This window comes from Ideonella sp. FW305-24 (genome assembly GCF_058788035.1).
Window position 1 is genome coordinate 1 of the sequence record NZ_JBYTAI010000011.1, and the last position, 215607, is coordinate 215607.

The following is a 215607-nucleotide window of genomic DNA, read 5'->3' on the forward strand; positions in this document are numbered from 1 at the left end:
GGGCCGATGGCCATCGCGATCATGGGCGGCCTCGTGACGGCCACGGCGCTGACCCTGGTCTTCGTGCCGGCGCTGTACGCAGCCTGGTTCCGCGTCCGGCGTGACAGCCCGGCGCAGACACCGGCTGCGGCGCCGATCGAAGCCTCGGCCGCACCCGCAGGCCATTGACACCGCGACTTCTCCTTCCTCCACCCCAGACGAAAGGATCAGACATGTTCGCCACTCGACGGATCTTCGCTGCCGCCTCCCGCACTCGGGTGAGAGGCCTTCACATGACCGGCCTGGGTCTCATCGCCGCGGTGGCCGCCGGGATCTCCGCACCCGCGGCAGCGCTCGAACGGCTCCCCGTCCTGTCGCTGGAGGTGGCCGAGAAGGCAGCGAGCGCCTGCCGTCAGTTGGCAGCGCAGAAGGCCTGGCGCATGAACATCGCGGTGGTCGACGCCGGTGCCCATCCGATCCTGTTCCAGCGCATGGACGCTGCCTTCCTCGGCTCGGGAGACATCGCCCTGCGCAAGGCGCAAGCCTCGGCCAACACGCCGTTCCCGACCCGGGCCTTCGAGGAGCTCTCCTTCGGCAAGGACCACAAGGGCGGTGGCGCCATGCCGGGCCTGGCCCTGGCGCCCGGCGTCCTCAGCATTCCGGGCGGCCTGCCGATCAAGGTGGGCGAAGTGCCGGTGGGCGCGATCGGCGTGAGCGGCAGCATGCCCGACAACGACGAGGCCTGCGCGCAGGCCGGCCTCGATGCAATCAAGGACTTGCTGAAGTAGGGCGACTTTCTCGCCAATGCCGAAGCCCTGCCCGCCGCCTCGTCTCGAGCGCATATTGCCGGACGGTATTGCGCCGACCCACAACACAAGGAGACTTCCATGCAACGACGAACCCTGCTGACGCAGGCCGCCCTTTCCGCCACCAGCCTCGCCCACGCACAGCCCATCGCCGAGCCCAACCCGATTCCCCTCCATCCACAACACGGAGCCCATCACCATGAATGACGTCATCATCATCGGCGGCAGCTTTGCCGGCCTCGCCGCCGCCTTGCAACTCGGCCGTGCCCGCCGCAAGGTCACCGTTCTCGATACCGGCCTGCCGCGCAATCGGTTCGCCGGCCACTCGCATGGCCTGCTCGGCCACGATCACAAGCCACCGCTGGACATCCTGGCCGAGGCGCGGCAGCAGCTGGCGCGTTATCCCACGGTCAAGCTGGTCAGTGCCCGGGCCGACAGCGTCTCCGGTGCCATCGACAATTTCTCCGTCCTCACTGGCGACGGCGAGAGCCTTGGAGCGCGCCGCCTGATCCTGAGCTATGGCGTCGCGGACCAGATGCCTGATGTTCCGGGCTTTGCCAAAGGCTGGGGCAGGTCCATCGTGCCCTGCCCCTATTGCGATGGCTTCGAAGTCGCCGGCCAGCATTGGGGCCTTATCTGGTCCGGCCCGCAGTCTCACAATCAGGCGAGGCTGTTCCTCGATTGGACCGACAAACTGACGGTCTTATCCAACGCTCACGACATTGCGCCCGATATCCGGCACGATCTGGCTCTGCACAGCATAGATGTCGTCGACGGTCGGATCACCGAAATCGCCCATAGCGGCGACCATGAAGCGGTCGCCCTGCTCGATAACGGTTCCAAGGTCGCGGTGGACATCCTGTTCGCGCATCCGCGTACCAAGCCGTCCGCAAGCCTGCATGACTTTCTGGGCCTCGCCACGGTCAATACGCCAACCGGCATTGCCCTCAAGACCGACGAGCGCCGCGAGACCAGCATGCCCGGCATCTATGCCGCCGGCGACCTCGCCAACCCCCTCATACCTTCGGTCACCACGTCAATATGGCAGGGCGCGATGGCGGGCATCTATGCCCAGCAGTCAATGCTGGGCTGAGAGCAGGCAGCATCGATCACGTCAGTTTCGTTTTTCACACCAGATGGGAGTACTCCACATGGAAGTCCTCAAGAAATTCAAGCCGTTCAACGAAGAATTCCCGCTTGAGCGCCAACTTGGCCTCTCAGCCGCGCCGATCGTGCTCATCAACATATTCACGGTCGGCGCCGGCGACGAAGATGGCTTCTTGAACGCCTTTATATCCGCTGGCGAAACCCTGAAGCAGCAGCGCGGATTCATCTCCACTCAACTGCATCGAGCGCTCGGAGATAGCCTGATCTTCTTTAACTATGTGGTGTGGGAATCCACCGAGACGCTCCGCGAAGCCTTCTCCCGTCCCGAGTTCGTTGCGAAGGTTTCGGCCTATCCGTCATCCGTCGTAGCCACCCCGCACCTGTTCCAGAAGGTCGCCGTTCCCGGGTTTTGCACGGCCTGACTCGGGAAAATATGGCAAGGCGCGACGGCTGCATCCTCCCCCAGCAGGCCGACGACCGACATCGGTTCGCCGCATCGCACGCGCTGAGGTCGTCCCCGACGTCGGTCACTTCCTGCACATCGAGGCCCCCGAGGCGATCGCGGAACGGATCGCGGCATGGGGCGAGTCGTGTTCTTTCAGCCCTGCGAAAAGAAACCTCGAACGAAGCTCGGCCACGACAGGAAGTGACCGGGCTGATGCTCGGCCGCACTAAAGAAACGTCCATCCCTCTGAAAGTAAAGAAAAAGGAAGCAACCCTTATGAATACGACCAATCCTGGCGTTGCCCTGGTGACCGGCGCATCCTCTGGCATCGGCCTCGCCACTGCCAAAGCCTTGCGGAATGCGGGCTTTCGGGTGTTCGGAACGAGCCGCCGCGCAGCCGCGGAGAGATCCGACGGTATTACCATGCTGGCCTGTGACGTTACCGACGATGAGTCCGTGGCGAAACTGGTCGAGCGGGTCCTGGCCGAGGCCGGCCGCATCGATCTGCTCGTCAACAATGCCGGCATGGGTTTGCTTGGCGCCGCAGAGGAGTCCTCGACGGCCCAGGCGCTGGCGCTATTCGACGTCAATGTCTTCGGGGTTCTACGCGTCACCAGGGCGGTGCTACCGGCCATGCGCCAGCAGAGAAAAGGCAGAATCATCAATGTGAGTTCGGTGCTGGGCTTGATCCCGGCTCCCTATTCCGCCGTGTATGCGTCGACCAAGCATGCCATCGAAGGCTATTCTGAATCGCTTGACCACGAGCTTCGCACCTTTGGCATTCGTGTCGTGTTGGTCGAACCCGCCTATACAAAGACGGCATTTGAAGAAAACCTCGCCAAGCCAGACCTGTTGCTTGACATCTATGACGCCACGCGCGCCAGCATGGATGTGATCAATAAGAAAGCGATAGAAGCCGGCGACGCCCCGGAAGTCGTCGCCAGGACGATTGTCGAAGCGGCGACCACGATCGTTCCAAAGACACGCTACGCGGCGGGAAAAATGGCGCGACGGGTCAGTCTCCTGCGCCGTTTCGTCCCTGAATCCGCGTTCGACAAGAGTCTTCGAAAGCAGTACGGATTGCCGGTCTGACGACGATGAACATCCTGCTCATCGAGCCCCCCAAGCGATCGCGAAACGGATTGCGGCATGGGGCCGAGCAGCGGATCACTCGTCCTGGCCGAAGTCCGGACCATCGACAACGTGGCGCCAGGCCTCAACATGGAGTGTCATGAGCGTGCTTGAACTGAAGGTACCTCCGCCCATCGTGGCGCTTGTCCTGGCGCTTCTCATGTGGCTGACGCCGGCCGTCGCGGGCCTTGTGCAGATTCCCTATCTGGCCCGCGTGCTCTGCGCCGTCGTTTTGGTGTGCGTCGGCCAAGGCATCAGCATCGCCGGAATGGCTTCGTTTCGGCGCGCCAAGACCACCGTGAACCCGGTCAAGGCAGGCTTGGCGTCCTCGTTGGTCATCCGAGGCGTGTACCGGTATACGCGCAACCCCATGTATGTCGGGCTCCTGCTTACCCTGTTGGCATGGGCAGTGTTTCTGGCGAATCCGTTTGCTGTCCTATGGGTTGCCGTGTACGTGCTCTACATCACTCGGTTCCAAATCATTCCGGAAGAACGCGTGTTGACGTCTCTATTTGGGGCCGAGTACGAGGCTTACAAAGGCAGGGTACGCAGATGGGTATGAGGCCTCGCACTTCACCCGCCATCGGCCGCCGGGCGGTTGTGCGCCGACTGGTCGAGCAGGCCGTGGCGGTCGTCGAGATAGCGCAAGGTCCGGGCATCGGTCCGGATCCGACCGACGGCTTCGGGGCGACGAGTTCAGAACTGCAAACGTCGCGAATGGGCCGATGGCTGCCCATCCGCCAGTCGCCCCGCACCCTGCTCATGCATTGACCCCGGTGAGCCAATTCATGGCTCGCCTGCGCCACCCCCACGCCACGGCGTCCACACAAACGCCACCAGCGCCTGCACGTCGCGTTCGCGCTGGAACAGCGGGCTGTCGCGGTTGGCGGCGCCGTGGTGGTCGTTGAGGGTGAGGCCCAGGCTCACGGCCATGCTGGGGGACAGGCGCTGGGACCAACTGGCGCGCAGCGCGGCGCCGAAGTAGCCGGCGCGGGCGTCATAGGCGGCGCGGGTGCTGGTCGCATAGGCTGGGTCCACTTGATAGAAGTACCTCTGCAGTTCTTCGCTGGCCCAGGTGGCCTGTGCACTGAGCTGGACCTGGCTGCCAGCCAGTGGCCAGCCGCGCTGGCGCCAGCGCAGCTCGGGTTGCACCACGTAGCCGCGGCCTTCAATGCTGCCCCAGTCGGTGGAGAACACGCCGCGCAGCTGCAGGTGGGCGCTGAGCTGCTGGCCGCCACCGAGGTTTCTGCGGTAGATGGCTTGCGGGCCGAGCTCGAAGGTGTAGTCCAGGCCGGGCATGCCGGCACGGGCGGGGCTGTCGCGGGCATTGAAGGCGGCGGCGGCGGAAATGTCCAGCTCGAACTCTCCCGTGTTGAGCAGCCGCCCGCGCACGCCCTCGTCGTCCACGCGCAGGCGCTCGCCGCGGTAGATCACGATGGGCACGACGGCGGCGCGGTTGTGGGTGCTGCCGGCTGCCGGATAGTCCGGCCCGCGCACGCCCACGACGGCAAGGCCGGCTTCCCACAGCGGACGGGCTGCGGGGTTGGGGGACTCGGGCACGGCAGGCGCTGCGTCGGCCCCCTGCGCCCAGGCGGAATGCGTGGCGAACAGGGCGGCAGCAAGAACGGTCAGGACTCGGGTCACGGCGGATGGTCGTGGCACCCCCACATCGGGGTGCCGTGACGATACCCGAGACCATCACCTCAGCACCGCTTCACCCCCGCCTGAGCTTGGCCATCTCCTCGCCCACCAGCCGCACCACCAGCCGGTCCAGCGTCTGTACCGAATACTGCTGCACGTCGTGCACGGTCTGCGAACCGGGGCCGCTGCCGGGGTCTGCCGCATCACGGTAGGTCAGGAAGACGAAACGGCCGGCGGTGTACTGGGCCATCTGGCGGAAGATGTATTCGCCGACCGGGTCCAGGCCGCTGGCGCCGACGGCGAACAGCTTGATGCCCTTGGCAAGCGCGGCCTGCATGTCGCGGTCGTATTGCGGGCAGGCGCCGGGCCGCCCCAAGCCTGCCTGCCACCCCCTCGGGGGGTTGACGCCGTAGGCGTCGGGGGCTGTCATGCATCCGCCGTAATCGAGGTGCGGCGGTGCATCGGCCACCAGCACGACCATGCGGGCGGCTTCGCGGCGCCAGCTCAGGCCGTGCACGACTTCATGCAGCGCCTCGTTCAGCGCTTCGGGCGTGTCGCCACCGCCGCCGGCCTGCAGCCGCGCCAGGCCTTGCTGGAAGGCGGCCAGGTCGTGGGTGAAGTCCTGCGTGCGGGTCAGGAACGCGTCGCCACGGTCGCGGTAGGCCACCAGGCCGTAGCAGACGTCGGGCTGGCCCGGCAGGCGGGCGATCTGCTCGGCCATCGCGCGCATCGAGGCCTTGAGCTTGGCGATCTCGTCGTCCATCGAGCCGGTGGCATCGATCAGGAACACCAGGTCCAGCCGGGCTTGCGCCGCCGGCAGCGCGCCCAGGCGCAGCTGCAGCGCCTGCGGCTGGCCGCGCGTGAGCACCGCGCGCGCCTGCTGGCCGTTCTTGCGCACCGCCACGCCCAGCGTGCGCTCGTCTGCCACGCCCGGCGCGAGGAAGGCACGCGGGTGCAGCCAGACGTGGCCTGCCGTGTCAGTTCGGGCCCACATGACCGGCTGCGCAACGCCGGCGCGCTGCACGGCAACCTCGGCGTCGTGCACCGGGAAGCCTTGTGCGTCGGTCACCTCCAGCAGGTAGCGCTCGGCAATGTCGCGCTGGCGCACCGGCAGGCCGGGGTGGCGCTGGCGGTAGTTCAGGTACTCGCCGAAGTCGGCGTTGTCGTCGACCACGCCGGCCGTGACCACAGTCTCGGCCGGGCGCTGGCGAGCCGGCGATGACAAGGCCTGAGCGGCACCGGCGATCTTGCTGACACTGTCGGCCGAGGCCGCGTCGCGCATCGTCGCTTCCGCCAGCGGCTTGGCCGCCGGTGCCACCGACGGCATGGGTGGCGGCGCGGCCGGCGCTCTCTCGACAGCGCCTGAGGCCACGCTGGTCCGCGAGCCAGGCCCGGCGGACTCGCGGCGCAGCTCGCTCACACCCGATGTCACGCCCGATGGCCAGCCGGCCTCGCCGCCCTGCTCGCGCACCACCGGCAGGCGCCGGCAGTCGGTGGCCGAGGGCGCGTCGAAGGCCGGTGGCGTGAAGTCCGTGGCATCGGCCTGCTCGCCTTGCTGCCAGGCGGGAGGCCAGGGTTGGGAAGGCATGCCGGTGGCTGGCAGCTCACGCGCGTCGGCACAGGCGGTTGCCAGCGCCGCGGCCAGCAGGCCGGCAGTCAGCGTGATCAGCAGCGCCGGCACGCCGGGGCGGCGCGGCAAGGTCAGGGTGCGGTTCATCGTGGGTCTCCTCGAAATGACTCGATGAGGACTGACACGTGGCACGCGGCGCAGCAGGGTGAAAAATCTCACCAAACATCGCCAGAGAATTTTCGAAGCACTTTCACCCCGTTCCGTCACCCCGGCCGTATCACCGTGTGTGTGAGGCAGACTGCTACCCCGATGACACCCCCGCCCAGCGCCCCCGAACCGGACAGCGACGACGCCTTGATGCGTGCCTATGCGCTGGGCGACGCGCGTGCCTTCGAGCAGCTCTACAGCCGCCACCAGGCGGGGCTGTACCGCTTCGTGCGCCGGCTGCTGGGCACGGCGCTGGCCGCGCAGACCGACGAGGTGTTCCAGGACACCTGGCTGCGCGTGGTCAACGCCCGCGCGCAATGGCAGCCGCAGGGCGCGAGCTTTCGCACCTGGCTCTACACGCTGGCGCAGAACCGGGTGATCGACATCTGGCGCCGCAGCGGGCGCGAGGTGGCCATGGGCGACAGCGAGGACGGCACGCCGTGGGAACCAGCCGGTGGCGACGCCGCCTGGCAGCAGTGGCCCGCACCGCCCAGCCCGGCCCCGCAGGGCGACGAGCTGGCCTTCTGGCGCCGCGCCGGCGAGCGCCTGCTGGCCTGCCTGGAAGAGCTGCCGCTGCCGCAGCGCAGCGCCTTCCTGCTGCACCATGACGACGAACTGCCGCTGGCCGAAGTGGCGCGTGCGCTGGAGGTGGGTTTCGAGACGGCCAAGACCCGGCTGCGCTACGCGATGAGCAAGCTGCGCACCTGCATGGGCGCCTACCTGGCACCGCTGCAGAAGGAGGCGTCATGAAACATCGTGTGCCCGACGCTCACTGGCGGGCCGAGCGCCGGGCCGCCCCAAGCCGGCACGCATCCCCCCGGGGGATCGGCCGACGTATTCGGCGGCCGAGGGGTTGTCATGAATGACGAAGCACGGGACGCCTACCTGCAGAGCGCGCTGAAGCACGCCCCGGATGCCCTCGCCGGCCCGCCGCCGGCCCTGAGCGAAGCCATCCTGCGCGAGGCCCAGGCCAAGGCGCGCGACCCCAGGCCGGCACCTCCTGCGCGGTCGCGCAAAAGCTGGTGGGACTGGCTGAGCCGGCCGTCTGCCGCCAGCGGCTTTGCCGGCGTGATGCTCGCGGTGCTGGTGGGCCTGATGTGGCGCGAGCAAGCCAGCGACCTCGGGCCGCTGCGTGAACCCGCGCAGGCGGCCTCGACAACCGCAGGCACTTCACCCACTGCGCCGCAGGCCGAGCAAATGGCCGAGCAGATGGCCGATGCCGCAGCGCCCGCAGCAATCGCCGTTCGCCCGCAGCTGGAAGGCAAGGTCGAGCGGCAGCGAGCCGAAGCGCCCAAGCAGACGCCCAAGCCCGCGCCAGCGCCGGTCCTGGCTGCGCGCAAGGCAGCGCCACCGCAAGCCGTCGCGCTGGCCGAGGCGCCCCCCTCGCCTGCCCCTCCCGCAGCGCCCGCAGCCGCGCAGGCACCGGCCGCGCCGCCTCCGCCTGCCACGGCCATTGCCTCCGCCAAGATCGGCGCCATGGCCGACGCCGTGTCCAATGCCGCCGCCCCGGTGCCTGCACCTGTCGCCGAAGCCGCCAAGCCGGCTGCCACGCCGCCGGTTGAGGTGGCGCCGGCCGAAACCAGGGCTCAGGCCCGTTCCGAACGCTCGCCACAAGCCGGCCTGGCCGCCATCGCCGGCGCGTCCACCCACACCCTGGCCCGCATGGCGCCGGCCCTGCCTGCGCCAGCCGTCGCCGCGCTGACTGCCCTGCGTCAGGCCCTGGCCACCGAGCCTGCACGCTGGACCTGGCAGCGCGGCAGCGACACCCCGCCACAGCCCGTGACGCCTGCGCTGCGGGACTGGCTGGCCACGCTGGACCAGGCCGCGGCCGGCACGCCCTGGCAGCCCGCCCTGCCCGCTGGCAGCGCGCCGGCCCAGGCGCTGCGGCTGTTGCGCGATGGACAGGTTGCCGAGCTGCTTTGGTGGGAAGGCGACAGCCTGCGCTGGCAGCACGATACCCAGCCGCCGCAGCAGCTTTCGCTGCCCAGCGGACAAGGCCAGGCGCTGCAACAGGCACTGGAGGCTGCGACGCGCTGACCGGGCCAAGGCGCAGGAAGGCCCGGCCGCGCAAGCAGGCAGAACTTGTTGCAGGTCAAGCCGGCGTGGCCGGCGCCCGCGTAGTGTCGAAGACGCCACTCCGGGAAACCCAGATGAACGCGCCCGACCATGGTCAGCCACAACTGCTGATGACACCCGACACAGCCGGATCCCTCGCGCCGCATCCGGCCGGCCCGATGCTGCATCCCGCCACCCTTGTCATCCTGCAAGAGCACAGCATCACCTGCCAATTGCTGGATGCCTTGGCACAAGGTCTGGCCAAGCACCCTGCGGCAGAAGTCCTGCCCGATTTTGATGAACTGCGGGCGCTGCTGTGGGGCCTGGAAGAATCCCCGGAGCAACAGCATCACCGCAAGGAGTCGGAGCTGCTGTTCCCCAAGCTGCGCGCCAGCGTGCCGATGACCCGCTGCCTGCTGGACCGCCTGGAGGACGAACACGAGCAGGGCCAGCGCTGGTTGCGCGAACTGGAGCACGCGCTGCTGCGCTTCGAGATGATTGGCACGTCCCGGCGCGAGACCTTCGAGCGGCTGGTCCGCCGCCACACGCTGTTCCAGCGCGCGCACATGGCCGCCGAAGAGCGGCAGGTCTTGCCACTGGCCGAGCAATTCCTGGCCGAGCATGACTGGCGTGAACTCGCGCTGGCGTTCCCAGCCGGCGCCGACCAGCAGGCTGCGTCAGCCACCGGCTGCGACTGCCGCAGCGTGCTGGCACGCCTGGGCGCCGCAACGCGCGGGTCCGCGGTCCTGCGGGCGTGATGCGCCTGGCGTGAAGACGGCCGCGAAGGCGGCTGCTTGCGACGCTGCGACGCGCCAAGCTCAGTGCGACATCAGCACCGGCACGGTCATCGTCTGCAACACGCCGCGGGTGGCGCCGCCCAGCAGGCGCTCGGACCAGCGCGCATGGCCATAGGCGCCCATCACGATCAGGTCGGCGCTGGTGTCGGCCGCGTGCGAGAGGGTGGCGTTGGCAATGTCCAGCTCGGTGGCCAGGCAGGCCACGTCGGCGGTCACGCCCTGCCACATCAGCCAGCGCTGCACCGGCTTCAGGCTTTCATCGGACAGCTGGCCCAGGCCGGTGCCGCGCCGCCACAGCACCAGCTGCACCCGCTCGGCGCGCCGCAGCAGCGGCAGCGCGTCGCGCAAGGCCCTGGCCGCCTCGGCGCTGTCGTCCCAGGCCACCAGCGCCCGCTGCGCTACCGTCTCGAAATGTCCGGCATACGGCAGCAGCAGCGTGGGGCGGGCGCTTTCCAGCACCACACGCGCCACCAAGTCCTGCTGCGCCGGGCCGCCGGGGGCGTCGGGGTCGGCCTGGCTCAGCACGGCCAGGTCGCTGCAGTGGGCATGGCGCACAATGGATTCTGCCTTGTGGGCCTCGTCGACCACGGTCTCAACGGACCGCAGGCCCGCGGCTTCGCAGTCGCGCCGGAATCGCAGCGCCACCGCTTCGGCCTCCTGGCGAAGCGCATCGCGCGCCATCTCGGCCAGGCCGGCCAGGTTGCCCCCGTAGTCCACCCGCTGCAGCTCGATCAGCCCGGTGGGCGCCAGCCCGACCAGGTGGCAGGCCAGGTCGGCGGCCAGGCGACGGGCAAGCCGGGTGCGGGCCGCGCACTGCGCATCACTGTCCAGGTGGACCAGCAGGCTGCGATAGGTCATGGCAAGCTCCTTGGCGAACGAGGGTTCGCGGGCACCGCCGGATTCTTCGGCGGTGCCGCTCCGCCGCGCTTGATCTGCCGCAAGCGCAGCCCAGGTTCAAACGGCCTGCGCTGAATCAAGGCGCAGCACCTCCGGTTCGGCGATACCTGCAGGATGAACGCCGTGCCGCCAACTCCCGACAACCCCCGCGGCCTTGCCTCCGACGAAGTGCTCCGCCTGCGCTCACGCGACGGCCCGAACCTGCTGCCCGCCGCGCCGCGCCGCGGCCTGCTGCAGATGGCCTGGGAGGTCATGACGCAGCCGATGATCCTGTTGCTGCTGGTCACCGCCGGCCTGTACGGCCTGCTGGGCAACCGCGAGGACGCGGCGCTGCTGATGCTCTCGGCCCTGCTGGTCGGCGGGCTGGCGATCTACCAGGCGCACCGGACAGAGCGGGTGCTGCATGCGCTGAAGGACCTGTCGGCCCCGCGCTGCACCGTGATCCGCGATGGGCAGGCGCTGCGGGTCGCCAGCGCCGAGTTGGTCTGCGGCGACCGGCTGGTGATTGATGAGGGTGACCGGCTGGCAGCCGACGCGCGCCTGGTCGAAGGCGGCATTGTGCAGGTGGACGAGTCGCAGCTGACCGGCGAGTCGCTGCCGGTGCCCAAGCACCCGGGTGGCGAGGGCAGCGAGTCCAGCCTGTCGGCCGGCAGCCTGGTGGTCCAGGGCGACGGCGTGGCCGTGGTCACCGCCACCGGCGCCCGGACCACGCTGGGTCGCCTGGGCCACAGCCTGCAGCAGCTGCACCGGCGGCCCAGCCGGCTGGAGGCCGAGCTGAAGCAGCTGGTGCGGCGCGTGGCCATCATGGCGCTGCTGATCTGCCTGGTCAGCAGCAGCCTGCACGCCTGGCGCACCGGCTCCTGGTCCGAAGGGCTGCTGATCGGGCTGACCCTGGCGATGTCGCTGATCCCGGAAGAATTCGCAGTGGTCTGGACGGTCATGCTGGCCATCGGTGCATGGCGGCTGGCCCGGCAAGGCGTGCTCACCCGGGAGCCGCAGGCCATCGAGGCGCTGGGCACCGTCAGCGTGCTGTGCGTGGACAAGACCGGCACGCTGACGCGCAACGAGATGACCCTGGTGGCGCTGCACGACGGCGAAGCCCCGGTGGATGTGACCGGCCATGCACCGGGCGAGCACGCCGCGGCGCTGCTGGCCGGCGCGATGCGGGCCAGCCTGCCGCACGGCATCGAGCCGATGGACCGCGCGATCTTCCGCGCCGCGGGTGGCCCGCCGCCGTCCGACGGCCGCTTCACGCTGGGGCCGCGCCTGGGTGTGGGCCCTGGCAGGCCTTGGGTCACCCATTGGTGGCGGGACAGCGAGGCTGGGGGCGCCACCGTCTGGCTCAAGGGTGCGCCCGAAGCGCTGCTGGCCCAATGCAGCGGCGACCCGGCCCTGCTGGCGCGCCTGGCCGAGTGCGCGCGCAGCTGGAGCAGCGAAGGCATGCGGGTGCTGGCCGTCGTGTGGGGTCGGGCCGACAAGGCCTCCGACGATGGCAGCCTGCCAGCGGGCCTGGCGCTGGCCCCGCTGGGCCTGCTGGGTTTCCGGGATCCGTTGCGGGCCAACGTGCCGGCCGCCGTCGCGGCGTGTCGCGCGGCAGGCATGCGGGTCGTGATGATCACCGGCGACGCACCGCTGACGGCGCGCGCCATCGCCCTGCAGGCCGGGCTGCAGGCGGCGGCGCCCGAGGTGCTCACCGGCGTGGCGCTGGCGGGCATGAGCGACGCCGAGCTCAGGCAGCAGCTCGCCAGCGTGCAGGTCTTCGCGCGGGTGGACCCGGCGCAGAAGCTGCGCATCGTGCAGGCGCTACAGCAGCGCGGCGAGGTGGTGGCAATGACAGGTGACGGTGTCAACGACGCGCCCGCGCTGCGCGCCGCCGACATCGGCGTGGCCATGGGCCAGCGTGGCACCGACGTGGCCCGCGAAGCCGCCGCGCTGGTGCTGCTGAACGACGACTTTGCGTCGCTGGTGCAGGCGGTGCGCGCCGGCCGGCGCATCTTCGCCAACCTCCACCAGGCATTGGGTTACCTCTTTGCGGTGCATGTGCCCATCGTCGGCGTGTCGCTGCTGCCGGTGCTGATGGGCGGGCCGGTGCTGCTGCTGCCGATGCACGTGGTGGCGCTGGAGCTGATCATCGACCCGGCCTGCTCGCTGGTCTTCGAGGCCGAGCCTGCGAGCGCGGACAGCATGCGCGTGCCGCCGCGCGCGGCCAGCGCCAGGCTGTTCACGCTGCGGGCCGCGTTGCGCTCGCTGGCGGTCGGCGGGCTCTCTTTCCTCGGGGTGCTGCTGGTCCAGGCCCTGGGGCACCGCGCCGGCTGGTCGGACGAAGGCCTGCGCCTGGCCAGCCTGGCCTCCATCGTCGCCGGCAACCTGCTGATGCTGGCCTGGTTCCGCGGCCGCCACCCGCGCGGCGCACCCGGCAACACGGCGCTGCAGGTGCTCATCGCCGGCATCGGCCTGGGTTGGGCCGCACTGCTGGCGCTGCCTGCGCTGGCCCGCGTCTTCGGTCTGCCGCCCGACCTGCCATGGCGATGGGCCTTGCTGCCCGCCGCGGCGGCCCTTTGGTGCACCGCGCAACTGGCCTGGCGCAGGACGTGGCGGACCTGAGCCGGTTCAGTCCAGGCTCACCGCGCACGCAGGACCCCGCTTGTCCATGCCCGCGGAAAGGTTCGGTTACCAGCACAGGCCCGGCCTGTCGCAACATCACGGCATGACACCAGACAAGCTTGAAGCCATCGGACAACGCGGGGAGGCCTGCATCATCCTGCGAGAAAAAGTCGCCCACCCGAATGGCAGCGTTGAACTGAGCTACCGGCTCGCCACCGGCGAACGCCTGAAGACCACCGATTTGCCCGACGAATTTGAAACGCCGGATGGCAAGCGGAGGTTTCGGCTGCGCGGCGCCCGGTAGGGCACGGTATAGCCCGCGAAGCTCAGCCGCCGTTGTCCTCGCCGGTGCGCAGCCCCAGGCGCTCCAGCCGGTAGCGCAGGGTGTCCCGTGAGACACCCAACAAGCGCGCTGCGGCGCTGACGTTCTGGCCGCTGCGGTCCAGCGCGCGTTGCACCAGGCGGCGCTCCATGCGTTCGAGGTTCAGGTCTTCGTCGTCTGCCGCTTCTTCTGCCAACGCGGCCAGTGCAGCAGCCAGCGGCCCATCGACCAGGAAACGCAGCTCGGCCGGGCCGATGTTCGTGTCCGTCGCCATCAGCACCGCCTGCTCGATCGCGTTGCGCAGTTCACGCACATTGCCGGGCCAGGCGTGGCCCAGCAGGCGGCGTTCGGCTTCGGCCGAAAAGCGCAGGCCGGGCTTGCGGTAGCGGCCGGCGTGCAACGCGAGGAAGTGGCGGGCCAGCAGCACGATGTCGCTGCCGCGCTCGCGCAGCGGCGGCACGGTCAGCTCGATGATGCGCAGCCGGTAGTACAGGTCGGCGCGGAAGCTGCCCGCGGCCACCATCTGCTGCAGCGGGCGGTTGGTAGCGCTGATGACGCGCGCGTCCACCGGCCGGCTGTGCAGGCCGCCGAGCCGGCGCAGCTGTTTCTCCTCCAAGAGCTTCAGCAGCTTGACCTGCGTGGCCAATTCGGTCTCGCCGATCTCGTCCAGGAAGACGCTGCCGCCTTCTGCCGTTTCCAGCAGGCCGGCCTTGCGCTGGCGCGCGTCGGTGAAGGCGCCGCGCTCGTAGCCGAACAGCTCGGCCTCGACCAGCTGCGAAGGCAAGGCACCGCAGTTCAGCTCGACGAAGGGGCGGGCTCGGCGCGGGCCGCCGAAGTGCAGCGCACGCGCCACCAGTTCCTTGCCGGTGCCGGTCTCGCCGACGATCAGGGCCGCCGCCGGCTGCGCGTCGGCCAGCTGGGCCTCGGCGTCCAGCAGCGTGGCAATCGACGCTTTCAACGCGCGCATTGGCGGGGACTCGCCAATGATCTTGTCCAGCCCGCTGCCTTGTGCCTCGCGCTGGGTGTAGTAGTCCACCGCGTTGGCCAGGCGGCCCTGGTCCAGCAGGCGCTCGATCAGCAGCTTGACCTCGCCCAGCACCAGCGGCTTGGTCAGGAAATCTGCCGCGCCGGCCTTCATCGCCTCGACGGCCAGCTCGGTGCTGCCGTAGCCGGTCATCATCACGACGCGGATGTCCGGGTCCTGCGTGCGGATGCGGCGCAGCGCCTCCAGCCCGCTCTGGCCCGGCAGGTTGTGGTCGCACAGCACCAGCTCCGGCCGCCAGCTCGCCAGCTGCGCCAGCCCTTCCTCGGCACTGGCCGCCGTGCGCGCCTCGTAGCCCTGGCGTTCCAGGTAGACGGCGAGGTTGCGCGCCAGCGTGGTCTCGTCTTCGATGATCAGGATGGCCAGGCCCATGCGGTGCTCGGTTTCTCTTCTTATGCGTTGGCAGGTTTCAGCAGCACGGTGGCGCGAGTCTGGCCAGGGCGGCTGCTCAGTTCGATGCGGCCGCCCAGCCGGTCCACGGTGCGGCGCGCCAGCGTCAGCCCCATGCCCAGGCCGCGTGGCTTGGTGGTGGCAAAAGGCTTGAAGACTTCGGCCAGGCGCTCGGGGGCGATGCCGGTGCCGGGGTCGCTCACCGTCAGCGCGAGCATCGCGCCGGCACGTTCGACACTGACCTCGACCAGTGCGCCGGCCGCGGTCGCTTCCAGCGCATTGGCCAGCAGCGAATTCAGCACCTGGGCGATGGCCACCTCCTCGCCGTGCGCCTCGGGCAGGCCGGGCTCGGTGCGCAGGCTCAGCTGTTTGCCCTGGCCCTGGAAGACCGGGGCGAAGCGCTGCTCCGCGGCGGCCAACAACGCGCCCAGGTCGGTGCTGCCGCGCACTTCTGCAGGATGCTGCACATAGCTCAGCAGCGTGCGCACCAGATGCTCGATGCGGTCCACATGGCCAATGGTCTCGCGGGCATCGGCCGGCGTGGCCTCGCCAATTTCCAGCTGCAGCTCGGCACTGGAGCGGATGGAGGCCAAGGGGTTGCGGATGCTGTGCGCAACCGACGCGGCGATCTCGCCGGTGCGTGCCATGGCCTCCGCCTCGATCAGGCGCTCGCGCTGCGCCTGCAACTGCCGGCTGGCCTTGCGCACAAAGCCCAGCAGCGCCAGGTACAGCAGCAGGCCGCTGATCAGCGTGCCGCTCCAGACGGCAAAGCCGGCCTCGCGCAGCGTGGCGTTCAGCTCGGTGGGCACGCGGTAGAGCTCCACTGCGCCGATGGGCGCGCCGCCGGTCTTCTGCTCGGCGTCATAGACCGGCAGGTAGCTCTCGACAAAGTGCAGTTGGCCGGGACCCAGCGCCATGTGCTCGGCCTTGTCGCCCGCCGCCACCGGCCCGCGCTCGACCACGGTCTCGCCACGCAGCGAGCGCAGCAGCTCGTCGTTGTCCTCGAACTGGCGGCCGGTCAGCAGCGATTCGCTGGACCACAGCACCGCGCCGCTGCGGTCGTAGACATTGGCGCGAAGCACGTCCGGCATGGCCGCCACGTGGCCGAAGAACTCGGCCAGCGCGGCCTCGCGGCCGGGCGTGGGCCCGCTGGTGAAATGGCGCGAGACGGACTGGGTGGCAACGATGCTTTGCACGAACTGCCGGCTCAGCTCGGCATCGTGCCGCAGCAGCAGCGTCTGCACCACGGCCGCCAGGCCCAGCGCGAGCAGCACGCTGACCAATGCTGCCGCGGCGAGGCTGATGCGCGAGAACCAGCGCAGCAGGTCGAACTCCTGTCGCGGCGAGGCTTTGAGACGGAACAGCGGCATCCAGGGCAATCGTTTGATGGCGTGGTTGAAGGAAAGGGACCGAAGACACAAGTCGCAACGCCTGTGCCACCGGCAAAGTGAGGCGCAGCGGGGGCAGATCGCCCAGTGTCGGCGGCAACTGGGGCAGATCCCCCACCAGCACCCCAAGGGTGGTGGGGCATTTGGCCCGGTCTTGACGGGCTTGCCCTGTCCGGCAGGCCCAAGTGCTTGATTTTGAACGGTTTGGTTCAAGGGCCTGGCCTGGCACGTTGCGCGCAACAGTGAAGTGATCTTTCACCCCACGGAGCGCCCGCCCATGTCTGCTTTCTCCCCCAAGTCCTTCGCCCGTCAAAGCCGCCTGTTTGCCACGGCGCTGCTGTTGGTCGGCAGCGCTGGCCTGGCCCAGGCCGCCACCTCCGCCGCCTGCAGTGGCGGCAGCTTCGCCGCGCTCGGCAAGAGCGGCAACTTCAAGCTGGACCTGAAACCGGCGCAACTCACCGGGCCCTTCCTGGTCCAGGGCAAGTACGTGGCCTTCGAGATCGACCCGGCCACGCTGGCCATCCGCAACTACGTGCTGACGGGTGCTGCCAACAGCAAGGACCTGACCGGCGGCGTGCGCACGGCCATCTTCGCCAGCAAGGTGCCGGACCTGCAAGGCGTGGCGCTGACGGGCAACCTGAAGCTGGAATCCAAGGACGGTAGCTTGAGCGTGCTGCGCGGCAAGGCGGTGAAGCTGAAGATCCAGGCCAAGGATTGCGCACAAGGCGGCGTGTTCCAGATGGAAGCCGAGCGCGAGGATGGCAAGACGACCCTGTTCACCCACACGCTGGCCGAGAGCACGCAGAACGCCAACCTCACGCCGTTCTATTTCGACAACCGCAACTTCCGCAACCGCGAGGGTGACGTGGTGCCTTTCGGCGACACCACGCTGGTGGTGCCGGCCCGGGTCAATTTCGGCAACGACTTCTCGTCCAAGTTCGTCGGCCGCGACAGCGCGCAGCTGGCCACGCGCCGCAGCGAAGCCACCTGCAACAACACCATCATCAACCGCAACGGCGCACCAGTCAGCGTGAAGCATTGCGGCGGCGTGTCGCGCTGGGACGTGCAGAGCGGCGGCCGCATGGGCATGGTGCTGGGCGAAGACGCGACCGAGGTCTCGCCGTCTGCCACCGATTGCAGCGCCGACTGCCAGGCCCAGAACCAGACCCAGGGCAAGGCCACCGTGCTCGGCTTCCCGTTCCCGGTCGCGCCGGCAGACCGCCTCGCGCCACGCGCACCCTGAGGTTCAGATGACGTAAATGTCATCCAGCGGTCAGCGATGCAAACGGTCACGGGTCGCTAGACTCGCGGCATGCGCGTCCTGATCGTGGAAGACGAGGCCAAGACGGCCGATTACCTGCTGCGCGGGTTGACCGAGCAGGGCCATGTGGTGGACGTCGCCCGCAACGGGATCGACGGCCGCCACGCCGCGCTCGAAAACGCTTACGACGTGCTGGTGCTGGACGTGATGCTGCCCGGCATCGACGGCTTCCAGGTGCTGCGCGACGTGCGCCGCAGCAAGGACATGCCCATCCTGATGCTGACCGCACGCGACAGCGTCGAGGACCGGGTGCGCGGCCTGCAGGATGGGGCCGACGACTACCTCGTCAAGCCATTCTCCTTCCTCGAACTGAGTGCCCGGCTGCAGGCCCTGGGGCGGCGCAGCCGACAGCAGGAGGCCAGCACGCTGACGATTGGGGACATGGTGCTGGACCTGATGAGCCGCAAGGTGCACCGCGGCGGCGACCGCATCGACCTGACGGCCAAGGAGTTCTCGCTGCTCAGCACGCTGGCTCGCCGCAGCGGCCAGGTGCTATCGCGCACCGAGATCGCCGAGCTGGTCTGGGACATGAACTTCGACAGCAACACCAACGTGGTCGAGGTCGCCATCAAGCGGCTGCGCGCGAAGATCGACGGGCCGTACCCGAACAAGCTGCTGCACACGCTGCGCGGCATGGGCTACGTGCTGGAAGAACGCCAGGGCACCTCCTCGCCCGCGGCCAGCGCCGCGCCATGATCCGCTCGCTGGCCAGCCGGCTGACCGCGCTGTTCGCGGCCTGCGCGTCGGTGGTCTTCGTCGTTGCCGGCGTCATCATCTACCTGGTGCTGCAGGCCGGCATCAACGACCAGCTGCGCTACGAGCTGGGCTTGCGCGGCGGCTGGGTCGAGTCCAGCGTGCTGCGCACGCAGAGCGAGTCGCAATGGCGGCTGTGGCTCACGCCGACCATGGACGCGATGGAAGCCGAACGCAGTGGCATGCGGGTCTGGCTGCTCAGCGACCGGCCGGGCTTCAGCTACGGCACGCCCACGCCGGACGTGGTCGCGCTGTCGCAGCAGAGCGGCTTCGGCTTGCTGCTGGCGAATGGCCACGGGCCGGCCTGGATGACCTGGTCGCGCACGCTGCCGGCCGATGGCGACCGGCCCGAGGTGCGGCTGGTGCTGGCCAAGGACCCGGCGCGCTTCTGGGACACGCTGAACGCCTTCCGCCTGACGTTGGTCGTGCTGGGCAGCGCGGGCGTGCTGGCCGTTGCGGTGCTGGGCTATGGCATGGCGCGCTTCGGGCTGCGGCCGCTGCGCCGGCTGTCGCGCCAGGCCCAGGCGCTGGACCCGAACCACAAGGGCCAGCGGCTGGCGCTCAAGCCCATGCCGGCTGAGCTGGACGACCTCACCGCCTCGTTCAACGGCGCGCTGGCGCGGCTGGAAACCGCCTACCAGCAGCTCGAAGGCTTCAATGCCGACGTGGCCCACGAACTGCGCACGCCGCTGACCAACCTGATCGGCCAGACCCAGGTGATGCTCACGCGCCCGCGCAGCGCAGCCGAACTCGAAGAGGTGCTGCATTCGAACCTGGAAGAGATGGAACGCCTGAAGGCCATCGTCAACGACATGCTGTTCCTCGCCCGCGCCGACCAGGGCGCCGCGGCCTCGCGCCAGCTGGCCGTGTGCATGGCAGACGAGGTGCGCAAGGTTGCCGAATTCCTGGAGCCGCTGTTCGACGATCGCGGCGTGACGCTGCGGGTCGAGGGCGACACCAAGTGCAGCGTGGAGACCGCGCTGCTGCGGCGCGCGCTGAGCAACCTGATGCGCAATGCGATCCAGCATGCCGCTCCGGGCGACGAGGTGCAGGCGAGCATCCTGCGCGAAGGCGCCAACGTGCGGCTGGCCGTCACCAACCCCGGCCCGGAAATTCCTGCGCAGCACCTGCCGCATTTGTTCGACCGCTTCTACCGCGTCGACAGCGCACGCCTGAGCAGCGGCGGCAACCACGGCCTGGGCCTGGCCATCGTCAACGCCATCGCGGTGATGCACCGCGGCACGGTGTTCGTCGAGTCTGCCAACGGCCTGAACACCTTCGGCCTGCTGCTGCCCGCCGAGGGCTGAACCCGCCATGCAGTGCCACCTGGGAAGGTGGCACTGCCGCCCGGATGACAAATTTGTCATCGGAGCGTCAGGCTTGCGTCGGCTGCGGGTTTCTACCATGAAGGCACTGAATCGACGACCGGCTTCCCCGCTCTGAGCCACCCACTGCCTCGCAGTCGGCCGCCACTTCGTGACCTCGTCGGTCACACCTGTCAAGCGAAAGGAATTTCCATGCAAGTCACTCGTTTCCTGGGCGCTGCCGCCCTGGGCCTGGCCGCCCTCACCGGCGTGGCCCGTGCCGAAGACAACACCGGCACCGTCAATTTCGACAACCAACCCACCCTCAGCCGCGCCGAAGTGCAGGCCGACCTGGTGCTGTGGCGCCGTGCCGGGCTGGACATGCTGGCCGCGCAGGAAGACAGCTACGTCGTCTTCAGTGCCGACTACAAGCGCCGCATGGCCAACTACCAGCAATGGCGCCATGGCCCGGAATACCTGGCCGAAGTGCAACGCCTTGGCGGCCACGTCACGACGGCGGCCTCGGGTCAGGGCCAGTCCTCGCAGAACTGATGCCTGCCGACCGGCTCCGCCGGTCGCTTGCTCCCTAAACCGGCCCTGGCCGGTTTTTTCATGCCCGCTCGGCTGGTGCCGGGTTCGCCTGCGTGGCCGGTGAGGGCCGGCGAACCAGGCCGGCGATACTCCCGCAACTGGATGGCGAGAGTTCTCCGATGAACAGTGGATGGCAATGGCAATGAGCAGCCCGGCAAGCCGCGGCAGCGTGGTCTGGCTCAGCACCGACCCTCAGGCGCCCTCGTTCCGCCACCGGCTGGCGCCGGTGATGCCGGTGGTCGAATCGCTGGGCTGGCGCAATGAACTCCGGGTGTTGCCCGAGCGCCTGTATGGCTGGCGCATCTGGCAGCTGCGCCACCTGTTGCGCGCAAGTTCGGCCGTGGTGCTGCACAAGCTGCGGCTGGAGCCATGGGAGATGCGGCTGCTGCAGCGTCTGCAGCCGCGCAGCATGTTCGACCTGGACGACGCGATCTGGCTGCGCCAGCCCAAATACATCGGTCACCTGCGGCCGGCTTCGCCGCGCAGGCGGCGCAATTTCGAGGCCGCCTGCCGGCAGTCACGCCTGGTCACGGTGGGCAATGCCGAGCTGGCCCGCCATGCCACGGCCGGCGGCGCGTCGCGGGTGGAGATCGTGCCCACGCCGGTCGACGCTGCCGCCTACCCGGCCCAGCGCAGCGGCTCAAGCAGCGGCGCCACGCTGGCCTGGGTCGGCCTGCCGCACAACCTGGCCTACCTGGCGCCGCTGCGGCCGGTGCTGGCCAGGCTGGCGCAGCGGCATCCCGAACTGAAGCTGCGTGTCATCAGCTCGGACTGGCCGGACTGGGACGACGTGCCGATCGAGAAAGTGCACTGGTCGGCCGAGGGCGAGACGGCCGCGATCGCCGGTGCAGACATCGGCCTGATGCCGCTCAGCGACGACCCGTTTGCGCGCGGCAAGTGCGCCTTCAAGCTGTTGCAGTACATGGCCGCCGGCCTGCCCTGCGTGGCCTCGCCGGTGGGCGCGAACTGCGAGGTGGTGGTCCCTGGCCAGACCGGCTGGCTGGCCAACAAGCCAGCCGAATGGGAACACGCGCTGGAGACGCTGATCCAGCATCCCGAGCAGCGCCAGGCCATGGGCACCGCCGGCCGCCAGCGCGTGCTGACCCACTACGACCGGCCGCTGCTGTCCGGCCGCATGGCCCGCCTGATCGACCGGCTGGCCTCCGGACAGTTCGACCGGCCGGCCAAGCTGCGGGTCAGATAGACGGCACTCACCTCGCTGGATCGGCCTCCGAAGCTTCGTCCGGCAATTCCCGCGCCAAATCGAACAAATGGCCCATGCGGTGGGCCTTGGTGTCCAGGTAGGCGCCGTTGCGCGTGGTGCGGCCCACCTGCAGCGAGACGCGCTCCACCACGTCCACGCCGTGGGCCTTCAAGCCTTCGATCTTGCCGGGGTTGTTGGTGAGCAGCTTGACCGAGCGGATGCCCAGCTGCGACAGCATGGTCGCGGCAAAACCGTAGTCCCGCGCATCGGCCGGCAGGCCCAGCAAGCGGTTTGCATCCAGCGTGTCGACGCCGGTTTCCTGCAGCGCATAGGCGCGGATCTTGTTCAGCAGCCCGATGCCACGGCCTTCCTGGCGCAGGTAAAGCAGCGCGCCGCGGCCAGCCGTGGCAATCGCCTTCAGCGCGCTGCGCAGCTGCGGCCCGCAGTCGCAGTGGCAGCTGCCGAAGGCGTCCCCGGTCAGGCATTCCGAATGCAGCCGCACCAGCACCGGCTCGCCCGTGGACAGGTCGCCAAAGCACAGCGCGGCATGTTCCAGCCCGGTGGCCGGTTCCTTGAAGCCATGCAGCCGGAAGTCGCCATAGGCAGTGGTCAATCGGCAGCTGGCTTGTTCTGGTTCGAGATGCATGGGTGGTCGCTGAAGGATCGCTGGCAGCCAGTTGCCAGGGCGCGCCGCTGGCGCGTCACAGCCCGGCAATGGCCTCCGGAGCGTCATTTTCGACGATTGCGAAGAGCTGCTGCCCGCGAGGGGTTGTCGTCGCCCTTCAAATCCGTTCAACAGGAGGCTTCAGGCACGGAAACAGCGCCCACCCATCGCCAGGCCTGCGCACGATCTGCATCGCACCAAGAGGCGGTCTCAGCCTGAGGTCTGCAAGCGGGTCGGAACATCGGGCGCGAGCACGGACAGCTTGCCCTGCGGCGTTCGAACCAGCAGCAGCGGCACCTTGCTTCGCCGGCTGACGGACTCGGCCTCGCTGCCGAGGGCGGCGCGGCTCAGGCCTCGTCTGCCATGGGTGCCCATGACGATGAGCTCGGCCTGGTACTCGTCGGCTTGCGCGAGCACCACGTCGGCCACCTGGTCCGCGCCAATGTCGCGCACCACGAAGTCGGCCCTGGCGCCTGCCTCCTGGGCCTGCGTGCAGGCCGCTGCAGCGAGTTCCTGGCTGCGCTGCCGCATCAGCGCCACGGTGCTCAGCAGACCATCCGCAGAAGCGAAGCCCATGTGGAGTTCAGAGGTGTCCACCACGACCAGGATGCGCAGTTCGGCCTGCAGCTCCGTTGCCAGCTGAATGGCCTCGCGGAGACCTTGCTGCGAGGTCTCACCGCCGTCAAAAGGGACCAGGATGCGACGGTACATGCGAATGTCCTCCGGTTCTGACGCGCCTCGGCACCCAGGCACCAGGATGGGCACCCCCGGCAGGCCGAGGTCAGTCCCGATCGATGCTACCGAGGCGCCAAGGCGACAGCTTGCGCCAGCGCAAGCCACGTCAAAGAGGGTGTCACCAGCCGCCATCGAGGCCACGCCCGTCTGAGCGAAGATCATTGCAGCGCCGCCAACAGGCCCTGCGCGGCACGCCAGTCGGCCGTCTTGAATCCCTCGGTGAAGCGTGCGAGAACGGGCTCGAGCAAGGCCCTGGCCTCCTGCGCGCGGTCTCGCGCCTGCCAGTGGCTGGCGAGGCTGCTGGCGGTGCGCAGTTCCCAGGCAGCGGTGCCCTGCTGGCGCGCCAGCGCCAGTGAGCGTTGCAGCAGCGCTTCGCCACGCGCCAGGCTGGCGGGCGTGGCCTCGTGCAGAGCGCGTTCGCCCAGGCGGCGCAGCACTTCGGGGGCGCACCAGCCCACCATGCCGGCCTCGACGCGCTGGATGCAGGAGGGCGACAGCCAGCGTTCGTCCAGGGTGGCAAGGTGGTCGGCGAGCACCTCGTCGGGCTCGTCGAAGAAGCCGGCATCCTGCATCGCCGGGAGCGGGCTGCCGGCGCGCAGCGAGAGCACGTCGCCGAAGCGCTTGCCCCAGCGCAGCCAGTAGCCGAAGCCCTGGATGGTTTCGACGTCGGTGACCTGGGCGGCCAGCGCACGCGCGGTGTCGTCCAGCCCGCTCCACAAGGCCACCGGCATCGAGCCCATCACGATGGCCTGGCATTGGGCGAGCGGCGAGTCGGTGCGCGCCTGGTCCATGGCCTCCAGCGCCATCGCGGCGGCGCGCTCGGGAAGGCCTTGCATCCACAGCGCGCGTGCCAGCACCACCCGCATGGACACGCGCAGCTCCACCGGCGAAGGGTTGTAGGCCAGCGGGATGGTGCGCCAGGCTTCGTGCAGGACACGCCGGGCCATCTCGGTGGCTTCGAGGTGCCGGCCCATGAAGTGCAGGTTCTGCGCCTGGATGCGGCCGGCGACCAGGTGCGCCACCGGGTCGGCTATGGCCTCGGCGGTTTGCGTCAGCCGGTCTGCCCATTCGCCGCCAGAGCGGAAGTCGCCCTCCGCGACGGAGAGTGCCCACATGCTGTTGCAGGCGCCGAAGCGATGCAGCAGGCTGGTCGCGTCAGGCGCCATGGCCGACAGGCTTTTCAGCGCCGGCGCGAGGGCCTGCATCCGGGCGCTGCCGCCGGTGCCCAGGCAGCCGACCAGGAAGATCAGCCGCATGTGGGGCGAGCTGATCGCACCGCTGGCCCCCTTGGCTGCCGGGTCCATGCCGCGGGCCACCAGCGCTTCCATGGTTTGTTCCACGCGGCGGGTGAACTCGTCGACCAGCAGCATCTGCCGGCCCAGCGCAAAGCTGGAAAGGGTCAGCTCGATGCCGAGTTCGACGTCGCCGCCAGGCGTGAAGGCCCAGTCCAGCGCGGCGCGGCTGTCGTCGATCAAGGGCGCATACCGCAGCAGCCATTGCGCGCGGCTCATGCCATCCCAGCGGCGCTCGGCCTCGGTCAGGGCCGAGGCGAGCCACAGCGCATGCCGGCGGCTGACGGCATCGCGCTCGCGGGCTTCGTCGAGCCTGGCGCTGGCGTAGGCGCGTGTGGTGTCGAGCAGGCGCAGGCGCCCGGGCTCGCTGCCGCGCACCGGCGCCACCAGCGACTTGGCGACCAGGTCCAGCAGGTCTTCCTGCACGCTGGTGGCGTCGGCCGCAGGGCCCGTGGCAACCTCGATGGCAGCGTCCAGCGTGAAGCCGTTGCGAAAGACCGAGAGCCGCCGCAGCACCTGTTGCTCGCCGGGCGACAGCAGCTGGTAGCTCCAGTCCAGCAAGGCGAACAAGGTGGTGTGGCGAGCGGGTGCGGCGGTTGGCGGGCCTGGCAGCTGCAGCAGCCGCTGCTCGACCTGGCGAGCCAGCGCCGCGAGCCCCAGCGCGCCGGCGCGGGCCGCGACGATCTCGATCGCCAGCGCAATGCCATCGAGCCGCGTGCACAGCGCAACCAGCAGCGGCAGCTCCGCGTCCTGCAGCACGAAGCCGGCACCTGGCACGCCCGCCCGCTCGATGAACAGGCGCAGCGCGGGGAAGTCCAGCGCCTGGCTGGCCGACACCACCTCGCCCGGCCGCGGCAGCCGCATCGGCGCGAGCCGGTACAACCACTCGCCTGCGGCCCGCAGCGGCTCGCGGCTGGTGGCCAGCACCGCGGTCGCCGGCCCGGCGCCCAGCAGTGCCTCGGTCACCTGGGCCGCGGCCTCGATCACGTGCTCGCAGCTGTCCAGCACGAACAGCGCGCGCCGGCCGGCGGCCCAGCGCTGCAAGGCCGCCAGGGCCTCGACGCCGCTGGCCGCACAGCCCAGCGCGGTCACCACGCCTTGCACCGCCAGCTCGGCATCGACAAACGGGGCCAGGTCGATGAAGTGCACGCCGTCCGGATGCTCGCTCGCGGCCAGGTGGGCCGCCGCCAGTGCCACCGTGGTCTTGCCCATGCCGCCGGTGGCCAGCACGGTGACGAAGCGGTGCGCGCGCAGTTCGCTGACGACGCGCTGGATCGCGTCGTCGCGGCCGATGATGTCGGTGCGAGGGGCCGGCAGCGCGGCCATGGTGGCGGAGCGTCGGGTGGCGTCGACCAGCACAAAGCGTGGCTCCTCCTCATCGGGGAACCACGCGACGTACCAGGCCGGCGTCCAGCGGCCGAGCGCGGTGTTGACGCGGCCAACCCACTCGCCCAGCTGCTCCTCGTCGACCACAGGCTCGCCGGACACCAGCGGCCAGAGCTGCGCGGCGGTGGCACCGTGGGCGCTGCGGGCGATGGTGGCCAGCAGTTCGAGCGCGGCATCCGCCATCTCGACCGCCTGCGTGCCGAACCACAGGCCAGGTGGCGCTGCGGTCAGCACGAAGGGTCCAAGGGAGAGGTTCCCGGAGAGGTTCTCGCTCACATTGGCTCCGCCTCGTGTGGGTAGGTGGGTGGGGGTTCAGACAGGGGGCCGGATCAGGTGCGTCGACCCGCATCCGGCATCGCGAGGCATCCTCCCACGCCGCCGCGGGCCGAGGGTCCACGGCGGGTGTGAATTTGCGTGAATCCGGTGCCGGCCAGGTGCCGCAAGGCTGGCGCAGCACGTATGGTGGGCACCGAAGCCCAGGCGTCCGGACCTGGTCCCAAAACGAGTGCCGATAAACGAGTGCCGATGACTGCCCTTCCCTCTCACCCCCCCGAGCGCATGCTCGAACACGACATCGCCGCGCGCATGGACCGCCTGCCCGTGACCTGGCTGCACGGCCTGGCGATGCTGATCTGCGCGCTGGGCATGATGCTGGACACGCTGGAGATGGCCTTTGGCGGCGTGCTGGCAGCCGTCTTCTCGGCGCCGCCCACGCCGGTGCCAGCGGGCGAGCTGGCGCTGCTGCTGGCGGCGGTCTTCCTCGGTGCGATGCTGGGCGCGCCGCTGCTGGGCTGGTGGGCCGACAGGAAGGGCCGGCGAACCGCGTTGATCAGCCTGATGCTGTGGCTCGCTGCCGTGTCGCTGGCCGCCGGCATGGTGCACGGCGTGGTGGCGCTGACGCTGTGCCGTTTCCTCTGCGGGCTGGCACTGGGCGGCTATCCGCCCATCGTCATCGCCTACCTGACCGACCTGCTGCCGCCGCGGCGCCGCGGCACGCTGATCTTCAGCAGCCTCTCGCTCTCGCTGCTGGGCCCGCCCGCCGCCATCTTCCTGGTGCGTTGGCTGACCCCTCTGCAGCCTCTTGGGCTCGAAGGCTGGCGCTGGGGCTTCCTGCTGGGCAGCGCCGGCGCGCTGCTCTCGGGGCTGCTTTTCCTCGCGCTGCCCGAGTCGCCGCGCTGGCTGCAGGCCCGCGGGCGCGGGGCGCAGGCCGAAGCCGGCTGCCAGGCCTTCGAGCGCTCGCGGCGCCTGGCCGGCACACCCGGCACCGAGGCCACGCCTGCCCCGCACGATGCGAATGCACTGGCCAGTGCCGACGACGACCGCGCGGCCCACACCGGGCGCCGCTGGCCCTGGGTGGCCGGCCTGTTTTCGCTGAGCCCTTGGGCCACCGTGGCGTTTCCGCTGCTGACCGGTGCGGTGCTGACGCAGCGCGGCTTCAAGCTCGACGCTGCGCTGCTGATCTTCGGCCTGTCGTCGCTGGGCCCGCTGCTGGGCACGCTGCTGGCGTCCACCGTGATGGACCGCTTCGACCGGCGGCTGGCGATGGCGGCCTGTGCCCTGGCCATGCTGGCCTGCGGCGCGGCCTTCGTCTTCAGCAGCGGCACCACCGCGCTGATCGTCGCGATGGCGCTGTTCAACCTGGCGATTTCCTTGTACGTGACGCTGCTGACGGTCTATGGCGCCGAGCTGTTCCCCACGCGCTCGCGCGCCTCGGCCACCGCCGGCGCCTGGGCGCTGAACCGCACCGGCGCCGCGCTCGGCCCGCTGCTGCTGGTGCCGATGCTGCGCGACGCCGGGCCGGCCGCGATGTTCGCGGTCGTGGCTGCCAGCCTGGTGGCCACGCTGCTGCTGCTGTCGCTCGCCCCTCGCGGGCGCGAGCGGCAGGCCGTGAGCTGAAGGCTCAGCGCTCGCTTTTCCAACAGGCCAGCAAGCGCTCGGCCCGCAGCAGGTCGACACAGCCCAGGCCTTCGGTGAAACCGGCCACGACAGGCGCCAGCAGCTCGCGCGCGGCCTCGCTTCGGCCGGTGGCGTGCCACAGCCTGGCCACGCTGGCGGCGGCGCGCAGCTCCCAGGCCCGCGCGCCCTGCTGCCGCGCGAGGGCCAGCGCGCGCAGCAACACCGTCTCGGCCTGCGCAGCTTGTGCCGGCACCGCGAGCAACTGCTCGCCATGGGCCCGCAGGATTTCCGGCGCGCACCAGCCCACGGTGCCGGCTTCGACGCGGGCGAGCTGCGCCGGGCCGGCCAGCGCCGGCGCCAGCGTGGCCAGCATGTCGCCCTCCATGGTGCTGCTCCAGCCCCGCTCGGCACCAATGCGCCGCCGCAGCGCATCGACCGCCTGGCCGCGCAGCGCCAGCACCCTGCAGTAGCCATCGCTCCAGCCCAGCCAGAAGCTCTGGCCATGGCCCAGGGCGCTGTCGATCAGTCGATCCAGGAAGCTCGCCGCCTGCACGTCGTCACCGCGCCAGAGTAGGATGGGGATGACCGCCAGCGCCAGCGTCTGGCTGACTGCGAAATGGTGCCCGCCTCCGACAAAGGCCAGCACCTCCAGCGCCCGCTGCAGCGCGCGGTCCGCCCAGCCCTCTAGCCACAGGATGCGCGCCTGCTGGATGCCCATGGTCACTTGCAAGGGCAGATGCGGATAACGGTTGCTGCGCAGCTGGGTGTCGGCATATGCCAGCACGACGGCACAGTCCGCCCAAGCGGCGCGGTGATCGCCCAGGTAGTGACTGGCCAGTGCACCGAAGCGGCGCCCGACCACGATGGCGCCTGCGTCGATCGGATCGTCCGGGTCCGGCGGCAGCTCGCCGAAGCGCCCGGCGCACGCGGCCAGACGCGGGTAGTCGCCACGGGCGAAGGCATTGGCGCAAAGGCACATCAGGTCCGTGCGCTGCTGCCGCGGTGAGCCGATGCGCGGCGAGAGCGCTTCCAACTGGGCCGCGATGTCAGACTGAAAGCCACGCGCCATGCGGCACTGAGCCTCCAGCATGCACGCGAGTGCCAGCAGCGCCAGTTCGAGCTGCGATGGCGTGCCGCCCTCCGCCCGCACGATGGCAAGGGCGCGCAAGGCCCGGGGCAGGAACTCGTCGTTCAAACCGAGTTCCAGCACCAGGCGACCCGAGTCGACGAGCAAGGCGGCACAGAGTGCCTCGTCACCGCCAGCGTGAGCGCCCCAGTCCAGCGCGGCGCGAATGTCCGGCAGCAGCGGCGCGTGGGCGGCCCGCCACGCAGGCAGCGGCACGCAATAGTTTTCCAGCTCTGCATTCGCGCCTACCAGCAGGCGGCGGCAGCAGATTGCGTGGCGCCTGCGGACCTCGTGCCCATCACCGTCGGCCAACAGTCTCTCCGAGGCGTACAGCCGGGCGACGAACAGCAGGCGGTAGCGTGGCACCTCGTCCGCCACGCGTTCCACCAGCGACTTGGCGACCAGATTGAGCAGGCTGGCCGTGACCCGTTCATGCGCGATGCGTTCGCAGCTCGCCAGCTCGGCTGCAGCCTCCAGCGTGAACGACGCGCGGAAGACCGACAGCCGGTGCAGCACGCGCTGCTCTTCCGGTGCCAGCAGGCCATGGCTCCAGTCCAGCAAGGCCTGCAAGGTCTGGTGGCGCGGCAGCACGGTGCGGCGGCCGCGCCGCAGCAGGCGGAACAGGTCGTCCAGCCGTTCGGCCAGCGCGTGCATGCCCAGGCTGCCCACGCGCGCCGCGGCGAGCTCGATGGCCAGCGGCAGGCCGTCCAGGTGGCGGCACAGGCGGATGACGGCCGGCAGGTTGGCCGGCGACAGCGCAAAGCCATCGTCGCTGGCGGTGGCCCGTTCGACGAACAGGCGCAAAGCCGGATAGGCAAGCGCGGCCCGCACGTCGAGCACCGGCCACTCGGGCGGCACGCCCAGCGCTTCGAGCCGGAGAATGGCTTCGGACTCTGCCTCCAGCGGTTCGCGGCTGGTGGCCAGCACACGCACCCGGGGTGCGGCGCCAAGCACGCGTTCGGCCAGCACGGCGGCGGCGGCGATCAGGTGTTCGCAGTTGTCCAGCACGATCAGCAGATCGCGCTCGGCCAGCGTCGCCTCCAGCGCAGGCCACGGCGACTGGGCCGGCACCGGGATGCCCAGGGCGGCCGCCAGCGTGGCCGGCACCAGCGCCGGATCGACCAGCGGCGCCAGGTCGACGAACACCGCACCCTCGGCGTGCCGGCAGGCGAAGTCTTCGGCCACGGCCAGCGCGACGGTGGTCTTGCCGATGCCACCGGGGCCGACGATGGTCACCAACCGGCCCAGCTGCAGCTTGGCCGACAGCCTGGCCAGCACCTGCTCGCGGCCGACGAGCGCGGTCAGCCGCGACGGCAAGGGGCGCGACAAGGACGCGGCCGCTGGTGCGGCGGCGGGTGCGGGTGCGGCATCCAGCTCGGCAATGTCCATCACGAAGCAGTAGCCACGGCCGGGCAGGCTGGCGATGTAGCGCAGGTTGCCGCTGCCCTCGCCCAGCGCCCTGCGCAGCGCCGACATGTGCACGCGCAGGCTGGACGGTTCCACCACCGTGCTCGGCCACACGCGGGCGAACAGCTCGTCGTGGCTCACCACCTCGCCGGCCCGCTCCACCAAGGCAATCAACAGGTCCAGCGCGCGGCTGCCCAGCCGCACGGCCTGGCCGTCGTCCAGCAGCAGCTTGCGGGCGGGATCGAGCGAGAAACGGCCGAAGCGCAGCGGCCGTTCAAAGGGCTGCGGCTGCCGTGGCAGCGGCGGCGCCGATTCGCTCGCCAGGCCGGATCTCATGGCTCGCCCCGGGGTCAGAAGTCGTGGCGCAGCGTGGCGAGCACGGTGCGCGGCGCGTTGTAGAACGCGGCGTCGACGTCAACGGGCGGGATCCTCGTGCGCAGCAGCACGTAGCTGCGGTTGGTGAGGTTGCGCACGCGCAGCGAGAAGGTCCAGCCGCGCTCGGGCGTCAGCCAGCTCGCGCCGAGGTTGAAGTAGGTCTGCACCGGCACGGAGGTGAGCGCCGTGTTCTGCACGTCCGAATACTGCCGCGACAGGTGCTGGACCGAAGCCGAGAGGCCCAGCGACGAGCCATCCGGCAGCGGCTGGATGTGCTCCAGGCTCGGGCCGAACGAAAACTGCGGCGCAAACGGCAGCTGGTTGCCGACGTAGTTGCTGGCGGCCGCGCCGGTGGGGTTCTCGAACTGGTCGAAGCGGGTGCGCAGCAGTTCGGCCGACAGCGCCACATCGGTGTGCGCGGCGAGCTTGAAGCCCAGGTCGATGTCGGCACCATAGGTCTTGGCCTTGCCGGCGTTGACCAGTACCGGCTCGGGGATGTGCACCCCGTCGATCACGGCGTTGCTCAGCGACGCGAGGTAGTCGCGGTAGTCGTTGTAGAACAGCGCGATGTCCAGCTTCACCTGCCCGCCGGCCAGGCGCGACTTGCTGCCCAGCTCCCAGCTGGTGACCTTCTCCGGGTCGGTGGCGAATTCGGCCGAGCGCTGGGACTGGGCCGCGCGGTTGAAGCCGCCGAACTTCTGGCCCATCGCGAAGCTCGCGTAGAGGAACAGGTCGCGGTCCTGCTGCCAGTCCAGGCCCAGCCGTGGCAGCAGGCCCTTGCTGGCAGTCGACAGGTGGGGCGCCTGGTAGACGTTCTGCGTGTGCCCACCCTGCTCGTCGGCCAGCCAGTACTGGTTGGCGCCGGTCTGCCCGGTGCGGTAGGCGCGCAGGCCGGCAGTCATGCCGAGCCGCTCGGTCCAGCGGTAGTGCAGTTGGCCGTAGAGGCCGAAGTCTGTGGTCTCCAGGTGGGTGATCGCGTCGGAGTTCGACGAAGCCGGTGCGCCCGGCGGCGTCATGCTGACGAAGCGCTCGAAGTGGAAGTCATCCGACACCAGCATCGCGCCGGCGGTCCAGTCCAGGTCGCCCTGCCTGGCCTGCAGCTGCAGCTCCTGCGAGAAGACCTTCTGGTGCACCTTCTGCGACAGCAGGTAGCGCTGGATCGCCAGGCCGCCGATGTCGGCCACGGTGGGATCGTCCTTGAAGGCGCGGTAGCCGGTGATCGCGTGGAACTGCAGGCCCTCGCCCAGCGCGTGGCTCAGCTTGAATTCGAGGCCGCCGGCCAGACGCTTGAACGGGCCGGAGGTGGTGGACGTGAAGTTGACCCGCGGCGCGGCGTTGGGGTCGTTGAGCGGGAAGTTGCCGGTGTTGGTGTCGGAATGGTCCAGCAGGCCGTCGACCGCCAGGATGGCGTCCCAGCCGGCCGGCTCCTGCCAGCGCAGCTTGGCGCGGAACTGGGTCGCGTCCAGCTTGTTGTTGTGCTCGTCCAGCGTGGCGTTGTAGCCAAAGCCTTCGTTGCGGCGGCGCGAAAGCGCCAGGCTGCCCGAGAGCGGGCCGTCGCCGATGGGACCGTTGAAGTAGGCGTGCGCCTGGTATTCGTCGTGGTTGCCCAGCGAGCCGGAGACCCAGGCCGCGCGCTCGGTGCCGGGGTCGATGGAGATGATGCGCACCGCGCCTGCGGTCAGGTTCTGGCCGTACAGCGTGCCCTGCGGCCCGCGCAGCACCTCGATGCGCGCGATGTCCGGCAGGTCCCACAGCGCGCTGGCATAGCCACGCACGATGGGCACGTCGTCGACATAAATGCCCACCGCCTGGCTCATCGCCGCCGACGACACGCCCACGCCGCGGATGCCGACGGCCTGCGGCTGGTTGCTGAAGCCGTTGGGCACGGTCACGCCGGGCACCACGCCCACGAGGTCGCTCAGCTGGGCGGTGCCGCGGGTCTCGATCTGGTGCTGGTCCAGCACGCCGACCGACAGCGGCGTGCGGCCGAGCACGGTCTGCACGCGCTGCGAGGTCACGATCACCTCCTGCACCTGCGGCGGCTCGGAAGCTGCGGCCGCAGGCGTCGCGGCAGCGTCCTGCGCGAGCGCGGGCGAGGCCATGCCGGCGGCGGCCAGGGCAACCGCCAGCCCGGCGGCCGATCCTGCGGCCGATCCTGCGGCCGATCCCGTGGCCACGATCGGGCCACACCGCCCGCCCCGCCGCGAACCCGCTCCCGAACCCCATCCCTTGCCCCGCTGCACCATCGAAACTCCCCTGTCCTGTGCCGGGCGCGCACCTGCGCGGCCCCTGGGGAATGATGATCGAGTCGCGGCCAGCGCCGCGTGAATTGGTGTGAAATCTGCGGATCCGGGCGCGGGGCGGGCAGCTCAGTTCAGTTCGTCGACCAGCGCCCGCGCGGCCACCAGGTCGGCTGTCGCCAGGCCCTCTTCGAAGCGGCCGTAGACGCCAGTGAGCAGGCTGCTGGCCTCCTTGCGCCGGCCCTGGTCGCGCCACAGGCGGGCCAGGCTGGTGGCGGTGCGCAGCTCCCATGAGAGCGCGTTCTGCGCGCGGGCCATTGCCAGCGAGCGCATGAAAGTGGCTTCAGCGGCGGCCACGGCCTGCGTCCCGTCGCGCAAGGCGTTCTCGGCGTCGGCGCGCAGGATCTCCGGGCCGCACCAGCCCACCATGCCGCCATCGACCCGCTCGACGCCCAGCGCCGACACGGCACCCACGGCCAGGGTGCCCAGCATGTCCAGCTCGGCCGGGCCGGACAGCATCTCGACGTGCGACAACGCCAGGCCCAGGCCCGGCGCGACGCCGTTGACACGCGCGTCCAGCACCTGCCGGTAGCTACGCGCCCAGGACTGCCAGTAGCCCTGCGAATGCCGCGTGGCATGCGCCTGCAGCCGGTCCAGCAGCGCGCCGGCGCGCTCGTTCTCGCCGCGCCACAGGGCGATCGGAAGAGAGCCCATCGCGAGCGCCTGGCTCAAGGCCAGGGGGTTGACGCCTTCGGCATCGGCCTCGGCCAGCGCGGCCACTGCCACGGCCTGGTCGCAGGCGCCCTGCAGCCACAGCGTGCGCGCCATCAGGATGCCCATCGAGACCGTCTTCGGGATGTGGCCGATGTATTCGCGGTAGGCGTTGCCCGCCGGATAGTGCAGCACCCGGTCCACCAGCGGGCGGGCCTCCTCGTGCCGGCCGAGGTAGTGGTAGCTCAGCGCCAGGAAGCGGTCCGACAGCAGCACGGCCACCGGCTCGTTCGGATCGGGCGCGTGCTGCTTGATGCGCATGGCGACTTCCGCCACGTCGCGGTAGTCGCCCGTGCCAAACGCGTTGGCGCACAGGCTGAACATCGCCTCGATGCGTTGCGGCACCGAGTCGAGCTGGTCGGCGAGTTCCAGCGTGCGCGCGAAGTTCGCGCCACGCGAATAGTCGCGCCCCGTCGTCTGCGTGTGCAGGAAGTTGCGTGCGGCGCGCAGCCGCAACTCCAGGCCGGCCTGCGGCGGCTGCAGCGAAGCCACCGCCTCCATCGCGGTGTCCACGCGGCTGCGGTATTCGTCCAGCAGGCCCAGCTCGTAGACCAGGTCCAGCGCCGCGGCCGTCAGCCGCACGCCCTGCAGCGTGTCCCCTTGCGGCGAGAAGGCCCAGTCCAGGCCCGCACGCACGTCGTCCATCATCCGGCCGTGGCGCTGCAGCCATTCGGCGATGGGCAGCATGTCGCGGTCCCGCAGCGTGCGCGTCAGCAGGTCCTCGAAGTGCCTGGCATGGGCGGCGGCGATCTGCCCGGCCTCGCCGCTGCGCTGCAGCTTGTCGGCTGCATAGGTGCGCGTCGTGTAGAGCAGGCGATGCAGCACCGCCTCACCGCTGACGTCGACGGCCACCAGCGACTTGGCGGCCAGGCCGATCACGCCTTCAACGACTGCCGTCGCCGGCAGGTCCTCGCTGGCCAGCACCGCGGTTGCCGATTCGAGCGTGAAGCTCGAGCGGAAGATTGACAGGCGGCGCAGCACGACACGCTCGACCTCGGTCAACAGTGCATGGCTCCAATCCAGCAAGGCCTGCAGCGTGACATGGCGCGGCAGCGCGGTGCGGCGCCCGCGCGTGAGCAATGCGAACATCTCGTCGAGCCGGGCCGCCAGGCCTTGCAGCCCCAGGGTGTCGATGCGGCCCGCGGCCAGCTCGATGGCCAGCGGCATGCCGTCCAGCTGCCGGCAGAGGTGGCAGACGACACCGAGGTTGGCCTCGGTCAGCGCAAAGCCGTCCGAGTTGGCGCCGGCGCGCTCGGCGAAGAGCTGCACCGCCGGGAAGGCCCGGCATTGCTCGACATCCGTCGCGTCCTCCGGCACCGGCGCCTCCAGCGCCGACAGGCGGTGCACCCATTCGCCTTCGGCCTCCAGCGCCTCGCGGCTGGTGGCGAGGATGTGCACGCCCGGCGCTGCCCGCAGCACACGCTCGGCCAGGCGCGCGGCGGCCTCGATCACATGCTCGCAGTTGTCCAGCACGATCAGCATGCGGCTGTTGCCCAGCGGCCCCAGCAAGGCTTCCCAGGGATCCTGGGCGCACACGGAGATCTGCAGCGCCAGGGCCAGCGCCAGCGGCACGCGCGCCGGGTCCGACAGCGGCGCCAGGTCGACGAACCACACGCCATCCGGGTGGTGGCCCAGCTGCGCCTCGGCAACGTCCAGCGCCACCGTGGTCTTGCCCATGCCGCCCGGGCCGACGATGGACACCAGGCGCCGCGTGAGCAAGCGCTCGCCAAGCGCCTGGGTGACGGCGGAGCGGCCGATCGTGTGGTTCAGCCGGGCCGGCAGGTTGTGCGTGCGCCGCGGCGGGTTCGCCGGCGTGACAGCCGCAGCGGCCGCGAGGGCCGGCATCGCGGCCTCGGGCGCCGGGGCCAGCACCGTCACCGGGACCACGAAGCTGTAGCCGCGGCCGGGCACGTTGGCGATGTAGCGCGCACCGGCCACGCCGTCGCCGAGGATCTTGCGCAGGGCCGAGATGTGCACGCGCAGGCTGGTCTCCTCGACGATGGTGTGCGGCCAGACCCTGGCTTCGAGCGCCTGCCGGCTGAGCACTTCCCCGGGCCGCTCGGTCAGCGCCGCCAGCAGGTCAAAAGCCCTGCCGCCAAGGTGCAGTGGCCTGCCGGCTTCCAGCAACTGCTTGTGAGAGCGGTCAAGCACGAAAGGGCCGAAGGCCAGCGCCGGCAAGACTCCACGCGCATCCATCGACAACATTCCTCGTGGGTGAGCCCATTGGGGGAGGCGCAAACGCCTCGGGGGAGAGGGGTAAATGTACGCGCAGAGGCGGGGGGCTGGCGAGCAGCGGCCGCGCCTGCGCATGGCAGCCGCTCAAGTCTTGTCGCGTCGCGCCGAAAAAAGCGGATGTACGTCGTTCAACACGATGCCGATGAACCCAGCGCTGCGCGCCACGGCGATGCGCAGCGGGGGCTGTCCTGCCTTCCCGTCGATCCACCTGCAGAGCTGCCGCGATGAGCCTGCGTTCCCGCCTTCTGTGCCTGGTATTGCTGGCCACGCTGCTGCCGGCTTCGCTTCTCGGCTGGCGCTTCCTGAAGGAGAACGAAGCCGAGATCGCCGACGCGGTCAGCAACCTGGCCCTTTCGTCCAACAACGTGGCGGCGGCGCTCGATCAGCGCGTTCAGGGCACTGCGCAGCTGCACTACGGTCTGGCGCACTCTCAACTTCTCGACAGCGCGGACCGCGTTCTGTGCTCCGCCCACCTCTCGGCGGTGCGCGAGACTTACCCCCAATACACCGGCATCGTGACGGTGCTGCCCGATGGGCAACTGCATTGCGACTCCTTGCAGAGCGGACGTGTGGTCAACCTGTCCGACCGAAACTATGTGAAGCGTGTGCTGGCCGGCGCAACCGGCGTCTCGACCGAGCCCGCATTCGGTCGCCTCACGGGCACTGCAGTGCTGCAGGTCGTGTATCCGGCCCGGGCCGACGACGGTGCACTTCGCTACATGTTGGTGGCCTCCTTGAACCTGCAGAGCTTCGCCGAAGACGCACGACGGCAGTCTCTTCTGGAGGCGGCCGAGCTGCTGCTGCTGGACGACAAAGGCACCGTGCTGGCCTCGGTGGGCGGCAAGGAAGTTCTGCACACACCCGGCGCGTCGATGGCGGGCAGTCCCCTCTTCGCCCTCGCACAGTCCGGCGGCATGGGTGAAGTCATTGGCGTCGACGGCCTGCGTCACGTTTGGGCCGTGGCGGACTCTCCGGCGATGCAGGCTGCGGGCCTGCGCGTCCTGCTGGGCCAGCCTCACCAGGTGCTGGTGGCAAGTTCGAGACGGCACCTTCGCGAGGGCCTGGTCGTCGTGATCGGGGCAGCGCTGCTGTTGTTTGCAGGGGTCTGGTCGCTGGCGGAATGGGGAATCCGGCGCCCCGTGGTGCGCATCACGTCGATGGTTCGCAACCTGGGCGCCGGCGACCTGAACGCGCGCATCGCCCCGCCCTATCCACGCGGCGAGCTGGGTGGGCTGATGTCCGCGCTCGACAGCATGGCCAACTCCCTGGGCCGGCAGCGCTCGGCGATCTTCGAGCTCACCGAACACCTGCGCGAAGCGCACAGCCGCGAAATCTCGGAGCGCGAGACGAACGAGAAGCAGCTGACCCGCCTGGCCAACTTCGACGGCCTGACCGGCCTGCCGAACCGAACGCTGTTTCGTGACCGCCTCCAGCAAGCCATCAGGCGCTCGCGCCGTTCATCCAAGCGACTGGCATTGATGTTTCTGGACATCGACCGTTTCAAGGTCATCAACGACAGCCTGGGCCATGAAGTTGGCGACCAATTGCTGGTGGCCATTTCCGACGTGCTGGCGGACTGCCTGCGCGACAGCGACTCGATCGCGCGCAGTGGCCAGGCTGCGGCGGCAGACGAAATCTTTCGGCTGGGTGGCGACGAGTTCATGATCCTGACCGAAGGCGTGAACGCCGGCGAAGCAGCGGCCATCGCCAGGCGAATCCTGCACGCGCTGGCACGCCCCATCATGGTCGGTGCACATGAACTCTTCGTCACGGCAAGCATCGGCATCACGCTGAACAGTGATTCAGGCGTGGACCTCGATGGTCTGATCAAGCAGGCCGACATGGCGATGTACCGGTCCAAGGAGCTCGGGCGCGACACCTTCTGCTTCTTCGAAGAGAAGATGAATCGGGCCGCCACCGAACGCCACGCGCTCGAAGTCCAACTGCGGCAAGCGCTGGAACGCGGCGAGTTCCAGCTCCACTACCAGCCCAAGGCCAACATCCGGACAGGCCAGGTCATCGGTGTCGAGGCACTGCTGCGATGGAAGCCGGCAGGCCAGGCGCTGGTCGCACCCGACCGTTTCATTGCCATCCTCGAAGAGACCGGCCTGATCGTGCCGGTGGGCGCCTGGGTTTTCCGCGAAGCCTGTGGACAGATGATGAAGTGGCAGCGTGCGGGCATGCGCCCGCTGCAGGTTGCGGTGAACGTTTCGGCCAGGCAATTCAGGCACCCTGAACTGGTCCAGCAGATCGCAGGCGTGCTGCGCGAAACCGGCCTGGCACCGCAACTGCTGGAAGTCGAGCTCACCGAGAGCATGCTCATCGACGACTCGGAGGTAGTCTCGCGCACGATGGCCGAACTCGGCCGCATGGGCGTTGGCATCGCGATCGACGACTTCGGCACCGGCCAATCGTCGTTGCGCTACCTCAAGCGCTTCAACGTGGACACGCTCAAGATCGATCGCTCATTCGTCAAGGACACCCCCAATGACTCCGAAGACAGTGCGATCGCCAAAGCCGTGATCGCGCTCGGCCACGGCCTGGGCATGAAGGTCGTTGCCGAAGGGGTCGAGACACAGGCGCAGCTCGACTTCCTGTGCGCGCACGGCTGCGACGAGCTGCAAGGTTACCTGCTGAGCCGGCCGGTCGAGGCCGAGGCTTTTGCCGCGTGGTTCCGCCTGCAGGACGTGCCTGCGTCGCCAGCGGCCAATTGAGCGCACACCAGCGTGGCAGGTCCATCAGAAGCTCGCAGGTGAGCGCCCGTTGCGGGCGTCGCAAACACCCGCTTCTCGTCGCACTGCCACGGCCTGTCCCGCTTTCGTGCCAACTGCGCCGGCTGCCAAGGCCTCAAAATCTCCGCGTGCAACGCATGCCGTCCAGGCAGCCAGACGAGGAGAGCCTTGATGTTTCAGCCGAACATTCGACGCATGCTTGCTGCGCTGCTGACGGCAGCAGCCGCGACGGCTCCGGCGTTTGCATGGGCCGCGCCGGCCAATGACGACATTGCCCAGGCCATCGTCATTGCCGCAGGCGGCACGGCCGCAACCGTCCTGATGACGGGCGCCACGCAGTCGGCCACAGATCCTTCCTGCGGCACCACGCCCTACCAGAGCGTCTGGTACCGCTACACCTCCCCCGTCGATCAGTTCATCCAGGCGCGCGTTTCAGCGACCACCGGTTCCACCCTGCTGCGCCCGCGCATGGCGGTGTGGGGCGGCGCGCCGGGCGCGCTGTCGACGGTGCAATGCCATCCGGATGCGCACGAAGTCGAGTTCTACGCCACGGCAGGCACGGCCTACTACTTCGAGGTCTATTCCCCGGCTGCGAACGGCGAGACCACGCTGAACCTGAACGTCAATCCGCATGCCTACGTGAACCCGTGGAGCGCGGTGCCGCCGGCCAATGACCTCTTCTGGTTCGCGGAAGCGATTCCCGGCGTGCCATGGAGCACGAACGGCGATGTCGGTGCGGCGCAAGGCGACAGTTCGTACGACCCCTTCACGCCCTGCTACACCGACAACGGCGTCACCTTCTGCTACCCCTATGGCGACACGCTGTGGTACAGCTTCACCGCCACGGCCCAGCAGGACCTGGACGTGCTGTTCACCAGCGCCTATGTGTCGCCGGTCGTGCAGGTCATGACCGGCACGCTGGACCAGCCGACGTTGGTGGCCAACAGCTTCACCCCGGGCAAGTCCAAGCCCGGAGCAACCCGCTTCTCGGCCCAGCCGGGCGTGACCTACCTGTTCGAGTTCGCGTCCGGCGGCGCCGAGAACACGGCAGACGTCTACGCCTCGCTGGCGCTGCGCCCGTCGCCGCCCGTCACCACGGGCAGCGTCTCCGCGGCCAGGATCGACAAGCTCTATCACCGCTGGGTCTGGGTGGATCCGTTCTACGAAAAGGTGACCCATGTCGTCGTCGGCGTGAACCTGAGTTGCAGCGCGTCCATCCCGTCGGTCGGCGTCAGCTTCGCGATCACGCAGGGCGCGGCACAAGGCTCGGGCAGCGGCGCCGTGCCATGCGCTGGCGGCCAGGGCACCGGCACCATCGACGCCATCGTCCCGAACGCATTCAAGCCCGGCACGGCCAGCGTGGCCCTCAACGCCACGGATTACGACAGCAACTTCAACCAGGCCGCTGCCGCGGCGCCTGTTCAGCTGAAGCTGGCGGCGGGGCCCTGAAGGCGCCACCTTTCGCGCTCCGAACGCGTGCCGAAATTTTGCGGGGCTGCCGAGATGACCGCTTCGCAGCGGGTGCTGTCATTGGCTGCTGGGTATCGGGGTCACGCTGCCGGCGACGAACCAGCCACTGAGTTGAGCCCCTGCCGGCGACACCAACGTCCGGTGCGGAGCGCACGGCGGCCGTCCAAGCCGCAGTTCAGGAAGCCCCCGGGTCAAGCATCGATCGAATGTCTGCTGCCACCGGCGGCGAACAGGTGCTCTCGACCCTCAGCAGCCGGCCGCCGTTTACCGAAGGAGTCAGTCACTTTGCGACACAGTGCCTGAACTACGGCCGCTGCGATAGCGCGCTATGGAATGAGCATGGTGCCCTGTGGCCGGGTGAAATTCAGCGGCTCCGCGGAGGACTCTGGCGCTAGGCGCCCAGGCGCGGAGTCGTACGTTTCAGTTGCACGCTGATTTGCACGGTAAATCACGTGCGTCATTCCTATCCAGAAGAGGCCGAATCCAAAGAAGCCAGTCATCTCAACGATTAAGGCGCCGGTCGGCGGAATTGGCGAGAGTCTGAACAGATACGGAACATACATTGCAAATCCAGAAAACATTCCCACCAGCGCGAGCGCTTTCCATCTTCTTAGAAGCGTCACTTCATCGCTGTTGAGTCGATCACTTAGAGCGGTTCCACCACTGTACCAAACCGCGTAAGCCGCGAGCAAAAACAGCAATACTGCGGACGGCAAATGCAATAGCCACATTGGAACTCCGAATACCTCGGGCTCATTGCAAATGATGTCATGAGCATCGCAGCGCTTCGGGAAGAAGGCTACACATACCGCAAATACGCCAGCGGCATTAAGTACGTTGTTGTCGCGATCATCAAATCCGCGATAGCAGAACATCACTCCGCCAACGAATATCAACATGCCGGTAAAGAGCGTGCGGAGCGCGCCAGGCACCTTCTCGGAGAAGTAATAGTGGCTTAAGGTTGGAAGGACGATTTGGTACTGCATCCACGCCATGATGACAATGACAACAGGCACTACTATTAAAGCAGCCGCGGCAGCTAGCCGGAGTTGCCGGTACGTCCAGTGCAAGAAGTGAAGTGCGTTCACTATTCGTCCCTATGTATGTTTTCAATCTGCTCGAACGAGGCTAGTCACGTAGGCAGCTTGGCCAAATACACGATCGCTGCAGCAATTCCGAACCAACACATGCGCGCAGCGTCTTGTGCTAGGCGGAAGCGTGCCATGCGTTCCTTCTTTAGCTCTACATCGTCTGGTCGGAGCAAAAAAGCGTTTTCGAATAGAAACCAAGCGGGCGGGCCGATAAACCAGGCAAGTGCTAGCCACGTCTTTCCATTCGGCCCGAGGTCGCCTCTCAACAGGACGTATAGCGTCGCAATGGCCGCCACGCTTGCTAGCGTGGTCATCGTTGCCCAAACGAGCTTCAATGACCGTTCGTTGCTAAATGATTGCAACTGGTGCCCTGACTGCGACATGGATAGTCTCCGTGGTCCGATCTTGATGGATAACGCGGTTCCGATGGCAGCGTAGATCCTCGTAGTTTGCAGCCTCTGGACTCCGAGCGCCAAGCACAGTGAAGGGTGGTCGATATCGACCTACAGCGCATCCTCAAAACAGATGGCGGACCGCGCGCTCAACACTCGCGACGCCCACAACGTTGTAGGTCTGCTGTCGGGTAGGGTGACGAACTTCCACTTCTGTTTAGGTTTGTCCGACACCTGCCCGGCGCGAGGCAAAGATCTTCGCATCACACCGGCCCGAGGGCAGGTGTTGGATAAACCTAAACAGCAGCGTCAGTTCCGCATTGTTGCCTGAACCTGACCTTGGCTACCATTGGCTCTTGCTGCGAGCGCCGGCTTCCCAACCGCTTGGCGAATTGGCGCTCCCGGCCACAAAGAGTCTTTGGGGAGTGTCAGCTTCCCGGTTGCCTACCCGAGGAGCGTGTTGCACCAGTCGCGCTTCTATCCGAGTGCGAGGTAGTCGTTAAAGTCGCGTATCACTGCCTCCTTCGTGGCCCCGGTCGCCTCCTGCAGCCAACGCTCCGGTCGGACCCGCAGGTCGTCGGCGATTCGACCAGCCTTTATGCTTGCAGCATGCACGGCGGCCAGGTCTGCGGCCATGGCGACCAGCAGTTCCTCAGTGAGACCGTTGGCTTGTACGTCGTCGATGTCGATCTTGCGTGAGTCCGGAGCGATCCGTCGCAGGACGAACCCAGCTTCGATCTGGAGGTGCGGATCGGGGGACCGATAGGGGCCGAACGCTGCTTCCAGACCGCGACTCGACTCCTCAAGGGTTTCGTGCGCCCAGGTCCACGCCGACGGCACGTGGGCCTTCGCCTCGCGGACTACGCGTCCGGAGTTCCAGGAGGCGATCACGAGATGGCGAGGCCGTCCGAGGCTGCCGCCGCCCTTGCTGCGTGTCGCGAAACGCAGCACGGTGGAGCCATCGGGCAGCGTGCCCTTCAGCGCCTTCTTGACCTTCTCGGGCGGTTTGGAGTCCAGGCAAGCGTCGAGCTCCTTCCAGAACTTGCCATTGCTCTTCACGGTGGGGTTGACGTACGGCCTCAACCACAGTGAGTCCTCGTCCAGCAGTACCGCGCGCGGGTTCTCCAGTCCCCGCCCGTAGCCTCGAAGAATCGCCGCCGCGACATCGTCGACGGGGAAGTTGAGCTCCGGTGCCAGCGTGGCACTTGTCGCGAGACGAAGGATGTCGAGCGCGTACGGCATGACCGCAGCCTCGTCGAAGTCGTTGACTCCCCACACGAGGCGACCATCGGCATCACGCCACGTGCCGTAGTTCTCGACGTGTATGTCGCCGATGCAGAGCGCCTGGGGCGCTGCCGCGACCGAGGGGCAGAGCTCCTCGATCGTTCGAGCCCAGCGGAAGTACGTCGCCCGCAGGAAGTCGAATGCACTCTCGCGCATGCGGTCGTGCTTGGCGTCGAGGTCTGCCTCGACGACGTCGCACTGCTTGCGCAGCCACTTCTCGTAAGCGGCGACGTCCTTCTCGATTCTGGCCATGGCTACTCCTCTGGACGCCAGACCTCGCAACTCGAGGAATTCTCGATCCAAGGTCGCTGCCGCGCGTCCTCAATCCTATGGATAGCGGCGATCAAAAGCCGGGCTTGATTAGCAGAAGAATGTGACGCCCGTTTGCCTTATGCAAAAGCGCATTGCCACGCTACATTGATCGAGCCGAGAGAGAGTTCAACGGGATGAAATGGGTTGAGCCCACGGGAGGGGACATGGCGAAGATCGTCCGCGCTGTCGCGTTTGCCAACAACGAAGTCGCCTTCCTGGCGTGGCAACTCGATCAGGATTCAATTCCCGACTGCCTCGGGTTCAACATCGTCCGGGAGTACCTGGACGCGAACGACAAGGTCATCGACGAGAAGCCGCTGGCTGCCTACGTTGCGTTCAAGGGTCAGAAGAATCCCGACTGGCGCCCGCAGAACACGACTGTGTGGCCGGTGCAGAAGTTCAACTGGCGCGACTTGACGTTGCGCAAGCGGCGCGACGCCGCCACGCGTCGACGCGCCGACGACCGTGTTCGCTACCGGATTCGCGCCGTCGGCAAGATGGCGAACGGGCTCGAGCCCGTGGTGGTGGTCCAGGAGCAGCACAAGGACCCGCAGACCGGCCAGTTGGTGGACAACACCTACAAGGGCAAGCCGATCCCCTTGGGCTATCTCACGCCGCCGGCGTGGACCAATGCCGTCGACGTGACGTCCAAGCGTCCACCGTTCTTCACGACGTTCACCAACGGCATCCTCTCCACCCAGTTCCTGCTGCGCGTGCTCAACGAGGACGGCGTCATCAAGCCGGGCGAACTCGAGGCCCATCTCAGAAAGCCGGATGACTGGTTGCGCAGGTATCTGGCGGGCGACGTGCTGCCGACGATCAACGACTTCTTCGCCCAGCCCAAGGGGCGATTCCACGCGGCGCTGTACGAACTGGAGGACGAGGAACTCGTCAAACTCCTGGCAGACAACGCCCAGCGCATCGACCTCATCCTGTCGGATGCCGGAAGCGAGGCGGAGGACGACGACGGAGACGGCAAGAACACCACGCTCTACGACACCCGCAACGCACCGGCACGGAAGGCGCTTCGCAAGCTTGCGAAGCAGCCTTCCTCTAAATTCACGATGCAGGACCGGCTGTTCAACGGTACCGCGCACATCGGCCACAACAAGTTCGTCGTCTACGTGAACGACGCAGGGGTGGCCAAGTCGGTGCTGACAGGCTCGACCAACTGGACCTGGTCGGGTGTCGCTGGGCAGAGCAACAACTGCATCCGTATCGACAATGACGATGTCGCAGCAGCCTACTTGGCCTACTGGGAGAGCCTGCACAGGGACAAGCAGCCCACGCCCAAGCCGCTGTCTGCCCGGAACACGGGTGCGGGGCAGAGCGACGATCTGAAGGAGTCCGATCAGACGGAGACCGTGGTCGACCTCGGCGGTGGCGCCAGCATCGAGGTCTGGTTCTCGCCGAACGTGCCGGGGAAGAATCAGCCTCCGAGCCCGACGGCGAAGAAGAAGCTGCCGCCGCCGCCGGACATGGATCGGTTGTTTTCGTTGATGCGCAAGGCGCGCCGATCGATCTTTTTCCTAGTGTTCATGCCCTCACGTGGGGGCGTCAACTCCATCGTCTCTGAAGCGGTCGCGCTTGGACAGAAGGACTCGTCGCTGGAGGTCATCGGCGCGATCTCCGACACGCAGGCCATGTGGGGCTACAAGCCCGGGTCCAAGGACGACACGACGGGCAAGAAGGTGCCGGCCACCTCGCCGCACGTCTTCGACCAGGGCGGCGTCTCAGTCGTTCGCGCGACGGCGTTGACCGACAGGGAGATCGGCAGGCCTCTCGGCGACTTCCAGTTCGACGAGCAGCTCACTGTCGGGCGCGCGATCATCCACGACAAGATCCTCGTCCTCGATCCCACCGACCCGGTCAACTGCACGGTGGCCTTCGGAAGCCACAACCTTGGCTACAAGGCCTCGTACTCAAATGACGAGAACCTCGTCATCGTGCGCGGCCACAGGGCCCTAGCGCTGGCTTACGCCGCCCACGTGCTGGACGTGTTCGACCACTACCGCTTCCGAGCCGTAGAGGCGGAACTGGCGAAGAAGAAGGGCGGCAGCGCGGCCGCCAAGAAGTTCGATGGGTTCCTGGACAAGACGGATGGGTGGCAAGGGTCGGCGTCGCATCGCCTGTCGCGCTACTTTACCGAGACCAAGCTCTAACGCAGAGGGGGCAGCATGGCACTGAAGAAGTATGGTGTTCTGAAGGGCACCGTGACGGGACACAAGCGTGACGCCGACGACGACCACTATCAGATCCTGGTGAGCGCCGGGAGCACGGTCCATCGCATTGCCGTGAACGTGAAATCCTCAGCGCCGAACGCGCCGTCGACACTCTTGTTCCTTGCACAGAGCAAGCTGCAGGACGGTTTCGCCCAGGGGTTGCGTGCATTGAAGCCCGGCTACACGAAACTGCCCTCCAAGTCCGGGGGCCTCGCCCTCGACTACGTGCGCAACAAGTGGTTCAAGCCGAGCGCAATGAAGGAAGTGCCGCCGGATGCACCCGGCGTCGACAACGATCTGAAGGACAAGGTCGAGACCGCCGTGATCAAGGCTGTCGACCAGGCGGGATCGGTCGTCTACGGGTTCGGCGAGAAGTGGGGGCCCGAGAAGGACAAGAAGGACCAGTACTTCAAGTTTCTCCCCGGCAATGGGATCCACGACATCCACATGAATCAGGGCAACAGCGGCAAGTACAAGAAGGACAACGGTGTCTACCAGGACGGTGGCCTGGTCTTCGAGTACCCGGACGGCAAGTGGCAGGCCTTCTTCTTCGCGTTCCAGTCACAGACCTTCGACACGGACGACAAGGGCAACCCCAAGACGGACGCCACCGCTACCAAACCGAAAAAGGCTGCGCCTGCGAGCGGAGAAGTGACCCCCAAGGCCAAGTCGAAAAAGAAGAAGAAGCCGAAGTAGCAGCGGCTCGAAGGGGGCGCCGAAAAGCAAGCGTCGGCTGCCGTTTCTGAAGGCGCCGTCGCCTGCAGAGAGAGGGTCGCGCCCTAGTACGCGAATCGTGCGATCAGAAGCATCAGGAACAACGCGCCGAAGATCGCGGGAACCAGTCGCTCCACCCTCAACCAGCCGTCACGTCTCGACTGGATCAGTTCCTGGTATTCAAGCTTGAAGGTCTCGAACGGCATCGACTCCTCGATCTGCTCGAGCATCTTGAGCTTGACGCGGAACAAGTCGCGGAAGAACAAGATGCCGAAGAACCACAGAACGGAGACCAGCATCCCGCCGGCTCCGACCATGATCACGATCACGGGGTCGATCGCCGAGAGCCTCCGATCCTTGAAGGCGAGGATCCCGAGCAGGGCGGAGAGGATGGAGACGTAGTACGTCGTCATCGCCGTCTGGCGACTACCCAGGTTTCCGAGGTCCGCCAGCTTCGCCTTGTACTGCTCCAAGACGGCCTGCGGAGGGGCGGGTGGCGCGGGACTGGGAGGTGACGGGGTAGGTACCCCAGGTTCTTTGGGTTGTTCGGTCGCCATTGCTCCTCCAGATTGGCCGCTTGCCGACGCCATGATCGCCGCGCGCCACGACGCAGACAACAGGTTGAGGATCGGGCACCGCCACGCCAGATGGCCGTTTCAGCAATGTTGTGGACGCCGGGCGGCCTGTCATGAATCCGCGATTGACCTTCGCGGTCCGAATGGCCGAGACTGATGTGCGCGAAATCGACGCCTTTCAGGGGAGAGCCAATGGCTGCAGCAATCCATCCGGTAGAGGTCCAGGCTGTCATTGACCAGCTCGCACCGCAGGAAGGCCAGGCGGTCTACGGCGTCTTCGACAAGAGCCGCGTCCCAGCCCTTCACTTCAAGACATTCACGACAAGCCACCTGAGCGCTGCCGTGTCGCCGGACTGCAGCTACCGGCTCGTCAAGGCGGCCATCGACGCCGCCACGACCACGCTGGATCTGTACATCTACAACGTCAGTGCGCAACACCTGGTCGACCTTCTGGCTGCTGCGCGGGACAGAGGGGTGACCGTTCGCGTCATGTACGACGTGATGGACACGAACGGCAATGAACGGGCCAAGCTGAATGGGCTGGGCGTCCCCCTGAAGGAAGCGCCTTCGTCGGGGGGCCGCAAGGTCTTCACGGTGTGCCACCAGAAGTTCGCGGTGATCGACGGTCGCGCACTGCTGATCGGAAGCGCGAACTGGGCGGGCACATCGATTCCGTTGTCCCCGGTGGCAGGCAAGTTCAAGAAGGGCAACCGGGAGTGGCTGCTCCATGTCAAGGACAAGGACGTAGCCGAGTGGTTCCAGACTCTGTTCAACGTCGACTGGGCCATCCCATCGATGCAGGGACCCGCTGGACTCACTGCGCAGCCAGGTGCAGGTGGACTGAACCCGCTCGACATGCCCATGCAGGCGTTCACCCCGCCGGATGAGGTATTCGACATCTTCGGTCCGGAGCTGACCTCCGAGGCGACCTTGACGCCGCTCACGTCACCCGACAACTACTTCAAGGAGGTCCTGGAGTTGATTCGCAACGCGCAATCAAGCATCTTCATCGAGCAGCAGTACATCAAGGTCGGCGGACCAAGGACGAAAGCGTTGCTGACAGAACTGGCGGCGCGTCGTGAGGACGTGGACATCCGCATCATCGTCAGCCCGGCCTTCAAGGAGTCGTGGGATGCCACCGTGGCCAGCCTGAAGGCCTTTGGTATCGATGACCGGCTGCGCGCCATGAACCTCGACTTCTACACGCACCTGCACAACAAGGGCCTTCTGATCGATCGCCGGATCTCGGTCGTCACGTCGACCAACTGGAGCGAAAACTCGTTCGAGAAGGCGCGGGAAGCCGGCCTGATCATCGAAAGCGAAGAACTCGGCGGGTACTACGGCAGCGTGTTCGACTTCGACTGGCGGATCTCAATCGATCCAGCGGATGTGGCAAACCAGTTGGCCGCGCTGGGGGCGCAGGTGGGCGCGGCGCCCGCAAACGTGACGCAGATTCACCCGGCGGACCTTCGCTGAGGAGCTTGCTAAATGGCTGCCGCCGACATCCTGCGCGTCCGCAAGGACGAAATGGGTCGGCGAGTCGAGGCCATGCCGATCGAGGTGGGGGCTTGGAGCGCGTCGGTCACAGCGGAACTGGACATGCAGCTGCACTTCTCGCAGTTGCGAGCCATCTCCACGCTGACCAAGGCGATCGTCGATCGCCAGCACCTCGAACTCGCAGCGCTTGATCCGACCGGCGATGCGGTGACATTTCAGCAGGGCTGCCTCGCTCTCTCGCGGAGCGTTGTCGCCGGTCAGGTTGCGTGGGACTTCTTCCGTGACAAGCTGGACCTGCGTCGCTCGACCTACAAGGAGCAGCTCTGGACTGCGGACACGGTGGCCTGGGATTGCCACCGACCTGTGCTTCAGGCGGCCGCCGACGCTGGGGTACTCGGGCAGGAAGAGATGCGGGAGCCGCCGCTCGTCTACCTTGGCGCCGGCTACTCGCCATTGACCTGGGTCCGGCGCAGCCGGCCGAACGACGGTCGCCGCTACGACCTGGGCGAGTCCACTGTGCCCATACCGGTGATCGAGATCCCCTGGGACCATCTGGGCAACGGCTGGGAGTTGATGTCGCTGCACCACGAGGTCGGCCACGACATCGAGGCCGATTTGGGGCTGCGCAAGCCGCTTCAGGCCGCGTTGGCAGCGAAGCTGCAGGGCAGCGGCGTCCCGGCCGCCCGCGTCTCGACCTGGCTGGCCTGGCAGGGTGAGGTGTTTGCCGACCTCTGCGCATTGCAGCTGGGCGGATCGGCGTTCACCGAAGCGCTGATACATCTGCTGCTGCTTCCGCCAGTCGACGTCACGACGCTCGACGAGAGCGATCCTCACCCGACGCCTTGGATTCGCATCCTGATCAACACGGGCTACCTGGCCGCGATGCTCCCGGCACACGCCCCACTCGTGAAGCACGCGACGGAGATGGCTGACTCCTGGAAGGCGCTCTACGGCACACCGGCCGGCTTCGATGGCTATCTGTCCGATTACCCCTTGGTCTGCGAGGCGCTGATGGACACGTCGCTGCAGGAGCTGAAAGGCGGAACGGTGCGATCATTCATGCCGTACACCGTCGCGGATGACCTGAGGATTCGCGAGGCGGCCGGGTACTTTGCGACGGGCCAGAACAAGCCGGTCGGGCTTCCACCCAGACACTGCGTGGCGGCCGCCAGGCTGGCGGTGAAGGCGCTTGCGGCGGCCGGGGCGGTTTCCAGTGAAGCCTACGACGGGGTGCAGAAGCGGATCACCAGCATGGTCAAGCAGGGGGCCGCGCCAGGCGTTCGCGGGACCAAGAGCGATGAACACGACCGCTTTGTGGCCGGGTTCGTGAAGGGGATGCTCGAATGATGTTGCGTGACTGGGACGAGGTGACGTGGGGCTTCCAGTCGTCGCGTCGGGACTTGGAAGGCGGGATGCTTGGCATCTTCCAGACCGGGAGCGACGAGGAACTGCTGGAGCGCTACCAGGCCCGCGCGAGCTTTGGAGAGTCGATCTACCTTCCGACGCCCTTCATGGAGACCGCGCTCCTGTTAGCGGGAAGCTGGCAACGCAGGCCCATTGCCGAGGTGCATGCGCGAGACCTTGGTGCCAGGATGTGGGCCAGCCTGACAGACAACCTGCGCGTGCCGCTCTCTGCCGAGAGGTCGCCGTCACGTCCTCTGCGCCTGCGGATCGCGACAACGGAGTCGGGCGTCGACGAGATTCCGTGGGAGTGGCTCACGCCCACGAGTACGCCGCTGGCGCTGCGGCCCGGATTCAGGGTCGTGCGCTCCGTGCCAGTGCCGTATCCGGAACCGCCACTCACCGTGGCGCCACCGCTGCGCGTGCTGCTGTTGACGACCAATCCGAAGGACGAGCGGTTGCTCGATTCCTATCGTGAAGTGCAGGCCATCAACCAGGGGCTACAAGGCGGTGGCTACCAGGTTACGGTGATGGACGGCACAACTCGGGACGCGCTCGACCGTGGATTGGCGCTGGAGCCGCACATCGTGCACTACGTGGGGCACTCTGCGGTAGGACAGGGCGTTGGCTACCTGATCCTGCATGACGAACGCGATGGCTCGTTCTGGCTGCCGGCCTCCGGCCTGGCCAAGATGCTGCCACCTTCGGTTCGGTTGCTGTGCCTGAGCACGTGCTTTACCCAGCCGAACTACAACGTGAGCGGCCTCCCGCGGTTCGGACACGCACCGGCAGACCTCCATCTGCCGACCACGATCGTCAACCAGTACGCGGTGACCGAGGAGGGGGCGAAGACCTTCTGGATGCGCTTCTATCCGACCTTGCTGCAAAACGGTGACGTGGTCGAAGCGGTCCAGGCGGCCCAGGCTGACGTCGCTCGGGCCGTCCCCGGGCAAGCCGACTGGGCCAGCTTCTCTCTGATCCTGCGCGATGGCGTAGGGCAGTCGTTTCGAATGTCCCCGCAGGCGGTACGCGACGAGAGCCGATTCGCCGCGGAACTGCAGGCCCAGTTCTCGGCACGGCTGGCCAACGAGCTTGCGATGCGCGTCTCGGAGCTTGGCGTGAACGCGTCCGACAGCATCCTGAAGGGTCACAGCGAGGCGCAGGCCGATTGGGCGAGCCTGCGCAAGCAGATCGAATAGGCGGCCGACATGCAATTTGAGGAGTTTCGCCTTTCGCTCATGCCCGACCTGCAGGCGCCAGGTCATTGGGTAGTGCACGTCATCTCGTCGCCCACGGCCGGGCTTGCGGGTCCCAAGGGTCCCGCAAACATCACCGTGACGCCCACACAACTGCAGAGACTGCGCAACGCAAACGGCTGGCCGGACGCCGGCGAGTTGCGGCAGATCGGCGCGGAGGTCTGGAAGTCACTGCTGCCGCCCCAGGCTGACGCCGCGCTAAGGGCAAACCTGGCGGTCATCGGGCAGAATAACAAGGCGATGCGCCTCGTCGTCTCGGTGATCGGAGGGCAGGCCGATGTGCCGCAGAACGGTGCCATCAGCCCGGACGAGATTCCCATCGAAGCGCTGTTCGACCAGGCGCTGAACTTCGTTGCGACTGACCGCAAGCTACCGCTGAGCCGCGGTGTCGCGGTCGCCCCTGATCGGCCACCCGCCAAGATCGCCGCGCCGCTGCGAGTTCTCGTGGTAGCCGCCGAACCATCCGACCAACCACCTGTCAACGCTGCCGCTGAGAAGGGCGCCATTCAGTCCGCACTGCAGCCCCTGGTGGACAGTGGTGCCGTACATCTCGAGTTGTGCGAGCCGGCCACAAAGGACGAGTTTAGAACTCGCCTGCAGAAGGGCGTGCATGTGGTGCACTTTGTCGGACACGGTGCCTTCAGGACGGTAGCCACTGATCCAACGCCGCGACCGCACCTGTGCTTTGAGGATGGCACGGCGCTGAGAGAGACGGATCCAATAGATGGGGAGCAGATGTTGGTCATGCTCCGTGCGTCCTCCGTACATCTCGTCGTGTTGACGAGTTGCCAGAGCGCCGCTGCTGCGCCGATGACGGCAGGGCGTTATGCCGCCAGTTCCCTCGGCAGCATGGCTCAGGTGCTCCTGTCCAGTCCCAATGGACCGTCGGCGGCGGTAGCTATGCAGTTCGACCTCGAGACAAACGCCGCGCAGGTGTTCAGCGGTGCGCTCTACCAAGGTCTACTGCGCAACGACTGGACACTGGACGAGGCCGTCGCAGAGGCTCGAGCCAGCCTTTCGCTGAAGTTTGGCGTCGGCCACCGCTGTTGCGTGAATCCCGTCCTGTACTGGCGCAGCATCGGCGGGAAGCTGTTCGAGTGGGAGGCATTCTCCGGGGACAGCCTGACAGATGAGCAGGTGGCGAAGCTGGCGCAGATCGACGTCGAGGAGCGCGTGCGGCTGAACCTTCTCGCCGAAGTTGATGCGCTGCCCCCGGACCAGAGAGTCGCCGTGGCGCCCATGCGCCAAGGTTGGCAAAACCGCATCGCGGAACTGGCCCAAGACCGGGGCAACATCCTTGGAGATACGTTGCGTCTGCACGGCGGGCGCGTCGGTGCGGATTGCAACGTGCAGTGCCGACTCACGCTGAAGCTGAGGCGCCCTGGGCTGATCGGTGACGTGAAGGTGCAACTGGCGCACGACGCTGCCGTCTTCGACGCTGCAGGCGAGCTGACTGGCGCCAATGTCCCCGCGGGATCACTGTTTGTTCAGGCAGGCAACGCAGATGGACGCGTGCTGCTCCTACAGAACGTGTCGAGCGGCCAGACTTTGCCTCCCGGCGAGTACGAACTGGCTCTGATCACCTTCCACCGGCGACAGGCAAATCAGGAATTGATCCATCGACTCCGCCTTGTCAACGCCGAGATCGTCTTCGACGGTGTGAAGCGTCCCTTCCGCGCGCTGGATGCGATCATCTTTGCCGAATAGCGCACGCGCAGATCGAGATTTCTAACAAGCGCTGAAGTGCTCATCGCCCCACTACGCGTTCTCAAGAATAGCCCAAGCAGATGCATGCCGGCGACATCCACGCCGTCAGCCGACACACTCGGCCGCGCAACCATCTTCAAGTGTTGGACGCCGACTGCTTGCGCTGTACATGCAGATCGCTGTCGACTTCGGCCTCGCCAATGGCTTTGGTGGGTGGACGACGGTCCGCTTCGCGGCAATGACATTTCGTGGATGTACGTCTCTTCAGGGTCGAGACCGCCAGTTCGCGGACCTTTGAAGCTGCCGCTGACCCGAACGTCGTCGCGCACCTTGACGGCCCCCGGTCGCCATTTCCGCTGAAGGGCTGGTCTTGGAAGTGCAGCGGCCATTCCACGATCAATCGGTCGAATGACAGCCGCTCCAGGCAGCGGTCGCCGGGCCGCAGAAGCCCAGCGACTGCAGCCAGCCTGAAGCCGTACGAAAAGGCCTCCTCAATACACCGCCGCCCCCGCCACCTGCGCCACCGTCTGCGCAAACTTCGCTTCCGTCCCGGTCCCCAGGAACACCAGCGCAAATGGCTGCAGGTTCTGTTGGTTGAACGGGTCCGCCGGGAATGCGTCTGCTGAGACCTCGACTTCGTAGTCGCCTTGGGCGGGGTTCTCCAGCACGACCTGCTTGAAGGTCTGGATGTCTTCGTGGGCGTCTGCGGGGACCGGGGGCGTGGCGATGGGGCGGGAGAGGTGGGTGCGGGTGGCGGTGGTGTCCCAGAGGTTGCCGCGGTATTCGGGGGTGCCGCCGGGGGCGCGCACGGTGAGGTGCAGGTGATTGACCAGGCTGGGGCCGGGCGGGTCGGTCCAGTTCAGCGTGACGCGCAGCAGCGCGGTGCCGGGCGGCAGCGTGAAGTGGTAGCGCACGCTGCGGCCGGGGCCGAGGGCGCAGTCGTCGCGGGCGTGGAAGGTGACGGGCAGCGCGGGGGCCAGGCTTTGGCGCAGGTTCACGCGGCCCCAGCCGTAGCCGGCGGCGGTGTCGGGCAGCGGGCCGGGCGTGATGTTGGTGGCGCCGTTGACCAGCGTGGCGCGCAGCAGTGCGGCGCTGGGCAGGTCGTAGGCCAGCCGTGTGGCGTGGCGGTTGACCAGGGTGGCCATGTGGCGCAGCTTGCCGGCCTGCTCTTCGGTCCAGGTCAGCAGGAAGACGCGGCCGTTCCAGACCAGGCGATGGTCGCGCACATTGGCGCCCGGGGTGCTGAGGCCGAGGATGGCGGCCGGTGCCGGCGCGCTGAGCCCGGAGGCAGGCAGTGCCGGCCTGGGGTTGGGTGGCGGCTGCGGCACGTTGACGCGCCGGCCGTTTTCGTCGAGCACGCTGAAGTAGAGCCGGCGCGTGGTGTCGGGCTCGATGCCGATCCAGGCCAGGCCCCAGCTGGGGCTCCACTCGGGTGGCGTGAGCAGCACCGGCGGCGGCTCGCTCCAGGCTTCGTGGGTGTAGGTGCTGACGAGTTGCGGCTCGACCGCGTCGTGGCCGGCGCCCCAGTCGGGCATCGCAGCATTGACCACGGCAAAGTCCTTCACGGACTGCATCACGCCGGGGATCGGCGGGTTGCTCATGGGCACCCCGTTGCGGTCCAGCCGGCTGAAGCGGATCTCCCAGTTCGCGCCGGCAGTGGCGCGGAACTGCCAGGCCGCGGCGTATTCGCGGTTGGCGTTGCTGGCATCGGTGGGCCGGCGCGCCACCACGCCGTTGCGGGCCTCACCCGTGGTGGCACTGAGCAACTGCTCGACGCCTGCCGCCACGCCCGCAGCGTCGAACTGGCGGCTCAGCACCTGCACGTTGGCACCGCTGGTGCGGTGGTAGATGGCGGTGGCCTTGGCCTCGCTGTTGGCGAACTGCCACCACTGGTGCGCGGCCACGCCGTCGCAGCTCAGCAACTCGGCTGGCGCGCCCACCGCCTTGCCGGCGGCGTCCAGCTGCTGCTGCCGCAGGTGCAGCACGCCTTCCTGCAGGCTGCCGTAGGCCACCAGCACGCCAAAGGCCGGCGGCGTGAGCATGCCAAGCTGCGGCGTGGTGCCGTCGTGCAGCGCCACGGTGTCTGCCAGCGCCGCGCTGCCGGCCGCGCCGAAGCCGGGCACCGGCACGCCGTCGGCGTCGGCCAGGTGGACGCTGATGCCGGCAATCATGTCGTTGACCACCGCCACGCACCGGTCATTGCCGTTCCACAGCAGCTCCGCACCGGTGGGAATGAAGGGCCAGGGCCGCTCGCGCAGGCCGTCCACGCCGTGGCGCGCATCGGGCAGGCCATCGGCCGTGAGCCGCAGCCACTGCAGCCGCGCGCCGATGACAGGGCCTGGCACCAGCCGCAGGAAGTCCCAGCTGGCCCCCGTCCACACGGCAGACAGCGGGTGCAGCGACGCATTCGCATGTTCGGCCAGCGTGGTCGTCACATAACGGCCGCTCTTCTGCCACGGGGTGGACGGATCTTCCTGCGCCTCGAAGGCCTGGCCCTTGGTGAGGTTCAGCGCGTAGACGCCCATGCGGTCGGCGTTGACCTCGTCCGGGTTCTGGTAGACCAGCACATGGCCTTGCGCGTCGGCCAGCACGGCGTGGCCGTTGGTGTCGCCCGGCGAATCGGTCAGCCGCAGCACGGCCCGGCCGGAGGCCGCGTCCATGGGGGTGCGGCCATCGGGCACGGCGTTGGCGTCCAGCGTGGCCAGGTAGAGGTCGATGCGGGTGTCCTGGCTGTCGTCTTCCCAGGTCAGCAGATAGCCGCCGTCCGGGTGCAGCAGGATCTGCGGGCGCCGCAGGTGAACGCCAGCCGGCAGGGACATGAGCAGCTCCGGCATGCCCAGCTTGGCGAGCTGCGGGCCCAGCCGCTGCCGCCACAGTTCGCCGCCCGCGGCATTGCGCGCGTCCACCCAGACCAGCAGGTATTCGTTCTTGCGCCCGTCCCACACCAGGCTGGGCTCGCGGATGGCCTGGGCCTGGTCCAGAACCGTGAAGGCGCTGGCGCCCAGGGCCTTGCCGTTGGTGCCGAACTGCCTCACCTGCAGCTGGAAGCTGCTGTCGTTGAGCACGCTGCAAAAGGCAAAGCGGCTGCCGTTCCAGCTCAGCGGCTGCTGCGGGCCGATGGCGTCGCAGTTCATCAGGCTGACCGCTGCCGCGTCCACCGCGGCGCCGGTGTCGGCATTGAAGCGCTGGAACACCACGCCCTTGTCTGCGCTGACCGGCCACAGGCAGACCAGCTGGCTGTTGACCGCCAGCAGCGCGGGCGGCACGGCGTCGGTGCTGCGGGCTGCCGGGTCCAGCGTCACCACGCCTGCACTGCCAAAGGCGGCCACCGGTGCCAGCTTGCGGTCGTAGCACGAGAGCCGCAGCTTGCCGTCGGCATGCCGGTGCAACAGGTAACTCTTTTCGCCCAGCGTGGCCACCTGCAGCGCAGCGTGCTCGCCCACTGCTGCCTGCAGCAGCACCGGCGCAGCGTCCACCGGCGCCTGGTGGCGGCCCACGCGCAGCGCGACGATGCGCTTGGCATCGGCCGCCAGGGCCGGCGTGGCCCAGGCGAACAGCAGCCCGTCCGGATGCGGGGCGAGCGACGGCCGGCTGGCGAAGACGGGTGGCGGCGCAGGGGCGGCCGGCAGCGGCACGCCCTCCAGCAGCAGCGGCCGGCGCATCTGCGCATGGCGGGTGCGGTAGTACTGGCGCACCAGCAGCGCCGCGCCGCTGACCATGGGCGTGGCCATGCTGGTGCCGTGGAAGACCTGGTAGAGATTGCGGTCCAGCCCGGCCGCCAGCATGGTGTCGAAGTTCTGGAAGTAGAACGGGTCGTTGAACACCGGGCCTTTGTAGGGCACCGGCGGCGGCACGCCGGCCGCAGGGGGCGGCGGCGGGGGCGCAGGCGGGGCGGGTGCAGGCGGCGGCGGCAGGGCCGGCGGCCGGGCCACCCATTGCGAGCGGGCCGACAGGATGTTGGTGCCGGGCGCGACCAGGTCGGGCTTGACGCGCAAGGTGTTGACCAGTGCCGGCGTGCGGACCTGGCCGCGGTCGCTGAACAGCGCGATCTCGTCGGCGTTGTCGGACATGCCGAAGGTCTTCAGGCCGGTGCCGGCGGCAATGTCGAATGCGGTGTTGTTGAACTTCGGGCCGAAGTAGCGGCGGTAGTCGTCGCGCCATCCGCTGTCCACCCGCAGGTTCTCGGAGGCACCGATGGTCAGCACGTTCTTCGCCGTGGCCTCCAGCTTCAGCGTGCTGGCATCCAGCACGCCGTCGCCACCGGCCGCGGTGTCGGACTCGTCGTTGCCGGCCGCGAACAGCACCAGCACGTCCGGGTGGTCGAAGCACCAGCGGTCGACCGGGCGGGTCTCGTTGTCGGTGTAGCGGTTCTGGTTGCCGGTGTTGAAGGAGGCACCCCAGGAATTGTTGATCACCGAGGCGCCGTTCTGCGCCGCGAAGTCGAAGGGCACGCGAGGGTCTCGCGGCAGCTGGCCCTGCGTGGCCGGGCGCACTGCGGCGGCCAGCGGCCCCAGCCCCACCAGCGCAGCGCGCGGCGCCATGCCGCGGGCCTGGCCTGCAGACTGGCTGCCGTCACCCACGACGATGCCGGCCACGTGGGTGCCGTGCGGTTTTTCGTCAGGCACGGCGCCGGCCACCAGCGGCGCGCCGTGGTTGGCCAGCAGCCGGATGTTGGCCGCCAGTTCGGGGTGGAAATTCGTCAGCACCGCGGTGGCGGGCGGCGTGGTGCTCGCGAAGGCGCCGATGTCGAACCCGGTGTCGACCACCGCGCCAATCTCGCCCAGCCCGTCGAGGTTGACCAGGAAGTTGACCGTGCCCAGGTCGCGCACCTGGTTGGCGCCAATGATCACGCCAGCGTTGTGGTTGCACACCGCCGCGAGGGACGGCGGGCTGGCGCTGAACAGACCCGGCACCGACAGCACCGCCGCCCCTGCCTCCGGCGCCACCTGCAGCACAAAGCCTTGCGGGGCCGGGCTGACGATGGCAGCACCGGCTGCCTCCAGCGCAGCGCGCAGCGTCTCGGGGTCCACGCCGTCGAAGCTGCGCACCTGCAGGTTGCCCTCGGGCACCGAAGCCGGCAGCGCCAGCGTCATCGCGGCAAAGCCGGCCAGGTCCAGCGGCGCCTGGGCGCCGACCAGCGCCAGCGTGGGCACATAGGCCGGGTGGAACAGGCCGGCAAAGGCCACCTCCGGCAGCGCGCGCACGGCTTCGGCCACCGCGGCGCTCATGCGCCAGACACCGGCTGCCGCCGCCAGCGTCTGCACCGGCTCGGCGCCGGCCAGCGACAGCTCGGTCAACCAGCTCTTGTCGGCCGGGGCGACAAACACCACCAGCCAGTAGGCCGGGGCATTGCCGGCGGGCACGGCTGCACTCAATGCGGCCGGCGGTACCGGCGCGTCACCGCCAGGTTTCCAGGCCAGCGGGCCGAGCTGCAAGGCTTCGGCCTCGGGCGCGGGCTGCACCGACATGCCCTGCGCCACCAGCGTGGCCACCTGCGCCTCGTCCAGGCTGACCCAGCATTGGCCGCCGGCCTCGCGCAGCACGTTGACGCGGCTGTCGAGGAAGCTGCGTTGCTCGGGCGCGCGCTCGGGGTCGAAGCGCACGAAGGCTTGGATGATGGCCATGGGAGCCTCTGCTTCTGGACGCTAGTTCTGGACCATCGGGTCGATGTCGACCTTGCGGCCGCTGGCCGGGCGGCCAGGCGACAGGATCTGCGCAATGGGCAGGCCCTCGTCTTCACCGAGCAGGCGTTCGACGCGCAGGGCCAGCTCGGCCGTCAGGTTCACCGTGGCCACCGTGCCGTTGACCGTGCCGGCCAGGAAACTCAGCTTCTTGAAGCTGCCAATGGCCTGGTAGCTGCCGCCGTTGAAGGCAAAGCCGGCTTGCTGGCGCAGCGTGTCGCGGTTCAGCAGCAGCACCGCAAGCGAAAGGGCGGCCACCTGCGCCGCGGTGTCTTCGTCGGCCGCGCTCAGGCTCAGCGTGGCCTGGTGCAGCAGCTTCAGCGACGAGCCCGCGGCGACCACGCCGTAGTGCACTTCGAGCTGGTTGAAGCCTTCCAGCTCGCGGCCGGGGCGCGGCAGCACGCTGAAGGCCTTGGCGTCGGCCAGGTCCCAGCTCAGCTCGGTGGGCGACAGGGGAATCAGGTCGCCCACGGCAGAGCGCAGGTAGACGCGCTTGGGGCCGGGGTACGGCGGGCGGGTCAGCGCGTAGGGGCCGGTGGGTGCGTCTGGGTCGAACGGAAGCAGGTCCACCGCGTCTTCCGGGCCGGGCTCGCCAGCGACCGGGTCGGCCGAGTTCGGGTCGAAGGTCCAACTGTCCAGGCCGTAGCTGGTCTGCACGCCGCCGTCGCCAACAAACAGCGCCGGCAGCGAGTCGCCCAGCAAGGCGGTGATGGCGGTCTGCAGCGCGAGCAGCATGGCAGTGGCCCGGGGCTCAGTGCGCGGGTGGCAGGGCCGCAGCGTGGCCGTTGACCGGCGGCGTGCTGGCGGCGATCTCGCCGGCCACGACTTCACCCGCCTCGACTTCATCGCCCAGCGTCTCCTGCAGCACCTGCACCGCGCCGCTGATGCGCAGCAGCGTGGCGCGCAGGTTCGCGGCCTGGCTCTCCAGGCCCTGCAGGGCTTCCTGGCCCTTGTCGTATTCGGCGCGCAGCTCGGCGAGGCGCTGGCGCAGCTTGGATTCGATGTCGCTCATGATTCAGGTTCCTTATTTCTTGGTACGGGCCGCAGCCTTCGGAAGTCCGGTGCCGGAGACCGCACCGGTGCGCACCAGCGCGACCGGGAAGCTGGGCTGCAGCGCGTCCACTTCCTTGATCGTCCTGGCCTTGTCGATCTGCGCTTCGACGCGCTTGACCTCGTCGCGGAAAGCGTTGACGGTGGCCTTGATGCCGGCGACGCGGGTCTCGTCATAGACGCCCAGGCCGATGTTCAGCAGCTGGTAGTCCGGCACCAGCTTCGAGCGCTGCGCCAGGGCATCACCAGTCAGCAACTGCTTCTTGCGCTCCCGGGCCTGAGCGAGCGTCTCCGGCACCGGCTCGGCCGGCAGCGGTGGCGCATCGAGGTCAACCACCACGCCGTCCCTGATCTCGAAGCGGGCGGGCACGTAGGGCAGAGGGGCCCGGCCGAAGACCATGGTCTTGGGATCGAACCCTGGGAAAAGTTCTTCCGGCTTCAGCTCCCGGCCAGCGTCCACGTTGACCTGGAACAGCACTGCGTGGCTGCGCTTGTCGATGATGATGTTCATGCGATCTCCCGGTGCTCAGAGTTCGACGATCTGGATCTGGCGCGAATCGCCGTACCAGCAGCAGTACAAGGTGCCGGCGGTGGTGGCCCATTGCACCGAAATCGTGTGATTGCCCGCGCCGAGGTAGACCATCGTGGCCAGCGTGACGCCGCGCAGCTCCCAGCCGTTGTTGTTGAACTCGTGGCGGGTAACGTCATACACGCTGCCATCGACCAGAAGCCTGAAGTAGCCGGCGACATTGGCAGGCCCTTGGGTCTGCACGCCGTTGATGAACACGTGGATCTGGAACCACCTGTAGATGTTGGCCGGCACCGTCACGCTGGTCTGCATGTTGGGCACGTCCACATAGCCAGTGGACGTGGTGTTCGTCGAGTTCGTGGCGCGAACGATGCTGCGAATGCTGGTGTCGAAAATGCGGCCTCCGGCATACACCGCATACGATGTGGCACCAATCACTTCCAGCCCATAGCCGATGGAAGTTGCGTTCACGTAGCAGGCCGCATAAGTCTGAGGCAAGCTTCGCACGCCAACTGTGCCGGTGTTCGTGTCCGTGGTCAGCGACCAGCCCGCCGTGGTGCCGTACAGGCCCACGGTGGTGTCGCCCGCCATGCCGATGAAGGCTCGGTCTGCAGCCGGCGTGGTCTGGTAGAGCCACAGCCCGGCACTGCCGCTGGCGCCCTGGCGCAAGCGGATGCGGTCCCCAATGTCCACCTTCAGCTCGGTCGACGCCACGCCGATCGCGACATTGCCGCTGCTGTTCCAGCTGAGTGCGACCTTCTGCGTTCCGCCCGCCTGGGTCCCCAGCGCGCCACCGGCATTGCCCCAAAGCACGGGGCCGTCGGGATTGGTGCTGGCAAACAGCTTGCCGGTGCCGAACCAGCCCAGCCCGTGGAAGGTGTCGTTGCCGGCGCGCAGCATCAGGTTGTTGTCATTGAGCGCCAGGGTGCCGGCCACATCGAGCTTGGCTGTGGACGTGGCCACCGTCTTGCCGACGGCCAGCGTGCCGGACACCGACAGCGAGCCGGTGATCGCGTCACCGGCGCGTTCGACCTTGGCGGTGTCCAGGCGCTTGGTTTCGACGACGAGGTCGTTCCAGTCCTTGGACTTGAGCGGATCTCCGGCGCTCTTGGGAAATGGCAGGTCGGGCGTGAAGGCCATGGGGCGTCTCCTGAAGGTGCATTGCGGCCAAGCGGGTCACGTCAGAAGACGATGTCCCAGATCAGCGTGAGCTTGAAGGTGTTGGCCTTGGTCACGGCGTCGAAGACGACGCGGTTGTAGATCGTGCCGCCGGTGGCCGCGGTGAAGATGCCGGCCTCGCGCAGCGGCTCGGCGCCATTGGCTTCGCCGAAGTCGAAGACGGTCTGCAGGCTGACCTTGATGCGGCTGATGCCGCCGTCGACGACGTTGCTGTAGACCGGCGCGGCCACCGGGTTGCGCGCGCGCTCGGCCACCAGCTTCAGGTCGCCGTCGGCCGGCGCGGTGAATCCCGTCCCCACGCCCATGTGGCTGACGATGGCCGGCGGTGTGCCTGGCACGCCAGCAAAGCGCTGCGCCACCAGCGCCCTGCCCGCCTGCACGATGCGATTGGCATGGCTGCGGTCGAGCAGGATGCTGCCGTCCCGCGCCTGGGCAATCAGCCGCACCCGGCCTTGCATGTTCATGTTTTCCTGCATGGTCTTGCTCCGCTGTGTCTTGTCTATAAGAAGCCGAACGCGCCGTCGAAGACCGCAACGTTGTAGACGCCGCCAATCACGAATCGCTCGCTGGCGTCGTGGTGCTCGGACTCGCTGTCCAGCGCGCCAATGGCCAGCGCCTCGCTGGCGTCCTGGGTCTCGGTGTTGCGCTGGTCCAGCAGCGCGCTGAACTGTTCCTTGGCCGCCTGGTCTTCCCAGGGCTGGCGCTCGCTGGACTCGAACGGCAGGTTGATCGCGTACTGCACCATGCCGCGCACGCCGGCTGCGCGGCTGTTGTCGACCACGCGCTGCATGGCGTCCAGCGACAGGCCCTTGAACAGCTTGAAGCGGTCCTCGTAGCCCGTACCGTGCAACAGCCGCTGCACCGCGGCGCTGACGAAATACGGCACGATCACGTCGAACACCAGCGGCTGCAGGCGCAGCCACTGCATGCGCACCGAAAAACCGGCGCTGTCGAAGGTCTCGTCGCGGTCGAAGGCCGAAGCGTCGAACACCGCGCCGCGGGCAGCCTTGAAGACCCACTTCGACGCGCCCGAAGGCACGGCGGGCAAGGCAGGCGGCGACACGCCATCGAGCATCCTGAACTGGCTGCTGACGTCGGTGCTGGCGATGGACGCGCTGAATTCGGCCACCGTCGAGCCTGTGATCACCAGCGCCTGACCCTGAGGCACCTCAAATGCCGCGTCGGCCACCACGCCAGCGCCGGTGTCCTGCAGCGTGATCGACAGGCCGCGGCCGCCGCCCGGGCCGAAGGTCCATTCGATGCGCGGCGGCATGGGTTCCACGCTGCTGAAGTCCAGATTCAGCGTCGCCGTGCTGCCGCCCACCGTCGGCAGGCTGCTGCCCAGCACCACCTCCAGCTTGGGCGCGAACTCCTCCACCTGTACCAGCTGCGACAGCCCGGCAATCAAGGCATCCGTGGCGCTGCTGGTGCCGCTGCGCGACTCCAGTTGCTGCCTGAACAAGGCCAGGTCGTAGGGCAGACCCAGTGCGGCGCGCACCGCGCCTTTGACCGCCTCCACCGTGCCGCCGCCGATGAAGGACGAGACGGTGGACTTGACCAGCGGGCGGAAGGTGTCGTCGCCCTCGGGCGTGCCGTTCGGCAGCAGCCGCCGCGCCACGCCCAGCAGCGCGCCCAGCCCGTCCAGCCCGCCGCCCTTGGCGTAATCGATCCAGTGCGACTTCAGCAGGTCCTTGATCGACGCATCGGCCTGCATCAGCTCGGCACCAAGCGCGTCCAGCACGGTGTAGAGCAGCGAGCCGTCCTCGTGTGCCGCGTAGACGTCCGGGAACAGCGCGACGAGACGATCCGTCTTGAAACTCATCTTGCGCTCCGCCTGTTCACGCCAGGGCCAGCGGCGCAGGGCCGCCGCGCATGCCAGGGTAGGCTGAGGCCTGGACCATCACCTGCAGCGATGCGGCTTCCAAGCCGGCAAGGCCAGGAATGCTGATCGTCGCGAACGTGGCCGCGGCGCTGCTGGCATTGGTGAAGGTGACGGTGCCTGTGGTCTGCCCAACCTGCTGCAAGGACTGGCTGGGCGCCGCGGTGGGCCGGCCGCGCACCGAAACCGTGAGCGCCAGCTTGAAGTTGCGCAGCGTCACGGGCAGATCGGCGTCATCGCGGATCGCAACCGTGCAGGCCAGCGTGTTGCCACCGGTGAGCTTGGCGTTGCTCACCGCCAGGGCCTGCAAAGGCAACACCGAAATCGCGCCTTCATCGGGCCGAACCTGCGCGCCCGGCTGGATCAGGAAGGGATCGGTCGTGACCGGCACGCCATCGGCATTCAGCTGTGCCTCGCCCACGTCCGCCAGCCCGGCGACCTGGAACACCAGCGAGGACAGCTTGCGTGCCGACACCGGCTCGCCAATGCCCAGGCCGTTCAACGCCTTGACCACCGCGGTCTTGTAGCGCGCAAAGGCTTCCTTGCCGGCGCCGGCCACGTCCGGGATGACCAGGAACTGGCCCGACAGCGTGACGGTGGAGACCTTCTTGACGTTCGCGCGGATGCCGGCGGCGCGCGTCTTGTCCACCGTCGCCTTGACGTCATCCTCGATCTCCGGCTTGCCGGTGGAAAACAGCACCCGGACCTCGCCCAGCGGGATCTGCGAGTCGACCGAGAAGTCGCTCACCTCAACGCTGTCGACCCCGTCGATGCTCAGCACCGCAAAGCGGATCGCGTTCAGCGTGGCATTGCCGGCGCGCTCCAGCGCGTGCTTGGCGCGCTCGCGCAGCGGGTCGTCGGCCTCGGCCGCTTCGCCGCCGGTCAGTGGCTTGGCATTCGTCACGCCGCCGTCCACGCCGCGAGGCGGCGTGGGCATCACCGTGAGGCTGTCGGAGCCGAGGTTGCCCTCGGGGCCGTTGTCCAACGCGATGACCGGCACCGTGACGTTCGGCGCCTTGGCCAGGTAGCTGACAACCACCGTCGAACCCACGGGCGGCGCGGCGGCCAGCGTCACCGTGAGCCCGTCGGCGCCAAAGGGCTTGCCGAGCGCGCTGTCCACCGTGACCAGGTTGCCGGCCACGCCCTTGAGCTGCACGCTGGCCAGGCTGGCAATAGCCTGCGTGACGTGCAGCACCTTGGCCGCGGCGAAGTTCTCGACGACGACGGCAGGGATCACGCCGGCCGTGGTGACCTTGAAGAGGCGGCCGCGCGCATCGGCCACGCGCGTGGCCAGCGGGATCATCACGTCGTTGCGTGGCGCGCGCTTGAGCGAAAACGTGACCTCGCCTTGCGCCGGCAGTGCTGGGTTGCGCACGATGCCCAGCAGCGCCACCACGTTGTCCAGCGCCACGCCTTGCGCATAGTCGATGAAGGCGCGTTGGAAGGCCTGGTCCATCTGTTCGTACAGCAGCTTCAGCTCGCGCGAGACCGCGCGCACCAGCGTGCCGGCCACGCTGCCGGCGTTGAAGTCGGTGATGCCCGAAGGCAGGTCGCGGTAGCTGTAGCCGACGGTCAGGCGCGAGTTGTCGTCCGGGTACCAGCCCGGCGGAGCTTCCTCGCCGGGATAGCCTGGCGACCTGTTCCAGACCAGTTGGCCGACCGAGTAACGGTAGTGAACCTCAATGTCGAACACCGCCGGCTTGCCGCCTGCGAAGCCCGTGATCTGCGCGGCCAGCCCGCTGACGGGACCTGGTCCCCTGATCGGATAGCTCAGGGAGTCCGTCTCGGCGTGCCCGACAAAAATCAGCTCCAGCGTCGCCGGCTGCGCCACGCCCAGCAGCAGGCTGTCCTGCAGCGACTCGACCAGCGAACCGTAGGGCCGCGAGAAGGGGTTGCCAACGTCGACGATCATGTAGTCTCCAACGCGAGGTCGTGGACCAGGTTCAATGGCTGCGAGGCCTGGAAGAGCTGCACCAGCAGCGCCAGCCGCAGCACCTGGCGCTCGCCGGGAATGCGGACGATGTCGACCGACAGCACCTGCTCGACCCTTGGGTCGGCCTGCACCGCGTCGCGCGCAAAGACCTGGGCCTTGAGCCGCGTGCGCGCCAGGTCCGGTTCGCCGATCAGCTCGTGCAGCCGCGAGCCGTAATCGGCCCAGCCCAACGGCGCCAGCTCGCCCACGCGAACCCGCAGCCGCATCGTCAGCGCCTGCACGATGTTGTCGTTGCCGATGGCCAGCGCCAGGTCGCCACTGCCGCCAACCACGCCCTGGAACGTGAAGTCGGCTGCGCCGGCCACGTCGCGAAGTGCGAGGTCGGTGCCGAAGAGATGGGTTGCGGGTTGGGCCATGCTCAGGCGCTCAAGGTGATGTGCCGGGTCACGGTGACGGTCTGCCCGCCCGCGCTGGCTTTCAGCAGCAGGCGGTAGGCACCGGTGCCGAGGTTGACGGGCAAGGGGCCGGTCTTGCGCAGCCAGGTCTTGTCGTTCTGGCGGAAAAACGGCAGCGCGGGCAGGTTCAGCGCGATGTCGGCGCTGTGCGCGGCGTCAGCCGGGCCGTCCGGCTCCAGTCGAAGGCTGAGCAGCACGCCGTTCAGCGTCTGGTAGTCAGGGTTGACGACCCAGGTGTTGGCCGGGCCGGGCTTGAGCCAGGGGCCGGGCGCGAGGAAGTCGATCGTCGCATTGGCTTTCGAGAGGTTCAGGCCGTCGCTCGCCGGGTTCAGGAACTGCCCGCCAGCGAGTTGGTGCACCACGCAGGGCGTGGGCGCCGCGGGTGGCGCGCCGCCGGCCAATGCAGAGCGGGTGATGGCCTTGACGGATGCCAGGTCAATGCCTTCGCGGTCCGTCGCGGCCAGCACCAGCGCATGGCTGCCGAACTCGCCCAGCACCGGCACGGCGTGGCTGAGCGCAGCCAGGCTGTGGTCCAGCGGGTTGATCTCGGGCTTGGCTTCGGTGGCGGCACTGTTCAGCGACGAGAACCACTTGAAGAACAGGCCCGCGGTGTTGCCCACCGCACTGCCGGCCAGCGTGACCGGACCGATCAAGCCGGCGCCGTTGGCCGGTTGGGTGATGGTCAAGGTCACGTCGGCCATGGTCATTGCCCGCTGGACGTGAACGACGCCGAACCGCCGGACGGGAAGATCACCGCCTGGTCGCCGACGATGTTGATCGGGATGCCGTTGATCATCGCCGGGCCGCTGCCGGGCAGCATCATGCCGGGCCACGGTGAGCCGGCCTGGCCCTGCATCACCATGCCCAGCGCAACGATGGCCTTGTTGTTGACCTTCACCGTCTGGTTGAAGCTGCTGATGATCCACACCGTGGGCTGCGGGAAGGCGGGCGACGCGGGTGGTGGCGGCAGCAGCACCGGTGGCGCGCCATTGCACTGCGGCGAGTCGCCACCGGTCACGACGACCAAGGCCTGCTTCCCGCCGACCAGCAGCTTGCCGCAGCTGAAGCTGAGGTTGCCGCGCAGCATCACCGGTCCCGAGAGCTTGATGTCGGCCATGAGGGTTGCGCTCCTGGGTCACGCCGAGATCTCGGTGCCGGAAATCTTGATGCCGGCGATCTGGTTGCCGTCGCTGTCCACGGTGATCTTGCCCTGCACATGGGCGTCGCCGGTGACGGTGAGCGTCTTGCAGTCGATCTTCACGTCCTTGCCCTTGGCCAGCAGCGTGATGCTGCCGGCAGGGTCGATGGTCAGCACGAAATCGTCGCCGGACTTCAGCTCGATCAGGCCTTGCGGGTCGATGCGGAAACCAGCCTTGCACTCGCTGTTGTCCTCGGGCTTGGTCACGTCGCGCTGCAGGAACAGGCTGCCGTCTGCCGCCATGCGCAGGTGGTTCAGCGTGCCGTCGGGCAGGCGGTGCTCGAACAGCACGTCGCTCTCCTTGAACAGCGGCGCGCGTTCCTGGTCGTGATAGAAGCGGCCGCAGATCAGCGGCTGCTGCAGGTCCATGTCCAGGAACTCGACCAGCACCAGGTCGCCCACGCGCGGCGGCGCGGCCACGCCCACGTGCGGCACGGTGATCGGCACCTTCGGCAGCTCCAGCCCGTCGTGCTTCAGGCGCACATCGGCCTCGTAGTTGTTGGTGTCGGAGTCGCTTTCATGCGCGCTGATGGCCGTGACCGTGGCCAGCTGCGGGCCGCGGCGCAGCGCCAGCTCCTCGCGCACCAGGCGGCGCACCATGTCCAGCAACTCGTTCATTGGAAGTCCCTCCGCACTGCGTGCTTCGGGATGAGCGCTTGGGAGCGGCCCGGCGCACTCATGGCTGCGGCTCCGTGGCCAGCGTCAGCTCGGTGACAAAGCCATCGCGCTCGCCGAAGCGGTGGCGCAGCGCGGTGATGGTGCCGCTGGCGTTCAGGCCGGCCTCGGGCGCGTCGCTGGCGCTCATGACGTCGCCCAGCTCCAGCGCCGGCATGCCCAGCACGCTGAGGCGGATGGCCGCTGCTCGGCGTGCGAAACCGGCCGCATAACCGGCGGCGAAGCGGCCGGCCATGTCCTTGGTGCGGGCCGCGGGGTCGGTGATCAGCCACTCGTCGCCGCTGCCGGCGGAGTCCTCGTAAGCCGTGTCGGTGGCGGTGAGCCAGAAGCTCTTGTCCTCGCCCTGGCCGGACATCGGGCTCTCGCCGCCGACCGTGACCTGGCGTGCAAACGCAGGCTGCAGCGTGGCCTCGGCCGCGAGCAGATGCTTGCCATAGGCCAGCCCACCACCACCGCCCAGGCCCAACGCACCAGCCGCGGCACCAACTGCACCGGCCGCCGCACCCACTGCACCGCCAAGGCCACCGCTGCCCAGCGACGCAGCAGCACCCACGCCGCGGAAATTGACCTTGCCCTCGCGGTCGCTGAACAGCGAAAAGCCCAGCCGCTCGGCCAGGCGCCGCAGCTGCGTGTGCGCGCCCTGCCGGCGCTCGAAGGCGTAGCGCGCCAGCGTCACGCCGTCTTCGATCTGGCCGGCTTCCAGCGCGGCCTGGCCAATCAGGTCGCGCACGACGTCACCGGCACTTTGCTGCTGGTAGAACGAGGCCACGCGCAGTTCCACCAGCGACAGCAGCGTGCCCACGCAGACCAGCTGGCAGCCGCCCAGCCGCGGCCGCAGCTCGGCCACGCTGCCGGTGAAGACACGTTCCAGCCCGTCCTCATCGCCCAGGTCCAGCGTCACCGGGTCGCCCACCGCCACACCACCGCTTTCGGCCAGCAGCACGCGCAAGCCGTCCAGCGGCACGTCCAGGCTGCGCTCGACGACAAAGCGCGAGGGTGCAGCCACCGGCGCGCTGCTGTCTGCGCTCAGGCTGCCAGCGGTGAAGGCGAAACGGGGGTTCAGGCCAGCCATGTTTGCGAGGCCCTCAATTCGTGGGGAAGCCGCCGTGGGCGCGGGCATCCTTTTCCAGCTCGGCGTCCTGGTAGCCGCGCAGGATCACGTCCCACAGGTACACGCCGAACAGCGGCAGGCCGAGGTGGAAAAACGGGCCGAACCAGCCGTACTGGTTCACATGGCGCAGCTCGTGCTCGTAGAGCGCCTGGGACTTCGGGATGCTCACCGCGCCGCTGTAGGCCGGCGGCGAGACCGGATCCGGCAAGGCCTGCCAGGCGGCGTTCTGTTCGTACTCGCCGTTGACGAAGAAGACGTTGCCGAAGGTGATGCCCAGCAGCCCGTCGAACGAGCCCAGCCAGCCGCCCTTGAAGACCAGCGCAAAGGCATTCAGCCTGCCGGACGAGGCCACGTCGAAGCCGGGGGTCTGCCAGCTGACATGGCCCAGCGTGAAAGCCCAGACCAGCCAGCGCACCACTTCGCCGATCAGGATGCTGACCTCGATGGCCAGGCCGAACGCGGTGTTCGGCAGCGTCCAGATCACGCCCAGCAGCGACAGCAAAACGCCGCCAAAACTCCAGTGGCCGTTCGGGTCGAAGCGGTTGACCGGGTCGTTGGCGCAGTAGGCGTAACGGCAGCGCAGCCGCGGCTCGCGCAGCCAGTCGGCCAGCAGGCCGGCGCGCTGCATGCGCTGCGCCGAAGCCAGCACAAACGGGCTGACGAGGCGCGCATCGTCCGGCGCGCCGGTGTGGCTGTCGGGCGTCAGGAAGCGGCGCAGCCGCGGGTCGTACCAGCGCGCGCCCAGGCGGTACAGGCCCAGCTCGGCATGCCAGACCCGGCCGCGGTACATGGCCGGCACGCAGCCCTCGGCTTGCAGCGGCAGGCCAGTCATGAGATCGGCCTGCAGCGGCAGGCCGTAGGGGTCGTAGCGATACGGCCCTTCTTCGCCGCAGAAGACCAGGTTGCCACCGGCATCGGCATGCAGGCTGCGCAGCTCACCTTGCGGGTTGCCGCGGAAGTCCACCAGGCCGACCACGCCGGTGGGCAGGCGCAGCACGATGAACTTCGGCCGGCCGTGTCCGTCGGCCACCGCGAGCAGGCCATCGTCTGCGCCGTAGAGGTAGCGCTCGCCGCCGGACTGGCCGTGCTTGGCGACCAGCCGGCCCTTGTGGTCGTAGACAAAGCGGCCCACGCATTCGCCGTTGACCAGCAGCGATTCGAGCTCGCCGGCTTCGTCGTAGCGGTAGATCTTCTCGCCCGTCGCGTCCCGCACGCACAGCACACGGCCCACGGCATCGCAGTCGATTGCGAAGTCGTCGCCCTCGCCCACCACCTCGTCGGCCGGACCGAAGGCGTAGCGCCAGGCCTGCGCGCCTTCGGTGGCTTCCATCAGCCGGCCTTGCGCGTCGTAGCGGTGCTGGCGTTCGCCTTCGCGCGAAAGCCGGAACGCGGCGTCGCGTTCCAGCGCACACGCCCACAGCTCGCGGCCGGCCAGCGTCAGTTGTTCGCGCAGGGGCTGGCCGGACTCGGGGTCGTGCCAGGTCTGGTGCAGCAGCTTGTCCGGCCCGCGGTGCCAGGCCAGGCGCTGGGCGTCGTCGCTGCCCAGCTCTGCCGCGGTCGCGCCGTTCCAGCTGACCTCGGTGGCACGGCCACGCGCGTCCCACTCGAAGCCGATGCGCTGGTCCCACTCGGGGAAGCTGACCTGCGCGAGGCGGCCGTTGGCATCGAAGTCGAAACGCAGGCTAAGGGCCACGCCGTCGACGCGCTGCGTCAGGCCGATCAAGCGGCCCGCCTCGTCGTAGTCGAACGCTGTGTGTTCGTGGTCAGCGCGGGCTTCGCTGACACGGCCGCCCGCCCAGCGGTAGACCCACGGGCTGGCGCCGCCGCGGCGGGTGCGCAGCAGCTTGCCCTGGGCGTCGTAGTCGTGCGCGCGCTCGCCATCGGCCCGCTTGGCTTCGGTCAGCCGACCCGCGGCGTCGTAGCGGTAGCGCGCCCAGGCGCGGCCGTTGCGGTCGACCTCGGTCAGGCGGCCGTCCACGCCGTAGCGGTAGTCGTAGCGGGTGCCATCGGGCTCGGTGAGGGTGGCGAGTTCGCCGGCCTGCCAGGCGTAGCTGCAAAGCTGCGGGCCTTCGCGCACTTCCACTGGCAGGCCTAGCTCGCAGCGCGTGTCGCGCGCCGCGCGTTGCGTGGCGTCGAAGGCTTGCAGGCGTTGCAGCGCGTCCATCACAGGGCCAGTGCGGAAGATTGGGACGGCGCGCCCAGCGGGATCGCGTTCAGCATGGTGTCGAACTCGTTGAGCACGCGGTCGAGCTGCTGGTCGAAGCTGGTCTGCAGGTTGGCCAGCAGCGTCAGCAGGCGTTCCAGCAGATCGTGCACTATGAGCTGGTCCACCTGCTGCAGCAAGGTGGTCACGTCGGCCAGGATGGCTTCGAGCTGGGCCTTCAGCGCGTCCAGCACCTTCTTCAGCTCGGCGCGCACCTGGTTCAGGAAGCCGTCGATGGCCTGCTTGAGCTGCGTGAGCATGCCGCGCAGGCTGCCGGTGATCTTGGCCACCAGTTGCTGGTACAGCGCATCGAGCTGGACCTGGATCGCTGCCGGGTCGATGGCTTTGAGCGGGTCCATCAGCGGGTCCCACACGGTGGTCTTCAGCTCGGCGGCCAGCGCGTCAGGGTCCAGGATGTTCAGCTTGGCGCGCAGCGTGTCGTAGACGCCCGCCACCGCCGTCTTCAGCCCGGCCGGGTGCAGCACCAGTGCGGCCTGGCGGATCTCCCCGAAGAAGCCGTTGACGGCATCGTCCAGCGCGGCCTGCAGCGGCGCCAGGTCGCCGAGGAAGCGGTCGACCGCGAGGTCGATGCGGCGTGCCTTGGTCGAAGGGCGCAGCGTGGCGAGCGCGCCGTGCAGCGTGTCGGCGGTGATGGCTTGCGGCTGGGTCAGGAAGGCCGGCAGCATCTTGGCCAGGCCGCTGTTCAGGCGGTTGTAGGCGGCTTGCGCGCCGCTGGCGTCCAGGCCGTTGATGCGCTGACGCAAGGCGGCGGAGAGTGCGCGCACGCGGCCGTCGAGCTGCTGCAGGCGCGAACTGGGCACATCCAGCTTCAGCGGCGCCAGCACCAGGTCGAACTTCGCGCTCAGCGAGGCCTTGGCGGCGCCGTTGCCGGCCGACAGCGCGATCTGCGCGTCCAGCCGCACGCGCAGCGCCGGCAGCGTCACGGCGCCGGCCAGCGCGCTGGGCGAGAGCGCGTCCACCCGCTGCTGGGCCTCGCGCAACAAGCGCGTGACCTGAGCCGGGTTCAACGCCGGCCAGGCCATGCCCAGCCCCGTGCGGATGGCTTCGAGCGCGCTGGCCACGTCGGCCACGGGCAGCTTGTCCACCGCGGCCATCAGCTGGTCGAACACCAGGTCCAGCGGCTTGAACAGACTGCTGGGCTTGACGCTGTCGCCCAGCGTCAGGTTGTACTGGCGCAGTGCGCCGTCCGGGTCGCCAAAGACCGCGTCGGCCAGGCCCAGCATCAAGGCCTTCATGGTCTCGAAAAACGTGTCCAGCGGCGGCGGCAGGTGCACGCTGTCCAGCGCGCTGGCCAGGCCGTCGCGGGCCTGGGTGAAGAGCTCGCGCTCCTTCTGCTCCAGCGTGTCCAGCAGCGGCGTGATGTCGATCAGGTCGACCAGGCGGTCGATCTCGGTGTGCAGCAGGCGCAAGGGCTCGACCCACACGTCCGGGCTGGCGCGGTTGATGGCGGCCATCATCTGCTGGTAAGGCGCTTTCAGCGGTTCCAGCAGTTGGCCAGGCGAGAGCTTGTCGGCCTGGGCCACCAGTTGGTCGACCAGCCCGTCCAGCGGCGCCAGCACCAGCGTGGCATTGATGCCGTTGACCGACTTCTCGACCTGGTCCAGCAGCGCATTGACAGGCGCCAGGATGGCGCTGCCGTCGAAGCCGATGATGCGGTCGCGGAAGTTGTTCCAGGCGTCCAGCACGGCCTGCACTGCTTCGGCCAGCTCGTCGTCGATGGTCTTGAAACCCGTCTTCAGCTGGGTCTCGATCATGCCTTCGAGGTCCACCGCGCGCAGCAGCGCCAGGCCGCCCTGGATGGCGATCTTCTCGGGTTCGGACAGCGACTCGGGCTTGATGGCCGAGAGCTTGGCCTTCAGCGCGTCGATCTCGTCGATGACCTCGTCGGCCACCGGCTTGAAGTCCAGCCCGTCGAGTTGGGCCAGCAAGGCCTTCAGGTCGTCCAGCGCGGAAGACAGGTCGCTGGCCAGTTGCTGGATCAGCGAACCGGCCTGCTGCACCACGTCGCCAATGGCGTCGGCCACGTCGGCAATCGGGATCTGCTTGAACTGGTCCAGCGCGCCGGCCAGCGTGCTGCTCAGGCCGCCCAGCAGGTCGTCGCCGATGTTCTGGTCGATGAAGTCGTGCGCGGCCTGGAAGCCGCTGGCAATGCCGCTGCGAACCTGGTCAATGTGCAGGTCGTCGAGTTCCTGCTTGACGCGCGTGAGCATGCCGCTCACGGCCTGCTGCACCTGCTCGGTCGGCACATCCTCGATGGCCTGCTGGATCTTGCCAATGAAGTCGATCAGGATCTGCTGGACCTGCGACAGCGGCGAGGCGGCGAACATCTCGTGCACGCCATTGGAAGCGCGCGCGATCTGGGCCGCCAGGTCCTGCGGCGACAGGCTCATGCGCAGCCGCGACAGCAGCGATTCGATCACCGAGGCGATGGCGTCGACCGCATCGTCCACGCTGGGCAGTTCGACCAGCGGCACGGCGCCGAGCACGGTGGCATAGGCCGAGAACAGCGTGTCCCAGGCGTCGTCCGCGACCAGCGCGGTCAGCGCGTCGCAGCCGGCGTCAATCGCGTCGAAGGCCAGGCCCAGCGCGTCGGACCAGGCCTGCAGCAGCGCCTCCAGCGCGGCGTAGGCGGCGGCGTCTGCCGCGTCGAAGCTGACGATGGCGTTGGCCAGGGCCTGGAAGCTGAGGGCGGCCTGGTCGCGCACGGTGCCGATCAGGCCCTCGATGCCGCCGGCGGTGAGCGGCTGGATCAGCGCCAGCGCGCCGTCCAGGTGCTGGCTGGCACCGGCGAGCAGGTCGTGGTCCACACCCACCAGCTGCTGGGCGAGGAAGTTCAGCAGGTCGTCGGCCGAAGGCACCTGGCCACCGGCGAGTTGCTCGATGGTGCCAATTGCCGCAGTGACCTGGGCCAGCGTGTCGGCGTCGATCAGCGAGCTGCCGAGTTCGGTCAGCCGGTCGCTGAAGGCGCTCAGCACGGCTTCGATCAGCTTCAGCGCGGTCTGCTCCAGGCTGTCGCCGGGGTGGATCTGCTGCACCAGCGGGCTGTTGGCGAGGAAGTCCGACAGGCCCTGGTAGCTTTCGTTGAGGTTCTCGATGAAGGCCAGCGCGTCGCCAGGCAGGGCGTTCTGGATCGTGCTGATGGCCTTGGGCAGCGCTTCGGACAGGCCGCTGACGTCGATGTCCAGCGCGCCCTGCACACCGCCAAAGGCCTGCGTCACGGCGCCCAATGGAGAACCCGAGTCGCCACTCGCCAGCGAACCGGCCACGTCCATGAAGCTGGACAGGCCCGTCTGCGCGTTGGTCGCGGCGTCCAGCGCCGGGCCCAGGTCGGGCAGGCTGGCGGTGGCACCGGTCACAGCAGTTCCCCGATGGCCGAGAGCGCGCCGGCCGCACCGCCAGTGGCGCCGCTGAAGGCGTCCAGCATGCCGGGCAGCCGGGTCGTGGGGTTGGCGAAGTCGGCGGCGCCGGCGATCAGGTCCACCAGGCCGGCGACCTCGGCCAGCGCGTTCTGCACGTCATCCATCAGCGCGCCGGCTTCGTCCAGCAGGCTGGTGTCGATGTCACCAAACGGGCTGGATGCTGGCGGCGGGGGCGGCGGCAGGTACTCGGTCAGCTCGCAGCTGAAGTCGAACTCGTCCAGCCGGCCCGCCCGCTGGCCGACTTCGAGCTTGTCCACCAGCACCTGCGAGAAGTAGCCCTGGCCGGTGATCTCGCACAGGAAGTCCACCGGCGCACGGCCCAGCAGATGGCCGCGCAGGGTCTGGATGTCGTCGGCCGCACCGTCGCCGTAGCAGATGCCGCGCACGCGGATCTGCACGCTGGGCCGGCCAAGCGCCTGCGCATAGTCGCCCTCCTGGCCGGGCACGGCATGGCGCACGAAGCGCGCGCCTTCGGTCACGTCGATGCTGAGCAGCTTGTCCAGCACCACGCCGGCGAGTTCGAGCGCCATCTCAAGCCTTTTGCAGGCACGGGACGCGCATCACAGCAGCCCCCCGGTGAAACCGAACTGGCGCAGCGCGTGTTCACGCCAGCGCTCCTGCAACCGGTCCACCAGGCGGTCCACCAGCATGTCTTCGGAGACGGCGTCCAGCTCGGGCCAGGGGCGGGGTGTGGGTGCGGGCGTGAAGGCGGGCACGGGCGGCAATGCGACGGGCGCTGCGGCGGCGATCTGCGCAGTTGCCTCGGCGGTGGCCGCATTGGACGGCTGCAGCGACGGCGGCACATCGACACGCGCCTGGCTCTCGGCAACCGCGCCTTGCATCAGCGCACGCAGCCCGGACAGGCCTTGCACGAGCCGGGTGGGGTGCGGCAGCGGCGCACGCCCGACCTGGTCAGCGCCCCGGCCCTTCGACAGGCTCAGGGCGAACGGAGAGGGGGACGCCCCGTCCACCGAAGAGCGTGACGAAGCGCCACCCTGAGAGAGTGATGCAGCGCCGCCGTGAGAGGGTGACGCCCCTCCGCCGTTCGGGCTGACCCTTCGACCGTGCTCAGGACTAAAGGCTCCGTCAAAGCCTTGACCCTTAGCCAAGCTCAGGGCGAACGGTTGGCGGACGGGGGAAACAGGCGCGCCTCCCGCACCCGCATCCGCATCCGCATCCGCATCCCGTTCGGGCTGAGCTTGTCGAAGCCCCGGCCCTTCGACAGGCTCAGGGTGAACGGATTTGAGGATGGCGTGTTGCGGCAAGGCCTCAGCTGACCGAGCGGCCGGCTCGCGAAGCGTTGCCAGCGCCGCTCGCCGCGCTGCCGGGCCGGCGGGCACAGCGGTGACCAAGCCCAGGGGCTGCTCTGCAACTGCCGCTGCCTGCGCGGCTTGCACTGGCACCGGAGGCACCCAGCCGGGCGGCAGCAACGCGCCGGCCGTCGGGCCGGCCGCAGATCGCGCACTGGCCAACGGCGACACCACCACGGGCACCGGCCGCGGCCGTGGCCAGTTCGGCGCCAGTGTGCTGGCCACAGGTTCGGCCACTGCTGCCTGGCAAGGTGTGCCGCCTTTGAGCGCAGCGCGGATCAGCTGGTCGAAGCGCGCCCAAGGATCCGCCGGCCAGGCGGCGTCCGCATGGTCCACCCATTGCAGCCCGGCACTCTCAAACAGGCGTTCAGCGCAACGCACAGAAAGCTGCGCGCCCGCGTCCCAGCGGGCACTCATGGCTCGCCCCCGTCGCTGCCCTGCAGCCCGGCCAGGTAGACCGCCACCTGCCCCGGTGACAGCTCACCCACCTGGGCCGGCGTCCAGCCGTAGTGCCGCGCCAGCAGCACATGCGCCGCGCCAATCGGCGCAGAAGCAGCCGCGCGGGCCGCGCCGCCATCGGTGTCCAGCCCCGAGATGCGGTTGACCTCGGCGACCAGGAACTGCACCAGGCCGGCATGCAACTGGCGCACCTGGTCAAACGACAGCGCCGGCTCGATCAGCGACTCCTTGACGATCAGCAGCGGCACCAGCGAGCCGTCGTCCTGCGCGGCCTTGGAAATGAGCGCCAGCGTGGCCACCTTCAGCGGGCGCAGCCGCACGCGGCCACCTGCGTCTGCACCCTGCGCTGGCGACAGCACGGCGGCCGGCACCTCCACCTCGTGCACCAGCATGCCACCCGCCAGCAGTTCCTGCGGCGAGAGCATCTGCGGGGTGTCGATGGGCAAGGCCTGGGCGTTGGACATGGCGCTCAGGTTTCCTCATAGGCCACGCGCATGGCCTGGAAGCCGACCGACTCCATCACGAAGCTGTCGCTCGGGATGGCATAGGCCCAGCTGTCGAACTTGACGCCGAACAGCGTGACCTTGGTCGACTGCGTCGGGTGGTTCGGGTCGCGCAGCGTGGAGATCAGGTTGAACGAGGGCTGAACGAAGGACGGGCCGGACGGCGGGCTGGTGGCGCCTTCGCCCAGCATCAGCCGCACCAGCGCGCCGTTGACGTGGGCGCGCTCTGCGGTGCCGGTCACGCGGACCACGCCGGGGCGCAAGTGCGTGGGGTAGCGGCTGCCGATCTCGTAGAAGGGCTGCACGTCGCTGGTCACGCTGATCGCGACATTGGTGAGCCGGCCCACGACGTTGGACAGGTCGTACTGCGAGACCATCGCGTCGGCTGCCTGCCCCTCGGGGGTGGAGGTGTCCTCGACACCGAGCACCAGCACCGCGTCGATCGCGCGAAAGACATCATTGGCCATGAAGCGTGCTCCTGATCATTGCAGCGTCATCACGACGCGGATGAAGTCGATGCTGAAGGTCGGCTGGATGGTCATCACGACGCTCACCTGGCCGGCGATCTCCTGCGCCCGCGTGGCGGTCACGTCCAGCGAATAGCCGGTCAGCGCCTCGTCCTGGACCATGCCGGTCAGGAAGGCGTCCAGCGTGGCCTTCAGCGCGGTGCGCACCCGCGTGTTGTTCAGCCGGCCGATGTAGGGGTTGGCGGCAGAGCGCACGCCGTACTTGGCGTAGTCGACGATGCGGCGCGTGGGGATGGCCGAATACGGCTCGCCCACGCCTTCGGTGGTCACGCCCTTGAGCACGCGCAAACCTTCCTTCACGACGACAGCCAGCACGTTGCGCTCGATCAGTTGCGCCTGCTGGCCGCGGTTGGCGGCAAAGGCCACGTTCGGGATGTTCAGCGCCTTGTTGGTCAGGCTGGTCTGCACCGGCAGTGACGAGATGAGCCCGGCCACCGCCGCAGCCGTGTAGGCCGGCGGCAGCACCGAGCCGTCCGGCAGCTTGATGCCGGGCGCCACCAGCACCACGCGCGCCTCGGCCAGGTTGTGGCCCAGGAATTCGGCCACCGAGCTGCCGGTGGCGCCGATCACGCCGATGCGCTCGAAGTCGGTTTCCTCGGTGGCCTTCAGGTGGTCGATCAGCACCGAGCCCATGGTGTTGGCGTCCTGCCCGGCCAGCAGCACGATGTTGACCAGCTGGTTGCCAATGGCTTCCAGGCCGGCGGCGTAGTCGGTGTCCGCCGCGTCGGCGCCATCTGCCCCGCCCTGGTTGCTGCCGGTGCCGAAGTACGAGGCCACGCCTGCCGCCGGCTTGGCGCTGGCGAAGTTGCCGTTGGGCGCCACGCTGACCAGCCGCGAGCCTGCGGCCAGCTGCGCCAGCATGTTGCCGTCCGGCACGATGTAGCTTTCCTTGGTCTGGCCCCAGCCGATGGTGACCTGCACGCTGTCTGCCGACTCGACCGAGTAGCTGGCGAGCAGCGTGTCGGCGGCCGGCGCGCGCGGCGCTTCGCCGGCGTGGAAGTCCAGGTGGCCGTTCCACACCGTCACCAGCACCTGGCCGGCGGCTGGCGCGGCGTGGTCCACCGCGTAGGTGGCGACCACGCTTTGCTGCGCCGTGGGCACTTGCGTGGCCTCGAAGGTCAGCTGGCCGTTGGCCGGGTTGATGCGCAACTCGTTGAGCGCGGGCGTGACGGCGATGTCGTAGAGCAGCGTGCCGGCGGTGACGCCGGCCGGCGGGTTGGCGCCATAGGCTCGCAGCGGCTTGCCATCGCCGTCCAGCACGGTGACGGCATTGATGGACGCGACCTGCGCCACCGGCGCACTGGCCAGCTGGAACACGTTGCCGACTTTGCCCACCGGCTCGGCCGTGGCGACCGATTTGTAGACGATGTTGAAGGTGTCCACGCGCCGGGTGTCGCCGCGGATCACCTGGATGCGGTTCTGCGGCGTGGGCAGCACGCGGTGGTAGGCCAGGTTGGCGAAACCCGAGGTCTGGCGCTCACTGTTGATGCGCGCCGGTACCTTGGCCGCGTCCACCGAAACCTGCAGGTTGTTGCCCCAGGAACCGGGCGTGGCCGCGCTGAGCGTGGCGATGGTGTTGTCCGCACCATCCTTCAGCGCGAACTGGGCCGCAGTGGCCCGCGAGCTCGCCACGCGCACCGCAATGACGGTGGAGGCGCCATTGCCGTAGACGTATTGCAGCGCGCGCGTCAGCGTCAGCGGGTTGCTGCCGTCGTTGGGCACGCTGAAGCTGTCGGGCGCGCCGAACAGCTCACTGGCGTCTGCCATGCCAGACAGGGTGACCGGCTGGCCGACCGGGCCCGCCGCGGCGGTCCCGATGACGGCGACGATGCCGGAGCTCACGCCACCCGCCGAAATCAAACCTTCCGCACGTACCTCGACGTAGGTGCCAGGCACCACCATTTCTGCCATGACTTCCTCCAATATTCGGACAGCCAAGAAAAAGATAATCCAGCCCCATATGCATGGGGCAGACGAGCTTATGAATAATTTTTCAACGCAACGGCGCTGCCGCAACAGTAACGCGCATTGCATGAATGGGCACGCCCACGGCTTCGCCGCGGTATTCACCGGCACCCTCGCCTGATTTGATGAACTCTTTTCGCCAAACTCCCATGCAGCAGCAAACCTGCTGGTTGCGCAGAGGCGCCAAAAGCGCAACAGCGGCAGCCAACATCGGGCCCACACTTCGAGGAATTCAACGTACTGCCGCAGCGCCCCGGCGAAACATCAAGCCAAGGGCGAAGCGCTCAGAATTTCCCGCGTGCGCGTCAAGGTCTTATTGCAGTTCTTCCTACAACGCGAACTGAAGCCACGCCACATCCCTGCAGCGCAACTCCAAATTCAATTTACTCGATGCCAACCCGCGGAGCAAGCGCTACCCATCACCCTATCCCCTATTTGATGTACAGCGCCCGCCTGAGAATATCGAAGCCGCGGGTTACTCCCAAGCGTCGCGCTACCGCATGGGGAATCGGGACTCTCTGGTTGCGTTACAAATATCCGGTAACTGTCGCTTGATCAGGTGACGGTGATGGCAAGCGCTGCGGAAATCACGACGCGTGTGCAGTGTCCTGTCACAAAGTGCCGCTAGCGTCGCGCGCAAACACCCTCGTTGGGGTGTGCGAGGAGCGCAAATCTTTGGCGGTTCGTAAGTTGTTGGCACCGGCGCTGGGAGTGGCCTTGCTGGCCGCCGTCGGCGCAGGCGCCTGGTTTTCCCACGCTCGCCTGCAAGGTGAGTCCGCGGCCAGTGCCGCCGCACAGCAGGTCCAGGCGCAGCAGGTCACGCTGCGTGGACTGATCGGCTCGGAGAAAGAAGCGTTTTTCGCAGACCCGAAGGTCCAGTCGGCCTTGGCGGCCCAGGGGCTGCACGTGACGGTGGAGACGGCTGGCTCACGCGCGATTGCCGCCAGCGTCGATGCCAGCCGCTACGACTTCGGCTTTCCGTCCGGCGCACCGGCCGCGCAGCAGCTGAAAGCCAAGGCCAAGGCGGCTGCGGTCTTCAACCCCTTCTACACGCCCATCGTGTTAGCCAGTTGGCGGCCCATCGCCGAGATCCTGGTGGCCAACGACATCGCCACGAAGCACGGCGACTACTACGAGCTGACCGACCTGCCAGCCCTGATGAAGCTGGTCGAAAACGGCACGCGATGGGACGAGCTGAAGGCCAGCGCAGCCTTTGCCACCCGCAAGTCGGTGCTGGTGAGTTCGACCGACGTGCGCACCTCGAACTCAGCCGCGATGTACCTGGCGCTGGCCAGCTACCTGGCCAACCGCCAACAGATCGTGCAGAGCCAGGAAGACGTGGACCGGGTGATGCCGCTGGTCGCGCCACTGTTCCTGCGCCAGGGCTTCCAGGAGCAGTCGTCTGCCGGGCCCTTCGAGGACTACCTGGCGCTGGGCATGGGCAAGGCGCCGCTGCTGGTGGCCTACGAGTCGCAGCTGGTGGCCTTCTGGCTGAAGAACCCGAACCAGCGCCAGCGCGACATGGTGCTGATCTACCCGCGCCCCACCGTCTTCTCCAAGCACGTGCTGGTGCCTTACACCGCCGCCGGCGCGCGGCTGGGCACCGCCCTCGAAAACGACCCGGCGCTGCGCGCGCTGGCCCACGAATACGGCTTTCGCACGGGTGGCGACAGCCACGGCCCCGAAGGCTGGGCCAAGCAGGGCGTGAACGTGCCCGAGGTGCTGGTGGACGTGATCGACCCGCCCAGCTTCGAGTGGCTGGAACGAATGATCGTGGGCATTGACGCCCGCTTCAAGTGAACACGAACCCAACAAGGAAAGGGAGCCGAACATGAACAACATCGAAAAGCCGACCGACACACTGCAAGCGCCCGCAAGCTTCACGCTGGAGCCGCCAGCGCCGGTGGTGGCGCTGCCCATCGAATCGGCCAGCGGCAAGGTGCGGCTGAAGCCGGAAGAGGTCTCTGAATTGGACGAGCAGGTGCGGCAGTTCATTGACGACATCAGCGCCCACGACAGCCAGCACCCGCAGTTCAAGCTGGCGGTCGAGCGCATCCACAGCATGGGCAACAAGGAAGTGGAAGCTTCGGCCTCGGTGTCCAACCGCATGCTGGAGCGGCCGGTAGGCTCCCTGAAGAACGGGCTGTTCGACCAGGGCTCGCAGATCGGCCAGTCCCTGGTCGACCTGCGCCGCCAGGTCGAGGCGCTGGACCCGTCCCGCCAGGGCGACCTGTTCTCGGCCCGCAAGCTACTGGGCTTCATCCCGCTGGGCAACAAGCTGGTCGACTACTTCGACCGCTACCAGTCCTCGCAGGCGCACCTGAACGCCATCATCGAATCGCTCAAGCGCGGCAAGGACGAACTGCTGCGCGACAACGCCGCGATCGAGCAGGAGAAGACCAACCTCTGGGCGCTGATGACGCGGCTGGAGAAGTACGTGCACATCGGCAAGGCCCTGGACAGCCAGCTCGCCGCCAAGGCCGCCGAGCTGGACGCCAGCGACCCCGAGAAGGCCCGCGTGGTGCGCGAGGAAATGCTGTTCTACGCACGCCAGAAGGTCACCGACCTGCTGACCCAGCTGGCGGTCAACATCCAGGGCTACCTGGCGCTGGACCTGATCCGCAAGAACAACCTGGAGCTGAGCAAGGGCGTGGACCGTGCCACCACGACCACCGTCTCCGCGCTGCGCACTGCCGTGATCGTGGCCCAGGCGCTGGCCAACCAGAAGCTGGTGCTGGACCAGGTGAGCGCGCTGAACACCACCACCGGCAACCTGATCGCCAGCACCAGCGAGCTGCTGCGCGAGCAGAGCGGTGCGATCCACCAGCAGGCCGCCAGCAGCACCATCGAACTTGCCAAGCTGCAGCAGGCCTTTGCCAACATCTACCAGACCATGGATGCGATTGCCGACTTCAAGGTCCAGGCGCTGGATGCCATGCAGACGACCGTCAACACCTTGAGCGATGAGGTGGCCAAGAGCCGCAGCTACCTGGACCGGGTGCGCCAGCAGGACAGCAGCGCAGCATTGCAGGCACCGAGCGGCGGAGTCACGCTGTGAGGCTGGGCCGGTGGTGGCTCTTCGCCGCCGTGCTGCTGGCGCTTGCGGCCTGCGGCAAGCAGCCCGCAGCGTCAGCCGACAACGGCGCAGGCGCCACCCCATTCACCGTGCTCGCCGGCTCCGAGTTGAAGGACCTGGAAGCGCCGCTGATCGCCGCGGCGCGCGCCGCGGGCGTGGACCTGCAGCTCTCGTACGCCGGCACGCTGGACATCGTCGAACGCATCAACGCCGGCGAGCATTTCGACGCCATCCTGCCGCCCAACGGTGCCTACCCGGCGCTGGCGCTGCAGGCCAAACCGCTGGCACGCGACAAGCTCTTCTACTCGCGCATTGCGCTGGGCGTGAAGGCCGTGAAAGCCGCCGAGCTTGGCTGGGACCGGCAGGCGCCCGGCTGGGCCGAGATCGCCCAGGCCGCGGGCGACGGCAGGCTGCGCTACGGCATGACCAACGCCACCAGTTCCAACACCGGCATGAGCGCGCTGTTCGCCGTGGCCTCGGCGCTGGCCGGCAAGACCGAAGACCTGAGCGAGAAGGACGTGGACGAGGCCAGTCTGAAAGCCTTCCTCAGCGGCCAGCAGCTGACTGCCGGCAGTTCGGGCTGGTTGGCCGAGGCCTACATCAAGAACCCCGCGGCCATCGACGCGATGGTCAACTACGAGGCCGTGATCCTGCGCGCCAATGCCCGGCTGGCACCGGCCGACCGGCTCGTGCTCGTCTACCCGCGCGACGGCATGATCTCGGCCGACTACCCGCTGATGCTGCTGAACGAGGCGCAACGCGCGCCGTACAACCAGCTGGTCGCTGCGCTGAAGGCCCTGCCCTTCCAGCGTGATGCGCTCGCCGCCGCCTTCCTTCGCCCGGCCAACCCCGAGGCGCCGCTGGCCAGCACGCTGCCTGCCAGCGCGGTGGCCGAGCTGGCCTTCCCGAACCGGCTGGAAGTGATAGACGCGGTGCTGGCCGCCTACCAGGCCAAATGGCGCAAGCCGGCCACCTCCATCTTCGTGCTGGACCTCAGCGGCTCGATGCAGGGCCAGCGCCTGCAGGCGATGCGCAGCGCGCTGAAGCAGCTGACCGGTGCCGACACCACTGCCACCACCGCCAGCGCTCGCTACAGCGCCTTCCAGAGCCGCGAGCGCGTGGTGCTGATCACCTTCGCCAGCGAGGTCGCGCCACCGGTCTGGGTGCGCTTTGACGCAGGCCAGATCGACAGCGCCCGCGCCAGCCTGCTGCACCAGGCCGATGCGATGAGTGCCGACGGCGGCACCGCGATCTACTCCGCCTTGAGCGAGGCCGAGGCACTGGCGGCGCAGGAGATGAAGCGCGAGCCGAAGCGCCAGGTCAGCATCGTGCTGCTGACCGATGGCGAGAACAACGCGGGCCTGAAACTGGCCGACTTCCGCGCCAGCCACACCGGCCCGCTGCCGGCGCGCATCTTCCCCATCCTGTTCGGCGAAGGCAACGTGGCCGAGATGCAGCAGATCGCCCAGCTCTCCGGTGGCCGCGAGTTCGACGGCCGCAAGCTGCAGCTGAGCCAGGTGTTCAAGGAAATCCGCGGTTATCAGTGACCTCCATGAACCCCGATGCCTGAACGCACGCTGAAGCTGCGCCTGCTGCTGTGGCTGTACAGCAGCGCCAACATTGCCGGCTGCGCGCTGGCGCTGCTTGGCCCTGCGCTGCTGTTCGCCGGCCTCATCGGCCACGGCTGGCTGCTCATCACCGTCGGCCTGTACGCAGCGGGCTGGCTGCTCGGCCGCCGCCCACCGGCGCTGGAGCGGCACATCGAGGACAGCCTGACCGTAGCGCAAACGCTGGACCGCCTGGACACCGTCATCGCCCAGGCCAGCCCGCACCTGAACGACGAGATGCGCCAGCACCTGGCCCGCGTGCGCGAGTCCGCCGCCGAAGTGCTGCCCCGCCTGGTGGGCGCGCAGACCCACGGCGACGAGCTCTTCACCGTGCGCGAAACCGTGCTGCGCTACCTGCCCGAAACCCTCGCCAACTACGCCGCCCTGCCCCCCGCCTTCCGCCTCAACCATCCGCTCAAAGACGGCAAGACAGCACGCGAGCTGCTGGCCGAACAGCTGGACCTGCTGGACAGCCAACTGCGCGAAATCGTCGCCAACGTGGCCTCGCACGACGCCGCCGCGCTGGTCGCCAACGGCCAGTTCCTGGCGGCGAGGTTCAGGCAGGCCGACTTTCTGGCCGGCTGAGATCAGGGCGCGGGCATCTGCGCTTCAACGCGGCGGCCCGCCAGCGTGCCGCTCAGCGTCGCCAGGCTGCCGGCCTGCTGCTCGGGCCAGCTGACGGCCAGCTCGCCGCGCTCGCCGGTGGCCGTCGTGAAGCGGATCTGCGCAACCGCCGTGCCGCGGCCCCAGGGCCAGCTGAGCTGGCCGTCGACGGCCACGTCGTTCGTGAAGCGCGCCTGGACCAACTGCAGCTGGTAGATGCCTTCGCTGAACTGGTTGGCCACGCTGCCGCCGCGCAGCGCCGGGCTGAGCGAGCCGCCGGCGCTTTCGAGGCGGGCGATGGCGTCGCCCAGTTCCAGCACGGCCGCGGCCGCGGCCTTGAGTGCGGCTGGCCCGGCCTGGTTGCCGGGCAAGGGCTGGGGCAGCGGCAAGTCGGTCGAGCGCAGGGCAAACAGCGGCGTGGTGCGGATCGGGGCGATGCGGGCCGCGCAGTCGGCGTCTCCTGCGTCCAGCGTCGTGAAGAAGCGGCGCACCAGGTTTGCGCCGCAGTCGTCGAGCATCGGCGGCAAGGCGCCGATGTGGAACTCGTTGGCCAGCACGATGTGGCGGGCGTTCGGGAACAGCGAGGCGACAGCGGCGCCTTCGGGCGGCGTGGTGATGGTGTCCAGCTCGCCGTTGAGCACCATCACCGGCACGGCTGGCATCTGTGGGTGTTTCGGCAGCAGCGGCCCGGGCGGGTGCTCAGCGGAAGGCGTGGGCCAGCGCACGCAGGCGTCCAGCAGGCTGTAGTCCAGCGACATGCCGCGGAATTCGTCGATGCTGAACGGTGCGTAGGTGCCGGGCTGGCGACGCTCGCGCTCGGCCATGCGCTGGTCGCGCTGCTGCTGGCGCGCGGCGGGCGGCAGCGTCATGTCGTAGACCTGCGCATAGTCCTGGCAGCTGACGGCCCAGAACAGGCCTTCGCTGTAGGCCTGCGGCAGGTCGTGGGCATAGCGCGGGTCCTGCGAGCTGACGGCCTCGGCCATCAGGCGCAGCAGCGGCGCCTGGTCGCTCTGCACGAACGCACGCGCTGCCGCGTCCAGCTCCCTGGCTACCACGTACGGCGGCGCGCCGGCCAGCATCACCAGCGCCAGCGTCGAGGCGTCGGCGCGGAAACTTGTCATCTCGCCGTCGGCATTGCGGGCCTGGGCGTCGAACGGATGGGCGCGCAGCAGGTCCAGCGCAGGCTGGATGTGGTCCATGCCGCTGCCGGGCAAGGCAGCGCAGTACGGTGAGCGGGCGCAGACCTGGTTGAACGCGTTGTTCATCGTCGGCGCGAAATACGGGTACCAGGGCGACTCGCCGCCGACCATGGGCACAGGGTAGGCCGAGTCCAGCACGACGGAGCGCAGCAAGGACGGATGCCGGTAGGCGAAGACCTGGCTGAAGTAGGTGCCGTAGGAGTCGCCATAGAGGTCGACCGAGCTGCGCTCAAGCGCCGCCAGCACGGCGGCCAGGTCGTCTGCCGCGTAGGCGCTGCTGTAGAGCGGCGCGCTGGCGCCCAGCTGGCGGCCGCAGGCGGCGATGTCGGCAACGGTCGGCCCGCCGCTGCGGTGTTCGGTCTGCAGGCGCGGGCAGTCGACGGCTTGTGAGCCGCCGGTGCCGCGGTTGTCGACCAGCAGCAAATCCTTGCTGTCCATCAGCGGCCACAGCAGGCGCAGGTAGGCGCTGCGCGTGCCGCTGGACGGATAGCCAGGCCCACCTTCGACGGCGACAAAGGTGCCTGTGGCCGGTTGGTCCGCCAGGTGGCGGCGGTAGAGCTCGAAGCGGATGGCGATGGTGCCGGGCACCGCACCGGTGGGGTCGAACGGGCGGTCCAGGCGGCCACAGTAGGCGATCTCGTGGCAGCGTTCCAGTGTCAGGCTGCCGACCTGGATCTGGCTGGGCCCAACCGCCATGTCCGGCCAGGCAGGGACCGGTTTCGCGAGGCGCAGCGCAGCGCCCTGCGCAGCAGCGGTGGCACAGGCAAGGGCCAGCAGCAGCAAAGGCCGGCAGGCGAACTTCAGGGACTCTTGCAGGCGCATGCGGAACCTTGTCACAACGGTGGGCAGCAGTATCCGCGCCAGCAAAAACGCGGCCACCCTCGCGTTAACCCATCCCCCTACTTTGCTCGCCGAAAGACCGGCAAGCGGGTGAGCGAGCGTGCAAGAATTTTTCGCATTGCGTCACCTTCCACGGGAGCGATCCATGGCCATGGTTTCTAGTCTGCGCATGCTGGCTCGCCTGAGCGCCAAGCTCGTCATCGGCGGCCTGCTGCAGGTCGCCAACGTCCAGGCCACCGAAGCGCCTGCGGCCAGCATGGTGGCCGCCCCCACGCTATCACTGGCGCCCCGCGCCGTCCCCGGCTTTGAGGAACCCCTGATCGCCACCAGCGCTTTGGTGACCGCAGACGAAGCCGCCCTCACCCAGGCCCTGGCCGGCCTCAACCCCGGCAGCCTCGACGGCCTGGCCCCGGTCGAGCGCTTCCTCGCCGCCCACCCGCAGTCCGCCTGGCGCCTGGGCCTGCAGACCAACCTGGGCCTGTGGTACTACCGCGAAGGCTATTTCTCGCGTGCCATCGCCGCCTGGGAAGACGCCTGGACCATCGGCCAGTCGCTGCAGGATCCATCCCCCCAAGCCCGCGCGATGGCCGACCGGGCCGTCGGCGAGCTGATCCGCATGCACGCCCGCCTGGGCCATGCCGAGCGCCTGAAGGAATTGCTGGCGGCGGTGGAAGGCCGGCAGTTGATCGGCCCGGCCACCGAACTCGTCGCAGGCGCCAGGCAAGGCCTGTGGATGATGGACAACAACCCCGGTGTCGCCTATTTGTGTGGCCCGAACGCGCTGCGCCGGCTGGCTTTGCTGAACCCGGCCAATGCCGGCAGCCCCGGCAAGCCGGAGATGAAGCTGCTGGAGCGCTACCAGTCCGGCCCGCAAGGCGTCACGCTGGGCCAGGTGGCGGAACTGGCCAAGGCGGCCAAGCTGCCGTACCGCGCGGCCTTCCGGGTCGGCAACACGCCGATCCCTGTGCCGTCTGTCGTGCACTGGAAGGTCAGCCACTACGCGGCCATCGTCGGCCAGGAAGGCGACCGCTTCCACATCCAGGACCCGACCTTCGGCACCGACCTGTGGGTCAGCCGGGACGCGATCGAGCGCGAGAGCACGGGCTTCTTCATGATCCCGGCTGCCACTGCGGCGGCAGGCTGGCGGCCGGTGACGGTGGCCGAGGCCGCGCAGGTGCGGGGCATGGGCTACACCAACTCGGGCGATCCCAACGCGACGCGGCCGGACGACCCGAAGGAGAAGCCGCCTTGCGGCAATGCCGGCATGTGCGGCTACAACGCGCATTCGATGAACGTCAGCCTGAACCTAACGGACACGCCGGTGGGCTACCGGCCGGCGGTCGGCCCGGATGTCTTCTTCCAGCTGACCTACAACCAGCGCGAGGCGCGCCAGCCCACGCTGCCGACCTTCGGCAACCTGGGCCCGAAGTGGACCCACAACTGGCTGGCCTACGTGGTGGACGTGCCAGGCCGCCCGGGGGTCAACACGATGAGTTATGTGCGCGGGGGCGGCGCCTATGACGAGACGGGCTATTCAGCCAACACCGGCAAGTTCGCCCACGAGCCGGCGGGCTATTCGCTGCTGCGCATGGTCTCGGCCAGCCCGGTGCGCTACGAGCGCAGCTTCAAGGACGGCAGCGTGGAGGTGTATGCCAGCCCGGATGGGGCGACCGTCTACCCGCGCCGGGTGTTCCTGACGCAGGTGCTGGACCCGCAGGGCAATGCGGTCACGCTGACCTATGACGGCAGCATGCGGGTCACCAGGCTGACCGATGCGGTGGGCCGCATCACCAAGCTGGCCTATGGCAATGCGAGCTTCCCGCTGCAGGTGACCAAGGTCACCGATCCGTTCAACCGCTTTGCGGCCATCGTCTACGACGCTTCGGGCCGGTTGCAGAAGATCACCGACGTGCTGGGCCTGGCCTCGACCCTGAGCTATGACGCGGGCAGCTTCATCACGCAGCTGACGACGCCTTACGGTGCCAGCACCTTCACGGCCTCCGAGAGCGGGCCGGACCGGGTGCTGGAGATGACGGACCCGCTGGGCTACACCGAGCGGGTGGAGTCCAAGCAGTCGGCGCCTGGCATGCCGTATTCGGACCCGCGCGGCATGCCCGCGGGCATGGCCGACGACAACCAGTACCTGTACTACCGCAACACCTTCTACTGGGACAAGCACGCCTACCAACTGGCCGCCGGTGACTACACCCAGGCCAAGGTGCAGCACTGGTACCACGACATGGTGAACTTCAGCTATTCGTCCAGCGCGGCTGCGTCGAGCCTGGATCCGCTGGAAGGCCGGCTGTGGCTGCGTACGCCCAATGACAGCGGCCTCACATCTGGCACCTACAACCAACCTTGGCAGATCGGCCGAGTGCTGGACGACGGCAGCACGCAGCTCACCACCGTGCTGTACAACCAGACGGGCAACATCGCCTCGGTCACCGACCCTGAAGGCCGCTACACGCAGTACAGCTACGGCAATGGCAACGGCATCGACGTGACCCGGGTGCGGATACGCGACAAGAACGGCAACTACTACGTCACCGCTCAGTACACCTACAACAGCCAGCACCTGCCGCTGACTTACACCGACGCAGCGGGACAGGTGACGCAGTACACCTACAACCCGGCCGGGCAACTTCTCACCAAGACCGATGCGCTCGGGCAGGTGTGGAGCATGCAGTACGACGCGCTGGGCCAACTGCAGACCATCACCAATCCAAACGCCAAGACGGCCCTGTCCTATGCCTATGACGGCCAGGGTCACGTGGCAACTGCGACCGATTCCGAAGGCCGGACGGTGAGCTACGCCTACGACGCATTCGACAGGCCCACCACCACCACCTATCCGGATGGCAGCACCGAGCTGCGCACCTACGACAAGCTGGACCTCAGCAGCTACACCGACCGAAGCGGGCGACTCACCAGCTACGTGATTGACGCCAATCGCCGGCTGACCGGCGTGGTCGACGCGCTGCTGCGCACCGTGAGTTACGGCTACTACCGCAACGGCCAACTTCTCTCGATCACCGACCCCAAGGGCAACGTGACAAGTTGGCAACGAGACCTGCAAGGTCGGCCCATTGGCAAGACCTACGCCGATGGCAGTGTCGAAACCCTGGCCTGGGAAACCTACGGCGGGCGACTCAAGTCTCGCACCGACGCAGAAGGCCGCACGCAAACCTTCAGCTACCGCAAAGACAATCAGCTCGCCAGCATCGCGTACAGCGGTGGCTCTGTCAGCACACCGACCGTCAGCTTCAGCTACGACCCGGTGTTCTCGCGGATCAAGTCCATGACCGACGGCACGGGCACCACGCAATACCAGTACGGCGCGGTCGGCACGCTGGGCGCCTTGCAACTGAGCAAGGAGGACGGCCCGTACACCAACGACGATATCGTCTACGGCTACGACAAGCTGGGCCGCATGATCAATCGCACGGTGGCCGGGACGGTGGAGAGCGTGGCCTACGACGCACTGGACCGCGCACTGTCCGGACAGAGCGCGCTGGGTAGCAGCGCTTACACCTACCTGGGCGAAACCGAGCAGCTGCTGACCCTCGCCATCGGCACCAAAGCCAAGACCACGTTCACCTATGACACCAATGTCAACGACCGGCGCCTGAAAGGCCTCGCCCACCTGGGCACACGCGGCTACCAATACACCAGCGACGCGCTGGGCCGCCACGTCGGCATTGCCGACACCACGGTCGCCGGGGTCGCGCGCAACTGGACACCCGGTTACGACGTGGAGGACCGAGTGACCGCGCTGACGGCCTCGCCGGGCGACGCCTCCACCTACACCTACGACCCGGCCGACAACCTCACCAGCCTCACGTTGCCAGGCGGTGGCACCTCGGCCGCCACCTTTGGCGTCAACAACCAGCTGCTGAAGCTGGCTGGTGCCAACGTGACCCATGACGGCGGCGGCAACATCACCGACGATGGCAAGCGCACCTACACCTGGGACGGTGCCGGCCGGTTGGCCACCATCCTTTACAAGAACAATGCCGCGCTGAAGACGCAGTTCCGCTACGACGGCCTGGGCCGGCGCGTGGCCATCGTCGAGACCAACGGCAGCACGACGACCGAGACGCGCTACCTGTGGTGCGGCGCGGAGTTGTGCCAGGCACGAGATGCATCGGATGCCGTGACGCGGCTCTACTACGCCGACGGTGAATACCGGCCATCCAACTCGGCCAAAACCTACTACGACCGCGACCAGCTCGGCTCGGTGCGCAACACCACCAACATTGCCAACGGCAACGTGCTGGGCTCGCTGGACTACGACGCCTACGGCAATCTGGCGGCCAGCGGTGGCACGGCCACCAGCACCGACTTCCGCTACGCCGGGATGTTCTATCACCCCACCAGCGGCCTGTACCTCACGCAGTACCGCGCCTACAACCCGGCGGCCGGGCGATGGCTGTCGCGAGATCCCATCGGGGAAACGGGCGGGCTGAATCTTTACGCCTACGCAGGCAACAATCCAGTCAATCAAAGCGACCCGACCGGGCAGTGCCCTTGGTGCGTTGGCGCCGCCATCGGTTTCGGCGTGGACCTGGTGTCGCAGTTGATCGAAAACGGCGGCAACCTCCACTGTGTCAGCCTGGGCCGCCTGGCGGCCTCCACCGCCTTGGGTGCCCTCGGCGGCGGTCTTGGCGGCAAGGGCCTGACGAGTGCCTTGCGCGGCCTTTCCAACGGCACGAAAGGACAGATTGGCGAAGCCCTTTCCGTCGTGAGCAACACGCTGAAGGGAAGCGTCCAGACGGCCGCCCGCAACTCGCAGTCCATTCCAGGTCAGACAACATTCGTCGACAGCACCTGGCGTTCCATCAGGGGCGTTTCCTACTACGTCGAGTCCAAGTTCGGAACGGCAGGACTCACTGCCGCGCAGCGGCGCGCAGCGGCGGCGATGGGCGACGCCTATCACGTGGAGAGATGGACCTATCCATTCTTCGAAAGAGCCGGGGCCGCGGCAGGCGGTGCTGCCGGTGGTGCGGCGGGCGGTGCCGCAGGCCGAGCGGCGGGCGACGACTGCGGGTGCAACAAATGATCCCCGCGTGCCCTCACCGGGTGCCCTTTAGACTCTCGAGGGTCCAAACTGGCCCACTCAAAGGCTGACAGCGCATGGGATTCAACATTTCATGGATTGCCATCATGGGCGCCACGGCCCGGCAAATGACCGAGGACCTGGGGTTCACGCCAACGGGTAAGTTCGCAACGCTGGCCAGCCAACCATTGCAAGGTGCCGAACTGCCAGGCAAGGGGTATTTGGTGGTCGCAAGGGGCGACGAACACGCCATCCTCTCGCCGGGTTTTCTCGCGGCCCATTCGGAGAAACATGACATCGTGGCCTGCGCCGTGGAAGAACACGTCATGCACTGCCAAGCCGCCTGCTGGCGCGCCGGCAAGATGGCATGGAGCGCCGAGCATGACGGACAAGAATCCCGGCGGCACCTGGTGACCCAAGGAAGCCTGCCGGCATCGTTTGACGAAATCCTCCAGGCTGCAAAGCGTTTGCAGGATGAGGAGGACTCGGCTGCGCAGGAGGTCGACTTCTTCTTCGAGGTGCCACTGCAGCTGGCCCAAAGCATTGCCGGTTTCAAGCACGACGAAGAAACACCGGGCCTTGCAGGCAACGGATTTGAAACACTCGCCTCGACTCGCGGTCAAGGACCCGGCCGCCAAAGCAGATGGTGGGAGTTCTGGCGGTAGGTTGTCCCGAATCAAAAGGTGGTCACCCTTCGGCCGACCTCTTCGTTCTGCCGCTGAGGCGCGGCGACATGGGCACAAAACGCAATGCTTCAGCACGGCTTCCTCGACGGCATGGAAACCATCGCCACGCTCAGCACCACCGCGGTCCAGTCCAGTGACGTGCAGGCCAACGTTCAGGCGCTGGCAGCCTACGCTGCGGCGCACCCAGAGCTAAGCTGCGTGATCTTCGGCATGGGGGCGCAAACAGCACAGTGCTACCGCGATCTGGCCGCGCTGCCGGGGATGACGCTGCTGTTCAGCGAATCGGTGACGCGTGGCGCGCTGCGGCTGCTGTCCTGGCTGGTGCCCAGCCATTGCGGGCTGCTGCAACTCGACGAAGTGCGGCTGGCCTGGCCATTGTTCGACAAGCTGATGGACGCTTCGATGGCCGGGCTTTACCTCTTCGAGCGTGCGCTGCTGCCCGAAGTGATTGCCCAGGCCCGCGCCGCCAGCAGCACGCTGCACTATGGCCTGGGCCTGCAGCAGCAGCCGGCCCATGTGGCCTACCTGGTGGACGGCGACAACGAGGAGGTCGCTTCCGGCATCGTGCAGATCGTCTCGGTGGGCACGGCCATCACCGGGCTGCAGCTGCTGCACGGCACACCAGCCTGAGCCTGGACGGGGCCGGGTGGGGCCGGTTGGGGCAACAGGGCCCATGCATAATCAGATTCATCAAGTGACGCGTGCAAATCGCCCCGCCGTGAAAACCCTGCAGACCCCGGGTCTCCGCCCGCTCGCGCGCGGCGGCGCCGCCGAACAAATCCTGGACGATCTGCGCGAACGCATCCTCAGCCGTGAATTTTCGCGTGGCGACAAGCTGCCCACCGAGCGTGAAATGGCGGCCTCCTACCAGGTGAGCGGCGCCACGGTGCGTGAAGCCATCCGGGCGCTGGCGACCATCCACATGGTGGAAGTGCGGCACGGCAGCGGGGCCTACGTGACGGCCGACGCCGGACAACTCATTGCCCAGTCCCTGGACTCGATGATCAAGCTGGAGAAGATCAGCACGCAGGATGTGCTGGGCGTGCTGTCGGCGCTGAATGCGCATGCCGCAGAACTGGCCGCCGTGCGTGGCACCGAGGCACAGATCACGAACATGCAGGATGCCCTGACCCAGATCGAGCAAGGCAGCACCTGCGAGGATTTTGAAGTCGGCCTGAAGCGTTTCCTGGACGGCCTGGCCGATGCTTCCCACAACGCCTTGCTGATCGCGACCTGCAAGTTCCTCTCCGGCATGCAGATCGACATGACCCGCCAGCTGGCCGGCGGCTCGGTCAAGCGCTGGCGCCAGGCCACCGGCCTGTTGGCCGCCGACAGGCGCAAGCTCGTGACGGCCATCGCCCGCCATGACGCCAACAAGGCCCGCACGCTGACCCTCGAATGCCACCGCCGCGCGGAAGAGGCCGTCAACGAGCTGAGCTGAGAAGCGCCCGGCGCTCAGTGCACCAGCTTCATCAGGTCCACGACCCCACCACGCCGGAAAGCGTGACATGGCCGCCTCCGACCCTCCCTGCAGGGGTACCTGGCTGCGAAGTGGAGACCTGAGGGTTCAGTAGACCAGGCTCATCTTGTCGATGACCTTGCGAACGCCGGGGCTGCCCCAGGCGGAGCGGGTTGCCGAATCACGCTCGGCCCAGCTGTGCACCGCCCCTGTGAGGGTCACGCTGGTACCATGGACTTCGACGCCAATGGCCTTCGCATCGGCGGCGGCACTGCGGCGAAGGGTGGCCTCGATCTCCGCCTTGACGACCGTGGCCGAAGGCGAGGGCTTGATGCCGATCTGGTTGCTCACCCCCGTGAGGCCGGGCAGGCTGCGCAGGCTTTCCGCGGCATCCTCGCGCTGGAATTGCCACTCCACCTCGCCAGACAGCGTCAGCCAACCCTGCTCGACCAGCACCTTCACGGCGTCCTCGGGCAGGGAACCGGTCCAGCTCAGGATGTTCCGGGCCGACTGCGCGATGTCGACATCGGTGCGCTTGTCGAGTGCGCCCAGCTTGACCTCCAGCTCGACGGCCAGCCCCCTGATGCCGTTGACACGCTGCGCGGCGCGCTCCGCATTCCACTTCTCCACATGGCTGCTGACCTCACCGGCCAGGGTGACCACGCCGTCCTCCACCTCGACGCCGATCTGCGTCGCATGCACCGCGGGCTCCCACCTGAGCTCGGCCATCACGTCCTGCTGCAGCTGCGAATCGGTCTTCATGACGAGCCTTCCGGTGGGTTGAAAGACACGTAGCCTCTGCCCTCTTGGCGCCCAGGTCTGTGCGACAACCCACGCGGCGGCACACCGGACTGCCGGATCCGGCGCAAGCACCCGCCGCTGTCAAAGCCCGGTGCTGGCTCGCCACACGCCTTCGGAGCAGTCGGCGCAGTACGGCGAGTCTGGATTCACCGCCGGATTGAACCGGTTGTAGAACACCACGGGACCGCCGCCTGTGATGAACACCTCGGGATCCATGCGGATGCGCAGGGCGCTGTCATCGGAGACCTTCCACAGCCGCGGCGAAGCGGTGGGGGCGATTGCGGCGACGTAGATGGCCGACGGGTAGTCGTTTGGCACGCTCTTGATCGCCAACACCACATAGGAGTTGCCGTTGTAGGTGAACGGCTCCGGCGAAGCCACGGTGCCGCCCTCCGGCAGCATCACGCTGCCAATCGGTGACCACGGGCTGTCGCCCAGGCCGTCTCCGTCCGCCTGCTGGAAGAACCGCAGCTCGTTGCCGTTGACCGTGCTCATCAGCGTCAGCTTGTTGCCGTACTCCGGCGCCCGCCAGACCCAGGGCACGGTGCGCTCGTCCTTGGCGCCATCGTCGTTGGTGATCTGCACCAGCCTGCCGCTGTCCAGGTGCTCGAGGAAGACCTGGTTGATGCCGTTCACAGCCTGCGCATAGACCAGCCCGGCATAACCCTTGGTGAAGCGCACCGAAACCGGCTTGGGCGTGCGCGCCATGCCCTGGACCTTGGCCTCGGAGGCTGCCTGGTAGACGTAGCGCCAGTAGTGGTTGTTCTTGGCGTCCACGTAGCTGATGCGCGGATTCGGGTCGCCATCGTCGTCGCTCGCATACGGTGCGTTGCGGCCGGCGTCCGGTCCAAGCAGGGTCGGTGTGCCCCAGGTGCTGCCATCGGCGCTGCCTTCCACCATGGCCAGGCGGGCGGTCGAAGCCTTCGAGACGCCTCCTGCGAACTTGGTGTAGACCACATGGTCGCCGGTGGCGGTGGAGATCCACTCCGGCCCATTGGTGGTGATGTTCATCTCCTGGGGCGTGATGGCATCCGAATCCAGCATGCGGTAGGTCGGCTTCAGGAAGTTTCCGGTCACCGGGTCAATCGTGCCCACCCACAAGTGCCCCTTGTAGTCGCACCAGGTGAACATGTTGCGTGAGGCACTGAATTCGAGATCGATCAGATCGGTGCGCGCAGAGGCTTGGGCCTCGTTCGGCGCGAAGCCCGGCTTGAGCTGCGCCCATCCTGCAGCCGGTGCCAGCAGTCCTCCCAGCATCAAGGAAATCAGCAGGGCCCGGTGCCCGGCGAACGGGCTGGCGGGGTGGCGGCGCTCGGCTTTCGACATGGCAATCCCTCTGCATGAATGGTTCTGGGCCGCTGGGTGCGGCCGAACATTCAAGCAGGAAACTTGCCAGTGGTTTCATATGCGAAAGCCGTTGGAAAGGCATGCCAAGCACCCGCTGCCAGCGCCCCAACGCGGCAAAGGCGGCTCCAGGAAAGAGCCTTGTATTGATCACTACACATATGTAGCATCAACTACATGAATCCTTCTCCCGCCGGGGCCTGGCTGCTGCTGGTCCTCTCGCTGCCCACGCAAAGCGCCACCGCCCGGATGCGGATCTGGCGCGCGCTCAAGGCCCAGGGCTGCGCCGCCTTGCGTGACGGCGTCTACCTGCTGCCGCGCCGAGCCGGGCACGAGGCCGCGCTGCGGGAGCTCGCCGAGGCCTGTCTTCGCGAAGGCGGCAGCGCCTGGACCATGGAAGCCAGCCCCACCGGGGCCGACGAAGCGCTGGCCTTTCCGGCCTTGTTCGACCGCTCCGAGGACTACGCAGCGCTCATCGCGGCCTGGAAGAAGGCAGCAGCCACGCTGCCTGGCCTCGCGCCCTCAGAACTGGCGCGGCTGCAAAGAAAGCTGCACCGCGACTTCCACGCGCTGCGCGCCATCGACTTCTTCCCTGGCGACGCCAGCCTGGAAGCAGACGCCGCGTGGACGGATTTCAGCCGCCGCGTGGAGCGGCTCTTGTCACCGAACGAGCCGCAGGAAGTCGAAGGCCAGGTGCCTCGCCTGCGCGCCGACGCCTACCAGGGGCGCCTCTGGGCGACTCGGCGGCGCCTGTGGGTCGACCGCGTTGCCAGCGCGTGGCTGATCCGCCGCTTCATCGACCCCCAGGCGCGTTTCCTGTGGCTGCAGCAACCGGCGGACTGCCCTGCCGACGCGCTGGGCTTCGACTTCGATGGCGCGAGCTTCTCGCACGTCGACCACTTCGTGACCTTCGAGACGCTGATGCTCAGCTTCGGCCTCGAAGGCGACGCGGCGCTCGGCCGCCTGGCCGCGATGGTCCACCAGCTCGACGTGGGCGGCGAGCCGGTGCCCGAGGCGCTGGGCTTCGAGGCCGTGCTGTCGGGCGCTCGCGAGCGCCTCGGCGACGACGACGACGCGCTGCTGGCCGAGATGGCCACTGTGCTCGATTCCCTCCACGCCTACTTTCAGCGCGACCCCACCAAGAACAGGACCTGAGGAGAAGGAGAACCCCATGAGCGACCCGACAAGCCCACCGATCGACCTGCCCGCGCAGCCCTCCTACACGCTCTGGCAGCTTGTGGCCTACATGCTGGGCCTGGGCACCTGGGGCTTCGGCGGCCCGGTGGCCCTGGTCGGCTACATGTACCGCGACCTGGTGGAGAAACGCCGCTGGTTCACCGAGGCCGACTACAAGGAAGGCATGGCCATCGCCCAGCTGATGCCCGGACCGCTGGCGGCCCAGCTGGCAGTCTACCTGGGCTACGCCCACTACCGCCTGACCGGTGCAACCCTGGTCGGGCTGGCCTTTGTGCTGCCGTCCTTCGTGATGGTGGTGGCTCTGGGCACCGCCTATGTCTCGTTCGGCGGCATCGGCTGGATGCAGGCTGTTTTCTACGGTGTCGGCGCGGCGGTGATCGGCATCATCGCGATGAGCGCCTACAAGCTCACGACCAAGAACATCGGCAAGGACAAGCTGCTGTGGGCCATCTTCGCGGTCAGCCTGGCGGTCACGGTCATCACCCAGTCCGAAGTGATCTGGCTGTTCCTCGGCGCGGGCGTGCTGGTCTGGTTCTGGCGTGTGCCGCCGGCCTGGCTCAAGCGCGGCAGCGTCAACGGTGTTGCCGCGCCGCTGGTGGCGATGTTCGCGCTCGACACGGTGGACACCGCCAAGCTGGCCAAGATCGGCGCCTACTTCGCCTATGCCGGCAGCTTCGTGTTCGGCAGCGGCCTGGCCATCGTGCCCTTCCTGTACAGCGGCGTGGTCAAGGAATACGGCTGGCTGACCGACCGGCAATTCGTCGACGCGGTGGCCGTGGCCATGATCACCCCCGGCCCCGTCGTGATCACCACTGGCTTCATCGGCTACCTGGTGGCCGGCTTCTGGGGCGCGGTGGTGGCCGCCGTGGCCACCTTCCTGCCCTGCTACCTGCTGACGGTGCTGCCGGCGCCGTACTTCAAGAAGTACGGCAAGCGGCCCGCCATCGTGGCCTTTGTCGATGGCGTCACGGCCGCGGCCATCGGGGCCATTGCCGGCGCCGTGATCGTCATCGGCCAGCGCTCCATCACCGACTGGGTGACCGCCGTGCTGGCGCTGGTCACGGCCCTGGTGCTGTGGCGCTTCAAGAAGGTCACCGAGCCGGTCATCGTCGTCTCGGCTGCGCTGATCGGCCTGGTGGTGCATCCGCTGATGGTTCATTCAGGCGCCTGAATGCCACAACCCGAGCGACAGCATCCATTCGCGTCACCATCCCGGGGGCTGCCGTGAACATCCAGACTCGTCCCCTGCTGCGCAAAGACCTGCCAACGCAGGACAAAGGAGCCGGCTCATGAAATGGGTCACCCGCGAACGCCCGAAGATCGACCGCATCGCCTGCCCGTGGCTGATCGCCCGCTTCATCGACAAGGCGCCCGAATTCCTCTACGTGCCGGCAAGTCAGGTGCTGGAAGTCGCCCGGCAAACCGGCGCGGTGCCTTATGACATTCCCGGCGTGGAGATGACCCACGTGGGCGAGCTCTGCAGCTTCGATGCCTTCCTTGCGAAGTACCAGTTGCAGCAACCCGCGCTCGCCCAGCTGGCCACCATCGTGCGGGGCGCCGACACCTCGCGCCTGGACCTGGCGCCGCAATCGGCCGGCCTGTACGCCATCTCGCTGGGCCTGTCCAAGACCTTTGCCGATGACCACGAGATGCTGCGGCACGGCCTGGTGATGTACGACGCACTCTATGCCTGGTGCGTGTCGTGCCAGGCCGAAACCCACCACTGGCCGCCGCAGGAAGGGCCTGCCTCGGCGTCCTGATCGCAGCAAGCCGCCAAGCGCCGTCTGCAAATGCGGCGTGGCCGGTTTCGCAAGCATGCAACCAGGCTTGGCCAAAGTTGCCGCCTGCAGGCGAGACTTCACCAGCGCCTTGCGCGACGTGAGCACGGTTTGAATCGCTTCGCAGCCCCGACCAGGCGACGGTGCTATCGTTTGCGCCATGAAAACCAAGCTCTGTCAAACTGCTCGCGTCGTGCTGATGGCAGGTGCGGCAATCGCCGTCGCCGCGCCGGTTCATGCGGGCATCGGGTCGCTTTCCAGTGCCGCGCAGCAGGCCGCGTCCAGCGCGCCCGCTCGCCAGCGCACCTGGACGCTTGGCGACTATTCCGAGGTGCGGCTCGTGTCCATCGAGGCTGGCGCAGCACCCAACCAGCACCCGGCCCGGGTGCCCGCCGATCTGCTGCTGGCGCAGCTGAGGGCGATCCGTTCGCAGACCGCCAACGCCGACGCGCCCCTGTTCAGCAACGGCGAGCTCAAGGACCTTGCCGAATCGCTTTCGAAGGCGCTCGCGATTGCGGCCCCCTCCGACGATGTCGTCTTCGTCTCGTCGGCTCGGCGGGACGATGGCAGCTTCTTCGTCCCCAGCGCGGTGACCGCCCGCTTGTTCGTCCAGGGCGGCGCCTTGCAATTGATCGTGCACGACGCACGGTTCGATTTCTTCGACCGTGCCCGCGGCACGCACACCCGGCCTGACTTCGAATTCGGCGCCCGCGCGAAGGCCGGAAACGCCGTGCTGCAAAGCGCTTCCGCGGCAAGCAAGCGCTCCGACTGGCTGGAAGTGCCGCTGGTGATGCCAAGCGCTGCGGCACCCGCCGCAGCGGTGCCGATGCCGTCGCCTGCCGCGGCCGCGACGCTCCCTGCGCCGCGCGCACGCGAGGCCGTCTCGGCCGACGAGATCGAGCAGCGCCTGCTGACCCTGAAGCGGCTGCGCGAGCGCGGCCTGATCAGCGAAGAGGAATACCAGCAAAAGCGCAAGGAAATCCTGGCGCTGCTGTAGCCCGTGCGGCAAGCGGCGCCTGATCGCGGGCGCGCCTGGCCCGCGAGGGCCGAGAACCGGCCCGGCACGACCTCGGGTTCAAAGCTCGGACTTCAGGCTCTCGAAGGTTTCACGCAGCAGCTTGGCCATCGGCTTTCTGGGACTGGGCTGCTCGTGCCAGGTCTGTGTCGTCAAGCGCATCGCCCCCATGGCCACCATGGCCACCATGCGCAGCGCGGTGCGGCGCTCCGGCTGGCGCCAGACTTCGCAAAGCTGCGAAAAAAGCACCTGTTCCTGCTCCGCGTAAAAGGCCTGCTTGCGCGACTGGAGCGTGGCGCTTGACCGCATCAGCGTGTCGATGGCCACCATCTCTTCGGTGCTGTAGCGCGCCATGTGCTTCACGAAGATGTCCCGCACGGCATCCAGTGGCGGCACGTCCGGCGAAGTCTTCAACAAGTCGGCGTAGATGGCTCGCCAATGGACGTCCTGCGAGAACAGCAGGATGTCGTCCTTGGACTTGAAGTACGAGAAGAAGGTGCGCCGGGAAATGCCCGATTCGGCGGCGATGACGTCCAGCGTCGTGCCTTCGAAGCCGTTGGCGAGGAACAGGCGCAGGGCGGTTTCGGCGATTCGGTCGCGCGTCTCGCGTCGCTTGCGCTCTCGCAGGCCTTCGGTGGACGCGCCAGGCGCCAGGTGGGACGTTTCCGACATGGAAGGGCTCTTGTGTATTTGCACCAAGTGCGGTACAAACTGCACTTGGTGCAGTTATTTCTGCATCCAAGATACCATACACGAGGACACATGGCGCCCTGGACCGCATCTGACATCCCCCCGCAAACAGGCCGCGCCGCGGTCGTCACCGGCACTGGAGGCCTGGGCTTCCACGACGCATTGGCGCTCGCCCGGGCTGGTGCGCGGGTCATCATTGCCGGGCGCAATCCTCAAAAGGGCGCCGCTGCAGTCGAAGCGATACGGCGCAGCGTGCCTGCGGCCGAGGTGAGCTTCGAGCCCGTGGACCTTGCCAGCCTTGAGACCATCAAGGCGTTCGCCGCGAGGCTGCGCACCACTCAGGGCAGCCTGGACCTGCTCATCAACAATGCCGCTGTCATGGCGCCGCCACGGCGCGAGCTGACGGTCGACGGCTTTGAGCTGCAGCTCGGCACCAACCACCTCGGCCACTTCGCGCTGACCGCACACCTGCTTCCCCTGCTGCGAAAGGGCAGCCAGCCACGTGTCGTCAGCCTGTCCAGCGTCGCAGCCCGAGCGGGCGCCTTGCATTTCGACGACCTGCAATCCGAGCGCGGCTACAAGCCCATGGTGGCCTACGGCCAATCCAAGCTGGCCTGCCTGATGTTCGCGTTCGAGCTTCAGCGCCAGAGCGACGCCAACGGCTGGGGCCTGCAAAGTGTCGCCGCGCATCCGGGCATCGCGCGCACGGACCTGCTGCCCAACGGCGCCGGCGCTGCCAGCCCTCAAGCCATGATTCGCCGCTTCTTGTGGTTCCTGTTTCAGCCTGCCGCGCAAGGGGCCCTGCCCACGCTCTACGCTGCAACCGCGCCCCAGGCCAAAGGCGGCGGCTACTACGGCCCCGACAGGCTCAGCGAGACACGGGGCCACCCCGCTGCAGCCCGAATGCCACTCCAGGCACTCGACGAGAAGGATGCGGCGCGCCTGTGGGTTGAATCGGCCAGGCTCACCGGAGCCAGCTTTTGATTACCGGCACCGGCGCGCCGGCGGACCCGCGGCGGCGAAGGCTTTGCGCCCTGTTGGCCACAACAGCTCTTCCGTTGCCGGCGTTGGTGCGGGCGCAGCCTGCCGTGCCGCCGTACCGGGTGCACGACTTCGACTGGGTCGACACGCAACGTTCACGTCCCGTGCCTTCACGCCTGTACTGGCCAGCCGATCTGTCGCCCACGACCAGGGTGCCACTGGTCGTGTTCTCGCACGGCATCGGCGGCTCGCGGCAGGGGTACAGCTACCTTGGCAAGCATTGGTCATCCCGCGGCGTGGCAAGCCTGCACGTGCAGCATGTTGGCAGCGACGCCGCGCTTTGGCGCGGCAACCCGTTCGGCGTGGTGGGCCGGTTGCAGGCAGCGGCTCAGGAAAGCGAGGCGATGGCCCGGGCCGCCGACATGCGCTTTGCGCTGGACCGCATGCTTTCCGATGAAACCGGTGCGCTTGGTGCCGCCGTGGACCCTCGTCGCCTTGTCGCGGCCGGCCACTCGTACGGCGCGAACACCACGCTGCTGATCGCAGGGGCACAGGTGGTCCGGCAGGGCCGCACGGTCGACTGCCACGATCCCCGCTTCTCGGCCGCCATTGTCATCTCTGCACCGCCGTTCTACGGCGAAGCCGACTTGGCAACAGTGCTCGCCCATGTGTCGATGCCGACGGTCCATGTGACGGCCACCGACGACGTGATCGAGATTCCCGGCTACCGCTCGGGCCTGGTCGATCGGCTGGCCGTGTTCGACGCCATCGCCGACCCTCGCAAGCTGCTCGCAGTCTTCCAAGGCGGCTCGCACAGCGTCTTCACCGACCGCTCCCTCACGGGCGGCGCGGCGTTGAATCCGAAGGTGAAGGCAGCGACCGCCGAGCTCTCTCTGGCGTTCCTGGACCTGACTTTCCGCGGCAGTGACGCTGCGCTCAGGCGATGGCAGGCCGACTGGCAGCCCATCCTGGCCAAGGCCCCCGGCGCTGCTTTCCCGGCACGCGCCGATGGGAGAACAGCTGTCTCTGACATCGCATGGCAATGAGCAAATACCTGGTCTACGCAAGCTTCGGCTGGCTCACGCTGAGTGGCATGCTGCACTTCCTCATCGACGTTGTGTCGCACGCCATTCGTGGCAAGCATCCGCCAGGCCCCGAGACAACGCTCTACTACGGCTTGAACACCGCGTTTTCTCTGGGGCAGGTGGCCTTCGGGTTGCTCGGCCTGTTCCTCGCCTGGCGTGCCATGGCACTCGTGACCGAGACCCCTGTGCTGGTGCTGACGCTTGCCGCTGGCCTGGGCTGGTGGGCGGTCACCTTCCTTTTCATGAGCTACTGGGAGCCGAAGCTCAACGTCGGCATTTTTTGCGCTCTCACGCTTGCGGCTCTTGTGGCGCGATGAGCCTGTTGTCGGCCTGGTGACCGGTACCGGCCTCGCCTCATTTCTTGCGCATCGCCTTGCGCCCCTTGGCTTCGGCAGCCACCAGCTCCTTGTCGCTGAGTTCATACAACAACCCCCATCCAGGCTGAACAAGCCTGTGGACAAGCGCTGGGCGGCGGTCTCAAGTGCTTGATGCACAAGGCGAACCGTCACATTGCTGTAAAAAAGGGCACGCTTTCCGGCCAGTTCATCGGGTCAGTCCCCAGTGACGTTGGACAAGCCTGTGGATAAGCCGGTGACGGCCGCGCCAAGCCCTTGTCGCGCCTGGGTTGGCACTGGATTGCGGCAAAAAGCGGCAAGCTGGATCTGCCTTTTCTGTCCTTGACTTTTGCGCGATTTCGAGTTGCTTGAATCCCCACGTCGCAGCGGGTCAGGCCATCTGGGATAGCGTGCCCCCCGACCGGATGCCAGTGGCGGCCAACAAGCCCGGCTGGCAAGCTTGTCGCACCAATCATCAGAGGGCATCCCACATGCAAATTCAAGCACGCGCCAGCCGCGCCATCCTGCGGGCCGCCATGGCCACCATCGTCGCTGCCGCTGGCGGCGTCGCGTTGCTGCCGGCCGCACACGCCGCGGCACCCCAGGTCAAGACCAGCGCGCCGGGCTACTACCGCGTGATGCTGGGCGAATTCGAGATCACCGCGCTGTCCGACGGCACGGTGAACCTGCCGGTGGACAAGCTGCTGCACGAACCCGCGCCCAAGACCACCAAGGCCCTGGCGCGCAACTTCCAGCAGGCGCCGGTGGAGACCTCGATCAACGCCTACCTGATCAACACCGGCAGCAAGCTGGTGCTGGTGGACACCGGCGCGGCCGGGCTGTTTGGGCCGACGACGGGCAAGCTGCTGGCCAACCTGAAGGCGGCCGGCTATTCGCCCGAACAGGTCGACGACATCTTCATCACCCACATGCACCCGGACCACGTCGGCGGGCTGGGTGGCAATGGCGAGCGCACCTTCCCGAATGCCACCGTGCACGCGGACCAGCGTGACGCCGACTTCTGGCTCAGCCAGGCCAACCTGGACAAGGCGACGGCAGAGAACAAGGGTTCGTTCCAGGGCCCGATCAATGCCATTGGCCCGTACCAGAAGGCCGGCAAGTTCGCGCCCTTCAGCGGCGACACCACGTTCATGCCCGGCATCAGCGGCCACGCCGCCTACGGCCACACGCCGGGCCACACCACCTACAAGATCGAAAGCAATGGCCAGACGCTGGTGCTGTGGGGTGACCTGATGCACGTGGCCGCGGTGCAGTTCGACGATCCTTCGGTGACCATCGAGTTCGACTCGGACTCGAAGGCCGCTGCCGTGCAGCGCAAGGCGGCGTATGCGGAGGCAGCGAAGACCGGCGAGCTGGTTGGCGCGGCCCACCTGTCCTTCCCCGGCCTGGGCCATCTTCGCGCCGAGGGCAAGGGCTATCGCTTCGTGCCGCTGAGCTACAGCCTGATGCGCTGAACTTGCGCCGAAGCGTTTGATTCAGGCGGCCCGCGAGGCCGCCTTTTTCATGGCCGCGCGTGTCCCCCCAATCTGCGGCTCGCCGCTGGCGCAGCGCGCTGGCATCATGGCCCGCCGCTGCGGGTCATCCGGCCCGGCGACACCACAGGAGGATGGCATGAGACATGCACGCACACGCAAGCTCGGCGAGCTGGCCACGGCAGCCGCGCTGCTGCTGGGCACGGTCGGGGCTGCGCTGCCACAGGTCGCACTGGCGCAGGCCGCGGCGGCGGCCGCACCGCTGGCCGCCGACACGCCCAGCACGACCACGGCCGGCAACCGTTTCCTGGCGCCGCAGGGCTGGAAGCTGAGCCAGCGCGGCCCGGCCACCTTGCTGGAAGCGCCGGAGGGCGGCTCGCTTGTGGTGTTGATGGACGTGGCCGATGCAGCCGATGCCGACGCAGCAGTCGCCGCGGCCTGGGCCGCCTACAAGGGCAGCGCGCCATGGCCGCTGCGCCTGGCCTCGCCGGTGGCCGCCAAGGACGGCTGGAGCGAGCGCCGCAACCTGGTGTACCAGACCAGTCCGAACGAGGAGCGTGGGGTCAGCGCGCTGGTGCAGCGCGCCAACGGTGTGTGGACCGTGGTGATCGCGGACATTGCCAACGCCGTCGGCGAAAAACGCGGCGCGCAGCTCAGCCAGATCTTCGGCAAGCTGCTGCCCAAGGGCTACGAGCGCGAGAGCTTCGCCGGCAAGAAGGCAGCGCCGCTGACGCCCGAGCGCATGGCCATGCTGAGCCAGTTCGTGCAGCAGGCGATGGCAGAGACCCGGGTGCCTGGCGTGGCCTTCGGCCTGGTGCAGGACGGCAAGCTGGTGTTTGCCGGCGGGCTGGGGGTGCGCGCGCTGGGCCAGCCGGAGAAGGTCGACGCCGACACGCGTTTCCAGATCGCCTCCAACACCAAGGCGATGACCACGCTGATGCTGGCCAAGCTGGTCGACCAGAAGAAGATGGGCTGGGACACGCCGGCCACGCAGTTGCTGCCTTCGTTCAAGCTTGGCAGCCCCGAGACCACGCGGCAGGTGCTGGTCAAGCACCTGATCTGCGCCTGCACCGGCATGCCGCGGCAGGACCTGGAATGGCTGCTGGAGTTCAAGGACCTGACGCCCGAAGGCGCCATGAAGCTGCTGGGCACCATGCAGCCGACCAGCGGCTTTGGCGAGCTGTTCCAGTATTCGAACCCGATGGCGGCTGCGGCCGGCTACATCGGCGGCCACGTGGCCTACCCGGCGCTGCCCATCGGCCAGGCCTATGACCAGGCCATGCAGGCCCTGGTCTTCGACCCGCTGGGCATGCGCCGCAGCACGCTGGACTATGCGGCGGCGCAGGTGGGCAACACCGCGATGCCGCATGCGCCCGACGAGGATGGAAGGATGGTTGCCGCCGAGCGCCGCATGAACCTGTCCATCGTGCCGATGCGGCCGGCCGGTGCCGGCTGGAGCACGGTCAACGACGTGCTGAAGTACGTCTCGATGGAACTCGCCGAGGGCAAGCTGCCGGACGGCAAGACCTACGTCTCGCGCGAGCCGCTGCTGGCCCGGCGCGCGCCGCAGGTCACCGTCAGCACCGACCTCACCTATGGCATGGGGCTGGAGGTCAATACCGTCTACGGTACGCCGGTGGTGCACCACGGCGGCGACATGATCGGCTACCACAGCGACATGATGTGGCTGCCCGAGCATGGCGTGGGCGCGGTGGTGCTGACCAATGGCGACCTGGGCTGGGTGATCCGCAGCCAGTTCCGCCGCAAGCTGCTGGAGGTGCTGTTCGATGGCAAGCCCGAGGCTGACGCGGCAGTCGCGACGCAGGCCAAGGCCTACTACGACGACCTGGCGGTGGAGCGCAAGTTGCTGACGGTGCCGGCCGACCCGGCGGTGGCCGCGAAGCTGGCCAGGCGCTACGTGAATGCCGCCGTGGGCGCGATCGAGGTCAGCCGCATCGGCAATCGCCTGCACTTCGACTTCGGCGAATTCGACAGCGACATGGCCACGCGCCAGAACCCGGATGGCACGACCACCCTGTCCACCCTGGTGCCGGGCTTCAGCGGCGTGGAATTCGTCGTTGGCCAGAAGGGGGACAAGCGCACGCTGACGCTGCGCGATGCGCAGCACGAGTACGTCTTGATGGCGCAGTGATGGGGCAACGGGCTCGGTGAGTACACCGAGCCGCCCGCCGGGCGGGTTCGCGGGTGCGCCGGCAACGCCAGCGGATCAGCGCAAGGTCAGGCCACGGTCCCGCTCGTGCCAGATCAGACGGGCAAGGTGAACGCCAGGCCGATCTGCGAGCCGTAGATGGGGTAGCGCACCTTGCAGCGGTAGCCGCGAAGCCGCTCGGCGTCCCAGCCCTGGGTCTCGCAGACGTGGCGGATCAACTCGGAATATTGCGGGAACTCAGGCATGCGGAACGCGGCAGGGCCGCGGCCGAGAAACTGCACGCTTTCCAGCATGTCCAGCCGATCACCGACGCGCGCCGGGTCGTCAGGATGGGCAATGCCCCGCACCACCGTGTCGTAGAGCCGCACCTCGGGCACCACGCCAGGCCAGACGTCCTCGTGCAGCAGCGCATCGACGATGTAGGCCTCCGATGGCGGCTCGGCCTGGCCGCCGAGGCCCGAAGTGGGGCCGCCGCTGCCGCGGCGTGCACGGTGCAGGTTGCGATAGAGCATCGCGAAGACAAGGTCGCCGCCGTGGCCATCTGCCCGCCCCAGCGGCAGGCCGGAAACCGCGGTCTCGACGATGTGGCCGTGGCTGGCCACTTCGATCTCGTCGGTCGAGATGGTCGAATACTGCGGCAGCAGCATGTCGGCCATGCTGTGAACCGTCTGGCCGCCAATGCCCGAAGCGGTGAAGTGCGCGCCATCGGCCGCCATCGAAGAACTGCAGACCCGCAGCACGCCTGAAGGCCGGGTGCGCCGGCAGCCCAGCAACGCGTCAATGCCGATGCAGTCGTGGTAGGTCGGGTTGGTGGCGGACGGGTACAGGATGCCGGTGTTCAGCACCAGTTGCGCCTGCACGCCGCGCAAGGCGCTGACGGACTTGAAGGCCGCCGTCTTGTGGCGCAGCTCGAAGGTCGCGCGGGACTCCTGCGCCCAGTCGCTCAGCACGGCCTCCAGCGTCGCGCGGTCACCCATGTCCACGTCGATGAAACGCTCGAAGCCGCTGATCGCTTCATCGACCCTCGCAATGGCGTCGCTGGTCGCGCCGTGCTGCGCGGCACCCTTGAGCATCTGCCGCAGCGCTTCCTGACCGGGGATGGCAAACAGCGTGGCCAGCGGGTCGCTGCTGCGTGTGGACGTCATCAAGCGGCTGACGGCCGACTGGCTGAGCTTCAGCACCGCTTGCAGGCCCTTCTGGTCGCGGGCACCGGCACGCGCCAGCTGGCCCAGCAACGCATCGATGGAATGCTGCAAGGCCAGACCGGTGGCCTCGGCGCGTTGACGCAGCGCCACGTCGGCCAAACGGCTCCGGGGGATGTCCGAGTTCATCTCACCAGCATACCGCGACCAGACGGAAAAATATTCTGAGAATTTCTTTCAGAATTGTTGCCTTGATTCCGACACATCGATATGCTGCATTCACTTCTCGTTCATGTTCGGCCGGCACAGCACGCCAACCCGAGCCGGGCGGAAGTGCCAACCTCACCCGCCTGGCCACCACCCGGTAGCTGTTCCCGACCGTATGCATGGAGTTTGCTGAGATGACCGTTTCCCGTTCGACCTCTTTGGCCCTGACCGCCGCTGCCGCCCTGATCGGCGGCCAGGCCGTGGCAGCGCGCCCCTTGCCCGCCGCCATGCAGTCGCCGGCCCAGCGCATGGCAGCCATCCAGCAACAAGCAAGCCAGCAGCATGCCGCGGCCCAGGCCGCCGGCACCGCCGACAACACCGCACCGGTGCTGACCCGCTTTTCGCTGGTGGGCGACGTGAACGCGCAGTCCGTCAATCCCAAGGAAGACCTGGACGTGACGATGTCCGACGAGATGTCGGGCCTGACGACTTACATCATCAACCTGAAGGGCCCGTCGGGCCAGATGGTGCAGCGCGTGGAAACCATGTACGGCCAGATGAAGGTCGATGGCCGCATTTCCATCGGCGCGCAGTTGCTGGGTACGCCCTCGTTCAGCCGCTTCTCTGAGCCTGGCACCTGGCAGGTCGACTCGGTCTTCCTGTCCGACGGCAACTTCAACATGAAGATGTACTGGCCCGAGGACATCGCGCCGCTGGGCGGCCGCACCAGCTTCGCCGTGAAGAACACCAAGGGCTACGACATCACGCCGCCCACGCTGACCAGCGGCAGCGTGGAGACGCCCAAGCTCTCGCTGTCCACGCCGCCCGCCGGTACCCCGACCGGTACGCTGCCCTATGCCAGCGTGAAGCTGGGCACCGCCGACACCGGCAACGGTGCGGTCGCCGGCGTGCTGGAAGCCATCGTCGAGTTCTGCCTGGCCAACCAGTTCGCCGACTGCGTGGACACCATCGAGCTGCATGGCCACGTGGGCCAGGTCGGCCAGGACAGCGCCACCTTCCGCGCGCTGGCACAGCTGCGTTCGGACCAGACCCCTGGCGTCTACCAGATCCTCAATGTCTTCGTGATCGACAGCGCGCAGAACAACGTGCTGCTGCAGAGCGACAAGCTCGGCGGCGGCGATGACCTGAGCAAGTACTTCCCCGGCGGCATCACGCTGAAGGTCTCGAAGTAAGACCTGCACGGGAGCGCCGCGGCGGCGGCAACCCACGGGGCCAACAGGTGGCCGTGGGCTGGCCCAAGGCTCAGTTGACCAGTGTCACTGCCGCAGGCGACAGCGTGCGCAGCAGCTCGGGCACGATCAGCCGCGGGGCCAGCGCCGGGTCGCCGGGCGGCGGTGCCGGCCGGCCCTTCAGCAGGCCGGCTGCCATGCCCCAGCGGATCTGGGCGCTGATGGTCGCGGCCAGCGCCTGGTCCAGCCGCACCCGGTAGTCCTGCTCGCGGTAGTAGGCATCGGCCTGGGCCGCGTCGATGTCCAGCATGCGCTGCATGGCGCGCCTGGCTTCGTCGGGATGCCGGGCCATGAAACGCTCGGCGCGCAGCAGCGCATGCAGCACGCGCCGCATGTCCGGCCCGCGCCGCTCCATCAGGCCCTGCGGCGCGACGATGTTGAAGTATTGGGTGTAGACCCGCGGGCTGGGCAGCACCAGCGCGTCGCTGCCCAGCTGCTTGAGCGTCAAAGAGGCCAGCGGCTCCCAGATCGCCACCGCGTCCAGCTCGTGCACCGACAGCGCCTGCGGCAGCTGCGTGGGGTCGAAGTTCTGCACCTTGACGCCTGCCGGGTCGATGCCGTTGAACAGCAGCAGGCTGTCGACGAAATAGTGGGCCGAGCTGCCGGTCACCGTGCCCACACGCTTGCCAGCCAGGTCCCGCACAGCCTGGATGCCGGCGCTGCGCCGCGCGATCAGCTTGATCTGGTGCGACGAGGCGCTGATGGTCGCCAGGATGCTGAGGTCGTAGCGCTCGCTCAAGGCGACGATCAGCTCCGATGCGGTGGCCAGGTCGGCCTGCCCGCTGCGCACGGCCTCTGCGCACTCGCGCCCGCTGTTGCACGGCAGCAGCTTCAGCTGCAGCCCCTCGGCCTCGAAATAGCCTTCGTCCTGCGCCACCTGGACCGGCAGTGTGACCGAGCCGCGCGACATGGCCAGCACCAGTGGCGCCGCCACGGCCGAGCCGGCCAACAGCCATGCGGCCAGCATGCCCACCAGTGCCCGCTTCATGACGCGGCCTCTGCAGAGGACGCCGCCAGCGCCAGCATGCGAAAGCCATTGCGCCCGCCACGCTTGGCTGCATACAGCGCCTCGTCGGCCCGGGCCAGCAAGGCCGCAGCCTCCACCGGCAAGGCCTCGGGCCCGAGGTAGGCAATGCCGATGCTGGTCGAGACCTGCAGCAGCTCGCCCTCGAACTGCATCGGCCGGTTCACCGCCTGCACGATCTTGCGGGCAATCGCCTGCGGCTCGGCATCGTTGTGCAGGCCTTCGAGCAGCACCACGAACTCATCGCCGGCCAAGCGGGCCACGCTGTCGGTCTTGCGCACGCAGGCCGAGACGGTGCTGGCGAACTGCACCAGCACCGCATCACCGGCCGCGTGGCCGCGCGAGTCGTTGATGGACTTGAAGTGGTCCACGTCCAGGAACAGCAGCGCCAGGGCCGCGCGGCTGCGCTGGCGCCGGGCCAGCGCCTCGGGCAGGCGCTCGTTGAACTGCAGCCGGTTCGGCAGGCCGGTCAGCACGTCGACCCGGGCCAGCGCCTGCAGCTGCTGTTTCGCGGCCAGGCGGTCGGAGATGTCGCGCAGGAAAGCATTCGCGACATGGCCCTCGGGCTCGCGCACCGCGCCAACCGAGAGCTCGACCGGGATCTCGTGGCCGTCCCGGTGCAGCGCGGTGATCTCGATGCGCTGGTTGACCACCGGCCCTTCGCCGGTTTCGCGGAAACGCTCGAAGCCGGCCAGGTGGGCGGCGCGATGGCGCTCGGGAATCAGCAGCTCGTGCATGGTCCGGCCCAGCACCTCGGCCTCGCGCCAGCCGAAAGTGGCTTCGGCCTGGCGGTTCCAGCGGGTGATGCGGCCGTGGATGTCCAGGCTGACGAATGCGTCCGGCGCGTGGCGCAGGATGTTGCGCACCCGCTCCTCGCTGATGGCTTGCGCGGCGGCCACCTGCTTGCGCTCGGTGACGTCGGTGGTCATCGCGTAAAAACCGCGCACCTGGCCGCGCTCGTCCAGGTCCGGCAGGTAGACCGACTGGAAATGGCGCGGCCCGCGCGGCGTGCCGCGCAGGCTCTCGAAGACCACGGACTCGCCGCGCAGCGCGGCCTCGGCCGGCGGCCGCATCTGCGCATATGCCGCCTTGTCGTCGGCCCAGAACTGCTGCAGCGAGCGGCCCAGCAGCCGCTCGGGCTCAACGCCGAAGACCACCCGGTGGTGGGCATTGGCAAAGCGGTAGACCTGGTCGCGGTCAACGTAGGTGATCAACACCGGCACGTTGTCGGTCACCGCACGCAGCTGGGCTTCGGACTGGCGCAGCTGCTCGCCACTGCCGGCCAGCGAGGCCGTCATGCGGTCGAAATGGCGTGCGAGGTCACCCAGTTCGTCCTTGGCCGGGTTGTTCAGCCGCGTGGCCAGATCGCCGCTGGCCACGGCCTGCGTGGCCCGCTCCAGCGCCTGCATCGGCTTGAGCACCCGCATGCGCACCACCAGCGCCGAGCCGATCACCACCAGCAGCATCAGCAGCGGCCCGCCCAGCGCGGCCAGGCGGAAACGCGAGCTGGCCTCCAGCCGCTCCTGCACCGCGTCCTGGTGCCACTGGTAGGCGTAGTCGCTCATCGCCTGGGTGTTGGTCAGCAGCCGGTCCAGCACCATTTCCTTGCGCCGCTCGGAGAAGGCGTCGGACTGGGCCGAGGCCACCTGCAGGGTGTCGAACAGTGGCGGCAGCGCATCGGCCACCGCCTTTAATTCCTGGAAGGCCGGGCCGTCGGCAAACGAGGCATGTTCATCGGCCAGCGCGGCCTGGATCGCCTGCATGCGTGCCTGCCACTGCCCGGCCGCACGCGGCTCGGCATGGCGGGCGTATTCCTGCGTCAGCACCAGCAGGCCTGTGACCTCGTGCGCCATCAGCTGCGCCTGGGCCTGGGTGCGGCTGGCACCGTCCTCGGCGCGGTCGGTCGCTGCGACGACCCACACGGTGCCCAGGCTCACGAGCACCGACAGCACGATGGCGGCCTGCAGCTGGAAGCGGATGCGCATGCGGCTGTACCTTCCTGCCCGCCGGCTACTTCAGCGAACCGGCCGCATTCGGCACGGCCTGGCGCAAGGGCCCGGCATGCACCAGGCCCAGGAAATTCGGCAGCTCGCCGCTGGCATGGCCCTCGCGCAGCGCCCAGCGGGCCTGGCCTTCCATGGTCGTGATCAGCGACTGGTCCAGCCCCAGGCGGTAGCTCAGGCCCTTGCAGGCCCATTCGGCCGACTTCGGCGCCAGCTGCAGTTGCTCGCGCAGCAGGCGCTGGGCCTCCGCGGGGTGTTGCTGGATCAGCCGTTCGGCGCGGTCGATGGCCCGCAGCAGGTGCTGCAGCATCGCGTCCCGCAGCACCAGCAGGCGGCGCTGGGCAACCAGGTTGAAGGTGCCCAGGTAACCCCCGGCGCTGGGCAGCACGCTGGCCTCGCCGCCCAGGCCGTTGAGTATCGAATGGGCAAACGGCTCCCAGATCGAGACCGCGTCGACCTTGCCGGCGCGCATCGCAGGCAGCATCTCCTCGGGCTGCAGCAGCAGCACCGTGACGCCGCGCGGGTCCACGCCGGAGGTGAGCAAGGCCAGGTCCAGCACGTACTGGCTGGAGGTGCCGGCCACCACGCCCACGCGCTTGCCGGCCAGGTCCCGCAGTGCCTTGGGCGCGGGCGCGCCGTTGCCGCCGCGTGCCACCAGCTTGACGTCGTCGGCCGTCGTGGTGATGGTGGCGATGACGGCATGGTCCTGCCGCTTGAAGGCATTGAAGACCACCGGCAGCTCGCCGGCGGTGGCCACGTCGGCCTGGCCATCGAGCATCAGCTGCATGCAGCGGTGGCCGCCAATGCAGTCAATCAGCCGCGCGTCCAACCCCTCGGCGGCGAAGTAGCCCTGGCTTTGCGCCACGTAGACAGGCAGCGACAGCGGTGTGCGCGACACCGCCAGCGTGACCGGCTCGGCCGCCTGGGCAGCCGCAGCCGCAGCAGCCGCAATGGCCGCCGCCAGCCAGGCGAACCCGACCCGGCGCCAGAACCTGGCAACCCACCCTGACGACACTTCACAGCCCATGCATGCCTTCCCGCGTGACGAGCCAGCGCTGGCGCGAAATTGGTGCCTGGAAACCCCAGGCGATCGCGACGCATTGTGAGGTTCAGCCGGCCATCCGAAGGCAGGCAAAACCACTGCTTACACGGTCGAATTCAGGGCTTCAAAACCGCTGCCCCTTTCAGTCCGGCAACGAAAAGGCCATGCCGATCTGCGAGCCGTAGATCGGGTAGCGCACCTTGCAGCGGTAGCCGCGCAGCCGCTCGGCGTCCCAGCCCACGGCCTCGCAGGCCTGGCGGATCAGCTCGCCCACGGCCCGCTGCAAGTCCAGGCCCACGTTCTCCGCCAGCAGCCGCAGTTCGGCTTCGGACTGGCGGGCCTCAAGCAGGGCTGCGGCAGCCAGCACCTTGGAGTGCCAGCCGTGCACGAGACCGGAACGAGGGTGGAAACGGTCCCGGCGAGCGCCGAGCGTCGCAGCTTCAGCCTTGCACGAACGCCGGCAGCAGCTGGTGGACCTTGAAGCTGCCGGCAGGCAAGGCCTGGGCGGCAATCTCCAGCAGGTGGCGGTGGTGGGTGAAGACCAGCACCTGGCCACCGGCGGCGAAACGCGCCAGTGCCTGCAGCATGCAGGCGGCGCGCTGGTCGTCTGCCGTCATCAGCACGTCGTCCAGCACCAGCGGCATCTGGCGCTCGGGCGTGCGCTGGAGTTCCAGTGCGGCCAGGCGCAACGCGAGGTAGAGCTGGTCGGCAGTGCCTTCGCTCAGGCCGGTCACGGCGATCGGCTGGCCGCCTTCGGGCTGCAGGCGCAGCACCGGCGGCTCGGTCTCGGCGTCGACCTGCAGCCGCGTGAAGCGGCCGCCGGTCATCAGCCGCAGATAGTCGCCCGCCAGCTTGACGACCGGGCCCTGGGCCTTCTCGCGGTGGCGCCGCAAGGCATCGGCCAGCAGCGCCTCGGCCAGCTTCAGCTGCGCCCACGGCCGCACACCGGCACGGTAGCGGGCCAGCGCTGCTTCCATCTCCTCGCGGGCCCGGGCGGCTTCGTCCGAGGTGTCGACCGCAGCCAGCGCGGTGCGGGCGGCGTGTTCGGTGTTGATGGCCGTGGCTTCGGCGGCTTCCTGTCGTTCGATGGTCGCAGCCAGTTCCTCGCGTTCCACGTCCAGCGCCACCGCGTCGCCATCGGCCAGCGCCAGGCGCAGCGTGGCCGCGTCGCGCTGGCTGGCGCGGGCGAGCTGGGCCTGCAGGCTCATCAGGCGAGCCTCGGCCTCGCGGCGCTGCGTGGCGCGGGCCTCGGCTTCCGGCAGCTCGGCTTCGGTGGCCACGCCGGCCTGGGCCAGCAGCTGGGCCAGCTGCGACAACGCGGCTTCCAGCGCCTGCTCGGCGCGCGCCTTGCGGCGACTTTCGGTTTCCTTCTGCTGCAGCAGCGTGGCCTGGGTGCGGGCAGCACTGCGTGCTTCGTCCAACCGGCGATTCAGGCCGTCCCACCAGCTGTCGATCGCATCGCCGCGGGCATCGCTGGCTGCCTCTTCCAACGCCTCGCCCAGCGCCGTCAACTGCGCCCGCACGGCGGCCTCGGTGGCCTCGCCCTGGCGCAGCTGGGCCTGGTGATCCTGGTGGCGCTGGTATTGCAGCGCCCAGTCGCGCAGCTCGGCCAGGCGGGCGTGCACCGCGGCAGGCGGCGCGCCATCCGGCAGGTGCAGGCGGCGGGTCGCGGCGTCCAGCACGAGCTGCGCGCGGGCTTGGCGCTCGGCCCAGCCGGCTTCGGCCGCCTGGGCGCGCTGCAGTTCGGCCTGCAGCGCGGTGACCGCCTGCTGGCGATGCTCGGCTGCCGTCTGGCGCACCTGCAGCGCCTGCTGGCAAGCGCCGGCCTGGGCGAGCAGCGCGGGCAAAGCGGCGGCTGGCGCGTGGTCCGGTTCGACGGCGGCCAGGGCTTGCGCCAACGCGGCGCTGGCCAGTTCGACCTGCTGCGCAAACGCGCTGGCCTGCTGCTGCGCGGCCAGCCAGCGCTCGTGTGCGTCCAGCGCGGCGCCGCGCTGGCCCAGCCACTCGCGCAGCGCGGCCGGTGCCAGGCCTGGCAGCGCCAGCGCGGCCAGGCGCTCGGCCCAGCGGCTGCTGCACCGGGCCTGGCGTTCGCCAAGCTCGCCCGCCAGGCGCGCCTGCTGCGCCAGCGCTTCGCCCATCTCGGCAATGCGCGATTCGCACTCTGCCGCCTCGGCGGCGCGCTGGGCGCCGGCGCGCAGCAGGTCGGCCTGGCGGTCGGCATCGGCCTGGCTGCGCTCGAACTGCGCGGGCAGGCCGGCGGGGTCCGCGGGCCGGGTTTCCGCGACGTCAATGAAGGCATTGCGCACCGCCAGCCAATCGGCCTCGCGGGCCGCGCGGGCCTGGCGCAGCGTCTCGGCAGTGACGAGCTCGCCGGCCGCGGCCAGGCCGCGCAGGCGGCGCTGCTGCACGGCCAGGTCGGCCTGCACGCGTTCCTGCGTGGCCTTGCTCACCGCGAGCTGGTCGCGCAGCGCCTGGCTTTCGGCTTCGGCCGCGTCGACCTCGGTGCCAGGCAGCGGGCGGCTGGCGAGCAGCGACGCGGCATCGGGCAAGTCCAGTTCGGCCAATGCGCGCTGCAGTGCCCGCTGCGCCGCCTCGGCAGCCTGCGTCAGCGCCATGGCACGGTTGTCGGTGTCGCCCAGCGCCTGCGCGCGCTGCAGCGCGGCAGCCAGGGCCTGTCGAGGGGCGGCGGCGGGCAGGGGATCGTCGGCCTGCTGCAGCGGCGCCAGGCGCTCTGCCGCCTGGTCGCGTTGGCGGCGCAGCTGCTGCAGCTCGACGGCCGCCGCCTGTGCGTCGTCCAGCGCCTGTTGCCAGGAGGCCTGGTCGGCGGCCGAAGGCAGGCGGGAGAAGAAGGCGTCCAGCGCACCGTCGAAGGGCTGCGGCGCGAGCAGGCGGCTGGCCTGCAGCGCCAGCTGCGCAGCTTCACCTTCGGCCACCGCGGCCAGTTGCACCCGCTGGGCACGTTCGCGGCGCACTGCCCCCCAGTCGGCATCCAGCCGGTCCACGCTGGCGGCCTGCGCCAGCAGCGCAGGCGCCAGCGCCAGTGCGTCCAGCGATTGCTGGTGCGCGGCCAATGTCTCCTCGGCTTCGTCCAGCGCGGCGCTGGCCTGCGCCTGCTGCTGCGCGGCGGCCAGGCGCTGTTCGCGGGCGGTCTCGGGCAGCGCTCGGTGTTCAGCGACCACATCCCATGTGGCCTGGGCCGCGTCCAGTTCGCGTAGCAGCGGTGCCACCGCGCGCAGCTCGGCCAACTCGGCCTGGCGGTGGCGCGCTTGCGCGAGTTGCTGCCGCACCTGGGCCAGTTGCTGGCCGGCCTCGTCATGGGCGCGCTTCAAGGCCTTCCATTGATCGGGCTTGGTCAGCGCTTCTTTGTAGCGGCGGCGCGCATCATCAAGCTGGCGGCTGGCCTCGTTGAGCTGGGCCGTCTGGCTGCGAGGGCTGAAAAACTGCTTGGCATCGGCCTGCAAGGTGGCCAGCAGCGCCTGGATGCCGGCCGTGCCGGTGCTGGCTTCGAACAAGGCCGCGCCGAGTTCGCCCTTGCCCTGGATCAGCTGTTCGCCGCCCTTGCGCAAGCGGGCCGAGTCCAGCCCATGCATGGTCTCGAAAACCTCCCGCGAGACACTGCCGGTCAGCGCCTGCTGCAGCGCTGCCGTCAACGGCGCCACTGGCAGCGCTGCACCCGTGGCGGGGTCGGCCGGCGTCAGCGTGTCCTTCAGGCCTTTGCGACGGGCCAGCGTGTGCACCTGCCCGGCCGAGTCCTCGAAAGCGCCGGCCAGTTGCATGTCTCGGTGGGCGTGCACGAAGTCATCGGTGCTCAGTCTTGGAATCCCGTAGCGCAGGTCGCCCATCGCGCGCAGCGCGGACGACTTGCCGGCCTCGTTGGGGCCGTAGAGCAGGTGCAGCGAAGCCGGGCCGGAGAAGTCCAGCGTGGTGGCCGTGAACGGGCCGAAGGCGTTCAGGAACAGCGTGCGCAGCTTCATGGCCGGGCCTCCGCGGCACCGAGGCGGGCCAGCAAAGTGGCCTCGGCGTCGCGCAGCAAGGCTTGCAGGCTGGCAGCGTCCAGCAGACGCGGCACGTCGTCCGGCGCGGCACCTTGCGCCTCTTCGACAGCCAGCGCGGCCGTCAGCTCGGCAGGCAGCTTGTCCAGCACATCGGCCAGCGTGGCCTGGCACAGCGCGGCCAGCGCCTGGCCGTCGGCTGCCAGCGTGTCCACGCCGCGCACCAGCTCGGCCAATGCGTCGCCACCTTCGGCCAGGCGCTGGCGGTCCAGCGGCGAGCGCAGCTGCAGCTGCACTTTCTCGATCCACAGCTCGGCGCCCATCACGTCCTGCGCCGCGGCCTGCACCAGCGCGGCCAGCGCGCCGGGTTGCCGTGCTTCGTGCGCCTGCAGCACGGTTTCGCCCTGCAGGCTGACACGCAGCGCATGCAAGGCGTCGCTGGCCAGATCGGCATCGGCCGCAACCGCGGCTTGCAGCGCGCGCACCACCCGACCGGGCACTTCGTCCACGGTGCTCGCACCCGACAGGTCCACCATCACGCGGTGCCAGCGCACGACATCCAGCGGCACGAAGCGCGCGCTGAGCTGGCCGCCCTGCACTTCGACCAGCTCGCAGCCTTTGGGTCCCGTCTCGCGGGCATGCCGGCCCTGCAGGTTGCCGGGAAAGACCACGCGCGGATGGTCCTCGTTGACGACCTGGCGCGCGTGCACATGGCCCAACGCCCAGTAGTCGTAGCCCTTGGTCTTCAGCGTGGCCAACGTGGTCGGGGCGTAGGTGTCGTGCCCCTCGGCACCGACCAGGCTGGTGTGCAGCAGGCCGATGTTGAAGAAGCCCGGCACGGCGGCCGGGTAGCCCGGCACCAGGTCTTCCGGCACCTCGCGGTTGGGGAAACTGTGGCCGTGCAGGGCCACCTGCAGATCGTCGCTGTCGATGCGCAGCGTCTCGGCGCTGCGGCTGGAGAAGACCTTGACGTTGTCCGGCCACGGCACTTCGCGGCTGATCACGCCACGCGCGTCGTGGTTGCCAAGCACGATGAAGACGCGGATGCCAGCGCGCTGCAGCCGCACCATCTGCTTGCGCACGAACAAGCCCGTGTGGAAGTCCTGCCAGTCGCGGTCGTACAGGTCACCGGCGATCAGCACGAAGGCGACCTGCTCGTCCAGCGCCAGGTCCACCAGCCGCACCAGCGCGCGCCGCGTGGCGCCGCGCAGGCGGTCCAGCGGCGCGCCGTCGAAACGGCCCAAGCCGCGCAAGGGGCTGTCAATGTGAAGGTCGGCGGCGTGAAGAAAACGCATGCGGGCGTGAGAACTCAAGGCAATGATGAGAAGAGGACCCGCGACAACGCGCGGGGCCTACACGCTAGCAGACGCCAGTGCAGCACCGCGGGCGCCGGCGGCGCTGCCGAGTTCGAATCAACCGATGCAGGATCCGGCCAGCCTGAATATCCCGGGAAATGCCCGGCAGCTTTGGCGAGACCCGGTCAAGCACAAAAGTATCAAAGATATTCCGTCGCCGAGTATGAATCAAAATGTGCCGCAACCGGCTTTCGTGACCAAGTGATGACAGCAAAACCTTCAGCGAGGGTTTGCACTGCGGGCAGTTACCCGAGTACTGGGCAGGTGTTGCGAAGAATCTTCACATCCCCCAAAAGAGCGATGCCGGAGCCCGGCCAAAGATGGTCAGATCGGTATTCTCCCCAGGGGAAAACTGTTACCAAAATGCTGCAGAGCGTGGCGTGTGGGCGAATTCCTACACGCGGCATGGGGATGATCTGATGCGCGGCCAGCGAGGTTTTTCTTAAAGTGACACCATCAACTCGAACATACCTCCGGAGACGCCTCATGGACCGCTCGGAACGCCAAATGAGAATTTCTGCCCCCACCAGCATGATCAGCCGTTGGCTGTCCGCCCGCAGCGCGCCCTTCATGGCGCCGGACAACAGTGAACTCGACCTGGGTTACGAATCGGCCCTGCCGTGGTTTGCCAGCCAGCTCGAAGAAGCGGCGCCGGAACCCTCCGCCGAAGCCTGAGCGCATCAGCGCAATTCGAAACGCGCCAGCAAGGACTTGTAGCGCTCGTGCCAGCTGGCCAGCGCCACTGGCTGCAGCCCGAAGACCTGCTGCACAAAATCCAGCGCCAGTTCCTGCGTGGCCTGTTTGACCTGCTGGTTCAACGCTTCGCCGCCCGCGACGATGCGGTCCGTGAAGATGCCGTGCGAGCCCTGCTCGAACACCGCCAGCGCCTTGTGCTCGCTGCCCATGGCTTCAAACACCGCAATGCGGTCGCTGGGCGGACTGTGATAGCCAGGCACCTTGATTTCGTCTTCTGCGGTGGTGATGTGCAGCGCCGGCACATCCATCTTGCCGACGATGCCCACGGGGCTGCCCTCGCCATAAAACGGCGGTGAAGACAGCAGCAGCGCGGCCTTGAACCGTGCGTCCCGCAACGGCAGTTGTTTGCCATCGCGCCAGATCTGCGCGCCGGCCGCCAGCATGGCGGTGTTGGCACCATACGAATGGCCGGCGACGACCACCTTGTTCGCATCCAGCCGGCCGGCCCATTCCGGCGCGGCCAAGGCTTGGTCCAGCGCGAAATGCAGGTCCTGCACCCGCGCCATGGCTTCCCGCTCCATCGCCGCGCTCTGCATGCGGAAGGCCAGCAGCATCAGGTTGCCGGTCCAGATGCTGCCGTCGCTGCCCACATGCTGCACATGCAGGCTGGCCACGCCATGCGCAGCCAGGTAACGGCCCAGGTAGCTGTAGCCCTGACGCGTGCCGCCCAGGCCGTGCGAGAAGACCAGCAGCGGCACCGGCGCTGCGCCAGCCTCGGCCTTGGGCAGGTACAGCCGCGCCGGCACTGCGCGGTCGCGCGTGGCGTCGAACCAGTCCAGGTCGCGGGTTTCGTAGTCACCAGTGGGTGCGATCTGCACCGGCAGCGCGGCCACTGGCGGCACCGCCACTGGCTGCGCGGTTTCGGCCCACGCAGGCTCGCCCGCCGCGGCCAGTGCCAGGCACATGCCCATCCAGACTTTCGCCAGACCACGCTTCATCGCACCCACCTTCCGCTTCGACCCCGGCGGCATCTGCCACCGACCGCGCGATTGCAGCAGATTCAGGGCCGACCCGAAACCCGGTGTGGGAAAGGGCCGTGGCAGCGAAAGGACTCAGCCGCTCAGCCTCCTAAGCCTTCGGCCAGCGCCAAACGGCCGCGGCCACGTCGATCTTCTTCGGGATCAGCTTGTGCTCGAAGAACAGGTCGGCCACCTTCTGCTGGGTGGCGACGGTGGCCGGGTCCATGGGCTGCACGCCGTAGCGGCTGCGCTGCTGCCAGGCCAGCACCACCTCCACCGGCAGGCCCACCAGCGGAGCCAGCTGCTCGGCCACCAGCGCCGGGTTGGCAGTGGCCCAGGCGCCCAGCGCCGCCAGTTCGTCCAGCAGCAGGCCGGTCTCGTTCGGGTACTGGCTGACGAAGCGGCGCGAGGCCTCATAAAAGGCATTGGGCCGCAGCAACTGGCCATAGTCGGCCAGCACCCGCACCTTCAGCGTGGCCTGCACGGCCGCCAAGTACGGGTCCCAGATTGCCCAGGCATCGACCCGGCCGGACTCGAACGCAGCACGTGCGTCGGCCGGCGCCAGGTAGACCGGCTGGATCTCGGTGAATTCCAGGCCGGCCTTGCGCAGTGCGGCCAGCAGCAGGTAGTGGGAACTGGAGCCCTTTTGCACCGCCACGCGCTTGCCCTTGAGCTCGGCCACGCCGCGCAGCGTCGAGGCGGGCAGCACGACGATGGATTCGGTGCTGGGCCCGCCCGGCTCGGCGCCGATGTAGACCAGGTCCTTCTCGGCCGCCTGCGCGAAGATCGGCGGCGGCGCGCCGGTGTAGCCCACGTCCACGCTGCCGGCGTTCAGCGCCTCCAGCAACTGTGGTCCGGCCGGAAATTCATGCCAGCTGACGGTCCAGCCCAGCGGCCCAAAGCGCTTCTCCAGCTTGCCCTGGGCCTTCAGCAGGCCCAGCAGCCCACCGCCCTTCTGGAAGCCGACGCGCAGCAGCCTGGCGTCGTCGGCCAGCGCGGGCCAGGCGCTGGCGGCCAGCGCGCCCAAGGCTGCGGCTTGCAGCATCCGTCGCCGGCCAAAGGCTTGCGGGGAAGACGCTTCGGAAGGTTGCGGCAGCGGGTATGGGCGAGCAGACATCGGTGGCAGAACTTCCTGGTGAAAAACGCTTCACCGTACCGCAGCACCCGCCCCCGCAGAAGCGACCGATTCAGATGAGTTCATGAGGCCCGCGCGCCAGCGGCAGGCACAAGCGCACCACGTGGCGCCTCGGCGCGTCATGCGCAAACTCGATGCGCCCGCCCAGCCTGGCCACGCCATCGCGCACCACCGCCAGGCCCAGCCCGCTGCCGGGCAGGCTGCGGCTGGCATCGCCGCGGTAGAAGGCCTGCAGCACGGCCTCGCGGTCCTGCACGGCAATGCCGGGACCGGCGTCCTGCACTTCGATCACCACCTCCTGCTGCCGCAGTTCGGCACGCAGCACCCAGGGCGGGCGGCCATGCTGGCGCGCGTTGTCCAGCAGATTGGCCACCAGCCGCTCCAGCAGCCAGGGGTGGGCGGCCGGCAGCATCAGCTGCGCGGGCAGCTCGGTGCGCAACAAGGGCTCGCCGCCGGGCAGTGCTGCGGTGTCTTCGGCCAAGGCCGCGTCCAGCGCCTGGCGCGCCACCCTCTGCAGCAGCTCGACCAGTTCGACCGGCTGATCCAGCGCCACGTCAGCCGCCTGGGCATGGTCGAGAAAGCCTTGCAGCAGGCGGTCCATTGCCGCGACATTGCGCTCGATGCTGCTGCGCCGCTCGGCCACGCCGGGCCCGTCCGGCAGCAGCGCAGCGGCCAGCCGGATGCGGGTCAGCGGGCTGCGCAGGTCGTGCGAGATGCCGGCCAGCATCAGCGCCCGTTCGCGCTCGTGCAGGCTCAGCCTGGCCTGGGTCTGCTGCCAGGCCGCGCCAATGGCGGCGATCTCGCTGCTGCCGGTGCCGGCCGCACTGCGCTCGGGCGCCGCAGCCTGCATGTCGCCGGGGCGGTGCGCGGCCATGCGCTGGCGCAGCACTTCCAGCGGCCGGGCCAGCCGCCAGGCCTGCCAGGCACTGACGGCCAGCACCAGCAGCAGGCCCAGCGCCAGGGCCAGCGCCACCCGCAGCGGCAGGTAGGGTTCGACCAGCGGCTCGCGAATGCCCAGCCAGCGGGTGCCGGCGGGGCCGCGCACCTGCAGCCACAGCGTTTGCGGCTCGCCGCGCACCATGGCCAGCTGCGTGACCGTCACGCCCTTGCCCTGCAGCCGCTCGCGCAGCTCGGCCATGCGCGGTGCCCGGCCGGGCAGCAGGTCGGCGTGAGCGGGCAGCGCCGCACTCTGCAGGACTTGCGGCAGGCTCTGGCTTGCCGCCGCGGGCGCGCTGCCTGCTGCCTGCTGCAGCGCTGGCGCCCAGCGCTCGGCAATCAGACGCGCCAGCGTCAGGTTGCGATCGAGGTAGAACAGCACGCCCAGCAGCAGCACCACACCCGCCACGCTGAAGACTTGCGCGGCCAGGACCTGGGCGAACATGCTGCGCGAGGCCCATCGCCCGCGCCAGCCCGGCCGCGGCTGCGGCTGCGCCTCAGCCACCGGGCTTGCGCGGCACGAAGACATAGCCTTCGCCGCGCACCGTGTCTATCCATTCGGTACCAGGGCTGGCCTCGCGCAGCTTGCGCCGCAGCCTGGCCACCTGCACGTCCACCGTGCGGTCCTGCGGCCGGTAGCTGCCGGCCTGCACCTCGTCGCTGAGCTGGTCGCGGTTGCGCGGCTGGCCGGGGCTGCGCGCCAGCGTCAGCAGCAGCTTGAACTCAACGCTGGTCAGCGGCAGCACCTGTTCCTGGTCCGCGGCCGTGAGCCTCACCTCGCGCTGCATCAGGTCGATCAGCAGGCCAGGAAAGCGCAGCACCGGCGTGTCCCGCGGGCCGCCCCGGCTGCGGCGCAACAGCGCCCGCACGCGGGCCACCAGTTCACGCGGCTCGAAAGGCTTGGCCAGGTAGTCGTCGGCACCGATCTCCAGGCCCAGCACACGGTCGATCGGCGTGCCGCGCGCGGTCAGCATCAGCAGGCCCAGCGCCGGCCAGCGGCCACGCCACTGGCGGCACAGCTCGTAGCCGTTGGCATCCGGCAGCATCACGTCCAGCAGCACCAGCTCGGGGTGCAGGCGCTCGATGGCGCGCAGGCCGTCGCCACCCGTCAGCACGCTGTGCACCTGCCAACCCTCGCGGCCCAGCAGCTCGCCGACCATGCCGGCCAGTTCGGCATCGTCGTCGACGATCAGGACCAGGGCCTGAGTGCTGGAGGGATTCATGGCGCGACGGGTCGAGCAGAGCTGGCAACCAGTGTAGGGGCCGGGCACGGCGGGCCGGCGAATGTTGCAGCGCTGTCATGAGTCGTCGCGTGGCGTGGCGCAGGCGCGGGCCGCGGCGGCATTCAATGCAGGCCATGAACCCGCTGTCATCGCAACTGCACCTGCCACCCTGGCTGATCGGGCTGCTGACCGGCGGCGTGCTGGGCGCCGCGCTGCTCGAAGGCTTGATCCTGCAATGGCGCGGCCAGCCCTACGACTGGCGCGCCTTCGGCACGACGCTGGGCGACATGGTCGGCCGGCGGCTCGTGGACCTGCTGGGCACCGCCCTCACCGCACCACTGCTGCTGTGGACCCATGCCCACCGGCTGGACACGCTGACGCTGGCCACGCCCTGGCAGTTCGCCGCGCTGTTCCTCGGCCAGGAGCTCGCCTACTACTGGTACCACCGCGCAGCCCACCGCGTGAACTGGTTCTGGGCCACGCACCAGGTGCACCACTCGCCCAACCAGCTGACGCTGGCCACCGCGCTGCGCCTGGGCTGGACCGGCAAGCTGACAGGCACCGTGCTGTTCTTCCTGCCGCTGGTGTGGCTGGGCTTTTCGCCGGTGGCCGTGCTGGCCACGGTCACGCTGAACCTGCTCTACCAGTTCTGGCTGCATGCCACCTGGATCCCCAAGCTGGGCCCGCTGGAGTGGATCTTCAACACGCCCTCGCATCACCGCGTGCACCACGGCTGCAACCCTGAATACCTGGACTGCAACTACGGCGGCGTGCTGATCGTGTTCGACCGGCTGTTCGGCAGCTTTGTCGCCGAGCGGGACGACCTGCCACCGCGCTACGGCCTGGCGCACCCTGTCGACACCTACAACCCGCTGCGAATCGCGCTGCAAGGCTGGCTGGCGATCGCCCGCGCATTGCGCGCCACACCCGGCTGGCGCGCCAGGTTGCGAGTGGTCTTCGGGCCACCCGCACCGGCCTTGCCGGCCAGCAAGCCCGCGCGCAACCCCGAATGCCTTTGTCCAACCCTTGCTAAACCCCTGTCCCATGGAGTCTCCGATGCCTGAAACGCCCCACCGTCTTCCCGTTCTGAAACTGAGCCTGGCCGTGGGCCTGGCGCTGAGCCTCGCCGCCTGCGGCGGTGGGGGCGGTGACAGCTCATCCGACAGCAGCGGCCCCGATGCCGCCACCGCACAAAGCACCAGTGCCGACGCCAGCACGCTGACCGAAGACGCCGCCGCCACGGCCGACCTGGCCGTGAACGCCGCGCTAGCGGTCGACACCAGCCAGCTCAGCGCCGCCTCGGCCCGCAGCGGCACGCTCTCGGCCAAGCCAACGGACCTCACCGGCAGCCATGCCTGTGCAGGCGGCGGCAGCGTGCAGCTCACGCTCAGCGGCGCCAGCAACGTGCTGCTGCTCAATGGCCAGCTGGACACCGGCGAGGTCTACGCCATGAACTTCAGCCAGTGCAGCGGCAGCGCAGGCGCGGCCGCACTCACCGGCAGCGCCACGCTGACGGTCAACCAGGCCAGCGCCAGCAGCCTCGCCCTCACGCTGTCCACCGGCACCGACGGCCTGGTCGCGGCGCTGCCCGCCGGCACGCTCACGCTCACCGGCAGCGAAACCATCGCCCGCAGCCAGAGCGGCGACCCGGCGGGCACCTGGCAGACCAGCAGCAGCTGGCAGGCCGCCAGCCTCGCGCTGCGCAGCCAGCGCAACGGCCGCGATGTGAGCTACACCCTGGCCAACGCCCAGGGCCAGCGCGACGCCACCTGGCTCGCCGGCACGCTGAGCACCACCAGCAGCACCAGCGTGGCCGACCTCTCGGCCACCGGCCTGCTGCATGCCTTCTCGCTGCATCTGGCCACGCAGGGCGCCGTGAGCTACGACGCCAGCGGCAACCCGGTCAGCGGCACGCTCACGGTGGACCTGAGTGACAGGAACCGGCTGGAGGTCAGCGTGGGTGGCGGCAGCGTCACCGTGGGCGTGGACCTGGGGGCGGACGGCAGCGTGGACCGCAGCCACACGTGGACCCGCGGCGAGTGGCTGGCCAGCGCCGGCAGTTGAGCCGATCCCGGGCGGGGCGCCGGGGCAGTTATCCTGCCGCCCCATGTACGCGCCCTTCTTCGGCTTGAAACAAGCGCCGTTCTCGATCGCACCGGACCCGCATTACCTGTTCATGAGCGAGCGCCACCGCGAGGCGCTGGCCCATTTGCTGTACGGACTGGGCGGCGGGGGCGGCTTCGTGCTGCTGACCGGCGAGATCGGGGCCGGCAAGACAACGGTCTGCCGCTGCTTCCTGGAGCAGATACCGCCCAGCTGCAACGTCGCCTACATCTTCAACCCCAAGCTCACCGTCACCGAGCTGCTGCAGGCCATCTGCGACGAGTTCCACGTGCCGGTGCCGCCCGGTGCGAAGACGGTGAAGGACTATGTCGACCCGCTGAACGCCTTCCTGCTGGCCCAGCACGCGGCCGGCCGGAACAATGTGCTGATCATCGACGAGGCGCAGAACCTCTCGGCCGACGTGCTGGAACAGCTGCGCCTGCTGACCAACCTGGAGACCAGCGAGCGCAAGCTGCTGCAGGTGGTGCTGATCGGCCAGCCCGAGCTGCGCGGCATCCTGGCCCGGCCCGAACTGGAGCAGCTGGCGCAGCGCGTGATCGCCCGTTTCCACCTCGGCGCGTTGTCCGAAGCCGAGACGGCGCAGTACATCCGCCACCGGTTGACCGTGGCCGGCCTCACCGGCGCGCTGCCGTTCGACCGCGGAGCGCTGCGGCTGATCCACCAGCTCACGCGCGGCGTGCCGCGCCGCATCAACCTGCTGTGCGACCGCGCGCTGCTCGGCGGTTATGCCGGTGGCCAGGCGCAGATCGCACCCGCCATCGTGCGCCAGGCCGCGGCCGAAGTGTTCGATGCGCAGCTCGCGCCGCCACCGCCCAGGCGCAGCCCGTCGCCGCTGGGCATGGGGCTGGCGGTGCTGGCGGCGGCCGTGGCTGGCGCCGGGCTGACTTGGTGGCTGCAGCAGCAAGCCACGCGCAGCGGCACGGCGCTGGCGTACAGCACCGCCCGGCCGGCCAGCGGCGTCGTGCCTTCCGCATCCGCCGCACGCGCCGCTTCGGGTGCGCTCGTCGCAGCCAGCGCCGCTTCGCAGGCCGCCTCGGCCGCCAGCAGTCCAACGGCTGCCGCACCCTTGCACCTGGCCGACTGGACGCCGCAGGACGGCGCGGCCTGGCAGGCGCTGGCCCAGCGCTGGGGCCTGCCGCTGGCCAGCCAGGCAGAGCCCTGCAGCGTCGCCGCGCAGCAAGGCCTGCAGTGCTACCGCAGCGCCAGCGGCAGCCTGTCGCTGATCCGGCTGATCGACCGGCCGGTGCTGCTGACGCTGCAGCGCAATGGCCAGCCGCCCGCGCTCGCAGCGCTGGTCGGGCTGGACGGCCAGCAGGCCACGCTGTGGGTGGACGGCGCGCCGCGCCGCATCGCGCTGGCCGAGCTGGCCGGCGCCTGGCGCGGCGAGTTCACCACCTTCTGGCGCGTGCCGCCGGGCTATGCCAACCGGGCCGACAACATCGGCCCGCTGCGCGACTGGCTGGCCACCCAGCTGTCGCTGGTGCCCGGCCTGGCCGCCAGCGCGGCGGCGCCTGCCAGCAGCGCCAGTGCGCCGCCACCCAGCTGGGCCGATATGACGCGCCAGGTCCAGGCCTTCCAGGCCAGCCAGGGCCTGCAGCCGGACGGCCGTGTCGGCCCCATCACCCTGATGCAGATCAACCGGGCGTCCGGCGTGGCCGAGCCGCGCCTGGACGCTGCACGCTAGAAGCACCGCCATGTCCTACATCCTCGATGCCCTGCGCCGGGCCGAAGCCGACCGCGAACGCGAGCGCGGCCAGGTGCCGGGCCTGCACACCCAGCCGCTGCCCGGCAGCGAGCCGGTGCCCGCCATGAGTTCACGGCGCTGGCTGCCCTGGGCCGGCGGCGGCCTGCTGCTGCTGGCCGGCGTGGGCGCCGGCAGCTGGTGGACCCAGCGCGAACCGGCCGCACCGGTGTCGGCTCCAGCACCGGCACCGCAAGTCGCCGCGCCGGTCGAAGCGCCAGTGATTTCGGCCGCGCCCGTTCCGGTGCCGGCGCCCACCGCCCCACCGGCTGCACAGCCGGTCGTCAGCGTGCCGGCGCCCGCCGCGTCGTCGATCTACCTGCCCACGCCTGCACCCGCCCCGGTCGTGACCCCCGTACCCGTCAAGCCGCGCACCGCCACGGTTCCCGAAGCCCCCCAGGCGCCCTCACCTGCCCTGACCGCGGCCCCGCCAGCCCCAGCGCCACAACCGGCCGCAGCCGACACGCGCGTCCCGCTGGTCTCCGAACTGCCAGAGAGCCTGCGCCGCGAGCTGCCCAAGCTGGCCATCAGCGGCTCGGTCTACTCCGACGACCCGGCCAGCCGCTTCCTGATCGTCAACGGCGAGGTGCTGCACGAAGGCGCCAAGCTGGGCGCGGAGCTGGTGCTGGAACAGATCCGCCCACACGAACTGGTGCTGCGCTTCAAGGGCCAGCGCTACCGCCAGCCGGTGTGAACGGCGGCGGGGGCGGGAGCGCCATCACGCCAGTGTCGCCAAGGAACGCAACACCTCAGGCGTCGTGGTCGGGAAGCCGAAGAATTCCAGGTAGGCCGGGATCTGCTCGAACAGCATGTCGGTGCCAACCTGGATGCGGCAGCCGCGGGCCTGGGCGGCGCGCAGGAAGGCCGTCATGGTCTGCTTCATCACCACCTCGCCGACGAAGGCCGAGGGCGCGATGCGCGACACGTCCATCGGCAGCGGGTCGCCGTCGTCCATGCCCATCGGCGTGGCGTTGACGACGACATCGTGGTCCGCCGGGTCGTTCGAGCCGGTGTGCACCACCAGCCGAAGGTAGTGCTGGCGCAGCCGGACGGCCAGCGCCTCGGCGGCTTCGGCCCTGGCGTCGAACAGCGAGATCGCGCCCACGCCGGCCTCGGCCAGCGAGGCCGCAATGGCCGAACCCACCCCACCGCAACCCACCACCAGCGCACGTGCGCCAGCCAACACGCAGCCCTTGCGCAAAGCGCCGCGCACAAAGCCCTCGCCGTCGAACAGGTCGCCCAGCAGGCTGCCATCGGGCCTAAGCAGGACGGCGTTGCAGGCACCGGCGATCTGCACCGCCGGTGTCACTTCGTCCATCAGGGCCACGGTGCTGACCTTGTGCGGCATGGTGATCAGTGCGCCGCGGATGTTGGTCAGCTGGAAGAGCGACTTCAGCAAGGCTGGATAAACAGGCGCCTGAATGCCCATGGGAACCACCACGGCGTCAATGCCCGCATGCTCGAAATACGGGTTGTAGATCATCGGCGACTTGAAGCTGTGCGTCGGGTAGCCGAGGTGGGCGATCAGCGTGGTGCTGCCGCGGATCATCGCTGCGCCCCTGTGCTCAAAACGCCATGCGCAGGCCGGCCTGCAGCACCTGCTTCTGGCTGATGTACGCCTTCAGCTCGCCGGTGGCAATGGAGCCGCCGGCGTACAGGAAGGTGTTCTTGGACAGGCCGTAGCGCGCGGTCAGCGCGAGCTTGCCCAGGTCTGCATTCGCGCCACCGCTGGCCGCCTCGTACTTCATGCGCGTGAAGTTCAGGCCGAAGACCAGCGCGGTGCTGGCCGGCACCTCGGCGCCGATGGTCCAGCCGTCGATCTCGTGCGCTGTGAACGTGCTGTCGCCGGTCACCAGCAGGTTGGTGACGCCAGAGGCTGCGCCATTGACGCTGCCGGTGGCCAGGTCGGTGTTGCGCTGCAGGCCACCCTCCAGCTTCATGAAGCCGAAGTTGTAGTTGGCGGTGAAGCTGAGCGACTTGTTGGTGTTCTCGCCGGTCGTGCGCGACTTGTTCCACTCGTAGCTCAGGCCGGTGTAGAAGGGGCCGCTGCTGTAGACGGCACGCAGGCCGTGGAAGCGGTCCGCCGTGCCTTCGCCGGGCGCGATCTGGCCGGCCGCCGTGAAGCCGGCCCAGTTCGGCGTCTGGTACTGCACGACGTTGTCGGCCCGCGGTGCGTTGAACCACATCGGCAGCGCCTTGCCCATGTTGGTCACCGCGGTGGTCGGGTTGTTGACCAGCGCGTTGGCAAAGGGGTTGCCCTGGCCGACCACCGAGTCGCTGAGGATGTACTGCCGGCCCAGGCGCAGCTCGCCGGCATTGGCCGCGCTCAGTGCAATGAAGGCCTGGCGGCCAAACGCCCGGCCGCCCTGGCCCAGGGTGCCGGTGTCGGCGTTCAGGCCGGATTCCAGCAGCACCGAAGCCTTCAGCCCGCCGCCCAGGTCTTCGGCCACGCGGATGCCCCAGCGCGAGCCGTTCAGGCCGTTGACCACGCCGTCATTGATCACGTTCTGCACACCGCCACCGGCATGGCTGCCGGGCGAGTAGCGCGACATGTTGACATCCAGCAGGCCGAACAGCGTGACGCTGGACGTGGCCGGCGTGGCCTGGGCAGCGGCCAGGCCGTGCGACAGTAGCAGCACGGCGGCCGCGGCGGTGGTGTTCAGGTGGTGCAAGCGTGGACGGATGGTCATGGGATGTCGCTCCTCGGAAGGGGATGTCTTTGTGGGCACTGTCAAGAAAACAGGCGTGAGTTCGCCTGCCGCGCCGCCTCGATGCGGCGCGCGGATGGGAAGGGGAACGGCGTTGTGCTTGGCGTCTACTTGCGCAGCTTGGCCAGTTCGGCCTGCAGCGCGGTGACCGTCTCGACGCCTGCGATGGCCGCGTGCTTGTCGATCACCGGCTTCAATTTCTCGCGGATCTTGGCCAGCTCGGCCGGGCTGAATTCGCTGACCTGCATGCCGGCCTTCTTCAGTGCGTCCAGCGCTTGGCCGGTCTGCTCGCTCGCCACCTGGCGCTGGTATTTCGCGGCCTCGGCTGCAGCGTCGCTGAAGAGCTTCTTCTCGTCATTGCTCAGTGCGCCCCACAGCTTCTGGCTAACCAGCACCGCCTGGTGGTTGTACTGGTGGTTGCTCAGCGTGAGGTACTTCTGAACCTCGAAGAACTTGTTGATGTTGATGACCGACAGCGGGTTCTCCTGGCCGTCGATGGCTTTCTGCTCCATCGCCGCGTAGACCTCGGGGAAGGCCATCGGCGTAGGGTTGGCGCCCAGCGCGCTGACCCAGTCGACGTTGATCGCATTCGGGATCACGCGCAGTTTCAGGCCGGCAATGTCCTCGGCCTTGGTCAGCGGCCGTTTGCTGTTGGTCAGCTGGCGGAAACCGAGGTCGAAATAGGTCAGGCCGTGCAGGTTCTTGGCGTCCAGCTTGGCCAGCATCATCTGGCCGAACGGGCCGTCCACCACCGCGTCAGCCTCCTGCGCGCTGCCGAACATGAACGGGAAGTCGAACACCGCAAACTCCTTGACCTGAGAGGCCAGGATGCCGGCGTTCAGCGTCACCATCTCCAGCGTGCCACCCTGCAGCGCCGAGACGTTCTGCGCGTCCCCGCCCAGCACGCCGCCCGGGAACAGCTTGACCTGCAGTTTGCCGCCGCTCATGGCGGCCAGCAGCTCGGCGAACTTCTCCATGCCCATCACCAGCGGATGGCCCTTGGGGTTCTGCGTGGCGAACTTGATCGTGCGTTCCTTGATGTCCTGCGCAGTGGCGGCACCCAAGGCGGCCAGGCTCAGCGCGGCCAGCGTGGCCTTCAGGAAAAATCGCTTCATGGGGTCGTGTCTCCGTTTTTATGAATGACAAGGGAAAGGCGGGACGGTGTTCAGCTGTGGAACCAGCGCGCCGGGCCAGTCACCAGCCAGGGGAAGAACACCATCAGGAACATCACGATGAACTGCGCGGTCATGAAGGGCAGCACGCCGCGCGTGACCTCGTCCATCTTCATGCGGCCCACGCCAGCCACCACGTTGAGCACCGTGCCCACCGGCGGCGTGATCAGGCCAATGGCGTTGTTGATGATGAACAGCACGCCGAAGTAGACCGGGTCGATGCCCGCGGCCCTGACGACCGGCATCAGCACCGGCGTCATGATCAGGATGGTGGGCGTCATGTCCATCGCCGTGCCCACGGCCATCACCAGCACCATCATCGCGATCAGCAGCAGCGTCTGGTTGCCCATGAAGGGCTCCAGCAGCGAAATCATCTTGGCGGGGATGTCGGCCACGGTGATCAGCCAGGCCGAGACCATGGCCGCCGCGACCAGGAACATGATGACCGCGGTCGTCTTCGCGGCGGTGACGAACACGTCCTTCAGCTGGCGCCAGTGCAGTTCGCGGTAGACCAGCGTGGAGACCAGCAGCGCATAGACCGCCGCCACCACCGCCGCTTCGGTCGGCGTGAACACGCCCATCTTCAGGCCGACGACGACGATCACCGGCAGGCCCAGCGCCCAGGTCGATTCGCGCAGCGCATGCAGCCGCTCGGCCAGCGAAGCCTTGGGCGGCGGCACGATGTTCTCGCGCTTGGCGACCCACCACCACGCGATGGCAATGCTCAGCCCCATCAGCAGCCCGGGCACGATGCCGGCGAGGAACAGCTTGCTGATCGAGACGTTGGCCGCGACGCCGAAGATCACGAAGCCGATGGACGGCGGGATCACCGGGGCGATGATGCCGGCCGAGGCGATCAGGCCGCCGGCACGCGCCTTGTCATGGCCGGCGCGCACCATCATCGGCAGCAGCAGCGAGGCCAGCGCCGCGGTGTCGGCCACGGCAGATCCAGACAGCGCCGCCAGCATGCAGGCCGCGACGATGGCCACGAAGCCCAACCCGCCTCGGCGGTGGCCCACCAGCGACAGCGCCAGCTTGACGATGCGGCGCGACAGCCCGCCCACGTTCATGACCTCGCCGGCCAGCATGAAAAACGGCACCGCCAGCAGCGGAAAACTGTCGGCCCCGTTGATCACGTTCTGCGCCAGGATCTGCGCATCGAACATGTCCAGGTGCCACATCAGCGCCACGCCCGAGAGCAGCAGCGAATAGGCGATGGGCACGCCCAGCGCCATCACGGCGAGCAGCGAACCGAGGAAGATGAAGACGGTCATGGCACAGCTCTCTCGGCTCAGCGCGGGAAGGTCATCGAGTTCGGGCCCTGCCCGATGGGCGGCGCCTTGTCGTGGCCCAGCGCTTCCATGACCGCCAGGTCTTCTGACTCCTGCACCATCACCAGCTCGTCGTCGGCCAGTTGGCCGCTGAGCGTGCGCACCAGGTCGCGCAGCAGCAGCACCGCGGAAGACACCGAGAACAGCACGCCCGAGCCGTAGAAGATCGCCACCGAGGCACCGGTCACCGGCGCCTCCACGTCCCAGTTGATGCGCGCCTGTGCCAGGCTGCCGGAGAACAGCAGCCAGGTGGCGTACAGCATCAGCAGCTGGCCCAGCGCCAGGCAGACCTTCTTGCCGGTCGGCCCCAGGCGCGAGACCAGCATGTCCGAGCCCAGGTGGCCGTGGTCACGAAGCGCAACGATGGCGCCCAGGAAGGTCATCCACACGAACAGCCAGCGGCTGAGTTCTTCGCTGACGGCAATGCCCGAATTGAAGCCGTAGCGCAGCAGCACGTTGCCAAACACCAGCAGCACCATCAGCGCCAGCATCAGCGCAATCGTGTACTCCAGCAGGCGGCAGTAGCCGTCGATCAGTTTCTTCACCGTGTCTCCTTGGGGCCTCGAAATGCCCACCCTGGCCAGCCGCGCCTGTCCCGGCGCGATCTGCACGACACGTAATGTACGAACTGGTTCGTTTTATAAATTCGGGGTTTACCCCTGCGGCGCGACACACTCCCGGCGAGTGTTGGCGTCAATGCCGCCCCCTCCCCGCAGTGCGCCAGTCCTGCGTCAGGCCGGTGGTTGCGTCTTCAGCCTGCTCAGCATGTCCTTGAGCGTGATGTGTTCGATGACTCGCAAAAGACGACCCTCCAGCGCGTAGTGGGCTGCCCGCGCTGGCGGGCACTCCGAGGCGAAGTCCTCGTGCTCCTTCTTGATGACAGCAAACTCGCGCTCGACTCTGGTCGCAACATCATTGACGATGTCTTGGGCAACCTTCGTCGGAAGTCCGAGGATTTGGCCCGCCTCGACAACGGAGGCAAGGGTGACTTCACGAAACGTCAGGGCGCCAGGCAGAGCGTAGGTCATCTTGACGTCGCTCCAGCGACCAGCCTCATCGGCGAGGGCCCTGGTGTGGTACGCGCCAGTGCACAGCAAGTCATAGTGCGGCGCCATCCTGACACCTTCGTGGTCGACAAAGAAGCTGAGGTTCTTCAAGTGGGAGTCGTCATTGGCGACCACGATGTTGAACACCAGCCACCTGAACAACGCCAGCGCGGTGGCAAGCTTGTTGGTGCACTTGGCAATGATGGCAACGAGCGCATCGAGGTTGGCTCCGGCGTGCTTGAAGAGGCGGTCCTTGTTCAGCAGCTGGCAGGCGTCAATCACATGCAGCCGATGCACCACTGGTGGTATCCCTGCGGCTCGCCTGGCGTTGCCCACCCTCTCCGTTCGTCTGTCGAAGCGCTGGATGAAGTACACCGGTTGCGGCACATACCTCAGCGCCACATGGGGAATTGACAACCTGGCGGCGCGGGCCATCCGCATGGTGGTGAATTCATTGAAGGCGGATGCTGGATATGTCTGCGCCTGTGGGTGGTCCGGCTTCAGGATGTAGGTGGACGGTGTCGCGCCTACGGGCTCGAAGACCTTGTCGCCCAACATGGAGACCAGCAGCTTGTGCTGGGCCCCGGCCACCGACATTCGCTTTGGCGCGCCCTTTGTCAGCGTCACCCTGGGTAAATTGGCGATGCGGCCGCTGAGCTCCTCGTCAGTCAGTTCGATGTATTCGGCAGTGTCCAGCAGGTCCTGGCCGGGCGGCAACAGGGTCAGTGAGCCAGTCGACTCCGCACCCAGGTACTCCAGCAACGCAAAAGCGTCTTGCGAGTCCCGGATGTTGGCCTCTTTCGCGATGTCGACGCGCAGCTGCTCTTCGGGCAGGAGGTTATCGAAGTACCACTGGACTGGGCGCATAGACCCGCCATCGAGATGTTCGAGCCGCGCACGCGGCAGGGCCGGCGAAATGTCGAAGCTGCGTTCAAGGCTGACCCACTGCGGGTCGTAGGTGAAGCGCCAGATGCCATCACCTTCTCCGAGTACTCCGACCTGGTTTTTGGCGATGAAGACGTTCAACGTGCGCATGTCAGACGCTCTCATCGTCCGGCAGGTTCTGCTTGTCCGCGCGAGCCCTTTCAAGGCGCTTCAATGGCTCCATGGCTGCCTCAGGGACGTCGACAGAGAGCTCGATGCCCACGAGGCTCAGGAAGGCCATCATCGTGCTCAGCTTCGCCTGGCCTTTCTCTACACTGGTGGCGGTTTGCTTGCTGACGCCAACGGTCTGCGCCAACACGTCCAGTGTCACATGACTGTTGCGGCGCACCGCTCGGAGAGCCAAGCCAAGTTGTTCTGGCGACTTGATGACGACTTTCACTGTCAAAACTCCTAATTTCTTAGGAACTCTACCAGCCAGTCATCGTTAGAGCTACTGTTTCGCCTAAGAACTTAGGAATTTCCGGATTGGCTCAACTCGATTACGGATTTCTCCTAAGAATTTAGGCGAATCTTAGCGAGCCCACCCCGGCGAAGCGCCTGAAAGCCCGCAGCCCTGAGCTACTTCAGCACGAAGCGCACCACCATCTCGACGACATTGCTGCGGCGCGTCGCGAGGTTCCCGGCGGCCTGCATGTCGCGCTTGAAGATCAGCCCGAAGGTGTGCTGGTTCGAGACGTTGAAGAAGCTCAATGCGGAGATCGAGGCATGGATGTCGATCGCATCCAGCCCGGCGCGGAACACGCCTTCGGCCACACCGCGCTCGTAGAGCTGGCGGATCGCGTCGATGGCCGGCACGTTGAGCTGCTGGATCTTGCTGCTCTGGGCAATGAACTGCCCGCGGTTCATGTTCTCGGACATCACCAGCCGGATGTACTGCGGGTGGCCCTGGTGATGGTCAAACGTGAACTCCACCAGCCGGCGCAGCGCCCGCTCCGGCGGCAGATCTTCCAGTTGCTGCTGCGCCTCGATGGCGCGCATCCGGCGGTAGGCCTCCTCCAGCACCGCAAGGTACAGCCCGTCCTTGCTGCCGAAATAGTAGTAGATCATCCGCTTGCTGGTGTGCGTGGCATCGGCGATCTCGTCGATGCGCGCCCCCGCCCAACCCTTCTCGGCGAATTCGCGGTAGGCCACCTCCAGGATGCCGGCCATCGTGCGCTCGGGATCGTTGGTGCGCGTGGGCGCGGGCTTCGCGCTGCGTTTTGCCGCGGTCTTGGCCGGAACCTTCTCCCGCGCTGCCCCCGCCGTCTTCTTCCCAGGCATTGGCCTGGTGGCGACATGTACCTTCTGGTTCATTCGACGAGTATAGGGCGCGGGAACCAGTGAAGAGACGTCGTGGCGGGCCGCCTCAGGTGGCCTGCAGCGAGGCATCAAGCGTCGCAAGTCGCATCGCGTAGATGCCTCCAACAGGGCCCACGGAGCGGTGGCGCAAAACAACGAATCAGCGCCGGGCAAGCGACCACATGGTCGGCAACGGTGGAATGAACCTCACCCGACTGGCGTAGGCCTGCAATGTGAGCCAGTCGGCAGCGTCTCGCCATTCCAACCGAAGCTGTGGCGCCAGCAAGTCATGGGCAGCCGAGATGATCGACTCGCAGCGATCTTCGTCGGCAATCAAGGCATCGACCGCCGCCTCTATGGAAGCTCGGTTGGCCTGCACAGGTACGTAGTGCACCCCAGCCACCAGGCCGGCATCAAGTGCGGTTTCCCATTCGCTTTCGACCAGGAGCACCACCGAGTTTGAGAGCAGGCTCCAGTACTTGTTGGAGCCTATGTCATTGCCATCGATCACCAGCAGGAACTTGGATTGCCTCAGTTGCTGCATGGGCAACCGCTGACCAATCAATCCCTGCAATAGATCGCGCAGTGGAGGGCTCTCATCCATGCGTTGGCGCTGGGCGTCGGTCAGTGTGATTTTCACATCGGCAAACAAGCTCTCGCGCAACGCATTCGCCACCCGCCAGCGCGTGACCTTCCGACCCTGAACAAAGTCCCTGGGGCTCACTGTCTTGCCAAACACTGATTCGGCCCACCAGAGCTCATCACCCCAATCGCTCAGCGTCCCGGTCAAGCTGCCGCGCCAGGCCACTTGGTTGCGCTTGGCCCGGAAAGGCGCAGGGTCGGCGAGGTCCGGCAAATTCGGCCCGCCAGGACCCATGTAGAAGCGGGGAAGTGGCATCAGCACAACCTGCCCGCGCTGGACTGCGCGCCGACAATACTGAATCACCGGTATGTTCCCAAGGCTAGGCAGCTTGCTGCGGTAATCCCAACCCTGCGCATCGCACCAGTTGGTCAAGAACTTGCCCTGAATACCCCATGACCAAACCAGGTTCGCAAACCTCGTCTGGCGAATGCCCAGTTGCGGCCGCCCGACGCGACGGCCGCTGCGCTCGAAGCACTGGTTTTCCTCGGACCACGTGCAAATCTGATCAAATCCGTTGAGCGCGTCATAAGCCCGCGCATGGCTGTCGTAGAGCGCCATGTCACGAACGAGGCTGCACACCTGAGGCAGGTCGTCGCGCCAGTCAACGGTATGGCCCGCCGGCCAACCGGCCCAGCGGTGAGCCACCTGTGTCGTCAACCAATCGTTCAAGCGGTCCTCCCCGGCCGTTACCCAAGCCTCAACTGTATGCGGTTGGTTAGCCGCTGCCAAAGGCCAGGCAGGCTCGCTGGGGCCGAGAACGCTCCGGCGCGACCTGCGCCTGCGTGCCTGTGCGCCCCTGCGGGCACGCTCAAACAGGGCATGTGTCCCGCACGGCAACGGCCGGTGCTGTTTCGGTCGCCAAGACAAGTTCGCCGATACGCTCGGCAATGAAAGCCGCGTCCCGGTCCACCCCGGAAAAGCGACCCGAACCCCAGGTGTGCAGCCACGGCAGGCCGAGGAAATAGAGCCCTGGCACACCGGTCACGCCACGCTCGTGCACCGGGTGGCCACGGCCGTCGAACACCGGGGCTGCCAGCCAGCGAAAGTCCGGCGCGAAGCCGATGCACCAGATGACGGAGGTGAAGCCGGACGCACTGAGCGACAGCGTCTCGCGCTCGCCTTCCGGCGCCCACAGCGGCGTGTAGACGCTGGGCGGCGGCGCGTCCAGGCCGAGCTTGGCAATGTGCGCGTCGATGCTGGCGTTGATGCCGTTGTAGGTGCGGTCGGCACTGTCCAGCGCGGCAGTCAGCCTGGGCGCGAAGCGCAGCGTGTCGCCGTCCAGTGCCTGCAGCGAGCCGTAAAGCGGCATGCCTTCGAGGGCGAAGCGGCGCAGGTCGATGTCGCGCCCGCCATCGCGGCCGGTCACGTAGTGGTTGGTGTTGTCGCGCACGCCTTCGCGCAGCGGGTGGGCGGTGACCGGCATGTCGTAATAACCCATGTCGGCCAGCCAGTCGACCACGTCGCGCCCGCGGTAGAAGCGCGCGCAGCGCGGCGCGTCGCCCACCGCCAGCACGACCTCGCGGCCGGCCAGGTGCAGGTCCTCGGCGATCTGCGCGCCGCTTTGCCCAGCGCCCACCACCAGCACCTTGCCAGCCGGCAGCTGATCGGGGTTGCGGTAGTCGGCCGAATGCAGCTGCGTGACGGACGCCGGCAGCCGCTCGGCCAGCCGCGGCACGATGGGTTGGTGATAGCCGCCGGAAGCCACCACGACCTGGTCAGCCGTGTACTCGCCGTCACTGCTGCGGACCTGGAAGCCGCCGCCCGGCAGCGGCCGAACCGACTCGACAGCCACGCCCTCGCGCAGCGGCGGCTTCAGCTTGGCCAGGAACCCGTCCAGGTACTCAACGATCTCGCCCTTCTTCATGAAGCCATTCGGCGCCGGCCCGGCATACGCATGGCCCGGCAATGCGCACTGCCAATTCGGCGGCACCAGCGTGAAACTGTCCCAGCGCTGCGTTTGCCAGGTGTGCATGGCCTTGTGCTTCTCCAGCACCAGATGGTCCACGCCGGCAGCCTGCAGGTGATGGCTCAGCGACAGGCCGGCCTGCCCTCCGCCGACGATGAGCACGGAATGATGAGGGAGAGATACAGACATGGCGTGGCGCCTTTCCAGTGTGTTGGCGGAGAGATTTCACATTCCGTGGCACCACACACCGTTCGGGCTGAGCCTGTCGAAGCCGGCGCACAGCGCGACGCGGGCACTTCGACAGGCTCAGTGCGAACGGGGGAGGTCATCGCGGAAGTTGGAGGTCGGGTCAGATTCGATTAAACAGGTATTTCTTTTTCTCAATCGGCCGGACCGAAAGCAAGCAGGCGAACACAGGCTTCCGGCGTTTGCGCAAAGGACGCGGCGCGGCGCTCGGTGTCGCTCAGCTGATCGCTGGCGCGCGAACAGGTGAAGCCGAACTTGGCCTGCACGCGCTCGTTGGCAATGGCCGTGGCTTCGCGCAAGCGGCGCAGGAATTCGGGCAGCGGGTAGTCCTGCTGCAGCGCGAAGTAATCCTGGATCACCAGCGAAGGCGAGTAGCAGGTGGTTTCGCTGGCATCGGGCCAGCGGACGGTGTAGTGCATGGCGGGCATGACGGCTCCAGCGGGTTCAGGTTCAGGAAGAAAGGTCGCATGACAGCGCGGTGCGCTCGGCTTGTTCGGCACGGCTCACGCCGGTGCGCAAGGCGTGCCGTTCCAACACGCGCTGGTACCAGCCCTCGTGCAACGCGGCACTGCGGGCTCAGCTGCATTGCCAAGACAATGCACCGCGTCACTCGCCAGCGTGCAGGGCCATCCCCTGTCGTTGGCGGCACCGACCTCATGACAGATCCAGACCCCCACACGACATCACTCGCGCAGAAGTTGCATGCGAAGCGCTTCGCCGTCTTGTCGGTCCTGTGCCCGATACCACTGGCGGTGACGTGTGTCGCCCTCGCCGAAATTGAGCCCGGAAGCCATTGGGCGTTGCTGGTGGCGGCGGTGGCGGCGGTGGCGGTGGCATTACCGCCCTTTGCGAGCGCGTTGCTCGGTCTTGTGTCGCACCTGCGCCAGGAACGCGCGCTGAAGTGGGTGGGGCTGGGCCTGCTGCTGTCATTGGCACCACTGAGCTGGGCTCTGTACCTGCTGACGCACATTCAGGTCGGCTTCTGATTCCGGACCTCTCGCGACCGCCAGCCAAGCATGAAGTCGCCAGCCAAAGCACAATGTGGCCCGCCCCGCCCCACCCGGTTGATCGCCGGAACCGGGGCATTCCCTTCGCCCTCACAGGCTTCGGCTGTCCCATGCGCAAGCTCCTTCCTTCCCTTCTGCTGGCCATCTCCGCCGCACTGACCGCTTCTGCCCATGCGCAGGAGGCGGACGTGATCGTCACCATGAACTCGTATGGGCCGGTGCAGATCGGCATGCCGATCGGTGAGGTGCGCGGGTTGCTGCAGAAGATGGGGCGCAAGGACCTGCCGGCGGTGGGCCGGCTGGCCAAGGCGAGATGCGGGCATTACCGCGCGTCGGACGAACTGCAGTTCGGGGTCGAGGGCGGCAAGGTGGTGCGCATCGCGACGAAGGAGAAGTTCGTCGTCACGCCTTGGGGCATCCGCGTGGGCTCGTCCATCGAGCGGGTGCGACGGGCGCTGGGCTCGCGCGCGGAAGACCTGCAGGCGGCTCATGCCGCCGATGTGAACGAGCGCAGCATCCTGCTGACCTCGGGCGACAAGCGCTTCGCCATCCGCGTCGAGGCCAATGTGTCGGTCACCGAGATCAAGGTCGGCGCCGAGCCGGCGCTGCGGCAACCCGGCGGCTGCGCGTAGGCGCGGGCCGTCAGGCGACGGCGTCTACGCGTACCGGGGCCGTTTTCACGGCCGGTGGCGGGCAAACGACGGCCATCGGAACCTCAGCAGTCTGCGGGATGGACAGGCCAGGCCAGATCCCTATGATCGGCCGCAACACCTTCGTTGCCCCTTCCGGAGCCCCCCCGTCATGAACCACTCCCTCTTGCGCTCGATCGGCCTTGGCCTGCTGCTCGCCCTGCCGCTGGCCGGTGCCGGCGCGCTCGCGCAGGTGCTGTACACCGCCACGCCGATCCAGCAAGAGAAGGAGGCGCGCATCGAGGCCTCGCAGCTGAACAGTAAAGGCCAGGTCGCCGGCTACCTGAGGGGCAAGGACGGCGTACCGCGGGCTTTCGTCACCGGGGAGAACGGCCTCGGCATGACCGTGTTCGACGTCGCCGAGGACACCAGCCTCCTCACCGTCTACGGGCTCAACGATGCCGGCCAGATCGTCGGGCAGATGGCCGCCGGGGGTTTCCTGGGCCAGCCCGGCGGCGGCGCGCTGCAACCCCTCAGCGAGCTGTTCAACGGCAAGTCCATCGGGGCCGCGTTCAGCATCAACAACCTCGGGCAGATCGTGGCCTACAACGGCGGGGCCACCGCGGGGCTGGTACTGGACCTGACCACCGGGAACGTGCAGACCCTGGCGGACTGGGGCGCGCGCATGACGCCCACGGACATCAACGACGAAGGCGTCGTCGTGGGCAGCGGTCATGTGACGGGCCCCCGCGTTGGCCGCGACCTGGCCTTCGTGAGCGAGCCGCCCTACACCCAGAGCGTCCCCTTGCACAACGTGAAGCTGGCCACGCAGAGCACCGCGATGGCGGTCAACCGGCAGGGGCGCATCGTGGGCCGATACCTGCTGCGGGGCACTGGCACCTCCCGGGCTTTCGCGGCCGAGCCGGGGTCGACCCTGCGCGACCTGAACCTGCCGCAGGATGCGCACACCTGGGCCGTGGACATCAACGACGACGGCGTGATCCTCGGCAAGATCGACTATCTCCACACACCCGAAATCGACGGCTTCATCTGTTCCGGCGATTGCAGCGATGTGCTGAAGCTGACGCCGGTGACCGCCCTGCCGGAGGGCGTGCGCATCACCAACGTGCAGCACATCAACAACCGCGGCCAGATCCTGGTCTACGGCAGCGACGAGCTCTACTACCTGCTCACGCGGGTCGACTGAGCCCCGGCGCCGAACTGGTTTCCCAGCGGTTTCGCGCACACCTCACCCCACAAAAAGGGCCGCAACAGCCCCGCTCTTCCGCGGAACCCGCGTCTCACCATCAGCCTACCCTGCAGGGGCTGTTCCTGTGCTCCCAGCTGCGGCCTGACCGCGGCGCCACCAGGAGGGTTTGGCGATGACGTCCTGTCTTGTTCTGCTGCTCGCGGCCGGCCTGGTGTGGCGCGTGCTCGCGCTGCAGCATGCCCTGGGGCGCTACGCGCTGGTGCGTCGGGAGCGCCACGGCTGGCGGAGCCAGGAATTGCGGCGCCGTTCGGCCAACGCCCGCATGCCGCATGACTCGCAACCTTACCCGCAGCCACGCGAGTTCCGCGTGCGCTGCCAGCGCTGGGCCGGCATCCCGGTCTGGCGCGCGGAATCGGTGGTCAGCCTGCCGCCGAGCACGGCCGGATACGTCGAGCGCGTGGCCGCTGCGGACTACGACCATCTGTTCCCGGTGCCGTTTTCGCTGCGGGGGCACTGACGCTGACCGGCGGGCCCTGGCCTCAGGCAGCCATCGCCAGGTCCTGGGCCGCCCGGCCTGCCTGCGCTGCCGGCTGGAAGGCCTGGATGCGCTCGGCGAGGAAGGCCGCATCGCGCGCGACGCCCGAAAAACGGCCGGAGCCCCAGGTGTGCAGCCACGGCAGGCCCAGCACGTAGAGGCCTGGCACGGCGGTCACACCGCGTTCATGCACCGGGTGACCACGGCCGTTGAAGATCGGCGCGTCCAGCCATCGGAAGTCCGGTGAGAAGCCGATGCACCAGATGACCGAGGTGATGCCGGACGCCGCCAGCGAGAGCGTCTCGCGCTCGCCCTCCGGCTGCCACACCGGCGTGTAGACGCTGGGCGGCGGCGCGTCGAGGCCCTGCCGCGCGATGTGCTGGTCGATGCTGGCGTTGATGCTGTTGTAGGTGCGGTCAGCGCCGTCCAGCGCGGCCCGCAGCGTGGGCGCAAAGCGCAGCGTGTCGCCGTCCAGTGCCTGCAGCGAGCCGTAAAGCTGCATGCCTTCAAGGGCGAAACGGCGCAGGTCGATGTCGCGCCCGCCGTCGCGGCCGGTCACGTAGTGGTTGGTGTTGTCGCGCACGCCTTCGCGCAGCGGGTGGCGCGTGACCGGCATGTCGTAGTAGCCCATGTCGGCCAGCCAGTCGACGACGTCGCGCCCGCGGTAGAAGCGCGCGCAGCGCGGCGCGTCGCCCACCGCCAGCACGACCTCGCGGCCGGCCAGGTGCAGGTCCTCGGCGATCTGCGCGCCGCTCTGCCCGGCGCCCACCACCAGCACCTTGCCCGGCGGCAGCTGATCGGGGTTGCGGTAGTCGGCCGAATGCAGCTGCGTGACCGAGGCCGGCAGCCGCTCGGCCAGCCGCGGCACGATGGGCTGGTGGTAGCCGCCGGAAGCGACCACGACCTGGTCCGCGGTGCACTCGCCGTCACTGCTGCGGACCTGGAAGCCGCCATCCGGCAGCGGCTTCACCGCCTCGACCGCCACGCCCTCGCGCAGCGGCGGCTGCAGCTTGGCCCGGAACCCGTCCAGGTAGGCCGCGATCTCGCCTTTGTTCATGAAGCCATGCGGATCTGGCCCGTCATATGGGTGCCCTGGCAGCGCGCACTGCCAGTTCGGCGTGACCAGCGTGAAACTGTCCCAGCGCTGCGTGCGCCAGGTGTGCATGGCCTTGTGCTTCTCCAGGATCAGATGGTCCACACCCGCGGCCTGCAGGTGATGGCTGAGCGACAGCCCGGCCTGACCGCCACCAACGATGAGCACGGAATGATGAGGGAGAGATACAGACATGGCGTGGCGCCTTTCCAGTGTGTTGACATGAAGATCTCACATTCCGTGGCAACACACACCGTTCGGGCTGAGCCTGTCGAAGCCGGCGCGCAGCTCGACGCGGGCACTTCGACAGGCTCAGTGCGAACGGGGAGGTCATCGCGGAAGTTGTAGGTCGGGTCGGATTCGATTAAAAAGATGCCTCAATCAGCCGGTCCAAAGGCCAGCAGTCTCACGCTGGCTTCCGGCGTCTGGGCAAACGTCTGGGCGCGACGCTCGGTGTCGCCCAATTGATCGCTGGCGCGCGAGCAGGTGAAGCCGAACTTGGCCTGCACACGTTCGTTGGCAATGGCCGTGGCTTCGCGCAGGCGGCGCAGGAACTCGGGCAGCGGGTAGTCCTGCTGCAGCGCAAAGAAGTCCTGGATCACCAGCGAGGGCGAGTAGCAGGTGGTCTCGCTGGCATCGGGCCAGCGGACGGTGTAGTGCATGGCAGGCATGGTGGCTCCGGTCGGTTCAAGTTCAGGATGGGATGTCGCAGGACTGCGCGTCGCGCTCGGCCTGGTCGGCGCGGCTCACGCCCGTGCGCAACACGCGCCGCTGCAGCACGCGCTGGTACCAGCCTTGGTGCAGCGCCGCGCTGCGGGCCCAGCTGTGCGCCAGGCACACAGGCGGCGGCTGGTGCAATCGCTGCGCCAGTGCGGCCTGCTGCAGGCCGCGCGCGATGGAGCCGACGTCTTCCGGCTCGCACCAGGCCACCGCAGGCGCGCCAGCCAGGTGCTCGGTGAACGGGGCGCGGCGCGAAACCAGCACGGGCGTGCCGCAAGCCAGCGCCTCCAGTGCCACCAGCCCGAAGCCCTCGACCAGCGAAGGCATGGCCAGCAGGCGGGCGCGGCGCATCAGCGCGGGCAGCGCGGCATCTGCCACCGCGCCCAGGCGCTGCACCGGCTCGCCCGGTCCTTCGCCCAGGCCCAGCGCTGCCAAGGCCGCCTGCCAGCCACGCAAGGCGCTGCTGTGGTCCAGCAGGCTGGCGCCGCCAGCAATGACCAGGCGCGCATCGGCCCAGGCTGGATCGTTGGCGCGCAAAGCCCCGAAGGCCTGCAGCAGGCGCACGCTGTTCTTGCGCTGCTCCACGCCGCCAACGGCCAGGCAGATCGGCGTGTCGTCGAGCAGACCCAGCGCCGCGAGCTGCGCAGCGTCACCCGCGACGGGGCCGGGCCGGAAGCGGTCCAGGTTCACGCCGTTGAACATGCGGGCCGCGCGCAGGCCGTGCTCACGCAGCAGGCACTCGCACCAGGTGTCGCTGACGCAGGCCACCGCGTCGGCCGCCTGCCAGGCACGGCGCTGCCAGTCCGCCAGTTGCGGCTGGGCGAAGCTGTCGAGGTGATGCACCGTGCGCACCCAGGCCGGCAGGTCCGGGCAGCGGCGGCGCAGCGTGGCCAGCGCGTTGCCGCTGAGGCTGTCCTGCGCATGCAGCAGGTCGAAACGGCCACGCAGCAGCGGCGGCAGCCCACGCTCCAGGCCGACAATGCGCTGGCCGACCTGCTGCACCAGGTCGCCGGTGACCTCGGGCAGCGGCAGCAATGCGACCTCGCAGCTCGGCGTGCGGAACAGCTGCTGCCCCGGCTCGGCGGGGGCCAGCACCGTCACCGCATGGCCGCGCGCATGCAGCGCTTCGGCCAGTTCCAAGGTGTGCACCACGCCGCCGCGCGGCAGCACGGAATGCGTGAGCAAGGCGATGCGCAAGGAATTGGTCATGTCACGCTCCCACTGCCGATGAACGGCGATTCGCCCAGGTCCCACAGCGTGGCTTCTGCGTCGCCCAGGCTGAGCCGCAGTTGGGTGCCCGCCGTGACTTCGCCCACATCGGCGCAGGCAATGCCATGCGCGGCGAATCGCGCCATGACCTCGGCCGCATGCGCAGACCGCACGCTGAGCACAAAGCCGAAGCTGGGGAACGCGCTCAGCCAGCGCAGCCGGGCGGCCTCTGCAGCGTCGCCCGCCACACGCCACGCGGGTGTGCCGGGCGGCAGTGGCAGGCGGTCCAGCCCGATGCGCGCGCCCACGCCAGAGCTTTCCAGCAACATCAGCGCAGTGCCCAGCACGCCGGCCATGCTGATGTCCTTGCCCGCATCGCAAACCCCGGCTTCGGCCAGCGCCGGCAACAGCGCCAGGTCTGCTCGCAGCCTGGCCGCAGGCGCCGAGGTGGACGCATTCCAGAACGGGTGCGCGCCCTGCCATTCACCGCGCAGGTCCACCGCCATCAGCAGCCGGTCGCCCGGCTGGGCCGCGAAGCTGCTGATCAACCGCTGCGCGCGGCCCAGCACGGCGACCGCGAGTTGTGCGCTGCTGCTGTGCAGGTTGGTGTGGCCGCCGACCAGCGGCACGCCGTAGCGCTCGCAGGCGACGCGCATGCCGGCCAGCACCTCGGCCGCGTCGGCCTCGCTGGCGCTCCACAGCGCGTCCACCACCGCCAGCGGCCGGCCACCCATCGCGGCAATGTCGCTGAGGTTGACCATCACCGCGCTGTAGCCGGCGAACCACGGCATGGCCGCGACAAAGTCGGCCATCAAGCCTTCGATGGCAAACAGCAGGTGGCCGTCGCCCGCCACATCGGGCAGCACCGCGCAGTCGTCGCCGTTCGGCACGGCGGTGTGGCCGGTGGTGGACTGCAGGCGCTGCAGCACGGCGGCGATGTCGCGCTTGTGCGCAAAGCCGCGGCTGGTGCGCAAGGCTTCAATGAGGCGATGTAGCTCAGTCATGACGGCACCCCTGCGCCAGCACGTAACCAGCGTACGGCGTCTCGCACGGCGGATAAAACGCCAGGTCCGCGCGCATCAGCGCATGCGGCCTGCCGTGCAGGATTTGCTCGTCCAGCACCCGCCAGTTCAGGCGCTGGAACAGCGGAACGTTCTGCGCCTGCACCTGGGCCAGGAATTCGCGGCAGCCCAGCGCATGCGCGCTGGACACGGCCAGGCGGATCAGCGTGCTGCCCAGGCGGCCATGCTGGCGCCAGCCTCGCTGCACCGCCAGCCGCGAGCCCCACCACAGGCCAGGCGCAGCCTCGTGGATGCGCACGGTGCCCAGCAACTCGTCCGGCTGGCCACCCCAGCAGGACAGCGCGACCAGCAGCCGTGTGCTGGGGTTGTCGCGGTCGATGGCGTCGAGGTCGTTGCCGTCGAACAGGCCTTGCTCCTCGCAAAACACCTGGCGGCGCAAAGCCAGCGCCTGAGCCTGCATCCAGGGGTTGCTTGCCCACTGAACTCGAAACTCTTGCGGTTCAAAGTTCGTGGGCAGTTCACACCAGGGTGCGAGCGGCGCGCGGCCGGCCAGATGCATCGCGAGGTTCATCGTCGTCTCCTCAGCTGGCGAGCAGTGACTGGGGCGCTTCGTAGCGGGACAGCGTGGAGCAGGCCGCGCAACGGCCGCAGCCGGCTTTGATGTCGCCCGCCCGCATGCCGGCCACGCCCACCAGCGCACCCAGCGGCGCCAGCACCTCGCGCATGAACTCGGCAGACGGCGCAGGCTGGTCCTCCAGCGGCGTGCCGCTGATGGGCACGAAGGGCACGACAAAGGGGTAGACGCCCAGGGCCAGCAGGCGCTCGCTGGCGGCCAGCAAGGTGTCTGCGCTGTCGCCCAGGCCGGCGAGCAGATAGGTGCTGACCTGGCCGCGCCCAAAGACTTCGACGGCGGCCTCGAAGGCATCCCAGTAGCGGCTCATCGGCACCTCGGCCTTGCCAGGCAACAGGCGCTGGCGCAGGTCTTCGCCAATGACTTCCAGGTGCATGCCCAAGGTGTCCACGCCGCTGTACTTCAGGCGCTGGAACCAGGCATTCGTGTCCGGCGGTTCGCACTGGGCCTGCAGCGGCAGGTCGACCGCGGCGCGGATGGCTTCGGCGCTTTCGCAGAGGATGGCCGCACCCCGGTCCGGCGTGGGCGGTGTGCCGGTGGTCATCACCATGTGCTTCACGCCGTCCAGTTCGACGGCGGCTTTCGCCACCTCGGCGAGTTGCGCCGGCGTCTTGCGGGCAATGGTGCGGCCTGCCGCCAGCGACTGGCCGATTGCGCAGAACTTGCAGGCCTTGCGCCGGCTCTCGTAGCGGATGCAGGTCTGCAGCACCGTGGTGGCCAGCACGTCGCTGCCGTGCAGCGTGGCAATGTGCGAATACGGCACGCCCTCGGCGGTCTGCCGGCTGTAGAACCTGGGCTGGCGCGGGAACTGGATCTGCGCGATGGGGATGTGGCCGCGGCGCAGCGTGCTGAGGCCATCTGCCCCTGGCGCGTCCGCCACGAAGGGCGAGCTGAAGGCGGTGGCGGTGTGCACGGGCACCATCAGCGTCACGCCGTCCACCGTCACGGCCTTGTGGTCCGACGGGCCGGCGCCGCCACGGCGGCTGGCCGCGCCGGCACTCGGGTCCACCAGGCGCAGGCCTTGGGACTGCAGCTCGGTCATCAGTTGACGGGCGTCTGGGCGGTTGGCAAGTTCAAGCATCGAAAGCTCCCGTCAGCGGTTCAGTGAAAGAGGGCGAAGCGCCAGCCGGCAAGGCCAGCGTGGTGGCCGCGGGTTCGCGGCGAATGGCCAGGCTCAGCAGCTCGGGCCGGGCGTAGTGGCCGACCGAATCCATCATGCGTTTGCGCTTGGCGATCAGCGCCATGTCCAGGTCGGCAATCACCAGGCCTTCGCCCGCGGTCAGCGGCTCGGCCAGGTACTTGCCTTCGGGCGAGACGATGGCCGTGTGGCAGCCGCCGCGCAAAGCGCCCTGCAGCTTCTCGTCCGGCGTGATGCTGCGGATCTGCTCCGGGTGCAGCCAGCCGGTGGCGTTGACGACGAAGCAGCCAGCTTCCAGCGCGTGGTGGCGGATGGTCGCGCCCATCTGGTCCGCGAAGATGGGGCCGACCAGCGAGCCGGGGAACTGCGCGCAGTGGATTTCTTCATGCTCGGCCATCAGCGCGTAGCGGGCCAGCGGGTTGTAGTGCTCCCAGCAGGCCAGCGCGCCCACGCGGCCCACGCGCGTGTCCACCGCCGTCAGCCCGGCGCCGTCGCCCTGACCCCAGACCATGCGCTCGTGGTAGGTGGGCGTGATCTTGCGGCGCTTGAGCAGCAGGCGGCCGTCGGCGTCGAAGATCAGCTGGGTGTTGTAGAGGCTGCCGTGGTCCCGCTCGTTCAGGCCCAGCACCACGACCATGCCCAGTTCGCGCGCCGCGGCGGCCACTGCATCCGTGGTGGGGCCGGGCACGGTCGGCGCGCGGTCCATCAGCAGCAAATGCGGCGGACCTTGCAGCACCGGTGGCAGCACGAAGGAGAAGTACGGGTAGTAGGGCAGGAAGGTCTCGGGAAAGACGATCAGCTCCACGCCCCGGCGCGCGGCGTCGCGCATGGTTTCGAGCACGCGGGCCAGCGTGCCGTCGGCGCTGTCCAGATCGGGGGCGATCTGCGCGGCAGCGGCGCGCACGGTCTTCTGCTTCGTGTCAGCCATGGCGCGGCCTCAAAGCGTCCAGGTGTCCAGGATGAACGCGCCGGCCTTGCGATGGAGGAGCACGATGTCCAGCACGTCCAGCGGGTTGATCGGGCGCACGCCTTCGATCAGCGCGCCTTCGCCGTGGCCGTAGAGCGCCTGCAGCGCGAAGCGGCAGGCGTAGACCTTGCCGCCTTCGGCGATGAACTTGGTGATCTGGTTGTTGAAGTTCTGGTGGCCGGGGAAGGCCTCGTCGCCCAGCTTCGGAAAACCACGCTTGACGCCCAGCGTCACGCCCGGGCCGTAGAGCAGCACCGAAGTCTCGAAACCCTTGCGCTGCAGCCGCGTGGCCTGCAACAGGTTGACCAGGCCGATGGAGCCTTCGAAGGCCACGGTGTGGAAGGTCACCAGCGCTTTTTCGCCCGGCTCGGCCTTCACGTCCTCGAAGACCTTCTCTTCATAGTCGACCAGGAAATCGCCCTTGTGGGCAACGGGGTGCGTGACTTTCGGCATGACAGTGTTCCTCGTGTGGTGGAAGGTGGCCAGCCAACTGCTGGTCACGCCTTTCCTCTTGCGACGGATGTGCCACGGCGCCTCGACGGCGCCCGATCAAGATGCGATCAACGGGGCGTCGTCGCCCGACCGGTTGGCTGCCCATGCCTTGCTGACTGTGTGACCCTGCACCAAAGCGCATCGCCCGCCATGCAATCAAGGCACCCGATCAATGGCGCGCATGCACCGCGATGCACCGGTCTTTTCGACGCGCGGCGCATGCAATCAGCCCATGCGGCAGGCACACTTGCAGCAGCTCATCCAGCCAAAGCCGATGCCGTTCACGCACTGGGTCCACCGCCTCAAGGGCAGCGCACTGCCGGCCTATCAGCTCATTCCCGAGCTGATCGCCGAGGACTTGCAGCAGGGCCGGCTCGCGCCGCGCGAACGCCTGCCGCCGCTGCGCGACCTGGCGGGCGTGCTGCAGCTGAACTACACCACCGTCGTGCGCGGCTTTGCGGCGGCGCGCGAGCGCGGGCTGATCGCCTCGCGGCCCGGCCTGGGCTCCTACGTGCGCGGCTCCTTCATCGGCCTGCCGCTGCGCGCGGGCACCGGCGCCGAGATGACGATGAACCTGCCGCCGGAAATCGAGGACCACCCCGCGATGCAGGCGCTGCAGGGTCGTGCCGCAGCGCTGGTGACCGCCACGCCGCTGCACGACCTGATGCGCTACCAGGACTTCGGTGGCACCGCACGGGACCGCGAGCTGGCCGCGCAGTGGCTGGCGCCGATGGTGCCGGACGCGAGGGCCGATCGCGTGCTGGTCGCCCCGGGCATCCACAGCGTGCTGCTGGCGCTGGTCTCGCTGCTGGTCAAGCCGGGGCAAAGCCTGTGCGTGGAGGCCATGGTCTACCCCGGGCTGAAGGCGATTGCCGCGCAGCTGAACATCCAGCTGCACCCGCTGGCGATGGACGCCAACGGCGTGTTGCCCGACGAGTTCGAAGCCGCTTGCAAGAGCACGCACGTGGCCGCGCTCTACCTCTGCCCCAACCTGCACAACCCGACCACCGCCACGCTGCCCATCGCCCGCCGCGAGCGCCTGGCCGACATCGCGCTGCGCTACAGCATTCCCATCATCGAGGACGACGCCTACGGCATGCTGCCCGCCGCCGCGCCACCCGCGCTGGCGGACTACGCGCCGGGCCTGACCTACTACGTCAGCGGCATGTCCAAGTGGCTGGGCGCCGGCGTGCGCACCGCCTACGTGCTGTCGCCCAGCGCCACCGCCACCCAGCGCCTGGCCGGCGCATTGCGCGCCACCACGGTGATGGCCTCGCCCTTCATTGCCGCCATCGTCTCGGGCTGGCTGGAGCAAGGCCTGGGTGCGGACGTGCTGGCCGCCGTGCGCACCGAATGCGCCTGGCGCAGCGCGCTGATCCGCGAGCGCCTGGGCCCGCTGGGCGTGCGCACCCACCCGCATGGCTTCCATGCCTGGCTACCGCTGCCAGTGCCTGAAGATGGTCGCGCGCTGGCGCATGACCTGGCGGTGGACCTGCAGGCGCTGGGCGTGGCCGCGGTGGCAGGCAGTGCGTTTTCCACCGACCGCCAGCCGCCCGAGGGGCTGAGGCTGTGCCTGGGCGGTGGCTTGACGAGGGACGACTGCGGGCGGGCCTTACAGGCGGTGGCCGAGGCGGTCAACGCAAGCACAGCGTGAGGCCTGTGCTGGGCTAGCATGCGACGCACCTTGGCCCCCATGTCGTTCCGTCATGCCACAACACCTGCCCACCGCCACCGAACCCTCGCCCGAAACGCAAGCGCCTGATCCGGTCCGCCGCCTGTGTGTCGCCGCCCTGCCGGCCGCAGCGCTGGCCGGGCTGAGCTTGCCGATGGGTGCCAGCGCGGCCACGGCATCCAGCAAGCCCGCAGCACCGGCCGTGAAAACCGGCGGCGTTCAGATGGTGCCCATCCAGACACCCAAGGGCAGCTTCCGCGTCTGGACCAAGCGGGTGGGGCCCAGCACGGGCCATGCTCCGCGCATCCGGCTGTTGCTGCTGCACGGCGGACCCGGCGCCACGCACGAATACTTCGAGGCCTTCGAGAGTTTCCTGCCGCAGGCCGGCATCGAGTTCATCTACTGCGACCAGCTCGGCTCGGCCTACAGCGACCAGCCGGACGATCCTTCGCTGGTGGACCTGCCGCGCTATGTGGACGAGGTCGAACAGGTGCGCCAGACGCTGGGCCTGGGGCCCAAGGACTTCTACCTGCTCGGCCACTCCTGGGGCGGCCTGCTGGCGGTGGAGTACGCGCTGCAGCACCAGCAGCACCTGAAGGGCCTGGTGATCTCCAACATGGTCGCCAGCATCCCCGAGTACAACCGCTACGCGCATGAGGTGCTGATGCCGGCGATGGACCAGGGCGCCCTCAAGCAGATCCTGGCGCTGGAGAAGGAAGGCCGCTTCGAGGACCCGCAGTACGAAGAATTGCTGATGAAGCACTTCTACGTGCAGCACGTGCTGCGCATGCCGGAAGACCAGTGGCCCGAGCCGGTGCTGCGCAGCTTCTCGCGCCTGAACCGCAAGATCTACGTGCCGATGCAAGGCCCCAGCGAAATGGGCGCCAGCGGCAAGCTCGAACGCTGGGACCGCATTGCCGACCTGCCGAAGATCCAGGTGCCCACGCTGGCCATTGGCGCCCAGCACGACACCATGGAGCCCGCACAGATGCAGCTGATTGCCAAGCGCGTGCGCCGCGGCCGCTACCTGCACTGCCCGAATGGCGCCCACATGGCCCTCTACGACGACCAGGCCACGTACATGACCGGATTGATCCGCTTCCTTAAAGACGTGGACGCGGGACGCGCCTGAGCGGCAGCCGTCCAAAACACCGCCACCTCCCCGACCAGGAACGCCCCATGCCGCGACGTGCCGCCGCCAGCGCCCGTTTGTCAAAGGCCGCCTGGCTGCTGGCAGCGAGCCTGGCCTTGCCCCTGGCGCTGATCCCGCAAGCGCAGGCCCAGGCGACCCGCTACGCCGAAGCGCCGCCGCTGCTGCTCGGCGCGGCCTGGTACCCCGAGCAATGGCCCGAAGCGCAATGGGAGCATGACCTCACGCTGATGGAGGCTGCGCACATCAAGCTGGTGCGCATCGGCGAGTTCGCCTGGAGCCGGATGGCGCCTCGCGAAGGCAAATACGACTTCACCTGGCTGGACCATGCCATCGCCGCCGCCGCGCGCCACCACATGGTCGTGGTGCTGGGCACGCCGACCGCCGCGCCGCCTGCGTGGCTCACCCAGAAATACCCCGACACGCTGCGCATGAACGCAGACGGCGTGCGCGACGAGCACGGCAACCGCCAGCAGTTCTCGTTCGCCAGCCGGCGTTACCGCGGCTTCGCCCATGCCATCGCCGAACAGATGGCGCGCCGTTACGGACACAACCCGAATGTCGTCGGCTGGCAGCTGGACAACGAATACGCCGAAGACTCGTTCGACCCCGAGGCCAAGCAGCAATTCCACGCCTGGCTGGCACGCAAATACGGCAGCATCGCCGCGCTCAACGAACGCTGGGCAACGGCCTACTGGAGCCAGACCTACAACGACTTCGCGCAGATCCCCGTGCGCGCGGCCGACGAGAACCCGGCCCTGCTGCTGGACTGGAAACGCTTCGTCAGCGAGACCTGGAAGGACTACTCGATCAACCAGGTCGATGCGATCCGCCCGCACGCCGACCCGCGCCAGTTCATCACCACCAACACCATGGGCTGGTTCGCCGGCTTCGATGCCTACACCGTGCACCAGGCGCTGGACATTGCCGCCTGGGACGACTACGTGGCCGGCGAGCGCTACGACTGGGTGGACAACGCGGCGCGCCACGACCTCACCCGAGGCTACAAGCAGCGCAACTTCTGGGTGATGGAAACCCAGCCCGGCTTCGTCAACTGGCGCGCCACCAACGTGGCGCTGCACAAGGGCGAGGTGCGCGCCATGGCCTGGCAGGCGGTCGGCCACGGTGCGGACGCGGTCGCCTACTGGCAGTGGCGCGCGGCACCCAACGGGCAGGAGGAGTACCACGGCACGCTGGTGGGTGCGGACGGCGAGCCCGTGCCGGTGTACAGCGAGATCCAGCAGGTCGGCGCCGAGTTCGCCCAGGCCGGCCAGGCCTTGGCCGGCACCACGCCGCAGGCCGACGTGGCACTGATCAACGACTTCGACAGCCGCTGGGCGCTCGGTTTCCAGAAGCACTCGGCCGAGTTCGATCCGGTGGCCGAAATGAAGGCCTTCTACCGGCCGCTGCGCGCGCAGGCACAGGTGGTCGACGTGGTCTCGGCACTGGCACCGCTGGCGCGCTACAAGCTCGTGGTCGCGCCCTCGCTCAACGTCCTCACCGATGCGCAGGCGGCCCTGCTGAAGGCCTATGTGGCGCAAGGCGGCCACCTGGTGCTCGGCCCGCGCAGCGCGATGAAGAACGCCGACAACGGCCTGCACCCGCAACGCCAGCCTGGCCCCCTGGCCGAGCTGCTCGGCGGCAAGGTGGCGCAGTTCTACGCGCTGGACAAGCCGGTACCGGTGGTCGGCGGCGAAGGTGCCGGCGACATGCCCGCCGGCAGCGCCAGCATCTGGGCCGAGCAACTGCAGGCCAACAACGCGCAAACCGAAGTGCGGCTGCGCTACGGCAAGTCCAACGGCTGGCTGGACGGCCAGCCCACGGTCCTGACCCGCCGTGTCGGCCAGGGCCGCATCACCTACGTGGGCGCCTGGCTGGACGAGGCCCTGCTGGACCGCCTCACGGCCGGATGGCTGCGCGAGGCTGCCGTCTCCGCGCCGATGCCCGGCGTGCCCGCCGAGGTTGAAGTCTGCGTGCGGGGCGACGCGACGCACCGCGTGGTCGTGCTGATCAACCATGGCCAGCAGCCGCAAAAGGTGAGGCTGCCGACGGCGATGAGCTCGTTGCTGGACCAACACGAGGACGGCGCAACCACCAGCGAAGTGAACCTGGACGCCGAGGGCGTGGCGGTGCTGCAGAGCCCCAGCTGAATCGGGCAGCGCATCTATTGAGGCACCCTTATTCGAGACAGTTTTGAATCAGTTTCCCAGTGAGACAGTTTTGAATCCGTTCGCACAGAGCCCGTCGAAGTGCCTCTCGCCGGTTCGCCCTGAGGGCCCCTTGTCCGTTCGTCCTGAGCTTGTCGAAGGACAGCTGGCTTCGACAAGCTCTGCCCGAACGGGGGGCTCAGGCCGAACGGGGGCTGTGTCCCGATCTTTGAAAACATCAATTGGCGCGGCGCGTGTCTCAGTCGTCGCTTCGGCGCTCGCAGTGAATCCGGTCATGCCAGACGCCGGCCACACAGGAAATGGAATCTGACCCCAATCCCGGTGGCCGCAACCAGCGCGCGCATGGCGCTGTACGACAACCAGGCCTGCATGGCCGACGCGCGTCCGCTTCCTGAAGGACGTGGACGCGGGCCGGGTCTGAAGCTCAGGCCTGAGGCTTGACGGCCGCAGCAGCGTCCAGCGCTTGCAGCAGCGCAACCAGCGCCGGGCCGATCTCCGCCGGCTCGCGCATGGCCTTGCAGGCCGCAGCCAGGGCCTTGCGCACCTGGCCGGGCGCCTCGCCCTGGGCCAGCATCCGGCAAGCGGGCGCCTGGCAGGCGGCCAGTGTGTCGACCCAGTCGGCAGGCTGCAGCGGGTGCCAGCGCCGTGTCAGCCGCCTCGCCGCACGGAAGGCCGGCGCCACCTTTTCCACGTTGGCGACTTGGGCGAGGAAGGGCTGGGCTGAGCGCTCGGTTGCCGCCGGATCACCGGCCTCGGCCAGCGCGGCCAGGGCCTCCGCGATGCGCCGGCGCAGCACGTCGGTCGAACGCACCGGCAGGACAAACCAGGCCGAAGCCACGCCGATCAGCGCGCCAATGACGATCTCCGCCAGCCGCAGGCCCAGCACGTCCTGCGCAGGCAGTCCTTCAAAACCCTGCAGCAAGGCCAGCGCCAGCGTGACGAACAGCGCCCACCAGGCGTAGCCCAGCGGCCGCAGCCACAGGCCCAGGAAGACGGCCAGCAGCATGAGCCCAACCGTGCCGCGGTCATGCCCACCCAGGCCACCGCTCGCGGCCAGCGCGATCATGGTGCCGGCCGCCGCGCCCAGCACGCGCAGCCCGCTCTTGTAGACCACGTCCAGCCGCCCCTGGTTGCCACTGCCGACGATGAACGCAGTCAACACGACCCAGGCCCAGTGCGGCCCGAAAAACAGATGCCCCACCGCGAAGCCCGCCGCCAGCGCCAGCCCCATCTGGATCGCCATCCTGCTGCTGGCAATGGGCCGCAGCCCGCCCGCCTGAGGTGCTGCGGGCAGCCTGGGCTCGGGCGGCAAGCTGGTCAGGAAGCGCAACCGCTGCGCCAGCGCATGCAGCAGGCTGACCCAGAACAGCGCCAGCAGCGCAACGACCACCGTGAGCAACCAGGCCGGCAGCGGGCCGCCTGGCGATGCCGGCAGGTGCGGCGTGATCAGCAGCACCACGAACGGCAGCGCGATCAGCCTTCCAGCCTTGCGCCCTGCATCGCCGAAGCGACGCAGCCAGATGGACGCCGAGATGACCAGCACAAAAGCGGTCGCCCCCCACCAGGGCCGTTCATGCAACAGCATAGCCACGCCAAACGCTGCCAGGCTGACCAGCGGCAAGGCAATGGCTGCTTCGATCCGGCCGCGCCGGTCGCGGTCCAGCTGGCTGCGCGAGAGAGACAGGCACAGCACCACGCCCAGCACCGCCGTGCCAGCCGCCGGCGCAAGGGCCAGCGCACAGCCCAAGGTGGCCAGGGCCGCCAGCATGGTGACGATGGCCTCCTTCAGCGAACGTGAGAGCAGGGTCATGGCGGTTTGCCGGTGTTTTGGCGTTTCACACCTCGTGCAGCTTGAGCGCCCGCACCAGCGCCAGCAACTCGGCGCGTCGCGGGCCCACCGCCAGCGGCTCTTCGGCCAGCACCTCGAAGGGCGGGTCGGGCAGGCGCTGCTTGAACAGCATCAGGCAGCGGCCCGCGTCGTGCCGGCGCGAGCCGTAGGCAATGGCCTGGGCTTGTGGGCATTGGGCGTAGGCGGCCTGGGCCCAGGCGCGCGTCTGGGGGTATTGCGCGGGCAGGCTGTCGACCAGCTGCGCGCGGCTGAGGCCCAGCGCCGGCAGGAACGGGGTGTGGAACTGCACGCAGGCGACGGAGGGCGGCAGCCGCAGCGTCACCAGGTGCAGGTGGCGCAGCGTGTCGACCTCGAACATGCCGGGCGGCTGCAGCACCACGTCGTGCAGCACCGATTCCATGTAGCAGGCTTGGCGGTCGCTGGCAGCGTAATAGGTGTGCACCGGCTCCCCCGGCGCGTGCTCAATCGGCGCGAAACGGGTGTCGCCCCAGCCTTGGGCGAAGCTGCGGGCGTGGGTTTGGGAAAAGCGCTGGGTGCTGTAGACGTGGTACCAGAGCGGCACCTCTTGCCGCGTGACCGGCAGCACGGTGAAAGCAGCCTCTGCAGGCGGCGCCGGCAATGGCAGGGCCGGCATCAAGCGTGGTAGGTGGCTTGGCGTTTTGCGGCCGCACCGAGCACAGCCTGCGCATGGTCCAGCGAATCCTTGGGCGCCTCGGCATTCAGCCAGCCATTCGGGAAGTGGAACCAACTGGCCAGCACCCACGGGTCCGCCGCCTCGCCCAGAGCCTTCAGCACCTCTTTGACGATGGGCAAGGGCTGGTAGAGCGCGTCGAACTGGTAGCGGGCGAAGTACTCCTTGCCGCCGTAGTTGACGCTGAAGATGCGCCCACGCCGCTTCCAGTCGCTGGCCGGGTGCGCCTTGTTGGCAGGCGGATCGAGCTGCAGCGCATTGATCTGCTCGGCCGTCAGCCAGTCACCCTGGCCAAACACCTCGTTGACCGTCTTCATGCGATGAACCCGGTCCTCCACCAGCTCCAGCTGCGGCTCCAGCAACCCGGTGGCCAACTCGGCCAGCCGGTCCGCACGGCTGAGCACCGTGATCTGCTGGCCGGTGTCCACCATCAAATGCAAGGCCTTCTCCAGCGCCATGGTGAGCGAAGCTGCCATGGCCGGATCCAACTCCGCCGGCAAGGCCAACGGCCAAGTCAGCGCCGGCTGCCCGCCCAGGTGCGCACCCTTCTCGCCCGCCGCCTCAGGGGATGTAGAACTGATCGCCATGTGCAGCACTCCTTGGGTTGCCAACATTGCCATCATCATAGGCTTTTTGAGCAAAATTGGCAAAATCCACTCGCCTACCGCGTGCTCTCAGAGGCAACGCGACGGCGCTTGGCGCAAGACAGATGGCAACATGCCCACTCCCTTGGCAATGCGACCGCGAGTCATCAGAATCTGTAACAGACGCCGCTTTTGTCGGAAAACTTAATACTGGATGGGCAGCCAACCAATAGGGAGGAATAACCAGATGAATCAAGAATTTGCCCCCACGCCAACCAAACTTGTTACGCAGGCACCTTCAGCGCTGTTAGGCGCTGTGGTGCCTGATGCAACGCGTTAGGCACCACCATGCGAGCGACTGCTCGAACTTGGATTTACAGCGTAGGCCCGCTGGTGATCGTGCTGGCCGCGCTCGCCTCGTACGCATATCGATCTGCTGCGCACGACCGCGACGTAGAAGCGGAAGAATGGCAGTCCTATGAAAGAGCTCGTACTCTGGAAACAACGGGCAGCGTGCAGGGGGCGCATCGCTTATATGATGACTTGTGCCAAGACGGCAGTTTCGTTCACAACAAGTTGCCGCGAGAGGAGCAGCCTTGCATAAAGGCAACCGAACTCGCCAACGAAATTAGCGTCTCCTACGAGGCGACTATGGCGGCGCTTGAACGCTACCGCGCGATTCACGGGGTCTATCCTGACGATTTGAGTCCGGTGAAGGACGACATCCCGCTCAGTGCGATGCGCGCGTTTGCCGGCCTGAAGTTGCACAGAACCAGCGACGGTGGGATTGGCGTTGAAACGGGGATGTACGGCGCGGAAACTTTCAGGCTGGAAAAATGATGGTGCCTAACAGGTCTACGGGACTTCCCCGCGGGTCAATGACCACAGTTGATTGAGGTACCTTTTTCCTTCAAAGCCGAATTGCGCCCGCGTGGATGAATCACGACGAGGGACAGACTGCATATCTACGGTCCGAGTCGAGGGTCACTGAGTCGAGGAGTCGAGCACGAGTGCGAGAACCGAGGGGCAGGTCTCCCATTTCCCATCCGCTTGAAGTCGGGGTGACGAGCCAGCGGCGCACCTTCGACGGAGTCCTGGCATTGCTTGGCAAGACGACCCAGCGTTTCGTCCCAAGTCGCTCCAGTCCTCGCCCGCCGAACCGCAACACACCACATCCCAACGTGGCCTACAAGGGTTACGGCTTAAGTTCGCAGCAATGGTGCTGAACGGAGCCGACGAGGGTGACGAACGCGCACGGCCGTCATTGGCTAAAGCAGGTTCATGGCTTGGGCCTCCATAGGCGCTCCGCAATCACCGCCCCGGCCACAGCAAGGATGAACCACAGCGCGAAAAAGGCGTCTGCGGCCGAGGGGTTGCGGTCCCACAGGCTATCGCCATGGTTCAGGGTCAGTGCTGCCCATCCCAGCAGCCCGGCCCAGGCAGCCAACGTGCCCCCCAGCATTCCTAGAACATAGAAGCCCAACTTCCTCATGCGGCCACCGGGAAGAAGCGGATCTTCTTTGCTTTGCGCAGATCGGACCAGACGCCGAACGGGATCACGATGCCAAAGCGGGTTCTCAAGCCGGACGACAGGTCTGTCATCCGGCTTCCGTTCCAAAGGTCGATGTGGTCGCCGCCTGAGCCATGCGACGGGGTGTAGTAGTCCTCGAAACACAGGATGCCGGATCGGTCCACCACTTGATCGCGCCAGCTTTCGCCGGTGATGATTTCAGCCTTCTTGCAGCCGACGAAGGGCTGCAGTTCAAGCCAGTCGGCAAGTTCCTTGGCGGCCAAGCAGTGGTCATCGTTGGGATGAACCCAGCACTTGCGCTTGGCGGGGTACGACTTGAACGTGACCCCGACGTTTTTCAAAGCGTTGCTCACACGAATCGCGCACTGATTCGAAAACAGCTTGTTCCCGTCCTGATCCCTCGCGTCGCATGGATCATGGCTCGGATACGCTGCCCACAGGGCAGCGAACTTGACGGCTGCGACATTGACCTGGCAGACCGAACCCTTCTGTGCGTTGGTCTTGACGGTTGAGGATTGCACGAGCGTCTTTGTCATGCTGGTGCGCCTTGCATCTGTTCAAGGGCCTGATCGCCCCAGAACATCTCGTAGCGGTCTTCGGCAATGGTGTCGATGCGCGGAAGCTGCCCGTTCGCGCCAAGGCGCCCAGAAAACGTGCGGCCGTCCGGCACGCGGATGAACCATGGAAGGCCGATCAAGATCGCCGTGTCGCCGGAGACTGCAATCTTCACTTGCTCGTCCCACTCAAAGCGGGCCGGCTCAGCCTGCGCCTGATTGGAGCCGGCTGCCGCACCGCCCACCGTACCGCTCGTCTGGGTGCCTGCGCTCCCGCCAGTGGCAGCACCATCCTGGGTGAAGGTCACCGCTTGTGACGAAATCAGCGTCGCGCCGCATGCCGTCTTGTCGCCGTTGCGCGCTGCAGGCCTGCCGTCAATGATCAATGTCGGATCCCCGGTTGCGATGACCGTGGTCCCGCCATGGCCCTTGTGCGGGCAGGTCACCTTGTCGCCCATGCGGGCGATGGCTTTGCCCGAGGTCATGGTCAAGGGCGCACCTTCGATGACCACGCCGCCGTGGCTGGTCTTGTCACCGATGACGATCAATGGTCCCGACACGATTTCCCCCTGGTCGTTCGTTGTCAGGCATTTTCTGGCGCGGCAGCAGCCCATCCCAAATCCGAGGCAGCGGAATAGAGTATCGAACGGTAATCGCCGCCCACTCGTTCGGGCGTTCGGGCGTTCGGGCGTTCGGGCGTTCGGGCGTTCGGGCGTTCGGGCGTTCGGAGCGAGTCGAGGGTCAAAGTCGAGGGGCAGTTCTCCCGTTTCTCATCCGCTTGATCTTGTCTGCTGGGCCGGGCCCGGCCAACCATAATCGCTCCCGTCATGCACCACCTTCGCGCTGTTTTCTCTGCCCTCACGGCCACGGTCCTGCTGCTGGCTCCGCCTGGCGCCATGGCGGCGACGGTGTACCGCTGGGTGGATGAGAACGGGCGGGTTCACTACGGCGAAGTGGTGCCGGAGCAGTACCGCCGCACGGCCAAACCTTTGGACATGTGGGCCAGCCCGCCTTCGGCCGAGCAGCAGCGCGAGGCGCAGGAGCGGGCCCAGAAGGAGAAGGCCAGGGCTGCCGCGCTGGCGGCCGAGCAGGATCGCCGGCAGCTGGCGGCGGGCGCCGCTCCGGCTGCTTCCCAGCCTACGGGCAAGCGCCCCGCACAGGTGCCAGACGATCAGACCGACTGCGACACCTGGCAGCGCTTGTATGCCGAGAGCATCGAGTGCTTTGGCCCGTATCGCACGGCGCGCGGCGCCACCAAGCCGGAGGCTTTCGAGGTGTGCAACGAGGTGCCGGAGCCGCCGCCCACGCGCTGCAGGCTCCGCATTCCATAGGGGGTGTTCAGCGTTGCTGTGGGCCACCCTGCTCGCCGGGGGCCACCGACCAACACGCCATCACCACCAGGCAGGCGGCGCCGAGTCTGCCCAGTTTGCGCAAGCGACACCGAGTAGCCACCCAGCGCCTGGCTTGCCCGACGCTTCTCACGCCACCGGCTGCTCGCGCATGCGCTTGATGTCGCGCTGCGGTGGGGCGCCAAAAAGGCGGCTGTAGTCGCGGCTGAACTGCGAGGCGCTCTCGTAGCCGACGCGCACTGCCGTGCTGCCGGCGTCCAGATCGTGGTTCAGCATCAGCTGCCGCGCCTCCTGCAGGCGCAGCTGTTTCTGGTACTGCACCGGGCTCATGCCGGTCAGGCCGCGAAAGTGCTGGCGGAAGGTCGAGGGGCTCATGTGCACGCGGGCAGCGAGCTCGTCGATCAGCACGTCGCGGGTGAAGTTCTGCTTGAGCCAGGCCAGTGCGCGGGCGACCTGGTGGCTGGGCGAGCCTGCTGCCACCAGCTGCCGCAGCAAGGGGCCATGCGGGCCGCACAGCAAGCGCACCATGATTTCCTGCTGGACCAGCGGCGCAAGCGGTGCCAGCAGCGCGGGCTCGTGCAGCAGCCGCACCAGGCGGATCAAGGCCTCCAGCAGCGGCGCCTCCAGCGCACAGCGGGAGATGGCCAGCGGCGAGTGCTCGCGCGCCACTGGCGGCAGGTCCAGCTCGGCCGCGACCTGCACCAGCGCCCGCGCATCCAGCGCCAGCCAAAGGCCCAGATAGGGCTCGGCAGCGCCGGCCCGGGTGATGTGCGCCACCACGGGCAAGTCCACCGTGGTCAGCAGCGAATGGCCGGGCCCGTAGGCGATCACTTCCTCGCCCAACGCCACCTGCTTGGCACCCTGCGCCACCACACCCAGCCCCAGCCCGTAGATGCAGGGCATGGGCTCGGAGTGGAGACTGCGTCGATACAGCGTCAGGCAAGGCAGCGCTGTCGTGCGCTCGCCATCATTTTGGGCAATCCGCCCGATCTCATGGGCCAGGGTATCGATGGACATCGATCGATCAGCACGGGGATGTGCCGGGGTAGAACAGAATGACCACGTCGCGAACATGCCCTGTGGCTGAGGCTGACGACGGGGGCGGCCAGTACGCACTCTAATGCCGGCCAGGCGCGGCCTCCCATTCTTGACGACGATGTGTCGGATCAGGCAAGACAAGCGTCGAAAACGGCAATTGCCATCCCGGCCAAACAGGGACACTCTGCTGCGCCGACCCTGGGGCACCACCGCCTTCAGCATGAGGCGGCGGTGAAGCCGCGCCCTCTCACGCAGGTGCCCGCCCCAGCCCTCGCCCCTATACCTCTTGGAGAACCGCTCATGAACACGCTCAACGTCAACGGCCGGGAGCACACGGTCGACATCGACCCCAGCACCCCCATCCTCTGGACGCTGCGTGACACGCTGGGCATGACCGGCACCAAGTTCGGCTGCGGCGCAGCGCTGTGCGGCGCCTGCACGGTGCACCTGGACGGCAACGCCATCCGTTCCTGCATCACGCCGATCTCGGCCGCCGCCAGCGGCAAGATCACCACCATCGAGGCCATCACCAACGGCAGCGACAAGGTCGGCGCCGCCGTGCACGCGGCCTGGGTCAAGCATGACGTGGCCCAGTGCGGCTACTGCCAGAGCGGCCAGATCATGAGCGCCACGGCCTTCCTGAAGTCGCTGCCCAAGGGCAAGCAGCCCACGGCGGCAGAGATCGACGCCGCCATGGCCGGCAACATCTGCCGCTGTGGCACCTACGCGCGCATCCGTGCGGCCGTGGCCGATGCGGCCAAGCAAATCGCCTGAAGGAGGATTCCCCATGCTGACCGAAGCCCATCGCCATGAACTGCCGCGCGCGCTGCAGGAAATCCTCAACCGCCAGCAAGCCGACGCGCCCGCCACGCTGCCGCGCCGCAGCTTCCTGAAGCTGGCCGGCGCAAGCGGCTTTGCGCTGGGCGCCTTTCCCACCCTGGGGCTGGCGCAGGCCGACGCCACTGCAGCCAAGCCGCTGGCGCCAACCCAGCAGCCTTCGGCCTTCGTCGAGATCGCCACCGACGGCGCGGTCACCGTGATCATCAACCGGCTCGATTTCGGCCAGGGCGTGCAGACCGCACTGCCGATGATCCTCGCCGAGGAACTCGATGCCGACTGGGCCAAGGTGAGCAGCCGCCACGGCAGCAACAACGGCGCCTATGTCGACCCGGTGATGGGCCTGCACCTGACCGGCGGCTCGAACTCGATCAAGAACAGCTTCACGCAATACCGCGAGCTCGGCGCCCGTGCCAGGGCCATGCTGGTGGCCGCGGCCGCGGCACGCTGGCAGCTGGACCCGGCCACATTGCGCACGGCCGCTGGCGAAGTGATCGCGCCGGACGGGCGCAAGCTGGGCTACGGCGAGCTGGCCCAGGTGGCCATGGCCCAGCCGGTGCCCGAAAAGGTGGTGCTGAAAGACCCGAAGAATTTCCGCCTGATCGGCCAGGCCACCACCCGGCTGGACGCCAAGGCCAAGAGCAGCGGCCATCAGGACTACGGCATTGACATGCACCTGCCCGGCCAGCTCACGGCCGTGGTGCAGCGCCCGCCGGTGTTCGGCGCCAAGATCGCCACGCTGGACGACAGCGCCGCACGCGCCATCAAGGGCGTGAAGGCAGTGCTGAGGGTGCCGCTGGACCGCGGCGCCGAGGGCGTGGCCATCGTCGCCGATGGTTACTGGCCGGCCAAGCAGGGCCGGGACGCCTTGAAGGTGACCTGGAACACCGACGGCGTGGAGAAGGTCGACAGCACCCGGCTGCTGGCGCAGTACCGCGAGCTGGCCAACCAACCCGGCCCGCATTTCTACGAAGCAGACATGGCGCCGCTGGCCGGTGCCGCCAGGAAGATCGAAGCCGAGTTCTCGTTCCCGTATCTCGCCCATGCGCCCATGGAGCCACTGAACTGCACCGTGCGCATCGGCGCAGACGGCGCCGAGCTGTGGGTGGGCAGCCAGATGCCCGGCCTGGACGGCATGAAGGCCGCCAGCGTGCTGGGCTTCAAGCCCGAGCAGATCAAGGTCAACGTGCAGATGGCCGGCGGTGGCTTCGGCCGGCGGGCGATTGCCACCAGCGACTACGTCTACGAGGCCTGCGTGATCGCCAAGGCCGCGCGCGGCGCGGGGCTGGACGCACCGGTGCGCACGCTGTGGAGCCGCGAAGACGACATCCGCGGTGGCTACTACCGGCCGGCGCAACTGCACCGGGCGCGCATCGGCCTGGATGCGCAGGGCAAGGTGCTGGCCTGGGACCATGTGATCGTCGGCCAGTCCATCGTCACCGGCACGCCGTTTGAAGCCTTCATGGTGAAGAACGGCATCGACAGCACTGGCGTGGAGGGCATGCGCGAACCCTACGACCTGCCGATGCGCCTCACCGCGCACCATCCCAAGGTCAACGTGCCCGTGCTCTGGTGGCGCAGCGTGGGCTCCACCCACACGGCCTTCGTGATGGAGACCCTGATCGACGAGATTGCCCGCGCGAACAAACAGGACCCTGTGGCCTACCGCATGCAGCAGTTTGGCGACAAGCACCCGCGCTACCGGGCCGCCTTGCAACTGGCCGTGGACAAGAGCGGCTACGGCAAGAAGAAGCTCGCCGCCGGCCGCGCCTGGGGCGTGGCGGTGCACGAGTCCTTCCAGACCGTGGTGGCCTATGTCGTCGAGGCTTCGGTCAAGGACGGTCAGCCGGTGCTGCACCGGGCCACGGCCGGCGTTCACTGCAACCTGGCGGTGAACCCGCGCACCGTCGAGACGCAAGTCCAGGGCGCAGCGCTGATGGGCCTGTCCATGTGCCTGCCCGGCGCGGCCATCACGCTGAAGGACGGCATGGTCGAGCAGAGCAACTTCGGCGACTACGTGGTCCCGCGCATCACCCAGATGCCCGAGATCGCCGTGCACATCGTGCCCAGCGCAGAGCCGCCCACCGGCATGGGCGAGCCGGGCCTGCCGCCGCTGGCCCCGGCCTTTGCCAATGCCGTGGCCAAGCTGACCGGCAAGCCGATTCGCGAACTGCCCTTCAAACTGGCCTGAGCCCTCCAGTGGAACCGCACAACACGACCGACGACCTCGACACGCTGGTGCTGCGCGGTGCGCTGCGCTGGCAGTCGGCCGGGCTGGCCGTGGTGCTGGTCACCGTGGCCAGAACCTGGGGTTCCTCACCACGGCCGCCGGGCTCGCTGATGGCCATCAACGCGCGCGGCGAGACCGTCGGCTCGGTGTCAGGCGGCTGCATCGAGGACGATCTGGTTCAGCGCATTCGCGAAGGTGGCGTGCAGGCCGCATGCGCCAGCGACGTGCCCGCCGTGCTGCGCTACGGCATCTCGGCCGACCAGGCCCACCGCTTCGGCCTGCCCTGCGGCGGCACCGTGGAGCTGGTGCTGGAGCCGGTCACCGCGCGCAGCCGACTGGCCGAGCTGCTGCAAGCCTGCGAGCAGCGCCGGGGCACCGAGCGCGTGCTGGACCTGCAGACCGGCGAGGTGACGCTGCGCGAGGGCCTGCGCGACAGCCTGCCCCGACTGGACGCACAGCAGCTCATCACCTGCTTCGGCCCACGCGCCCGGCTCATCCTGATCGGCGCGGGCGACCTGTCCCGCTACATGAGCCAGATCGCGCTGACCGTGGGCTTCGAGGTCATCGTGTGCGACCCGCGCGAGGAGCAGCGCGCCAGCTGGCACCTGAGTGGCATGACAAGCGGCGTGACCCTCAGCCACGAAATGCCGGACGACCTGGTGCTGCGCCTCAAGCCCGACGCCCGCACCGCCGTCGTCGCCCTGACCCACGACCCCAAGCTCGACGACCTGGCCCTGATCGACGCCCTGCAGTCCCAGGCCTTCTACGTCGGCGCCATCGGCTCTCGCCGCAACAGCGGCCAGCGCCGCGACCGCCTGCGCGAACACTTCGACCTGCCAGACACCGCTCTCGACAGCCTGCACGGCCCCGCCGGCCTCTACATCGGCAGCAAGACCCCCGCCGAAATCGCCCTGTCCATCATGGCCGAGGTGGTGGCCGCCAAGAACGGCGTGCTGCTGACCAAGGCGCCTGTCGATGTGCAAGCCGCAGCGGTGCCTGTGGCCGAGGGCAAGCTGCTGTGCCAGAACCATTCACAGGCAGATTGAGCTTCGGGCTTCGGCACTGGCACCCCGGCCGCCAAGAGACGCCTGGTTCACGACTTGGCACTCCGAACAGCTCATTCCCAGCTCACGCCTTCCCTGATGACTTTGGCGGGCACGCCCCCCACCAGTGCATTGGCGGGCACGTCTTTCGTTACCACCGCGCCTGCGGCGACCACAGCGCCATTTCCAATGCTCACGCCTTTCAATATGGTGGCGTTGATGCCTATCCATACATGGTCTCCGATGACGATCGGCGCACTGATTTCCTTGACGCCATCGATGGCGTGATTGTCGCTATCGCGAATGGTGACACCTTTGGATATCACCACCCCATTGCCAATGGTGATGGATGAAAAACAATCAATCGTCGATTTGTTGTTCACATAACCTTCGCCCAGGACAAGCGTGGCGCCTTCCGACACGGACAGGTGAAAGCCGGTATACAGCGCAAAACGCCCATTGACGATCAGCTTGGCATGCTTGGCAAGGTGAATTTCGGAAGCCAAGTACCTCAGTCCGCTCCATTTTGGTCCCAGACGCAGCACTCCTGTGCCAGAAATGGACGACGTGGAGGCGACGTGAATGTGGACATCTGGATAGATCCTGATGCAGCCAGCCTTCTTTCTAATGGACAGGAAGACGGTTTTCAAGATATTCAAACGGACCCAAAGTTTGAATGTGCGCACCAGATTTTTCATTCCGCCTCATTCGCTCGAAGGAACTCCCGACCACTCGCTCGCACGGATCAACCCCGTCCAGACGTGTAGCCACGATCTGGCCAACGGCAACCTGACGTTGCAGGCGCTGGCGGGAAGCATCAACCATGCCGCCGTCGAATGGTTGAGCCTACCCGGCATTGATGTTTGGGAATTGCAACCGCTGAACCCAAACGTGCGCAAAGCCAATGACGCAAGAAGTGAATCCCGTCATTTGCCCGTGATCAACCGCCGAGGGCGCCGGCGTTCTCGTTGGCAGGCTTCGCAAGCCATGCCATCGAATGGGCTGAAAGCCCGGCGAAACGTCCCGAAACGGGGATTCAGCCTTGTGCTTTCGGCTTGCGCCGCTGCTGCCAAGCCAGCAGTTCCCCCACGAACCCACGCCGGAAAGCCACGACGCAGACCACGAAGGTGGCGCCGATGATGACGGTGACCCAGGAGCCGACGCGGTCGGCGAGCATGTCTTGCAGGCCGATCACGGTGATGGCGCCGACGACCGGGCCAGCGAAGGTGCCCATGCCGCCGAGCAAGGTCATCAGGATGACTTCGCCGGAGAGGCTCCAGTGCACGTCGGACAGCGTGGCGAAGCCGAGCACCAGGGTCTTGAGCGAGCCGGCCAGGCCGGCCAGGGCGCTGGACAACACGAAGGCGAGCAGCTTGTAGCGGTCCACGTCGTAGCCCAGCGAAATGGCGCGGGGTTCGTTCTCGCGGATGGCCTTGAGCACCTGGCCGTAGGGCGAGTGCACCACGCGCAGCACGAACAGGAAGACGGCGATGAACACGGCCAGCACGAAGAAGTACATCACCAGGTCATTGCCCAGTGACAGGAAGCCCAGCAGCTTGCCTCGCGGCACGCCTTGCAGCCCGTCTTCGCCGCCGGTGAACGGCGCCTGCAGGCAGACGAAATAGACCATCTGCGCCATGGCCAGCGTGATCATCGCGAAGTAGATGCCTTGGCGGCGGATGGCGATCAGCCCGACCAGCAGGCCGATGCCGGCGCCCACCGCCATGCCGGCGAGGATGCCCAGCTCGGGTGGCCAGCCGGCACTGGTCACCAGCCAGCCGGTGGCATAGGCCGCGCTGCCCAGGTAGGCGGCATGGCCGAAGGACAGCAGGCCGGTGAAGCCCAGCAGCAGGTTGAAGGCGCAAGCGAAGATCGCGAAGCACATGGCCTTCATCATGAAGACCGGGTACAGGCCGATGAACGGCGCGATGGCCAGCAGCACGAGGCCCAGGCCCCAGGCCAGGCGCGCGGGCGTCCAGCGGGAGATCTCGTGAGAGAAGGTCCTGCTGCGGGTGGTGGGAATTTTGGCTTGCATCAGAGGCTGAGAGTTTTTCGGGCGTGCCAGAGCAGCGCGCCAGAAGGTTTCCGATCTAGGCGCAAAGCACAGCCATGGTTCAGGCCATGGCGAGCATTTGCAACGACGAGCGGGAGACTTATGGTGTGATGAGCGGGCATGTTCGAAAGACTCTCAGCCTCTTGGCTCACTTCTCTTTGCCGAACAGGCCGGCCGGGCGGATCATCAGCATGATGGCCATGATCACGAACACGACGATGTTCGAGGCCTCCGGATAGAACACCTTGGTCAGGCCTTCGACCAGGCCCAGCAGCAGCCCCGTGAGGATGGCACCCATGATGGAACCCATGCCGCCGATCACCACCACCGCGAAGACGACGATGATCAGGTTGCTGCCCATCAGCGGCGTGATCTGGATCACCGGCGCGGCCAGCACGCCGGCCACGGCCGCAAGGCCTGCGCCGGCCGCGTAGGTCAGCGCCACCATCATCGGCACGTTGACGCCGAAAGCCTGCACCAGCGCCGGGTTTTCGGTGCCGGCGCGCAGGTAGGCGCCGAGCCGGGTGCGCTCAATGATGAACCAGGTGCCCAGGCAGATGATGAGCGAGGCCAGCACCACGAAGGCGCGGTAGTTCGGAAGCACCATGAAGCCGAGGTTGGTCGCGCCGCGCAGCAATTCAGGTACCGCATATTGCTGGCCCGAAACGCCGAACTGGTCGCGGAATACGCCTTCGGCGATCAGCGCCAGGCCGAAGGTCAGCAGCAGGCCGTAGATCGGGTCGATCTTGTAGAGCCGCTTGAGCAGCGTGCGCTCGATCACCAGGCCGATCGCGCCGACGACGATGGGCGCCAGGATCAGCGCCCACCAGAAGCCGATCTGGAACTTCTCCATCAGCAGCCACGCCACGTACGCGCCCATCATGTAGAGCGCGCCGTGGGCGAAGTTGACGATGCCCAGCAGGCCGAAGATGACCGCCAGGCCCAGGCTGAGCACGGCATAGAACGAGCCGTTGACCAGCCCGAGCAGCAACTGCCCCAGAAAGGCCTGCAGGGGAACTCCAAAGATTTCCATCGACTTCTCGCGTGGCTCAGGCCGCGTTAACCAAGCGGGCGCCGCGGATCCGGCTCTGCCGGTCCGCTGGTGCCGCCCCCTTGAGGGGGAGCGGCGCAGCCGCTCGGGGGTGGGTCACTTCCACAGTGCGCACTTGGACTCGGCCTTGGTGGTGAACGCCTGATCGCCCTTGATGGTCTCGACCACGTTGTAGTAGTCCCAGGGTTCGACCGACTTGTCCGGCGTCTTGACCTGCATCAGGTACATGTCGTGCACCATGCGGCCGTCCGGGCGAATGGTGCCGCCCTTGGCGAAGACGTCGTTGATGGGGGTCTTGCGCAGCTGGGCCAGCACCTTGTCGCCGTCGTCCGAGCCGGTGGCCTTGACGGCGGCCAGGTAGTTGCTCGCGACTGAGTAGTCGGCCGCCTGCAGCGACGAGGGCATGCGCTTGATCTTCTCGAAGAACTTGCGGCTCCAGGCCCGCGTCTCGGCGTCCTTGTTCCAGTACCAGCTGTCGGTCAGGTACATGCCCTGGGTCATCTTCAGGCCCAGCGAGTGGATGTCGTTGATGAAGACCAGCAGGCCGGCCAGCTTCATCGTGCTGGTGACACCGAATTCGTTGGCGGCCTTGATCGCGTTGATGGTGTCGCCACCGGCATTCGCCAGGCCCAGGATCTGCGCCTTGCTGCCTTGCGCCTGCAGCAGGAAGGACGAGAAGTCGCTGGCTGACAGCGGGTGCTTGACCGAGCCGACGACCGAGCCGCCTGCGGCCTTCACGACGTTGCTGGTGTCGTTCTGCAGCGCGGCGCCAAAGGCGTAGTCGGCCGTCAGGAAGTACCAGCTCTTGCCGCCCGCGCGCACCACCGCGCCGCCGGTGCCCTTGGCCAGCGCCATCGTGTCGTAGGCCCAGTGCACGGTGTAGGGCGTGCACTGTTCATTGGTCAGCGCCGAGGTGCCGGCGCCCACCGCGATGAACGGCTTCTTCTTCTCGGCCGCCACCTTGGCCATGGCCAGGCTGGTGCCCGAGTTGGTGCCGCCGATCAACAGGTCCACGCCCTGCTGGTCGAACCACTCGCGGGCCTTGGCGCCGGCCACGTCGGCCTTGTTCTGGTGGTCGGCCACCAGCAGCTCGACCTTCTTGCCGGCCACCGCACCGCCGGCTTCAGCAATCGCCATGCGGATGGCCTCGGCGCCAGCGGGGCCGTCAATGTCGGAGTACAGGCCCGACATGTCGGTGATGAAGCCGATCTTGATCACATCGCCCGACACCTGGGCCTGCGCGGCGCCCAGTGCAAAGAGCGAAGCAGCTGCGGCAGTGATGGCTTTGATTTTCTTCATCTTGGTCTCCTGTAACTCCATGGGAACTGAATGCGTTCTTAGACGCCGAGGTATTCGTGCAGGCGTTCGAGGCGCGAGGGCAGTTCGGCCTGCGTGAAGGACTGGATCACCTGGCCGTGTTCCATGACCATGAAACGGTCGGCCAGCGGGGCGGCGAAGCGGAAGTTCTGCTCCACCATGACGATGGTGTAGCCCTGGCGGCGCAGCGAGGTGACCATCTCGGCCAGCTTCTGCACGATGACCGGTGCCAGGCCTTCGGAGATTTCGTCCAGCAGCAGCAGCTTGGCGCCGGTGCGCAGGATGCGCGCCACCGCCAGCATCTGCTGCTCTCCGCCCGACAGCCGCGTGCCCTGACTGCCGGCGCGCTCCTTCAGGTTCGGGAACATCTCGTAGATCTGCGGCACGCTCATGCCGCCCTCTGCCAAGGTGGGCGGCAGCACCAGGTTCTCTTCGGTCGACAGGCTGGAGAAGATGCCGCGCTCCTCCGGGCAATAGCCCACGCCCAGCCGCGCGATGCGGTGCGTGGCCATGCCCATGGTCTCGATGCCCTTGACCTTGATCGAGCCCTTGCGGCTGCCGATCAAACCCATGATGGCGCGCAGCGTGCTCGTGCGGCCGGCGCCATTGCGGCCCAGCAGCGTGACGACCTCGCCTTCATCGACGTGGAAGTCCACGCCATGCAGCACATGCGACTCACCGTACCAGCCTTGCAGGCCGCGGATTTCGAGGAAGGGCGTCTTGCTCATCTCAGTGCGCGCCCACGAGTTCGGTCTGGGTCGAGCCCATGTAGGCCTCGATCACCGCCGGATTCTTCGAGACGACCTCGTACGGCCCCTCGGCCAGCGTGGCGCCCCGCTGCAGCACCGTGATCGTGTCGGCAATGCTGGAGACCACGCTCATGTTGTGCTCGACCATCAGCACCGTGCGGTCCGCCGCAACCTTCTTGATCAGCGCGCGGATGCGGTCCACGTCTTCCAGACCCATGCCCTGCGTGGGCTCGTCCAGCAGCATCAGCTTGGGCGCCATGGCCAACGTGGTGGCAATCTCCAGCGCGCGCTTGCGGCCGTAGCTCAGCTCCACAGCCTCCAGCGCCGCAAAGCGCTCCAGGTCGACCTCGCGCAGCAGGTGCATCGCGCGGTCATTGAGGTCGGAAAGCGAGCTTTCGGAACGCCAGAAGTGGTACGAACTGGACAGCTGGCGCTGCAGCGCCACGCGCACGTTTTCCAGCACCGTGAGGTGTGGAAACACGGCCGATATCTGGAACGAACGGATCACGCCGCGGCGCGCGATGCGCACCGGGCTTTCCTTGGTGATGTCCTCGCCGTCGAACAGGATCGTGCCCGAAGTGGGCGCGAGGAACTTGGTCAAAAGGTTGAAGCAGGTGGTCTTGCCGGCGCCGTTCGGGCCGATCAATGCATGAATGCTGCCGCGACGAACCTTCAGGTCCACCTTGTTGACGGCGACAAAGCCTTTGAATTCTTTGGTGAGCTGGCGCGTTTCCAGAATGCAATCCACGGATGCCTCTCTCCTGCCGGTGCTTCTCTTATGGAGGGCCCCCGGGCCGGGCTGAGCCCAGCCCGCCCCCCGCGGGGGTCAAGGAAACTTGGGGCGGCCCGGCGTTTCCTTGCGAGGCCCGCAGGTTATGCAACTTGGATGCAAGTTGTAAGACGCGAGATTACGCAAGGGTTGCCCCGCATCGGGACAACCCGCGCGACCCGTTGGGTCAGTGATAGTCGTCTTCAAGCTGGTGCCGCACCGCCACCACCAACACGCTCGCGGCGTCCTCGATGTCGAACAGCACCACGTAGCCAGCGTGTGCGAACGAGATCACCAGCTCCCGCAAGAACGGGTCGCGGCCCGCCTTGCGGCAGGTGAACGGAGAGGATTTCAGCGTCTCAATGCCTGCCCTGATGGCCGACAGTGCCCGCTCGGCCAGTGCCAGGTCGCCACCCTCGCCTTCCAGCTCGCGCGCCAGTTCACGTTCGAGCACGAAATCGAACAGGCGCCCGAGGTCCGCCTCGGCCTCGCGCGTCAGGCGAACGGTGAAGGTCATGAGGGAACGCCGGGCCGTCCCAAGTTTTCTCGTCCCCCTTGCATGTTGTTCTGGGGCCTGACGCGAGGCGGCAGGTCTGGGGCACTCATTTGCCGGTCTTGGCTACCTTGGCCTTGGCGCGCGCCGCGTCGAGCTTGCGTTGCAGCCCCTCCAGCACCACATCGGCCGCGACGTAATCGCCGGTGCGGTGCGCTTCGTCGCGCGAGCGCAGGCCGCGGGCGATGAACTCGGACTGCAGGCGGCGGCGCTCCACGCTCGCGCGCAGCGCCGCTTCGACAAACTCGGTCAAGCTCTCGCCCTTTCCCAGCACCGCCTCGACTTCGGCTCGGAATTCGGGCTCGACACGGACGGAGGGAATGGTGGCGGTCTTCATGTCCCGCAATGTATCGCAAATGCGCGGCACGCCATAGGCTTCATGGACGCCGTCGCCTTTCCAGCCATTCGAACAAACCCATACCGCCCAACATCGCCAGCACGAACAGCGCCGCAGGCCCGCTGCCCGCGCCCAGCGCCACCAGCGCCGGCCCCGGGCACAGGCCCGCCAGGCCCCAGCCCACGCCGAACAGCAGGCTGCCCAGCACCAAGCGACGGTCGATCTGGCGCGCTTCTGGCAAGCGCATGGGCTCGCCCAGCAGGCTGGCCTGCTGCCCGGCCTGGCGGCGCTTGGCCCAGGCGAACGTGGGCAGGCCCACGGCGATGGCGCCGCCCATCACCAGCGCCAGCGAAGGGTCCCAGGCGCCCAGCAGGTCCAGGAAGCCCAGCACCTTGGCCGGCTGCACCATGCCGGAGACGATCAAGCCCAGGCCGAAGACCAGGCCCGATGCCAGTGCGGCCAACAGGATGCGGATGCGGTTCACAGCACACCGCCATGCCGCACCAGCGCGACGGTGACGAAGCCCGCGGCCATGAACACCAGCGTGGCCACCAGCGAGCGCCCCGAGAGCCGTGACAGCCCGCAGACGCCATGGCCACTGGTGCAGCCCGCACCGTAGCGCGTGCCCACGCCCACCAGCAAGCCGGCCACGATGAGCAGCCCGCTGGAGGCCTCGATCTTCAATGGCGGCATTGCCCCCGCCGCACGTACCAGCCAGGGCGCAAGCAACAACCCGATCAGGAAAGCCAGCCGCCAGCGGCTCTCTCCCGGCGACGGGCGCAAGAGCCCGCCGAGGATGCCGCTGATGCCGGCCACGCGGCCCAGCAGCAAGGCCATGGCCGCAGCGGCCAGGCCGATCAGGGCGCCACCGGCCAGCGCGGGCCAGGGCGTGAAGGAGGACCAGTCGATGTGCATGAGGCTTACTCCTTGGGACAGTAGAGGCGGTACATCACCGCCAGGATTTCCAGCAACCGCGCATCGGCCACCTGGTAATGGATGCGCTTGCCATCGCGCCGCGTGCTGACCACGCCTTCTGCGCGCAACACACCCAGCTGCTGCGACAGCGTGGGCTGGCGAATGCCCAGCCGCGCTTCGAGTTCACTCACGCTGCGCTCGCCCTGCGACAGCTCGCACAGCAGCAGCAGGCGGTCTTCATTGCCCAGCACCTTCAGGGCAGCCACGGCTTCGGCCGCGGCGCCTCGCAGGCGCTGGGGATCGATGCGGGACACGACAGACATCACGAACTCACCCGGGTTTGAGCCAGCGCAAACCCCTGCGCCGGTATTCATTATGTATTTGAATATATCATTTTTTTGTAAATTGTCATGGAGACACCGCATGTCCAAGTCCGCATCGCCCGTCGTGCAAGCCTTCTTCGATCCGGCCACGGCCACCGTCTCGTACGTGGTGCACGACCCGGCCACCCGCCGCGCCGCCGTGGTCGACCCGGTGCTGGACTTCGACGCCAAGTCCGGCCGCACCGGCACGCACTCGGCACAGGCACTGGTGGACTGGGTGCAGGCGCAGGCGCTGCAGGTGGACTGGATCCTGGAAACCCATGCGCATGCCGACCACCTCTCGGCCGCGCCCTGGGTGCGGGCACAGGTGGGCGGACGCATTGCCATCGGCGCGGCCATCCGCCGCGTGCAGGCCGCATTTGCGCCGCTGTTCAACCTGGGGCCGGACTTCCACCCGGACGGCCGCGACTTCGACCACCTGTTCGAGGACGACGAGGTTTTCGCAGTGGGCGAACTGACCGCCCGCGCGCTGGCCGTGCCGGGCCACACGCCGGCTGACATCGCCTTCCAGATCGGCGACGCGGTGTTCGTTGGCGACACCTTGTTCATGCCCGACGTGGGCACCGCGCGAGCCGACTTTCCCGGCGGTGATGCGACCCAGCTCTACCGCTCCATCCAGCGGCTGCTGGCCTTGCCGGCCGAGACCCGCCTGTTCGTCTGCCACGACTACCCGCCGGCCGGCCGCGAACCGCGCTGGCAGACCAACGTGGCCGAGCAGCGGGCGCACAACCTGCACGTGGGCGGCGGCCGCAGCGAGGCCGAGTTCGTCGCGCTGCGCCAGGCCCGGGACGCCACGCTGGAGGTGCCGGTGCTGATCCTGCCGTCACTGCAGGTCAACATCCGCGCCGGCCAACTGCCCGCACCGGCGGCCAACGGCCTGCGCTACCTGCAGCTGCCGCTGGACGCGTTGGGCGGCTGAAGCACCAGGGCCTCAATCCTTCGCCAGCGGCGCCAGGCTACGCAGCTCGGACTTACGGTACCAGCTCGCAATGCGCTCGCCGTCCCATTGCAGCGCAATGTGCGGCCCCTGGCGCACCGGCAGCGCCAGCGCCTTGGGGCGCAGCAGCGCCACGCAGCTGCCGCCTTCGAAGCGCACGCTGCGGTAGGCTAGGCCCCAGCTGCCTTCGGCGCGCAGCCGCCGCGCCAAGGCCTGCGAGGCGGTGTAGCTGTCGGGGTCGTGCACGGCACCAAAGGCCGCCGAACGCAGGTCGTGCAGCGGCTGCACCACGTCGGCCACGTAGCAGCGCAGGTCCAGCTCCACCGCCGGCTCCTGCGTCGCCTGCAAGAAGCGCGTGCGGTGGTGGCAGACCTCGGCAACCGCGGCGTCCAGCGAGTCGGCCGCGTAGTAGGCGCCCCAGCTGCCGTCGGAGAAGCGGCTGCCGCCCGGGTTCAGGTGGCAGAACGCGGCCATCACAGGCGTGCTGCCGTCGCCGCTCACCCGGTCTTCCGGCGCCACCAGCTGGATGTCGCCCACTTCCTGGCGCAGCCGCGGGTTAGTCAGCGCCTGCACCGCAAACACCGCGTCCAGTTCCTCGGGCCTGGCCACGCGGTCGAACAGGCTGACCGGCGGGAAGCGGCTGGGAATCAGCCGGTAGCAGGGGTTCCAGCCCAGCGCGGCCAGGACCGGATAGCCAGCCTCCATCACGAGAAGTCTCCGCCGCGTTGCGCGTCCAGGTACTGCGCCACCAGCATCAGGTCCCCCACCTGGCCGGCCAGCAGGCGCTGCAGCGCGGTGCCGCCGCCAAACAAGGGCGCGCTGTTGGGCTTCTTCAGCCAGGCCCGCGCGCGCTCGGGCACTGGCAGCAGGATTTCCAGCGCCGAGTAGATGCGCAGCAGGTAGCTCAGGCGCTCCAGCACCACCGCGTCCAACCCGGTCTTCACGCGGCCGGCCTTCCAGGCGAACAGCGTCGTTTTGCCCACGCCCAGCAGCACCTGCTCCTCGGCCGGGCTCAAGCCCCATTCGGCCGAGATGCGGAAGAACACCGCCAGCACCGCGGCCGCGGTGGCGGGTGAATCGACGGCCGGCAAGGCGGACGGGGATTCGGCGAGCGAGACGGCGTTGGGTTTGGCAGGCATGGCGCTCAGGGGCAACAGCAATGGGCGCAGCTTAGTTCAAAATAGAACCATTATGCAAATATGGTTCATTTGTGAACCGACGCAGATGCACCCGCCAGCAGCGCCAGCGCTTGTTCCTGCCAATACCCCGCCGCGGCGTAGAAGCCTTCCCACACGCAGCCATTGCAGCCGCGGCCGCAGCAGGTCTGCGGCTCGGCCGGCGGTGCGCGCAGCGCCAGGCCGCGCGCCGCCAGCGCCTGCTGCAGCTGAGCAAAGACTTGCGCCGTGCGCTCACGCTCGACCAGCGGCGCGGCCAGCTCGGCCGCACTGAGCGGCGGCAGCGTCACAGCTTCGCGGCCGGCGGCGGCTGGTCCACGCGCAGCACCGGGTACAGGCCGTAACGCTCGTCCCAACTGCTGTGGCGGCGGTAGAAGAAGTCCAGCCGGGCCTGCGGGCTGGCGGCAAAGGCCGGGTCGTTGGCCAGCTTCTGCTGGAAGGCCTGGGCCAGCGCCGGGTCCGCCGCGAGTTGCGCGCGGGCGACCTCCTCGGCCACATAGGGCTCCATGTATTCCTTGTGCTCGAAGGCGTTGTTGAACACGCCCCAGCCCAGCAGCCCGTCCGGCGCCTGCGGTTCCAGCAGCGCGATGGCCAGCCGCGCGGCAGGCTGCGCAATGGGCACGAACAGCGAGCCCGGCGGCAGGCTGCGCGCCTCGCTGCGCCAGGCGCCCGGCGCACTCAGCCGCTGGCGGCCTTCGCTGGAGGTGGCCTCGAACTTCGGCTGCTCGCTGCGCCAGGTGCTGGTGGGCGCTTCGGCCCAGCCGGCAGGCAGGCGCTGGTAACGCACGCCATGCAGGTCCAGCCAACGCGCCACCGTGGCCGCCCAGGCGGCCGGCACCAGGTAGCCCGCGCCAGGTGCATTGACCACGGTTTTTGGCAACACCTCGTCGTACAGCGGCAGCTGCCAGACCTCGGGCTTGTTCTCGTCGTAGCGCGTCATCAGCGCACCGCTGATGTCCGACGGCGTGCGCGTGTAGGCATAGCCGCGGAACGGCACGATGCGCGCCTTGTCGGTGGCCGCGTAGTCCAGGGGCACAGGCTGGCCGGCGAGCTTCGCCGCCCGTTCGTCCGCCTCGTGCGCGATCTTCAACCAGGCCTGACCATGCTCGGCGATGCGGGCCAGCACCGATACGATGGTGTTGCGCGTCACCCGCACCCGCGTCGGGTAGTCCTTCCACGAATGGGTCTCGACCAGCATCGCCAGCCGGTTGCGCAGCAGGAAATAGCCAGTGGAAAACCGCGGTGGCGAGACGCTGTCGCGCACGCCGGAGGCCGGGTCGTCCTCCACCTCGAAGCTGGGATAAAACGGTAGCAGCAGCGAGCCCTGCTGCGCCAGGTCGGCGATCACGCCGTCGCGCCAGGCGCGGCCCACGCTGCGCAGCGCTTGGTCGCCGGCGTTGACCGGCTCGACCATCACCGCCACGTCGTGCTCGAACTTCGCGCCGTCGGTCACGTGCAGGTCCACCGTGGCCAGCGGGTCCCAGTCGCGCACCAGGCCCAGCATGGCCTGCATCTCCGGCGCGTCGGCCTTCAGGTAGTCGCGGTTCAGGTTGTGGTTCTGGCCGGTGGTGCGCCAGCCCATTTCCTCCGGGCCGCGCTGGTTGGGTCGGTTCCAGGCGCCGAAGCGCTCGTGGCCATCGATGTTGAAGACCGGCACGAACAGCCACACCGCATGCTTCAACGCGCCCGGCGCGGCCTGCCCGGCCAGCACCTCGCGCAGCACCTGGAAGCCGGCGTCCTTGCCGTCGATCTCGCCGGCATGGATGCCGCTCTGGATCAGCACCACCGGCAGCCCGCGCTGGCGCGCTGCCTCGGGCGTCAGCGCACCGCTTTGCGAGATGGCCAGCGCCAGCATCGGCCGGCCTTCGGGCGTCTGGCCGAAGCGGATGCAGCGTACCGCCTTGGGCTGCGCCTGCTGCCAGGCCGCGCACAGGCGCTCGACCTCTTCGTAGCGCCCGGTGCGCAGGTAGCCGCTCTGCTCGGCCAGCGTGGGCTTGGGCCAGCTGGTTGCTGCGCCAGCCGGCAACACGGCCGCCACCAGCCCGGCTGCCGCGGCCAGGCGGTGCAGGGAACAAAAGGGCAGGAAGCGCCAGGGAAACGAACGGGGCATGGGAGGCAACGGGAAGTGGCGACGCGCCAGATTGTTGACCAGGGACAGCCAGCGCTGCGCAAAGCCACGGCCGCGCCGTTTTGCTCTGGTACGCTTTTGGTGGCACCCCCATGCACAGCGGCGCACCCACAGCCCGCGCGAGGAGACCGACCCGATGTTCCTGACCCGCAGACGCCTGACCCTGGGCGCCGCTGCCTGCCTGGGCACCGGCCTGAGCGCCCTCGCCGGCTGCGCAGGCGACCCGCCCAAGCCAGCAGCCACCCCGGCACCGCCGCCCGACAGCGGCACCAGCGTCGTGCGCTACACCGAGACCATCTCTTCACTGCTGATCTCGCAGGACCGCAAGAACATCGTCGTCATCGGCAGCGGCTACCACTACATCTTCGACGCACCGCCCGGCCTGCTGGCCCTGCTCGCCTCGCCGTTGCATGCGCGCAGCAAGGGCATTCTGTCCAGCTTCCGGGTCGACGCCAAGGGCAAGATCCGCGGCCACTACACACTACAGATCGACAACCTGATCACCCCCGCCGAGCAGGACGCCGCGCGCAGCATGGGCTTCATTCGCGGCGCAGACCCGGCCAACCCCGAAGCCCATGTGCTGCGCGGCGAACTGGTCGGCCAGCGCTACCTGCAAAGCACGCTGGTCAGCGCCCGCGCCACCGAGAAGCTGAACCAGCGCTACGTGATCGAGGTGACGGCCGAACAGTCCACCGGCGACCGCGTGGCCGGCGCGCTGTCCACCCCGGTCACCGTGGCGACCGATGGCGTGCTGCTGCTCTACACCATCGTGCTGTCGCCCATCGTCGTGCCGCTGGTGGTGTTGACGCGCGAAAAGAAGAACTGACGGCCTTGTCCCAGTGTCCCCGCCGCCCGTGCCCCTCTCGCCAGCCTTGCCCGCCGCGCGCTGGCAGGTGCGGCTGCTGGGCGAGCTGTCGCTGCAGGACGGCCAGCGCACGCTGATCCGGCTGCCCAGCCGCGCGGCGGCGGCGCTGCTCGCTCGGCTCGCGCTGTGGCCCGAGCGGGCGCATGCGCGGGAGGAACTGGTCGAGTTGCTCTGGCCGGGCGTGGCGTTGGACGTGGGACGCAACCGGCTGCGGCAGACGCTGTCGGTGCTCAAGCAGCTGCTGGAAGCTGGCGGCGGGACTGTGATCCTTACCGAGCGCCAGCACCTGCGCGCAGCGCCCGGCGCGTTCGCTTGCGACGCCTTGCAGTTCGAGGCCGACTGCCGCGCCGGCCGCTTCGAGGCCGCACGTGCGCTGTACCGCGGAGAGCTGCTCCCCGGCTTCTACGACGACTGGGTGGACGACGAGCGCATGCGCCTGGCCGCACTGGCCGAGGCCTTGCCGGAAGCAAGGCTTGCGGCCCCGGTGCCCACCGGTCCCGCGCCCTTGCCTGCACCCTGGACCCCCGCGCTGCCGCTCTATCTCACCCCTGCCTTCGGCATGGCCGCTGCACGCGAGCGGCTGCGCCAGGCCTTGCGCCGGCAGCGCCTGGTCAGCATCGTCGGCCCCGGTGGCAGCGGCAAGACGCGACTGGCAGTGGAAGGCGCGCGTGAACTGGCCGAGGCAGGTGGCGACTGGCCCGGCTGGCTGCTGTTCGTGCCCATGGTGCAGTGTTTCGATGCAGCCCAGCTGGTGGACAGGCTGCTGATCACGCTACAGCTGGACAGCCATGCCGCCGAACCGCTTGAGCAAGTGCGCCAGGCCCTCGCCGGGCGCACCACGCTGCTGGTGCTGGACAACCTGGAGCAGGTCGCGCAGCCGGCCGCCGAGCTGGTGACCGAGCTGCTGGCCACGCTGCCGACGCTGCGCATCGTCACCACCACGCGCCAGGTGCTGGGCGTGGACGGCGAGCAGCTGCTGGCCGTCGAGCCGCTGCCTTTGCCCGCCGCGGGAGACAGCGCCGAGCAGATGGTCGCCAACCCCGCCGTGGCCTTGTTCGTGGACCGCGCCCGCGAACGCCGCAGCGACTTCCACCTGAACCCGCAGAACGCCGCGGCCATTGGCGAGCTGGTGCGGCTGCTCGAAGGCCACCCGCTGGCCATCGAGCTGGCAGCCGCGCGGGTGCGCAGCACGCCGCCGACCCAGTGGGTGCAACTGCTGGACAGTGCCCGCACGCAGGTCGCACTCGGCCGCGCCAGCAGCGACACGCTGGCCCTGCTGGCGCGCGCCGGCCCACGCGGTGCGGCCGACACCCGCCATGCCTCGATGCTGCAAGTCATCGCCTGGAGCTGGCGCCTGCTGGACGACGGCCAGCGCAGCCTGCTGGCCGCGCTGGCGATGTTCGACGGCGGCTGCGACGCGGCGGCAGCACGCGCCGTGGCCGAACCTGAAGCCTCGCCGGCCCGTGTGCAGCAGACGCTGGACGAGCTGGTCGCCAGCTCGCTGATCGTCATGCACGAAGCACCCGGCGACGCCGCGCGCCCGCCGCGTTTCACACCCTACGAAACGGTGCGCGAATACGCCGCGGCGCAGTTCGACGACGCCCAGCGTGCCGCTTGGCGCAGCCGCCACCGCCAGTGGCTGTGCCACCTGCCCACGCTGGACGGGCCCACGCCTGACCTGGCCCGGCTGCGCCACGAACTGCCCAACCTGCTGCTGGCCCTGGCCAGCGCCGTGCACGACGTGCAGGCAGCAGAGGCCTGGGCCATCGTCTGGGCCCACCGTGCGGCGCTGACCGACCTGACGCTGCCCGCCACCGGCCTGGCCACACTGGAAGCTGCGCTGCAGGCCACGCCGGAACCCGCGCTGAAGCTGCTCGGCCACGCGGTGCTGGCCGCACACGGCTTCGAGGCCGGCTTGCACGTGGCGGCGCTTGCGCACGCCGACGCGGTGCTGGCGCTGATCGGCAAACCGGGCATCGTCCCGCACGCGCCCGAACTGCCCGCGGACTTCATCGACCAGCGTCCCGAGCCGCTGGCGGCGTGGGCGCTGGGCTGGGCACTGCGGGTGCGCATGCGAGTGGGCCAGCCCATGGCCGAGGACGACGCCTGGCTGCTGGCGGCGCTGCAATCCGCCGAGGCGGTGAAGGCCGATTCATTGCACGCCCGGCTGCTGGGTCTGCAGGCCTCGCTGATCATGCGCAACCGCAATGACCATGCCGGTGCAGAACCGCTGCGCCGCCGCGTGCTGGCGCTGTGGGCCGGCAGCGGCAACCGGCTGCGTGCCAACGAGGGCCGCATCGCGCTGGCCATCAACCTGGGCTTCCAGCGCCGCGTGGCCGAGCAACTGGTGCTGCTCGGCGAAGTGGAGGCCGAAGCGCGTGCGCTGGGCCAGTCGCGCCTGCTGTGCTTCACGCTCAGCGTGCGCGGCTATTGCCTGGGCGACCTGCGCCGCCACGCCGAAGCGCTGCAGGCCTTCCATGCCTGCCTGGAAGAAGCCGTGAAGGCGCTGGCCTGGCGCGAGCTGTTCTACGGCCTATGGAACCTGCCGCGCGCGCTGGCCCACCTGCGCCAGCCCGAACGCGCCGCCACTGTGATGGGTTTCGCGCAGGCATTTTTCGCCGAACGCTTTGGCATGCTGGGTCCGGAAGACACCCGCGAGGCACGGCGCACGCGCTGGTTGGTGGCGCTGCAGATCGGCTGGCCGGCCACCGAAGCAGCCTGGCGCGCCGGTGCGACGATGTCGCTGACGCAGGTGCTGGCGCTCAGCAAAGGCTGATCAGGCCCAGGCCTGGCCGCCGTTCCATTCGTATTCTCGCCAGTCGTCCGGCACGCTGGGGATCACGTCCAGCACGTCGAAATGGGCCTCGGAAAGGAAGGGATTGGCGCGCAGCGTGTCCGCTGCGGCACGGTATTCCGGCAGGTCGGTGGTGTGCCACACCAGCACGTCCGAACAACGGCCATGGAAGGCGCCGGCGTTGAAGAAGCGCAGCCGCACCGAGGGGAAGCGGTTGTAGATCTCGGCCATCGCGTCGTCGGCAAGCGCATGCCGTTGCTCGGCCTCCAGCGCCAGCCAGCGGGTCGTGGCCTTCAGCAGCATGAACAGGGTGTAGGGGCGGGCGGGCATGTCAGGTCCAGTGCGGGGTCGTTCACGTTCGCACCCGGCGCGGCCGTCAATCGTGTTGACGCCACCCCGGGCACAGGCCCACACTATGCGAGTTCCTGCTCGTATTTCCAACTCGCATTTCTCGCCCACCAAGTCCGTCGATGAAAACCGCCGTTTCCCCACGCAAGGCGCCGCGCCAGGCGCGCTCGCAGGCCACCGTCACGGCCATCCTGGACGCCGCGGCTCGCGTTTTGGTCGAGCGCGGTTATGCGGCGGCCAACACCAACCTGGTGGCAGAACGCGCCGGTGTCAGCGTCGGCTCGCTGTACCAGTACTTCCCGAACAAGGACGCGCTGATCACCGCGCTGCACGACCGGCATTCGCGCCAGATGGACGAGGTCATGGACCGCGCTTTCGCGCTGTCGCAAGACCTGCCGTTCGACGAAGCGCTGCAGCTCATCATCGAAGGCGTGGTCGAGGCCCATCGCGTGGAGGCCGGGCTGCACCGCGTGCTGGAGACGCAGCTTGCGGGCCTGGACATGCTGAGCAGCCATGAAGAAACCGAAGCCCGCATTGCCGAGCAGATGGGCCACCTGCTCGCGCGCTACCCGGACCAGGTCCGCGTGCCCAACCTGCGCCTGGCCGTCTACATGCTGATGCACTCGCTGCATGCGCTGGTGCACGCGGTGGTCGCCACCCGGCCCAGTGGCGTCTCGCTGAAAACCGCCACCCAGGAAATCGTCCGCATGACGCGGCTGTACCTCAGCTCGCCACCCACCGCCGGCTGAACGGGGCCGCTGGCTATCATCGGCGCCCGATGCAACGCTGGCAGCTCTCCCGCAACGAGACCGCGCTGCTCGACCACATCTTCTGGTCGAGCGGGCTGTCGCGTGACGCGCTGTCCGGTCAGGCCTCGTTTTCGAAGAGCCGCACCAACGCGGCGGTCGCCGGGCTGCTGGCCCAGGGCGTGATCGAGACGACCGAGGAGCAGGTTGCCACCGGCGGGCGGCGGGCACAGACGCTGCGGCTGAGCCGCCGGCTGGGCGTGCTGATCTCGATCGCGATGGGCGCCACCGGCGTGGAGGTCGGCGTGCTGGCGCCGGACCTGACGCTGCTGGCCCACCACAGCGAGCCGGCCAATGTGCGCGACGGCCCGGCCCTGCTGCTGGCCCGCATCCGTGCGCTGATGAAGCTGCTGCTGCAGCAATGCGGCGCCAGGGCGGCGGATGTGATTGCGATCGGCATCGGCGTGCCGGGGCCGGTGGACTTCGGGCTGGGGCAGCTGGTCAACGCGCCGCTGATGCCCGAGTGGGACGGCTACCCGATCCGCGAGGACCTGAAAGCAGACTTCAGCGCGCCGGTCTTCGTCGACAACGACGTCAACGTGATGGCGCTGGGCGAGCTGTGGCGGCTGGGCCGCTCGCTGCCGAACTTCCTGGTGGTGAAGGTCGGCACCGGCGTGGGCTGCGGCATCGTCTGCCACGGCCAGGTCTACCGCGGCGCCAACGGCTCGGCAGGCGACGTGGGCCACATCTGCGTGGACCCGAACGGCCCGCGCTGCCACTGCGGCAACCTGGGCTGCGTCGAAACCATGGCCGCCGGCCCGGCGATGGTGCGCGCCGCCACCGAAGCGGCAGAAGCCGGCAGGAGCCCGCCACTGGCCAAGGCATTGGAAAGCGGCAAGCCGCTGCGTCTGCAGGACGTGGCGCTGGCCAGCCGCGCGGGCGACGCCGCGGCCCATGCCATCGTGCAGCGCTCCGGCGCGCTGATCGGCCAGATGCTGGCCTCGGTGGTCAACTTCTACAACCCGTCCCACGTCTTCATCGGCGGCGGCATCCAGCGCATCGGCCCGCTGTTCCTGGCCGCGGTGCGCCAGAGCGTCTACCACCGCTCACTGGCGCTCTCCACGCGCCACCTGGAGATCCAGTACACGCCGCTGGGCGAGCGCGCCGGGCTGATCGGCGCGGCGGCGCTGGCGATGCAGGAACGCCTGCGGCCTTTGCTGGCTTGAATCCGGCCGCGGCCAACTTCGACCCGAATTTGGTCTAACTTTGGTCTTGCTGGGCCGAAGCAGCGCTCATAGGATCGCCCTCAATCAAAAAGCGCCGGCTTCCGACCGGCGCGAGGAGACCCATGCTGGCGCTTTCGTTTCAGGACGTCGTCAAGGCGTTTGGCCCGGTGCAGGTGCTGCACGGGGTCAGCTTTTCGTTGGACGCGGGGCGCATCTACGGCCTGCTGGGCGAAAACGGCGCTGGCAAGTCGACGCTGATGAAGATTGCCGCCGGCTACGAGACGGCCACCGCGGGCCAGCTGTGCCTGGACGGGCAGCCGGTGCGCTTTGCCAATTCGCGGGACGCCGAGGCCGCCGGCATCGTGCTGATCCACCAGGAATTCAACCTGGCCGAGGACCTGACGATTGCGCAGAACATCTTCCTCGGGCACGAGAAGAAGAAACGCGGCGGCTGGCTGGACGACGCAGCGATGCGGCGCGAAGCTGCGGCCGTGCTGCAGCGCGTGGGCCTGGAGCGCGACCCGGACACCCGGTTGCGCCAGCTGATCGTGGCCGAGAAACAGCTGGTCGAGATTGCCAAGGCGCTGGCGCGCAACGCCCGCCTGCTGATCATGGACGAACCGACCGCGACGCTGACGCCCGGCGAGACCGAGCGCCTGTTCGCGCTGATGGCCCAGCTCAAGGCCGGCGGCACCACCATTCTCTACATCTCGCACAAGCTCGATGAGGTGGAGCGCATCACCGACGAAGTCGTCGTGATGCGCGACGGGCGCTTCATTACCCGCGCCGCAACTCGCACCCTGAGCCGCGCGCAAATGGCCAACCTGATGGTGGGCCGCGAGCTGTCGGACCTGTTCCCGGCCAAGCAGCCGCCGCCGACTGATGCGCCGGTGCGGCTGCGCGTGCAGGACCTCACGGTGCCCGGCTGGGCCCAGCAAGCCAGCTTCGAGGTGCGCGCGGGCGAAATCCTCGGCTTTGCCGGGCTGGTGGGCGCCGGGCGCACCGAGCTGTTCGAAGGCCTGCTGGGCTTGCGTACCAGCAGCGCCGGGTGCATCGAGATCGACGGCCAGGCCGTCACCCTCCGCAGCCCGCGCGAGGCCGCCGACCTGGGCCTGACCTACCTCAGTGAAGACCGCAAGGGCAAGGGCCTGCACGTGGCCATGGGCTTGACCGAGAACCTGACGCTGATGAACCTGCGCCAGTACGCCAAGCCCTGGCTGCGCAAGGACCAGGAGCGCCAGGCGCTGGGCAATGCGGTGCGCGAGTTCGGCATCCGCACCGGCTCGCTGTCGCTGCGCGCCTCGTCGCTCTCTGGCGGCAACCAGCAGAAGCTGGCGCTGGCCAAGGTGCTGCAGCCCGGCCCGAAGGTCGTCGTGCTGGACGAGCCGACGCGCGGCGTGGACGTGGGTGCCAAGCGCGACCTGTACCTGTTGATCCACCAGCTTGCCGCGCAGGGCTGCGGCGTGATCGTCATCTCCTCGGAACTGATCGAGCTGATCGGCCTGTGCCACCGCGTGGCGGTGATGCGGGCCGGCCGGCTCACCACCACCCTGCAGGCGGATCGCCTGAGCGAAGAGGCCTTGATCGCCCATGCAACAGGTGTCCACTCGCCTCAAGGGCCGGGCTTCGCCCAACCCGCCCCCCGAGGGGAACCAGAAAGCTTGGGACGGCCCGGCGCTTTCTTTTAACCCCATGACCCCCAACATCCTGAGCACCCCGGCCAGCGACTGGCGCACTCACTGGCACCGGCTGCGCAGCATCGGGCCCGTGCTGGGCCTGGTGCTGCTGTGCATTGCCGGCACGCTGCTGAACAGCGAATTCGCCTCGCTGGACAACGCGATGAACGTGCTGACCCGCACCGCCTTCATCGGCATCATCGCGGTGGGCATGTGCTTCGTCATCATCTCGGGCGGCATCGACCTGTCGGTGGGCTCGATGGCCGCGCTGATCGCCGGCTGCATGATCCTGCTGATGAACGCGCTGGCCGCCAAAGGCTGGTCGCCGCTGGCCAGCGTGGGCGCCGGCATGGTGTTCGCGGTCGTGCTGGGCGCTGGCTTCGGGCTGGCGCACGGGCTGCTGATCACGCGCGGCCGCATCGAACCTTTCATCGTCACGCTGGGCACGCTGGGCATCTTCCGCGCCTACCTGACCTACTTCGCCGACGGCGGCGCCATCACGCTGGACAACGCGCTGTCAGACGTCTACAGCCCCGTTTACTACGCCAGCTGGCTGGGCGTGCCCATCCCCGTCTGGGTCTTCGGCGTGGTCGCGGTCATCGGCAGCCTGATCCTGAACCACAGCGCCTTCGGCCGCTACGTGCAGGCCATCGGCTCGAACGAGCAGGTCGCGCGCTACGCGGCGGTGAACGTGGACCGCATCAAGGTGCTGACCTACATGCTGCTGGGCGTCTGCGTGGGCATGGCCACGCTGCTCTACGTGCCGCGGCTGGGCTCGGCCTCGCCGACGACCGGGCTGCTGTGGGAGCTGGAGGCGATTGCCGCGGTCATCGTCGGCGGCACCGCGCTGCGCGGCGGCGCTGGCAGCGTGGCCGGCACCGTCATCGGCGCGGTGCTGCTCTCGGTCATCGGCAACATCCTGAACCTGACCAACATCATCAGCGTGTACCTGAATGCCGCCGTTCAGGGCTTCGTGATCATCGCGGTCGCGTTCACGCAGCGGCGCCGGCCGTAGACACACAGGCACCTCTTTCTCGTTCCCTTCGGCAGCCACCAGAAGGCTGTCTTGCCCAACCACAACAGGAGACATGACATGAAATTCCGCACCCCTGCACGCATTCGGTTGCTGGGCCTGGCCGCAGCCGCCAGCCTGGCCTTCGTCGGCCAGGCCGCATTGGCGCAAGCCGCGCCGGTGAACCTCGGCGTCGTGATCCCGTCGGCCACGCACAGCTTCACCGCCGGCATCGTCTTCTGGGCCAACCAGGCCAAGAAGGACCTGGAGGCCGCGCATCCGGGCATGAAGGTCACGGTGAAGACGGCCGGCGGCGCGCCCGAGCAGGCCAACCAGCTGCAGGATCTGGTCACCGTCACCAAGATCAACACGCTGGTGATCTTCCCGTTCGAATCGGCTGCGCTCACCAAGCCGGTCGCCCAGGTCAAGGCCAAAGGCGTCTATGTCACCGTGGTCGACCGCGGGCTGACCGACACCTCGGCGCAGGACGCTTATGTGTCCGGCGACAACACCGCCTTTGGACGCATCCCCGGCGAGTACCTGGGCAAGGCGCTGGGCGGTAAGGGCAACATCGTCGCGCTGCGCGGCATCCCCACCACCATCGACAACGAGCGCATGGACGCCTTCAACGCTGCGCTGAAAGCCTACCCAGGCATCAAGCTGCTGGATGCCAAACCCGGCAACTGGAACCGCGACGATGCCTTCAAGGTGATGCAGGACTTCCTGACCCGCTTCAAGCAGATCGACGCCGTGTGGGCGGCCGACGACGACATGGCCATCGGCGTGCTGAAGGCCATCGAGCAGGCCAAGCGCAGCGACATCAAGATCGTCTTCGGGGGTGCAGGCGCCAAGGGCATGGTCAAGACGCTGATGGACGGCAGCAACCCGCTGATCCAGGCCAACGTCTCGTACTCGCCGAAGTTCATCTACGACGCGATCAAGCTCACCGCCGAGGCGCGGCTGAAAGGCGAGAAGCTGCCGCCCAACACCATCATTCCTTCGGTGCTGATCACCAAGGAAAACGCCAAGCAGTTCTATTTCCCGGACTCGCCTTTCTAAGTCGACTACAGGAGCGCCCACATGGCCAGACCCATCACCTTGTTCACCGGCCAGTGGGCCGACCTCCCGCTGGCCGAGCTTGCGCCGCTGGCCAAGCGCATGGGCTACGACGGCCTGGAGCTGGCCTGCTGGGGCGACCACTTCAACGTGCAGGCCGCCCTGGCGTCGCCGCGCTACGTCGAGCGCAAGCGCGAGCTGCTGGCCGATCACGGCCTGCAGTGCTTCGCCATCGGCAACCACCTGACCGGCCAGGCGGTGTGCGACCGCATCGACGAGCGGCACCAGGCCATCCTGCCGCCGCATGTGTGGGGCGACGGCGATCCCGAGGGCGTGCGCCAGCGCGCCGCGCGCGAGATGCAGGACACCGCGCGCGCCGCGGCCAACTTCGGCGTCAAGACCGTCACCGGCTTCACCGGTTCGTCGATCTGGCATGCGATGTACGCCTTCCCGCCCACCTCGCAGGCCTACATCGAGCGCGGGTTCAGCGACTTCGCCACCCGCTGGATGCCCATCCTCGACGCCTTCGAAAAACACGACGTGGACTTCGCGCTCGAAGTACATCCCACCGAGATCGCGTTCGACACCGCCTCGGCCCAGCGCGCGCTGGAGGCCGTCAAGCAGCACCGCCGCTTCGGCTTCAACTTCGACCCCAGCCACCTGGCCTACCAGGGCGTGGACTACATCGGCTTCATCCGCAGGTTCGGCAAGCGCATCTTCAACGCCCACATGAAAGACGTGTGGTGGCACAAGGGCGACGGCACCGTGGGCACCTTCGGCGGCCACACCGCCTTTGGCGACGCGCGCCGCAACTGGGACTTCCGCAGCGTGGGCCGCGGCATGATCGACTTCGAATCGCTGATCGTCGCGCTCAACGACGTGGGCTACGCCGGCCCGCTCAGCGTCGAATGGGAAGACAGCCGCATGGACCGCGTGCACGGCGCAACCGAAAGCGCCGCCTACTGCCGCCGGCTGGATTTCGCGCCCGCCGGTGTTGACTTCGACGCCGCCTTCGCTCGGGACGCCCAAGGCGGAATGGCCGGCTGATGGCGCAAGCATTTCCCCGCAAGCTGCGCTACGCCATGGTCGGTGGCGGGCGCGACGCCTTCATTGGCCAGGTGCACCGCGCCGCGATGGCGCTGGATAGCCGCTACGAGCTGGTCGCCGGCGCGCTGTCGTCCCAGCCGGACAAGGCCATTGCCTCCGGCCGCGACCTGGGCCTCTCGCCCGCGCGCAACCACGGCAGCTGGCAAGACCTGCTGGCGCACGAGCTGAACCTGCCGGCCGAGCAGCGCGTCGACCTGGTCAGCATCGTCACGCCCAACCACGTGCACCACGAAGTCGCCCGCGCGTTTGCCGACGCCGGCCTGCACGTGGTCTGCGACAAGCCGCTGGTGCACACCAGCGCACAGGCCGAGGACCTGGTGCGCTTGGTCGCCGAGCGCGGCACCGTCTTTGGCGTGACCTACAACTACACCGGCTACCCGATGGTCCGCCAGGCGCGCGAAATGGTGCGGCAAGGCGTGATCGGGGAGATCCGCAAGGTCGTCGTCGAGTACCACCAGGGCTGGCTGGCCAAGGGCGTCGAGCAGGCCAGCAACAAGCAGGCCGAATGGCGCACCGACCCCGCCCGCAGCGGCATTGCCGGTGCGATGGGCGACATCGGCTCGCACGCCGAAAACCTGGTCGCCACCGTCACCGGCCTGGCGGTCGACCGCATCTGCGCCGACCTCACCGCCTTCGTGCCCGGCCGCCGGCTGGACGACGACGCCAGCCTGCTGCTGCGCTTCCACGGCGGCGCGCGCGGCGTGCTGTTGGCGTCACAGATCGCAGCCGGCTTCGAGAACGACTTGCGGCTGCGTGTCTTCGGCAGCGAAGGCAGCCTGGACTGGCGCCAGGAAGACCCAAACCAGCTCGTGCACGCCCCGCTGGACGCCCCGCGCCGCGTGCTGACGCGCGGCTCGCCGTGGCTCTGCGAATCCGCCCGCCGCGCCAGCCGCCTGCCGACTGGCCACCCCGAAGCCTTCCTGGAAGCCTTTGCCAACGTCTACCTCGGCGTGGCCGAAGACATTCACGCGCGCTTGGCCGGCCAGCCGGCCGACCCGCTGGCGGCGGACTATCCACGGGTGGAGGATGGCGCCCGCGGGGTGCGGTTCATCGAGGCGACCGTGGCTTCGGCGGCGAGTGAGCAGAAGTGGACGGCGTTTGAAGGTCTTGGCGACCACCGTGCGACGGACTGAACTGTCCGCACTGCATCAGAAGCAGCGACCGCCGACGGCTTGACATCCGTCATCCGCCGGATGGCATATACTTCCGCCATATCCCATTCAAGTGCCACGCAATGAGCATCACCACCGTCTTCACCAACAACCGGTCCCAGGCCGTGCGTTTGCCAGCAGACGTTCGCCTCCCAGAAGGCGTCAAGAAAGTACAGGTGCGCGCCCGGGGCGTTGACCGCATCATCTCGCCGGTAGGGCACACCTGGGACGAGTTCTTCCTGAACGGACCGCGGGCGTCAGAGGACTTCATGGCTGAGCGTGGCGAGCAGCAGCAGGCCGAACGCGAAGGCTTCTGACGTCGAAGCTGTCATGCTCAAGTACCTGCTCGACACCAACATCGTCATCTACGTCATCAAGCGGCGTCCGATCGAGGTGATGGGCGTATTCAACGAAAACGCTGGCCGTATGGCGATTTCTGCCATCACCTTGAGCGAGCTTTACCACGGCGCCGAGAAGAGCACCAAAGTCGCGCAGAACCTGGCGGTGGTGGAAGAGTTCTCCAGCTTGCTTGAGGTGCTGCCCTACACCGCGAAGGCCTCACTGCACTACGGCACCATCCGCAGCGCCTTGGAAAAGGTGGGGCGACCCATCGGGGTGAACGATCTGCACATCGCAGCCCACGCCCGCAGTGAGGGACTTACGCTTGTCACCAACAACATCGGTGAGTTCGAGCGGGTGCCCGGCCTCTTGCTGCAGAACTGGGTCGCCAACCCGTCCGGAGGCTGAACGAACTCGTCGGCCATGTAGCGGGGGCGCGTCAACTGGCACAAGCCCTGCCCTTGTCAACCGCCGGCCGACTGCCCCGTGAACACCGCCAACTGCGCCGCAAACGCCCGCTGGTAGGCCGGTCGGGCTTCGCCGCGGGCGACGTAGGCAGACAGCCTGGGGAATTCGTCCAGCAAGCCTGACGGCTTCAACCTGAGCAGCACCGCGACCATCATCAGGTCGCCGGCGCTGAACGCGCCGTCCAGCCAGTCGGCGTCGCCCAGACGGTTCGACAGTTCACGCAACCGGACGCGGATGCGGTCCTTGACCAGCGGCAGGCGTTGTTCGGACCAAGGCTTGTCTCCCTCCGCGAACCTGGCGGTTTGCAGGTCCAGGATGGGCGGCTCCACTGTGTTCAGCGCAGCAAACATCCAGGTGATGGCGCGGGCCCGCGCATCCGCATCGGCAGGTAGCAGGCCTGCGTGGCGCTCTGCGATGTGGAACACGATGGCTGCGGACTCGAAAAGGACCAGGTCACCTTCCTCGTAAGTCGGAATCTGCCCGAAGGGATGCAGCGCGAGGTGGGCTGGCGCTTTCATCGCCTCGAAGGAGACCAGGCGAACTTGGTAAGCCTGGCCGGCTTCTTCGAGCGCCCAGCGAACGCGCATGTCACGGGCCAGCCCCTTGCCGCGGTCGGGCGAGCGTTCAAAGGCGGTGATGGTGGGGATCATGGTCGACTTCTCCTTTGCTGAGTCTCGTCGGATTCCTCAACACGACGTTCAGGACCGACCTGAATCGACATGGCCCGTGCATCGCTTCGCCCGATGGACGCTCACCCGGCCGGCTGCCGCGCCACCTCCAGGTAGCAGCGCAGCATCAGCACCAACTCCTTCAGCGCGGGCGCGCCGCCGCCTGGCAGGTCATCGGCCTTCAGCTGGTTCGCCGCCTTCATAGCCTGCTGCACGACCGCCGCGACGGCGGCCAAGCGCTGGCGGCTCAAGCCTGCGGCGGTGGCGGGCGGCGCCAGCGTTTCGATGACCCAGCGCCGCACCCGGCCTCGCACCTCGGCGGCCAGCGGGCCGGTGGCACCGGCCGAGTCCTCCACCAGCACGGCAAAGGACGGATGTGCCGCGCGGAAGGCCACCAGCGCGCCACAGAGTTCGCCGGCCAGCGTGGCCAGGTCGGCCCGCGCGGTGCATTCACGCAGCGCATCCAGCGTGACGAACAGGTCCTCGGTCTGCTGCTGCAGCAGCGCCTGCACTCATGAGCCTGCGGCGCGCCGGTAGAAGCGGCGCACCAGGGCTCGATGGCCCACGTGCTGCCGCGGCTGGGCCAGCTGCAGTCCACGGCCCAGGTGCTGGCAGCGCCCTGAGCGGGCCGCCCGTCCAAGTTCACGCCGCCGGTCGCAGGCCCCGAATGGCGTTTGCCTTGGCGCTGCAGCGGATGCGGCCGTCCGCGTTCGGACGCAAGCGCTCGTGCAGCCGAACCGTCAAGCGTTCGACATCGGCCGGCGCCATCGTGGTCAGCCGAGGGGCCAGCCGCGGCCCGCTTTGGGCCACGCGCCAGAAAGTGTCGAAGTCGTCAAAGCTGCGCTGGACGTGGATTTCCTTTGTCTCGACCGCCACCAGCCCCGCCTCGGTCCACAGCGTGCGCATCGCGTCCATGCGCGAAGCGTCCGCGCGCGGTGGCCACAGCGGCGGCACGCCGAGTGCGGCCATCTCCTCCTGCAGCACGGCAAAAGGGAAACCGCCACCAAGAATGTCCCAGGCGTAGGCCGACACGCTGCCGCCCGGTTTGACCACTCGCGCCATCTCGGCCACGCCCCTGGCCGGCTCGGGCACGAAGAAGATGACCAGGGCCATCACTGCGGCGTCGAAGGCCGCGTTGGCAAAAGGCAGCGCCATCGCGCTGCCCTGCTGCAGCTGGACTGGCTGGCCGGCGAGGCGGCCGCGCGCATACAGCAGCTGTTCCTCCGATGGATCGAGGCCTTCGACCGCGCTCGGCGCGCAGCGCTGCAACAGCAGCTCGGTGAACGCACCGTTGCCGCAGCCCACGTCCAGCCAGCGCTGACCAGGCGCTGGCGCCAGCCACTGCAGGAACTGCTCGCCGGCCAGCCGGCTCCACTTGCCCATGAAATCCTCGTAGGCGGCCCCGTCGTCAAAGCGGATCTGCTGCTCGTCCATGGCATGTTCCGGGTGGGTTGGGATGGCTGGATTCTGAACCGCGCCCGCTCAGACGCGCTCGTGTCTTCGGGCTGGTCTGACAGGCTGACGCAGGAAGAACGGGGCCGCCAAGCGCGAGACAGCGGGGGAACTGCCATGCGTCTCTGCTTCAACCCTGTGGGCATTGGGGCCGAAATGGTGGGGATGTCCATGCCCGCCCCTGTCCAGCTGCTCGGTTTTCGCCTGCGCATCGCGCACACCCGGCAAGACCTGCTGGCGACCTGCAGCGTTCGCGCCGGGGCTTACGGCCGGCACCTGCCGCAGTTGCAGCAGTCCCTGCTCGCCCCGGACGACATGGACATCGACGAGCACAGCAGCGTGCTGCTGTGCGAGGAAAAGCGCAGCGGCACGCCGGTCGGCACGATGCGGCTGCAGCACAGTTTCGGTGGCCCGCTGCAGATCGAGCACAGCGTGGCCATGCCGGCCGAGGTGCTGGCCTGCCCGCGTGTGGAGCTGACCCGCTTCGCCGTGGCGCAGGGCGCGGATCCGCTGGTCAGGCTGGCGCTGATGAAGGCCGCGTTCCTGCACAGCCGAGCCGCTGGCGTGCAGCTGATGCTGCTGGGCGCGCGCAGCCCGGCGCTGGTTCGCCTCTACCAGCGGCTGCAGTGCAGCGAGCTGTTCGGCACCGGCGCCAGCTTCCCGCTGCAGCATGCAGGCGGCTTGCCGCACCGGGTGCTGATCAACGACCTGCGCAGCGTGGAGCAGCGCTGGCGCGCCGCCGGCCATGCCTGGCTGGGCTTCATGCTGGACACCTGGCACCCGGACATTGACCTCACCAGCGCCCGGCCGGCATCGGCCCCGGCAGACCGGGCACTGCCGCTGGCCGCCTGAACCGCGCCACCAGCGAGGCTTGCGCAGCCTTGCCTCAATCGTCCGCGTTCGGATCCAGTTCCGGGAACAGCACTTCGGTGAAACCGAGCTTGCGCAGGTCAGCCATGCGGGTCGGGTACAGGCGGCCGATCAGGTGGTCGACCTCGTGCTGCACCACGCGGGCGTGGAAGCCATCGGCCTCGCGGTCAATGGGCCGGCCCTGAGGGTCCAGGCCCTGGTAGCGGATGCGGCTGTGACGGGGCACCAGGCCGCGCAGGCCCGGCACCGACAGGCAGCCCTCCCAGCCCTCCTCCAGTTCGTCTGACAGCGGCGTGATGACCGGATTGATCAGCACCGTCTGCGGCACCACCGGCGCTTCGGGATAGCGCGGGTTGTGCTGGCCGGAGCCAAAGATCACCAGCTGCAGGTCCACACCGATCTGCGGCGCGGCCAGGCCGGCGCCATTGGCCGCGGCCATGGTGTCGAACATGTCGGCGATCAGCGCGTGCAGCTCGGGCGTGTCAAAGGCGGTGACGGGTTGGGCGATGCGCAGCAGACGCGCATCGCCCATCTTCAGGATGGGGTGGACAGCCATGGCAGGGATTCGGAACGAAAGAAGCCGGGGCGCCAAGCTTAAGGCCGAAAATGACGGCAACAGAATCGTTGACCCCTTGACTCTCTACCCGCTTCAGGGTTTCCAATCGCGGCTGCCTTGTTGCCCACTGAATTCCCTCCCTTCGTGACCAAGCTCATCGCGTTGCTGCTTGCCTTGCTGATACCGCTCCAGTTCGCCTGGGGCGCAGCCGCGACCTATTGCGAGCACGAAAGAGCGCCGCAATCGGGCGCGCACTTTGGGCACCATGCACATGAGCACCAGGGCAGCGCCGATCCGTCGGCGCAGGGCAAGCTCAGCGTCGACAACGATTGCAGCTTCTGCCATGCCGGCGCGCCCGCGCTGGTGGCACCGGCCCTGCAGGCGCTGGGCGCGGTGCCCCGCGAAAGCCTGGCCGAAGGCCCGGACACCGCCGGCTCTTCTGCCCTCGCAGAAGGACCAGACAGGCCACAGTGGCCCCGTCTCGCCTAGCCGGCGGGACGAAAGGACTGACCCCAAGCCATCCGTCTCGCCGAATCCCTGGAACCACCATGAGATTCGATGAGAACACTTCTATTGCCGCTCGGGCTGGCGGCGACTTTGCTCAGCCCCTTCCTGGCGCAGGCCCAGCCTGCGTCGCCCCTCACCCTTGAAAAAGCGCTGCAGCTTGCGAGTACGGGCAGCCCTGTCCTGTCCGCTGCGCAGCGCGAACTCGAAGCGTCGGACGGTGCGCTGCAGCAGGCAGGCGCCTTCCCCAACCCTGCGCTGAACGCCTCGGTCGAGGACACCCGGCGCGCCACGCGCACCACCACGGCCACGCTGGACTTCCCCATCGAGCTGGGCGGCAAGCGCCAGGCGCGGGTGACCGCGGCCGAGCGCAGTCAGGACCTGGCGCGGGCCGAACTCGGCAACGCCCAGGCGCAACTGCGCGCCACCGTCATTGCCAGCTACTTCTCGGTGCTGCTGGCCCAGGCACGCGTGCAGCTGGCCGGCGACTCGGCCGCGCTGGCCACCCGGGCCGCGGATGCGATTGCCAAGCGTGTGGCCGCCGGCAAGGTTTCGCCTGTGGACGAAACCCGGGCGCGTGTCGACCAGGCGAACGCGCAACTGGAGGCCGCCGAGGCGGTCGCCGAGCTGCAGGCCGCGCGCCACGGCCTGGCGGCCCTGTGGGGCGACGAGCAGCCCGGTTTCTCCGAAGTGACCGGCGATGCGAGCCAGCTGCCCAGCCCGGTGGCGCTGCGTGAGCTGCGGCAACAGCTCGACGCCTCGCCGGCGCTGCAGGCCAGCCGCATCGAAGCCAGCCGCAGGCAGGCGATGGTGGAAGTCGAGCGCAGCAAGGCCGTGCCCGACATCACGCTCAGCCTGGGCGCCAAGCGCGACAACGAACTCGGCCGCACGCAGGCGGTCATCGGCGTGTCGATTCCGCTGCCGCTGTTCGACCGCAACCAGGGCAGCGTGCTCGAAGCCGGCAGGCGCGCGCTGCAGGCCGAAGATGCGCACCGCGCCACGCGCCTGCGGCTGCTGGGCGAGCTGCAGCAAGCCACCAGCCAGCTCGCGCTGGCCCGCAGCTCGGTGCAGACGCTGCAGGACACCGTGCTGCCGGCCGCGCAACGCGCCTTCGACGCGGCAAGCCAGGGCTTCGAAGCCGGCAAGTTCGGCTTCATCGACGTGATCGATGCCCAGCGCGCGCTGCTGCAGGCCCGCAGCCGCTACCTGAACACGCTGTCCGGCGCCCACCAGGCCGCCGCGACCATCGACCGCCTGCTCGGTCGCTAAACGCATTCCTTCCCATCATGGCAATCACTTCCAGACAACGCGTCGCGATGGCGCTCCTCATCGTGCTGGGCCTGCTCGGCACCGGCGCGGTGCTGATGACGGCGCGACACACCAGCGGCGAAGAAGCCGAGCACGCCGCCGAATCGAAAGGCGAGCATGCCGACCCACACGAGGGACAACATGAAGGTCAGCACGAGGGTCAGCACAAGAAGACACACGAAGACAAACCTGGCAACAAGGACGCACACGCACCTGAAGCTCAAGCACATGGCGAGCATGAAGCGCACGAGGAGCACGAGGAAACGCGCGTCTCGCTGAGCGCCGAGCAGATCAAGGCCGCAGGCATCACGCTGCAGGCCGCCGGGCCGGGCCAGCTGCAGGCCAGCGCCCAGTTCCAGGGCGAGATCCGCTTCAATGACGACCGCACCTCCCACGTCGTGCCGCGCCTGGCCGGCGTGGTCGAGGCGGTGCACGCGGACCTCGGGCAGCAGGTGAAAAAAGGCGAGCTGCTGGCCACCGTTGCCAGCACCGCGCTGGCCGAGCAGCGCAGCGAATGGCTGACCGCGCAAAAGCGCCGCGACGCCGCACGCGTGAGCTTCGAGCGGGAGAAAAAGCTGTGGGAGGACAGGATCTCCGCCCAGCAGGATTTCCTGCAGGCGCAAAGCGCCTTGCAGGAGGCCGACATTGCCCTGCAGAACGCCGCGCAGAAACTGGCCGCGGTCGGTGCCACGGGCGCTTCGGTCGTGCTGAACCGCTTCGAGATCCGCGCGCCGTTTGCCGGCACCGTGGTGGAGAAGCACCTGAGCCTGGGCGAGGCGGTCAAGGAAGACGCCAGCATCTTCACCGTGTCCGACCTGAGCACCGTGTGGGCCGACTTCGCGGTGGCGCCCAAGGACTTGGGTACGGTGCGGGTGGGCCAGCGGGTCATCGTCTCCTCGACTGCATTCGACAGCAAGACCGAGGGCGTGATCGCCTACGTCGGCGCCCTGCTGGGTGAGCAGACCCGCACCGCCCGCGCCCGCGTGGCGCTGCGCAACCCTGGCGGCGCGTGGCGCCCGGGCCTGTTCGTCACCGTGGCGGTGCTGGGCGAGCAGCAGACGCTGCCGCTGGTGGTGAGTGCCGATGCGGTGCAGTCGGTCGAAGGGCAGAGCATGGTGTTCAAGGCAGTCGACGGCGGCTTCCAGGGCCAGCCTGTGAAGCTGGGCCGGTCGGATGGCCGCAGCGTCGAAGTGCTGGGCGGGCTGAAGGCCGGTGAACAGATCGCCTCGTCCAACACCTTTGTGTTGAAGGCCGAGCTGGGCAAGGGCTCGGCGGAACACGCACACTGAAGAAAGCGCATCCATGTTTGAACGCATCATCCGCTTCTGCATCGAGCAGCGCTGGCTGGTCATGCTGGCCGTGCTGGGCATGGCCGGGCTGGGCCTCTACAACTACACGCGCCTGCCGATCGACGCCGTGGTGGACATCTCCAATGTCCAGGTCGTCGTCAACACCGAGGCACCCGGCTACTCGCCGCTGGAGGCCGAGCAGCGCATCACCTACCCCGTCGAGACCGTGATGGCCGGCCTGCCCGGGCTGGCGCAGACCCGCTCGCTGTCACGCTACGGCCTGTCCCAGGTCACGGTGATCTTCCAGGACGGCACCGACATCTACTTCGCCCGCCAGCTGGTCAACCAGCGGCTGCAGGAAGCCAGGGAGCGCCTGCCGGCCGGCATCACGCCCAGTATGGGCCCGATCTCCACCGGCCTGGGCGAGATCTACCTGTGGACGGTGGAGGCCGCGCCTGGTGCGAAGAAGCCCGACGGCAGCGCCTACACGCCGACCGACCTGCGCGAGATCCAGGACTGGGTGGTCAAGCCGCAGTTGCGCAACGTGCCGGGTGTCACCGAGATCAACTCGATTGGCGGCTTCGAGAAGCAGTACGTGGTGGCACCGAACCTGGAGCGGCTGGGGGCTCACGGCCTGAGCCTGGCCGACGTGGTGGCGGCGCTGGAGAAGAACAATGCCAACGAGGGCGCGGGCTACATCGAGCGGCGCGGCGAGCAGTACCTGGTGCGCGCGCCGGGCCAGGTCGCGTCGATGCAGGACATCCGCGACATCATCGTCGGCAGCGCGCAGGGCCAGCCGGTTCGCGTGGGCGACGTGGCCGAGGTCGAAATCGGGCGCGAGCTGCGCACCGGTGCGGCCACCGAGGACGGCCAGGAGGTGGTGCTGGGCACCGTCTTCATGCTGATGGGCGAGAACAGCCGCAGCGTCTCGCGGGCGGTCGACAAGCAGATGAAGGCGATCAACCAGTCGCTGCCGGCCGGCGTGCGGGCGGTCACGGTGTATGACCGCACGGTGCTGGTCGACAAGGCCATCGCCACGGTGCAGAAGAACCTGCTCGAAGGCGCGGTGCTGGTGGTCGCGGTGCTGTTCCTCTTTCTCGGCAACATGCGCGCCGCGCTGATCACGGCGATGGTGATCCCGCTGTCCATGCTGTTCACCTTCAGCGGCATGGTCTCCTACCGCATCAGCGCCAACCTGATGAGCCTGGGCGCGCTGGATTTCGGCATCATCGTCGACGGGGCCGTGGTCATCATCGAAAACGCGGTGCGCCGGCTGTCCCACGCGCAGGCCCACCGAGGCCGGCCACTGACACGCTCGGAGCGCTTCCATGAAGTGTTTGCCGCGGCCAGGGAAGCCAGGCGGCCGCTGCTGTTCGGCCAGCTCATCATCATGGTGGTCTACGTGCCCATCCTGGCGCTCACCGGCGTGGAGGGCAAGATGTTCCACCCGATGGCCTTCACCGTGCTGCTGGCCTTGCTGGGCGCGATGCTGCTGTCCATCACCTTCGTGCCCGCGGCGATTGCGCTGTTCATCGGCCAGCGCGTGGCCGAAAAGGAGAACCGGCTGATGCTGTGGGCCAGGCGCCGCTACGAGCCCGCCCTGAAGGCCTCGCTGGCCAACGCGCCGGTGGTCGCCACCTTCGCCGCGGTCGCGGTGCTGTTCTCGGTGGCGGTGGGCACCCGGCTGGGCAGCGAGTTCGTGCCCAACCTGAACGAGGGTGACTTCGCGATCCAGGCGCTGCGCATTCCCGGCACCAGCCTGACGCAATCGGTCGCCATGCAGCAGCAGCTGGAGCGCCGCCTGAAGGCTCGCTTCCCCGAGATAGAGCGCATCTTCGCGCGCACCGGCACCGCAGAGATTGCCGCCGACCCGATGCCGCCCAACATCTCCGACGGCTACATCATGCTCAAGCCCATGGACCAGTGGCCCGCACCGCGCAAGACGCGCGACGAGCTGCTGGCCGCGATCCGCGAAGAAGCGGCCCTGGTGCCGGGCAACGCCTACGAGTTCTCGCAGCCCATCCAGCTGCGCTTCAACGAGCTGATCTCCGGCGTGCGCTCGGACGTGGCGGTGAAGCTGTTTGGCGACGACAACGAGGTGCTGAACACCACCGCCGCCCAGATCGCCGAGCGGCTGGGCCAGGTGCCCGGCGCCACCGAGGTCAAGGTCGAGCAGACCAGCGGCCTGCCGATGCTCTCGGTCAACATCGACCGGGCCAAGGCCACCCGCTACGGGCTGAACATGAACGAGGTTCAGGCCACCGTGGCCACCGCCATCGGCGGCCGCGAGGCCGGCACCTTCTTCCAGGGCGACCGACGCTTCGACATCCTGGTGCGCCTGCCCGAGGCCGTGCGGCAGGACATCGACGCGCTGCGCCGCCTGCCCATCGCCTTGCCCAGGGGCAGCGGGCCGACGGCCTATGTGCCGCTGGGAGAACTCGCCACGCTGGAGCTGACGCCAGGCCCGAACCAGATCTCCCGCGAAGACGGCAAGCGCCGCGTGGTCGTCAGCGCCAACGTCACCGGGCGCGACCTCGGCTCCTTCGTCAGCGATGCCCAGGCCGCCATCGCCTCCGTCAAGGTGCCAGCCGGCTACTGGACGGCCTGGGGCGGCACCTTCGAGCAGCTGGCCTCGGCCACCCAGCGGCTGCAGCTGGTCGTGCCGCTGGCCTTGCTGATGGTGTTCGTGCTGCTGTTCACGATGTTCGGCAACGTCAAGGACGGGCTGCTGGTGTTCACCGGCATTCCGTTTGCGCTCACCGGCGGCGTGCTGGCGCTGTGGCTGCGCGACATCCCGCTGTCCATCTCGGCCGCGGTGGGCTTCATCGCGCTGTGCGGCGTGGCGGTGCTGAACGGCCTGGTGATGCTGTCCTTCATCCGCGGCCTGCGCGAAGAAGGCAGGAACCTGGACGACGCGATCTGGGAAGGCGCGCTGACACGGCTGCGGCCGGTCCTGATGACCGCCATGGTGGCCTCGCTGGGCTTCGTGCCGATGGCGCTGGCCACCGGCACCGGTGCGGAGGTGCAGCGCCCGCTGGCCACGGTGGTCATCGGCGGTATCCTGTCGTCCACGCTGCTGACCCTGCTGGTGCTGCCGGTGCTGTACCGCTGGGCGCACAGGCGCGATGAAGACGAGGTGCCGGCAGCCGCCGCCGTGCCGGCCTGATCCCGCGCCACCCCAGGTTTCCCATGTCCCTGCGACCCGCCCTCCCCGCGCTCACCGCGGCCTTGTTGTTCGGCGCCAGCACGCCGCTGGCCAAGTGGCTGGGCGGCGACATGTCGCCGCTGCTGCTGGCGGGCCTGCTGTACCTGGGCAGCGGCATCGGCCTGGCGGCATGGCTGCTGCTGCGGCAGTGGCGGGCCGGCGCTGGCGGCGCCCCCGCCCACCAGGCCTCGCTGCGCATCCCGCGCAACGAGCTCAGCTGGCTGCTGGGCGCCATTGCCTTTGGCGGCATGCTGGGGCCGGCCTTGTTGATGACGGGACTGGCCCAGGCCCGCGCCGCCTCGGCCTCGCTGCTGCTGAATGTCGAAGGCGTGCTGACGGCCGTCATCGCCTGGCTGGTCTTCAAGGAAAACGCCGACCGCCAGATCGTGCTGGGCATGGTCGCCATCGTCATCGGCGGCCTGCTGCTGTCGTGGGAACCGGGCGCGGCCTCGGTCTCCACCGGCGCCTTGTTCATCCTCGGCGCCTGCCTGTGCTGGGCCATCGACAACAACCTGACGCGCAAGGTCTCGAACAACGATGCCATGCTGGTCGCCTGCCTCAAGGGCCTGCTGGCAGGCGGCTGCAACACCGCGCTGGCACTGGCCAGCGGTGCGGCACTGCCGCCCTGGACTTCCGTCGGCCTGAGCCTGCTGATCGGCTTCTTCGGCTACGGGCTCAGCCTGACACTTTTCGTGGTCGCCCTGCGCACGCTGGGCACCGCGCGCACCGGCGCATATTTTTCAGTGGCACCGCTTTTTGGCGTGCTGCTGTCGTTGGCGATCTGGCCGGCCATCCCGCCCCCGCTCTTCGGGCTGGCGGCCGGCTTGATGGCGCTTGGCGTGTGGCTGCACGTGCGCGAGCGCCACGAGCACCCGCACACCCATGAGCCGCTGGTGCACGCCCACGCGCATGCCCATGACGCGCACCACCAACATGCGCACGACTTCGCCTGGGACGGCACAGAGCCCCACCGGCACTTGCACCGACACGAGCCGCTGACGCACAAGCACCCGCACCATCCGGACATCCACCACCGGCACTCGCATGCAGCCACGCCGCCCGGGCACGAAACCTGAGCAGCCCGCGCAGCGGATCAGCCCGCAGCCAGCCTCGGTGCGCCTGGCGACTCCAGCTGCTGCAGCGGGCATTGCCACCAGCCCACGTCGTGCCACACGCCATGCTTGAAACCCACCTTGCGGTAGACGCCAATGAGTTCAAAACCCACCGATTCATGCAGCGCCACGCTGGCCGCGTTGGGCAATGCAATGCCAGCAAAGGCCTGGCAATGGCCCAGGTCGACCAGCACCCGCTTCAAGGTCGTGTAGAGCTGCTTGCCCACACCTTGTCCCCGCACATCGGCCCGGACGTAGGCCGTGGTGTCGACCGACCACTGGTAAGCCGCCCGCTCCCGGTGCCTGCTCGCGTAGACATAGCCGCTCACCCGGCCGGCCTCATCCTCACTGACCAGCCAGGGCAGCGCCTGCAAGGTGGCGCTGATGCGCGCCCGCATCTCCTCCACCGTCGGCGGCACCAGCTCGAACGAGATGCAGGTCTCCTGCACGATGGGGGCATAGATGGCGGCGATGGCCGGTGCATCGTCTGGCGTTGCAATGCGGATGGCGGTGATCGTGGGGTCCATGGCAATCATCGGCCGGGCTAGGATCGCCGGCAGGTAGTACGAGGAGGCCCAGGCCAGTGTGTCTGGGCCAATCCCAGCGCCGCGACTTCCGCCGGCCTGGCACCAGGGCCTTCGTGGGCTGCTTCAGCCACAGCAGCGGCGCGCGCTCGGTGCCCCGGCCGGCGCCGTGGCGGACGCCGCTGCGGGCTCCGGCTTGGGCCCGCAGCCGGAAGACGCGCAGCCCTTGGTGGGTGCGATCGGTGCAGCCGGTGTCGTCAATGTCATCGATGCCGTCGGTGTCACCGCAGCAGCCAACGCGATGGACGGGCTGGCCACTGGCGCAGGACCGCAGCAGCCGCCGGAGAGCGCAGCGCCTGACTTCACCCCAAAGTCGGACGAGCACACCCCTGTCTCCGGCAGGTCCAACTCGACCCGGTCCGCAGCAGGCAGGTCGCTGGCGATGGCGGCCACCACCGAACGCACCTGCTCGAAACCGGTGGCCATCAAGAAGGTGGGCGCACGGCCATAGCTCTTGACCCCCACCGTGTAGAAGTCCGCCTCAGGGTGGGCCAGCTCACGGTGCCCATGCGGCCGGACGGTTCCGCAGCTGTGCAGGTTCGGGTCGATCAGCGGGCCCAGCGCCTGGGTGGACTCGAGCCAAGGGTCCAGCTGAAGTCGCAACTCGCGCGTGATGTTCAAGTCGGGCCGCTGGCCGGTCGCGCAGACGATCTCGTCGAGGCCCTCGATGCGCACCGGCTGCTGCTGCAGGTCCAGGCCCTCGACTGTGAGTTGCGCGCCAGCCCGCCGGATGGCCGTGATGCGCACCCCACTATGGAAGGCCAGCACACCGCTCTCGCGCAGGCGACGCAGCGCCGCACCCAGCTCGCCGCGTGCCGGCAGCGCATCTGCCACGCCGCCGCCGTAGACCCGCTGCGGCACTGTCGAGCGCACCGCCCAGGCCAGCCGCGTCGTCGGCGAAGCCTTGGCCAGCGCGGCCAGGTCCAGCAGCGCATTGGCCGCGGAATGGCCCGCACCCACCACCAGCGTGCGCTTGCCTTCGTACCGGGTACGGTCCCGGCCCAGCACGTCGGGAATGCCGTAGAAGATCTGGCCGCTGGCCTCGCCTTCGCCATCGGCCGCCAGGCCGTTGCCTCCCAGCGGGTTCGGGGTGGCCCAGGTGCCAGTGGCGTCGATCACCGCGCGAGCCCGGAACTGCACAGCCTGCCCGCTTCTCAGCGCATGGATCACGAACGGTGCCTGCGCCCGGCCGTCGCTCCTGACCTTGTCGAAACCCTCGCGGCTGATGGCCGTGACACGGGTGCCCAGTTGCAGCGCCGCCTGCACCTGCGGCAACGCGGCGAAGGGCTGCAGCACCTGCTCGACCACTTCGCGGGACAACGGCAGGCCTGCGGGCGCCGGCGCTTGCCAACCCGTCGCGGCCAGCGCCCGGGCCACCGCTTCGTCCACATTGAAGCGCCATGGCGAGAAAAGGCGCACATGCCCGTGAGCCAGCAGGTTCTGTCCCACTCGGTCCCCGGCTTCCAGCACGACCACCCGCAGCCCGCGCTCCTGCAGCCGCGCCACCGCGGCCAGGCCAACCGGCCCGGCCCCCAGCACCGCCACCGGCAAGCCGTCCAGCGAGGCTGGCTTGGTCGCCTGCGCCTGCAGCGGCAGGCTCATGAATGCCGCACACGCTGGGCAGGCGCCCTGCAGCTCCTGCGACGCCTTCAGTGCTGCCGGGGCCTGGTCGAGCTTGCTGCGCTTGAAGCCGAAAGCGGCGAAGTATTCCGGCGCGGTGACCGTCAGCAGGTACAGCGTACCGATGCCGCGGCTGCGCGCTTCGAGGATGAGCCGTTCAACCAACTGGCGGCCGATGCCCTGCTGCTGCAGACCCGGCGCCACGGCGACCGAGCGCATGAGCGCCACGTGCCCATAGACCTCTGCGCCGGCGCAGCCGATGACTTCGCCGTTGACCGTGGCCAGCAGGCAGGTGCCCAGGTGGTCGCGGGCACCGTCCAGCGGCAGCTTGTTGGCCAGCAGCAGCGCCTCGACGGCAGGCCAGTCGGCGGCCGTGGCCTGCCGCAGGAGGATGGGTGACGTCAGCAACATGATTGGGAGTCCTTGACCGGTTCGGCCCCGGCTTCGCTGGCAGGCAGGCAACACATCGCCGCCTGGTCCGCGCGCAGGGCCTTCATCAACAGCAACAGGGAGCGCTCGACTTGGCGGCGGTCGCGCTCGCTCAGCGATGACAGCAACTGCGCGGCGTGGGCGTCGAGCGTCTGGTTCAGCTCAAGCACAGTGCGTTTGCCTTCGGCGGTGAGCGTGACGAGCCAGCTCCTTGCGTCGGACGGGTTCGGCTCCTTGGTCACCAAGCCACGCCTGGCCATGGCCTCCACCGCACGCGACACCCAGCTCTTCTCCAAGCTGACCCGCGTGCCCAGTTCGGCCAGCGGCAAGGGGCCGGTGCGTCCCAGCTCGGTCAGCAGGTGACACTGCGTGCTGGTGGTGCGACAACAGTCGGCCACGACCCGCTGCGCCCGCGTGTACATGCGGGCAACCTCTCGCAGCAGGCCGCCGTGATTGGCCGTCGTGACCGCCGCCTGGGTGACCGGAGCGCCGTCCTGCACGTCTGTGCGCATCTCGTTGTGAATAGCAACCATGCAGGCGCACGGTAGACCTCATGATTTTGGTTGTCAACAGCAACTACTTGGTGGGAGAAAACGGGGCCGGGCCCCGTGAACTGCAGGTGCTCAGATCGCGCGCTGGTTCACCCGCTTGCTTAGGGCCTCGGCGCTCTCCTTGCGCTCGCTGTAGCGGTCGACCAGGTAAGGGCCCAGGTCGCGCGTGAGCAGGGTGAACTTGAACAGCTCTTCCATCACGTCCACCACGCGGTCGTAGAAGGCCGAGGGCTTCATGCGGTCGTGTGCGTCGAACTCGGCAAAGGCCTTGGCCACCGAGGACTGGTTCGGGATGGTCAGCATGCGCATCCAGCGGCCCAGCACGCGCATCTGGTTCACGGCGTTGAAGGACTGGCTGCCGCCGGAAACTTCCATCACCGCCAGCGTCTTGCCCTGCGTCGGCCGCACCGCACCAACCGACAGCGGGATCCAGTCGATCTGCGCCTTCATGATGCCGGTCATCGCGCCGTGGCGCTCCGGTGAAGTCCAGACCATGCCTTCGGACCATGCGGCGAGTTCGCGCAGCTCCTGGACCTTGGGGTGGCTGTCCGGCGCGCCATCGGGCAGCGGCAGGCCGGCCGGGTCGAAGATGCGGACCTCGCCACCCATCGCTTCGAGCAGGCGGGCCGCCTCATGGGTCAGCAGCCGGCTGAACGAACGCTCGCGCAGCGAGCCATAAAGCATCAGGAAGCGCGGCCGGTGGCGTGAAGGTTGCGGCACCACCAGGCGCTCCTGGGTCGGCACATCGAAGAAACCTGCATCCAGTGCAGGGAATACGCCTTGCGTGCCTTCGGGAATCGCGCTCATGCCGGTGCACCTTTTTCATACCAGGCCTGGCTGCGGTTGACGATGGCGACCACTGCCAGCATCACTGGCACCTCGATCAGCACGCCGACCACGGTGGCCAGCGCCGCGCCCGACTGGAAACCAAACAGGCTAATGGCGGTGGCCACGGCCAGCTCGAAAAAGTTGCTGGCGCCTATCAACGCCGACGGCCCGGCGACACAGTGCTGCACCCCCAGCCTGCGGTTGAGCAGGTACGCCAGGCCGGAGTTGAAGATCACCTGGATCAGGATGGGTACCGCCAGCAGCGCAATCACCAGCGGCTGATCCAGGATGGCCTGGCCCTGGAAGGCGAACAGCAGCACCAGGGTCAGCAACAGTGCGCTGATGGAGAACGGACCCAACCTGGACGCAACCGCCTGGAAGTACGCCGTGCCCTTGGCCAGCAGCGCCTTGCGCCAGAGCTGGGACAGCACCACCGGCACGATGATGTACAGGCCCACCGAGGTGAGCAGCGTGTCCCAGGGCACGGTGATGGACGACAGGCCCAGCAGCAGCGCAACGATGGGCGCAAAAGCCACCACCATGATGGCGTCGTTCAAGGCCACCTGCGACAGCGTGAAGTACGGGTCGCCTTTGCAGAGCTGGCTCCAGACGAAGACCATCGCGGTGCAGGGTGCGGCGGCCAGCAGGATCAGGCCGGCAACATAGCTGTCGAGCTGGTCGGCAGGCAGCCAGGCCGCGAATGCATGGCGCACGAACAGCCAGCCCAGCAAGGCCATCGAAAACGGCTTCACAGCCCAGTTGATGAACAGCGTGACGCCAATGCCGCGGGCATGGGCCTTGACCTGGCCGAGCGCCGAGAAGTCGATCTTCAGCAGCATCGGGATGATCATGACCCAGATCAGCAGACCCACAGGCAGGTTGACCTGGGCCACTTCCATCGCTGCAATGGCCTTGAACGCGCCCGGCAACCATTGCCCCAGCGCAACGCCCGCCACGATGCACAGCGCAACCCAGACGGTCAGGTAGCGCTCAAAAAAGGAGATGGCCGATGCGGCCTTGGGCGCTGCTGCGCCGGAGAGTTGGCTTGCGCTCATGGTCAGCTGGCCGAAATGGCGTTCAGGGCGGCCCGGAGTTCGGCCTTGTCCAAGGTTTCAAGAGGCAGTTGCAGCAACTGCAGCATGCGGTAGCCAATGGCCTGGCGGGTCAGCTCGAAGGCCAGCCGCTTGCCGGCGTCGCCGCCCTGTGCATTCGACGGGTCCGCATAGCCCCAGTGCACCTTCACCGGTTGGCCGCCATCGGCATTCGCGCCAAAGAAGACGGGGCACTGCTCGGCCGCGGCGCTGTCGCAAACGGTGATGACGATGGACAGCGGCGGCGACTCGGGCGAGGTGAACTCGTCCCAGCTCTTGCTGCGGTAGCCGGTCACGTCCACACCTGCGTGGGTCAGCGCTTCGAGGGCAAAGGGATTGAGGCGACCGCTGGGCGCACTGCCGGCGCTGAAGGCCCTCACATCCTTGCCGAGCCTGGCAGCCCAGTGGTTCAGCATGCCCTCGCTCAGCACGCTGCGGGCCGAGTTGTGGGTGCAGAGGATCAGCACGTTGACGGTCATGGTCGGCAGGTTCAAGAAATGAAGTCAGCAACTGCAGGCAGCCGAGGCATCGGCACCATTGGCGCCACAGGCCTCGCCCTGGCAGCAGTTCTCGGTCAGGAAGGCCAGCAGCGCATTCATGTGGGCGTAGGCCGCCCGGTAGATCAGGTTGCGGCTGGCGCGCTCCTGGGTCACCAGGCCGGCCTGCAGCAGTTCCTTCAGGTGGAAGGACAGCGTGGCGGCCGGAATCTCCAGGCCTTGCTGCATCGCGCCAGGCGTCATGCCGGCATCGCCCACCACCACCAGCGCACGAAAGATACGCAGCCGCATCGGCTGGGCCAGCGCGGCGAGGGACTTGACGGCCATCTCTTCTTCCATGTTTCCACTTTAATGGAAATAATGGAATTCAGCCAGCCCCGCGCCGGCGCTGTTGGCAAACAGGGCAGCGGGTCAGGCGCCGGCGGGCGCCAGCGCGATGGCGTTCTGGCGATGCTTCACCGCAGTCCAGATCCGCCAGACATACAGCGCACCGATGACCCCCTCGAAAAACGCACCGACGACCCAGCAGATCGGCAGGAAGTCGGCGTTGCCGTCCCGCCCCAGCGTCATGAAGTAGATCGTCGGGATGCTGAAGGCCCACATCAGCACCAGGCGGGTGGCAAAGAGGAACCTTGTCAGGCCGAAGGCCTCCAGCACGGCGGCGCCTGTCATCGAGAAGGTGAAGGCCAGTGCATACAGCCAGAGCACCTGGGCCGTGCCGACCGCCGCGCTGCGGATCGCTTCAGGCTTGTGGCTGAGGCCGAAAGGGTTCAGCAGCTGTTCCGGCATGGTGATCTCGAAGAGCGCCACCACCGCCACATAGGCCAGCTCGATCACCCAGGTCACGAAGATGATCCTGGGCACCTGCGAAAAGTCGTTCGCGCCGATGGCATTGCCGCACAGCACGCTGCAGCCGATGCCCAGCCCGATCAGCGGCACGATGCCGATGTAGTTGACCGTGAGGTTGACGTTGTTGGCCGCCAGCGCAATCGCGCCCAGGCCGGCGATCATCCAGATGAAGGCCGCGTTGCCGAGGTTGTCGACACCGGCAGAGACCCCGAGCGGCAGTCCCCGCCGGACCCGCAGCATCATGTCGGCCACCACGGTCGCCCCGCGCTTGAAGACGCGTTGCGTGAGCTGGTGCCAGACCTCCTGCGGCAACCGGGACAAGTAGAAGACCAGCATCGCCGAGGTGCCGAACAAGGTGCCGATGGCCGAGCCACGCATGCCAAGCTCGGGCAGCCCGAATTTGCCGAACACCAGGCCAACCGTCATGAACAGTTCCACGACCTGCCCGATCAGGCCGGCAATCAGCGTGACCCGCGTCTGGCCAATGCCGCTGAAATAGGACGACAGCGACATGTTCAAGGTCATGACGCTGCCGAAATACGCAGCCCAATACAGGAACTGCGATTCAAGCGCCGTGATGGCGGCCGGCCGGTTGCTCAAGCGGGGAATCAGCTCGATCACCGGCGCCAGCAGCACCAGGACCGCGGCCAGCACGGCCGCGACCACCATGCCGACCGCCGCCTGGTACGCCGCCTCGTCCCGCCCTGATCGGCCGAAGGCCTGGGCGACGCAGGACCTCGAAAAGCCGGCGAAGGCGGTGAAGAAGCCGACGATGGCCATGGCCGTGTAGATCGCGGGCCCGGACGCGGCCAGCGTGTCGTCCGAATACCGCGCCAGGCAGATGCGGTCGACCAGCATCATGATCAGGTTGCCGACCATCGAGCCCATCAAGGGCACGGAAACCTGCAGCACGCGCCTGGCAATGCCGAAGTCGAAACGCATGGGGTTGGAATTCATCAATGCCTCAACTCACCGGGCGCGCAGCTTCAGCCGCACTGGCACCGCACTCGGGCCGACGAAGAAATTCAACAGCTGCTCGACCGGCGGTGCGTCCCGGTCCGGCACCAGTTCGAAGTTGTGCACCAGCATCGCCAGTACCATCTTGATCTCGGTCAGCGCGAGGAAGCGGCCAGGGCACAGGCGGGGGCCGGCGCCGAAGGGGAAGACCTTGCGCGAAGGGTCTTCCTCCCGCGAAGGCTTGCCATCGAAGATCCAGCGCTCCGGGCGAAACAGCTCGTGCTGCGGGAAGTGCACCTCGTCCTGGCTGGCCCCGGTGTTGGCGACAAAGATCACCGTGTCTTTCGGCACGAAGGTGTCGGCCACGACGCAGTCGGCGTTGCTGGCAAAGCCCATGAACGGCGCCACCGCCCGCAGCCGCTGGGTCTCGCTGTGGGCCGCTTCGAGATACGGCAGTTGCTTCAGCCATTCCCATTCGCGGGCGACCGGCGCGTCGCCGAGCACCGCGTCCACTTCGGCGGCCAGCGTGGCGGCCGCCTCGGGGTTCTGCGCCAGCAGGTTGATCATCCACGCCATCGAGTTGGCGGTGGTGTCTTCGCCGCCGATCACGCTCATGATGGCATTGCTGATCAGTTCCTGGTCGGTGAAGCCGGACTCGGGGTTCTCGCTCGCCGCGATCATCGCCTCCAGCATGTTGCCGGGCTTCTGGCGCAGCTGCGGCTGCTGCGCCATGCGCTCGCGCGCGTCCTGCACGAAGCCGATGACGGCCTTCTCGATGTCGTCCGCCGACTTGTCGGCCGCGCGGTCCACCGGCAGCTTGAAGTGGCGCCAATAAGGCAGCAGCGTGGCGTTGCGGGCGCCCAGGCGTTGGAAGATGTTGTCGATGTCGCGCTGCACCTGGTTGCCGTCGTCGTTGACGGCGTCGATGTCCTGCCCCATCGCAATGGCCACGATCACATCGAGGGCCATCGCCTTCAGGTCGCGATGCAGGTCGATGCGCCGGCCCTCCGCCACTGCTGTCTTCCAGCGCAGCAGCACCCGCTTGGTGATGGCCACCATCGTCGGAAAGAAGTTGCGCACGACCTCGGCGTTCAGCCCGCCCATGACCAGCCTGCGCTGCTTGCGCCAGTCGTCGCCTTCGGCGGTGATGACGCCAGCGATCTTCAGCTCGCCCATGCTGGTCTTGAGGTTGGAGGTGCGCCGGAAGCCGTCCGGGCGGTCACGCAGCAGGCCCTCCACGGCTGCGGGCTCGGAGAGCACCATCAGCTGGTGGCCCATCACATCCAGCCGGAAGACGGGACCGAACTCGCGAATCCAGTCCGCCAGCGTCAGGTGGAACTGGCGCCCGCTGAGCTTGAGCAGGCTGCCGACCAGCGGCAAGCCCTTGGGGGCGGGCAGGTCGGCGATGGTGCGCGAGAACTCGAATGTCCCCATGCGTTTGGCATCCAGAGGGGGCGCTGAGGTGTTGGCGTCCATGCTGTCTTTCGGCTATTTGTTGGCGAACGAAATGTGGGCGGCAGCATGCAAAGGCCCGCTGCTCGCCCCACGGTGGAGGCTGGCCGAGATCTCGCGCGCCAGCTTCTCGATGTGTGGCGGCTTCACGATCGTGTAATGGCTGCCACCGATGGCCATCACCCGCAGGCGCTTGCCGAGCAAGGCGGCCCAGCCGAGCGTGAGGTCCTCGCCTTCGCGCCGCGCGGCGGCGAAGAAGCTCACCGGCGCCGCAATCAGCGGTGGCCGGTAGGCGTCGGCCGCCTTGGCACCGGCCACGTACAGCGCCACGATGCGCTTCACCTGCGCCGCATCGAGCTGCGTCGGCAGCAGCTGCTCGCGTTGGCACACCTGGATGATGGCGTCCAGTTGCCCGGCGCTCGCCAGCTGTGTGACCTCGTCGTAGACGGGATGCTGGCTCGCGTCGACCCACTCGGGGTGCAGGTCGATGACCCAGTGCAGCAGGGCGCTGCATTCGTCGACCTCGCGGGCCGCCTCGCCCGGCTCGCTGGCCAGCGGGCAGCCGCTGTCGATCATGCCCACGAAGGCCACCGTCTCCCCTGCGCCAAGCAGCTGGTGCGCGATCTCGTAGGCGATCATGCCACCCAGGGACCAGCCCGCGAGCTGGTAGGGCCCGCTTGCCTGGACCTGGCGGATGGCACCGAGGTAGGCACGCGCCATCTCGGCGATGCTGGCATGCGGCTTCTCGCCACTGGCAAAGCCGCTGGCGGCCAAGGCGTACACGGGCTGATCCGGGGCCAGGTGTCGCGACAGGTCGAACGCATACTGCACTTCGCCGCCAATTGGATGGATCAGGAACAGCGGCGTGGCGTCCCCGCGGGTGCGGATCCGGACCAGGTTCGGATGCCTGGCGGCCGTCGCATGCGAATCGATGAACTTCGCCAGGGTCGCCAGCGACGGGTGGGCAAAGAGGTCTCTCAAAACCATCCCGTTGACGCCGCGATCGCGCAGCTTTGCCACCATTTGCGTGGCCAGCAGCGAGTGGCCACCGAGCAGGAAGAAGTCGTCCTCGGCCCCCACCTTGTCGATCTGCAGCAGCTCGGCCCAGACCTCCGCGATGGCCTGTTCGGTCGGCGTGCGCGGCGGCATGTATGCGGCCTGGCTTTGCGCCATCTCAGGCACCGGCAAGGCTTTGCGATCGACCTTGCCGTTGGGGGTCAGCGGCAACACGTCCAACATCACGTAGGCGCTCGGCAGCATGAAGCTGGCCAGTTCCTCCGCCAGTTCGGCACGCAGGGCGTCCTCGTCCAGCGGGTGCCCGGCATGTGGCACCACGTAGGCCACCAGCCGCTTGTCGCCGCCAGGCGCCTCATGCGCCAGCACCACCGCCTCCCGGATGCCGTGGGCCGCAGCCAGCTTGGCCTCGATTTCGCCCAGCTCGATCCGGAAGCCGCGGATCTTGACCTGGAAGTCATTGCGTCCCAGGTACTCGATCTCGCCGCCCGGCAGGTACCTGGCGAGGTCGCCGGTCTTGTACAGCCTGCCGCCCGGCGAGCGGCCGAAGGGGTCGGCGATGAAGCGTTCCGCCGTCAGCTCTGGTTGGTTCAGGTAGCCGCGGGCGACGCCGGCACCGCCGATGTGGATCTCGCCTGCCACGCCAACCGGTACCGGCTGCAAACGGCTGTCGAGGATGTAGACCTGGGTGTTGGCCGCCGGGCGGCCGATCGGGATCTCACCCGGCGGCAAGGCCTGGCGAGCGTCCATCTTCCAGGCCGTGGCGTACACCGTCGCCTCGGTCGGGCCATAGGTGTTGAGCCAGGCCGTGCCTGCCTGCACTGCGCGCCGCCACGGACCGAGGTGGCGGCGCTCCGCCTTCTCGCCGCCCACCACGACCAGGCGCAGCGCGCCGGGTTCAGCGCCGCTCGCGGGCGCTGCGTTCTGCGCCCACTGTTGCCAGAAGGCAGTCGGCAGCTCGGCCACGGTGATGCCCATGTCGGCGATGAAGTTCAGGAAGACCTCGTCTGGCGCGACCAGGTCGGCCGGCCGCAGCACCAGGGTGGCGCCCACCGTCAGCGCGGGAAAGATCTCCTCGACCGACGCGTCGAACGCGACCGAGGCGAACTGCAGCACACGGTCCTCTTCAGAGAGCGCGCACAGGCGCACATGGCCCTGGATCAGGTTGACCACCGACGCATGCTCGACCATCACGCCCTTGGGTTGCCCGGTCGAGCCCGAGGTGTAGATCACATAGGCGAGGCGGCGCCCCGCCGACCCATCGGCTTCAAGCTCGGGGTTGACGCCCGCCTGATGAGCCCAGTGCTGTGCGTCCGCCTGAAGGTCCAGGTTGGGTATGCCCTGCGCCTGCAAGGTCGCCGCCAGGCGCGAACGGGTGGCCTGGCGCAGGCAGGTCAGCACCGCCACCGGCGCGCTGTCGTGCAGCATGTGGGACAGGCGGTCCGCCGGATAGGCTGGATCGAGCGGCACGTAGGCGCCGCCTGCCTTGAGCGTCGCCAGCAAGGCCATCACCATCTCCACGCCACGTTCCGCGCAGATCGCGACACGCGACTCGGGCCCAACGCCCAGCACCATCAAATGGTGCGCCAGCCGGTTGGCCTGTGCGTTCAGCTCGGCGTAGCTGAGCGAGCGGCCCTCATGGACGACGGCCACCTTGTGCGGCGTGCGCGCCACCTGCGCCTCGAACAGCTGCTGGGCCTGCGTGAATTGCGGGTCCACGCCGGGGAACGCCGTGGCGGTGTCGTTCCATTCGGCCAGCATGCGCTGGCGCTCGCCGCTGCCCAGCAGGTCCAGCTCGCCAACCGGCGTGTCGGGATCGGTCACGATGGCCTGCAGCAGGCGCGTGAAGTGGCCGGCCAGGCGCGCGATCGTGCTGGCGTCGAACAGGTCGGTGCTGTATTCGAAGTCGCCATGCAACCCGTCTGCACTTTCGGTCAGGGTCAGGGTCAGATCGAACTTGGCGGTGACGACGGGGCCGGCAACAAACGACATCGACAGGTCCGGCATTTCCGGCCGGGCCATGGGCGCGTTCTGAAGGGCCAGCATCACCTGGAACAGCGGCGTGTGACGGGCATGCCGGCCGGGCTGCAAGGCCTCCACCACCTGCTCGAAGGGCACATCCTGGTTCGCGTAGGCATCCAGCGTGTGGCCCCTCACCTGCGCCAGCAGTGCTGTGAATCCCAGGCTGAGGTCGACCTGCGTGCGAATCACCAGCGTGTTGACGAACAGGCCGATCAAGCCCTCGATCTCGGTGCGGTTGCGGTTGGCGATGGGCGTGCCGATGCAGATGTCGATCTGCCCCGCGTAGCGCGCCAGCAGGACGTTGAAGGCCGCGCACAGGGTCATGAACAAGGTGCTCTGCGTCTTCCTGCTGAGCGCCCGCAGCCTGGCAGAGAGCTCCGCGGGCAGCGCATACGGCAAGGAGGCGCCGTCTTGGCGCTGCACAGGCGGGCGCGGCCGGTCAGTGGGCAAATCCAGCAGCGCGGGCGCCCCATTCAGGCGCTGCTGCCAGTAGCCCAGTTGCCGCGCCAGGCGTTCGCCGCTCAGCCACTGCCGCTGCCGGGCGGCAAAGTCGACGTAGCGCATGGGCAGCTCGGGCAGCGCCAGCGGCAGCCCCGCGGCGTGGCTCGCATAGAGCGCACCGAATTCCCGCACCAGGATGCCGATGGACCAGCCGTCGAAGACGATGTGATGCACGGTCAGCAGCAGCAGATGCTGCTCGTCGCCGAGCTGCAGCAGGCCACCCCGGATCAGCGGGCCTGTCGTCAGGTCAAAAGGCAGCTGCGCTTCGGCCAGCATGCGCGCGGCCACTGCTGCGTCGCGCGCCTGCTGCATCGAGTGGCGCAGGTCATCGAACGGGAGCGCCAGGTCCACTCGCTGCAACAGCCGCAGCACCGGTGTGCCGCCGGCGCTCTGGAAACAGGCGCGCAGCGCGTCGTGGCGACACACGAGGTCGTTCAGCGCCGCGTGCAGCGCGGGCCGGTTCAGCTTGCCTTCGAGACGGAACGCGATCGGGACGTTGTAGGTGGCACTCGGGCCCTCCAGCTGATCCAGGAACCACAGGCGCTGCTGGGCCAGCGAAGGCGGGAAGGCTTGTGCTGGCAACTCGGCCGGCAAGCCCAGGGCGGCCGGCGTCTGCGTCGCTTCCGGTGACTCGGCCCCCGCGGGCGCGAGGATGGCGGCCAGGTCCGCCAGCACCGGCGTCTCGAAGACGGTGCGCAGCGAAATGGCGGTGCCGAATTTCGCCCCCAGGCGCGACATCAACTGCGTGGCCAGCAACGAATGGCCGCCAAGCGCAAAGAAGTCGTCGTGCACACCCACCTTGTCGACCTGCAGCAGCTCGGCCCAGACTTCGGCCACGGCCTGTTCGGCCGCCGTGCGAGGCGCCAGGTATTCGGCCTCGCCCTGTGACATGTCCGGTGCGGGCAGCGCCTTGCGGTCCACCTTGCCATTGGCCGTCAGCGGCATCGCCGCCAGGCTCACGAAGTGGCTGGGCAGCATGTACTCGGGCAGGCTTTGCGCCAGCGCCGTGCGCAGCTGCGCCTCGTCGGGCAGGCTGTGCCCGTCATGCGCCACCAGGTAGGCCACCAGGCGCGGGATCTTGCGCTCGTCCTCCCGCGCCAGCACCACCACGTCGCGCACGGCATCCATGGCCCCCAGCGCGCTCTCGATCTCGCCCAGCTCGATGCGCAGCCCGCGGATCTTGACTTGATGGTCGCTGCGGCCCAGGTACTCGATGTTGCCGTCGGGCAGGTAGCGCGCCAGGTCGCCCGAGCGGTACATCCTGGCCCCGGGCTCTGCGCTGAACGGGTTGGGGATGAAGCTCTGTTCGGTCAGCTCGGGCCGGTTGATGTAGCCCCGCGCCAGGCCGATGCCGGCGATGAACAGGTGGCCGACCACGCCGATGGGCACCGGGTTGAGCAAGTCGTCGAGGATGTGGATCTGGATGTTGGCAATCGGCTTGCCAATCGGCACGCACTGCAGCTCGCTGTCCTTGTGGCACTGCCAATAGGTGACGTCGACCGAGGCTTCGGTGGGGCCGTAGAGGTTGTGCAGTTCGACGTGGTCCCAGGTCTGGAAGAAGCGCTGCTGCAGCTCCAGCGGCAGGGCCTGGCCGCTGCACATGACCTGGCGCAGCGACCTGGCGCTGCCGGGCCTGGCTTCGTTGAGGAACACGTCGAGCATCGGCGGCACGAAGTGCAGCGTGGTGATGCGCTGCTCATCGATCACGCGCGCCAGGTAGGCCACGTCCTGGTG

General features: G+C 68.2%; 184 protein-coding genes and 1 pseudogene. 79 read left to right on the plus strand and 106 right to left on the minus strand.

The window, feature by feature from the left end; translation table 11 throughout:
• The first annotated feature begins 272 nt into the window (after window positions 1-272).
• From AC3WR5_RS24265 to AC3WR5_RS24290, 6 genes are all read left to right on the plus strand, one after another.
• The gene (locus AC3WR5_RS24265; protein WP_492487764.1) at window positions 273-767 is read left to right on the plus strand and encodes a GlcG/HbpS family heme-binding protein; all 495 of its coding nucleotides are present in this window, start codon (window positions 273-275) and stop codon (window positions 765-767) included.
• Window positions 768-866: 99 nt separating this feature from the next.
• The gene (locus AC3WR5_RS24270; RefSeq protein ID WP_492487766.1) at window positions 867-992 is read left to right on the plus strand and encodes a hypothetical protein; all 126 of its coding nucleotides are present in this window, start codon (window positions 867-869) and stop codon (window positions 990-992) included.
• Window positions 985-1878, plus strand: a complete 894-nt coding sequence (locus AC3WR5_RS24275) for an NAD(P)/FAD-dependent oxidoreductase (RefSeq protein ID WP_492487767.1) — start codon at window positions 985-987, stop codon at window positions 1876-1878. The genes AC3WR5_RS24270 and AC3WR5_RS24275 overlap by 8 nt, the downstream gene beginning before the upstream one ends.
• A gap of 58 nt (window positions 1879-1936) precedes the next feature.
• Entirely contained in the window at window positions 1937-2314 is a 378-nt protein-coding gene (locus AC3WR5_RS24280) for an antibiotic biosynthesis monooxygenase family protein (RefSeq protein WP_492487768.1), read from the plus strand.
• Between the two features lie 224 nt (window positions 2315-2538).
• Window positions 2539-3429, plus strand: coding sequence for an oxidoreductase (locus AC3WR5_RS24285; protein WP_492487770.1), 891 nt, complete (start codon window positions 2539-2541; stop codon window positions 3427-3429).
• 139 nt (window positions 3430-3568) lie between these two features.
• Window positions 3569-4030, plus strand: coding sequence for a methyltransferase family protein (locus AC3WR5_RS24290; RefSeq protein WP_492487772.1), 462 nt, complete (start codon window positions 3569-3571; stop codon window positions 4028-4030).
• Window positions 4031-4254: 224 nt separating this feature from the next.
• On the opposite strand, the gene AC3WR5_RS24295 is transcribed toward AC3WR5_RS24290, so the two are convergent.
• Both AC3WR5_RS24295 and AC3WR5_RS24300 read right to left on the minus strand, forming a co-directional pair.
• A complete protein-coding gene (locus tag AC3WR5_RS24295; RefSeq protein WP_492487773.1) occupies window positions 4255-5112 on the minus strand; it encodes a MipA/OmpV family protein in 858 nt (285 codons plus the stop codon).
• A gap of 70 nt (window positions 5113-5182) precedes the next feature.
• Window positions 5183-6826 (minus strand): vWA domain-containing protein, encoded by a 1644-nt coding sequence (locus AC3WR5_RS24300; protein WP_492487775.1) that lies wholly within the window; start codon window positions 6824-6826, stop codon window positions 5183-5185.
• Window positions 6827-6988: 162 nt separating this feature from the next.
• On the opposite strand from AC3WR5_RS24300, the gene AC3WR5_RS24305 reads away from it, so the two are divergent.
• The 3 genes from AC3WR5_RS24305 (at window position 6989) to AC3WR5_RS24315 (ending at window position 9699) form a co-directional block, all read left to right on the plus strand.
• Entirely contained in the window at window positions 6989-7636 is a 648-nt protein-coding gene (locus tag AC3WR5_RS24305; RefSeq protein ID WP_492487777.1) for a sigma-70 family RNA polymerase sigma factor, read from the plus strand.
• Between the two features lie 108 nt (window positions 7637-7744).
• The gene (locus tag AC3WR5_RS24310; protein WP_492487778.1) at window positions 7745-8923 is read left to right on the plus strand and encodes a hypothetical protein; all 1179 of its coding nucleotides are present in this window, start codon (window positions 7745-7747) and stop codon (window positions 8921-8923) included.
• A 113-nt stretch (window positions 8924-9036) separates the two neighbouring features.
• Window positions 9037-9699 (plus strand): hemerythrin domain-containing protein, encoded by a 663-nt coding sequence (locus AC3WR5_RS24315; RefSeq protein ID WP_492487780.1) that lies wholly within the window; start codon window positions 9037-9039, stop codon window positions 9697-9699.
• Between the two features lie 60 nt (window positions 9700-9759).
• On the opposite strand, the gene AC3WR5_RS24320 is transcribed toward AC3WR5_RS24315, so the two are convergent.
• Window positions 9760-10596, minus strand: a complete 837-nt coding sequence (locus AC3WR5_RS24320; RefSeq protein WP_492487781.1) for a universal stress protein — start codon at window positions 10594-10596, stop codon at window positions 9760-9762.
• Between the two features lie 162 nt (window positions 10597-10758).
• Between AC3WR5_RS24320 and AC3WR5_RS24325 the strand changes: the two genes are divergently transcribed.
• Both AC3WR5_RS24325 and AC3WR5_RS24330 read left to right on the plus strand, forming a co-directional pair.
• On the plus strand, window positions 10759-13239 hold the full coding sequence (locus tag AC3WR5_RS24325) for a cation-translocating P-type ATPase (RefSeq protein WP_492487783.1): 2481 nt from the start codon (window positions 10759-10761) through the stop codon (window positions 13237-13239).
• Between the two features lie 40 nt (window positions 13240-13279).
• Window positions 13280-13543 (plus strand): hypothetical protein, encoded by a 264-nt coding sequence (locus AC3WR5_RS24330; protein ID WP_492487785.1) that lies wholly within the window; start codon window positions 13280-13282, stop codon window positions 13541-13543.
• Between the two features lie 22 nt (window positions 13544-13565).
• Here the strand turns inward: AC3WR5_RS24330 and AC3WR5_RS24335 are convergent, their stop codons facing one another.
• Window positions 13566-14975: a sigma-54-dependent transcriptional regulator gene (locus AC3WR5_RS24335; protein ID WP_492487787.1), complete on the minus strand. Its 1410-nt coding sequence runs from the start codon at window positions 14973-14975 to the stop codon at window positions 13566-13568.
• A gap of 20 nt (window positions 14976-14995) precedes the next feature.
• Window positions 14996-16363 (minus strand): sensor histidine kinase, encoded by a 1368-nt coding sequence (locus AC3WR5_RS24340; protein WP_492487788.1) that lies wholly within the window; start codon window positions 16361-16363, stop codon window positions 14996-14998.
• Window positions 16364-16658: 295 nt separating this feature from the next.
• Between AC3WR5_RS24340 and AC3WR5_RS24345 the strand changes: the two genes are divergently transcribed.
• From AC3WR5_RS24345 to AC3WR5_RS24365, 5 genes are all read left to right on the plus strand, one after another.
• On the plus strand, window positions 16659-17624 hold the full coding sequence (locus AC3WR5_RS24345; protein WP_492487790.1) for a hypothetical protein: 966 nt from the start codon (window positions 16659-16661) through the stop codon (window positions 17622-17624).
• 69 nt (window positions 17625-17693) lie between these two features.
• Complete coding sequence (locus tag AC3WR5_RS24350) at window positions 17694-18398, plus strand: heavy metal response regulator transcription factor (protein ID WP_141288308.1); 705 nt, start codon at window positions 17694-17696, stop codon at window positions 18396-18398.
• Window positions 18395-19762 (plus strand): heavy metal sensor histidine kinase, encoded by a 1368-nt coding sequence (locus AC3WR5_RS24355; RefSeq protein ID WP_141288309.1) that lies wholly within the window; start codon window positions 18395-18397, stop codon window positions 19760-19762. Before AC3WR5_RS24350 ends, AC3WR5_RS24355 begins: the two co-directional genes overlap by 4 nt.
• A 210-nt stretch (window positions 19763-19972) precedes the next feature.
• The gene (locus AC3WR5_RS24360) at window positions 19973-20311 is read left to right on the plus strand and encodes a DUF4148 domain-containing protein (RefSeq protein WP_141288310.1); all 339 of its coding nucleotides are present in this window, start codon (window positions 19973-19975) and stop codon (window positions 20309-20311) included.
• A 181-nt stretch (window positions 20312-20492) separates the two neighbouring features.
• Entirely contained in the window at window positions 20493-21554 is a 1062-nt protein-coding gene (locus AC3WR5_RS24365) for a glycosyltransferase family 4 protein (protein ID WP_231013181.1), read from the plus strand.
• Window positions 21555-21561: 7 nt separating this feature from the next.
• Here AC3WR5_RS24365 and ribA read toward each other — a convergent pair whose 3' ends face one another.
• The 3 genes from ribA to AC3WR5_RS24380 form a co-directional block, all read right to left on the minus strand.
• Window positions 21562-22200: a GTP cyclohydrolase II gene (ribA, locus tag AC3WR5_RS24370; RefSeq protein ID WP_141291294.1), complete on the minus strand. Its 639-nt coding sequence runs from the start codon at window positions 22198-22200 to the stop codon at window positions 21562-21564.
• Window positions 22201-22428: 228 nt separating this feature from the next.
• A complete protein-coding gene (locus AC3WR5_RS24375) occupies window positions 22429-22929 on the minus strand; it encodes a universal stress protein (RefSeq protein WP_492487792.1) in 501 nt (166 codons plus the stop codon).
• A 182-nt stretch (window positions 22930-23111) separates the two neighbouring features.
• Window positions 23112-25907, minus strand: coding sequence for an ATP-binding protein (locus tag AC3WR5_RS24380; protein ID WP_492487793.1), 2796 nt, complete (start codon window positions 25905-25907; stop codon window positions 23112-23114).
• Between the two features lie 249 nt (window positions 25908-26156).
• Between AC3WR5_RS24380 and AC3WR5_RS24385 the strand changes: the two genes are divergently transcribed.
• A complete protein-coding gene (locus AC3WR5_RS24385) occupies window positions 26157-27527 on the plus strand; it encodes an MFS transporter (RefSeq protein ID WP_492487795.1) in 1371 nt (456 codons plus the stop codon).
• A 4-nt stretch (window positions 27528-27531) separates the two neighbouring features.
• Here the strand turns inward: AC3WR5_RS24385 and AC3WR5_RS24390 are convergent, their stop codons facing one another.
• The 3 genes from AC3WR5_RS24390 to AC3WR5_RS24400 all read right to left on the minus strand — a co-directional run bounded on the left by AC3WR5_RS24390 (window position 27532) and on the right by AC3WR5_RS24400 (window position 35642).
• A complete protein-coding gene (locus tag AC3WR5_RS24390) occupies window positions 27532-30396 on the minus strand; it encodes an ATP-binding protein (protein ID WP_492487797.1) in 2865 nt (954 codons plus the stop codon).
• Between the two features lie 14 nt (window positions 30397-30410).
• The gene (locus AC3WR5_RS24395) at window positions 30411-32612 is read right to left on the minus strand and encodes a TonB-dependent receptor (protein ID WP_492487799.1); all 2202 of its coding nucleotides are present in this window, start codon (window positions 32610-32612) and stop codon (window positions 30411-30413) included.
• A 192-nt stretch (window positions 32613-32804) separates the two neighbouring features.
• Window positions 32805-35642 (minus strand): ATP-binding protein, encoded by a 2838-nt coding sequence (locus AC3WR5_RS24400; protein ID WP_492487800.1) that lies wholly within the window; start codon window positions 35640-35642, stop codon window positions 32805-32807.
• A gap of 263 nt (window positions 35643-35905) precedes the next feature.
• Between AC3WR5_RS24400 and AC3WR5_RS24405 the strand changes: the two genes are divergently transcribed.
• On the plus strand, window positions 35906-38395 hold the full coding sequence (locus AC3WR5_RS24405; RefSeq protein WP_492487802.1) for a bifunctional diguanylate cyclase/phosphodiesterase: 2490 nt from the start codon (window positions 35906-35908) through the stop codon (window positions 38393-38395).
• Between the two features lie 189 nt (window positions 38396-38584).
• Window positions 38585-39862 (plus strand): hypothetical protein, encoded by a 1278-nt coding sequence (locus AC3WR5_RS24410; protein WP_492487804.1) that lies wholly within the window; start codon window positions 38585-38587, stop codon window positions 39860-39862.
• Between the two features lie 347 nt (window positions 39863-40209).
• On the opposite strand, the gene AC3WR5_RS24415 is transcribed toward AC3WR5_RS24410, so the two are convergent.
• Both AC3WR5_RS24415 and AC3WR5_RS24420 read right to left on the minus strand, forming a co-directional pair.
• Entirely contained in the window at window positions 40210-40869 is a 660-nt protein-coding gene (locus AC3WR5_RS24415) for a hypothetical protein (RefSeq protein WP_492487805.1), read from the minus strand.
• A gap of 974 nt (window positions 40870-41843) precedes the next feature.
• On the minus strand, window positions 41844-42902 hold the full coding sequence (locus AC3WR5_RS24420) for a DUF2252 family protein (protein ID WP_492487807.1): 1059 nt from the start codon (window positions 42900-42902) through the stop codon (window positions 41844-41846).
• A gap of 224 nt (window positions 42903-43126) precedes the next feature.
• Here AC3WR5_RS24420 and AC3WR5_RS24425 point away from each other — a divergent pair, with 224 nt between their 5' ends.
• Window positions 43127-45124, plus strand: a complete 1998-nt coding sequence (locus AC3WR5_RS24425) for a phospholipase D-like domain-containing protein (protein WP_492487808.1) — start codon at window positions 43127-43129, stop codon at window positions 45122-45124.
• Between the two features lie 15 nt (window positions 45125-45139).
• Window positions 45140-45880 carry a DUF2278 family protein gene (locus tag AC3WR5_RS24430; RefSeq protein ID WP_492487810.1) on the plus strand — a complete coding sequence of 247 codons (741 nt, stop codon included), beginning with the start codon at window positions 45140-45142 and terminating at the stop codon, window positions 45878-45880.
• A gap of 83 nt (window positions 45881-45963) precedes the next feature.
• On the opposite strand, the gene AC3WR5_RS24435 is transcribed toward AC3WR5_RS24430, so the two are convergent.
• Window positions 45964-46371, minus strand: a complete 408-nt coding sequence (locus tag AC3WR5_RS24435; RefSeq protein ID WP_492487812.1) for a RipA family octameric membrane protein — start codon at window positions 46369-46371, stop codon at window positions 45964-45966.
• A gap of 294 nt (window positions 46372-46665) precedes the next feature.
• On the opposite strand from AC3WR5_RS24435, the gene AC3WR5_RS24440 reads away from it, so the two are divergent.
• Genes AC3WR5_RS24440 through AC3WR5_RS24455 form a run of 4 tightly spaced genes read left to right on the plus strand, consistent with a single transcriptional unit; the run spans window position 46666 to window position 52334 of the window.
• Complete coding sequence (locus AC3WR5_RS24440) at window positions 46666-47949, plus strand: phospholipase D-like domain-containing protein (protein ID WP_492487814.1); 1284 nt, start codon at window positions 46666-46668, stop codon at window positions 47947-47949.
• Window positions 47950-47961: 12 nt separating this feature from the next.
• Window positions 47962-49317, plus strand: a complete 1356-nt coding sequence (locus tag AC3WR5_RS24445; protein WP_492487815.1) for a hypothetical protein — start codon at window positions 47962-47964, stop codon at window positions 49315-49317.
• A complete protein-coding gene (locus AC3WR5_RS24450) occupies window positions 49314-50570 on the plus strand; it encodes a CHAT domain-containing protein (RefSeq protein WP_492487817.1) in 1257 nt (418 codons plus the stop codon). The genes AC3WR5_RS24445 and AC3WR5_RS24450 overlap by 4 nt, the downstream gene beginning before the upstream one ends.
• 9 nt (window positions 50571-50579) lie before the next feature.
• Window positions 50580-52334, plus strand: coding sequence for a CHAT domain-containing protein (locus tag AC3WR5_RS24455; protein WP_492487819.1), 1755 nt, complete (start codon window positions 50580-50582; stop codon window positions 52332-52334).
• Between the two features lie 491 nt (window positions 52335-52825).
• On the opposite strand, the gene AC3WR5_RS24460 is transcribed toward AC3WR5_RS24455, so the two are convergent.
• The 21 genes from AC3WR5_RS24460 to AC3WR5_RS24560 all read right to left on the minus strand — a co-directional run bounded on the left by AC3WR5_RS24460 (window position 52826) and on the right by AC3WR5_RS24560 (window position 78642).
• Window positions 52826-57958: a S8 family serine peptidase gene (locus AC3WR5_RS24460; RefSeq protein ID WP_492487820.1), complete on the minus strand. Its 5133-nt coding sequence runs from the start codon at window positions 57956-57958 to the stop codon at window positions 52826-52828.
• A 21-nt stretch (window positions 57959-57979) separates the two neighbouring features.
• Window positions 57980-58750, minus strand: coding sequence for a hypothetical protein (locus AC3WR5_RS24465; RefSeq protein WP_492487822.1), 771 nt, complete (start codon window positions 58748-58750; stop codon window positions 57980-57982).
• A 16-nt stretch (window positions 58751-58766) separates the two neighbouring features.
• Entirely contained in the window at window positions 58767-59027 is a 261-nt protein-coding gene (locus AC3WR5_RS24470) for a hypothetical protein (RefSeq protein WP_492487824.1), read from the minus strand.
• A 12-nt stretch (window positions 59028-59039) separates the two neighbouring features.
• Window positions 59040-59576, minus strand: coding sequence for a hypothetical protein (locus AC3WR5_RS24475; protein WP_492487826.1), 537 nt, complete (start codon window positions 59574-59576; stop codon window positions 59040-59042).
• 15 nt (window positions 59577-59591) lie between these two features.
• Window positions 59592-60734: a hypothetical protein gene (locus tag AC3WR5_RS24480; protein WP_141287788.1), complete on the minus strand. Its 1143-nt coding sequence runs from the start codon at window positions 60732-60734 to the stop codon at window positions 59592-59594.
• A gap of 41 nt (window positions 60735-60775) precedes the next feature.
• A complete protein-coding gene (locus AC3WR5_RS24485) occupies window positions 60776-61237 on the minus strand; it encodes a hypothetical protein (protein ID WP_492487828.1) in 462 nt (153 codons plus the stop codon).
• A gap of 35 nt (window positions 61238-61272) precedes the next feature.
• Window positions 61273-62595, minus strand: a complete 1323-nt coding sequence (locus AC3WR5_RS24490) for a hypothetical protein (protein WP_492487830.1) — start codon at window positions 62593-62595, stop codon at window positions 61273-61275.
• A gap of 16 nt (window positions 62596-62611) precedes the next feature.
• The gene (locus tag AC3WR5_RS24495) at window positions 62612-64564 is read right to left on the minus strand and encodes a baseplate J/gp47 family protein (RefSeq protein ID WP_492487832.1); all 1953 of its coding nucleotides are present in this window, start codon (window positions 64562-64564) and stop codon (window positions 62612-62614) included.
• On the minus strand, window positions 64561-65001 hold the full coding sequence (locus tag AC3WR5_RS24500; protein ID WP_141287784.1) for a GPW/gp25 family protein: 441 nt from the start codon (window positions 64999-65001) through the stop codon (window positions 64561-64563). Before AC3WR5_RS24500 ends, AC3WR5_RS24495 begins: the two co-directional genes overlap by 4 nt.
• 2 nt (window positions 65002-65003) lie before the next feature.
• A complete protein-coding gene (locus tag AC3WR5_RS24505) occupies window positions 65004-65741 on the minus strand; it encodes a hypothetical protein (protein ID WP_492487834.1) in 738 nt (245 codons plus the stop codon).
• A 2-nt stretch (window positions 65742-65743) separates the two neighbouring features.
• Window positions 65744-66157: a hypothetical protein gene (locus AC3WR5_RS24510; RefSeq protein WP_492487835.1), complete on the minus strand. Its 414-nt coding sequence runs from the start codon at window positions 66155-66157 to the stop codon at window positions 65744-65746.
• A gap of 18 nt (window positions 66158-66175) precedes the next feature.
• A complete protein-coding gene (locus AC3WR5_RS24515) occupies window positions 66176-66856 on the minus strand; it encodes a hypothetical protein (RefSeq protein WP_492487837.1) in 681 nt (226 codons plus the stop codon).
• 58 nt (window positions 66857-66914) lie between these two features.
• Entirely contained in the window at window positions 66915-67985 is a 1071-nt protein-coding gene (locus AC3WR5_RS24520) for a hypothetical protein (RefSeq protein WP_492487838.1), read from the minus strand.
• Window positions 67986-67998: 13 nt separating this feature from the next.
• The gene (locus AC3WR5_RS24525; protein WP_492487840.1) at window positions 67999-70188 is read right to left on the minus strand and encodes an RHS repeat domain-containing protein; all 2190 of its coding nucleotides are present in this window, start codon (window positions 70186-70188) and stop codon (window positions 67999-68001) included.
• Window positions 70188-73604, minus strand: a complete 3417-nt coding sequence (locus tag AC3WR5_RS24530; protein WP_492487842.1) for a hypothetical protein — start codon at window positions 73602-73604, stop codon at window positions 70188-70190. Before AC3WR5_RS24530 ends, AC3WR5_RS24525 begins: the two co-directional genes overlap by 1 nt.
• Window positions 73601-74197, minus strand: a complete 597-nt coding sequence (locus AC3WR5_RS24535) for a DNA circularization N-terminal domain-containing protein (RefSeq protein WP_231013170.1) — start codon at window positions 74195-74197, stop codon at window positions 73601-73603. Before AC3WR5_RS24535 ends, AC3WR5_RS24530 begins: the two co-directional genes overlap by 4 nt.
• Before the next feature lie 30 nt (window positions 74198-74227).
• Window positions 74228-74539 carry a hypothetical protein gene (locus AC3WR5_RS24540; RefSeq protein WP_492487843.1) on the minus strand — a complete coding sequence of 104 codons (312 nt, stop codon included), beginning with the start codon at window positions 74537-74539 and terminating at the stop codon, window positions 74228-74230.
• 851 nt (window positions 74540-75390) lie between these two features.
• Complete coding sequence (locus AC3WR5_RS24545) at window positions 75391-75900, minus strand: hypothetical protein (RefSeq protein WP_492487845.1); 510 nt, start codon at window positions 75898-75900, stop codon at window positions 75391-75393.
• Window positions 75901-75905: 5 nt separating this feature from the next.
• Window positions 75906-76406, minus strand: a complete 501-nt coding sequence (locus tag AC3WR5_RS24550) for a hypothetical protein (protein WP_141288010.1) — start codon at window positions 76404-76406, stop codon at window positions 75906-75908.
• A gap of 15 nt (window positions 76407-76421) precedes the next feature.
• Window positions 76422-78377: a phage tail sheath C-terminal domain-containing protein gene (locus AC3WR5_RS24555; RefSeq protein ID WP_492487847.1), complete on the minus strand. Its 1956-nt coding sequence runs from the start codon at window positions 78375-78377 to the stop codon at window positions 76422-76424.
• 82 nt (window positions 78378-78459) lie between these two features.
• Window positions 78460-78642, minus strand: coding sequence for a hypothetical protein (locus AC3WR5_RS24560; protein WP_231013167.1), 183 nt, complete (start codon window positions 78640-78642; stop codon window positions 78460-78462).
• Between the two features lie 464 nt (window positions 78643-79106).
• Between AC3WR5_RS24560 and AC3WR5_RS24565 the strand changes: the two genes are divergently transcribed.
• From AC3WR5_RS24565 to AC3WR5_RS24580, 4 genes are read left to right on the plus strand one after another with little or no spacing between them, the layout of a single operon-like run.
• Window positions 79107-80231, plus strand: coding sequence for a hypothetical protein (locus AC3WR5_RS24565; RefSeq protein WP_492487849.1), 1125 nt, complete (start codon window positions 79107-79109; stop codon window positions 80229-80231).
• Window positions 80232-80262: 31 nt separating this feature from the next.
• The gene (locus AC3WR5_RS24570) at window positions 80263-81489 is read left to right on the plus strand and encodes a toxic anion resistance protein (protein WP_492487851.1); all 1227 of its coding nucleotides are present in this window, start codon (window positions 80263-80265) and stop codon (window positions 81487-81489) included.
• Entirely contained in the window at window positions 81486-83054 is a 1569-nt protein-coding gene (locus AC3WR5_RS24575) for a vWA domain-containing protein (protein WP_492487853.1), read from the plus strand. Before AC3WR5_RS24570 ends, AC3WR5_RS24575 begins: the two co-directional genes overlap by 4 nt.
• Window positions 83055-83069: 15 nt before the next feature.
• The gene (locus AC3WR5_RS24580) at window positions 83070-83699 is read left to right on the plus strand and encodes a hypothetical protein (protein ID WP_492487854.1); all 630 of its coding nucleotides are present in this window, start codon (window positions 83070-83072) and stop codon (window positions 83697-83699) included.
• 2 nt (window positions 83700-83701) lie between these two features.
• On the opposite strand, the gene AC3WR5_RS24585 is transcribed toward AC3WR5_RS24580, so the two are convergent.
• Window positions 83702-85738 carry an alpha/beta fold hydrolase gene (locus AC3WR5_RS24585; protein WP_492487856.1) on the minus strand — a complete coding sequence of 679 codons (2037 nt, stop codon included), beginning with the start codon at window positions 85736-85738 and terminating at the stop codon, window positions 83702-83704.
• Between the two features lie 163 nt (window positions 85739-85901).
• Here AC3WR5_RS24585 and AC3WR5_RS24590 point away from each other — a divergent pair, with 163 nt between their 5' ends.
• The 4 genes from AC3WR5_RS24590 (at window position 85902) to AC3WR5_RS24605 (ending at window position 92939) form a co-directional block, all read left to right on the plus strand.
• Window positions 85902-90815: an RHS repeat-associated core domain-containing protein gene (locus AC3WR5_RS24590; protein ID WP_492487858.1), complete on the plus strand. Its 4914-nt coding sequence runs from the start codon at window positions 85902-85904 to the stop codon at window positions 90813-90815.
• Between the two features lie 74 nt (window positions 90816-90889).
• Window positions 90890-91477 carry a hypothetical protein gene (locus AC3WR5_RS24595; protein ID WP_492487859.1) on the plus strand — a complete coding sequence of 196 codons (588 nt, stop codon included), beginning with the start codon at window positions 90890-90892 and terminating at the stop codon, window positions 91475-91477.
• Between the two features lie 84 nt (window positions 91478-91561).
• Complete coding sequence (locus AC3WR5_RS24600) at window positions 91562-92128, plus strand: hypothetical protein (RefSeq protein ID WP_492487861.1); 567 nt, start codon at window positions 91562-91564, stop codon at window positions 92126-92128.
• An 88-nt stretch (window positions 92129-92216) separates the two neighbouring features.
• The gene (locus AC3WR5_RS24605; protein ID WP_492487863.1) at window positions 92217-92939 is read left to right on the plus strand and encodes a FadR/GntR family transcriptional regulator; all 723 of its coding nucleotides are present in this window, start codon (window positions 92217-92219) and stop codon (window positions 92937-92939) included.
• 126 nt (window positions 92940-93065) lie between these two features.
• On the opposite strand, the gene AC3WR5_RS24610 is transcribed toward AC3WR5_RS24605, so the two are convergent.
• Window positions 93066-93719, minus strand: a complete 654-nt coding sequence (locus AC3WR5_RS24610) for a BON domain-containing protein (RefSeq protein ID WP_141286319.1) — start codon at window positions 93717-93719, stop codon at window positions 93066-93068.
• 120 nt (window positions 93720-93839) lie between these two features.
• Complete coding sequence (locus AC3WR5_RS24615; RefSeq protein ID WP_141286321.1) at window positions 93840-95084, minus strand: hypothetical protein; 1245 nt, start codon at window positions 95082-95084, stop codon at window positions 93840-93842.
• A gap of 195 nt (window positions 95085-95279) precedes the next feature.
• Here AC3WR5_RS24615 and AC3WR5_RS24620 point away from each other — a divergent pair, with 195 nt between their 5' ends.
• The 4 genes from AC3WR5_RS24620 to AC3WR5_RS24635 all read left to right on the plus strand — a co-directional run bounded on the left by AC3WR5_RS24620 (window position 95280) and on the right by AC3WR5_RS24635 (window position 99074).
• Entirely contained in the window at window positions 95280-96257 is a 978-nt protein-coding gene (locus tag AC3WR5_RS24620) for a chromate resistance protein ChrB domain-containing protein (protein ID WP_141286323.1), read from the plus strand.
• A gap of 16 nt (window positions 96258-96273) precedes the next feature.
• On the plus strand, window positions 96274-97470 hold the full coding sequence (locus AC3WR5_RS24625) for a chromate transporter (protein WP_492487866.1): 1197 nt from the start codon (window positions 96274-96276) through the stop codon (window positions 97468-97470).
• Between the two features lie 118 nt (window positions 97471-97588).
• Window positions 97589-98059 carry a chromate resistance protein ChrB domain-containing protein gene (locus AC3WR5_RS24630; protein ID WP_141286327.1) on the plus strand — a complete coding sequence of 157 codons (471 nt, stop codon included), beginning with the start codon at window positions 97589-97591 and terminating at the stop codon, window positions 98057-98059.
• Window positions 98060-98237: 178 nt separating this feature from the next.
• Window positions 98238-99074, plus strand: coding sequence for an SHOCT domain-containing protein (locus AC3WR5_RS24635; RefSeq protein WP_492487868.1), 837 nt, complete (start codon window positions 98238-98240; stop codon window positions 99072-99074).
• A 78-nt stretch (window positions 99075-99152) separates the two neighbouring features.
• Here AC3WR5_RS24635 and AC3WR5_RS24640 read toward each other — a convergent pair whose 3' ends face one another.
• On the minus strand, window positions 99153-99764 hold the full coding sequence (locus tag AC3WR5_RS24640; RefSeq protein WP_492487869.1) for a TetR/AcrR family transcriptional regulator: 612 nt from the start codon (window positions 99762-99764) through the stop codon (window positions 99153-99155).
• 48 nt (window positions 99765-99812) lie between these two features.
• Here AC3WR5_RS24640 and AC3WR5_RS24645 point away from each other — a divergent pair, with 48 nt between their 5' ends.
• From AC3WR5_RS24645 to AC3WR5_RS24665, 5 genes are all read left to right on the plus strand, one after another.
• Window positions 99813-100766, plus strand: coding sequence for an SDR family oxidoreductase (locus AC3WR5_RS24645; RefSeq protein ID WP_492488029.1), 954 nt, complete (start codon window positions 99813-99815; stop codon window positions 100764-100766).
• Window positions 100763-101809, plus strand: coding sequence for an alpha/beta hydrolase family protein (locus tag AC3WR5_RS24650; protein WP_492487870.1), 1047 nt, complete (start codon window positions 100763-100765; stop codon window positions 101807-101809). Before AC3WR5_RS24645 ends, AC3WR5_RS24650 begins: the two co-directional genes overlap by 4 nt.
• On the plus strand, window positions 101806-102165 hold the full coding sequence (locus AC3WR5_RS24655; RefSeq protein WP_492487871.1) for a hypothetical protein: 360 nt from the start codon (window positions 101806-101808) through the stop codon (window positions 102163-102165). Before AC3WR5_RS24650 ends, AC3WR5_RS24655 begins: the two co-directional genes overlap by 4 nt.
• Window positions 102166-102674: 509 nt before the next feature.
• Window positions 102675-103658, plus strand: a complete 984-nt coding sequence (locus tag AC3WR5_RS24660; RefSeq protein WP_492487873.1) for an MBL fold metallo-hydrolase — start codon at window positions 102675-102677, stop codon at window positions 103656-103658.
• A 157-nt stretch (window positions 103659-103815) separates the two neighbouring features.
• On the plus strand, window positions 103816-105828 hold the full coding sequence (locus AC3WR5_RS24665) for a serine hydrolase domain-containing protein (RefSeq protein WP_492487874.1): 2013 nt from the start codon (window positions 103816-103818) through the stop codon (window positions 105826-105828).
• Between the two features lie 113 nt (window positions 105829-105941).
• Here AC3WR5_RS24665 and AC3WR5_RS24670 read toward each other — a convergent pair whose 3' ends face one another.
• Complete coding sequence (locus AC3WR5_RS24670) at window positions 105942-107177, minus strand: hypothetical protein (protein WP_492487875.1); 1236 nt, start codon at window positions 107175-107177, stop codon at window positions 105942-105944.
• A gap of 212 nt (window positions 107178-107389) precedes the next feature.
• On the opposite strand from AC3WR5_RS24670, the gene AC3WR5_RS24675 reads away from it, so the two are divergent.
• Window positions 107390-108388, plus strand: a complete 999-nt coding sequence (locus tag AC3WR5_RS24675; RefSeq protein ID WP_492487876.1) for a hypothetical protein — start codon at window positions 107390-107392, stop codon at window positions 108386-108388.
• A 70-nt stretch (window positions 108389-108458) separates the two neighbouring features.
• Here AC3WR5_RS24675 and AC3WR5_RS24680 read toward each other — a convergent pair whose 3' ends face one another.
• From AC3WR5_RS24680 to AC3WR5_RS24705, 6 genes are all read right to left on the minus strand, one after another.
• Complete coding sequence (locus tag AC3WR5_RS24680; protein WP_492487877.1) at window positions 108459-109433, minus strand: ABC transporter substrate-binding protein; 975 nt, start codon at window positions 109431-109433, stop codon at window positions 108459-108461.
• Complete coding sequence (locus AC3WR5_RS24685) at window positions 109430-111454, minus strand: diguanylate cyclase domain-containing protein (protein WP_492487878.1); 2025 nt, start codon at window positions 111452-111454, stop codon at window positions 109430-109432. The genes AC3WR5_RS24680 and AC3WR5_RS24685 overlap by 4 nt, the downstream gene beginning before the upstream one ends.
• Window positions 111455-111479: 25 nt before the next feature.
• Window positions 111480-112499, minus strand: coding sequence for an ABC transporter substrate-binding protein (locus tag AC3WR5_RS24690; protein ID WP_492487879.1), 1020 nt, complete (start codon window positions 112497-112499; stop codon window positions 111480-111482).
• Window positions 112500-112656: 157 nt separating this feature from the next.
• The gene (locus tag AC3WR5_RS24695; RefSeq protein ID WP_141289736.1) at window positions 112657-112902 is read right to left on the minus strand and encodes a hypothetical protein; all 246 of its coding nucleotides are present in this window, start codon (window positions 112900-112902) and stop codon (window positions 112657-112659) included.
• A gap of 52 nt (window positions 112903-112954) precedes the next feature.
• Window positions 112955-116488, minus strand: a complete 3534-nt coding sequence (locus AC3WR5_RS24700; protein WP_492487880.1) for an ATP-binding protein — start codon at window positions 116486-116488, stop codon at window positions 112955-112957.
• Window positions 116485-117801, minus strand: a complete 1317-nt coding sequence (locus tag AC3WR5_RS24705; protein ID WP_492487881.1) for a metallophosphoesterase family protein — start codon at window positions 117799-117801, stop codon at window positions 116485-116487. The genes AC3WR5_RS24700 and AC3WR5_RS24705 overlap by 4 nt, the downstream gene beginning before the upstream one ends.
• 546 nt (window positions 117802-118347) lie before the next feature.
• Between AC3WR5_RS24705 and AC3WR5_RS24710 the strand changes: the two genes are divergently transcribed.
• Window positions 118348-118536: a hypothetical protein gene (locus AC3WR5_RS24710; RefSeq protein WP_141290087.1), complete on the plus strand. Its 189-nt coding sequence runs from the start codon at window positions 118348-118350 to the stop codon at window positions 118534-118536.
• A 5-nt stretch (window positions 118537-118541) separates the two neighbouring features.
• On the opposite strand, the gene AC3WR5_RS24715 is transcribed toward AC3WR5_RS24710, so the two are convergent.
• The 4 genes from AC3WR5_RS24715 to AC3WR5_RS24730 all read right to left on the minus strand — a co-directional run bounded on the left by AC3WR5_RS24715 (window position 118542) and on the right by AC3WR5_RS24730 (window position 122870).
• Complete coding sequence (locus AC3WR5_RS24715; RefSeq protein ID WP_492487882.1) at window positions 118542-119555, minus strand: alpha/beta hydrolase family protein; 1014 nt, start codon at window positions 119553-119555, stop codon at window positions 118542-118544.
• A gap of 130 nt (window positions 119556-119685) precedes the next feature.
• The gene (locus AC3WR5_RS24720; protein WP_492488030.1) at window positions 119686-120621 is read right to left on the minus strand and encodes an aliphatic sulfonate ABC transporter substrate-binding protein; all 936 of its coding nucleotides are present in this window, start codon (window positions 120619-120621) and stop codon (window positions 119686-119688) included.
• A gap of 142 nt (window positions 120622-120763) precedes the next feature.
• Window positions 120764-122092, minus strand: a complete 1329-nt coding sequence (locus AC3WR5_RS24725; RefSeq protein WP_492487883.1) for a sensor histidine kinase — start codon at window positions 122090-122092, stop codon at window positions 120764-120766.
• Window positions 122093-122144: 52 nt separating this feature from the next.
• Window positions 122145-122870, minus strand: coding sequence for a response regulator transcription factor (locus AC3WR5_RS24730; protein WP_492487884.1), 726 nt, complete (start codon window positions 122868-122870; stop codon window positions 122145-122147).
• A gap of 134 nt (window positions 122871-123004) precedes the next feature.
• Between AC3WR5_RS24730 and AC3WR5_RS24735 the strand changes: the two genes are divergently transcribed.
• From AC3WR5_RS24735 to AC3WR5_RS24750, 4 genes are read left to right on the plus strand one after another with little or no spacing between them, the layout of a single operon-like run.
• Window positions 123005-123934: a sterol desaturase family protein gene (locus tag AC3WR5_RS24735; RefSeq protein ID WP_492487886.1), complete on the plus strand. Its 930-nt coding sequence runs from the start codon at window positions 123005-123007 to the stop codon at window positions 123932-123934.
• Window positions 123927-124934, plus strand: coding sequence for a hypothetical protein (locus tag AC3WR5_RS24740; RefSeq protein ID WP_492487887.1), 1008 nt, complete (start codon window positions 123927-123929; stop codon window positions 124932-124934). The genes AC3WR5_RS24735 and AC3WR5_RS24740 overlap by 8 nt, the downstream gene beginning before the upstream one ends.
• Window positions 124935-124977: 43 nt before the next feature.
• A complete protein-coding gene (locus tag AC3WR5_RS24745; protein WP_492487889.1) occupies window positions 124978-126678 on the plus strand; it encodes an ExeA family protein in 1701 nt (566 codons plus the stop codon).
• Between the two features lie 10 nt (window positions 126679-126688).
• Complete coding sequence (locus tag AC3WR5_RS24750; protein ID WP_231012828.1) at window positions 126689-127429, plus strand: general secretion pathway protein GspB; 741 nt, start codon at window positions 126689-126691, stop codon at window positions 127427-127429.
• A 24-nt stretch (window positions 127430-127453) separates the two neighbouring features.
• Here AC3WR5_RS24750 and AC3WR5_RS24755 read toward each other — a convergent pair whose 3' ends face one another.
• The 11 genes from AC3WR5_RS24755 to AC3WR5_RS24805 all read right to left on the minus strand — a co-directional run bounded on the left by AC3WR5_RS24755 (window position 127454) and on the right by AC3WR5_RS24805 (window position 138438).
• Window positions 127454-128284 carry a shikimate dehydrogenase family protein gene (locus tag AC3WR5_RS24755; protein WP_492487890.1) on the minus strand — a complete coding sequence of 277 codons (831 nt, stop codon included), beginning with the start codon at window positions 128282-128284 and terminating at the stop codon, window positions 127454-127456.
• 16 nt (window positions 128285-128300) lie between these two features.
• Window positions 128301-129425, minus strand: a complete 1125-nt coding sequence (locus AC3WR5_RS24760) for a porin (protein ID WP_492487892.1) — start codon at window positions 129423-129425, stop codon at window positions 128301-128303.
• A 125-nt stretch (window positions 129426-129550) separates the two neighbouring features.
• On the minus strand, window positions 129551-130558 hold the full coding sequence (locus tag AC3WR5_RS24765; RefSeq protein ID WP_492487894.1) for a TRAP transporter substrate-binding protein: 1008 nt from the start codon (window positions 130556-130558) through the stop codon (window positions 129551-129553).
• Between the two features lie 50 nt (window positions 130559-130608).
• On the minus strand, window positions 130609-131889 hold the full coding sequence (locus tag AC3WR5_RS24770) for a TRAP transporter large permease subunit (RefSeq protein ID WP_492487895.1): 1281 nt from the start codon (window positions 131887-131889) through the stop codon (window positions 130609-130611).
• Between the two features lie 17 nt (window positions 131890-131906).
• The gene (locus tag AC3WR5_RS24775; protein ID WP_492487897.1) at window positions 131907-132491 is read right to left on the minus strand and encodes a TRAP transporter small permease; all 585 of its coding nucleotides are present in this window, start codon (window positions 132489-132491) and stop codon (window positions 131907-131909) included.
• 186 nt (window positions 132492-132677) lie between these two features.
• A complete protein-coding gene (locus AC3WR5_RS24780) occupies window positions 132678-134027 on the minus strand; it encodes a HipA domain-containing protein (RefSeq protein ID WP_492487899.1) in 1350 nt (449 codons plus the stop codon).
• Window position 134028: 1 nt separating this feature from the next.
• Complete coding sequence (locus tag AC3WR5_RS24785; RefSeq protein WP_141287804.1) at window positions 134029-134316, minus strand: helix-turn-helix domain-containing protein; 288 nt, start codon at window positions 134314-134316, stop codon at window positions 134029-134031.
• Between the two features lie 179 nt (window positions 134317-134495).
• The gene (locus tag AC3WR5_RS24790) at window positions 134496-135230 is read right to left on the minus strand and encodes a TetR family transcriptional regulator (RefSeq protein ID WP_492487900.1); all 735 of its coding nucleotides are present in this window, start codon (window positions 135228-135230) and stop codon (window positions 134496-134498) included.
• Window positions 135231-135375: 145 nt separating this feature from the next.
• Entirely contained in the window at window positions 135376-136527 is a 1152-nt protein-coding gene (locus tag AC3WR5_RS24795) for a glycosyl transferase family 90 (RefSeq protein WP_492487901.1), read from the minus strand.
• 139 nt (window positions 136528-136666) lie between these two features.
• Entirely contained in the window at window positions 136667-137953 is a 1287-nt protein-coding gene (locus AC3WR5_RS24800) for an MSMEG_0569 family flavin-dependent oxidoreductase (RefSeq protein WP_492487903.1), read from the minus strand.
• A gap of 191 nt (window positions 137954-138144) precedes the next feature.
• Window positions 138145-138438 (minus strand): MSMEG_0570 family nitrogen starvation response protein, encoded by a 294-nt coding sequence (locus AC3WR5_RS24805; RefSeq protein WP_492487905.1) that lies wholly within the window; start codon window positions 138436-138438, stop codon window positions 138145-138147.
• Between the two features lie 228 nt (window positions 138439-138666).
• Here AC3WR5_RS24805 and AC3WR5_RS24810 point away from each other — a divergent pair, with 228 nt between their 5' ends.
• The 4 genes from AC3WR5_RS24810 to AC3WR5_RS24825 all read left to right on the plus strand — a co-directional run bounded on the left by AC3WR5_RS24810 (window position 138667) and on the right by AC3WR5_RS24825 (window position 141373).
• The gene (locus tag AC3WR5_RS24810) at window positions 138667-138996 is read left to right on the plus strand and encodes a hypothetical protein (RefSeq protein ID WP_492487906.1); all 330 of its coding nucleotides are present in this window, start codon (window positions 138667-138669) and stop codon (window positions 138994-138996) included.
• A 131-nt stretch (window positions 138997-139127) separates the two neighbouring features.
• The gene (locus tag AC3WR5_RS24815) at window positions 139128-139649 is read left to right on the plus strand and encodes a hypothetical protein (RefSeq protein WP_492487908.1); all 522 of its coding nucleotides are present in this window, start codon (window positions 139128-139130) and stop codon (window positions 139647-139649) included.
• A gap of 169 nt (window positions 139650-139818) precedes the next feature.
• The gene (locus tag AC3WR5_RS24820; RefSeq protein ID WP_492487910.1) at window positions 139819-140853 is read left to right on the plus strand and encodes a hypothetical protein; all 1035 of its coding nucleotides are present in this window, start codon (window positions 139819-139821) and stop codon (window positions 140851-140853) included.
• A gap of 175 nt (window positions 140854-141028) precedes the next feature.
• Window positions 141029-141373, plus strand: a complete 345-nt coding sequence (locus tag AC3WR5_RS24825; protein ID WP_492487912.1) for a hypothetical protein — start codon at window positions 141029-141031, stop codon at window positions 141371-141373.
• A gap of 22 nt (window positions 141374-141395) precedes the next feature.
• Here AC3WR5_RS24825 and AC3WR5_RS24830 read toward each other — a convergent pair whose 3' ends face one another.
• The 8 genes from AC3WR5_RS24830 to AC3WR5_RS24865 all read right to left on the minus strand — a co-directional run bounded on the left by AC3WR5_RS24830 (window position 141396) and on the right by AC3WR5_RS24865 (window position 148624).
• Window positions 141396-142679, minus strand: coding sequence for an MSMEG_0569 family flavin-dependent oxidoreductase (locus AC3WR5_RS24830; protein WP_492487914.1), 1284 nt, complete (start codon window positions 142677-142679; stop codon window positions 141396-141398).
• Between the two features lie 182 nt (window positions 142680-142861).
• A complete protein-coding gene (locus AC3WR5_RS24835; protein ID WP_492487915.1) occupies window positions 142862-143155 on the minus strand; it encodes an MSMEG_0570 family nitrogen starvation response protein in 294 nt (97 codons plus the stop codon).
• A 22-nt stretch (window positions 143156-143177) separates the two neighbouring features.
• Window positions 143178-144413, minus strand: a complete 1236-nt coding sequence (locus tag AC3WR5_RS24840; protein ID WP_492487916.1) for an MSMEG_0565 family glycosyltransferase — start codon at window positions 144411-144413, stop codon at window positions 143178-143180.
• A complete protein-coding gene (locus AC3WR5_RS24845; protein ID WP_492487918.1) occupies window positions 144410-145417 on the minus strand; it encodes a sll0787 family AIR synthase-like protein in 1008 nt (335 codons plus the stop codon). Before AC3WR5_RS24845 ends, AC3WR5_RS24840 begins: the two co-directional genes overlap by 4 nt.
• Window positions 145410-146006, minus strand: coding sequence for an MSMEG_0567/Sll0786 family nitrogen starvation N-acetyltransferase (locus tag AC3WR5_RS24850; protein WP_492487920.1), 597 nt, complete (start codon window positions 146004-146006; stop codon window positions 145410-145412). Before AC3WR5_RS24850 ends, AC3WR5_RS24845 begins: the two co-directional genes overlap by 8 nt.
• A gap of 10 nt (window positions 146007-146016) precedes the next feature.
• Entirely contained in the window at window positions 146017-147147 is a 1131-nt protein-coding gene (locus AC3WR5_RS24855; RefSeq protein WP_492487922.1) for an MSMEG_0568 family radical SAM protein, read from the minus strand.
• Window positions 147140-148132, minus strand: coding sequence for a Nit6803 family nitrilase (locus tag AC3WR5_RS24860; protein WP_492487924.1), 993 nt, complete (start codon window positions 148130-148132; stop codon window positions 147140-147142). Before AC3WR5_RS24860 ends, AC3WR5_RS24855 begins: the two co-directional genes overlap by 8 nt.
• A gap of 9 nt (window positions 148133-148141) precedes the next feature.
• Window positions 148142-148624, minus strand: coding sequence for an MSMEG_0572/Sll0783 family nitrogen starvation response protein (locus AC3WR5_RS24865; RefSeq protein WP_141290016.1), 483 nt, complete (start codon window positions 148622-148624; stop codon window positions 148142-148144).
• Between AC3WR5_RS24865 and AC3WR5_RS24870 the strand changes: the two genes are divergently transcribed.
• From AC3WR5_RS24870 to AC3WR5_RS24885, 4 genes are all read left to right on the plus strand, one after another.
• On the plus strand, window positions 148623-148787 hold the full coding sequence (locus AC3WR5_RS24870; protein WP_492487926.1) for a hypothetical protein: 165 nt from the start codon (window positions 148623-148625) through the stop codon (window positions 148785-148787). The two genes, AC3WR5_RS24865 and AC3WR5_RS24870, sit on opposite strands and share 2 nt — an antisense overlap.
• A gap of 108 nt (window positions 148788-148895) precedes the next feature.
• Entirely contained in the window at window positions 148896-150317 is a 1422-nt protein-coding gene (locus AC3WR5_RS24875) for an aminotransferase-like domain-containing protein (RefSeq protein ID WP_492487928.1), read from the plus strand.
• Between the two features lie 52 nt (window positions 150318-150369).
• Window positions 150370-151467, plus strand: coding sequence for a proline iminopeptidase-family hydrolase (locus tag AC3WR5_RS24880; RefSeq protein ID WP_492487930.1), 1098 nt, complete (start codon window positions 150370-150372; stop codon window positions 151465-151467).
• 47 nt (window positions 151468-151514) lie between these two features.
• Complete coding sequence (locus AC3WR5_RS24885; protein WP_492487932.1) at window positions 151515-153635, plus strand: beta-galactosidase; 2121 nt, start codon at window positions 151515-151517, stop codon at window positions 153633-153635.
• A gap of 442 nt (window positions 153636-154077) precedes the next feature.
• Here the strand turns inward: AC3WR5_RS24885 and AC3WR5_RS24890 are convergent, their stop codons facing one another.
• Genes AC3WR5_RS24890 through AC3WR5_RS24900 form a run of 3 tightly spaced genes read right to left on the minus strand, consistent with a single transcriptional unit; the run spans window position 154078 to window position 156780 of the window.
• Window positions 154078-155463, minus strand: coding sequence for an FUSC family protein (locus AC3WR5_RS24890; RefSeq protein WP_492487934.1), 1386 nt, complete (start codon window positions 155461-155463; stop codon window positions 154078-154080).
• Between the two features lie 25 nt (window positions 155464-155488).
• Window positions 155489-156136 (minus strand): RES family NAD+ phosphorylase, encoded by a 648-nt coding sequence (locus tag AC3WR5_RS24895; RefSeq protein ID WP_141288423.1) that lies wholly within the window; start codon window positions 156134-156136, stop codon window positions 155489-155491.
• A complete protein-coding gene (locus AC3WR5_RS24900) occupies window positions 156136-156780 on the minus strand; it encodes a hypothetical protein (protein ID WP_492487936.1) in 645 nt (214 codons plus the stop codon). Before AC3WR5_RS24900 ends, AC3WR5_RS24895 begins: the two co-directional genes overlap by 1 nt.
• A gap of 345 nt (window positions 156781-157125) precedes the next feature.
• Between AC3WR5_RS24900 and AC3WR5_RS24905 the strand changes: the two genes are divergently transcribed.
• Window positions 157126-157617 carry a hypothetical protein gene (locus AC3WR5_RS24905; protein ID WP_492487938.1) on the plus strand — a complete coding sequence of 164 codons (492 nt, stop codon included), beginning with the start codon at window positions 157126-157128 and terminating at the stop codon, window positions 157615-157617.
• 439 nt (window positions 157618-158056) lie between these two features.
• Here the strand turns inward: AC3WR5_RS24905 and AC3WR5_RS24910 are convergent, their stop codons facing one another.
• The 3 genes and pseudogenes from AC3WR5_RS24910 to AC3WR5_RS24920 all read right to left on the minus strand — a co-directional run.
• Window positions 158057-158269: a hypothetical protein gene (locus AC3WR5_RS24910; protein ID WP_492487940.1), complete on the minus strand. Its 213-nt coding sequence runs from the start codon at window positions 158267-158269 to the stop codon at window positions 158057-158059.
• Window positions 158266-158844: a type VI secretion system amidase effector protein Tae4 gene (locus tag AC3WR5_RS24915; protein ID WP_492487942.1), complete on the minus strand. Its 579-nt coding sequence runs from the start codon at window positions 158842-158844 to the stop codon at window positions 158266-158268. Before AC3WR5_RS24915 ends, AC3WR5_RS24910 begins: the two co-directional genes overlap by 4 nt.
• Before the next feature lie 320 nt (window positions 158845-159164).
• Window positions 159165-159422 (minus strand): annotated as a pseudogene (locus AC3WR5_RS24920) (PAAR domain-containing protein); the annotation flags it as partial.
• A gap of 267 nt (window positions 159423-159689) precedes the next feature.
• On the opposite strand from AC3WR5_RS24920, the gene AC3WR5_RS24925 reads away from it, so the two are divergent.
• Window positions 159690-160193: a DUF4124 domain-containing protein gene (locus AC3WR5_RS24925; protein WP_492487944.1), complete on the plus strand. Its 504-nt coding sequence runs from the start codon at window positions 159690-159692 to the stop codon at window positions 160191-160193.
• Window positions 160194-160340: 147 nt separating this feature from the next.
• On the opposite strand, the gene AC3WR5_RS24930 is transcribed toward AC3WR5_RS24925, so the two are convergent.
• Window positions 160341-161228, minus strand: coding sequence for an AraC family transcriptional regulator (locus tag AC3WR5_RS24930; RefSeq protein WP_492487946.1), 888 nt, complete (start codon window positions 161226-161228; stop codon window positions 160341-160343).
• Window positions 161229-161549: 321 nt separating this feature from the next.
• Here AC3WR5_RS24930 and AC3WR5_RS24935 point away from each other — a divergent pair, with 321 nt between their 5' ends.
• Genes AC3WR5_RS24935 through AC3WR5_RS24945 form a run of 3 tightly spaced genes read left to right on the plus strand, consistent with a single transcriptional unit; the run spans window position 161550 to window position 165362 of the window.
• A complete protein-coding gene (locus AC3WR5_RS24935) occupies window positions 161550-162023 on the plus strand; it encodes a (2Fe-2S)-binding protein (RefSeq protein WP_492487948.1) in 474 nt (157 codons plus the stop codon).
• Window positions 162024-162036: 13 nt separating this feature from the next.
• Window positions 162037-164277, plus strand: coding sequence for a xanthine dehydrogenase family protein molybdopterin-binding subunit (locus AC3WR5_RS24940; protein ID WP_492487950.1), 2241 nt, complete (start codon window positions 162037-162039; stop codon window positions 164275-164277).
• Between the two features lie 8 nt (window positions 164278-164285).
• Entirely contained in the window at window positions 164286-165362 is a 1077-nt protein-coding gene (locus AC3WR5_RS24945) for an XdhC family protein (RefSeq protein WP_492487952.1), read from the plus strand.
• A gap of 71 nt (window positions 165363-165433) precedes the next feature.
• On the opposite strand, the gene AC3WR5_RS24950 is transcribed toward AC3WR5_RS24945, so the two are convergent.
• The 11 genes from AC3WR5_RS24950 to AC3WR5_RS25000 all read right to left on the minus strand — a co-directional run bounded on the left by AC3WR5_RS24950 (window position 165434) and on the right by AC3WR5_RS25000 (window position 173426).
• Window positions 165434-166057 carry an acyltransferase gene (locus AC3WR5_RS24950; RefSeq protein ID WP_492487954.1) on the minus strand — a complete coding sequence of 208 codons (624 nt, stop codon included), beginning with the start codon at window positions 166055-166057 and terminating at the stop codon, window positions 165434-165436.
• Window positions 166058-166395: 338 nt separating this feature from the next.
• Complete coding sequence (locus tag AC3WR5_RS24955; protein ID WP_492487956.1) at window positions 166396-167394, minus strand: branched-chain amino acid ABC transporter permease; 999 nt, start codon at window positions 167392-167394, stop codon at window positions 166396-166398.
• Window positions 167395-167560: 166 nt separating this feature from the next.
• The gene (locus AC3WR5_RS24960) at window positions 167561-168445 is read right to left on the minus strand and encodes a branched-chain amino acid ABC transporter permease (protein ID WP_141287333.1); all 885 of its coding nucleotides are present in this window, start codon (window positions 168443-168445) and stop codon (window positions 167561-167563) included.
• Between the two features lie 114 nt (window positions 168446-168559).
• Window positions 168560-169762: an ABC transporter substrate-binding protein gene (locus AC3WR5_RS24965; RefSeq protein WP_492487958.1), complete on the minus strand. Its 1203-nt coding sequence runs from the start codon at window positions 169760-169762 to the stop codon at window positions 168560-168562.
• Between the two features lie 38 nt (window positions 169763-169800).
• A complete protein-coding gene (locus tag AC3WR5_RS24970) occupies window positions 169801-170508 on the minus strand; it encodes an ABC transporter ATP-binding protein (protein ID WP_492487960.1) in 708 nt (235 codons plus the stop codon).
• A 1-nt stretch (window position 170509) separates the two neighbouring features.
• Entirely contained in the window at window positions 170510-171277 is a 768-nt protein-coding gene (locus AC3WR5_RS24975; protein ID WP_492487962.1) for an ABC transporter ATP-binding protein, read from the minus strand.
• 208 nt (window positions 171278-171485) lie between these two features.
• Complete coding sequence (locus AC3WR5_RS24980; RefSeq protein ID WP_492487964.1) at window positions 171486-171815, minus strand: type II toxin-antitoxin system RelE/ParE family toxin; 330 nt, start codon at window positions 171813-171815, stop codon at window positions 171486-171488.
• Window positions 171816-171900: 85 nt separating this feature from the next.
• Complete coding sequence (locus AC3WR5_RS24985; RefSeq protein WP_141287338.1) at window positions 171901-172188, minus strand: YlcI/YnfO family protein; 288 nt, start codon at window positions 172186-172188, stop codon at window positions 171901-171903.
• A 40-nt stretch (window positions 172189-172228) separates the two neighbouring features.
• Window positions 172229-172672, minus strand: a complete 444-nt coding sequence (locus tag AC3WR5_RS24990; RefSeq protein WP_375142187.1) for a DUF6691 family protein — start codon at window positions 172670-172672, stop codon at window positions 172229-172231.
• Window positions 172669-173103, minus strand: coding sequence for a YeeE/YedE family protein (locus AC3WR5_RS24995; protein WP_141291714.1), 435 nt, complete (start codon window positions 173101-173103; stop codon window positions 172669-172671). Before AC3WR5_RS24995 ends, AC3WR5_RS24990 begins: the two co-directional genes overlap by 4 nt.
• A 5-nt stretch (window positions 173104-173108) precedes the next feature.
• The gene (locus AC3WR5_RS25000) at window positions 173109-173426 is read right to left on the minus strand and encodes an ArsR/SmtB family transcription factor (RefSeq protein WP_141291711.1); all 318 of its coding nucleotides are present in this window, start codon (window positions 173424-173426) and stop codon (window positions 173109-173111) included.
• A gap of 100 nt (window positions 173427-173526) precedes the next feature.
• On the opposite strand from AC3WR5_RS25000, the gene AC3WR5_RS25005 reads away from it, so the two are divergent.
• Window positions 173527-174405 (plus strand): MBL fold metallo-hydrolase, encoded by an 879-nt coding sequence (locus tag AC3WR5_RS25005; RefSeq protein ID WP_231012837.1) that lies wholly within the window; start codon window positions 173527-173529, stop codon window positions 174403-174405.
• A 12-nt stretch (window positions 174406-174417) separates the two neighbouring features.
• Here the strand turns inward: AC3WR5_RS25005 and AC3WR5_RS25010 are convergent, their stop codons facing one another.
• The 4 genes from AC3WR5_RS25010 to AC3WR5_RS25025 form a co-directional block, all read right to left on the minus strand.
• A complete protein-coding gene (locus AC3WR5_RS25010) occupies window positions 174418-175128 on the minus strand; it encodes an RES family NAD+ phosphorylase (protein ID WP_492487968.1) in 711 nt (236 codons plus the stop codon).
• On the minus strand, window positions 175128-175562 hold the full coding sequence (locus AC3WR5_RS25015; RefSeq protein WP_231012839.1) for an MbcA/ParS/Xre antitoxin family protein: 435 nt from the start codon (window positions 175560-175562) through the stop codon (window positions 175128-175130). Before AC3WR5_RS25015 ends, AC3WR5_RS25010 begins: the two co-directional genes overlap by 1 nt.
• A 65-nt stretch (window positions 175563-175627) precedes the next feature.
• Window positions 175628-175888: an oxidoreductase-like domain-containing protein gene (locus AC3WR5_RS25020; protein ID WP_375142188.1), complete on the minus strand. Its 261-nt coding sequence runs from the start codon at window positions 175886-175888 to the stop codon at window positions 175628-175630.
• On the minus strand, window positions 175885-177708 hold the full coding sequence (locus AC3WR5_RS25025) for a M14 family metallopeptidase (RefSeq protein ID WP_492487971.1): 1824 nt from the start codon (window positions 177706-177708) through the stop codon (window positions 175885-175887). The genes AC3WR5_RS25020 and AC3WR5_RS25025 overlap by 4 nt, the downstream gene beginning before the upstream one ends.
• Window positions 177709-177862: 154 nt before the next feature.
• Between AC3WR5_RS25025 and AC3WR5_RS25030 the strand changes: the two genes are divergently transcribed.
• Both AC3WR5_RS25030 and AC3WR5_RS25035 read left to right on the plus strand, forming a co-directional pair.
• Entirely contained in the window at window positions 177863-178552 is a 690-nt protein-coding gene (locus AC3WR5_RS25030; RefSeq protein ID WP_492487973.1) for a hypothetical protein, read from the plus strand.
• Between the two features lie 13 nt (window positions 178553-178565).
• Complete coding sequence (locus AC3WR5_RS25035) at window positions 178566-181367, plus strand: ATP-binding protein (protein ID WP_492487975.1); 2802 nt, start codon at window positions 178566-178568, stop codon at window positions 181365-181367.
• Here AC3WR5_RS25035 and AC3WR5_RS25040 read toward each other — a convergent pair whose 3' ends face one another.
• Window positions 181368-181715, minus strand: coding sequence for a darcynin family protein (locus tag AC3WR5_RS25040; protein ID WP_141290949.1), 348 nt, complete (start codon window positions 181713-181715; stop codon window positions 181368-181370).
• Window positions 181716-181855: 140 nt separating this feature from the next.
• On the opposite strand from AC3WR5_RS25040, the gene AC3WR5_RS25045 reads away from it, so the two are divergent.
• The 9 genes from AC3WR5_RS25045 to vapC all read left to right on the plus strand — a co-directional run bounded on the left by AC3WR5_RS25045 (window position 181856) and on the right by vapC (window position 190454).
• Window positions 181856-182482 (plus strand): TetR/AcrR family transcriptional regulator, encoded by a 627-nt coding sequence (locus AC3WR5_RS25045; protein WP_492487977.1) that lies wholly within the window; start codon window positions 181856-181858, stop codon window positions 182480-182482.
• Between the two features lie 29 nt (window positions 182483-182511).
• Window positions 182512-183705, plus strand: coding sequence for an ROK family protein (locus AC3WR5_RS25050; protein WP_492487979.1), 1194 nt, complete (start codon window positions 182512-182514; stop codon window positions 183703-183705).
• 122 nt (window positions 183706-183827) lie between these two features.
• Complete coding sequence (locus tag AC3WR5_RS25055) at window positions 183828-185393, plus strand: sugar ABC transporter ATP-binding protein (protein ID WP_492487980.1); 1566 nt, start codon at window positions 183828-183830, stop codon at window positions 185391-185393.
• 4 nt (window positions 185394-185397) lie between these two features.
• Window positions 185398-186396 (plus strand): ABC transporter permease, encoded by a 999-nt coding sequence (locus AC3WR5_RS25060; RefSeq protein ID WP_492487982.1) that lies wholly within the window; start codon window positions 185398-185400, stop codon window positions 186394-186396.
• A gap of 78 nt (window positions 186397-186474) precedes the next feature.
• Complete coding sequence (locus AC3WR5_RS25065) at window positions 186475-187452, plus strand: substrate-binding domain-containing protein (protein ID WP_492487984.1); 978 nt, start codon at window positions 186475-186477, stop codon at window positions 187450-187452.
• 21 nt (window positions 187453-187473) lie between these two features.
• Entirely contained in the window at window positions 187474-188496 is a 1023-nt protein-coding gene (locus AC3WR5_RS25070; protein WP_492487986.1) for a sugar phosphate isomerase/epimerase family protein, read from the plus strand.
• Window positions 188496-189689: a Gfo/Idh/MocA family protein gene (locus tag AC3WR5_RS25075; RefSeq protein ID WP_492487988.1), complete on the plus strand. Its 1194-nt coding sequence runs from the start codon at window positions 188496-188498 to the stop codon at window positions 189687-189689. Before AC3WR5_RS25070 ends, AC3WR5_RS25075 begins: the two co-directional genes overlap by 1 nt.
• Window positions 189690-189790: 101 nt before the next feature.
• The gene (gene vapB / locus AC3WR5_RS25080) at window positions 189791-190024 is read left to right on the plus strand and encodes a type II toxin-antitoxin system VapB family antitoxin (protein ID WP_141289446.1); all 234 of its coding nucleotides are present in this window, start codon (window positions 189791-189793) and stop codon (window positions 190022-190024) included.
• Window positions 190025-190037: 13 nt separating this feature from the next.
• Window positions 190038-190454: a type II toxin-antitoxin system tRNA(fMet)-specific endonuclease VapC gene (vapC, locus tag AC3WR5_RS25085; protein ID WP_492487990.1), complete on the plus strand. Its 417-nt coding sequence runs from the start codon at window positions 190038-190040 to the stop codon at window positions 190452-190454.
• Between the two features lie 56 nt (window positions 190455-190510).
• Here the strand turns inward: vapC and AC3WR5_RS25090 are convergent, their stop codons facing one another.
• From AC3WR5_RS25090 to AC3WR5_RS25100, 3 genes are all read right to left on the minus strand, one after another.
• Window positions 190511-191164: a glutathione S-transferase family protein gene (locus AC3WR5_RS25090; RefSeq protein WP_492487992.1), complete on the minus strand. Its 654-nt coding sequence runs from the start codon at window positions 191162-191164 to the stop codon at window positions 190511-190513.
• Window positions 191165-191265: 101 nt separating this feature from the next.
• Window positions 191266-191694, minus strand: a complete 429-nt coding sequence (locus tag AC3WR5_RS25095) for a hypothetical protein (protein ID WP_492487994.1) — start codon at window positions 191692-191694, stop codon at window positions 191266-191268.
• 130 nt (window positions 191695-191824) lie between these two features.
• Window positions 191825-192616: a class I SAM-dependent methyltransferase gene (locus AC3WR5_RS25100; RefSeq protein WP_492487996.1), complete on the minus strand. Its 792-nt coding sequence runs from the start codon at window positions 192614-192616 to the stop codon at window positions 191825-191827.
• A gap of 189 nt (window positions 192617-192805) precedes the next feature.
• Here AC3WR5_RS25100 and AC3WR5_RS25105 point away from each other — a divergent pair, with 189 nt between their 5' ends.
• Window positions 192806-193486 carry an N-acyl amino acid synthase FeeM domain-containing protein gene (locus AC3WR5_RS25105; RefSeq protein ID WP_492487998.1) on the plus strand — a complete coding sequence of 227 codons (681 nt, stop codon included), beginning with the start codon at window positions 192806-192808 and terminating at the stop codon, window positions 193484-193486.
• 34 nt (window positions 193487-193520) lie between these two features.
• On the opposite strand, the gene def is transcribed toward AC3WR5_RS25105, so the two are convergent.
• Window positions 193521-194060 carry a peptide deformylase gene (def, locus tag AC3WR5_RS25110; protein ID WP_492488000.1) on the minus strand — a complete coding sequence of 180 codons (540 nt, stop codon included), beginning with the start codon at window positions 194058-194060 and terminating at the stop codon, window positions 193521-193523.
• A 144-nt stretch (window positions 194061-194204) separates the two neighbouring features.
• On the opposite strand from def, the gene czcI reads away from it, so the two are divergent.
• The 5 genes from czcI (at window position 194205) to AC3WR5_RS25135 (ending at window position 201442) form a co-directional block, all read left to right on the plus strand.
• Entirely contained in the window at window positions 194205-194549 is a 345-nt protein-coding gene (gene czcI / locus AC3WR5_RS25115) for a cation efflux protein, CzcI family (protein ID WP_492488002.1), read from the plus strand.
• Window positions 194550-194618: 69 nt separating this feature from the next.
• Entirely contained in the window at window positions 194619-195833 is a 1215-nt protein-coding gene (locus AC3WR5_RS25120; RefSeq protein WP_492488005.1) for a TolC family protein, read from the plus strand.
• A 17-nt stretch (window positions 195834-195850) separates the two neighbouring features.
• Window positions 195851-197161 (plus strand): efflux RND transporter periplasmic adaptor subunit, encoded by a 1311-nt coding sequence (locus AC3WR5_RS25125; protein WP_492488007.1) that lies wholly within the window; start codon window positions 195851-195853, stop codon window positions 197159-197161.
• A gap of 13 nt (window positions 197162-197174) precedes the next feature.
• Complete coding sequence (locus AC3WR5_RS25130) at window positions 197175-200327, plus strand: CusA/CzcA family heavy metal efflux RND transporter (protein WP_492488009.1); 3153 nt, start codon at window positions 197175-197177, stop codon at window positions 200325-200327.
• A gap of 23 nt (window positions 200328-200350) precedes the next feature.
• Window positions 200351-201442, plus strand: coding sequence for a DMT family transporter (locus AC3WR5_RS25135; RefSeq protein WP_492488011.1), 1092 nt, complete (start codon window positions 200351-200353; stop codon window positions 201440-201442).
• 17 nt (window positions 201443-201459) lie between these two features.
• On the opposite strand, the gene AC3WR5_RS25140 is transcribed toward AC3WR5_RS25135, so the two are convergent.
• The 10 genes from AC3WR5_RS25140 to AC3WR5_RS25185 all read right to left on the minus strand — a co-directional run bounded on the left by AC3WR5_RS25140 (window position 201460) and on the right by AC3WR5_RS25185 (window position 215598).
• Window positions 201460-202005 (minus strand): arsinothricin resistance N-acetyltransferase ArsN1 family B, encoded by a 546-nt coding sequence (locus AC3WR5_RS25140; RefSeq protein ID WP_492488012.1) that lies wholly within the window; start codon window positions 202003-202005, stop codon window positions 201460-201462.
• A 123-nt stretch (window positions 202006-202128) separates the two neighbouring features.
• Window positions 202129-204093, minus strand: coding sequence for an arsenic resistance N-acetyltransferase ArsN2 (gene arsN2, locus AC3WR5_RS25145; RefSeq protein WP_492488014.1), 1965 nt, complete (start codon window positions 204091-204093; stop codon window positions 202129-202131).
• The gene (locus AC3WR5_RS25150; RefSeq protein WP_492488016.1) at window positions 204084-204623 is read right to left on the minus strand and encodes a MarR family winged helix-turn-helix transcriptional regulator; all 540 of its coding nucleotides are present in this window, start codon (window positions 204621-204623) and stop codon (window positions 204084-204086) included. Before AC3WR5_RS25150 ends, arsN2 begins: the two co-directional genes overlap by 10 nt.
• Before the next feature lie 111 nt (window positions 204624-204734).
• Window positions 204735-205469, minus strand: coding sequence for an arsenical resistance protein ArsH (gene arsH / locus AC3WR5_RS25155; protein WP_492488018.1), 735 nt, complete (start codon window positions 205467-205469; stop codon window positions 204735-204737).
• Complete coding sequence (gene arsB, locus AC3WR5_RS25160) at window positions 205466-206545, minus strand: ACR3 family arsenite efflux transporter (RefSeq protein WP_492488020.1); 1080 nt, start codon at window positions 206543-206545, stop codon at window positions 205466-205468. Before arsB ends, arsH begins: the two co-directional genes overlap by 4 nt.
• A gap of 2 nt (window positions 206546-206547) precedes the next feature.
• On the minus strand, window positions 206548-207060 hold the full coding sequence (locus AC3WR5_RS25165) for an arsenate reductase ArsC (RefSeq protein WP_492488031.1): 513 nt from the start codon (window positions 207058-207060) through the stop codon (window positions 206548-206550).
• A 24-nt stretch (window positions 207061-207084) separates the two neighbouring features.
• A complete protein-coding gene (locus tag AC3WR5_RS25170; RefSeq protein ID WP_492488022.1) occupies window positions 207085-207417 on the minus strand; it encodes an ArsR/SmtB family transcription factor in 333 nt (110 codons plus the stop codon).
• A gap of 72 nt (window positions 207418-207489) precedes the next feature.
• A complete protein-coding gene (locus AC3WR5_RS25175; protein WP_492488024.1) occupies window positions 207490-208884 on the minus strand; it encodes an MATE family efflux transporter in 1395 nt (464 codons plus the stop codon).
• Between the two features lie 12 nt (window positions 208885-208896).
• Window positions 208897-210360, minus strand: a complete 1464-nt coding sequence (locus AC3WR5_RS25180) for a cytochrome P450 (RefSeq protein ID WP_492488026.1) — start codon at window positions 210358-210360, stop codon at window positions 208897-208899.
• A 12-nt stretch (window positions 210361-210372) separates the two neighbouring features.
• Complete coding sequence (locus AC3WR5_RS25185) at window positions 210373-215598, minus strand: amino acid adenylation domain-containing protein (RefSeq protein WP_492488027.1); 5226 nt, start codon at window positions 215596-215598, stop codon at window positions 210373-210375.
• Window positions 215599-215607: the final 9 nt, after the last annotated feature.

Excerpts from the sequence above, each read along its gene's own strand:
- vapB (WP_141289446.1), top strand. The coding sequence starts at position 189,791 with ATGAGCATCACCACCGTCTTCACCAACAACCGGTCCCAGGCCGTGCGT.
- AC3WR5_RS24850 (WP_492487920.1), bottom strand. The coding sequence starts at position 146,006 with ATGAACCTCGCGATGCATCTGGCCGGCCGCGCGCCGCTCGCACCCTGG.
- AC3WR5_RS24940 (WP_492487950.1), top strand. The coding sequence starts at position 162,037 with ATGCTGACCGAAGCCCATCGCCATGAACTGCCGCGCGCGCTGCAGGAA.
- AC3WR5_RS25170 (WP_492488022.1), bottom strand. The coding sequence starts at position 207,417 with ATGGAAGAAGAGATGGCCGTCAAGTCCCTCGCCGCGCTGGCCCAGCCG.
- AC3WR5_RS24350 (WP_141288308.1), top strand. The coding sequence starts at position 17,694 with ATGCGCGTCCTGATCGTGGAAGACGAGGCCAAGACGGCCGATTACCTG.
- AC3WR5_RS24870 (WP_492487926.1), top strand. The coding sequence starts at position 148,623 with ATGACAGTGTTCCTCGTGTGGTGGAAGGTGGCCAGCCAACTGCTGGTC.
- vapC (WP_492487990.1), top strand. The coding sequence starts at position 190,038 with ATGCTCAAGTACCTGCTCGACACCAACATCGTCATCTACGTCATCAAG.
- AC3WR5_RS24470 (WP_492487824.1), bottom strand. The coding sequence starts at position 59,027 with ATGAGCGACATCGAATCCAAGCTGCGCCAGCGCCTCGCCGAGCTGCGC.
- AC3WR5_RS25165 (WP_492488031.1), bottom strand. The coding sequence starts at position 207,060 with ATGACCGTCAACGTGCTGATCCTCTGCACCCACAACTCGGCCCGCAGC.
- AC3WR5_RS24935 (WP_492487948.1), top strand. The coding sequence starts at position 161,550 with ATGAACACGCTCAACGTCAACGGCCGGGAGCACACGGTCGACATCGAC.
- AC3WR5_RS25065 (WP_492487984.1), top strand. The coding sequence starts at position 186,475 with ATGAAATTCCGCACCCCTGCACGCATTCGGTTGCTGGGCCTGGCCGCA.
- AC3WR5_RS24665 (WP_492487874.1), top strand. The coding sequence starts at position 103,816 with ATGAGACATGCACGCACACGCAAGCTCGGCGAGCTGGCCACGGCAGCC.
- AC3WR5_RS24715 (WP_492487882.1), bottom strand. The coding sequence starts at position 119,555 with ATGAAGCGTGGTCTGGCGAAAGTCTGGATGGGCATGTGCCTGGCACTG.
- AC3WR5_RS24840 (WP_492487916.1), bottom strand. The coding sequence starts at position 144,413 with ATGACCAATTCCTTGCGCATCGCCTTGCTCACGCATTCCGTGCTGCCG.
- AC3WR5_RS24320 (WP_492487781.1), bottom strand. The coding sequence starts at position 10,596 with ATGACCTATCGCAGCCTGCTGGTCCACCTGGACAGTGATGCGCAGTGC.
- AC3WR5_RS24460 (WP_492487820.1), bottom strand. The coding sequence starts at position 57,958 with ATGGCCATCATCCAAGCCTTCGTGCGCTTCGACCCCGAGCGCGCGCCC.
- AC3WR5_RS25175 (WP_492488024.1), bottom strand. The coding sequence starts at position 208,884 with ATGAATTCCAACCCCATGCGTTTCGACTTCGGCATTGCCAGGCGCGTG.
- AC3WR5_RS24845 (WP_492487918.1), bottom strand. The coding sequence starts at position 145,417 with ATGACTGAGCTACATCGCCTCATTGAAGCCTTGCGCACCAGCCGCGGC.
- AC3WR5_RS25030 (WP_492487973.1), top strand. The coding sequence starts at position 177,863 with ATGTTCCTGACCCGCAGACGCCTGACCCTGGGCGCCGCTGCCTGCCTG.
- AC3WR5_RS24505 (WP_492487834.1), bottom strand. The coding sequence starts at position 65,741 with ATGGCCGACGTGACCTTGACCATCACCCAACCGGCCAACGGCGCCGGC.
- AC3WR5_RS24670 (WP_492487875.1), bottom strand. The coding sequence starts at position 107,177 with ATGAACTCGGACATCCCCCGGAGCCGTTTGGCCGACGTGGCGCTGCGT.
- AC3WR5_RS25135 (WP_492488011.1), top strand. The coding sequence starts at position 200,351 with ATGTCCCTGCGACCCGCCCTCCCCGCGCTCACCGCGGCCTTGTTGTTC.
- AC3WR5_RS24355 (WP_141288309.1), top strand. The coding sequence starts at position 18,395 with ATGATCCGCTCGCTGGCCAGCCGGCTGACCGCGCTGTTCGCGGCCTGC.
- AC3WR5_RS24620 (WP_141286323.1), top strand. The coding sequence starts at position 95,280 with ATGAATCCTTCTCCCGCCGGGGCCTGGCTGCTGCTGGTCCTCTCGCTG.
- AC3WR5_RS24765 (WP_492487894.1), bottom strand. The coding sequence starts at position 130,558 with ATGAAGCGATTTTTCCTGAAGGCCACGCTGGCCGCGCTGAGCCTGGCC.
- AC3WR5_RS24465 (WP_492487822.1), bottom strand. The coding sequence starts at position 58,750 with ATGCTGCTCGCGCTGCAGACCGCCATCACCGCCTTGCTGGGCGACTCG.
- AC3WR5_RS24735 (WP_492487886.1), top strand. The coding sequence starts at position 123,005 with ATGAACCCGCTGTCATCGCAACTGCACCTGCCACCCTGGCTGATCGGG.
- AC3WR5_RS24345 (WP_492487790.1), top strand. The coding sequence starts at position 16,659 with ATGTCTGCTTTCTCCCCCAAGTCCTTCGCCCGTCAAAGCCGCCTGTTT.
- AC3WR5_RS24590 (WP_492487858.1), top strand. The coding sequence starts at position 85,902 with ATGGCCATGGTTTCTAGTCTGCGCATGCTGGCTCGCCTGAGCGCCAAG.
- AC3WR5_RS24830 (WP_492487914.1), bottom strand. The coding sequence starts at position 142,679 with ATGTCTGTATCTCTCCCTCATCATTCCGTGCTCATCGTTGGTGGCGGT.
- AC3WR5_RS25070 (WP_492487986.1), top strand. The coding sequence starts at position 187,474 with ATGGCCAGACCCATCACCTTGTTCACCGGCCAGTGGGCCGACCTCCCG.
- AC3WR5_RS24905 (WP_492487938.1), top strand. The coding sequence starts at position 157,126 with ATGCGAGCGACTGCTCGAACTTGGATTTACAGCGTAGGCCCGCTGGTG.
- AC3WR5_RS24955 (WP_492487956.1), bottom strand. The coding sequence starts at position 167,394 with ATGCAAGCCAAAATTCCCACCACCCGCAGCAGGACCTTCTCTCACGAG.
- AC3WR5_RS24305 (WP_492487777.1), top strand. The coding sequence starts at position 6,989 with ATGACACCCCCGCCCAGCGCCCCCGAACCGGACAGCGACGACGCCTTG.
- AC3WR5_RS24750 (WP_231012828.1), top strand. The coding sequence starts at position 126,689 with ATGTCCTACATCCTCGATGCCCTGCGCCGGGCCGAAGCCGACCGCGAA.
- AC3WR5_RS24550 (WP_141288010.1), bottom strand. The coding sequence starts at position 76,406 with ATGGCCAATGATGTCTTTCGCGCGATCGACGCGGTGCTGGTGCTCGGT.
- AC3WR5_RS24290 (WP_492487772.1), top strand. The coding sequence starts at position 3,569 with ATGAGCGTGCTTGAACTGAAGGTACCTCCGCCCATCGTGGCGCTTGTC.
- AC3WR5_RS24680 (WP_492487877.1), bottom strand. The coding sequence starts at position 109,433 with ATGAAGCGGGCACTGGTGGGCATGCTGGCCGCATGGCTGTTGGCCGGC.
- AC3WR5_RS24790 (WP_492487900.1), bottom strand. The coding sequence starts at position 135,230 with ATGAACCAGAAGGTACATGTCGCCACCAGGCCAATGCCTGGGAAGAAG.
- AC3WR5_RS25100 (WP_492487996.1), bottom strand. The coding sequence starts at position 192,616 with ATGGACGAGCAGCAGATCCGCTTTGACGACGGGGCCGCCTACGAGGAT.
- AC3WR5_RS24375 (WP_492487792.1), bottom strand. The coding sequence starts at position 22,929 with ATGTACCGTCGCATCCTGGTCCCTTTTGACGGCGGTGAGACCTCGCAG.
- def (WP_492488000.1), bottom strand. The coding sequence starts at position 194,060 with ATGGCTGTCCACCCCATCCTGAAGATGGGCGATGCGCGTCTGCTGCGC.
- AC3WR5_RS25180 (WP_492488026.1), bottom strand. The coding sequence starts at position 210,360 with ATGGACGCCAACACCTCAGCGCCCCCTCTGGATGCCAAACGCATGGGG.
- AC3WR5_RS25090 (WP_492487992.1), bottom strand. The coding sequence starts at position 191,164 with ATGATCCCCACCATCACCGCCTTTGAACGCTCGCCCGACCGCGGCAAG.
- AC3WR5_RS24700 (WP_492487880.1), bottom strand. The coding sequence starts at position 116,488 with ATGAAGCTGCGCACGCTGTTCCTGAACGCCTTCGGCCCGTTCACGGCC.
- AC3WR5_RS24630 (WP_141286327.1), top strand. The coding sequence starts at position 97,589 with ATGAAATGGGTCACCCGCGAACGCCCGAAGATCGACCGCATCGCCTGC.
- AC3WR5_RS24485 (WP_492487828.1), bottom strand. The coding sequence starts at position 61,237 with ATGAACATGCAAGGCCGGGTGCGGCTGATTGCCCAGGCGCGGGACGGC.
- AC3WR5_RS24585 (WP_492487856.1), bottom strand. The coding sequence starts at position 85,738 with ATGCGCCTGCAAGAGTCCCTGAAGTTCGCCTGCCGGCCTTTGCTGCTG.
- AC3WR5_RS24780 (WP_492487899.1), bottom strand. The coding sequence starts at position 134,027 with ATGCGCACGTTGAACGTCTTCATCGCCAAAAACCAGGTCGGAGTACTC.
- AC3WR5_RS24360 (WP_141288310.1), top strand. The coding sequence starts at position 19,973 with ATGCAAGTCACTCGTTTCCTGGGCGCTGCCGCCCTGGGCCTGGCCGCC.
- AC3WR5_RS24300 (WP_492487775.1), bottom strand. The coding sequence starts at position 6,826 with ATGAACCGCACCCTGACCTTGCCGCGCCGCCCCGGCGTGCCGGCGCTG.
- AC3WR5_RS25025 (WP_492487971.1), bottom strand. The coding sequence starts at position 177,708 with ATGCCCCGTTCGTTTCCCTGGCGCTTCCTGCCCTTTTGTTCCCTGCAC.
- AC3WR5_RS24835 (WP_492487915.1), bottom strand. The coding sequence starts at position 143,155 with ATGCCTGCCATGCACTACACCGTCCGCTGGCCCGATGCCAGCGAGACC.
- AC3WR5_RS24675 (WP_492487876.1), top strand. The coding sequence starts at position 107,390 with ATGACCGTTTCCCGTTCGACCTCTTTGGCCCTGACCGCCGCTGCCGCC.
- AC3WR5_RS24860 (WP_492487924.1), bottom strand. The coding sequence starts at position 148,132 with ATGGCTGACACGAAGCAGAAGACCGTGCGCGCCGCTGCCGCGCAGATC.
- AC3WR5_RS24500 (WP_141287784.1), bottom strand. The coding sequence starts at position 65,001 with ATGGCCCAACCCGCAACCCATCTCTTCGGCACCGACCTCGCACTTCGC.
- AC3WR5_RS25105 (WP_492487998.1), top strand. The coding sequence starts at position 192,806 with ATGCCCGCCCCTGTCCAGCTGCTCGGTTTTCGCCTGCGCATCGCGCAC.
- AC3WR5_RS25010 (WP_492487968.1), bottom strand. The coding sequence starts at position 175,128 with ATGGAGGCTGGCTATCCGGTCCTGGCCGCGCTGGGCTGGAACCCCTGC.
- AC3WR5_RS24490 (WP_492487830.1), bottom strand. The coding sequence starts at position 62,595 with ATGAGTTTCAAGACGGATCGTCTCGTCGCGCTGTTCCCGGACGTCTAC.
- AC3WR5_RS24740 (WP_492487887.1), top strand. The coding sequence starts at position 123,927 with ATGCCTGAAACGCCCCACCGTCTTCCCGTTCTGAAACTGAGCCTGGCC.
- AC3WR5_RS24820 (WP_492487910.1), top strand. The coding sequence starts at position 139,819 with ATGAACCACTCCCTCTTGCGCTCGATCGGCCTTGGCCTGCTGCTCGCC.
- AC3WR5_RS25060 (WP_492487982.1), top strand. The coding sequence starts at position 185,398 with ATGACCCCCAACATCCTGAGCACCCCGGCCAGCGACTGGCGCACTCAC.
- AC3WR5_RS24655 (WP_492487871.1), top strand. The coding sequence starts at position 101,806 with ATGAGCAAATACCTGGTCTACGCAAGCTTCGGCTGGCTCACGCTGAGT.
- AC3WR5_RS24925 (WP_492487944.1), top strand. The coding sequence starts at position 159,690 with ATGCACCACCTTCGCGCTGTTTTCTCTGCCCTCACGGCCACGGTCCTG.
- AC3WR5_RS24385 (WP_492487795.1), top strand. The coding sequence starts at position 26,157 with ATGACTGCCCTTCCCTCTCACCCCCCCGAGCGCATGCTCGAACACGAC.
- AC3WR5_RS25125 (WP_492488007.1), top strand. The coding sequence starts at position 195,851 with ATGGCAATCACTTCCAGACAACGCGTCGCGATGGCGCTCCTCATCGTG.
- AC3WR5_RS24445 (WP_492487815.1), top strand. The coding sequence starts at position 47,962 with ATGGCTGCCGCCGACATCCTGCGCGTCCGCAAGGACGAAATGGGTCGG.
- AC3WR5_RS24410 (WP_492487804.1), top strand. The coding sequence starts at position 38,585 with ATGTTTCAGCCGAACATTCGACGCATGCTTGCTGCGCTGCTGACGGCA.
- AC3WR5_RS25130 (WP_492488009.1), top strand. The coding sequence starts at position 197,175 with ATGTTTGAACGCATCATCCGCTTCTGCATCGAGCAGCGCTGGCTGGTC.
- AC3WR5_RS24265 (WP_492487764.1), top strand. The coding sequence starts at position 273 with ATGACCGGCCTGGGTCTCATCGCCGCGGTGGCCGCCGGGATCTCCGCA.
- AC3WR5_RS24980 (WP_492487964.1), bottom strand. The coding sequence starts at position 171,815 with ATGACCTTCACCGTTCGCCTGACGCGCGAGGCCGAGGCGGACCTCGGG.
- AC3WR5_RS24520 (WP_492487838.1), bottom strand. The coding sequence starts at position 67,985 with ATGGCTGGCCTGAACCCCCGTTTCGCCTTCACCGCTGGCAGCCTGAGC.
- AC3WR5_RS25120 (WP_492488005.1), top strand. The coding sequence starts at position 194,619 with ATGAGAACACTTCTATTGCCGCTCGGGCTGGCGGCGACTTTGCTCAGC.
- AC3WR5_RS24970 (WP_492487960.1), bottom strand. The coding sequence starts at position 170,508 with ATGAGCAAGACGCCCTTCCTCGAAATCCGCGGCCTGCAAGGCTGGTAC.
- AC3WR5_RS24625 (WP_492487866.1), top strand. The coding sequence starts at position 96,274 with ATGAGCGACCCGACAAGCCCACCGATCGACCTGCCCGCGCAGCCCTCC.
- AC3WR5_RS24560 (WP_231013167.1), bottom strand. The coding sequence starts at position 78,642 with ATGTTGGCTGCCGCTGTTGCGCTTTTGGCGCCTCTGCGCAACCAGCAG.
- AC3WR5_RS24705 (WP_492487881.1), bottom strand. The coding sequence starts at position 117,801 with ATGCGTTTTCTTCACGCCGCCGACCTTCACATTGACAGCCCCTTGCGC.
- AC3WR5_RS24420 (WP_492487807.1), bottom strand. The coding sequence starts at position 42,902 with ATGGCCAGAATCGAGAAGGACGTCGCCGCTTACGAGAAGTGGCTGCGC.
- AC3WR5_RS24895 (WP_141288423.1), bottom strand. The coding sequence starts at position 156,136 with ATGCCGGCCCTGCCATTGCCGGCGCCGCCTGCAGAGGCTGCTTTCACC.
- AC3WR5_RS24390 (WP_492487797.1), bottom strand. The coding sequence starts at position 30,396 with ATGAGATCCGGCCTGGCGAGCGAATCGGCGCCGCCGCTGCCACGGCAG.
- AC3WR5_RS24455 (WP_492487819.1), top strand. The coding sequence starts at position 50,580 with ATGCAATTTGAGGAGTTTCGCCTTTCGCTCATGCCCGACCTGCAGGCG.
- AC3WR5_RS24315 (WP_492487780.1), top strand. The coding sequence starts at position 9,037 with ATGAACGCGCCCGACCATGGTCAGCCACAACTGCTGATGACACCCGAC.
- AC3WR5_RS24930 (WP_492487946.1), bottom strand. The coding sequence starts at position 161,228 with ATGTCCATCGATACCCTGGCCCATGAGATCGGGCGGATTGCCCAAAAT.
- AC3WR5_RS24720 (WP_492488030.1), bottom strand. The coding sequence starts at position 120,621 with ATGCTGCAAGCCGCAGCCTTGGGCGCGCTGGCCGCCAGCGCCTGGCCC.
- AC3WR5_RS25055 (WP_492487980.1), top strand. The coding sequence starts at position 183,828 with ATGCTGGCGCTTTCGTTTCAGGACGTCGTCAAGGCGTTTGGCCCGGTG.
- AC3WR5_RS24960 (WP_141287333.1), bottom strand. The coding sequence starts at position 168,445 with ATGGAAATCTTTGGAGTTCCCCTGCAGGCCTTTCTGGGGCAGTTGCTG.
- AC3WR5_RS24600 (WP_492487861.1), top strand. The coding sequence starts at position 91,562 with ATGCTTCAGCACGGCTTCCTCGACGGCATGGAAACCATCGCCACGCTC.
- AC3WR5_RS25000 (WP_141291711.1), bottom strand. The coding sequence starts at position 173,426 with ATGTCTGTCGTGTCCCGCATCGATCCCCAGCGCCTGCGAGGCGCCGCG.
- AC3WR5_RS24450 (WP_492487817.1), top strand. The coding sequence starts at position 49,314 with ATGATGTTGCGTGACTGGGACGAGGTGACGTGGGGCTTCCAGTCGTCG.
- AC3WR5_RS24415 (WP_492487805.1), bottom strand. The coding sequence starts at position 40,869 with ATGCAGTACCAAATCGTCCTTCCAACCTTAAGCCACTATTACTTCTCC.
- AC3WR5_RS24275 (WP_492487767.1), top strand. The coding sequence starts at position 985 with ATGAATGACGTCATCATCATCGGCGGCAGCTTTGCCGGCCTCGCCGCC.
- AC3WR5_RS24480 (WP_141287788.1), bottom strand. The coding sequence starts at position 60,734 with ATGGCCTTCACGCCCGACCTGCCATTTCCCAAGAGCGCCGGAGATCCG.
- AC3WR5_RS24950 (WP_492487954.1), bottom strand. The coding sequence starts at position 166,057 with ATGAAAAATCTGGTGCGCACATTCAAACTTTGGGTCCGTTTGAATATC.
- AC3WR5_RS24875 (WP_492487928.1), top strand. The coding sequence starts at position 148,896 with ATGCGGCAGGCACACTTGCAGCAGCTCATCCAGCCAAAGCCGATGCCG.
- AC3WR5_RS24805 (WP_492487905.1), bottom strand. The coding sequence starts at position 138,438 with ATGCCCGCCATGCACTACACCGTCCGCTGGCCCGATGCCAGCGAAACC.
- AC3WR5_RS24815 (WP_492487908.1), top strand. The coding sequence starts at position 139,128 with ATGCGCAAGCTCCTTCCTTCCCTTCTGCTGGCCATCTCCGCCGCACTG.
- AC3WR5_RS24760 (WP_492487892.1), bottom strand. The coding sequence starts at position 129,425 with ATGACCATCCGTCCACGCTTGCACCACCTGAACACCACCGCCGCGGCC.
- AC3WR5_RS24770 (WP_492487895.1), bottom strand. The coding sequence starts at position 131,889 with ATGACCGTCTTCATCTTCCTCGGTTCGCTGCTCGCCGTGATGGCGCTG.
- AC3WR5_RS24615 (WP_141286321.1), bottom strand. The coding sequence starts at position 95,084 with ATGTCGAAAGCCGAGCGCCGCCACCCCGCCAGCCCGTTCGCCGGGCAC.
- AC3WR5_RS24825 (WP_492487912.1), top strand. The coding sequence starts at position 141,029 with ATGACGTCCTGTCTTGTTCTGCTGCTCGCGGCCGGCCTGGTGTGGCGC.
- AC3WR5_RS24280 (WP_492487768.1), top strand. The coding sequence starts at position 1,937 with ATGGAAGTCCTCAAGAAATTCAAGCCGTTCAACGAAGAATTCCCGCTT.
- AC3WR5_RS24660 (WP_492487873.1), top strand. The coding sequence starts at position 102,675 with ATGCAAATTCAAGCACGCGCCAGCCGCGCCATCCTGCGGGCCGCCATG.
- AC3WR5_RS24495 (WP_492487832.1), bottom strand. The coding sequence starts at position 64,564 with ATGATCGTCGACGTTGGCAACCCCTTCTCGCGGCCCTACGGTTCGCTG.
- AC3WR5_RS25150 (WP_492488016.1), bottom strand. The coding sequence starts at position 204,623 with ATGCGCACAGACGTGCAGGACGGCGCTCCGGTCACCCAGGCGGCGGTC.
- AC3WR5_RS24890 (WP_492487934.1), bottom strand. The coding sequence starts at position 155,463 with ATGACCCTGCTCTCACGTTCGCTGAAGGAGGCCATCGTCACCATGCTG.
- AC3WR5_RS25140 (WP_492488012.1), bottom strand. The coding sequence starts at position 202,005 with ATGGACCCCACGATCACCGCCATCCGCATTGCAACGCCAGACGATGCA.
- AC3WR5_RS24335 (WP_492487787.1), bottom strand. The coding sequence starts at position 14,975 with ATGGGCCTGGCCATCCTGATCATCGAAGACGAGACCACGCTGGCGCGC.
- AC3WR5_RS25075 (WP_492487988.1), top strand. The coding sequence starts at position 188,496 with ATGGCGCAAGCATTTCCCCGCAAGCTGCGCTACGCCATGGTCGGTGGC.
- AC3WR5_RS24725 (WP_492487883.1), bottom strand. The coding sequence starts at position 122,092 with ATGTTCGCCCAGGTCCTGGCCGCGCAAGTCTTCAGCGTGGCGGGTGTG.
- AC3WR5_RS24515 (WP_492487837.1), bottom strand. The coding sequence starts at position 66,856 with ATGAACGAGTTGCTGGACATGGTGCGCCGCCTGGTGCGCGAGGAGCTG.
- AC3WR5_RS24270 (WP_492487766.1), top strand. The coding sequence starts at position 867 with ATGCAACGACGAACCCTGCTGACGCAGGCCGCCCTTTCCGCCACCAGC.
- AC3WR5_RS25040 (WP_141290949.1), bottom strand. The coding sequence starts at position 181,715 with ATGCCCGCCCGCCCCTACACCCTGTTCATGCTGCTGAAGGCCACGACC.
- AC3WR5_RS24595 (WP_492487859.1), top strand. The coding sequence starts at position 90,890 with ATGGGATTCAACATTTCATGGATTGCCATCATGGGCGCCACGGCCCGG.
- AC3WR5_RS25005 (WP_231012837.1), top strand. The coding sequence starts at position 173,527 with ATGTCCAAGTCCGCATCGCCCGTCGTGCAAGCCTTCTTCGATCCGGCC.
- AC3WR5_RS25045 (WP_492487977.1), top strand. The coding sequence starts at position 181,856 with ATGAAAACCGCCGTTTCCCCACGCAAGGCGCCGCGCCAGGCGCGCTCG.
- AC3WR5_RS24755 (WP_492487890.1), bottom strand. The coding sequence starts at position 128,284 with ATGATCCGCGGCAGCACCACGCTGATCGCCCACCTCGGCTACCCGACG.
- AC3WR5_RS24800 (WP_492487903.1), bottom strand. The coding sequence starts at position 137,953 with ATGTCTGTATCTCTCCCTCATCATTCCGTGCTCATCGTCGGCGGAGGG.
- AC3WR5_RS24555 (WP_492487847.1), bottom strand. The coding sequence starts at position 78,377 with ATGGCAGAAATGGTGGTGCCTGGCACCTACGTCGAGGTACGTGCGGAA.
- AC3WR5_RS24985 (WP_141287338.1), bottom strand. The coding sequence starts at position 172,188 with ATGAAGACCGCCACCATTCCCTCCGTCCGTGTCGAGCCCGAATTCCGA.
- AC3WR5_RS24430 (WP_492487810.1), top strand. The coding sequence starts at position 45,140 with ATGGCACTGAAGAAGTATGGTGTTCTGAAGGGCACCGTGACGGGACAC.
- AC3WR5_RS24810 (WP_492487906.1), top strand. The coding sequence starts at position 138,667 with ATGACAGATCCAGACCCCCACACGACATCACTCGCGCAGAAGTTGCAT.
- AC3WR5_RS24900 (WP_492487936.1), bottom strand. The coding sequence starts at position 156,780 with ATGGCGATCAGTTCTACATCCCCTGAGGCGGCGGGCGAGAAGGGTGCG.
- AC3WR5_RS24525 (WP_492487840.1), bottom strand. The coding sequence starts at position 70,188 with ATGGACGCGCTGCAACGCCTGCAAGCCTTCGACGCCACGCAACGCGCG.
- AC3WR5_RS24855 (WP_492487922.1), bottom strand. The coding sequence starts at position 147,147 with ATGCTTGAACTTGCCAACCGCCCAGACGCCCGTCAACTGATGACCGAG.
- AC3WR5_RS24865 (WP_141290016.1), bottom strand. The coding sequence starts at position 148,624 with ATGCCGAAAGTCACGCACCCCGTTGCCCACAAGGGCGATTTCCTGGTC.
- AC3WR5_RS24745 (WP_492487889.1), top strand. The coding sequence starts at position 124,978 with ATGTACGCGCCCTTCTTCGGCTTGAAACAAGCGCCGTTCTCGATCGCA.
- AC3WR5_RS24440 (WP_492487814.1), top strand. The coding sequence starts at position 46,666 with ATGGCTGCAGCAATCCATCCGGTAGAGGTCCAGGCTGTCATTGACCAG.
- AC3WR5_RS24545 (WP_492487845.1), bottom strand. The coding sequence starts at position 75,900 with ATGTCCAACGCCCAGGCCTTGCCCATCGACACCCCGCAGATGCTCTCG.
- ribA (WP_141291294.1), bottom strand. The coding sequence starts at position 22,200 with ATGCATCTCGAACCAGAACAAGCCAGCTGCCGATTGACCACTGCCTAT.
- arsN2 (WP_492488014.1), bottom strand. The coding sequence starts at position 204,093 with ATGTTGCTGACGTCACCCATCCTCCTGCGGCAGGCCACGGCCGCCGAC.
- AC3WR5_RS24995 (WP_141291714.1), bottom strand. The coding sequence starts at position 173,103 with ATGCACATCGACTGGTCCTCCTTCACGCCCTGGCCCGCGCTGGCCGGT.
- AC3WR5_RS24580 (WP_492487854.1), top strand. The coding sequence starts at position 83,070 with ATGCCTGAACGCACGCTGAAGCTGCGCCTGCTGCTGTGGCTGTACAGC.
- AC3WR5_RS24635 (WP_492487868.1), top strand. The coding sequence starts at position 98,238 with ATGAAAACCAAGCTCTGTCAAACTGCTCGCGTCGTGCTGATGGCAGGT.
- AC3WR5_RS24310 (WP_492487778.1), top strand. The coding sequence starts at position 7,745 with ATGAATGACGAAGCACGGGACGCCTACCTGCAGAGCGCGCTGAAGCAC.
- AC3WR5_RS24880 (WP_492487930.1), top strand. The coding sequence starts at position 150,370 with ATGCCACAACACCTGCCCACCGCCACCGAACCCTCGCCCGAAACGCAA.
- AC3WR5_RS24965 (WP_492487958.1), bottom strand. The coding sequence starts at position 169,762 with ATGAAGAAAATCAAAGCCATCACTGCCGCAGCTGCTTCGCTCTTTGCA.
- AC3WR5_RS25050 (WP_492487979.1), top strand. The coding sequence starts at position 182,512 with ATGCAACGCTGGCAGCTCTCCCGCAACGAGACCGCGCTGCTCGACCAC.
- AC3WR5_RS24475 (WP_492487826.1), bottom strand. The coding sequence starts at position 59,576 with ATGAACATCATCATCGACAAGCGCAGCCACGCAGTGCTGTTCCAGGTC.
- AC3WR5_RS24685 (WP_492487878.1), bottom strand. The coding sequence starts at position 111,454 with ATGCGCATCCGCTTCCAGCTGCAGGCCGCCATCGTGCTGTCGGTGCTC.
- AC3WR5_RS24340 (WP_492487788.1), bottom strand. The coding sequence starts at position 16,363 with ATGCCGCTGTTCCGTCTCAAAGCCTCGCCGCGACAGGAGTTCGACCTG.
- AC3WR5_RS24710 (WP_141290087.1), top strand. The coding sequence starts at position 118,348 with ATGGACCGCTCGGAACGCCAAATGAGAATTTCTGCCCCCACCAGCATG.
- AC3WR5_RS24610 (WP_141286319.1), bottom strand. The coding sequence starts at position 93,719 with ATGAAGACCGATTCGCAGCTGCAGCAGGACGTGATGGCCGAGCTCAGG.
- arsB (WP_492488020.1), bottom strand. The coding sequence starts at position 206,545 with ATGAGCGCAAGCCAACTCTCCGGCGCAGCAGCGCCCAAGGCCGCATCG.
- AC3WR5_RS24915 (WP_492487942.1), bottom strand. The coding sequence starts at position 158,844 with ATGACAAAGACGCTCGTGCAATCCTCAACCGTCAAGACCAACGCACAG.
- AC3WR5_RS24885 (WP_492487932.1), top strand. The coding sequence starts at position 151,515 with ATGCCGCGACGTGCCGCCGCCAGCGCCCGTTTGTCAAAGGCCGCCTGG.
- AC3WR5_RS24365 (WP_231013181.1), top strand. The coding sequence starts at position 20,493 with ATGAGCAGCCCGGCAAGCCGCGGCAGCGTGGTCTGGCTCAGCACCGAC.
- AC3WR5_RS24510 (WP_492487835.1), bottom strand. The coding sequence starts at position 66,157 with ATGGCCGACATCAAGCTCTCGGGACCGGTGATGCTGCGCGGCAACCTC.
- AC3WR5_RS24400 (WP_492487800.1), bottom strand. The coding sequence starts at position 35,642 with ATGGATGCGCGTGGAGTCTTGCCGGCGCTGGCCTTCGGCCCTTTCGTG.
- AC3WR5_RS24640 (WP_492487869.1), bottom strand. The coding sequence starts at position 99,764 with ATGTCGGAAACGTCCCACCTGGCGCCTGGCGCGTCCACCGAAGGCCTG.
- AC3WR5_RS24730 (WP_492487884.1), bottom strand. The coding sequence starts at position 122,870 with ATGAATCCCTCCAGCACTCAGGCCCTGGTCCTGATCGTCGACGACGAT.
- AC3WR5_RS24405 (WP_492487802.1), top strand. The coding sequence starts at position 35,906 with ATGAGCCTGCGTTCCCGCCTTCTGTGCCTGGTATTGCTGGCCACGCTG.
- arsH (WP_492488018.1), bottom strand. The coding sequence starts at position 205,469 with ATGAGCGCGATTCCCGAAGGCACGCAAGGCGTATTCCCTGCACTGGAT.
- AC3WR5_RS24570 (WP_492487851.1), top strand. The coding sequence starts at position 80,263 with ATGAACAACATCGAAAAGCCGACCGACACACTGCAAGCGCCCGCAAGC.
- AC3WR5_RS25015 (WP_231012839.1), bottom strand. The coding sequence starts at position 175,562 with ATGCCTGCCAAACCCAACGCCGTCTCGCTCGCCGAATCCCCGTCCGCC.
- AC3WR5_RS24425 (WP_492487808.1), top strand. The coding sequence starts at position 43,127 with ATGGCGAAGATCGTCCGCGCTGTCGCGTTTGCCAACAACGAAGTCGCC.
- AC3WR5_RS24535 (WP_231013170.1), bottom strand. The coding sequence starts at position 74,197 with ATGGCGCTCGAACTCGCCGGCGTGGTGCTGGACAAGCTGCTCAGCATC.
- AC3WR5_RS24690 (WP_492487879.1), bottom strand. The coding sequence starts at position 112,499 with ATGGGCTGTGAAGTGTCGTCAGGGTGGGTTGCCAGGTTCTGGCGCCGG.
- AC3WR5_RS24910 (WP_492487940.1), bottom strand. The coding sequence starts at position 158,269 with ATGAGGAAGTTGGGCTTCTATGTTCTAGGAATGCTGGGGGGCACGTTG.